Annotated in this window: 174 protein-coding genes, 6 tRNA genes, 1 other RNA gene and 1 riboswitch; of the genes, 89 read left to right on the top strand and 92 right to left on the bottom strand. The window is 73.0% G+C overall.

All coding sequences use genetic code 11. The annotated features are described in order from the left end of the window. The first annotated feature begins 191 nt into the window (after nt 1-191). Both MUE36_05240 and MUE36_05235 read left to right on the top strand, forming a co-directional pair. Nucleotides 192-1886 (top strand): DEDD exonuclease domain-containing protein, encoded by a 1695-nt coding sequence (locus MUE36_05240; GenBank protein ID MCU0310330.1) that lies wholly within the window; start codon nt 192-194, stop codon nt 1884-1886. A gap of 7 nt (nt 1887-1893) precedes the next feature. Next, nucleotides 1894-2559, top strand: a complete 666-nt coding sequence (locus MUE36_05235; GenBank protein MCU0310329.1) for a hypothetical protein — start codon at nt 1894-1896, stop codon at nt 2557-2559. Nucleotides 2560-2603: 44 nt separating this feature from the next. Here the strand turns inward: MUE36_05235 and trpD are convergent, their stop codons facing one another. The 5 genes from trpD to MUE36_05210 all read right to left on the bottom strand — a co-directional run bounded on the left by trpD (nt 2604) and on the right by MUE36_05210 (nt 5775). Continuing rightward, entirely contained in the window at nt 2604-3659 is a 1056-nt protein-coding gene (trpD, locus tag MUE36_05230; GenBank protein ID MCU0310328.1) for an anthranilate phosphoribosyltransferase, read from the bottom strand. A gap of 20 nt (nt 3660-3679) precedes the next feature. After that, a complete protein-coding gene (locus MUE36_05225) occupies nt 3680-3916 on the bottom strand; it encodes a WhiB family transcriptional regulator (protein MCU0310327.1) in 237 nt (78 codons plus the stop codon). A gap of 217 nt (nt 3917-4133) precedes the next feature. Continuing rightward, entirely contained in the window at nt 4134-4724 is a 591-nt protein-coding gene (locus MUE36_05220) for a DUF3501 family protein (GenBank protein ID MCU0310326.1), read from the bottom strand. A 111-nt stretch (nt 4725-4835) separates the two neighbouring features. Further along, entirely contained in the window at nt 4836-5267 is a 432-nt protein-coding gene (locus tag MUE36_05215; protein MCU0310325.1) for a rubrerythrin family protein, read from the bottom strand. Further along, complete coding sequence (locus tag MUE36_05210; protein MCU0310324.1) at nt 5260-5775, bottom strand: transcriptional repressor; 516 nt, start codon at nt 5773-5775, stop codon at nt 5260-5262. Before MUE36_05210 ends, MUE36_05215 begins: the two co-directional genes overlap by 8 nt. A 183-nt stretch (nt 5776-5958) precedes the next feature. Here MUE36_05210 and MUE36_05205 point away from each other — a divergent pair, with 183 nt between their 5' ends. The 7 genes from MUE36_05205 (at nt 5959) to rnpB (ending at nt 13244) form a co-directional block, all read left to right on the top strand. Further along, nucleotides 5959-7650: a glycerol-3-phosphate dehydrogenase/oxidase gene (locus MUE36_05205; protein ID MCU0310323.1), complete on the top strand. Its 1692-nt coding sequence runs from the start codon at nt 5959-5961 to the stop codon at nt 7648-7650. Between the two features lies 1 nt (nt 7651). Beyond that, nucleotides 7652-9250, top strand: coding sequence for an FAD-binding oxidoreductase (locus MUE36_05200; GenBank protein MCU0310322.1), 1599 nt, complete (start codon nt 7652-7654; stop codon nt 9248-9250). Then, nucleotides 9247-9627 (top strand): hypothetical protein, encoded by a 381-nt coding sequence (locus MUE36_05195; GenBank protein MCU0310321.1) that lies wholly within the window; start codon nt 9247-9249, stop codon nt 9625-9627. The genes MUE36_05200 and MUE36_05195 overlap by 4 nt, the downstream gene beginning before the upstream one ends. Next, the gene (locus MUE36_05190; protein MCU0310320.1) at nt 9624-11066 is read left to right on the top strand and encodes an FGGY-family carbohydrate kinase; all 1443 of its coding nucleotides are present in this window, start codon (nt 9624-9626) and stop codon (nt 11064-11066) included. The genes MUE36_05195 and MUE36_05190 overlap by 4 nt, the downstream gene beginning before the upstream one ends. 202 nt (nt 11067-11268) lie before the next feature. Continuing rightward, complete coding sequence (locus MUE36_05185) at nt 11269-12003, top strand: ferritin-like domain-containing protein (protein MCU0310319.1); 735 nt, start codon at nt 11269-11271, stop codon at nt 12001-12003. Nucleotides 12004-12028: 25 nt separating this feature from the next. Beyond that, nucleotides 12029-12829, top strand: a complete 801-nt coding sequence (locus tag MUE36_05180; GenBank protein MCU0310318.1) for a ferritin-like domain-containing protein — start codon at nt 12029-12031, stop codon at nt 12827-12829. A 35-nt stretch (nt 12830-12864) separates the two neighbouring features. Beyond that, an RNA gene (gene rnpB, locus MUE36_05175) (RNase P RNA component class A) lies at nt 12865-13244 on the top strand. 38 nt (nt 13245-13282) lie between these two features. Here rnpB and MUE36_05170 read toward each other — a convergent pair. From MUE36_05170 to MUE36_05160, 3 genes are all read right to left on the bottom strand, one after another. Next, nucleotides 13283-13939 (bottom strand): hypothetical protein, encoded by a 657-nt coding sequence (locus MUE36_05170; protein ID MCU0310317.1) that lies wholly within the window; start codon nt 13937-13939, stop codon nt 13283-13285. A gap of 203 nt (nt 13940-14142) precedes the next feature. After that, nucleotides 14143-14886, bottom strand: a complete 744-nt coding sequence (locus MUE36_05165) for a hypothetical protein (GenBank protein MCU0310316.1) — start codon at nt 14884-14886, stop codon at nt 14143-14145. Nucleotides 14887-14924: 38 nt separating this feature from the next. Next, nucleotides 14925-15677: an SDR family oxidoreductase gene (locus tag MUE36_05160; protein MCU0310315.1), complete on the bottom strand. Its 753-nt coding sequence runs from the start codon at nt 15675-15677 to the stop codon at nt 14925-14927. A gap of 196 nt (nt 15678-15873) precedes the next feature. On the opposite strand from MUE36_05160, the gene MUE36_05155 reads away from it, so the two are divergent. The 6 genes from MUE36_05155 (at nt 15874) to MUE36_05130 (ending at nt 22921) form a co-directional block, all read left to right on the top strand. Next, a complete protein-coding gene (locus tag MUE36_05155) occupies nt 15874-17211 on the top strand; it encodes an amidohydrolase family protein (protein ID MCU0310314.1) in 1338 nt (445 codons plus the stop codon). A gap of 64 nt (nt 17212-17275) precedes the next feature. Next, a complete protein-coding gene (locus MUE36_05150; protein ID MCU0310313.1) occupies nt 17276-18097 on the top strand; it encodes an SDR family oxidoreductase in 822 nt (273 codons plus the stop codon). Then, on the top strand, nt 18094-18867 hold the full coding sequence (locus MUE36_05145; GenBank protein ID MCU0310312.1) for a ThuA domain-containing protein: 774 nt from the start codon (nt 18094-18096) through the stop codon (nt 18865-18867). Before MUE36_05150 ends, MUE36_05145 begins: the two co-directional genes overlap by 4 nt. Then, nucleotides 18864-20069 carry a cytochrome P450 gene (locus MUE36_05140; GenBank protein MCU0310311.1) on the top strand — a complete coding sequence of 402 codons (1206 nt, stop codon included), beginning with the start codon at nt 18864-18866 and terminating at the stop codon, nt 20067-20069. The genes MUE36_05145 and MUE36_05140 overlap by 4 nt, the downstream gene beginning before the upstream one ends. A gap of 4 nt (nt 20070-20073) precedes the next feature. After that, entirely contained in the window at nt 20074-21069 is a 996-nt protein-coding gene (locus MUE36_05135) for an amidohydrolase (GenBank protein ID MCU0310310.1), read from the top strand. A gap of 130 nt (nt 21070-21199) precedes the next feature. After that, a complete protein-coding gene (locus MUE36_05130; GenBank protein MCU0310309.1) occupies nt 21200-22921 on the top strand; it encodes a carotenoid oxygenase family protein in 1722 nt (573 codons plus the stop codon). Between the two features lie 61 nt (nt 22922-22982). Here MUE36_05130 and MUE36_05125 read toward each other — a convergent pair whose 3' ends face one another. After that, nucleotides 22983-24413 (bottom strand): carotenoid oxygenase family protein, encoded by a 1431-nt coding sequence (locus tag MUE36_05125; protein ID MCU0310308.1) that lies wholly within the window; start codon nt 24411-24413, stop codon nt 22983-22985. Between the two features lie 131 nt (nt 24414-24544). On the opposite strand from MUE36_05125, the gene MUE36_05120 reads away from it, so the two are divergent. Beyond that, nucleotides 24545-25291, top strand: coding sequence for an SDR family oxidoreductase (locus MUE36_05120; GenBank protein ID MCU0310307.1), 747 nt, complete (start codon nt 24545-24547; stop codon nt 25289-25291). A gap of 60 nt (nt 25292-25351) precedes the next feature. Here the strand turns inward: MUE36_05120 and MUE36_05115 are convergent, their stop codons facing one another. The 5 genes from MUE36_05115 to MUE36_05095 form a co-directional block, all read right to left on the bottom strand. After that, entirely contained in the window at nt 25352-26062 is a 711-nt protein-coding gene (locus MUE36_05115) for an ATP-binding cassette domain-containing protein (GenBank protein ID MCU0310306.1), read from the bottom strand. 29 nt (nt 26063-26091) lie between these two features. Further along, nucleotides 26092-26853 (bottom strand): ABC transporter ATP-binding protein, encoded by a 762-nt coding sequence (locus MUE36_05110; protein MCU0310305.1) that lies wholly within the window; start codon nt 26851-26853, stop codon nt 26092-26094. Then, the gene (locus tag MUE36_05105) at nt 26850-28805 is read right to left on the bottom strand and encodes an ABC transporter permease (protein MCU0310304.1); all 1956 of its coding nucleotides are present in this window, start codon (nt 28803-28805) and stop codon (nt 26850-26852) included. The genes MUE36_05110 and MUE36_05105 overlap by 4 nt, the downstream gene beginning before the upstream one ends. Before the next feature lie 101 nt (nt 28806-28906). Further along, nucleotides 28907-30205 (bottom strand): ABC transporter substrate-binding protein, encoded by a 1299-nt coding sequence (locus MUE36_05100; GenBank protein MCU0310303.1) that lies wholly within the window; start codon nt 30203-30205, stop codon nt 28907-28909. 188 nt (nt 30206-30393) lie between these two features. Further along, the gene (locus tag MUE36_05095; GenBank protein MCU0310302.1) at nt 30394-30990 is read right to left on the bottom strand and encodes a TetR/AcrR family transcriptional regulator; all 597 of its coding nucleotides are present in this window, start codon (nt 30988-30990) and stop codon (nt 30394-30396) included. 189 nt (nt 30991-31179) lie between these two features. Here MUE36_05095 and MUE36_05090 point away from each other — a divergent pair, with 189 nt between their 5' ends. After that, nucleotides 31180-32751, top strand: a complete 1572-nt coding sequence (locus MUE36_05090; protein ID MCU0310301.1) for an AMP-binding protein — start codon at nt 31180-31182, stop codon at nt 32749-32751. An 18-nt stretch (nt 32752-32769) separates the two neighbouring features. Here MUE36_05090 and MUE36_05085 read toward each other — a convergent pair whose 3' ends face one another. The 9 genes from MUE36_05085 to MUE36_05045 all read right to left on the bottom strand — a co-directional run bounded on the left by MUE36_05085 (nt 32770) and on the right by MUE36_05045 (nt 41087). Further along, a complete protein-coding gene (locus MUE36_05085; protein ID MCU0310300.1) occupies nt 32770-33609 on the bottom strand; it encodes a hypothetical protein in 840 nt (279 codons plus the stop codon). Beyond that, entirely contained in the window at nt 33606-34892 is a 1287-nt protein-coding gene (locus MUE36_05080; GenBank protein MCU0310299.1) for a Rieske 2Fe-2S domain-containing protein, read from the bottom strand. Before MUE36_05080 ends, MUE36_05085 begins: the two co-directional genes overlap by 4 nt. Nucleotides 34893-34992: 100 nt before the next feature. Then, nucleotides 34993-35469: a hypothetical protein gene (locus MUE36_05075; protein MCU0310298.1), complete on the bottom strand. Its 477-nt coding sequence runs from the start codon at nt 35467-35469 to the stop codon at nt 34993-34995. 98 nt (nt 35470-35567) lie between these two features. Continuing rightward, a complete protein-coding gene (locus MUE36_05070) occupies nt 35568-35759 on the bottom strand; it encodes a ferredoxin (GenBank protein ID MCU0310297.1) in 192 nt (63 codons plus the stop codon). Beyond that, a complete protein-coding gene (locus MUE36_05065; GenBank protein ID MCU0310296.1) occupies nt 35759-36982 on the bottom strand; it encodes a cytochrome P450 in 1224 nt (407 codons plus the stop codon). Before MUE36_05065 ends, MUE36_05070 begins: the two co-directional genes overlap by 1 nt. A gap of 81 nt (nt 36983-37063) precedes the next feature. Next, a complete protein-coding gene (locus MUE36_05060; GenBank protein MCU0310295.1) occupies nt 37064-37651 on the bottom strand; it encodes a histidine phosphatase family protein in 588 nt (195 codons plus the stop codon). A gap of 10 nt (nt 37652-37661) precedes the next feature. After that, nucleotides 37662-38159 (bottom strand): hypothetical protein, encoded by a 498-nt coding sequence (locus MUE36_05055; protein ID MCU0310294.1) that lies wholly within the window; start codon nt 38157-38159, stop codon nt 37662-37664. After that, nucleotides 38156-38869 (bottom strand): C4-type zinc ribbon domain-containing protein, encoded by a 714-nt coding sequence (locus tag MUE36_05050; GenBank protein MCU0310293.1) that lies wholly within the window; start codon nt 38867-38869, stop codon nt 38156-38158. Before MUE36_05050 ends, MUE36_05055 begins: the two co-directional genes overlap by 4 nt. A 19-nt stretch (nt 38870-38888) precedes the next feature. Continuing rightward, entirely contained in the window at nt 38889-41087 is a 2199-nt protein-coding gene (locus tag MUE36_05045) for a transglycosylase domain-containing protein (protein MCU0310292.1), read from the bottom strand. 58 nt (nt 41088-41145) lie between these two features. On the opposite strand from MUE36_05045, the gene MUE36_05040 reads away from it, so the two are divergent. Both MUE36_05040 and MUE36_05035 read left to right on the top strand, forming a co-directional pair. Further along, the gene (locus MUE36_05040) at nt 41146-42168 is read left to right on the top strand and encodes a Gfo/Idh/MocA family oxidoreductase (GenBank protein ID MCU0310291.1); all 1023 of its coding nucleotides are present in this window, start codon (nt 41146-41148) and stop codon (nt 42166-42168) included. A 37-nt stretch (nt 42169-42205) separates the two neighbouring features. Continuing rightward, nucleotides 42206-42279, top strand: a tRNA-Val gene (locus tag MUE36_05035). 30 nt (nt 42280-42309) lie between these two features. Here MUE36_05035 and MUE36_05030 read toward each other — a convergent pair. From MUE36_05030 to MUE36_05020, 3 genes are read right to left on the bottom strand one after another with little or no spacing between them, the layout of a single operon-like run. Next, nucleotides 42310-42969, bottom strand: a complete 660-nt coding sequence (locus MUE36_05030) for a hypothetical protein (protein ID MCU0310290.1) — start codon at nt 42967-42969, stop codon at nt 42310-42312. Nucleotide 42970: 1 nt separating this feature from the next. After that, nucleotides 42971-43519, bottom strand: a complete 549-nt coding sequence (locus MUE36_05025; protein MCU0310289.1) for an NUDIX domain-containing protein — start codon at nt 43517-43519, stop codon at nt 42971-42973. Between the two features lie 5 nt (nt 43520-43524). Next, entirely contained in the window at nt 43525-44271 is a 747-nt protein-coding gene (locus MUE36_05020; GenBank protein ID MCU0310288.1) for an inositol monophosphatase, read from the bottom strand. 96 nt (nt 44272-44367) lie between these two features. On the opposite strand from MUE36_05020, the gene MUE36_05015 reads away from it, so the two are divergent. From MUE36_05015 to MUE36_05000, 4 genes are all read left to right on the top strand, one after another. Continuing rightward, nucleotides 44368-44931 carry a hypothetical protein gene (locus tag MUE36_05015; protein ID MCU0310287.1) on the top strand — a complete coding sequence of 188 codons (564 nt, stop codon included), beginning with the start codon at nt 44368-44370 and terminating at the stop codon, nt 44929-44931. Between the two features lie 22 nt (nt 44932-44953). Next, entirely contained in the window at nt 44954-45451 is a 498-nt protein-coding gene (locus MUE36_05010; protein MCU0310286.1) for a hypothetical protein, read from the top strand. 96 nt (nt 45452-45547) lie between these two features. Next, nucleotides 45548-47680: an acyltransferase gene (locus tag MUE36_05005; protein MCU0310285.1), complete on the top strand. Its 2133-nt coding sequence runs from the start codon at nt 45548-45550 to the stop codon at nt 47678-47680. After that, nucleotides 47677-47955 (top strand): hypothetical protein, encoded by a 279-nt coding sequence (locus MUE36_05000; GenBank protein MCU0310284.1) that lies wholly within the window; start codon nt 47677-47679, stop codon nt 47953-47955. Before MUE36_05005 ends, MUE36_05000 begins: the two co-directional genes overlap by 4 nt. 40 nt (nt 47956-47995) lie before the next feature. Here MUE36_05000 and MUE36_04995 read toward each other — a convergent pair whose 3' ends face one another. Next, entirely contained in the window at nt 47996-48655 is a 660-nt protein-coding gene (locus tag MUE36_04995; GenBank protein ID MCU0310283.1) for a hypothetical protein, read from the bottom strand. 123 nt (nt 48656-48778) lie between these two features. Here MUE36_04995 and MUE36_04990 point away from each other — a divergent pair, with 123 nt between their 5' ends. The 3 genes from MUE36_04990 to MUE36_04980 all read left to right on the top strand — a co-directional run bounded on the left by MUE36_04990 (nt 48779) and on the right by MUE36_04980 (nt 53488). Continuing rightward, nucleotides 48779-50164 carry an MFS transporter gene (locus MUE36_04990; GenBank protein MCU0310282.1) on the top strand — a complete coding sequence of 462 codons (1386 nt, stop codon included), beginning with the start codon at nt 48779-48781 and terminating at the stop codon, nt 50162-50164. Nucleotides 50165-50373: 209 nt separating this feature from the next. After that, a complete protein-coding gene (locus MUE36_04985; GenBank protein ID MCU0310281.1) occupies nt 50374-51771 on the top strand; it encodes a DUF222 domain-containing protein in 1398 nt (465 codons plus the stop codon). A gap of 310 nt (nt 51772-52081) precedes the next feature. After that, on the top strand, nt 52082-53488 hold the full coding sequence (locus MUE36_04980) for a S8 family serine peptidase (protein ID MCU0310280.1): 1407 nt from the start codon (nt 52082-52084) through the stop codon (nt 53486-53488). Between the two features lie 122 nt (nt 53489-53610). Here MUE36_04980 and MUE36_04975 read toward each other — a convergent pair. The 7 genes from MUE36_04975 to MUE36_04945 all read right to left on the bottom strand — a co-directional run bounded on the left by MUE36_04975 (nt 53611) and on the right by MUE36_04945 (nt 62408). Next, a tRNA-Ile gene (locus MUE36_04975) sits at nt 53611-53686 on the bottom strand. A gap of 167 nt (nt 53687-53853) precedes the next feature. Continuing rightward, nucleotides 53854-53926 (bottom strand) — tRNA-Asn (locus MUE36_04970). 772 nt (nt 53927-54698) lie between these two features. After that, a complete protein-coding gene (locus MUE36_04965; GenBank protein ID MCU0310279.1) occupies nt 54699-55037 on the bottom strand; it encodes a hypothetical protein in 339 nt (112 codons plus the stop codon). A 40-nt stretch (nt 55038-55077) separates the two neighbouring features. Further along, on the bottom strand, nt 55078-56310 hold the full coding sequence (gene rpoD / locus MUE36_04960) for an RNA polymerase sigma factor RpoD (GenBank protein MCU0310278.1): 1233 nt from the start codon (nt 56308-56310) through the stop codon (nt 55078-55080). 113 nt (nt 56311-56423) lie between these two features. Further along, on the bottom strand, nt 56424-58226 hold the full coding sequence (dnaG, locus tag MUE36_04955) for a DNA primase (GenBank protein ID MCU0310277.1): 1803 nt from the start codon (nt 58224-58226) through the stop codon (nt 56424-56426). A gap of 116 nt (nt 58227-58342) precedes the next feature. Beyond that, nucleotides 58343-60994, bottom strand: coding sequence for a pyruvate, phosphate dikinase (gene ppdK / locus MUE36_04950; protein MCU0310276.1), 2652 nt, complete (start codon nt 60992-60994; stop codon nt 58343-58345). 121 nt (nt 60995-61115) lie between these two features. Beyond that, nucleotides 61116-62408: a glycine--tRNA ligase gene (locus MUE36_04945; GenBank protein MCU0310275.1), complete on the bottom strand. Its 1293-nt coding sequence runs from the start codon at nt 62406-62408 to the stop codon at nt 61116-61118. 155 nt (nt 62409-62563) lie between these two features. Between MUE36_04945 and MUE36_04940 the strand changes: the two genes are divergently transcribed. The 3 genes from MUE36_04940 to MUE36_04930 are packed head-to-tail and all read left to right on the top strand — an operon-like array spanning nt 62564 to nt 64729. Beyond that, the gene (locus tag MUE36_04940; GenBank protein MCU0310274.1) at nt 62564-63328 is read left to right on the top strand and encodes an RDD family protein; all 765 of its coding nucleotides are present in this window, start codon (nt 62564-62566) and stop codon (nt 63326-63328) included. Continuing rightward, nucleotides 63325-64101 (top strand): RDD family protein, encoded by a 777-nt coding sequence (locus MUE36_04935; protein ID MCU0310273.1) that lies wholly within the window; start codon nt 63325-63327, stop codon nt 64099-64101. Before MUE36_04940 ends, MUE36_04935 begins: the two co-directional genes overlap by 4 nt. A gap of 28 nt (nt 64102-64129) precedes the next feature. After that, on the top strand, nt 64130-64729 hold the full coding sequence (locus MUE36_04930) for an RDD family protein (protein ID MCU0310272.1): 600 nt from the start codon (nt 64130-64132) through the stop codon (nt 64727-64729). Nucleotides 64730-64807: 78 nt separating this feature from the next. Here the strand turns inward: MUE36_04930 and recO are convergent, their stop codons facing one another. Then, nucleotides 64808-65533: a DNA repair protein RecO gene (gene recO, locus MUE36_04925; GenBank protein ID MCU0310271.1), complete on the bottom strand. Its 726-nt coding sequence runs from the start codon at nt 65531-65533 to the stop codon at nt 64808-64810. Nucleotides 65534-65546: 13 nt separating this feature from the next. Continuing rightward, a complete protein-coding gene (uppS, locus tag MUE36_04920) occupies nt 65547-66266 on the bottom strand; it encodes a polyprenyl diphosphate synthase (protein ID MCU0310270.1) in 720 nt (239 codons plus the stop codon). A gap of 71 nt (nt 66267-66337) precedes the next feature. Between uppS and MUE36_04915 the strand changes: the two genes are divergently transcribed. Continuing rightward, complete coding sequence (locus tag MUE36_04915; protein ID MCU0310269.1) at nt 66338-68230, top strand: ATP-dependent DNA helicase; 1893 nt, start codon at nt 66338-66340, stop codon at nt 68228-68230. 25 nt (nt 68231-68255) lie between these two features. Here the strand turns inward: MUE36_04915 and era are convergent, their stop codons facing one another. From era to MUE36_04895, 4 genes are read right to left on the bottom strand one after another with little or no spacing between them, the layout of a single operon-like run. Further along, on the bottom strand, nt 68256-69095 hold the full coding sequence (gene era / locus MUE36_04910; GenBank protein MCU0310268.1) for a GTPase Era: 840 nt from the start codon (nt 69093-69095) through the stop codon (nt 68256-68258). Beyond that, a complete protein-coding gene (locus tag MUE36_04905; GenBank protein ID MCU0310267.1) occupies nt 69092-70423 on the bottom strand; it encodes a hemolysin family protein in 1332 nt (443 codons plus the stop codon). The genes era and MUE36_04905 overlap by 4 nt, the downstream gene beginning before the upstream one ends. Further along, nucleotides 70420-70983 (bottom strand): rRNA maturation RNase YbeY, encoded by a 564-nt coding sequence (gene ybeY / locus MUE36_04900; GenBank protein MCU0310266.1) that lies wholly within the window; start codon nt 70981-70983, stop codon nt 70420-70422. The genes MUE36_04905 and ybeY overlap by 4 nt, the downstream gene beginning before the upstream one ends. Nucleotides 70984-71036: 53 nt before the next feature. Continuing rightward, the gene (locus tag MUE36_04895; protein MCU0310265.1) at nt 71037-72017 is read right to left on the bottom strand and encodes a PhoH family protein; all 981 of its coding nucleotides are present in this window, start codon (nt 72015-72017) and stop codon (nt 71037-71039) included. A 102-nt stretch (nt 72018-72119) separates the two neighbouring features. Between MUE36_04895 and MUE36_04890 the strand changes: the two genes are divergently transcribed. Next, a complete protein-coding gene (locus MUE36_04890; GenBank protein MCU0310264.1) occupies nt 72120-72674 on the top strand; it encodes a hypothetical protein in 555 nt (184 codons plus the stop codon). A 33-nt stretch (nt 72675-72707) separates the two neighbouring features. On the opposite strand, the gene MUE36_04885 is transcribed toward MUE36_04890, so the two are convergent. Further along, complete coding sequence (locus MUE36_04885; GenBank protein ID MCU0310263.1) at nt 72708-72932, bottom strand: helix-turn-helix domain-containing protein; 225 nt, start codon at nt 72930-72932, stop codon at nt 72708-72710. A 146-nt stretch (nt 72933-73078) separates the two neighbouring features. On the opposite strand from MUE36_04885, the gene ppc reads away from it, so the two are divergent. The 10 genes from ppc to MUE36_04835 all read left to right on the top strand — a co-directional run bounded on the left by ppc (nt 73079) and on the right by MUE36_04835 (nt 82874). Continuing rightward, nucleotides 73079-75859, top strand: a complete 2781-nt coding sequence (gene ppc / locus MUE36_04880; GenBank protein ID MCU0310262.1) for a phosphoenolpyruvate carboxylase — start codon at nt 73079-73081, stop codon at nt 75857-75859. A gap of 288 nt (nt 75860-76147) precedes the next feature. Next, nucleotides 76148-76801, top strand: coding sequence for an SAF domain-containing protein (locus MUE36_04875; protein MCU0310261.1), 654 nt, complete (start codon nt 76148-76150; stop codon nt 76799-76801). Further along, nucleotides 76798-78084 (top strand): hypothetical protein, encoded by a 1287-nt coding sequence (locus tag MUE36_04870; GenBank protein ID MCU0310260.1) that lies wholly within the window; start codon nt 76798-76800, stop codon nt 78082-78084. Before MUE36_04875 ends, MUE36_04870 begins: the two co-directional genes overlap by 4 nt. Then, the gene (gene tadA, locus MUE36_04865; protein ID MCU0310259.1) at nt 78081-79415 is read left to right on the top strand and encodes a Flp pilus assembly complex ATPase component TadA; all 1335 of its coding nucleotides are present in this window, start codon (nt 78081-78083) and stop codon (nt 79413-79415) included. The genes MUE36_04870 and tadA overlap by 4 nt, the downstream gene beginning before the upstream one ends. Further along, entirely contained in the window at nt 79412-80302 is an 891-nt protein-coding gene (locus MUE36_04860) for a type II secretion system F family protein (GenBank protein MCU0310258.1), read from the top strand. Before tadA ends, MUE36_04860 begins: the two co-directional genes overlap by 4 nt. Further along, a complete protein-coding gene (locus MUE36_04855) occupies nt 80299-81213 on the top strand; it encodes a type II secretion system F family protein (GenBank protein MCU0310257.1) in 915 nt (304 codons plus the stop codon). The genes MUE36_04860 and MUE36_04855 overlap by 4 nt, the downstream gene beginning before the upstream one ends. 44 nt (nt 81214-81257) lie before the next feature. Beyond that, nucleotides 81258-81530, top strand: a complete 273-nt coding sequence (locus MUE36_04850) for a hypothetical protein (protein MCU0310256.1) — start codon at nt 81258-81260, stop codon at nt 81528-81530. Continuing rightward, entirely contained in the window at nt 81527-81949 is a 423-nt protein-coding gene (locus MUE36_04845; protein MCU0310255.1) for a hypothetical protein, read from the top strand. The genes MUE36_04850 and MUE36_04845 overlap by 4 nt, the downstream gene beginning before the upstream one ends. A 59-nt stretch (nt 81950-82008) precedes the next feature. After that, nucleotides 82009-82422, top strand: coding sequence for a hypothetical protein (locus MUE36_04840; GenBank protein ID MCU0310254.1), 414 nt, complete (start codon nt 82009-82011; stop codon nt 82420-82422). Beyond that, nucleotides 82416-82874, top strand: a complete 459-nt coding sequence (locus tag MUE36_04835) for a hypothetical protein (protein MCU0310253.1) — start codon at nt 82416-82418, stop codon at nt 82872-82874. The genes MUE36_04840 and MUE36_04835 overlap by 7 nt, the downstream gene beginning before the upstream one ends. A gap of 19 nt (nt 82875-82893) precedes the next feature. Here MUE36_04835 and MUE36_04830 read toward each other — a convergent pair whose 3' ends face one another. Then, nucleotides 82894-83037 (bottom strand): GPGG-motif small membrane protein, encoded by a 144-nt coding sequence (locus tag MUE36_04830; GenBank protein MCU0310252.1) that lies wholly within the window; start codon nt 83035-83037, stop codon nt 82894-82896. A 142-nt stretch (nt 83038-83179) separates the two neighbouring features. On the opposite strand from MUE36_04830, the gene MUE36_04825 reads away from it, so the two are divergent. After that, nucleotides 83180-84514 carry an MFS transporter gene (locus MUE36_04825; GenBank protein MCU0310251.1) on the top strand — a complete coding sequence of 445 codons (1335 nt, stop codon included), beginning with the start codon at nt 83180-83182 and terminating at the stop codon, nt 84512-84514. On the opposite strand, the gene murF is transcribed toward MUE36_04825, so the two are convergent. After that, nucleotides 84507-85811, bottom strand: a complete 1305-nt coding sequence (gene murF / locus MUE36_04820; protein ID MCU0310250.1) for a UDP-N-acetylmuramoyl-tripeptide--D-alanyl-D-alanine ligase — start codon at nt 85809-85811, stop codon at nt 84507-84509. The genes MUE36_04825 and murF overlap by 8 nt on opposite strands. Nucleotides 85812-85875: 64 nt before the next feature. Here murF and MUE36_04815 point away from each other — a divergent pair, with 64 nt between their 5' ends. Beyond that, nucleotides 85876-87009: a D-alanine--D-alanine ligase gene (locus MUE36_04815; GenBank protein ID MCU0310249.1), complete on the top strand. Its 1134-nt coding sequence runs from the start codon at nt 85876-85878 to the stop codon at nt 87007-87009. Next, nucleotides 87006-87860 carry an SMP-30/gluconolactonase/LRE family protein gene (locus MUE36_04810; protein MCU0310248.1) on the top strand — a complete coding sequence of 285 codons (855 nt, stop codon included), beginning with the start codon at nt 87006-87008 and terminating at the stop codon, nt 87858-87860. The genes MUE36_04815 and MUE36_04810 overlap by 4 nt, the downstream gene beginning before the upstream one ends. 38 nt (nt 87861-87898) lie before the next feature. On the opposite strand, the gene MUE36_04805 is transcribed toward MUE36_04810, so the two are convergent. Then, nucleotides 87899-88531 (bottom strand): TetR/AcrR family transcriptional regulator, encoded by a 633-nt coding sequence (locus tag MUE36_04805; protein MCU0310247.1) that lies wholly within the window; start codon nt 88529-88531, stop codon nt 87899-87901. Nucleotides 88532-88578: 47 nt separating this feature from the next. Between MUE36_04805 and MUE36_04800 the strand changes: the two genes are divergently transcribed. Genes MUE36_04800 through MUE36_04785 form a run of 4 tightly spaced genes read left to right on the top strand, consistent with a single transcriptional unit; the run spans nt 88579 to nt 94790 of the window. Then, the gene (locus MUE36_04800; GenBank protein MCU0310246.1) at nt 88579-90936 is read left to right on the top strand and encodes an HAD-IB family hydrolase; all 2358 of its coding nucleotides are present in this window, start codon (nt 88579-88581) and stop codon (nt 90934-90936) included. Next, nucleotides 90933-92150 (top strand): zinc-binding dehydrogenase, encoded by a 1218-nt coding sequence (locus tag MUE36_04795; GenBank protein ID MCU0310245.1) that lies wholly within the window; start codon nt 90933-90935, stop codon nt 92148-92150. Before MUE36_04800 ends, MUE36_04795 begins: the two co-directional genes overlap by 4 nt. After that, on the top strand, nt 92143-93738 hold the full coding sequence (locus MUE36_04790) for a nickel-dependent lactate racemase (protein ID MCU0310244.1): 1596 nt from the start codon (nt 92143-92145) through the stop codon (nt 93736-93738). Before MUE36_04795 ends, MUE36_04790 begins: the two co-directional genes overlap by 8 nt. Before the next feature lie 8 nt (nt 93739-93746). Then, entirely contained in the window at nt 93747-94790 is a 1044-nt protein-coding gene (locus tag MUE36_04785) for a 1-acyl-sn-glycerol-3-phosphate acyltransferase (protein MCU0310243.1), read from the top strand. A 51-nt stretch (nt 94791-94841) separates the two neighbouring features. Here the strand turns inward: MUE36_04785 and MUE36_04780 are convergent, their stop codons facing one another. Continuing rightward, complete coding sequence (locus MUE36_04780; protein MCU0310242.1) at nt 94842-95435, bottom strand: YdeI/OmpD-associated family protein; 594 nt, start codon at nt 95433-95435, stop codon at nt 94842-94844. A 139-nt stretch (nt 95436-95574) separates the two neighbouring features. Between MUE36_04780 and MUE36_04775 the strand changes: the two genes are divergently transcribed. The 5 genes from MUE36_04775 (at nt 95575) to MUE36_04755 (ending at nt 105397) form a co-directional block, all read left to right on the top strand. After that, nucleotides 95575-97230 (top strand): Ig-like domain-containing protein, encoded by a 1656-nt coding sequence (locus MUE36_04775; GenBank protein MCU0310241.1) that lies wholly within the window; start codon nt 95575-95577, stop codon nt 97228-97230. Between the two features lie 142 nt (nt 97231-97372). Further along, entirely contained in the window at nt 97373-101899 is a 4527-nt protein-coding gene (locus MUE36_04770; GenBank protein ID MCU0310240.1) for a glutamate synthase-related protein, read from the top strand. Between the two features lie 19 nt (nt 101900-101918). Then, nucleotides 101919-102446 carry a DoxX family membrane protein gene (locus MUE36_04765; protein ID MCU0310239.1) on the top strand — a complete coding sequence of 176 codons (528 nt, stop codon included), beginning with the start codon at nt 101919-101921 and terminating at the stop codon, nt 102444-102446. Nucleotides 102447-102458: 12 nt separating this feature from the next. Then, on the top strand, nt 102459-103043 hold the full coding sequence (locus MUE36_04760; GenBank protein MCU0310238.1) for a DUF4190 domain-containing protein: 585 nt from the start codon (nt 102459-102461) through the stop codon (nt 103041-103043). A gap of 77 nt (nt 103044-103120) precedes the next feature. After that, the gene (locus MUE36_04755) at nt 103121-105397 is read left to right on the top strand and encodes an aconitate hydratase (protein ID MCU0310237.1); all 2277 of its coding nucleotides are present in this window, start codon (nt 103121-103123) and stop codon (nt 105395-105397) included. Nucleotides 105398-105477: 80 nt separating this feature from the next. Here the strand turns inward: MUE36_04755 and MUE36_04750 are convergent, their stop codons facing one another. Genes MUE36_04750 through MUE36_04740 form a run of 3 tightly spaced genes read right to left on the bottom strand, consistent with a single transcriptional unit; the run spans nt 105478 to nt 108706 of the window. Further along, nucleotides 105478-106881 (bottom strand): HAD-IB family hydrolase, encoded by a 1404-nt coding sequence (locus tag MUE36_04750; protein ID MCU0310236.1) that lies wholly within the window; start codon nt 106879-106881, stop codon nt 105478-105480. 34 nt (nt 106882-106915) lie between these two features. Next, complete coding sequence (locus MUE36_04745; GenBank protein MCU0310235.1) at nt 106916-107785, bottom strand: 3-keto-5-aminohexanoate cleavage protein; 870 nt, start codon at nt 107783-107785, stop codon at nt 106916-106918. A gap of 39 nt (nt 107786-107824) precedes the next feature. Then, nucleotides 107825-108706 carry an SMP-30/gluconolactonase/LRE family protein gene (locus tag MUE36_04740; GenBank protein ID MCU0310234.1) on the bottom strand — a complete coding sequence of 294 codons (882 nt, stop codon included), beginning with the start codon at nt 108704-108706 and terminating at the stop codon, nt 107825-107827. Between the two features lie 265 nt (nt 108707-108971). Here MUE36_04740 and MUE36_04735 point away from each other — a divergent pair, with 265 nt between their 5' ends. From MUE36_04735 to MUE36_04710, 6 genes are all read left to right on the top strand, one after another. Beyond that, on the top strand, nt 108972-109982 hold the full coding sequence (locus MUE36_04735; GenBank protein ID MCU0310233.1) for a LysR family transcriptional regulator: 1011 nt from the start codon (nt 108972-108974) through the stop codon (nt 109980-109982). Next, the gene (locus MUE36_04730; protein MCU0310232.1) at nt 109979-111391 is read left to right on the top strand and encodes a methylmalonyl-CoA carboxyltransferase; all 1413 of its coding nucleotides are present in this window, start codon (nt 109979-109981) and stop codon (nt 111389-111391) included. The genes MUE36_04735 and MUE36_04730 overlap by 4 nt, the downstream gene beginning before the upstream one ends. A 137-nt stretch (nt 111392-111528) precedes the next feature. Further along, a complete protein-coding gene (locus MUE36_04725) occupies nt 111529-112797 on the top strand; it encodes a citrate synthase (GenBank protein MCU0310231.1) in 1269 nt (422 codons plus the stop codon). A 34-nt stretch (nt 112798-112831) separates the two neighbouring features. Next, complete coding sequence (locus MUE36_04720; GenBank protein ID MCU0310230.1) at nt 112832-113704, top strand: PhzF family phenazine biosynthesis protein; 873 nt, start codon at nt 112832-112834, stop codon at nt 113702-113704. A 68-nt stretch (nt 113705-113772) separates the two neighbouring features. Then, the gene (locus MUE36_04715) at nt 113773-114882 is read left to right on the top strand and encodes a sodium-dependent bicarbonate transport family permease (protein MCU0310229.1); all 1110 of its coding nucleotides are present in this window, start codon (nt 113773-113775) and stop codon (nt 114880-114882) included. A gap of 32 nt (nt 114883-114914) precedes the next feature. After that, nucleotides 114915-116051, top strand: coding sequence for an acyl-CoA dehydrogenase family protein (locus tag MUE36_04710; GenBank protein MCU0310228.1), 1137 nt, complete (start codon nt 114915-114917; stop codon nt 116049-116051). A 37-nt stretch (nt 116052-116088) separates the two neighbouring features. On the opposite strand, the gene MUE36_04705 is transcribed toward MUE36_04710, so the two are convergent. Next, complete coding sequence (locus MUE36_04705) at nt 116089-118812, bottom strand: GNAT family N-acetyltransferase (GenBank protein MCU0310227.1); 2724 nt, start codon at nt 118810-118812, stop codon at nt 116089-116091. A gap of 68 nt (nt 118813-118880) precedes the next feature. On the opposite strand from MUE36_04705, the gene MUE36_04700 reads away from it, so the two are divergent. Then, nucleotides 118881-121178, top strand: coding sequence for a molybdopterin oxidoreductase family protein (locus tag MUE36_04700; GenBank protein MCU0310226.1), 2298 nt, complete (start codon nt 118881-118883; stop codon nt 121176-121178). Nucleotides 121179-121188: 10 nt separating this feature from the next. On the opposite strand, the gene MUE36_04695 is transcribed toward MUE36_04700, so the two are convergent. Then, nucleotides 121189-121767 carry a hypothetical protein gene (locus tag MUE36_04695; GenBank protein ID MCU0310225.1) on the bottom strand — a complete coding sequence of 193 codons (579 nt, stop codon included), beginning with the start codon at nt 121765-121767 and terminating at the stop codon, nt 121189-121191. A 109-nt stretch (nt 121768-121876) separates the two neighbouring features. Between MUE36_04695 and MUE36_04690 the strand changes: the two genes are divergently transcribed. Together MUE36_04690 and MUE36_04685 are read left to right on the top strand one after the other, a co-directional pair. After that, nucleotides 121877-122266, top strand: coding sequence for a DUF302 domain-containing protein (locus MUE36_04690; GenBank protein MCU0310224.1), 390 nt, complete (start codon nt 121877-121879; stop codon nt 122264-122266). Continuing rightward, entirely contained in the window at nt 122263-122820 is a 558-nt protein-coding gene (locus MUE36_04685; GenBank protein ID MCU0310223.1) for a hypothetical protein, read from the top strand. Before MUE36_04690 ends, MUE36_04685 begins: the two co-directional genes overlap by 4 nt. Here MUE36_04685 and MUE36_04680 read toward each other — a convergent pair. Continuing rightward, nucleotides 122805-123929 (bottom strand): hypothetical protein, encoded by a 1125-nt coding sequence (locus MUE36_04680; GenBank protein ID MCU0310222.1) that lies wholly within the window; start codon nt 123927-123929, stop codon nt 122805-122807. The genes MUE36_04685 and MUE36_04680 overlap by 16 nt on opposite strands. A 199-nt stretch (nt 123930-124128) precedes the next feature. Between MUE36_04680 and MUE36_04675 the strand changes: the two genes are divergently transcribed. Next, the gene (locus MUE36_04675) at nt 124129-124338 is read left to right on the top strand and encodes a DUF1918 domain-containing protein (protein MCU0310221.1); all 210 of its coding nucleotides are present in this window, start codon (nt 124129-124131) and stop codon (nt 124336-124338) included. A gap of 24 nt (nt 124339-124362) precedes the next feature. Beyond that, a complete protein-coding gene (locus MUE36_04670) occupies nt 124363-126774 on the top strand; it encodes a sodium-translocating pyrophosphatase (protein MCU0310220.1) in 2412 nt (803 codons plus the stop codon). Between the two features lie 43 nt (nt 126775-126817). On the opposite strand, the gene MUE36_04665 is transcribed toward MUE36_04670, so the two are convergent. Next, nucleotides 126818-126891: transfer RNA gene (locus MUE36_04665), tRNA-Val, on the bottom strand. A 130-nt stretch (nt 126892-127021) separates the two neighbouring features. Here MUE36_04665 and MUE36_04660 point away from each other — a divergent pair. After that, the gene (locus tag MUE36_04660; protein MCU0310219.1) at nt 127022-127390 is read left to right on the top strand and encodes a hypothetical protein; all 369 of its coding nucleotides are present in this window, start codon (nt 127022-127024) and stop codon (nt 127388-127390) included. A gap of 24 nt (nt 127391-127414) precedes the next feature. On the opposite strand, the gene MUE36_04655 is transcribed toward MUE36_04660, so the two are convergent. The 10 genes from MUE36_04655 to MUE36_04610 all read right to left on the bottom strand — a co-directional run bounded on the left by MUE36_04655 (nt 127415) and on the right by MUE36_04610 (nt 135746). Further along, the gene (locus tag MUE36_04655) at nt 127415-127963 is read right to left on the bottom strand and encodes a hypothetical protein (GenBank protein MCU0310218.1); all 549 of its coding nucleotides are present in this window, start codon (nt 127961-127963) and stop codon (nt 127415-127417) included. Nucleotides 127964-128102: 139 nt separating this feature from the next. Then, nucleotides 128103-128177, bottom strand: a tRNA-Cys gene (locus MUE36_04650). Between the two features lie 47 nt (nt 128178-128224). Further along, entirely contained in the window at nt 128225-129133 is a 909-nt protein-coding gene (locus MUE36_04645) for a 5'/3'-nucleotidase SurE (protein ID MCU0310217.1), read from the bottom strand. A 63-nt stretch (nt 129134-129196) separates the two neighbouring features. Continuing rightward, nucleotides 129197-129907, bottom strand: a complete 711-nt coding sequence (locus MUE36_04640) for a hypothetical protein (protein ID MCU0310216.1) — start codon at nt 129905-129907, stop codon at nt 129197-129199. 135 nt (nt 129908-130042) lie between these two features. Then, on the bottom strand, nt 130043-130978 hold the full coding sequence (locus MUE36_04635; GenBank protein ID MCU0310215.1) for a zinc-binding dehydrogenase: 936 nt from the start codon (nt 130976-130978) through the stop codon (nt 130043-130045). Between the two features lie 71 nt (nt 130979-131049). After that, on the bottom strand, nt 131050-131901 hold the full coding sequence (locus MUE36_04630) for a sulfite exporter TauE/SafE family protein (protein ID MCU0310214.1): 852 nt from the start codon (nt 131899-131901) through the stop codon (nt 131050-131052). A 1-nt stretch (nt 131902) separates the two neighbouring features. After that, nucleotides 131903-132217 (bottom strand): rhodanese-like domain-containing protein, encoded by a 315-nt coding sequence (locus tag MUE36_04625; GenBank protein MCU0310213.1) that lies wholly within the window; start codon nt 132215-132217, stop codon nt 131903-131905. After that, a complete protein-coding gene (locus tag MUE36_04620; protein MCU0310212.1) occupies nt 132214-133614 on the bottom strand; it encodes a rhodanese-like domain-containing protein in 1401 nt (466 codons plus the stop codon). Before MUE36_04620 ends, MUE36_04625 begins: the two co-directional genes overlap by 4 nt. Before the next feature lie 79 nt (nt 133615-133693). After that, complete coding sequence (locus MUE36_04615; GenBank protein ID MCU0310211.1) at nt 133694-134644, bottom strand: hypothetical protein; 951 nt, start codon at nt 134642-134644, stop codon at nt 133694-133696. Next, entirely contained in the window at nt 134619-135746 is a 1128-nt protein-coding gene (locus MUE36_04610; GenBank protein ID MCU0310210.1) for a lysylphosphatidylglycerol synthase domain-containing protein, read from the bottom strand. Before MUE36_04610 ends, MUE36_04615 begins: the two co-directional genes overlap by 26 nt. Nucleotides 135747-135989: 243 nt before the next feature. On the opposite strand from MUE36_04610, the gene MUE36_04605 reads away from it, so the two are divergent. The 3 genes from MUE36_04605 (at nt 135990) to MUE36_04595 (ending at nt 140108) form a co-directional block, all read left to right on the top strand. Then, a complete protein-coding gene (locus MUE36_04605) occupies nt 135990-137501 on the top strand; it encodes an acyl-CoA synthetase (protein MCU0310209.1) in 1512 nt (503 codons plus the stop codon). Between the two features lie 114 nt (nt 137502-137615). Beyond that, nucleotides 137616-138608, top strand: a complete 993-nt coding sequence (locus tag MUE36_04600; GenBank protein ID MCU0310208.1) for a TIGR00341 family protein — start codon at nt 137616-137618, stop codon at nt 138606-138608. Nucleotides 138609-138770: 162 nt separating this feature from the next. Continuing rightward, the gene (locus MUE36_04595) at nt 138771-140108 is read left to right on the top strand and encodes a glycosyltransferase family 39 protein (GenBank protein MCU0310207.1); all 1338 of its coding nucleotides are present in this window, start codon (nt 138771-138773) and stop codon (nt 140106-140108) included. Between the two features lie 94 nt (nt 140109-140202). On the opposite strand, the gene MUE36_04590 is transcribed toward MUE36_04595, so the two are convergent. From MUE36_04590 to MUE36_04530, 13 genes are all read right to left on the bottom strand, one after another. After that, a tRNA-Gly gene (locus MUE36_04590) sits at nt 140203-140278 on the bottom strand. A 47-nt stretch (nt 140279-140325) separates the two neighbouring features. Continuing rightward, nucleotides 140326-142116 carry a DUF4202 domain-containing protein gene (locus MUE36_04585; protein MCU0310206.1) on the bottom strand — a complete coding sequence of 597 codons (1791 nt, stop codon included), beginning with the start codon at nt 142114-142116 and terminating at the stop codon, nt 140326-140328. After that, nucleotides 142097-142348: a hypothetical protein gene (locus tag MUE36_04580; GenBank protein ID MCU0310205.1), complete on the bottom strand. Its 252-nt coding sequence runs from the start codon at nt 142346-142348 to the stop codon at nt 142097-142099. Before MUE36_04580 ends, MUE36_04585 begins: the two co-directional genes overlap by 20 nt. Nucleotides 142349-142401: 53 nt before the next feature. Then, complete coding sequence (locus tag MUE36_04575; GenBank protein ID MCU0310204.1) at nt 142402-143421, bottom strand: hypothetical protein; 1020 nt, start codon at nt 143419-143421, stop codon at nt 142402-142404. 128 nt (nt 143422-143549) lie between these two features. Then, the gene (locus tag MUE36_04570; GenBank protein MCU0310203.1) at nt 143550-144323 is read right to left on the bottom strand and encodes a hypothetical protein; all 774 of its coding nucleotides are present in this window, start codon (nt 144321-144323) and stop codon (nt 143550-143552) included. 21 nt (nt 144324-144344) lie between these two features. Beyond that, the gene (locus MUE36_04565; GenBank protein MCU0310202.1) at nt 144345-145532 is read right to left on the bottom strand and encodes an aminotransferase class I/II-fold pyridoxal phosphate-dependent enzyme; all 1188 of its coding nucleotides are present in this window, start codon (nt 145530-145532) and stop codon (nt 144345-144347) included. A 1-nt stretch (nt 145533) separates the two neighbouring features. Beyond that, nucleotides 145534-146730 (bottom strand): homoserine O-acetyltransferase, encoded by a 1197-nt coding sequence (locus MUE36_04560; GenBank protein MCU0310201.1) that lies wholly within the window; start codon nt 146728-146730, stop codon nt 145534-145536. A 6-nt stretch (nt 146731-146736) separates the two neighbouring features. Next, a riboswitch (SAM-I-IV-variant riboswitch) is annotated at nt 146737-146877 on the bottom strand. 53 nt (nt 146878-146930) lie between these two features. Next, nucleotides 146931-147605 (bottom strand): ABC transporter ATP-binding protein, encoded by a 675-nt coding sequence (locus MUE36_04555; protein MCU0310200.1) that lies wholly within the window; start codon nt 147603-147605, stop codon nt 146931-146933. Between the two features lie 15 nt (nt 147606-147620). Then, nucleotides 147621-148724 carry an ABC transporter permease gene (locus MUE36_04550; protein ID MCU0310199.1) on the bottom strand — a complete coding sequence of 368 codons (1104 nt, stop codon included), beginning with the start codon at nt 148722-148724 and terminating at the stop codon, nt 147621-147623. After that, a complete protein-coding gene (locus MUE36_04545) occupies nt 148721-149848 on the bottom strand; it encodes an ABC transporter permease (GenBank protein MCU0310198.1) in 1128 nt (375 codons plus the stop codon). The genes MUE36_04550 and MUE36_04545 overlap by 4 nt, the downstream gene beginning before the upstream one ends. Nucleotides 149849-149859: 11 nt before the next feature. Next, a complete protein-coding gene (locus MUE36_04540; protein MCU0310197.1) occupies nt 149860-151692 on the bottom strand; it encodes an N-6 DNA methylase in 1833 nt (610 codons plus the stop codon). An 80-nt stretch (nt 151693-151772) separates the two neighbouring features. After that, on the bottom strand, nt 151773-152942 hold the full coding sequence (locus tag MUE36_04535; protein ID MCU0310196.1) for a DEAD/DEAH box helicase: 1170 nt from the start codon (nt 152940-152942) through the stop codon (nt 151773-151775). A gap of 181 nt (nt 152943-153123) precedes the next feature. Next, complete coding sequence (locus MUE36_04530) at nt 153124-153681, bottom strand: glutathione peroxidase (GenBank protein MCU0310195.1); 558 nt, start codon at nt 153679-153681, stop codon at nt 153124-153126. A 130-nt stretch (nt 153682-153811) separates the two neighbouring features. On the opposite strand from MUE36_04530, the gene MUE36_04525 reads away from it, so the two are divergent. After that, nucleotides 153812-154846 (top strand): aminoglycoside phosphotransferase family protein, encoded by a 1035-nt coding sequence (locus MUE36_04525; GenBank protein MCU0310194.1) that lies wholly within the window; start codon nt 153812-153814, stop codon nt 154844-154846. Here MUE36_04525 and lgt read toward each other — a convergent pair. Together lgt and MUE36_04515 are read right to left on the bottom strand one after the other, a co-directional pair. Then, nucleotides 154809-155774 carry a prolipoprotein diacylglyceryl transferase gene (gene lgt, locus MUE36_04520; protein ID MCU0310193.1) on the bottom strand — a complete coding sequence of 322 codons (966 nt, stop codon included), beginning with the start codon at nt 155772-155774 and terminating at the stop codon, nt 154809-154811. The two genes, MUE36_04525 and lgt, sit on opposite strands and share 38 nt — an antisense overlap. 8 nt (nt 155775-155782) lie before the next feature. Next, nucleotides 155783-157585, bottom strand: a complete 1803-nt coding sequence (locus MUE36_04515) for an acyl-CoA dehydrogenase (GenBank protein MCU0310192.1) — start codon at nt 157583-157585, stop codon at nt 155783-155785. Between the two features lie 70 nt (nt 157586-157655). On the opposite strand from MUE36_04515, the gene MUE36_04510 reads away from it, so the two are divergent. Then, entirely contained in the window at nt 157656-158315 is a 660-nt protein-coding gene (locus tag MUE36_04510; protein ID MCU0310191.1) for an enoyl-CoA hydratase/isomerase family protein, read from the top strand. Nucleotides 158316-158375: 60 nt separating this feature from the next. Here the strand turns inward: MUE36_04510 and MUE36_04505 are convergent, their stop codons facing one another. Then, entirely contained in the window at nt 158376-159722 is a 1347-nt protein-coding gene (locus MUE36_04505; protein ID MCU0310190.1) for a sensor domain-containing diguanylate cyclase, read from the bottom strand. A gap of 324 nt (nt 159723-160046) precedes the next feature. Here MUE36_04505 and MUE36_04500 point away from each other — a divergent pair, with 324 nt between their 5' ends. Then, nucleotides 160047-160505, top strand: coding sequence for a nuclear transport factor 2 family protein (locus MUE36_04500; protein ID MCU0310189.1), 459 nt, complete (start codon nt 160047-160049; stop codon nt 160503-160505). Beyond that, nucleotides 160502-161278: an SDR family oxidoreductase gene (locus MUE36_04495; protein MCU0310188.1), complete on the top strand. Its 777-nt coding sequence runs from the start codon at nt 160502-160504 to the stop codon at nt 161276-161278. Before MUE36_04500 ends, MUE36_04495 begins: the two co-directional genes overlap by 4 nt. A gap of 12 nt (nt 161279-161290) precedes the next feature. Here MUE36_04495 and MUE36_04490 read toward each other — a convergent pair whose 3' ends face one another. Beyond that, nucleotides 161291-161506, bottom strand: a complete 216-nt coding sequence (locus MUE36_04490; GenBank protein ID MCU0310187.1) for a hypothetical protein — start codon at nt 161504-161506, stop codon at nt 161291-161293. 81 nt (nt 161507-161587) lie between these two features. Between MUE36_04490 and MUE36_04485 the strand changes: the two genes are divergently transcribed. Continuing rightward, nucleotides 161588-163405 carry a long-chain fatty acid--CoA ligase gene (locus MUE36_04485; GenBank protein MCU0310186.1) on the top strand — a complete coding sequence of 606 codons (1818 nt, stop codon included), beginning with the start codon at nt 161588-161590 and terminating at the stop codon, nt 163403-163405. A 3-nt stretch (nt 163406-163408) separates the two neighbouring features. On the opposite strand, the gene MUE36_04480 is transcribed toward MUE36_04485, so the two are convergent. Next, nucleotides 163409-164818, bottom strand: a complete 1410-nt coding sequence (locus MUE36_04480) for a WS/DGAT domain-containing protein (GenBank protein MCU0310185.1) — start codon at nt 164816-164818, stop codon at nt 163409-163411. Between the two features lie 66 nt (nt 164819-164884). Between MUE36_04480 and MUE36_04475 the strand changes: the two genes are divergently transcribed. Together MUE36_04475 and MUE36_04470 are read left to right on the top strand one after the other, a co-directional pair. Continuing rightward, on the top strand, nt 164885-165766 hold the full coding sequence (locus MUE36_04475) for an MBL fold metallo-hydrolase (protein MCU0310184.1): 882 nt from the start codon (nt 164885-164887) through the stop codon (nt 165764-165766). 72 nt (nt 165767-165838) lie between these two features. Further along, a complete protein-coding gene (locus MUE36_04470; GenBank protein ID MCU0310183.1) occupies nt 165839-166609 on the top strand; it encodes an NUDIX hydrolase in 771 nt (256 codons plus the stop codon). On the opposite strand, the gene MUE36_04465 is transcribed toward MUE36_04470, so the two are convergent. After that, nucleotides 166593-166976, bottom strand: coding sequence for a hypothetical protein (locus tag MUE36_04465; GenBank protein ID MCU0310182.1), 384 nt, complete (start codon nt 166974-166976; stop codon nt 166593-166595). The genes MUE36_04470 and MUE36_04465 overlap by 17 nt on opposite strands. Nucleotides 166977-167092: 116 nt before the next feature. Here MUE36_04465 and MUE36_04460 point away from each other — a divergent pair, with 116 nt between their 5' ends. Both MUE36_04460 and MUE36_04455 read left to right on the top strand, forming a co-directional pair. After that, nucleotides 167093-167932 carry an enoyl-CoA hydratase/isomerase family protein gene (locus MUE36_04460; protein MCU0310181.1) on the top strand — a complete coding sequence of 280 codons (840 nt, stop codon included), beginning with the start codon at nt 167093-167095 and terminating at the stop codon, nt 167930-167932. Nucleotides 167933-167979: 47 nt separating this feature from the next. Continuing rightward, entirely contained in the window at nt 167980-168453 is a 474-nt protein-coding gene (locus tag MUE36_04455) for a nuclear transport factor 2 family protein (GenBank protein ID MCU0310180.1), read from the top strand. Nucleotides 168454-168495: 42 nt separating this feature from the next. Here MUE36_04455 and MUE36_04450 read toward each other — a convergent pair whose 3' ends face one another. The 3 genes from MUE36_04450 to MUE36_04440 are packed head-to-tail and all read right to left on the bottom strand — an operon-like array spanning nt 168496 to nt 171625. Continuing rightward, on the bottom strand, nt 168496-169158 hold the full coding sequence (locus MUE36_04450) for a TetR/AcrR family transcriptional regulator (protein MCU0310179.1): 663 nt from the start codon (nt 169156-169158) through the stop codon (nt 168496-168498). Nucleotides 169159-169176: 18 nt separating this feature from the next. Then, entirely contained in the window at nt 169177-170082 is a 906-nt protein-coding gene (locus MUE36_04445) for an SDR family oxidoreductase (protein ID MCU0310178.1), read from the bottom strand. A 28-nt stretch (nt 170083-170110) separates the two neighbouring features. Further along, entirely contained in the window at nt 170111-171625 is a 1515-nt protein-coding gene (locus MUE36_04440; protein ID MCU0310177.1) for an AMP-binding protein, read from the bottom strand. A gap of 110 nt (nt 171626-171735) precedes the next feature. Between MUE36_04440 and MUE36_04435 the strand changes: the two genes are divergently transcribed. From MUE36_04435 to MUE36_04425, 3 genes are read left to right on the top strand one after another with little or no spacing between them, the layout of a single operon-like run. Beyond that, nucleotides 171736-172188: an OB-fold domain-containing protein gene (locus MUE36_04435; GenBank protein MCU0310176.1), complete on the top strand. Its 453-nt coding sequence runs from the start codon at nt 171736-171738 to the stop codon at nt 172186-172188. Continuing rightward, nucleotides 172185-173387 (top strand): lipid-transfer protein, encoded by a 1203-nt coding sequence (locus MUE36_04430; GenBank protein ID MCU0310175.1) that lies wholly within the window; start codon nt 172185-172187, stop codon nt 173385-173387. Before MUE36_04435 ends, MUE36_04430 begins: the two co-directional genes overlap by 4 nt. Nucleotides 173388-173404: 17 nt before the next feature. Further along, nucleotides 173405-174553, top strand: coding sequence for an acetyl-CoA C-acetyltransferase (locus MUE36_04425; GenBank protein ID MCU0310174.1), 1149 nt, complete (start codon nt 173405-173407; stop codon nt 174551-174553). Between the two features lie 220 nt (nt 174554-174773). On the opposite strand, the gene MUE36_04420 is transcribed toward MUE36_04425, so the two are convergent. Next, on the bottom strand, nt 174774-176201 hold the full coding sequence (locus MUE36_04420) for a sulfatase-like hydrolase/transferase (protein MCU0310173.1): 1428 nt from the start codon (nt 176199-176201) through the stop codon (nt 174774-174776). A 69-nt stretch (nt 176202-176270) separates the two neighbouring features. Between MUE36_04420 and MUE36_04415 the strand changes: the two genes are divergently transcribed. Next, nucleotides 176271-177059 carry a phytanoyl-CoA dioxygenase family protein gene (locus MUE36_04415; GenBank protein MCU0310172.1) on the top strand — a complete coding sequence of 263 codons (789 nt, stop codon included), beginning with the start codon at nt 176271-176273 and terminating at the stop codon, nt 177057-177059. Next, nucleotides 177056-177637 carry an HD domain-containing protein gene (locus MUE36_04410; protein ID MCU0310171.1) on the top strand — a complete coding sequence of 194 codons (582 nt, stop codon included), beginning with the start codon at nt 177056-177058 and terminating at the stop codon, nt 177635-177637. Before MUE36_04415 ends, MUE36_04410 begins: the two co-directional genes overlap by 4 nt. Nucleotides 177638-177644: 7 nt before the next feature. On the opposite strand, the gene MUE36_04405 is transcribed toward MUE36_04410, so the two are convergent. Next, nucleotides 177645-178844: an acetyl-CoA acetyltransferase gene (locus MUE36_04405; GenBank protein MCU0310170.1), complete on the bottom strand. Its 1200-nt coding sequence runs from the start codon at nt 178842-178844 to the stop codon at nt 177645-177647. Then, nucleotides 178837-180225 carry an OB-fold domain-containing protein gene (locus tag MUE36_04400; GenBank protein ID MCU0310169.1) on the bottom strand — a complete coding sequence of 463 codons (1389 nt, stop codon included), beginning with the start codon at nt 180223-180225 and terminating at the stop codon, nt 178837-178839. The genes MUE36_04405 and MUE36_04400 overlap by 8 nt, the downstream gene beginning before the upstream one ends. 108 nt (nt 180226-180333) lie before the next feature. Between MUE36_04400 and MUE36_04395 the strand changes: the two genes are divergently transcribed. From MUE36_04395 to MUE36_04385, 3 genes are read left to right on the top strand one after another with little or no spacing between them, the layout of a single operon-like run. Next, complete coding sequence (locus MUE36_04395; GenBank protein ID MCU0310168.1) at nt 180334-181380, top strand: TIGR03857 family LLM class F420-dependent oxidoreductase; 1047 nt, start codon at nt 180334-180336, stop codon at nt 181378-181380. Further along, nucleotides 181377-183461 (top strand): molybdopterin-dependent oxidoreductase, encoded by a 2085-nt coding sequence (locus tag MUE36_04390; protein MCU0310167.1) that lies wholly within the window; start codon nt 181377-181379, stop codon nt 183459-183461. The genes MUE36_04395 and MUE36_04390 overlap by 4 nt, the downstream gene beginning before the upstream one ends. A 35-nt stretch (nt 183462-183496) precedes the next feature. Continuing rightward, complete coding sequence (locus MUE36_04385) at nt 183497-184744, top strand: CoA transferase (GenBank protein MCU0310166.1); 1248 nt, start codon at nt 183497-183499, stop codon at nt 184742-184744. 39 nt (nt 184745-184783) lie between these two features. Here the strand turns inward: MUE36_04385 and MUE36_04380 are convergent, their stop codons facing one another. Both MUE36_04380 and MUE36_04375 read right to left on the bottom strand, forming a co-directional pair. Further along, nucleotides 184784-186214 (bottom strand): hypothetical protein, encoded by a 1431-nt coding sequence (locus MUE36_04380; protein ID MCU0310165.1) that lies wholly within the window; start codon nt 186212-186214, stop codon nt 184784-184786. A 157-nt stretch (nt 186215-186371) separates the two neighbouring features. Further along, a complete protein-coding gene (locus MUE36_04375; protein ID MCU0310164.1) occupies nt 186372-187799 on the bottom strand; it encodes a hypothetical protein in 1428 nt (475 codons plus the stop codon). 193 nt (nt 187800-187992) lie between these two features. Between MUE36_04375 and MUE36_04370 the strand changes: the two genes are divergently transcribed. From MUE36_04370 to MUE36_04360, 3 genes are read left to right on the top strand one after another with little or no spacing between them, the layout of a single operon-like run. After that, on the top strand, nt 187993-190239 hold the full coding sequence (locus MUE36_04370) for an ATP-binding protein (GenBank protein ID MCU0310163.1): 2247 nt from the start codon (nt 187993-187995) through the stop codon (nt 190237-190239). Nucleotides 190240-190243: 4 nt separating this feature from the next. After that, nucleotides 190244-193087: a branched-chain amino acid ABC transporter permease/ATP-binding protein gene (locus MUE36_04365; GenBank protein MCU0310162.1), complete on the top strand. Its 2844-nt coding sequence runs from the start codon at nt 190244-190246 to the stop codon at nt 193085-193087. Next, nucleotides 193084-193488 (top strand): nuclear transport factor 2 family protein, encoded by a 405-nt coding sequence (locus MUE36_04360; protein ID MCU0310161.1) that lies wholly within the window; start codon nt 193084-193086, stop codon nt 193486-193488. Before MUE36_04365 ends, MUE36_04360 begins: the two co-directional genes overlap by 4 nt. On the opposite strand, the gene MUE36_04355 is transcribed toward MUE36_04360, so the two are convergent. The 3 genes from MUE36_04355 to MUE36_04345 form a co-directional block, all read right to left on the bottom strand. Next, nucleotides 193467-194315, bottom strand: a complete 849-nt coding sequence (locus MUE36_04355; protein ID MCU0310160.1) for a hypothetical protein — start codon at nt 194313-194315, stop codon at nt 193467-193469. The two genes, MUE36_04360 and MUE36_04355, sit on opposite strands and share 22 nt — an antisense overlap. Further along, entirely contained in the window at nt 194312-196012 is a 1701-nt protein-coding gene (locus MUE36_04350) for an FAD-dependent oxidoreductase (protein ID MCU0310159.1), read from the bottom strand. Before MUE36_04350 ends, MUE36_04355 begins: the two co-directional genes overlap by 4 nt. Nucleotides 196013-196116: 104 nt before the next feature. Then, nucleotides 196117-197274, bottom strand: a complete 1158-nt coding sequence (locus MUE36_04345) for a hypothetical protein (GenBank protein ID MCU0310158.1) — start codon at nt 197272-197274, stop codon at nt 196117-196119. Between the two features lie 104 nt (nt 197275-197378). Between MUE36_04345 and MUE36_04340 the strand changes: the two genes are divergently transcribed. Next, nucleotides 197379-197891, top strand: coding sequence for a hypothetical protein (locus tag MUE36_04340; GenBank protein ID MCU0310157.1), 513 nt, complete (start codon nt 197379-197381; stop codon nt 197889-197891). Nucleotides 197892-198190 lie beyond the last annotated feature (299 nt).

Raw genomic sequence — 198190 nt, 5'->3', positions numbered from 1 at the left:
GGGAAGCGCCAGCGACGCCGACCACACCCGCGGCGCGCAGCGCCGCCCAGCGACGCGGACCCCCCACCGACCCGACCCAGGTGGGCGGCGGGAAGCGCCGGCGACGCCGACCACACCCGCGGCGCGCAGCGCCGCCAGCGACACAGTACGAACACTTGTGCGAGGAACAGGTGTTCGGGCAGACTGCGGTCATGGCGCCGCGTGGTGGGCAGATGTCGCTCGACGACCTGGGCACGCCGCTGCGCGACGTCACGTTCTGCGTCGTCGACCTCGAGACCACGGGCGGGTCGGCGGCGACGTGCAGCATCACCGAGGTCGGCGCCGTGAAGCTGCGCGGCGGCGAGTGCCTCGGCACGTTCCAGACGCTCGTGAACCCGGGGTGCGCGATCCCGCCCCAGATCACGGTGCTCACCGGCATCACCCAGTCCATGGTCCTCCCCGCGCCGCGCATCGAGACCGTGCTACCGGCGCTCCTCGAGTTCATCGGCGATGCCGTCGTGGTCGGCCACAACGTGCGCTTCGACCTCGGGTTCCTCCAGGCGGCCCTCGAGCGCAGCGGGCGGCCGCGGCTCGGCAACCGCAGCGTCGACACCGTGGCGCTGGCCCGACGTCTCGTCCGCGAGGAGGTGCCCAACTGCAAGCTGGGCACGCTGGCCAGCCGCTTCCGGCTCCCCCACCAGCCCGCCCACCGCGCCCTCGACGACGCCCTCGCCACCGGGGACCTCCTGCACCTCCTCCTCGAACGGGCCGGCAGCCTCGGCGTCACCGGGCTCGACGACCTGTTGAGCCTCCCCACCATGGCCGGCCATGCCCAGGCCGCGAAGCTCCGCCTCACCGAGCACCTCCCCCGCGCCCCCGGGGTGTACCTGTTCCGCGACGCACGCGGCGACGTGCTCTACGTGGGCAAGGCCACGGACCTGCGGGCCCGGGTGCGGTCGTACTTCTCCGCCGACGACCGCCGGAAGGTGGGCGCGCTCCTTCGCGAGACGGTGCGCATCGACCACGTCGAGCACCCGCACACCCTCGCCGCAGCCGTGCACGAGATCCGCCTCATCCACCGGTTCACCCCCCGCTACAACCGCCAGGCCCGCGACTGGGGCCGCTACGTCTACGTGAAGCTCACCCTCGACGAGGCCTTCCCGCGCCTGTCGGTGGTCAAGGAGGCCCGTGACGACGGTGGCCTGTACCTGGGTCCGCTCGTCTCGCGCCGGGCCGCCAACCTCGTCGTCGACGCGATCCACACGGCGACGCCCTTGCGCCGTTGCACGGCCCGGGTGGGCCGCAGCCCCAGTCGCACCGCCCGCTGTGCCGCCGCCCAGCTCGGCGTCACGGTGTGCCCCTGCGCCGGCGACGTCGCGCCCGCCGAGTACCAGCCGGTGGTCGATCGGGTGGTGCGGGGCCTGCGCCACGAGCCCGACCTCCTGCTCGTCCCCCTCCGGGAGCGTCTCGCGGCGCTCGCCGCCGCCGAACGCTTCGAGGAGGCCGCCGACGTCCGCGACCGGGCCGGGGCGCTGGCCGCCGCCCTGCGCCGCCAACGACGGTTGGACGGCTTGCGCCGCTCCGGCACGGTGCGCATCCTGATCCCGGGCCGCGGCGGCGCCGAGCTCGACGAGGGACGTCTCCGCCGGGTGTGGGGCCCCGGGGAGGACCCCGACGGCGACGGCGACGGCCGCCTCTTCCCCCCGGGGGCGACGCTCCCTCCGTTGCGCCGCGACCACGCCGACGAGTTGGCGTGCATCGCCGCATGGTTGGACCAGTCCGCCTCCCGGGTGGTGCTCGACCGTTGCGACGGCGAGATGGCCTCGCCGCTCCCGGCGTTGCCCTCGTTCACCCCGGCCAAGGCACCCACCGCGCCACGTCATCGCACCGGTGCACCGGTAGCCTGAGGCCACCATGCGCAGCGTGCTCGTCTTCCTCCTCGCCTTCCTGGCCACGTGGATCGTGCTCGTCAGCCTCGCCGTGCTGGCGCTGCGGTGGCGGCTCCAGCGGCGCAACCGGGTGAGCCCCGCCGTCAAGAGCCCGGCCCCGCTGCACTGGCTGTACTCGCCGAGCCAGACCGCCCGCCTCCACCGGCGCCTCCAGGGGGCGGTGGCCGACATCCACCTCGCCCCGGCGCACCGCCGGCGTTCGCGACCGACGACGGAGTCCTCGGTCGACGAGCTGCGCCGCGAGCTCGAGTACCAGGCGGTCGAGCTCGACTACCACCTCGTGATCGCCGCCCGCCACCCTCGCAGCCAGCGGCGTCCGCTGGTGGCCTCCCTCGACAGCCAGGTCGCCCAGGTGGAGCTGCTCTCGGCCCGCCTCTCGCGCCTCAGCCGCCCTGCCGGTGTGGCCCCCTCGGGCTGGGACGCCGCGCAGCAGCCTCCCGAGGTGCTGGCCCGGTTGTCGCAGCAGCTCGACCTGCTCGATGCCGCGTCGAACGAGCTCGCGGAGATCGAGCGGGCCGCGGGCCTCGTCGACGTCGACGCGCTGCTCGGGCGCGTGTCCGACGACGGTCCGGTCGAGATCGGCCGACCGGGGCCGCCCGCCGCCCCGAGAGCGGTCCCGCCCCCGGCCTGATCACCCCTCGGCCGGCCCGACCCGGCCGACTTCGCCGGCGCGGGTCAGGCCCGCGACGCGTCGACGAGGCGGGCCAGGACCGCTGCGGCCGCCCCGGAGTCGATCGACGCCGCAGCCAGCGCCAGGCCCTCGCCCAGAGCGTCGACGATGCCCGCCACCACCAGCGCCGCGGCGGCGTTCAGCACCACGATGTCGCGGTACGGGCCGTGCTCGCCGGCGAGCACGCGGCGCGCGATCGCGGCGTTGGCGGCGGGGTCGCCGCCGGCCACCTCCCCCGGGTCGACCTGGGTGAGGCCCAGGTCGCCGGGCTGCAGCTCGTAGGTGTCGACTCGGCCGTCGCGGAGCTCGTGCACCGTCGTCGGCCCGGTGGTGACGAGCTCGTCGGTCCCGTCGTGGGCGGACACGACCATGGCCCGCGGGGCCTCCCGCTCGCGCAGGACGCCCACCACGAGCGGGGCCAACGCGGGGTCGCTCACCCCGAGCACCTGTCGGGTCACACCGGCGGGATGCGACAGTGGCCCGAGCAGGTTGAACACCGTGGGGACGCCCAGCTCGGTGCGGACCGCGGCGGCGTGGCGCATCGCCGGGTGGAAGGCCCGGGCGAAGCAAAAGCCCATGCCGGCGTCACGGACGCAGCGGGCCACACCGTCGCCGTCGAGGTCGACGACGACCCCGAGGGCTTCGAGCAGGTCGACCGACCCCGAGGTGGACGACGCCTTGCGGTTGCCGTGCTTGACGACCCGGGCGCCGGCGCCGGTGGCCACCAGGCTCGCCATGGTGGACACGTTGAGGGCGTGGACCCGCCGGGTCGGCGCCCCGCCGGTGCCGACGATGTCGACCGCTTCGGGTCCGGGAGGGAGCTCGATGGGCGCGGCGGCGGCCAGCATCGCCTCGACCATGGCCGTCACCTCGTCGACGGCCTCGCCCTTGGCGCGCAGCCCGATCAGGAAGCCGCCGAGCTGCGCGTCGGTGGCCTCGCCGGCCAGGATCGAGCCGACGGCGGCCGAGGCGAGGGCGCGCGGGAGATCGGTGCGGGCGGCGAGCAGGCCGAGCACCTCCGGCCATCCGCCCAGCTCCTCGAGCGACGCTGCGGCGGCCACGGGAGCAGTAGCCCGACGGGTCAGGCCGTGCGGCGGCGTTGGCGGATGATCCGTCGCCGCTCGCGCTCGGTCGCTCCACCCCAGATGCCGTCCTTCTCCCGGACCGTCAGCGCGAACTCCAGGCACGCCTCCCGCACGGCGCACTGCGCGCACACCGCTTTGGCTTCGGTGGCGTCGAGGTCGTCCTCGGAGGGCGGATAGAAGATCTCGGGGTCGAGACCCTGGCAGGCGGCTTTGGAGCGCCACGGGTGGTTCATCGGGAGAGCCCAGCTCCTCCGCTGAAGCGGTGGTCGGCAACAGGACGGTCGAGTATCACGCGCGCCGCCCGCACAAGTCCAAACGAGATCCGCAGGTGTCACGGACCGTTCGGCGGGTGCGGGCGGCGGCGTCGATGATGACGAGTTCGTCAGTGATGTTCAGGCCCGTCGGCCGGTGTCGGCGGCCACTGGCGTCGGCCGTCGTCGGCGGGCGGTGTCAGCCGCGGAGGTCGGCGAGGAGCTCGGCGCGGGTGGCGTCGCCGAGCTCGAGCTCGAAGGCGTAGGCGGGGTGCGTGACGGCGAGCACGACGGGTCCGGTGGCGAACGCCTCGACCTGGTCGGGGGTGAGCGACCACCCGACGTAGTGCACCGACGCCGTGATCTCGTCGCGGGTGAGCTGGGCGTCGTGGTCGGGGTCGGGCAGGCAGCCCACGGCCTCGGCGTCGGGACCGACGCGCAGCTCGACGGCGCGCTCGATGCCGACCAACTTCGGCAGCCACTCGCGGAGCTCGGCGTCGGAGGTGAGCTCGATGAACATGGTGGCGGAGAGGTGACCGGGATCGGGGATGAGGGGGTTGTAGGCCCGCAGCTCGGCCTCGATGCCCTGGTCGGAGATGATCTTCTCGACCCGGGCCATCTCCTGGATCTGGAAACGGATCGTGTCGCGGTTCTCGAAGACGAAGGTCACGATCGGGCCGACGTGGACGCGCCGGCGGGACTTGAGGTCGATCACGTGCGCCCGGAACTCGCTCCGCTCACGCTCGTAGGCCCGCATGTCGGTGATGTCGTCGATGGTCAGCTTGGCCATGGTGATGTCTCCTCTGGGGGGGTCCGTGGTGGGGCACGACCGGTGGACCCTGGGCTGGTCCCGCCGCCGAGGGCGGGACCAGCCGTGGTCGTCAGTCCGGCGGTACGACGGTCAGGAGAGCTTCGAGAGGCCCTCGGTGAAGCGCCCGGCGTGGCTCTTCTCGGCCCGGGCGAGGGTCTCGAGCCACTCGCTGATCTCCGTGAAGCCCTCCTCGCGGGCGGTCTTGGCGAAGCCCGGGTACATCTCGGTGTACTCGTAGGTCTCGCCGGCGATGGCCGACTTGAGGTTGTCCTCGGTGGGACCGACGGGCTCGTCGGTCACGGGGTCGCCGGCCTGGGCGAGGAAGTCGAAGTGACCGAAGGCGTGACCGGTCTCGCCCTCGGCGACGGAGCGGAACAGGGCGGCGAACAGGGCGGCGACGTCGGGGTAGCCCTCGACGTCGGCCTTCTGGGCGAAGTACAGGTAGCGGCGGTTGGCCTGGCTCTCGCCGGCGAACGCCTCCTTGAGGTTTTCCTGGGTCTGGGAGCCCTTGAACTCAGCCATTGGTGGTGTCTCCTGGTGATGAGGTGGAGCCGGCCGGCACGCGCCGATCGACGACGGTCCCCGGGTCGGACCCGGGTTCTTGCTCGCCCCCGGCGGCTCGGCACGATGCGCACCGACCCCGGAAGACGATCTCGGTGCCCGAGACCTCGAAGCCGTGCTCCAGGTCGTCGGGCAGGCGAACTGCGGTGAAGGTGTCGGGCACGTCCTGGACCCGGCCGCACGCGGTGCACACCAGGTGGTGGTGGGCGTCGACGTTGGGGTCGAAGCGCGTGGAGCCGGTACCGAGCTCCAGCTCGCCGATCTCGCCCAGCGCGGCCAGCTCGTGGAGCGTTGCGTAGACCGTGCGCAGCGACACCGTGGGCATCTCCCGGAGGACCCGGGTGTACACCGCCTCGGCGGTGGGGTGCTCGTGGTTGTCGTGGACGGCGCGGAAGATGCTCTGGCGCTGCGGGGTGACCTTGAGGCCCTGGGCCCGGAACAGGTCGGTGAGCTCGTCCGGTGACTTCACGATGCTGAGCCTACCGGTAGTCTGCAATCGTTGTTACCTAGCCAGGAGAGGAATCTCGGCTCCACCGGCGTCCGGCCGACCCGTGGGCGGCGTGGATCGCCCATACCCGCCTCGGCGCCCCGCGGCGATCGACCGGCCGGCCACGAGGTCCCGGGCCGGTGGCGTTGTTCGTATGCTCGTCGCGTGCTCCCTGGCGGCTTCGACCGGTCCGACTCCCTCCGGCGCCTCGCCGCCACCCACTTCGACGTGGTGGTGGTCGGTGGCGGGATCACCGGGGTCGGCTGCGCCCTCGACGCTGCGTCGCGAGGCCTTCGCACCGCCCTCGTCGAGCGCGACGACTTCGCGTCGGGCACCTCGTCGAAGTCCTCCAAGCTGGTCCACGGCGGGCTGCGCTACCTCCAACAGGGCGACGTGCGCCTGGTCTACGAGGCCCTCCTCGAGCGCCAGCGACTGCGCCACAACGCGCCCCACCTGGTCTCGACCCTCCCGTTCCTGATCCCGATCTTCGGCAGGGACGGCGTGGTCGACAAGAAGCTGGCCCGGGCGATGGGCAGCGCGATGTGGATGTACGACCTCACCGGCGGCGCCCGGATCGGCAAGCTGCACCGGCGGGTGTCGGTCGACGAGGCGATGGCCCACTTCCCGACCCTGCGCCGCGAGCGTCTCCTCCCCTCGTACCTCTACTACGACGCCCGGGCCGACGATGCCCGCCTCTGCCTCACCGTGGCGCGGACCGCGGCGATCGACTTCGGGGCGGTGATCGCCAACGGCGCGACGGTGACGGGCTTGCGCAAGGACGCCCGGGGCGTCACCACCGGCATCGAGGTCACCGCCGACGGGCGCCGGCTCGAGGTGACCACCGACGCGGTCGTGAACGCCACCGGCGTCTGGGCCGACGACCTGCGCGCCCTCGACCGACCCGGCAGCTCACCGACCATCCGCCCCGCCAAGGGCATCCACATCACCGTCCCGTGGCACAAGCTCCGCAACGACATCGCCGCGGTGATCCCCGTTCCCGGCGACCGCCGATCGGTGTTCGTGGTGCCCTGGGGCGACTTCACGTTCGTGGGCACGACCGACACCGACTACGACGGGCCCGTCGACGACCCCCAGTGCACGGCCGACGACGTCGCGTACCTGCTCGCCGCGGTCAACGCCTCGACGACGGCCGACCTCACCGTCGACGACGTGGTGGGCACGTGGGCCGGGCTGCGCCCCCTCGTCGCCGCCGCCTCCTCGGGCCGGACCGCCGACCTCTCCCGTCGCCACAAGGTCCAGCGCAGCGAGAGCGGCGTGGTCACGATCACCGGCGGCAAGCTCACCACCTACCGCGAGATGGCGTCCGACACCATCGACGAGGTGCTCGAGCACGTCCTCGGCGCGAAGGCGCTCGAGCGGGTCCAGCGCCACAGTCGCACCCGCCGGCTCCGGCTACGCGGGGCCGAGGGCCACGCCGCGCTGGTCGCCGACCCCGAGGCGGCGTCGCCCCTCGGGGCCGACGTGGTCCGCCACCTCGCCGATCGCTACGGCGGCGAGGCCCGCGTCGTGCTGGCCATGGCCGAGCGCGACCCCGACCTCGCCGGACCCCTCGTGCCCGGGCTGCCCTACCTCCGCGCCGAGGCCGTGTACGCAGCGCGCTACGAGATGGCCCGCACGGTCGACGACGTGCTGAGCCGGCGCACCCGGGCCCGCCTGCTCGCCCGCGACGACTCCGCGGCGGCCGCCCCGGCCGTGGCCGACCTGCTGGGCGCCGAGCTCGGCTGGGACGAGGCCCGGCGTGCCGAGCAGGCGGCCGCCTACGTGGCCTCCGTCGACGACGAGCGCCGGACGCCCCACCTGCCCGAGGTGGCCCTCGACGCCGCACTCGGCGCCTGACATGACCGCGGCCCACGGATCGGACCGGGTCCCGGGCCCGGCGCTCCTCGCCCCCTCCCCGCTCGAACCCGTCGGCCCCGGTCGGCCCACCGCGCCGATCGCGCTGGAGGGCGCCGCCGCTGCGTCCGGTCGGGTCGGGGGCACACCGGCGGCGGTGCCCGACGAGGTCCTCGAGCGCCTCCGTGGTGCCTGCTCCTCGGTGAGCGTGGACCACGCCGAGCGGGCCGAGGCCAGCCGGGACTGGTGGCCGCTGGCGATGACCTGGGCCCTCGACGGGGAGGTGGGGGGGCTCGCCGCCGTCGTCGTGCGCCCCTCCACGGACGACGAGGTGGCCGCGGTGGTGCGCATCTGCCACGACGCAGGCGTGCCGATCACCCCCGCCGGGGGCCGCAGCGGCGTGGTGGGGGGTTCGGTGCCCGTGTTCGGCGGGGTGCTGCTCGACCTGTGCGGGCTGGCCGGGATCCGCGACGTCGACGAACGCTCCCTCGTCGTGGACGTGGCCGCCGGGACGTTCGGGGACCACCTGGAGGACGAGCTGCGCCGCACCCACGGCCTCACCGTCGGCCACTGGCCGCAGTCGATCGCCCTGTCCACGGTCGGTGGGTGGCTCGCCTGTCGCGGCGCCGGCCAGCTGTCCAACCGCTACGGCAAGGCCGAGGACATGGTCGTCGGGCTCGACGTGGTGCTCGCCGACGGTCGCCGCGTCGTCACGGGCGGCAACGCCCGGCAGGCCGTCGGGCCGGATCTCACGCAGCTCTTCGTCGGCTCCGAGGGCACCCTCGGGGTGATCACCGGGGCCCGTCTCCGACTGCACCCTGCGCCCGCCGCGGAGGCGAGGGCCGCCCACGGCTTCGCCACCTTCGCCGAGGGGCTCGACGCCTGCCGTCGCATCCTGCGCCGCGGCGCCCCGCCCGCCGCGCTGCGCCTCTACGACGCCGCCGAGGCCGACCGGTCGTGGTCGACCGGCGACCGGTCGGTGCTGCTGGTCCTCGACGAGGGCGACCCGGTGCTCGTGGCCGCGGCGATGACCGTGGTCGCCGAGGAGTGCGCCGACAGCGAGCCGCTCGACGACGAGCTCGTGGCCCGCTGGTACGCCCATCGCAACCACGTGACCGCTCTCGAGGCCCTGATCTCGCGTGGCTACGTGGTCGACACGATGGAGGTCACGGGCCGTTGGTCGTCGCTCGACGCGATCTACGACGCGACGTGCACGGCGATCGCCGCCGTCCCCGGCGTCGTGGCCGCGTCGGCACACCTCTCCCACAGCTACACCGACGGCGCCTGCCTCTACTTCACGTTCGCCGGCCGGCCGTCGGCGGAGCCGACCACCGCGGAGAAAGAGGAGTTCTACCGGGCGTGCTGGGACGCCGGCACCTCGGCCGTCCTCGCACGGGGTGGCGCCCTCAGCCACCACCACGGGATCGGGCTGAACCGAGCCCGGTTCATGGCGTCCGCCCTCGGCCCCGACGCCCTGGCCGCGCTCGACGCCGTGAAGCAGGCCCTCGACCCCCGCGGGATCCTCAACCCCGGCAAGCTGGGACTGCACAGCCCCTTCGGTGAACCGGGCTGGCCCGACCGACGAGCATCGGAGGTCCCGTGAGCGCCCTCGACTCCCGCGTCCTGCTCTCCGGCATCGTGGCCGGGCTGTTCTTCGCCCTCCCCGCGGCGGTCGTCCGCCAGGCCGCCGGCGCCGATTCGTGGCTGTCACCGGTGATGCTCGGCGTCGTGTTGTTCAGCGGCGCGCTCGCCGGCTTCGGCGCGGCACGCCCGCTCCCACCCCGAGCCCTCGTGCACGGCGCCCTCGCCGGTGCGATCACCTTTCTCGGCGCCCAGCTCGTCTACACCGTGTGGACGAGGACCCTCCCCAACCCCATCATCCTCGTCTTCTGGATCCTGTCCTTCGCGTCCCTCGGGACGATCGGCGCCTGGGTCGCCGTCTGGCGGGCGTCCACGAACGCCGGGAAGGAAGGCGCATGAGCATCCTCGTGATCGACGTCGGCACCTCGGGGGTACGGGGGGCGGTCGTGCGACCCGACGGGTCGGTGGCCGTCGAGCACCGTCGAGAGGTGCTCCCCGTCAGCCCCGCCCCGGGCCTCGTGGAGTTCGACGCGGCGCTGATGGCCGAGGCGGCCCTCGCCGTCGCCCGGCGGGCCCTCGCCGATGCCGGTCCCGTCCTCGGGGTCGGCATCGCCGATCAGCGCGCCTCGGTGGTCGTGTGGGAGCGCGCCACGGGGCGTCCCGTGGGGCCGGGCCTCGGATGGCAGGACCTGCGCACCGTCGGCGAGTGCCTCGTCCTGCAGGGCCAGGGGCTGCGCCTCGCCCCCAACCAGTCGGCCACGAAGGTCGCCCACCTGTTGGACACCTACGACCCCGGCCGGAACCGGGACCTGTGCGCCGGCACGGTCGACTCGTGGATCGTCTGGAACCTCACCGGCGGGGCCCGCCACGTGACCGACCCCAGCAACGCCGCCGTCACCGGGCTGCTGACCACGGACGCCACCGCCTGGGACCTCTCGACGCTCGCCACGCTGCGCATCCCCGAGGCATGCCTGCCCGAGCTCGTCGACTCGTCGGGTCGATGCGGCGAGGCGACCGCCCTCCCGGGCGCGCCGCCGATCTGCGGCCTGGCCGGGGACCAACAGGCATCGCTCGTCGGCCAGGGATGCGTGCACCCGGGCCCCGCGAAGATCACCTTCGGCACCGGCGGGATGCTCGACATGGTGACGGGCCCGGACCGTCCCGTGGCTGCGGCCCGCTCCGAGGGGGGCACCTTCCCGATCGTCACGTGGCGCAGGGGCCGGGACACCACCTGGGGCCTGGAGGCGATCATGCTCTCCGCCGGCACCAACGTGGAGTGGCTGCGCGACGACATGGGTCTGCTCGAGACGGTCGCCCAGTCGCACGACGTCGCCGCCACGTGCCCGGACACCGAAGGTGTCGTCTACGTCCCCGCCCTGCTCGGCCTGGGCACCCCACGATGGGACTACGGCGCCCGGGGCACGCTGCTCGGCCTGACGCGGGGCAGCGGGCGCGGCCACGTGGTCCGCGCCGTCCTCGAAGGGGTCGCCCACCGGGGGGCCGACCTCCTCGCGGCGGCAGAGACCGACGTCGGGCGCCAGGTCGCGTCGTTGCGCATCGACGGGGGCATGAGCGACAACCCCACCTTCGTCCAGGCGTTGGCCGACGCCACCGGACGCTCCGTCGAGGTCTCCCCGGTGACCGAGGCGACGACGCTCGGCGCCGCCTTCCTGGCCGGACTCGAGCTCGGCACGTGGGGAGGGTGGGACGACGTCGCCGCGACGTGGACCCCCAGGATCGTCGTCGACCCGGTGCGCCCCCTCGACCGGGAACGCTGGCAGCGTGCCGTCGAGCGGGCCGCCGAGTGGTTCCCCGAGCTGTCGGGCCTCGATTTCTGAGCCACCGCCGGAAGGGGACCGCGGCGACGCCGGTCACGGGGGCGATCGCGACATCGGATACGGTCCACCGGACCGAGCCCGCGCCGACCCGATGTGATCGGCGCCCCCGCCGTCGACAAAGGTGGGGGGCGCAGGTGAGCGCCCGGTGCCCGGGCCCGACCCGCACCACCACCAGATCCACCCGCACCGAAGAGGACGCACCATGTCGATGAGGATCCGCCGCCTGGTGGACGAGGTTGACGAGCAGCACCGCGAGGGGATGCGCACCATCCAGGACGACCTGGCCGCGCTGCACCTCGACGACCGCGACCCGGGCCTGGTGGACTCCCGGCGCCGGTTCGTCCGCAACCTCGGGCTCGGCGCGATGGCCTTCGGCGCCGTGACGGTCAGCGGGGTCGCCCTCGCCCAGGGCGTCGCCGCCCAGGCCGACGGCGGCTCGGCCCCCGAGCTGGCCCCCGCCGACCTCGACCTCGTGCTCTTCGCCGAGAGCCTCGAGCTCGCCGCCGCCGCCGCCTACCAGGTCGCCGTCGACGACGCCCGCCTCGACACCACCGCCGCCGAGACGGCCCGGATGTTCGGCCGCCACCACGCCGAGCACGCCGAGGCGCTGCGGGGGCTCATCCCCGAGGACCTGCAGCGCTTCACCCCCAACCAGGCGGTGGTGGACGCGGTCGTGCCCCAGCTCAACGCGGCGACCGACCAGAACCAGGTCCTGACGGTCCTGTACGGGGTCGAGGAGGGGGCTGCGGCCACCTACCTGCGGGCCCTGGGCGTGCTCGACTGGGTCGTCGCCGGCCCGGCCGCCACCATCCTGCCCATCGAGTCCCAGCATGCCGTCGTGCTCGGTCAGCTCGCCGACCTGCCCCAGGCCGACTGGATGCCCGCGTTCGGCACCGAGCAGGCCGCGTTCGACCCGGCGCAGTTCCCCGTCGGCTGACGACGGCGGACCCGAGAGGAACCAGATGACCATCGACCTCCCCAACGACGAGATCCGCCGCCAGCTGCGAGCCGCCGATCGCGAGCAGCAGGCCGCGCTGCCGACCTGGCGCCGGGCCGTGCGCCGTGCGTTCGACCCCGCCTCCGGCACGCCCGCCGACGAGCGGGACCGCCTCCTCGGCCTCCCGACGCGTCGCACCTTCCTCACCGGTGGTGCCGTCGTCGCCGCGGGGGGGCTGCTGGTGGCATGCGGGGGTGGCAGCGACGAACAGGTCGCCATCACCGGCTCGATCCCGGCGGCACCCGACTCCTCCACCACCACCGCCCCTGGTTCGCCGGCCGGCGACGTCGTCGTGTTGTCGACCGCCCAGTCCCTCGAGCTGCTCGCCGTCGACGTCTACCAGGCCGCCCTCGACTCCGGGCTGCTCGAGACCGCCGCCATCATCGAGACCGCCGAGCTCTTCCAGAGCCAGCACGTCGAGCACGGCGAGGCCATCGGATCGGCGCTGGTCGATCTCGGGGAGCCCGAGGTCACCGAACCCAACCAGTATCTCCTGACCGAGACCGTCACTCCGGCGCTCGACGAGCTGAGCGACGAGATGTCGGTCGTCGCCCTGGCCCTGGCGGTCGAGAACATCGCCGCCTCGACCTACGTCAAGAACACGCCCGCGCTCACGGTGCCGGCGCTGCGCCAGGCCGCCATGTCGATCGGCGGGGTCGAGGCACGGCACATGGCGGTCCTGCGAGGCGTGCTCGGCACCGTGCCCGTCCCCGGCGCGTTCTTCCGCACCGGTGCGTCCGTCCCGGAAAAGGCGCTCATCACCTGACCTGGTGACCGAGGTGGCACACTGGCACTCGATGGTGAGTCGGCCGGGTGACCGCGGCCCGGCGCCGCATCCCGTGCGGTGACCGGGTCGAGGAAAGTCGGGACTCCGCAGGGCAGGGTGCTGGCTGGCGCCAGTCGGGGCGACCCGAAGGAAAGTGCCACAGAGAACAGACCGCCGATGGCCGGCCGGGCGACCGGGCGGCACAGGCAAGGGTGAAACGGTGCGGTAAGAGCGCACCAGCGCCCGGGGCGACCCGGGCGGCTCGGTAAACCCCACCCGGAGCAAGGCCGAATGTCGGGTACGGGCGGCCCGTCCGCCCCCTCGGGGGCAACCCGCTGGTAGGCCGCACAGATGGATGGTCACCCAGGCGCCGGGAGGCGCTGGACAGAATCCCGCTTACAGGCCGACTCACCATCACACCTACGTCGGTCACGGTGCGCCGGGCCACCCCACTCACTCGTCCTGGTGGTCTTGGCTGACGGCGGGTTCCGGACGGCGGAGCAACCTCCGGCCCGTCAGCCCGGAGGCAGCTCCCGCCGCCATCAGGCCGAGCCCAACCGCGGCGACCTCGATGCGAGCACCCTCGACGTAGGCGTCGGGACACGGCACGGGACGCCAATCGGGGCCTGACCCGTTGACGAGGCTCTCCCCCCGACATTCGACGGTGGTGCACCTGTCGCAGGTCCGTCGAGACGGTGCCGAGGGAGCCGATGCCAACAGGAGAGCACCGCCGAGCAGAGCGACGCCCGAGAGCACCAGCAGGACCGTGGCGGTGCTGCGGGATCGTCGGTTGTGCACGTTGGAGTAGATGGCGGCCGACAGCGCCACCACCAGTGGCAACACCACCAACGTCAGTGCGATGGCGCTCTCGTTCCGGTCGCTGAACGGGCGGAAGGCATCATCACTTCGCCGTCCGATCGGGATCAGGTAGGACGGCCCGATCCATCCGTAGAGGACCAGACCGACGACCATCACGAAGACCCCGAACCCGATGACCCATGGTGAGAGCCCCCTGGGCTGCGGCTCGCTCGACGGCGGCATGATCACCACGGAATGGCGGTCGCTCGGCGGTGGCGGCAACGACGAGTAGTCGGATTCGGGATGGGCCACGGCGACACCTCCTCGGGCGTCCACCGACACCATCCCACCATCCTTGACAGCCGGATAAGGGTCGATCGTCACCTGGTGACTGAGGGCAGGCCCGCGCCCCCACTGGATCCCGAGTGCTCGGCGTCGAGATTCGACCTGGACCTTCGTCCCTCACAGCCCGAAGCCACGAACCGCTGATCTGAACCGCCCGGTCCGGACCGGCGTCAGAGCCCCAGCGCCCGGGCCACTGCAGCCCCCGTGACGGCGTTGTTGAGGTAGGGCTCGGGGTCATGGGCCCGATGCCCGTTGTCGATGAGGTGGTCGGTGACCCGGGGGCCGAACTTGTCGGCGAGGTCGGGCACCGCAGCCTGATCGCCCCGCGCCGCGATGTTCACCCAGTTGGTGGTGGATCCGGGCCAGGGGCCGAACCCGTCGCTCCCCTCCGGCTCCAGCCTCGAGAAGACCATCGACGAACCGAGGGGCGATCCGAGGGTGATGAGCGTGTCGATCTCGATCTGCGGGTTCGCGGCGAGGGCCTGGTGGGTGATGACCGTGCCGAGCGAGTGGGCGATCACCAGTCGGGTGTCGTCGTCGAGGGCGTCGAGGAAGCGTCGGCGCACCTGCGCGCGGATCGTGTCGTCACCGCTCATGATCGCGATCATGTCCACGGTGCGGTCGTAGGCGGCCTTGCCGGCCGCCTGGCTGAGGAACCCGAGCGCCTTCTCCCCGCCGATCGCGTCGAGCATCTCGACCGCACCGGCCCGCGACCGTTCCCACTGGTCGGCCTCGAGGCTCGAGAGGTCGAGTCGGAAGAGGTCCCCGTAGAAGCAGACGCCGACGTCGTCGGCCCCGATCGTCACGCCGTGGTGCCACAGCCCGTCCTGCAGCGCAGGGAGCCAGCGCGACTTCAGCTCGTGGGGTCCCCACAGCTCGTTGAAGGCCCCGTGGACCAGGATCACGCGTGCCATCGCCGGAGCGTACGCGGCGAGGGAGCCGACGACGCCGGTCAGGCCAACGTGGCGCCGTCGACCCTCAAGCACTCACCGTTGACGTGGGCGGCGTCGTCGGAGGCCAGGAAGGCGATGGCGCTGGCCACCGTCTCCGGCCCGCGCACCTGGTCGAGCGGCGAGATGCGGGCGAAGAGGTCGAAGTCGAGTCCCTCGGACGGGAAGTCGATCTCCCTGATCGGGGTCTCCACGCCGCCGGGGGCGACGGCGTTGACCCGCAGGCCCCGCTTCCCGTACTCGACGGCGAGGGTGTAGGTCATGGCCAGCACGCCTCCCTTGCTGGCCGCGTAGGCCAGCATCCACGGGTGGCCGGCGAGGCTCGACGTGGAGGCCGTCATCACGATGTTGCCGCCGGTGGCGAGGAGGTGGGGCAGGCACTCCCGGGTGACGAGGAAGGTGCCGGTGAGGTTGACGGCGAGGAGCTGGTCCCACTGGGCCAGGCTGACCTCGTGGCTGTGGGTGGCGGTGCGCAGGATCCCCGCCACGTTGCACAGCGAATCGAGCCGCCCGAGCTCGTCGACGACGTCGGCCACCGTGGCCACCACGGCGGCCTCGTCGCTGATGTCACAGACCCACGACCGCGCCGACGCCCCCGCGGCGCGCGCCGCCGACGCCACCTCCTGCACGGCCTCGGCCTGGACGTCGACACAGGCCAGGGTCGCTCCTTCGGCGGCGAGGCGCTCGACGGTGGCGCGGCCGATGCCCGACGCCGCTCCGGTGACCAGGACGACCTTGTCCTCGAATCGCTGCATGTCCTCGCTCCGTTTCCTGCCCGCTCCCGTCGCGGTCGGCACCATGGTGGCCCACCGGCCACCGGCGCCGGGCACCCGGAGCGACGGCGGGCCCTCCCGGGTCGCGACCGCGTGGGTTAACGTTGTTCACCCGAAGGTGCCCCCGGCGCCCGGAGCCTCGGAGCGCCGGACGCCGGAAGTTCGTGACGAGGGAGGCATGGCCATGAGCGCAGGCACACAGGTCCTCCTCGTCGGGGGGGCCGTGATCGACGGCACGGGAGCGGCGCCCCGGACGGGCACCGACGTGCTGATCGAGGTCGACCGGATCGTCGCCGTCGGCGACGACGCGGCGACACGGGCCGAGCCCGAGGTCCGCAGGATCGACGTCGCCGGCTGCACGGTGATGCCCGGGCTGATCGACGCCCACTGCCACATCACCTTCGGCGAACCGGCGAACAACGACGAGCTCTTCTTCCACCGCCCCCAGTCGACGGCGATGCTCGTGGCGGCGTTCAACGTGCCCAAGCTCCTCCGGGCCGGGGTCACCGGATTCCTCGACGCCGACTGCATCCACGACCTCGGACCGGCCCTGCGCGACGGCATCGAGGCCGGCCTGGTCGAGGGCCCACGCATGGCCTCCGGACTCAACGCCCTGCTCACCGCGGCCGGCGGCACCGCCGGGCGCCTCATCCCGGATTCCGGGCGGGTCGGCTACGCCCACGTGATGACCGACCGGGCGGAGATGGTCCGCACCACCCGCCAGCAGGTCAAGCACGGCGCCGACTGGATCAAGATCCACGTCACCGGCTCGCTGCCCAACACCCGGGGCGAGATCACGGTGTGGTCGCTCGACGAGCTCAAGGCGGTCACCGACACCGCCCATGCGCTCGACACCCCCACCATCGCCCACTGCCGCAACGCGGACTCGACGCGACTCGCCGCCGAGGCCGGCGTCGACCTCATCCTCCACGCGTCCCATCTCGACGACGCGGCCGTGGCGGCGATCGTCGAGAGCGGTGCGGCGGTGGCCCCCACGTTCACGTTCCTCGCCAACCTCGCCGACCACGGCGACAAGGTGGGTGCGGCGACGGCCCAGGTCGACCTGTTCCGCGGCGAGATCGACGCGACCGCAGGCATGTTGCGAACGGCCCACGACGCCGGCGTGCCCATCCTGTGCGGGTCGGAGAGCGGATTCGCCCTCACCCCCTACGGGCACTGGCATGCCCGCGAGATGGAGATCCTGGTCGAGGCCATGGGCCTCGACCCCCTCCAGGCCATCTCCTGCGCCACCCGCAACGGCGCCATCGCCCTGCGCCTCCCGATCGGCTCCATCGGGGTGATCGCCGCCGATGCCAAGGCCGACGTCCTCGTGGTCGACGGGAATCCCTCCACCGACATCGGTGTCCTCGGCGACCGCCGCCGAATCCGGCACGTCTTCTCCCGTGGCCGAGCGGTGGACCTCGCTCGCCCGTGGCCCGAGCGCGACCAGCTCCCCGGCGAGAAGGTCGGGGTGTGGGCCGCGCAGCCCCTCACCTGGGAGATGGTGAACCCGTGACGACGGAGGCGGACCCGGGGCGTGACCACGGAGCTCTGGCCGGCTCTGACGACGGCCCCGGCCGATGAGCCCGTCCAGCCTCGTCGTCACCGGCGCCGGCCACGGCCTCGGCGCCGCCATCGCCGGGGCCGCCGTCCGGGCGGGATGGACCGTCGGGGTGCTCGACCGTGATGGCGCCGCGGCGGCCCGAACCGCGGACGGGCTCGGCGACCGCGCCGTCGCGCTGGTCGCCGACACGACGATCGAGACCGACCTGGACGCCGCCCTCGATCGCTTCGCCGACGAGACCGGCCGCCCGGCGCCCGACGGCGTGGTGTGCAACGCGGGCGTCGTCCGCTTCGGACCGCTGCTCACCCACTCCGCCGACGACTTCCGGGCCGTCGTCGACGTCAACCTGTCCGGCACCTTCCTGACGGCGCGGGCCGTGGCCCGTCGTATCATCGACACCGGCCGACCGGGGGCGATCGTCACCGTCACCTCCATGAACGGCGTCGCCCCCGGCCCCAACGCCGGCGCCTACGGGGCCACGAAGGCGGCGATCGCCCTGCTCACCGGGCAGATGGCGCTGGAGTGGGGGCCGTTGGGCATCCGGGTCAACGCCGTCGCCCCGGGGCTGATCGACACCGGCATGTCCGAGCCGATCTACGCCGATCCCGACATCCGCCGCCGCCGATCCGAACGGGTGCCGACGGGCCGGCTCGGCACCGGTGACGACGTGGCGGCCGTCGTGCTGTTCCTGCTCTCCCCCGCCGCCGGCTACGTGAACGGCACCGAGATCCTGGTCGACGGCGGGGTCACCAGGTCGGTGATCGCCACCCTTCCCCGCCCCGAGGCGGTCGACTCGGTGGGGCCGCGCCTCGGCGACCGGACTGCGCCCCCGACGTGACCCGCAACCTGCTCCTCTCGGGTGGACCCGGTCACGACTTCGGTGCTCTCGCCGGGTCGGTCACCGCCCTCCTGCACGAGGAGGGCATCGAGACCACGGTCGTGACCGACCCCACCGAGATGTTGTGCGAGCTGTCGGGCCCCGAGCGCGCCGGCGGTGACCCCTACGACCTGCTGACCGTCCACGCGCTCCACTGGGGCATGGCCGCCGAGCGCTACGCCCACCTCCGCGACGCCGAGCCCTACACCCTCCCCCCCGCCGGCGCGTCCACCATCGGGCGCTTCGTCGCGGGCGGCGGCGGCCTCCTCGCCCTCCACGCCGCCGTCATCTGCTTCGACGCCGAGCCCACGTGGCACTCGCTGTGCGGGGCGTCCTGGAACTGGGCCACCTCGTCGCACGAACCCGTCGGCGACGTCACGGTCACGGTCACCGACGCCGGGCGTGGGCACGACGTCACCGCGGGGCTCGAACCCTTCTCCGTCCTCGACGAGGTCTACGAGCGCCTCGACTCGGATCCGGGGCTCGTCCCCCTCCTGGTGAGCGAGACCGCGGGCCGACCCCGTCCCGTCCTGTGGGCCCGTGAGTTCGGCGAGGGGCGCACGGTCACCGACGTCCTGGGGCACGAGCCCGCCTCCGTCGAGCACCCGAGCCACCGCTCGATCCTCCGCCGGGCCGCGGTCTGGGCCGCCAGGAAGAGTCCCGGTGCGTCCGGGCCCGGCACGACCGGCCACCCGGGCGAGTGGCGACCAACCCAGGAGCGACGACCATGACCGCATCGAACGAGGTGACGATCACCGCCTACGACGAGGCCCGCGACGCCTTCCGTCAGAAGCAGCTCCGACAGGCGCTCTACGACGCCGGCGAGGTCGTCATGGCGGACGTGCTCGTCAACCTCCACGGCGACGAGCACCGGTCGCGGCGGCGCCTCGAGAACCGGCTGTTCCGTCGCGAGACCCACGCCCGGTACGAGCGCGAACTCTTCCCGCCGATCGTGGAGGAGACGCTCGCTCCGCACGTGGCCGGAGGCCGGGCCGAGCTGGTCAGCCTGAGCCATCAGATGATGATGAACCTGGCCGCGTCCACCGCGGGGGTCGACCGACCCGCCCGCACCGCTGACGAGACGTTCCGCCTCTACTCCTACATGATGCTGTTCATCGAGGGCGCGACCCTCGCTCACCACACCGGGGACCGGGACGCGAAGCGACAGGAGGTGGAGCGAGCCCTGCGCGAGTTCGACGCCGAGTTCCTGCAGCCGTCGATCGCCCGTCGTCGCGCCGAGCTCGCCCGCCTGGCGGCGGGGCAGATCGACGAGGAGGACCTCCCCAGGGACGTGCTCACCGTCCTGCTGCGCAACCGGGAGGACCTCGATCTTGCCGACGATGTGGTGCTGCGCGAGACGTGCTTCTACCTGCTCGCCGGCGCCCACACGTCGGCCACGGCGTTCGTGCGGACGCTCCACAGCATCTTCGAGATGACGACGACCTCGCCCGCCGACGCCGAACGGGCGCGGCAGGACATGGACTTCCTCCAGCGCTGCGTCCACGAGACGGTGAGGCTGCAGCCGTCGAGCCCCGTCGCCATGCGATGGGCGCTGGAGGAGGTCTCGCTGAAGGGCGGCGCCGTCGTCAACCCGGGCGACAAGGTCGTCATCGACCTCATGGCGGCCAACCGGGACCCCGACGCGTTCGGCGAGCACGCCGACCGCTTCGACCCCCACCGTCGCCTCCCCGCCGGCGTGGCGCCCTGGGGCCTCAGCTTCGGCCTCGGCATGCACGCCTGCATCGGCCAGGAGCTCGCCGCCGGAACCGATTCCCTGGGGGCTCCGCCCGGCGAGGACCACCTCTACGGCCTGGTCCCGGTGGCCGTCCGCGCCGTACTGGCCGCCGGTGGGCGACCCGACCCCGATGCCCCGGCCGAACTCGACCCCGAGTCGGCCCGGGGATACTGGCGTCGGTACCCGGTGGTGTTCTGAGCCGATGATCGACCTGCACGCCCACGTCGTGCTCGACTCCGTGCTCGGCGCCGCGGGAGATCTGGGCCCCGAGCTGGACGACGGCGACGAGACCGCCGGCCGGCCTCCGTGCTTCCGGGTCGGCAGCTACACCCTCGTCGGGGTGCGCTACCGCGGCAGCCCGTTCATGGACCTCGACCGCCGGCTCGAGGCCATGGACGCCGCCGACATCGACGTTCAGGTGCTGTCCCCGAACCCGCTCACCTACTTCTCCCACGTCGAGGCCGAGTGGGCCGACCGCTTCTGTCGACGGCACAACGACGAGCTCGCGGCGCTGGTGGCCCGGGCCCCTGAGCGCATCCGGGGCTTCGCCCAGCTCCCGATGCAGGATCCCCCGCGAGCCCGGGCCGAGCTCGAGCGTGCTGTGGGCGAGTTGGGGCTGGTGGCGCCGTACCTGGGAACCGATCTCGGGCGTCCACTCGACGATCCGGCCTTCGACGAGATCTGGGCGACCTGTGTCGGGCTCGATGTCCCCGTGTTCTTCCACCCGGCGCCCGACGGCATCGACCGTCCTCGACGGGACGAGCGGCTGGAGCGCTTCGACGGCGACCTGTGGCTGGGCTTCCTCTACGAGGAGACCCTCGCGGTGTCGGCGCTCGTCCTCGGCGGGGTCCTCGACCGACACCCCGGTCTCGACGTCTGCATCAGCCACGGCGGCGGGGCGACCTCCTGGCTGGCCGAGCGCATGGCCCACGCCGCCCGCACCCGCCCGTGGGCCCGGGGCGCGCTCCGAGAGCCCGGCGCGGTGGCGCAGCGACTGGGCCGGATCTGGTGGGACGCCCACGTGGGCGGGCCCTGGGCGCTCGCCGCCCTCCTCGGCGCCTTCGGACCCGACCGGCTCGTGGCCGGCACCAACCTCGCCGGATGGGACCAGTCGTCCGACCCGTCGTGGGGCGACGCCGCCCTGGCGGCGACGATGGACGCCAACGCCCGCCGGCTCCTGCGGCTCGACCGGCGTTGAGGACGCGCCGGCGACGGATGGCCTGACAGCGGCCCCTTGCGCGGATACCCTGCTGAACACCGTTCACCCGCCATCGCCGCGGTCGTCGCCGCATCCGTCGCCCTCTGGCGCCGGGACCAGGGAGAGAACCATGCCGACACCCCGATGCCTCACGACCGCCCCCCACGCCGACTTCGAGCTCGAGGTCGTCGACGGCGTGTGGCCCGACGACATCAGCGGGGAGATGGTGTTCTCGAGCCCGCAGCACTGCACCGACATGGACTACGGGATCTTCGACTGGGGAGCGATCTGCCGCCTCGCCCTCGAACCCGGCACCCGGGGCGCCGCGCCGGGGCGCTTCGCGTGGCAGACAAGGTCCATCCAGTCCCCCGGGAAGCGCCTCTGGGACCGGCTTCCCGCACAGTTCGCCACGAGCGGCACGGGCTACCAGTCGGTGCTCGGCGCCGCGAACGCGTCGAACACCGCGCCCCTCCCCTGGGGCGGTCGCCTCTTCACCACCTGGGACGCGGGGCGACCCGTCGAGCTGCACCCGGGGACGCTCGAGTTCGTGGCCGAGGTCGGCCACCGTGACAGCTGGGGCGGGAGCTCGCTCGACACGCCGGGGATCCTGCCGTTCCTCCTCTCCTCGGCACACCCCGTCGCCGATCCCGACCGTGACTGCCTCTGGAGCGTCAAGCTCGACTTCGTGATGGAGCCGACGTTCGGGATGCGCCCGGCGGTCGTCCGCTACGACCGCGCCGACGGCACACAGGTGCGCTACTGGCCCCTCGACGGGATCGTGTTCGGCGGCTCCACGCACACCGTGAGCCAGACCCGCGACTGGATCATCCTGGCCGACTCGGGCAACTTCAAGCCCGACCCGGCGGAGATGGTCGGCGGCGAGCGGGAGCTGACCATCGACGACGAGGTGCCCGTGTGGCTGATCCGCAAGGATCAGCTCGAGGGCCTGCCGAGCGGCACGCCCGTCACCCCCGTCACGCTCGCCATGTCCCCGCCCACCGGCCACTTCTACGCTCGCTGGGAGGACACCGACGGCATCTCGGTCGTCTGGGAGGGCATGGACCTCATGGACCTCGCCCTCTACCTGAAGCCCGGCGACCTCGACGTGAACGGCAACCCCGTCGACCCGGCCGCGGTCGGCCTCTACAACATGGCGATGGCCCCCGAGAGCATCGTCGAGGTCCTCTTCGACCCGACGACCGGCACGGCCGTCGAGCGCGGCGTCTACCGCGACGACTGGACGTTCAACCTGCAGCTCTCGGCCATGGACTGGTCCGTCGAGGGGATGACCAGGCCGACGCTCCATCACGTGACCTACCAGGGGTGTCGCCCGGGGAACATCTCACAGCGGGCGGCAGAGCTCTACGCCGGACGCATCGACCTCGACCAGCTCCGACACGAGACCCCCGGCGCCCTCGCCACGTTCGAGCGGGGGTCGATGGACCTGAAGGCGAGGTGGGAGTACCCCGACCTCGGGGACCACATCACGTCGCCGACCTTCGCCCCCCGCGACTGCGGGAAGGACGCCGCCCGCAGTGCCTACGCCGGCGGGGACCCGGGCGGCCACGACGGCTACGTGGTGCAGCCGGTGCTGTCCGACTCGGGCTTCCGGGTGGAGCTCTTCGACGCCGCCGCCGTCGGTCGGGGTCCTGTCGCCGTCCTGGCGGGGACGAACCGGGAGTGTGTGCCGTTGGTGTTGCACTCCGCCTGGATGCCGGCCCACGACGACCTGGTCGACGCCGAGCGCCTGCGGTTCTCCGACGAGCTCACCGACGAGCTGATGGCCGCCGTCCCCGAGGAGCTGCACGGCGCCATCCGCGAGGTCGCTCGCGAGTGCGACGACCTGTTCTGACGACGCCGACGCCCGGGCATCGTCAGAGGTCGCGACGTCGTCGGTACAGGGGTCCGTCGGGTCAGTCGGCGGCGAACCAGTTGGCGTGGAAGCCGAACGGCATGCGCCGGGGCAGGTGGACCCGGGCGATGGGACCGGCCGCCACGTCGGCGGCGTCGAGCACGCAGACGTCGGTGCGGTCGGTGGCCGAGTCGTGGACGGCGTTGATCAGCCACCCCTCGTCCTCGGCGCGGCCCCGGGGGTCGGGGGCGAAGACGCTCTCCCCCACGTGACCGGTGGGTCCGGCGGTCCATACCTGGCGGCCACCGGTCGCGTCGTCGTAGCGCACGATGCTGTCGAAGTCGCCGAGCCGTCGGCCCGGGGCGACCACCGCGGACATGTAGTGGTAGCGGGAGCGCACGCCGTTCAGGTCGTCGTTGAAACGGGCGAAGTCGCCGCCGAGATCGTCGGTCTGCTCCCACCCGGCCGTGCCCGAGGCCAGGTCGACCCAGAAGCGGGCCGGGTAGGGCGGGACGTTCCGGTCCGGGGACTCGCCCGCCCCGGAGACGTCGAGCCCGAAGTCGGGGCGCTCGAACCGGGTGCCGGAGAACTCGATCCGGTCCCCCTCGGCCCAACCGTTCCAGAAGTGCTGCACGTGCCCGGGATCGATCTCGAACCAGCGCACGTCGTCGGCGGCGCCCAGGCGCGGCATCACCCCGATGCGGGTGCCGTTCTCGGGTCGCCACGACGCCATCGAGCCCTCGTCGAGCTTGTCGACGTCGAGGACGATGGGTGAGTCGAGGAAGACCGCGTGCTGCTCGGTGATGACGAAGTCGTGCATCATCACCGGTGACGGGATCTCGAGCTTGGCGCGGTGCACGAGCGCGCCGCGGGCGTCGACCACGTAGTAGCGGATCACGGGCTCGAACACCGAGTAGGCGAAGAAGAACATCTCCCCGGTGCGCGGGTCGATGCGGGGGTGTGCCGTCATGGCGCCCCTGAGCCTGCCGTCGAAGTCGTACTCGCCGACGGTCTCGAGGTCCAGCGTGATCTCCGTGGGCAGACCCCCCTCCCAGAGGGCCAGGTAGTGGCCGGCGTGACGGATGACGTGGGTGTTGGCCGGGTTCTTGACCGGGCCGGCGTCGCCCACCAGCGACTCGTCGGGGAAGCTCATCACGTCGGCGAGCCCGGGGTAGACGGCACGGCCCAGGTCGACCTCGGCCTGCAGCCCCCGCGAACGGACCCAGCGGTTCCGGTAGGACACGCCGCCGTCCTCGAACCGCACACCATGCAGCATGCCGTCGCCGTCGAACATGTGGTACCGCCCGATCGGCGGGAACAGCGGGTTCGGCCCGTTGCGGACGAACGACCCCCGCAGGCCGTCGGGGAGCCGACCGGTGACCTCGAGGCCGGTGAGGTCGACCTCGGTGTCGACGGGGAACATGTTGCCCTCGAGGTCGGGTTGTCGGTCGGGATCGGTGACGTGTCCGATGAAGCCGGCGGCGTTGCCCACGATGCACTCCTTGTATGGAGGTGGGTCACACCGGACCCGCTCCTCCTGCGGAGGTTAACAGCGTTCAGCGACCTCCGTGCCAGAACCTCCGCCACCCCGGCGTCCACCGGGATCTGAGGTAGACCTCACCCATGGATCTCGGACTCCGGAACAGGCGGGCTGCGGTGTCGGCGTCGAGCGCCGGGCTCGGTCTCGCGACCGCCAGGGCGCTCGTCGACGAAGGGGCACGGGTGGCGATCTGCGGCCGGGACCCTGCCCGGCTGGCGGCGGCGGCGTCGGAGCTGGGAGCCGAGACCGTGGCCATCGAGGCCGATCTGGCCAGTGCCGAGGGCGCCGCCGCCTTCGTCACCGAGGCCGAGGCACGACTCGGGGGCATCGACATCCTGGTGGCCAACGCGGGCGGCCCACCGAGCGGGTCCGCCACCGCGACCACCCTGGAGGAGTACCGATCGGCACTGGAGCTGAACCTGCTCTCCACCATCGCCATGTGCCTCGGTGCCGTGCCGGGGATGCGGGAACAGGGCTGGGGCCGCGTCGTCGCCATCACGTCCGTCGGCGTGCGCCAGCCCATCCCCTTCCTGGCGGCATCCGTCACCGCCCGCACCGGCGTCACCGGCTTCCTCAAGACCCTGGCCGCCGAGGTGGCCTCCGACGGCGTGACGGTGAACTCCATCCAGCCCGGCAGCCACCTGACCGACCGACTCCGCAGCCTGCACCAGGACCAGGTCGACGCCCTGGCGGCGGAGATCCCCGCCGGGTTCCTCGGCGACGCGGCCGACTTCGGCGCCGCGGCGGCCTTCCTCTGCAGCCGGCAGGCACGCTTCATCACCGGCACCTCCCTCCTGGTGGACGGCGGCGCCTCGCGGGGGCTGCTCTGAGCCCGGGCCCGAGGGCGACCGACGTCGCCGCCACCTCCGACGACCGCGGTCCCCGTCGCGTCAGCCGGGGTGGATATCGCCCAGGTAGCCCGCCTCGACCAGGTCCGGCCGAGCCCGAACCTCGCCGGCCGTCCCCTCGAAGGTCACCCGGCCCTGGCTGAGCAGCGAGGCACGGTCGGCGACCTCGAGCACCAGCGGCACGTGCTGTTCGACGACCAGGATCCCCGTGCGGGTGTCCGTCGCGATCGACCGCAGCACCGGGAGCAGCTGCTCCACGATGATCGGGGCCAGCCCCAGGCTGAGCTCGTCCACCAACAGCAGACGGGGGGCCGGGTGGACGGCCCGGGCCAACGCCAACATCTGCTGCTCCCCGCCCGACAGGAGCCCGGCCTTGCGGCCCATGACCCCCTCCAGCTGCGGGAACCAGCCGAGGATCTGGTCGAGGGGCACGCCCTCACCCCGTGCCGGTCGGCCCAGGCGGAGGTTCTCCGCGACCGTGAGGTCGAAGAACAGGCCCCGGTCCTCGGGCACGTGGGCGACGCCCGTGCGCGCCCTGCGCCAGACCTCGGCGACGGGAGTGCGCCGCCGTGGACCGCCGGACCGCCCGAGCACGGTGAGCGTGCCTCCCGTGAGTGGCACGAGCCCCGAGATGGTCAGCAGGGTGGTGGTCTTCCCGGCCCCGTTCGCGCCGAGCAACGCGACGACCTCCCCGGCGTGCACGACCAGGTCGACGCCGTGCACCACCTCGACACCGTCGTAGCCGGCGGACACGGCGTCCAACCGGAGCAGCTCCTCGGCACTCACCCCGGCCCCCCGTCGCCGGCCTGACGGCCGAGGTAGGCGGCGATGACCCGGGGGTCACGGCGGACCACGGCGGGGGGACCGCTGACCACCACCTTGCCGTAGTCGAGGACGTGGACGGCGTCGCACACGTTCAGGATGAGCGACATGTCGTGGTCCACCACCAACACGGTGGTGCCCAGCTCGGAGAGCCGGCGCAGGGTCGCCGCGAGCTCGGTGGTCTCAGCGGGGTCGAGCCCGGCAGCGGGCTCGTCGAGCAGGACGAGCTTGGGCGAGGCGACGAGGGCGCGGCCCAGGGCGACCATGTGACGCTGGCCGTTGGACAGCTCGACCGGGAGGCGGTCGGCGAGAGGCACCAGACCCAGGAGGTCCAGGACCATGTGGGTCTCCCGGTTGTCGTGCACCTTGGGCCACAGGGCGTCGGTCAGGGTGTCCCAGAGCGACGGGGTGTGGGCGGCGACCAGGAGGTTGTCCAGGACGGTGAGGTCGTCGAACAGCTCGAGGGACTGGAAGGTCCGCACCAGACCCGCCTTGGAGCGGGCGTGGGCGGAGGCCCGGGTGATGTCGCGGCCGTCGAAGGTGATCGTCCCCCACGACGGCGACGTGAAGCCGGTCAGCGCGTCGATGAAGGTGGTCTTCCCGGCCCCGTTCGGTCCGATGAGGCCGACGACCTGCCCCTCGTCGAGGGCGAGGTCGACATCGGCGAGAGCGACGAGCCCCCCGTGCCTGACGGTGAGGCCCTCGACGTCGAGCAGCGTCATGGATCCACCGTCGCCGGTTGGGTCGCCTCGGCCTGCGGGTCCGGCCGGTCCGCCGCGGGTGGCACAGCCCGCGTCGACCGGGAGAGGCCCGCCCGCGCCAGCCCGGTGAGCCCGGCCGGGGCCCAGATGGCCGCCGCGATCAGGGCCAGCCCGCTGATCGCGAAGACATAGGTGTTGGCCTCGGACCCGGAGATGTCGTCGACGGCGACCACGACCACCCCGGCCTGGGCGAGGAGGCCGGCCACCAGCGCTCCGCCCACGCTCGACACGCCGGCCAGGTAGGTGAGCGCCACCGCGACCAGCGAGCCGATCACCACGAACGAGCTCGGCGACAGCGTGGTCACCGAGAAGGCGGTGAGCACACCGCTGAGCCCGGCGAGGAACGACGAGACGGCGAAGGCGCCCAGCTTCGCCCGCGTGACGTCGATCCCGGCGGCGGCGGCAGCCCGCTCGTTGGCCCGGACCGCCAACCACCGCAGACCGGTGCGGTTCCGGCGGAGGTTGGCGACCGCCAGGCCGGCCAGGGTGAGCACGCCGAGGCAGACGAAACCGAAGGCAGGACGGAAGTTGTCGCCGCCGATGGCCGAGACGCCCACGTCGATGCCGAACAGGTAGGGCCGGGGGGCCGACGAACCGGCCTGGCCGTTGGAGAGGTTGGGGCTGGCCAGCACGAGACCTTCGATGGCCACCGCGAGCGCGAGGGTGGCGACGGCCAGGCTCATGCCCCGCACCCTGGTCGCCGGCCAACCCACGAGGACGCCGATGACGGTGGCCAGGAGCGCGGCCACCACCAGGGCGACCGGGAAGGGGACGCTGTTCTCGGTGAGTCGGATCGACGTGAACCCGGCCACGCCGGCGAAGGCGAGCTGGGCGAGGGAGATCTGCCCGCTGAACCCGGTCAGCACCACCACGGACAGGGCGAGCAGGGCGAACACCATCGAAACGATGAGGCCCTGGCGGTAGCCGGCCCCGAGGGTCACGAGCGCGACCGAGACCAGTCCGACCAGCGTGACCGCCCAGACCGCGATGTGGCGAGGGTGCGGGGAGGGGGGCAGGCGTCGGCCGGCGACCGCGGCCCGATCCGGCAGCGCGTCCCCTCGCCAGACGAGCACCCCGATGATCACCGCCGCCGGGATGATCTGCTGCAGGCCGGTCGTGGGGAGCCAGTCGGGGATGATCGAGGTGTCCGGACGCACCGCCCAGCCCAACACCAGGGACTGCGCCATGCCGATCGCCAGGCCCGCCGCGGTGGCGATCCCGAACGAGTGCAGGCCGCCGAGCAGGGCCGCCGCCAGCGCCGGGATGACGAGCAGCGAGGTGGTGGGGCTGAGGCCGGCGATGGGTTCGATGAGGATGATGGCGGCGCCGGCGAGCACCGACGCCAGTGCCCAGCTGATGCTCGCCAACCGGTCCGGCGCGATGCCGAGCAGGAGGGCTCCCTTCTCGTTGCCCTCCGCGGCCCGCGTGGCCAGCCCGAAACGGCTGAACCGGAACACCGCGGCCAACGCCACGGCGACGGCGCCGACCAACGCGACGAGGATCAGACGGTTCTCGGTGACGGTGGCGCCGAGCAGTTCGACCGGCCCGTCGGGCAGCACGGGGCGACGCACGACGACCGAGGCACCGCTGATCGGGAACCGCAGTCGCACGATCTCCTGGAGGTAGAGCAGCAGACCCAGCGAGGCGACGACCCGGGCCAACGCCGGCGCTCGACGCAACGGCCGGAAGACGAGCAGGTAGACCACCAGCCCGAGGGCCGTTCCGATGACCAGCGCGAAGGCGAGAGCGGTGACCAGCGTGGGCCGGGTGAGCAGGTGGACGCGTGCAGGCAGCCCGAGGACCGGGAGGACCCAGTCACCCGTCTCGCGGAACTCGAAGTAGGCGTAGGCGACGTACATGCCCATGGCGGCGTGGGCGAAGTTGACCACCCCCGACGAACGCTGCGTGAGGATCAGCCCGAGCGCCAGGGAGGAGATGACCGCGCCTCCGCCGAGGCCGGCGAGCAGGTAACCGAGGTACTGGCTGATGGGAACGCTCCGGAGCTCTGGGGAGGTCAGCCGCGGTAGATCCGACCGACGTCGATCCAGTCGGTCACCTGGCTCAGCTGCCGATCCTGCATCCGGGCGAGGATCTGCTGGGGGGAGCAGAGCGCCGGCAGGCCGTCGAACTGCTCACCGTCGCAGGTGTAGGGGTGGCCGCCGAAGTTCGGGGCGCCGTCGGTCGCCTGGAGTGCGGCGGTGATGGCACCGGGGGTGATGTCACCCCCGAGCTGGCTCAGGATGGCGTAGAGGTTCATGAGCGACCGGAACGACACGGTCCCGGCGCCGACGGGATCGAGGCCGTCGCCGTAGGCGGTGACGACGCCCTCGTAGAGCTCGCCGTCGGGCATCGCCGAGTCGCCGGACAGGGGGCCGTCCACGTTGAAGTACACGCCGTCGGTGTTGTCGACGCTGACCTGGTCGACGATCGCCGGCGCCGCGCAGGCCCCGACGTAGAAGGTGGCGGCGGTGATCCCCAGCGAGGCCACACCGTCGAACCCGGCCTTGCACCCGCTGTCGGCCGCGAAGACGATCATCGCGTCGGGCGAGCTCGACGCGGCTGCGGTGAGCGCGGGGTTGAGGTCGGTGGCCAGGACCGGGTACGGCACCATCTGAACCTCGGCCCCGGCGTCGCCGAGGACCTTTCGGGCCGCCTCGGCGCTGTCGGTGATGGACCCGAAGTCCTGGTAGACGATCGACACCTTCTTCGCACCCAGCTCCTCGGCTGCGTACCAGCCGAAGGCGACCCCTGCGGACTGGCTCCCCCCGCTCCACTGGAACGAGTTGGGGGAGGTGAAGGACTGGGCGCTGATGGGGATGCCCCCGACGAACGGGATGCCGTTCTGGGCGAGCGTCTCGATGCCGTTGCCGAACACGTCGATGCCGCCGAGCACGGCAGGAACCTCCTCCTCGACGAAGGTCTGGGCACACGAGGTGGACCCCTCGGCCGAGAACTCCGTGTTGCAGACGTCGAGCACGAGCGGCCGGCCGTCGACCCCGCCCATCTGCTCGTTGATGAACTCGATGCCCGCCTGCACGGCGAGGCTCAGCTCGGGATAGGAACCGGCCGGCGTGTTCTCCTGGTTGATCATCCCGAGGCGGATCGGCTCGCCGGTGGCCTTCGTGGGCTCACCGGGCACGTAGGGGGCGAGCACGGACCGGCGAGCGCAGTCGAGGAGCGCGTCGCTGGAGCAGGCGACGGGCTCGGTGTCGGTCGGTGCGGCCTGGGGATCGCTCTCGCTGCACCCTGCGGCGACCACGAGCAGCACGGCGACGGCGACCAGGGACGTCCGGATCCGTGCGGTGCGCCTCATCGTGTGCCTCTCCCCCTCGTGCGGATGGTGTCGCCGCTCGGTCGCCGGCCGGAGGCCTCGGACCACGACGGCCGAACACTGTTTAGCCCAGTCGGACCCGGGGCGCACCACCACCTCGGCCCGACGGTCCCACCCCGGGCCCGAGCGGCGCGCCCCCGGGTTCCGGCGCGACGCGGGCCCGCCCCCGCTCAGGCCCGATAGCCGGCGATCAGGCGGTCGGTGACCTCGTCGATCATGGCGTCCTCGACCTCCGGCGGCAGCGCCAGGCCGAGCTGCAGGACGGTGGCGACCCCGTGCGCGCCGCACCAGAGCGTGAGGGCCACCACCTGGGGGTCCTCGGCGGCGATGGCGCCCGCGGCGATGGCGTCCTCGATGGCACCGGTCGCGGTGGCGAACGCCATGGTCGTCGCCGGGGCCTCCGCCGTGGCGGGGAGGCCCGAGGCGGGGAGCGCCGGCGGCGCCAACAGCATCACCCGGAACAGCTCGGGGTTGTCCCGCGCGTAGGTGACGTAGGCCCGACTGTGGGCCCTGATGCGTTCGATCGGATCGGGGTCGTCGACCTCGTCGAAGCGCGCCGCCAGCCGGTCGATCTCGATCTCGGCGAGGGCGCCCAGCAGGTCCTGCTTGGAGCGCACGTAGCCGTAGAGCGCAGGGGCGGTCACGCCGAGCTGACGGGCCAGGCGCCGCAGGGAGAGCGCCTCGAGGCCGCCGGTCACGATCATGTCCCGAGCGGCGTCGATGATGGCGGCGCGCTGGAGCGGTGGTCGGTCGACGGGTGCGGTCACGCCGGAACTGTACCGGTCGGGTCGCTCGGGGTCGGCCGGCGCGGCACGGGGTGAACAGAGTTCACCGAGGCGTGGGGCTTGCTACCGTTCCGCCATGACCACGGCCTCGCCCCGCGTCCGGCCGTCCCTGGGAGCGGACCGCGGGCAGCGGCGGCGACCGCACGGCCCCCGCACGACGGGTCCTGCACGATGACCGCCATCCTCAATCCGATCGTGGCCGAGCGCCACGACGAACCCGCGGTCGTCGACGCCCGGGGCACTACCACCTGGGCGGAGCTCGACGAGCGGGTCACCCGACTCGTCCACGCCCTGCGTGACCGTGGTCTGGTCCGGGGCGACGCGGTCCTGACCATGCTCGGCAACCAGGCCGAGTTCATCGAGGTCACGTTGGCCTGCGCCCACGGCGGCTGGCTGCTGGTCCCCGTCAACTGGCACTGGGTGGTACGCGAGGTCGCCTACGTGCTGGCGGACGCTGAGGTCCGCGCCGTCGTGGTGGACCCCCGTTGGGCGGACGTGGTGGGTGAGGCCCTCTCCGGCCCCGACACCCCGGCTCCGGTGACGACGATGCTGACGGGGGACACGGAACCACCGGAGGGCTTCGCCTCCTACGAGGACGTGCTCGCCGCCAGTCGCAGCGACGAGATCGAGGATCCGCAGCGGGGTGGGCCGATGTTCTACACGTCGGGCACGACCGGCCGGCCGAAGGGGGTCCGCTCCACCCTCTCCACGATCGGCGGGCCCGCCGAGATGCTCACGCTGATCGCCCACTCGATGGCCCCGCTGATCGGCGTCACCCCCGGGGGTCGCGACGTCATGTGCGTCTGCGGCCCGCTGTACCACTCGGCGCAGTGGGTCTTCGGGCTCGCCTCGCTGTGCTGCGGCGCGACCCTCGTTCTGCAGCACCGCTTCGACGCCGAGGAGCTCCTCGGGCTCATCGACCGCCACGGGATCACCAACCTTCACCTCGTGCCGACCCAGATGATGCGCATGCTGGACCTGCCCGAACCGGTCCGCCTGGCCTTCGACGGATCGTCGCTGCAGCGGGTGGTCCATGGCGCCGCCCCCTGCCCGCCGTCGGTCAAGCAGCGGATGATCGACTGGGTCGGCCCGATCGTGTCGGAGTACTACGGCGGCACCGAGGGCGGGTTCCTGGCGATGATCGACGCCTCGGAGTGGGCCACCCGCCCCGGCAGCGTCGGCCGGCCGGTCGAGATCATCGAGATCCTGATCCTCGACGGGTCCGGCGAACCCCTCGGGCCGAACGAGCCCGGCGAGATCTGGTTCCGCAACCTCATGGGATCGGAGTTCGAGTACCACAAGGCGCCGGAGAAGACGGCGGCGGCGCACCGCAGCGGTGGACTGGGGACCCTCGGCGACATCGGGTTCCTCGACGACGAGGGGTACCTCTACCTGAGCGACCGCAAGATCGACATGATCGTCTCGGGCGGGGTCAACATCTATCCGGCCGAGATCGAGGGCGTGCTCGTCGAGCACCCGGCGGTGGCCGACGCCGCCGTGTTCGGCGTCCCGGACGACGAGATGGGCGAGTCGGTGCACGCCGCCCTCGCGCTGGGTCCAGGGCAGGCGTGGTCCGACACGCTCCGCGACGAGGTCACCGGGTTCAGCCGAGCACGCCTCGCGGGCTACAAGGTGCCGCGGAGCTTCGAGGTCCACGTCGCGCTCCCCCGCAGCGCAGCCGGCAAGCTCACCAAGCGCGAGCTCCGCGATCCGTGGTGGGCCGACCGCGGCCGTTCCATCTGAGGGTGCCGGCGGCGCCGGTCACCAGTCGATGACCGGGTTGGGCGGGAAGAGACCGGGGCGCTCCGCGGCGAGGCGGGCGCAGTCCCAGCCGGCGTCGACCCGTTGCCAGATCACCGGGTTCCGCGTCGGGTCGTCGATCTGCTCCCACTGCGCGCTGGCCAGGAAGAGCGGGTTGCTCGCCCCCAGGATCAGCTGTTCGGAGCGGTCGGTGATGGAGCCGACCAGCCGGTCGGGGCTCTGCTGGATCAGGTCGTAGGCGAAGATCTCGCGACGGGCGAGGTACACCTCACCCTGGAGGTCCTCGGACACCTTGATCGAGGACGTCACCCCGGGGTTGCCGTCGCCGTCGGCGTCGATGACGCGGGGATCGGCGGGGTCGGTCGGCAGCGCCTCGACCGCCGGGTCCGCGAGGACGATGCCGATGGCCGTCGGGGTCGCCGGCCGCGTGACCCGTAGCCGACCCTCGACCTCGGTCACCTCGACCGGTGTGGCGATGGGCTTGATCGCCCCCGTCGCCGCGTCGGAGATCGAGACCTCGACGGCCTGGTCCATGACCGTGTCGGCATGGCAGAAGGTCATCTGGTTCCACAGCTGGCCGTCGCGCAGCTCCAGGTCGGAGAAGCCGGTGCTGATGATCAGCGTCTTCATCGCGTCGTCCTGGTACGCGACCGCGTCGAAGTGGGCGTAGCGGCCCACGAGGTCCTCGGCCCCGGGGGGCAGTGCTGAGGCGACCGTCGTCGCGGGGTCGGCGGCCGGCGAACCGGCGTCGTCGCTGCTGGAGCAGCCCGCAACCAGGACGGCCAGCGCGGCGACGCCCGCCGCGACCGACCGTCCTCGCACCCGCCCTCGGGCGCTCACCGTGGCTCCACGAACCCGTCGAGGGCGTCGGAGACGGCGGTGCCCGGCGGGAGGTCGTCAGGGCCGATGGCCAGGTCGACCGCCCGTTCGAAGTGGTGGATCAAACGCTCGTGCCAGCCCAGCTGGAAGGGGCGGGCCCCCGGGGAGGAGACCGACGCCTGGATCGGCGCCATGTTGGCCTTGTCCTGGGCCATCACCGTCTCGAAGAGCTCCATGCGATCGAGGTGCTCCTGGGGAACGTCGTCACCCGCCCAGGCCGGTGCGTACCACCGCAGCTCCAGCTCGGTGGTGGTGTCGCCGGTCGGCCACATGCACAGGAAGGTGAACGCACCCGTGTCCATCGGGACCACGAGGTTCGGGAAGATCCCGAACGAGGTCGAGGTCTGTCGCCACAGCAGCGGGACCGCAGGGTTGTCGTGCTCCTCCGACACCATGGGCATGTCGCGGAACATCTCGTGCTTCTCGACGTTCAGGCGGCTGTGGCCGTTCGGCAGCATCGAGACGGTCACCGACTGGTCGTTGTAGAGGAGCGCGGCGTTGTCGGGATGCACGGTCCGCACGTGGTACACCTCGAGGAAGGCGTCGACCATGAGCTTCCAGTTGCAGTCGAGGTGGTGCAGCTGGGTGCCGACGGCCCGCATGGCTCGGCCGTCGATCTCGGACATCTGGTCGGCGATCGGGCCGAGGAACTCGAGGAGCGCGACGGCGTCGAGGTCCTCGTTGACGAAGACCCAGCCGTCCCAGGTCTCGCAACGCACCGACACCAGCCCCAGCGAGGCGGTGTCGAGCCCGGGGAAGCTCCGGGCGTCGGGCACGGCCTTCAGCGTGCCGTCGGTGCCGTACGACCACGAGTGGTACTGGCAGGTCAAGCGCCGCGCCGTACCGCACTCGTCGCGCGTCACCGGGGCGCCGCGGTGGCGACAGGAGTTGTAGAAGGCCCGGAGGACCCCGTCGTCACCACGGACCACGACGATCGGGGCCCCGGACCGCGTCGTCAACCGGTAGGCACCGGCCTCGGGCCATTCCGACTCGTGGCCGGCGAAGAGCCAGCTGCGCCCGAAGACCCGCTCTCGCTCGAGCTCGTGGAACGCGGGGTCGGTGTAGCGCCCGGTCGGGATGGGTGGGATCGCGATGGCGTCGGGGGGCGGCGCCGTCCTGACCTTCTCCCCTTCGATCCGATCCCTGATCGTCGCTTCGAGCGTCGTGTCCATGGCTCTCCTTGCCCCCTCGCGCCCGGTGGCGCCGAGTGTCGCCAGGGTGCCGACCACCTCGGGCGGCCCCATGTCGTGAACACCGTAAACCAACGCGACGGCGCGCGGGTCCCGCCTCCGCCGGGCCTCGATCTCCGGGGCGGTAGTCGACGAACCCGACCGGACCCCGGGCTCAGCAGCCCAGCTGCTCGGCCACGCCGTCGAGCTGCTCGGCGTACCCGGCGACCGCCGCGCTGATCGCCGCCTGGCGCTCCTCGGCGGTGCCCTCGGCGTTCTCGACCGCGGTGTCGAGGGTCTGCTGGGCGCTGTCGAGCTGCTCGCCGATCCCGGCGGGCAGCTGATCGCCGAGCGCGCCGACGGCGGTGGACACGACACTGGCCCCGGTCTGGATCTGGGAGAGCTGGTCGGGCGGGATCTGCGCCCCTTCCAGCCCGGTGAGCTGCTCCTGGACGGCGGCGATGGCCGCGCAGGCCGGGGCGCTGGCCACCTGGTTGACGGCGTCGTCGACGGCGTTGCTCACCGTGTCGCCGCATCCCGCCAGGAGCGTCGCGGCGGCGACGGCGGCCATGGCGAGCAGTCCCCGTCCCCTGCGGCGTCCCCGGGGGGCGAGGGTGCGGTCGGGTGCGACGGGCGTTGCGGTGGAGGTCATGGGCGTCAGCTCATCACGCCCGAGCACCCCGCCGGTGTCACCCTCGCCGAGATCGGCGCGGAGAGCACGGCGCGGGACCCCCGCCGGCCGGCCGACGCTCAGCCCTCGATCGTGATGGCGTACTCGGGGCAGTTGTCGGCGGCGAGCCGGGCGACCCGCTCGTGCTCGGCGGGGACGTCGGCCCGCACGACGACCGCATAGCCCTCGTCGTCGGAGTCGAAGAGGTCCGGGGCGAGTGCGTAGCACCGGCCGTGCCCCTGGCACTTCTCACGGTCGAACACGATCCGCATCACACCGCCTCCGTCGTCGGGGCGACCCTGACCGGCAGTCGGCGAGGCCCTCTCACCTGCCCGGTCGACCACGAGACCTCGTCGGGATCGTCGAGCTCGAAGTCCGGGACGCGGGCCAACCACTCCTCGAGGGCCACCGTGAGCTCGAGTCGGGCGAGGTTGGAGCCGGCGCAGCGGTGGATGCCGACGCCGAAGGCCACGTGGCGGTTGCGCTCCCGGTCGATGACGAAACGGTCGGCGTCCTCGAAGGCCTCGGGATCGCGGTTCGCCGAGGGGAAGGACAGCAGCACCCAGTCACGTTCGGGGATGTGGGCGCCGCCGACCTCGACGTCGGTGGCCGCGATCCGAGCCATCGTGACCGGCGAGTAGAACCGGAGGAACTCCTCGACCGCTGTCGGGAGGAGGTCCGGTTCGGCCAGCAGGCGCCGACGGTCGTCAGGGTTCGTGGCGAGGTGGAAGAGGCTGGCCCCGATCGCCGACCAGGTGGTGTCGATGCCGGCGATCAGGAGGAGGGCGATGGTTCCCGTGACGTGGTCGTCGGTGAGGGGCTCGCCGTCCATCTCGGCATCGAGCAGGTAGCCGACGAGGTCGTCTCGCGGGTTCGCCCGATGGTCGTCGACGACCCGGTGGAGGTAGTAGTCGAGCGTGTCCTCGTAGGTGAGGCCCTCGAGACCGTCCCCCGGGGTCTCCATGATCCGGTGGATGAAGCCCCGGAACTTGTCGCCGTCGGAACGGGGGACGCCCAGCATCTCGGCGATGACCCGGACGGGGATGTGCTGCGCGTAGTCGACGGCGGCGTCGACGACGTCGCCCGGGCGGGCGTCCATCTCGTCGAGGAGCTCACGGCAGGCGGCGCGGGTGGCGTCCTCCCAGCGGGCGATGACCTTCGGGGCGAACGCAGGGAGGAGGAGGCGCCGGGCGCCGGCGTGGAACGGGGGGTCGGAGGTGATCGGGGGGGCGTAGCCGCGGGGGGCGATGCCCTCGGGCTTGAACGGGCTCACGATCACCCCCTCCGAGCTGAAGTGCTCGGTGTCGTGGGCGATGGCCACGACGTCGGCGTGGCGGGTGGGCAGCCAGGCCCCACCGAAGCGTTCGGTGTGCGCCACCGGGCACCGCTCGCGCAGTTCGTCCCAGATCTCGGGTGCCGCGGCGGCGTAGTCGGCGTGGGTGTGGTCGAAGTCGGTGGCCCAATCGGCGATCGGGTCCTTCTCGGCGGTCGTCATCGGAGATCCCCCTTCCCGGGGCATCCTGCCCCACTGCGGCCCCGGAGTCCCATTCTCGCTGATCGGGGCGTCACCGACCGCTCAGCCGGTCCCGAGGTGGGCCACCTCGTTGAACGTGTGCAGCACCCCGCCCCGCTCGGTGAGCTGGATGCGACTGATCGACGCCGGGGCGACCCACAGCCGCCAGGACGTCTCGTCACCGGCGCCGAGGGCCCAGGCCACGGCCGCCTTGATGGGCGAGACGTGGGTGACCACCACGGTCGTCCCGTCACCCGGTCGGGCCTCGGCCGCCAGACGGTCGAGGGCGACGCCCACCCGCTCGCCCAGGGCGCGCAGCGTCTCCCCGCCGGGCGGGGCGAAGTCGGGGTCGGCGCGCCACTGCGCCCAGGTGGCCGCCGGTACGTCGGCGAGGGGACGGCCGTCGAGCTCGCCGTAGTCGAGCTCGATCCACGCCTCGTCGACCTCGACGGGCAGCCCGAATTCCTCGGCAGTCTGACGGGTCCGCCGCAACGGGCTCGAGATGACCCGGTCGACCGGGCCGACCGCGGCCGCGAGCAGGCGCGCCTGCCCGATCCCGGTCTCGTCGAGGGGGGCGTCGATCCGGCCCAGCAGCTTCCCGGTCGCGTTGTGGTCGGTGCGCCCGTGCCGGACCACGACGATCATCGGCATGCCTCGCCCCTCAACACGTCGGCGGTCGTTCGACGACCCGTTCGAGGCGCCCGGTGGTCAGGAAGCGTCGGCGCACCTCGGGGTCGGCGAGGTCGAACGTGCGCCACACCCACACCAGGCAGGCCAGCCCGATCAGCTCGAGGATCACGATCACACCCGCTGGCCGCCCGAGCTCCGGGAGCCCGCCGTCGCCGAACGACCATCCGAACAGCGGCCACCAGAACACCTCGGCCCGCGCCCAGATCCCGTCGAGGACGAGGTGCATGAGCAGGCCGATCGGCAACCCGATCCAGCGGCGCCGCACGAGGCGGCGCTTCTGGGTGGTGAGCATCACGAGGGTGAGGAGGGCCACCGGGGCCAACAGGGTGTGCAGCAGCCGTGGTCCGCCGAGCACCACCTCGCCAACCGGGAGGACCGAGCCGAGCATCACGAGCCGGTAGTCGAGGGCGGGGCTGCGGAACACCCACCACACGAAGACGAAGCTGACCCCGGCGAACCAGAGGATCATCGCACGAGGATGCGGCCGCACTCCGGGCAGAACGCGACGGCATCGGGCGGCTCCTGACGAAGCCGCTCGACCTCGAGCGCGGCCAGGCCGAGGTGGCAGCCCTGGCAGGTCGATCCCTGGAGGCGGGCAATGGCGACACCTTCGTGCTGCGGACGGAGCCCCTCGTAGGCGGCCACGAGGGCCGGGTCGAGCCCGTCGACGAGCGCCGCCCGTTCGGCGTCGAGCTCGGCGATCCGCTCCTCGAGCTCGCGTTCGGCGTCGGCGAGCGCCGCGGCGGCCTCGTCGTGGTCGGCGGCGAGCCCGGCGTCCTCCCGATCGATCTCGGCGAGGCGGGCGTCGAGCGGCTCGGCCTCCTCCATCAGCTCGAGCACCTCGTCCTCGAGCTGGGTCCTGCGCCGGTTGAGGGACTCGAGATCGGCCTGGAGGGCCTGGGCCTCCTTCGGTGAGGTGATGGCGCCGCCGTAGAGCTGGGTGTCGACGTGGGCGATCTTGTCGCCGAGCCCGGCGATCTCGTCCTCGAGACGGCTCTGGCGGCTGCCCAGCTCGGCCCGTTCGGCGCGGACGGGCGCCGTCGTCGTGGCCAGTTCATCACGGGACCGGGCGGCCGCGTCACGACGGGCCCGTTCGGGGAGGGTCCGGTGGCGGTGGTGGAGCTGGTCGAGGGCGGTGTCGTGGCGTTGCAGGTCGAGCAGGCGCTCGAGGGCGGTCATGGCGACAGCATCGCTCATCTCAGCCGGGCGGCGGTGCGGGCGCGGGCACCGGGGCCGGCGCGGGGGCCGGCGCCGGAACCGGGGCGTCCCCGTCGACGGCGGACGGCGCCGTGGTGGTGGGCGACGTGGGCCGGGTGCCCGAAGAGCTCGACCGTCCGGTGTTCCCCTTCATCGGTCCGCTGATGACGCCGACACCGCTGCGGTCGTAGCCCCCGTTGAGCGTGCCGAAGGGGTCGTTGGCGCCCGAGAGGGGACGGCCGCTGCGGGTGGGGGGCGCACAGTCGGGGAAGGGCCGTGAGGGACGGTCCTCGTGGTACAGCTCGTTGAAGCGCTGCCAGATGGCGGCCGGATAGGTGGAGCCCCAGGCCTGGCGGCCGGGCAGCTGGGAGAGCGAGGTGCCACCACCGATGACGCGGCCGGAGGGGTCGGTGCGCACGGTGCCGCCCTCTTTCGGGTTGCCCATCCAGACGGCGGTGGTGAGGTAGGGGGTGAACCCGACGAACCAGACGTCGGTGGGGCCCGTGGTGGTGCCCGTCTTCCCGCCCGAGACCTGGTCGGGCAGGGCGGCGTTGCGGCCGGTGCCGCCCTCCACGTTGCCGGCGAGGATGTCGGTGGCCAGGCAGGCGGTCTGCTCGCTGATGACCCGCACCCCCTCGGGGCGGTGCGAGAAGAGCACCTCGCCGTTGCGGTTCTCGACCCGCTCGACGAAGTAGGCGGGGTTCTCGATGCCGCCGTTGGGGATGGCCCCGTATGCGGTGGCCATCTCCAGGGGGGTGGTGTCGGCGACGCCGAGGGGCAGCGAGGGCTTCTTCTCCGACCCGTCGGGCAGGTCGACACCCATGGAGCGGGCCCGGGCCACCACCCGTTCGGGTCCGACCACCTGGTTCAGCCGCACGAAGGCGGCGTTGGAGGACGCAGAGAGGACCGACTGGAGCGTGCCACCCGCGCCGGTGACGGTGTAGGGCTGGAGCGTGCCGGGGTCGGTCATGGTGATGGTGCCGCTCACCGTGTCGAACGGCAGGGCACCCTGCTCCAGCGCCTCGAGGAGGACGAAGGTCTTGAACGTCGACCCGGTCTGACGCCCGGGGTCGGTGGTGGCGATGTCGAACTTGTCGGTGGCGAAGTCGGCCCCGCCGACCAGCGCCCGCACCGCGCCGGTGGACTGGTCGACCGCCACGAACGCCGAGGTCACACCGACGTCGTTGGCGGGGGTCTCCTCGGCGTGGGCCACCTCGGCGGCGAACTGCGCCGCTGGGTCGAGCGTGGTGTGGATGGCGAGGCCACCGCCGAACACCGCCTTGTAGCGCTCGGCGTAGGTGGCACCGAGGCGCTCGTCGGCGAGCAGTTGGAGCTTGACGTACTCGACGAAGTAGCCGTCGGACGCGGTGAGCGCCACCTCGCCGCACCACTCCGGACGGTCGGGCGTCTCGATCCCGCACCGGGCGGTGGGGACCGGGAAGTAGGAGATGTAGTCGGCGTCGTCCCGGCTCAACAGGCCGAGCGAGACGAGGCGGTCGACGGCGATGGCCCTCTGGGCGGTGGCTTCCTCGGGGTACAGCGTGGGGTCGTAGGCGACCGGGTTCGAGATGAGGGCGGCCAGCATCGCCCCTTCGGCCCAGCTGAGCTCCTGGACGTTGCGACCCCAGTAGGTCTCGGCGGCGGCCTGGACGCCGTAGGCGCCGGACCCGAAGTACACGGTGTTGAGGTAGGTCTCGAGGATCTCGTCCTTGGTCATCTCCTGCTCGAGGCGCAGGGCGAGGACGGCTTCGCGGGTCTTGCGCTCGAGGCTCCGCTCGTTGGTCAACAGGGCGTTCTTGACCAGCTGCTGGGTGATGGTCGAGCCGCCCTGCTCGACACCGCCGGCGGAGACGTTCTCGACGAGGGCGCGGGCCAGGGCCCGGGCGTTGACGCCCCGGTGCTGGTAGAACTCGGCGTCCTCGATCGCGAGGATGGACTGCACGACGGGCTGGGGGACGTCGGCGAGGGCGATCGGCTCGCGGTTCTCGTCGCCGTGGAGGGTGGCGAGGAGGGTGCCGTCGGAGGCGAACACCTGGGAGCGGACGGCGTAGTCGCCGAAGGCGTCGAGGTCGAGCTCCTGGGGGTCACCCGATCCGGCGGAGGCGATGGCCGCGAGCTGAGGGCCCGCCAGGACCACCGCTCCGGCCAGGAGGCCGCCGGTCGCCACGATCGTGACGACGAACATCAGGACCTTTCGCACCTCTCCGAGGCTACCGGGCAGACCCCCCGGTCCAGGTGTCGCGCGTAGGGTGGCCGACGTGAGCGCCGATCGGCCGTCCCTGGCGCTGTGCGGCGCGGGGATGATCAGCGTCGTCCACGGGATGGCGGCGCCGCTGGCGTCCGTGCGGGTGGTGGCCGTCGCCTCGCGCTCTGCGGCGCGTGCCGCGGAACGGGCGGGGCAGCTGCGCAGCCGGGCGGTCACCTACGACGAGCTCCCCGCCGGTGCCGACGCCGTGGTGGTGGCCACTCCCCCGGCCTGCCACGCCGGCGACACCGTGCGTGCGCTCGAGGCCGGCGCGGCCGTGCTGGTCGAGAAGCCCCTGGCCACGACGCTGGCCGGCGCCGACGCCATCGTGGAGGCCGCCGACCGCACCGGGGGCGCCGTCGTGTACGCCGAGAACCTCGCCTTCTCACCGGTGGTGGCGAGGGCCGCGGCCCTCGCCCGCGGGCTCGGGCCGTTGCGCCACCTCGGTGTGCGCGCCCTCCAGCCCGCACCGGAGTGGGGCGGGTTCCTCGACCCGTCGTGGGGCGGCGGCGTGCTGTTCGACCTCGGGGTCCACCCGCTGGCCGTCGCCCTGCTCGTCGCCGGCGACGACGCGCTGGTGGCGGTGAGCGCCACGCTGGAACGCGGCGACCGGATGGTCGACGAGCACGCCGTGGTCCGGCTCCGGTTCGAGTCGTCGCTGGTGGCGGTCGTGGAGTGCAGCTGGCGCCACCCCACCAGCGAGTGGGACCTGCAGGCGGCCGGCGACACCGGCGTCGTGCGCGCCGAGCTGATGCCCGACGTGGTGCTGGAGCGCGACGGCGAGCCGGTGACGCTCGATCCGACCACACCGGGAGCCGATCCCCGCCTCGAGCAGCTCGGCTACGTCGACCAGCTCCGGGCACTGGGGCGGGCGGCGGGGGGCTCGCCGTCGTGGTGCGACGCCCGCTTCGGCCGGGGGGTGCTCGACGTGGTCATGGCGGCCTACACCTCCGCGGGGCGCGGGGGTGCGGAGGTCGAGGTGCCCTTCGCCGGGCCGCGGGACCTCACGCCGCTGCAGTGCTGGCGGGCGTCGTGACCGGATCCGCGGCCGAGGTGCGAGACTGGCCGACCGCGGTCCGGTAGCTCAGTTGGTCAGAGCAGTGCCCTTACAAGGCAAAGGTCGCCCGTTCGAGTCGGGCTCGGACCACCGCCGACCCGCCGACGCTCGCGGCGGGGCTCAGCGCGGCGTCAGGCGGGCGCGCAGTTCGACGTAGACCTCGTCGCCGGCGATCACGGCCAACGGTTCGGCCAGCGAGTCGACCACCGGTTCCTCGCCGCGGTACGCCTGCGTGCCCTCGGTGCAGACCCACGCCATCGACTCGCCGTCGTCACCCCAGTCGGCCCGGGTCCACCGTCGGACGGTGGCCTGCTCGCGACCTCCGTCGAGCGGCTCCCAGTCGACGCGGAGCGGGAGCTGCCAGCACACCGACGGCTTCCAGTCGACGGGCGATTCGCCGTCGGCGAGCGCCGCGAGGTGCAGGGCACAACCGGCTCCGCCCTCGAACCCCGGCCGGTTGAGGAAGATGCACGCCCCGTCGACGACCCGGGTGGCCGAGCGGGACCCGTCGGCGAAGACGCCGCCGGTGCGCGCCGCGTCGTGGAACTGGAACAGCTCCGACGGGACCATCGCCGCCATCGCGCTGACGAGTCGGGCCTCGTCCTCGTCACCGAGCTCCGCCCCGATCGAGCAGCACCCCTGGCCGAGGTGCTCGGCGGGCTCGTCGAGGATGCCGAGGCACCCCCGGCCCCAGATGCAGGTCCAGTCGGAGGTGAGGAACGCCCGGTCGAAGCGCCAGCGGGTGACGCCGTCGTCGATCACCTCGTAGCCGTCGTCCACGTCAGTCCCGCTCCTCGTGGGGCGATCCGCCGAAGGTGGGCCGGGGCCTACCTCGCAACGAGTCGCCGGCCACCCGGGCCAGGGCGATCATGGCCTCGGCGGCCTCCTCCTGGAGCTCGGGGAGGGCGTCCCGGCCGAACCAGCGGGCCTCCTGGATCTCGAACGACGCCGCTCGCACCCCGTCGGCCCGGCCCTCGTCGGTGGGCCGGGCCCGGAACACGACGTCGACGCGACGCCAACGGGGGGCGACCACCACGCTGGGCTCGCCGACCAGGTCGACCTCGAGGCCGACCTCTTCGAGGATCTCCCGACGGGCGCCGTCGGCGGGCCGTTCCCCGCGCTTCAGGAAACCGCCCGGCAACCCCCAGCGGGGCCGGTACGCGTGGCGGACGAGGAGGACCCGACCGTCGGCGCGCTCGACGACGCACAACCCGCCCACGGAGTAGGAGGGGACGACGAGGCGGACGAGCCACTGGCGCACACCGTGAGGGAGGTGCGCGAACGCCCCGAGCGCCCGGCGACGCCACGAACGTGCGGGGACGGGCGGCATCGGACTCAGCCCGCCGAGCGGCGAGCGTGGAGGAGCTCGTCCAGCAGTTCGGGGGTGGCGGCGGCGACGGGCGTGCGGCGGGCGTCGTGGTCGAGGGCCACCAGGTCGCGATCGTCGCCGTCGACGACGACCGCACCGGCCTCCCGGCAGACCAGCAGCCCGCCGAGGTAGTCCCACGACCCGTGGGCGTTCACGCTGCAGTCCACGTAGGCGTCGACGGCGCCGCTGGCCACCGCGCACAGGTCGAGGGCACAGGCGCCGAGGGCCCGGTACTGGTTCCACCCGAGCCAGCGCGACGGGAAGCCCGACAGGAGCACGACCGACCGACGCAGGTCGGTCGTGGTGCTGGGACCGATGGGCTCGCCGTCGCGAGTGGCCCCCGACCCCCGGCACGCGTCGAAGCGCTCCCCGGTCGCCAGGTTCATGACGAGCGCCGCACGGGGCCCGTCGCGGTCGACGGCGCAGAGGCTGGTGGCGTACCAGGGGATGCCGCGGCTGGCGTTGGTCGAGCCGTCGAGCGGGTCGACGACGACGGTGATCGGGGCCTCGGGACGGTGACGACCGGACTCCTCGGACAACACGCCGAGCCCGGCCCGCTCGAGCACCTCGAGAGCTGCGGCGTCGGCGGCGAGGTCCGACCGGTACTGCCCGGCGCGCGTCCCGGCCGGGCCCCAGTCGTCGAGGTCGCCCAGCACGCCGCGGATGGCCGTCGCCGCCTCGTCGAGCACCTCGTGCAGCGACTGGTCGTCCACGGACCGACGGTAGCCGTCGGACAGAGGGTCGTGGCAGGCTGACGTCGTGTGCTCGCCGTCGAGCCACGACGCCGTCCATCCCAGGAGCTCCCCCGCTTGGCCATCATCGACGTCCCCGGCTTCGTCGCCGACCTGAAGGACCACGCGGTGGACCACGCGTTCCACGTGCACGACGAGCGGCACTTCGTCGAGACGTACTCGCTACGCCAGGCGTGGGAGGTCGACCTGCACCCCGAGGAGGCGTGCGGCGGACCGCTCGACCTGCACCTGTCGCTCGAGGTCGACCCCCGGGTGATGCTGAGCTTCGAGGACCAGATGCTGGAGGTCCCCGAGACCGAGGACCCCGTCACCGGGTTCAGCTTCCCGCTCGTGTTCACCTGGGTCCTCCCGCCGCTGCCCAACGGACCCGATCTGTTGGTCCTGGCCACCGAGCTCGCCGGCCTCGGCGGGCCGGACCTCCCCCTCGAGGTCTCGGCCATCGACTCCTTCGCCAGCGTGACCGACGCCGCCGAGCGCAGCCTCACGATCGTGGCCCGGCTGGAGGTCGGGCTCGATCGGATCTACCTCGGCCAGGAGCAGCTCTGCGACACCCTCGATCGCTGCCACGACGTGAGCTCGTACCTGCTCGATCGGGCGCCGGCGTGGCTCGGCGAGGTGTGAGCCCGCCCCGGAGCGACCGGCCGTGAGCCCGGAGCCGCAAGTGGTGCGCTTCGAGCGGGGTGCGCCCGACGAGCTGCTCGGGGTGATGGACGACCTGGCCCGTGACCGCAGCGGGTGGGTGAACCTCCAGGCGGTGGGCACCGATCCCGACGACGCCCCCGAGATGCCGCCGGGCCGGTCGGGGATGTTCGCCTGGCTCTCGTCGCGGCGGATCACCGTGCCCGTGTCGACCTGGGTGCCCGGGCCGCCGACCCGCCACGGTCACGAGGCCGACTCGCTCGGGATCCAGCACGACGCGGGGCGCTTCGCGGCCAACCGGCTCGTCGACGCCGGGCTGACGATCCCGTCCTCGTGGCGACGCCTGGCCGACCACCCCCGGCGGGGCCTCGTGTTCGAGCTCCCGGACGGCACCGCGCCCCGCGAAGTGCTGGCCTTCCTCCTGCGGGCCAGCGACGTGCTGGCCCCCGGACCGCTCCCCCCGACCTGGGTCGCGGTCGTCCACCGACGCGGCGCGGCATGAGCTACCGGTCCGGTGCCCGCCGTGACCGGCCCGGCGGAGCACCGGCCGACGGGGGCTGCGCCGGTACCTCGCCGTAGGCGCCGGTACTCTCCTGCGGTGTCCACCACGAGCCTCAGCGAGCTCGGTGCAGCGTCGTCGGCCCCGCGCTCGAGCCCCCCGCTCGCACCGACCGGACCGGGAGCCCACGGCGGCTTCGCCTTCCAGCCCGGTCTCGAGGGGATGCGTGGAGCCGCCGTCCTGGCCGTCCTGGTCTTCCACGGTGGGTTCTCGTGGGCCTCCGGGGGCTTCCTCGGGGTGTCGACCTTCTTCACCCTCTCCGGCTTCCTGATCTCGACGCTGCTGCTGCACGAGCGTCACCGCACCGGATCCGTCGCGCTGAAGCGCTTCTGGGCACGTCGCTTCCGTCGGCTCATGCCGGCGGCACTCGTCTGCCTCGTGGGCGTGCTGGTGTTCGCGGCCACCGTCGCCACGCCCGCGCAGATGGTGGACCTCCGGGGCGACATGATCGCCTCGCTCCTCTACGTGGCCAACTGGCGCTTCATCGCCGACGGTGCGTCGTACGCCGAGCTGTTCGCGGCGCCGTCGCCCGTGCTGCACTTCTGGTCGCTGGCCATCGAGGAGCAGTTCTACCTCGTGTTCCCGCTGGTGGTGGCCGGATGCCTGGCCCTCGCCAAGGGCTCACGTCGGCTCCTCGCAGGCCTGCTCGCGATCGGCACGGTGGCCTCGGTCGCCCTCACCGCGTCCTTGGCCGAGTCCAGCATCGATGCCGCTTACTACAACACCTTCTCGCGGGCGGCGGAGCTCCTCCTCGGAGCGCTGCTGGCCATCGTGGTGGCCCTCCCCGTCACGCGTCGCGCCCTCGACCACGGGCGGGCGACGATCGCCGTGACCGTTGCCGGGGCCATCGCCTCGATCGCTGTCGTCTGGTTGTGGCACACCGCCGCGCAGACCGACGCCTGGCTGTATCGAGGTGGCCTCGCCGGCTACGCCCTCTTGTCGACGCTACTCATCGTGGCGGCGGTGGAGGCCGGCCCACTTCGGCGGATGTTCTCCACCACCGGGCTGCGGTGGCTGGGTCGGATCTCCTACGGGGCCTACCTGTACCACTGGCCCATCTTCTTGTGGCTCACCCCGGCCCGCACGGGGCTCTCGGAGGTGCCGCTGTTCGGGCTGCGCATGGGCGTGACCCTCGGGGCTGCGGTGCTCTCCTATCGCCTGATCGAGGAGCCCATCCGGGCGGGCCGCCTGGTTCGGGGGTGGCATCCGTTCGTCGTGGCGCCCGTCGCCGTGGCCCTCGTCCTGCTGGGGATCATCCGCGTCGCGACGCCGACACCGTTGGACGACCGGATCTCCTTCGCCGCCGAGGAGCAGCCGGAGATCCCGGAGTTCGTCGCGGCCGAAGCGAGTGCGCCCACCGTTCCCGCCACCGTGCCGGCCACGACACCTCCCGCGCCCCTGCCCGACGGGACGAGCCCCGCACCGCCGTTGCCCGACCCTCCGATACAACGCCCCGGCGAGAAGCTGCGGGTGCTCCTCGTCGGCGATTCGGTCATGGCCTCGCTCGGTCTGGGGATCCAGGGCTGGTCGCAGAGCACGGGCAACACCCTCGTCTGGAACAACGCCGAGCTGGGTTGCGGCACCGGTCGCGGGGGCTCGTGGAGGTTCGTCGAGCGCGAGACCGAGATCTCCGAGGGCTGCAACCAGATGCGCGACACCTGGGCCGCGCACCTCGCCGCGAAGCGACCGCACGTCGTGGTGCTCATGGCCGGGACCTGGGACGTCGTCGACCGCAAGCTCCCTGGCGACGACCAGTGGCGGACCCTCGGCGACCCGGTCTACGACCGGTTCATGCGCCAGGAGATCACCTACGCCATCGACGTCCTCCAGGGCCAGGGCTCCACCGTGGTCCTGCTCACCCATCCGGCCATCCGCAGCGGCATCACCGAGCAGCTCCCGGGCCCGTTCCCCGAGTCCGACCCCGCCCGCATGGCACGCCTGAACGAGCTCTTCGTCGAGGTGGCCGCCACCCGCCCGCGTTCACGGGTCGTCGACCTCGCCGGGCACATGGCGGCACGACCTCAGGGTGAGCTCGACCTCACCGAGCGACCCGACGGGATCCACTGGACGAGGACGTCCGGCCGACCGCTCGGGGACTGGCTCGGGCCGCTGCTCGAGAGCATCGCCCGCGACGAGCCGACCGAGCCGGGCGCGGTGATCATGTCGTCGTGACCATGCCGAACGACGCCCTCTACGCCGTCGCCGCCGACCCGGCCCGCGACGCGACTGCGTTCGTGGACGTCACGGAGGTGAACAACCGCATCTACAAGTCGGTCGACGGCTGTGACACCGGCGAGGGCTACCACCCCGCCGGCGGGCTCGGGGAGGTGCACATCGACGTGACGGCCGGCCTGCTCGTCGCCGCGCGGAACACGGTGCCGGTGGCGCCGCCGACCACGGCGCCTCCGGCCGCCGCGGTCGTCGTGACGCCCGGGTTCACCGGCTGAGCGGCCGCGGGGCGCCCGTCCTGACCGACGGGGTTCGCCGTCAGCAGGTGCCGAAGACAGTGTCGGGGATGCCGGTCTCCGCCAGGACGGCCGGAGAGTTGGGATCAGCACCGTCCTGCAACGGGATCGCCAGGGAGTAGGAGCCCCCTCCGAGATCGAGCGCTGTCGTCTCGGAGCGGGCGAGCGGATTCGTCCAGCTCACATCGGAGGGGAACGACCCATCGGGGCACTCCCCGGTCACGAAGAAGACGCTGCTCTGCCCGCTGCCCTCGCCGCGGTCGAAGGTGAAGGTCGGCTCGACAACGCGCTGCCGCGGGCAGTTGGTGGTGCCGAACGTCCGGACCACCTCGAGGGGCTGCTCCAACGCCGATTCGGCGGCGGCGAGGTCGGTCACGCCGGTGGCGTCGTAGGCGATGATCTCCTCCAATGCTGCGGTGACCTCGTCAGGAGCGACGTCGAGCATCGCGCCGGCGCGATCCTGGAAGAATCCGATGACCCCTCCGACGTCGTTGGCGATGATGAGGCCGGTCGGGGCCTGGGCGAACGAGTTGTACGCGTCACAGAACTCCGGTGAGGCCGAGCCGGGCGGCTGCGAGGTCGGGGTGGTGTCTCCGGGGGTTGGGGTGGCCGTCCCGGAGTCCGAGCCACAGGACGCCAGCATCACGAGTACCACGAGGGTCGGGAGAAGTGTTCGCCGCATGGGAGGAAAATCCGTTTCTCGGCTATCGGAGTCAAGGGGGATCTGGAACTGTTCATCGAGGATTCAGCCCTTCGTCACCGAGCACCGATCCTGTCGATGCCGTCACCGGCCACACTCCCCGGCGTGGCGACCGTCGACGAGCTGCTCGACGAGGCGCCGCTGACCCGGCTCCACATCCGGGTGTGGCTGGTGGCGGCTCTCGGCGTGATGCTCGACGGCTTCGACTTCTTCGTGGTCGGCGTGTGCCTCCCGCTGATCGCCAGGGACCTCGACACCACCACCCTGCAACAGGGACTGATCGCCTCGGCTGCGGTGGCCGGCTCGGTGGTGGGGGCGCTGGTGGCGGGCCCGCTCTCGGACCGGCTCGGCCGCCGACTCCTGTTCACCGTCGACCTGATCATGTTCGTCGTGTTCGCCCTGGCGTCGGCGTTCGCCTGGGACGCCTGGTCCCTCATCGCCTTCCGGTTCCTGCTCGGGGTCGCCATCGGGGCGGACTACCCGCTCAGCTCCAGCTACGCGGCCGAGATCGCCCCGAGGCGGCACCGCAACCGCATGCTCGTCGGGGTGATCAGCTTCCAGGCCGTCGGCTCGCTGATCGGCGTCGCCCTCGGACTCGTGGTGGTCAACGCCACCGAGTCGGTGTCGGCCTGGCGGTGGATCTTCGGGGCCGGGGCGGTGCTCGCCGGCGCGATCGTCGTGGCCCGGATCGGTGTCCCCGAGAGCCCTCGTTGGCTGTTCGACCAGGGCTCGCGCCCGGAGGCGCTGCGCGTCGTGTCCCGCTTCCTCGGTCGCACCGTCACGTCCGCCGGCGTCGCCAACGCCGCCGACGCCGCCCCCCGACCCGAGCGGGAGCCGGCCGGGTGGCGCACCCTCTTCACCGAGACGTTCCGCCGCCGGACCGCGCTGACGAGCGTCCCCTGGTTCCTCATGGACATCGTCGTGTACGGCATCGGGGTGTTCACGCCGACGATCCTGGCGGCGATCATCGTGACCGACACCGACTCGTTCATCGGCCACGAGATCAGCTCGCTGCGGGGGACGGCGTTCGCCGACCTGTTCCTCGTGGCCGGGTTCGTCGGGGCGCTCGTGTTGATCAACCGGGTGGGCTTCATCCGGCTCCAGGTCACCGGCTTCCTCGCCATGACCGTCGGGCTCGGCATGCTCGCATTGGCTGCGGGCTTGCCGGGCGGGGCCGACGACTACTTCCTGCTGGCCTTCGCGGGCTTCGCCATCTCGAACTTCTTCCAGAACCTGGGGCCGAACTCGACGACGTTCCTGATGCCGGCCGTGGTCTTCCCGACGCGCATCCGCGCCACGGGCGCCGGGTTCGGCGCGGCGGCCGGCAAGGCGGGCGCGGTGGTGGTGACGCTGCTGTTCCCGGTCCTGCAGGGATGGATCGGTCTGTCGGCCACGGTGGGCCTCATGGCCGCCGGCTCGCTGGCGGCGGCGATCGTGACCCTCACCCTGCGCTCGAGCGCCTCGACCGCGGCGCTCAGCCGGGCGGGGTGAAGGCCGGGTCGAAGTTCACCACGATCCGATCCACCGCCGTGCCGTGCTCTCGGACCCGCGACCCGCGGTCCCCCGAGCTCCCCAGTCGTCCCTCCGAGAAGGAGGTTGCGAACATCAGTACGACGTACTAGAGTTCGATCACTTCCCCTCTCGGCGCCGCCCACTGCCGGTGCCCGCCTGTTGATCGTCGGAGATCGAGGAGCACGGCCATGGCCGTCGGGGAAGCCACCACCACGCCGAGCAGCCCGTCCGCAGGTGCCGTGTCGATGCCGTCGGGCGCCGCTCGTTCGGCGGCGCTGGTCGAGTCGCTGCTGGGCGCAGCGGGAGCCCATTTCGGGGTCGATGATCTCGAGTGGGAGCGCTTGGACGGCGACGGGCTACGGGCGGAGGCGGAAGGTCTCCAACGGGGGATCTCGGCGTTGGAGCACCAGCAACGCCGGGTGCTCGGCGTGATCGACGAACGGCGCGCGTTCACCGTCGACGGATCCCGTGACGCCGCCGACTGGTCGGCGAACAACCTCGGGATCAGTCGCAAGGCCGCGAACGACCGCCTGCGCCTGGGTCGCGACCTGGCGGAGCTCCCGAAGCTGGCCGACGCCGCGGCGAGCGGGTCGTTGACCGCCGATCAGGCCCGCCCCGCCGCCGAGCTCGCTCGGGTGGCCGGCACCGACACCGGGTGGGCCGCCCAAGCTCCCCACCTCCCCGTCGGGGTGCTGTCACGTCACGCCGCCAAGACGCGCCGCCCGGGTGCCGCCGATCACCGTGCCGCGCAGGCGGCACGGCACTTCCACACCTGGATCGACGGGCTGGAGATGCGCTTCCGGGGGTCGGTCCCCACCGACGAAGGCGCCCGCCTCCTCACCGCCATCGAACGAGCCATGCCCCCACGTGCCCCCCACACCGATGCGAACGTGACCCCCGATCAGCGGCGCGCCGACGGGCTGATGGCCCTCGCCGGCGCCACCCTCGCCGGCGACGCCGATCCCGACCGGGCCACCGTCGTCGCCGTCGTCGAGCTCGCCGCCATCTGCGACGACGACCCCGGTGCCACCGCCGAACTCGAGACGGGCCAGCCCCTCGCCACCGAGACCGCCCGCCGGCTGCTGTGCGACAGCCGGATCGAAGTGGTGGTCCAGGACCGCTCCGGCGTCGCCGTCGGCGTGGGGACCACCAGCCGAACCGTGAGCCCCGGCCTACGCCGCGCGCTCGTGCACCGCGACGGACGCTGCCGGTTCGGGAACTGCACCGCCACGCGGTTCCTCCACGCCCACCACATCGCCCACTGGCCGTCGCCCACCACCATGGGCAATCTCACCATGTTGTGCTGGCACCACCACCACCTCGTCCACGAGGGCGGTTGGGCGCTGTCCGGTGATCCCAACGGCGCCCTCCTCGCCACCCACCCCACCGGGGCCAGCGCCGTCGAGAGCCACCCCCGGAACGGACGTCCCCCCGACGGGCCCCCGGACGCCCCGACGGCCGGCCGCCCCGACACTGAGCGCCGACGGGCCCGGGCCGGTCGGTCGCCGGCCGACCCGGGCCAACCGCCACACCGACGATCCACACCCGACCCCGCCCTCGCTCTGTTCACGCCGGACACGAGCTGAGTCATCCCACGAACCAACCACCGCGCACAGGCTGGCGCGACGAAGAACGAACCGAGCGCCATTGGGGGCGCCGATGGCGCGGGCGTCGGTCCCCAGTGCCACAGGAAGGACCATCGGGCGGGCTGCCCTCGCCGGGCTGCGCCAGCCGACGTTCACCCGCCACGAGAGTTACTGTCGGCGACCGCTCGCTTTCGGCACCAGGGGGAAACGCATGTCGTCCAGCTCGGAACGGGGCCTTCACGCAGGGCAGCACCGGGGCGGCGGCGCCGAACCGTCAGGGATCGCCAGCCGCAGGACGCGCCGATGGGCTGTGCTCCTCGCCGCAGCCGTGATCGCCGCGACCCTCCCCGTGATCGCACCGCCGGTCTCCCCCAGTGCGGGCGCCGCGGCCCCCGCCGCCGTCGAGTGCACGACGCCACCCCCGTCCTTCGTAGCCGACTCCCTCACCCCCCAGGCACTGCGCGAGCGCTACGGCATCCAACCGCTGCTCGACGCCGGCTACGACGGTCGCGGCCAGACGGCGGTCCTCATCGAGTTCGATCAGTCCGTGGACATCGAGGCACTGGACCAGTGGAAGGCCTGCCTCGGCGTCGACGGTCCACCGATCACCCAGACGGGCGTGCTCGGCGCCTCGGTCCCACTGCCGCCCTCGCCCTGCGGCGGAACCGGCGAACCGGGGTGCTTCGGTGAGGCGCAGGGCGACGCCTACGCCATGATCGCCGGCGCCCCCGGGCTCGATCAGCTCTACGTCCTGGTGAGCGACCAGAACGAGCAGGAGGTGCTCGCCGACATCCTCGACCGTGTTCGGTCGGGGGTCTACACCGGCGGCCGGCGGCCCGATGTGGTGTCGCTCAGCTTCGGGGACTGCCAGCCGCAGTGGACCACCGCGGAGATCGAGGACACCGAGACGGCCCTCCAGGCGCTCGCCGAGGCGGGGACGTGGTTCTTCCACGCCGCAGGGGACGCAGGACCCTCGGGCTGCTCCAACCACCCGGTCTGTGACACGGCGCTGGCGGGGCCGGACATGCGGTACCCGGCAGCATCACGATGGACGACCGCCGTGGGCGGCACGGAGATCGAGGACGCGAACCCCCTCGGTGAGGGTTCGGTGTGGAACGAGAGCCCGGGCGATGTCACCACCAGCGGAGGCGAGAACTGCGCCTCTGGTGGAGGGGGTCTCTCGACGTTCCCGACCCCCGCCTCTCAGGGCAACCTGCCCGGTGGGGCGACCCTTCCGACACGGGGCCTCCCCGACGTCTCGGCCCTCGCGGGGTACCCGGGCTACCTCAACCTGGCCTCCAGCGGCTCCTGCGTCAACGAGACCCCGGCCGACTGCTGGTTCGGCAACGGTGGCACGAGCCTCGCCTCGCCGCTCTACGCCGGCGCGTTCGCGTCGATCCGCTCCCGTCTGCTGGCCGAGGGCCTGACGCCGCCGACGGTGCTCAACGACGCGATCTACGCCATCGCCGCCGACCCGACCGACTACGCCGCCGCGTTCGTCGACATCACGAAGGGCAACAACCGCATCTACGAGTCCGTCGACTGCTGCGACGCCACCATCGGCTACGACCTGGCGAGCGGGCTCGGTGAGCTCCGCATCGACGTGGTGGCCGAGCTGCTCGCCACCGTGGCCCGGAACACCGTGCCGACCACACCGACGACCCCGACGACGACGCCTGCGGCCGCAGTTCCGGCGACCCCCGCCTTCACGGGCTGAGACGTCAGCGCCCGACGGCACGCCTCCTCCCACCCCCGCCCCGGCGATCGGCCCACAGCGAGAGTGAGTGCGGACGAGCCGAGGCCCGATCGACATCGCGTCCGATGTCGGGACGAACAGCATGGTGGGGCGGGTGGGGATCGAACCCACGACCGAGCGATTATGAGTCGCCTGCTCTGACCATTGAGCTACCGCCCCGTGCCGCCCCACACTACGGAGCCCCTGCATCGGGGACGGCCAACACCTCGTGTCCGACCCCACTTCCCTTCCGCCCCACCTCGCCACCCCACCTCGCCGCTCGGGAGGGACCGCCCGGACCCGGGACGCGACGACGCCCCGGCCTCAGGGGCTCGGGGCGTGCGGGGCTCCGGGGGTGGGGCTCGAACCCACGACAATCGCATTAACAGTGCGGCGCTCTGCCAGCTGAGCTACCCCGGAAGGACAGCAGGAATCTAGCAGCGCCGCGGTGAGGCCCATCACGGCCCGATGCGTCCGACTGCAGCTGTAGCGGACGGTGAGACACCCCATCGGATGCTTGACCGACCGGAAGCGACCGGCCGGTATTGACCGGTACGGAGCCCCCGAACCCACTCACGGGGATTGCCAACAGGTCCGACCAGAACCGAGTGGCCGCGACGAGGTCGAGATCCTCGTGGAGATGGAGACGGGCGCGGAGGCGGTACTCGTCGATCTCGAAGAACCGCCGCAGCCACTGGCAGAAGAAGAGGACCATGCGCGGATCGCTGTTGACGAACGCCACCATCCCGTCGCGCCGTGAGCCCTCCCCGGCGTACAGCGCCGCTCCTGCAACCAGGAACTCGCGCTCGCTGAGCAGGCCGATCCGACGACGGCCCTCCTCGCGGAGCTGTTCGATCTCCGCGGCCTTGCGGCGCTGGAGCACATTGGGGCCGCGCCGGCGGGCCGTGCTCCGGGGACGAGGCGTGAAGTCGACGTCGCGAACCCACACCGAGACCGAGGACTTCGCCACCCCCAACTCCGCGCCGATCTCGGCCAGGGTCCACGACTCGGCGCGCAGCTCCCTCGCCCGCTCCCGCTCCACCGTCTTCCCTCGATAACCCATCGCACCAGTCTGGTGACACGGTGCGACAGCGCCCTCGGTCGCTGGCGGTGCCGACGGATCAGATCGCGGGCAGCCGGCGAGACCCGGCCTCGAGACCGGCCCTGACCCGCCGGTCCCCTCCCGGTCGACTCAGGCGCCCGGCTCGCGTCCCACGAGGTCGGCTTCCATCTCCTCGAGAGTGGGCCGGTAATCGGGGTTGAACTCGAGCCCCGGCTCCCAGGTGGCCTCAGGTTCGGAGCCCAACACGGCGTCGACCGCGTCGCCGGCGACCGACGACACCGTCGCCTTGGCCCGCTCCCGCACGTCGCCGATGCGGGCCTCCACCTGGCCGGCGGCGCGCTGGTAGGCCGCCGTGGCCCGGGCCCGGTCGAGGGTGCGCTCGATCTGGAGGTAGCGCTCCCGCCCTGCCCTGGCCCCCAGGTAGTAGCCCACGGCCGCACCGACGACGAATCCGGTCTTGAATCGCATGGGTGGTGTCTACCCGCTCGGCGGCCCGGTCAGGACCCGGTCACTCCCCGTCGAGGTAGTCGCGCAGCTTCTGGCTGTGCTGGGGGTGGCGCAGCTTGGCGAGCGTCTTGGACTCGATCTGGCGGATCCGCTCTCGGGTGACGCCGAACTCCCGGCCCACCTCCTCGAGGGTGCGGGCCTGGCCGTCGTCGAGCCCGAAGCGCATGCGCACCACGGCCTTCTCCCGGTCGTTGAGGTCGTCGAGGGCCTCCTCGACGGCCTCGTTGAGCATCATCCGGGCGGCCATCTCCGCTGGGGCCTCGGCGGTCTGGTCTTCGATGAAGTCGGCCAGGTTGGAGTCATCCTCCTCCCCGACGGGCGAGTCGAGCGACAACGGGTCCTGGGAGATGCGCATGATCTCGCGCACCCGCGCCGGGGTCATGTCGACCCGCTCGGCCAGCTCCTCCACCGTCGGCTCGCGCTCGAGGGTCTGCATCATCTGGCGCTGCACCCGGTGCACCTTGTTGATGGACTCGACCATGTGCACCGGGATGCGGATGGTGCGGGCCTGGTCGGCGATGGCGCGGGTGATGGCCTGGCGGATCCACCACGTCGCGTAGGTGGAGAACTTGAAGCCCTTGGTCCAGTCGAACTTCTCGACGGCCCGCATCAGACCGAGGTTGCCCTCCTGGATGAGGTCGAGCATGAGCATCCCGCGACCCACGTAGCGCTTGGCGATGGACACCACTAGGCGCAGGTTGGCCTGGGTGAGCTCGGCCTTGGCGTCCTCGCCCTTGCGCACGAGGCGGGTGAGCCGGAGCCGCTCGGCGGTGGAGAGCTCGTCGGCCTCGCCGCGGGCCGCCAGCTCGGCGAGGCGCTCGGCGGCCTCGCTCCCCCGCTCGATGATCTGGGCGAGCTCCACCTCCTCGGCGCCGGTGAGCAGTGAGACCCGCCCGATCTCCTTCAGGTACATCCGGACCGGGTCGGCCGAACCGCCCTCGCCGGCCTGGGAGCCGAGGCGCAGGGCGTCACGCGACGCCGCCCCCTTGTAGCGCGCCCGGTGCCGGCGCTCGACGAGGTCGTCACCGTCGACGAGCGGGTCGTGGAGGATGACCGCCACGGGGTGATCGGCACCGGCGTCGATGCTGGCCCCGAGGAGAGCCTCGTCGGTCAACGCCCCGGCGTCGGGCTCGCTGGCGTCGACGGCGACGCCCCGCTCGGCCAGCGCGACCTTGGCGCACTCGAGCGCCTCCTCGGTGGCGTCCCCGGCGGCCAGGACGGCGAGGTCGCCCATGATCTCGTCGACGGTGACGAAGCGCTCGGCGCGCGTCTCGGCCCGCTCGACCAGCGTCGTCAGCACCGCATCGGGGATCTGGGTCGGAGACGAGGGCGTCGTGCCGCTCTCGATCATCGTTCCTCCTCCGAGCGCCCGGTCAGCCACCCTACCAACAGCCCCCGGGCCTCCTCCGTGGTCGAAGGGTCACGGAGCTCGAGCGTCCGGAGCTTCACCCATGCCACGTCACCGGCTACGGCGAGGGGGTCCTCGGCCACCCGGGCCTCGGCCTCCAGGGCGGCCAGGGCCCGCCCGGCCGCCTCGTCGACGAGGCGGGTGAGCACGTCGTCCAGGTCGGCGTCGGTCTCCTCGACGGCCAGGCGTTGGAGGAGCTCGGACGCGGCCGGGTCGTCGTCGAGCGAGGCGACCGCCTCGGCCAGCACGGGGGTGCGGACCGCGGCCCGGTAGGCGGCGCTCACCACCGGGTCGCCGAAGAGGGCCTCGTCGAGGTGCGGCCCCACCTCGTCGCGGCGGGAGATCAACAGCCGCAACGCCTCGGTCTCGGCGGTGTCGCGAACCGGTCGGGGGGGTCGCCGGGGCCGGTCCTCGGCGACCGCGCTCCCCCGCGGCGCCGCGGCCCGCCGGTCGGCCCCGGGGACCGGCGGAGGCGGGAAAGTGCGACCTCGGAGCTGACCGGGGTCGACGCGGCACCGGGCGGCGACCTCGAGGAGGTACTGGTCGCGCACCATCTCGCTCGGGTGCTCGGACACGACCGACATGGCCCCCTCGGCCGCCCGGACCCGCTGCTCGGGCGTCTCGAAGCGCGCCGCGGCGAGAGCGCGGTCGAGTCGGAACTTCAGGAACGGCCGGGCGTCGGCCACCGACGCCACCAGCGCGGCCGGGTCGGTGAGGGCGAGGTCGGCCGGGTCGACCCCCCCGGGCATGACCGCCACGGCCACGTCGAGGTCGTAGGCCCGCTCCCACGCGTACACGCGGGCAGCGGCGTTCTGTCCGGCGGCGTCGGCGTCGAAGGCCAGCACCACCCGACGGGCGAAGCTGCGCAGGAGCTTGAAGTGATCCTCGGTGAGCGCGGTGCCGCAGGTCGCCACCGCCCGGGGGACGCCGGCCTTCGCGAACCCGATGACGTCGGTGTACCCCTCGCACACGATCGCCTCGTCGGCCCGCACGATGTCGGCCTTCGCCCAGTTGAGCCCGTAGAGCAGCTTCGACTTGCCGTAGATGGAGCTGTCGACCGAGTTCTTGTACTTGGCGCCCTCGGCGCCGGGCATGATGCGCCCGCCGAAGCCGACCGGGTGACCGCTCACGTCGAAGATCGGGAACAGGATCCGGCCTCGGAAGGCGTCGGTCGGGCGGCCCCTGCTGTTGAGGAACCCGAGTCCGGCGTCGACGAACACGTCGGCGGGGAGGCGCAGCGCGACGGCCAGCTCGTCCCAGCCCTCCGGGGCCCAGCCGATCTTGTACGCCCGCACCTCGTCGCCGGTCAGCCCCCGCGATCGCAGGTACCCGCGGGCGGCGGCGGCGTCGGGGGCCGACAGCAGCCGATCGTGGTACCAGTCCACCGCCTCGGCGACGGCGTCGAGCAGCCGCGCCCGCCGCTTGCGCCCCTCGTTCTGCCCTTCGTCGGTGTAGCGCAGCGTCACCCCGGACTTGGCGGCCAGCTTCTCGACGGCGGCCACGAAGTCGAGGTGCTCGATCTCGCGGACGAAGGTGATGACGTCGCCCTTCGCCCCGCACCCGAAGCAGTAGTAGAGCTTGTCCTCGGCGTTCACGGAGAACGACCCGCTCTTCTCGCTGTGGAACGGGCACAGCCCCTGCCACCGACGACCGACCCGCTTCAACGCGACGTGCTCGCTGATCACCGCGACGATGTCGGTGGCAGCCCGCACGCTGGCGATGTCGTCGTCCTCGATCCCCACGGTGCCCTCCGCGGCGGGGTGCGCCGCCTCCGGTCGGACGGTAGCAGCGCGCCTCACCGAACCGGCCGGCCGCTCGACTCATCACCTCGGCGGCCGCGGTGCCCGCGCGGGACGCCTCAGCGGTCGTCGAAGTCGCCGACGCCGGCCGACGCCGACAGCACGGCGTGCGCCGCCGCCAGGCGGGCCACGGGCACGCGGAACGGCGAGCACGACACGTAGTCGATGCCGAGACGGTGGAAGAACTCCACGGACTCGGGGTCGCCGCCGTGCTCGCCGCACACCCCCATCTTCAGGTGGGGCTTCGTCGAACGACCCCGCTCGACGGCCATGGCGACGAGCTCGCCGACGCCCGGCTGGTCGATCGACTTGAACGGGTCGACCGACAGCAGGCCCTGCTCGAGGTAGCTCTCGAGGATCGGGGCGACGTCGTCGCGGCTGAAGCCGAGCGTCATCTGCGTGAGGTCGTTGGTACCGAAGGAGAAGAAGTCGGCGGCCTTGGCGATGTCGGCGGCGCGGATGGCGGCCCGCGGCGTCTCGATCATCGATCCGACGCTCACGTCGAGGCGGGCGTCGTGCTCGGCCAGCACGGTGGCCACCTCCTCCTCCACCCAGCGGCGGGTGAGGTCGAGCTCGGCCATGTTGATGACCAGCGGGATCATGATCTCGAGCACCGGTCGCCCGCCGAGCGACTGGCGCCGCAGGGCGGCCTCGACGAGCGCCCGCACCTGCATGCGGTAGAGGCCGACCTTCACGATGCCGAGCCGGACGCCGCGGAGGCCGAGCATGGGGTTCTGCTCCTGCCAGTGCCGCGCCGCGGCGAGCAGGGCCTTGCCCTCGGCGGGGAGCTTGCCCTGCGCGTCCTGCACGATCAGCTCCTCCACCGACGGGAGGAACTCGTGGAGCGGCGGGTCGAGGAGGCGCACGGTGACCGGCAGGCCGTCCATCGCCTCGAGCACCTCCTCGAAGTCGGCGCGCTGCACGGCGAGCAGCTCCAGGAGGGCGGCCTTCTCCTCCTCGGGCTCGTCGGCGAGGATCATGCGCCGCACGACCGGGAGCCGGTCCTCCTGGAGGAACATGTGCTCGGTGCGGCACAGCCCGATGCCCTCGGCGCCGAGCTCGCGGGCCCGGGCCGCGTCGGGTCCGGTGTCGGCGTTGGCCCGCACCCCGAGGACCCCGGCGCGGATCTCGTCGGCCCACCCGAGGATGATGCCGAACTCGCTCGGCACGTTGCCCTCCTTGAGGGCGAGCTCACCGACGAAGACGGTGCCGCGGGCGCCGTCGAGGGAGATCCAGTCCCCCTCGCGGACCACCGTGCCGTCGGCGGTCGTCAACGAGTCGGGGCCGATGGTGAGGCTCTCGGCCCCGACCACCGCCGGCTTGCCCCAGCCCCGGGCGACGACGGCCGCATGGCTGACGAGTCCACCGCGGGAGGTGAGGACCCCCTGGGCGACGGCGATCCCGTGGACGTCCTCGGGGGAGGTCTCCGGACGCACGAGCACCACCCGCTCGCCGTCGCGGGCCGCCGCCTCGGCACGGTCGGCGTCGAAGTAGGCGTGGCCGACCGCCGCCCCGGGCGACGCCGGCAGGCCGGTGGCCAGGAGCGGGGCCTTCACGTCGCCGAGCTGGGGGTGCAGCACCTGGTCGAGGTGGTCGGGCCGCACCCGCTGCACGGCCTCGGCCCGCGAGATGTGGATGGTGGGGTCCTCGGTGAGCGCCACGGCGATGCGCAACGCCGCCGCCCCGGTGCGCTTGCCGACCCGGGTCTGGAGCATCCAGAGCCGGCCGCTCTCGACGGTGAACTCGCAGTCGAGCATGTCGCGGTAGTGCCGCTCGAGACGCTCGAGCATGAAGGTCAGCTCGGTGTGGGCGGCCGGGAAGATCTCGGCCATGTCCTGGAGGGGCAGGGTGGCCCGGATGCCGGCGACGACGTCCTCGCCCTGGGCGTTCACCAGGAAGTCGCCGTAGGCGCCCGCCGCGCCGGTCGACGGATCGCGGGTGAACGCCACCCCCGTCCCCGACTGGTCGTCGCGGTTGCCGAACACCATCGACTGGATGTTCACCGCCGTGCCGAGGTCGTCGGCGATGTGCTCGCGGCGGCGGTAGGCCTTGGCCCGGGGTGACTGCCACGACCGGAACACCGCCTCGACGGCCTGGCGCAGCTGCTCACGGGGGTCCTGGGGGAAGGGGGCACCGTGGTGCTCGACGATGGCGCGCTGGTAGCCGGCGACGAGCTCGGCGAGCGCCTCGGCGGTGAGCTCGGCGTCCGTGCGCACCCCCGCGTCGACCTTGGCCTGCTCGAGCGGGTCGTCGAAGTGCTCGCCGGGGACGTCGAGCACGATCCGGCCGTACATGGCGAGCAGCCGGCGGTAGGAGTCGAGGGCGAAGCGCTCGTCGGTCCGCGCCGCCAGGCCCTTGACCGACTCGTCGTTGAGGCCCAGGTTCAAGATGGTGTCCATCATCCCGGGCATGGAGAAGGCCGCTCCCGAGCGGACGCTCACCAACAGCGGGTCGTCGGGATCGCCGAGGCGGCGGCCCATGAAGCGCTCGAGGCTGGCGACGTGGCCGTCGATCTCGGCGTCGAGTCCGCCCGGCCACCCGGTGGCCATGTAGGCCCGACAGGCGTCGGTGGTGATCGTGAACCCGGGCGGCACGGGCAATGCGAGCACGGAGGTCATCTCGGCGAGGTTGGCGCCCTTGCCGCCGAGCAGCGCCTTGAGGTCCCTCGGCGCCCGGCTGTGCCGATGTGCGAATCCGTAGACCCAGGTCATGACCACGTCCCTCCCGAGGGCGTCGGCGCCCTGCCGGCAACGCTAGCGATCGACCCGGAGGTGTCCAGATCCGTTGGTCCCGACCTGGTTGGCCCGACCGCGGGGCGGAGGGCGCGGTCGATCAGACCAGCTTCGGCGCGAGGTGGGCGACGAGACCGTCGATGGGCACCCGCTCCTGGGTCATCGTGTCGCGCTCGCGAACGGTCACGGCCCGGTCGTCGAGGCTCTCGAAGTCGACGGTGACGCAGTAGGGGGTGCCCAGCTCGTCCTGGCGGCGGTAGCGGCGGCCGATGGCCTGGGTCTCGTCGTAGTCGCACATGAACGACGGCTGGAGCAGCGCCAGCACCTCGCGGGCGACCGGCGTGAGCGTGTCCTTCTTCGACAGCGGCAGCACCGCCACCTTGTACGGGGCGAGCCGGGGATGGAGGCGCAGCACGGTGCGGACCTCGCCGCGCACCTCCTCCTCGTCGTAGGCCGAGAGGAGGAAGGCCATCATGGTGCGGGTCGCACCGGCGGCCGGCTCGATGACGTGGGGCGTGTAGCGGGTGTTCGTCGCCTGGTCGAAGAAGTCGAGCTTGTCGCCGGAGTGGGCGGCGTGCTGGGTGAGGTCGTAGTCGCCCCGGTTGGCGATGCCCTCGAGCTCCCCCCATCCCCAGGGGAAGAGGAACTCGACGTCGGACGTGCCCGAGGAGTAGTGGCTCAGCTCGTCGGCGTCGTGGGGGCGCATCCGCAGCTTGTCCGCCGGGATCCCGAGGTCGAGGTACCACTGGTAGCGCTGGGCGCACCAGTACTCGTACCAGCGGTCGGCCTCGTCGGGCGGGACGAAGAACTCGAGCTCCATCTGCTCGAACTCCCGGGTCCGGAACACGAAGTTCCCGGGGGTGATCTCGTTGCGGAACGACTTGCCGATCTGGGCGATGCCGAACGGCGGGCGCTTGCGGCTGGCCTGCAGGACGTTGGCGAAGTTGATGAACATCCCTTGGGCGGTCTCGGGACGCAGGTAGGCCACCGCCCCCTCGGACTCGATCGGGCCGGCGTGGGTCTTGAACATCAGGTTGAACTGCCGGGCCTCGGTGAAGCTGCCCTCGGCGCCGCAGTTCGGGCAGCGGTCCGGGTCGTCGAGCTGGTCCTCGCGGAAGCGTTCGTGGCACTCCTTGCAGTCGACGAGGGGGTCGGTGAAGTTCGACAGGTGCCCGGAGGCCTCCCAGACCGCCGGTGGCGAGAGGATCGACGCGTCGAGGCCCACGACGTCGTCGCGCAGCTGCACCATCGACCGCCACCAGGCGTCCTTGACGTTGCGCAGCAACAGGACGCCGATCGGGCCGTAGTCGTAGGTCGAGCGGAAGCCGCCGTAGATCTCCGCCGACGGGAAGACGAAGCCGCGGCGCTTGGAGAGGTTGACGATCTTCTCCATGAGCGTCGGGTCGTTGGGCACGTCGAGCGGCGTCGGTGCGGCGTCGGCGGCGTTCTCGTCGGGTTCGGACATGGCGGCTGAGCCTAGTGGTGGCCCCGTGCCGCCCCCGACGGGTTCGCAGCGCCCACGACCGCCGCTCGGCCAGGATGTCGCCCATGGACGCCTACCCGCCGGGGGCCCCGGCGGACCCCACCGACGTGGCGTGGCGCCGGGTCGGCGCGGCCGCCGTCGACGTGGGCATCGGCGCGGTGATCGCGCTGGTGCTCTTCGTGGCGCTCTCGGAGGACACGTTCGGGTTCGACGCCCGGTCGGGCTCGGTCGTGGTCGAGCAGGAGCTCCGCGGCGCGGGCCTGGTGCTCTTCTACGGGGCGGTGGCCGCCTACGACCTCGGGGTGTTCGTCCTCCAGCGCGGCCTGACGGGACGGACGCTGGGGACGATGGCGCTCGGCCTGGCGACCGTCGGCGCCGACGGGCAGCCCCTCGGCGCCCCGAGAGCGCTGCTGCGCAGTGCCGCGGGGATCGTCGACTACCTGCCCTGCTGCGTCCCGGCGGTCGGGGTGGCGACGATGTTCACCACCACGGGGCACCGACGGGTGGGCGACATGGCGGCGTCGAGCTTCGTGGTCGACGCCCGCTGGGCCGGTTCGCCGGTCCCGGGCGACGGGCCCCCGCCGGCGCGGCCGTGGACGCCTCCGTGGACGCCCCCGACCGCGGCCCCCTCCGCCGCCGCGCCGGTTGCGCCGCCCACCGCGCCGCCCACCGCGCCGGTCCCGCAGTGGGACGCCGGCCGTCAGGCCTACGTGGCGTGGGATCCGCAGCGACGCCAGTGGCTCCAGTTCGACCAGCGGGCGCAGCGGTGGACCGAATACGATCCCGTCATGGGCGGGTGGCGACCTGTCGGCGGGGGGCCCACACCGTGACCGCGGCACCCGTGGGGGCCGCGACGACCGGCGCACCGCTCTCACCGATCGCGCCGGGGAACGAGCCCGACCCGACCGACGTGCTCGGTCGGCGCTACGCGGCCTTCGTGCTCGACGGCCTGCTGACGGCCCTGCTCACCGCCGTCGCGATCCTCGCCGTCGGCGGGCTGACCCGACGTGACGGTGTGCTCGCTCCCGGGCAGCTGGGCGGGGCGATCGACCTGGGGTGGAACGACCGCACCTACTCGGTCGAGGGGGCGGGCGAGGTCGTGCTGTACCTCGTCCCCCTCGCCTACGTCCTCGTGTGCGCGGTGCTGGCCCAGGGCCTGACGGGGGCGACGCCCGGCAAGGCCGCCTTCGGCATCCGGGTGGTCGACTCCCGCGGAGGGGGCCCGGGCATCGGTCGAGCGCTGGTGCGGACCCTGTTGCTCCCGGTCGACATGATCGGCTGCGGGCTCCCGCTCGTCGGGCCGATCACCTCGTCGGCGAGTCGCGGCCACCGTCGGGTGGGCGACATGGTGGGGCAGACCTTCGTGGTCGACCGGGCCGCGACGGGCCGACCGATCGTCGTCACCCCTTCGCCCGCCGCGGTGGGGGCCGCCGCGGTCCCGCCCGCCGGGGTGGCTGCGCCCTCGGCCGTGGAGCCCCACCCACAGGCCCCGCCGCCGCAACCCCGGTGGGACGCCGCACGCGGTGCCTGGGTCCTCTGGGACCCGAACCGGTCGCGGTGGCTGGTGCACGACCCGGCCGTCGGGCTGTGGCGCGAGCTGTGACCGCCCCCGGCCGGCGTCGCCTGCGAACATGGGCGACGGAGGTCCCCACGTGATCGAGCCCGTCCCCGGCAACCAGTACCCCGACCTGCTGTGGCGCCGTGTCGGCGCCGGCATCATCGACGCGGGCATCGTCGTCGTCGTCGCCGTCGTCGCCGCCCTGGTGTTCGGGGCGATCGACTTCCTGCCGTCGATCATCGCCCTCCTCTACTCCCTCGGCGCGCTCGTCTGGTGGCAAGGCCGCACCGGGGCGTCGCCCGGCAAGTCGCTCGTGGGACTGCGGGTGGTCGACGCCACCGGCCAGCCGTGCGGGACCGGCAAGGCCGCCACCCGCTGGGTGCTCTGGATCGTCGACGGGTTCCCCTACTGCGTCCCCCTCGTGGCCTTCTTCATGGTCTTCACCAACGCCGACCAGCGCCGCGTCGGCGACCGGGTGGCCGGCACCTGGGTGATCGACCGCCACCAGGTGGGCCGGCGGCCGCTGGCCGGCGCTGCCGCCGGAGAGCTGCTCGCCGGGCCCGATCCCGCGTGGGACGACCTGCGTCAGGCCTACGTGCGCACCGACCCGTCGACGGGCCGGCGCGAGGTCTTCGACGAGACCACCACCGCCTGGTCGCCGATCGACGAGTGACCCGTGCCGGCCGGTCGGAGCCGGCCGCGGGTGCCGGATGTTCGGTGCCGGCCTGTTCCGGTCGACGCCTCCGGTCGCTCAGTGCCGATCGAGCACCGAGACGGAGCGGAGTCGCCGTTCGAGGTGGTGCTCGACCGCCCGGGTCGCCAGGTGGTCGACCTCGTGCGTGGCCGGGGAGTCCGGTCCGGCCAGCGCCTCGTTGAGGCGGCCGCCGAGGATCTGCTGCAACAGCGTCACCGCGTCGGCCGAGACGGCGTCGCCGCGCCGACAGGCCCGGCACAGCGTCCCCCCGCTGTCGAGGTCGAAGGCCACCAGCGGACCCTCGGCGCCGCACGACACGCAGACCTCGACCTCGGGGCGGTAGCCCTCGAGGGCCAGCACCTTCCAGAAGAACGCCGGCACGACGAGCGCCGAGTCCGAGCCGGCGAGGGTGCGCAGCGCACCGAGCAGCATCTGGAACAGCCGGGGGTTCACTTCGCCCTCCTGGGCCAGCTGGTCGGCCGTCTCGAGCATCGCCGACGCCCGGGTGATGCGCTCGAGGTCGTCGCGGATCACCCGGAAGTGGTCGAGGCTGTCGGCCTGGGTGACGATGTCGAGCTCACGGCCCTCGTAGAGCTGCACGGCCACGTGGCTGGTGGGCTCGAGGCGGGCCCCGAACTTCGAACGGGTCTTGCGCACGCCCTTGGCGACCGCCCGGACCTTGCCCCGGCCCCGGGTGAGCAGCACGACGATCCGGTCGGCCTCACCGAGCTTGTAGGTGCGCAACACGATGGCCTCGTCGCGGTGCAGCGTGCCCTTGCTCATTCGTTGCCCTTGTTCATTCGTTGAGCCCGCCGAAGCGCCGATCGCGCGCCTGGAACTCGCGCACCGCGGCGAAGAGGTGCTCGCGGCGGAAGTCGGGCCACAGCACGTCGGTGAAGACCAGCTCGCTGTAGGCGGCCTCCCAGAGGAGGAAGTTCGAGAGCCGGTACTCGCCGGAGGTGCGGATGACGAGATCGGGCTCGGGCATCTCGGGGTCGTAGAGCCGACGGGCGATCGCCCGCTCGTCGACCTTGCCGGCCGGGACCCCCTCGTCGATCAGGGCCCGCACCGCGTCGACGATCTCGGCGCGGCCGCCGTAGTTGAAGGCGATGGAGAGGGTGAGCGTGCGATTGCGTTTCGTCAGCTCGAGCGACTCGTCCATGCGCCGCAGGAGCCGCTTCGGCACCCGCCAGTCACGACGACCGAGGAAGCGGATGCGCACGCCCCGCTCGTGGAGCTCGTCGCGGCGGCGCAGCAGCAGGGACTCGTTGAAGTTCATGAGGAACCTCACCTCGTCGCGGGGCCGGCGCCAGTTCTCCGTCGAGAAGGCGTACACGGTGAGCCACCCCACACCGAGCTCCAGCGCCCCCTCCACGGCGTCGAGGAGGGCCTCCTCCCCCGCCGCGTGGCCGTCGGTGCGCTTCAGGCCGCGGCGCTGCGCCCAGCGGCCGTTGCCGTCCATCACCGCGGCCACGTGCACCGGGACGCGGTCGGGATCGACGCCGGGAACGGTCACGGGCCGACGTTACCGCCGGGCCCGCGGAAGCCCCGGCACCGCGGTCGGCCGGCACTACGCTCCATCGCCTCATGGCCGACGCCGACCGCCTCGCCGGCGACACCCGCGACGCGTTGGCCGCCATCACCGCCGCCCTCCCGGCGGGCGAACCCCGACCCGGCCAGGTCCGAATGGCCGAGGCCGTCGCCCGGGCCATCGCCGAAGGAGAGCACCTCGTCGTCCAGGCGGGCACGGGCACCGGCAAGACGTTCGCCTACCTGGTCCCGGCCGTCCTCGCCGGCCAGCGGGTGGTGGTGACCACCGCCACCAAGGCGCTGCAGGACCAGTTGGCCGACAAGGACCTGCCGTTCCTCGCCGAGCACCTCGACGAGCCGGTCAGTTGGGCGGTGGTGAAAGGTCGATCCAACTACGTGTGCCTCCAGCGGGTCCACGAGGTTGAGGGGGGCGAGCAGCTGGCCCTCGACGTCGGTCCTCGTCCCCCCAGCGAGGAGGTGGCGGCGTTGGTGGCGTGGGCGGGTCGCACCGGGACCGGCGACCGGGCCGAGCTCGAGCGCGAGCCGTCACCTCGGGCGTGGGCGGCGGTGAGCGTGGGCCCCCGGGAGTGCCCCGGGGCCGCCAACTGCCCCAAGGGTGACCCCTGTTTCGCCGAACGGGCGCGGCGGGCCGCGGCCGACTCCGACGTGGTGGTGGTCAACACCCACCTCTACGGGCTCCACCTGGCGACGGGAGGGGCGGTGCTCCCCGAGCACGACGTCGTGGTCGTCGACGAGGCCCACCAGCTCGAGGACACGGTGGCCGCCACCTCCGGGCTCGAGCTGACCGGGGGGAGGTTCGTCGCCTTCGCCCGCACCGTCGGAGCGATCATCGACGACCGGGAGATGGTGGACTCGATCGAGGAGCTCGGCGACCGCTGGAAGGCCGCCCTCGCCGACGAGGTGGGCCGGCGACTCCGCCACCACCTCGACGGCGACGCCGCGGTGGTGCGCGACCTGGCCAGGAACCGCCTCGACGTCGTGATGGCCGCCCTGCGGGGGGTGGCCGACGACGGGCCCGGGGACGTGGGCGCCCGCAAGCAGCGGGCGATGAAGGCGGCGACGACGCTGATCGACGACCTCGACGCCGTCGCCGAGGTCCGCGCCGGCGACGTGGCGTGGGTGGAGGGACCCCCGGACAACCCCGTGCTGCGCGTGGCGCCGGTCGACGTGTCCGAGCTGCTCCAGGCCACGGCGTGGTCGACCACGACCGCGGTGCTCACCAGCGCCACGCTGCCCGTCACGCTGCCCGATCGCCTCGGGCTCCCACCGGGCGGCTACACCAGCATCGACGTCGGCAGCCCGTTCGACTACGCGCGCCAGGCGCTGCTCTACTGCGCCGCCGCGCTGCCCGACCCGCGGTCACCGGCGTTCGACGAGGCGGTACACGAGGAGCTGGCCGCGCTCATCGAGGCGGCGGGAGGACGCACGATGGCGCTGTTCACCAGCCACCGGGCGCTGCGCGGCGCCTTCGAGGCACTCCGCCCTCGCCTCGACGTCCCCGTCCTCGCCCAGGACGACCTCACGAAGGCGGCCCTCGTGGCCCGCTTCACCGCCGATCCCGAGAGCTGCCTGTTCGCCACCATGGGGTTCTGGCAGGGAGTCGACGTACCGGGCGCCACGCTCAGCCTCGTCACCATCGACCGCCTCCCGTTCCCCCGGCCCGACGACCCGCTGCTGCAGGCCCGACGGGAACGGGCCCGCGCCGAGGCCTTCCGCACCGTCGACCTGCCGAGGGCGGCCACGCTGCTCGCCCAGGGCGCCGGTCGCCTCATCCGCACCGCCACCGACCGGGGGGTCGTCGCCGTCTTCGATCCCCGTCTCGCGACCAACGCCACCTACCGGTGGGACATCGTGCACGCCCTCCCACCGATGCGCCGCACCCGCGACCGGGCCGAGGCCGAGAGGTTCCTGCGGGAGATGCGGGCCTGACCGGCGGAGGCGCCGCTGTCGCCGATCAGAAGCCCAGGCGGTCGAGGGCGCGGGCCTGGCGCTGCCAGTCCTTGTCGACCTTCACGAACAGCTCGAGGTAGGCGCCGGGCTGGAGCTGCTCTCGGACCGCGGTGCCGACCTGCTTGAGCACGGCGCCCTTGCGGCCGATCACGATGCCCTTCTGGGAGTCGCGCTCGACGAGGATCTCGACCCGGATGCGCGGCCACTCCCACTCGACCACGCGGGTGGCGATGGAGTGGGGCAGCTCGTCGTGGGTGACGGCGAGCAGCTGCTCGCGGACCAGCTCGGCCACGTGGAACGCCTCGGGCACGTCGGTCACGGTGCCGGGCGGGTACCACTCGGGGCCTTCGGGGAGGCGGGCCACGATCTCGTCGACGAGGGCGGGCACGCCCGCGCCGGTGAGCGCCGAGACCGGGAAGTAGGCGGAGCGGTCGAGCTGCTCGGCGGCGCGAGCGAGCTGGCTCATCACCTCGTCGGCCGAGGCGACATCGGTCTTGTTGACGACCACGATGGCGTCGGCCGGCACCCGCCCCGCCACGAAGCGATCACCGGGGCCGATCGGGGCGGTGGCGTCGACGACGAGGCACACCACGTCGACCCCGCCGGCGGCCTCCGTGGCGGTGGCGTTGAGACGCTCACCGAGGAGCGTGCGGGGCTTGTGGATGCCGGGCGTGTCGACGAACACCACCTGGGCGCCGGGCCGTTCGAGCACCCCGCGGATCTGGGACCGGGTGGTCTGGGGCTTGTCGGAGGTGATGGCCACCTTCGTGCCGAGGACGGCGTTCAGGAGCGTGGACTTGCCGACGTTGGGGCGCCCGACGAAGGTCGCGAAGCCGCTTTTCACGCCGAGGTCCGGCGACCGGCGGGATCGTCGACCCCGGGCTCGCCCGTGTGGCGGTGCCCGGGGGCGGGGTCGACGCGGATCGTGGCGATGCGACGTCCCTTCACCCGCTCGACGTGGAGGAGGCGTCCGTCGGCCTCCACGACCTCGCCCTCGGCGGGCACGTGGCCGGCGAGGTGGAACACGAGTCCGCCGAGCGTGTCCCAGTCGCCCTCGGGGAGCTCGAGGCCGAGCAGGTCGTTGACCTCGTCGATGCCCATCTGAGCCTGGACCAGCACCGCACCCCCGGGGAGCGGTTCGACCATCGGCTCCTCGCGGTCGGTCTCGTCGACGATCTCCCCCACGAGCTCCTCGATGAGGTCCTCCATGGTGACGAGCCCGGCGGTCCCGCCGTACTCGTCGACCACGATCGCCATGTGGAAGGTCCGGGCCTGCATCTCGGGGAGCAACGCGGCGACCCGCTTCGTCTCGGGGACGAACTCGGCGGGCCGCACGAACGCGAGGACCGGCTCGTCGGCCCGGCCGTCGCGCTCGGCACGCATGAGGTCCTTGGCGGTGACGACGCCGACGACGTCGTCGATGCCCTCGCCGAGCACGGGGATGCGGCTGCGGCCGTTCAGCAGGACGACCTCCATCACGTCGGCCACCCGGAAGTCGGTGTCGACGGTGACCATGTCGGGCCGGGGCACCATGACCTCCCGGACGATGGTGTCGCCGAACTCGATGATCTGGCTGATGAGCTGTCGCTCCTCGCGCTCGATCACCTCCTCCTCGACGGCGACGTCGACCATCGCCAACAGCTCCTCCTCCGAGACGAACGGGCCCTCCTTGAGGCCCTTGCCGGGGAGGATCACGTTGGTGAGCCCGATGAGCCCGCGCGACAGGAGGCGCAAGGGGCCGAACCGGGCGAGGGCGGAGACGGGCGGGGCGGCGATGAGGGCGGCCCGCTCGGGATGCTCGATGGCCCAGGTCTTGGGGGCGGCCTCGGCCAGCACGAACACGACCACCACGTTCAGGAACGTCGCCACGGCCACGCCCCACGCCCCGAAGAGCTGGGCCGAGACGATGCCGGTGAGGGTGGCCTGCACGAGCTGGGCGACGAGCACGACGAGCAGCACCACGTTGAGGAAGCGCTCGGGGTGGGCGACGAGCTCCAGGAGCCGCTTGGCGCCGCGGCGCTCGTCCTCGAGGAGCGCCACCGCCTTGGTCCGGGTCATGCGGGTGAGGGCCGTCTCGGCGAGGGCGAGGAACACCGAGACGAGCAACAGCACGACGATGGCGGTGATCATCACCGCCTGGGAGGTGGTGAGGGCGAGCACGGTGGTGGTCACGCCCGCGCCCCGGTCTCGCCGGCGGACGCCCCGGCGTCGGTGCGCACCCAGGGATCGGCGGCGAGGGGACCGTGGTGGGCGGCGAGGAGCCGCCGCTCGCGGTCCTGCATGACGGCGCGTTCGGCGTCGTCGGCGTGGTCCATGCCGAGCAGGTGCAGGATCCCGTGGACGACGAGGAGGGCCAGCTCGTCGTCGTAGCTGCCGGCGTGGGCGGGGGCGTTGGCGGCCGCGACGGCAGGGCAGATGACGACGTCGCCGAGCAGGAGCGGCACCGCGTCGGGGTCGTCGTCGTGGCGATCGGGCCCCGACCCGCCGCCGTCGGGCCAGCGCCCGGGCGGGTTGGCCTCACCGTCGATGGGGAACGACAGGACGTCGGTGGGGCCGGCGTGGCCCATGAACCGGTCGTTGAGCTCGGCGATGGTGTCGCCGGTGACGAACAGCAGCGACAGCTCGCACTCCCCCTCGACGCCTTCGTCGTCGAGCACGAGGGCGGCCAGGCGCTGCCAGCGCGCCGCGTCGACGGGGTGGGCGTCCTGTTCGTCGGCGACGAAGACCGTCACCTCTCCTCCTCCGGGTCCGCGGCGGCGCCGCCGCCGACTCGGGGGGCGGTCGGTCATCGAGGCCCACCGGAGGTGGACGACGGGGACTCGGCGGCGGCGTGGGCCTCGTAGGCGTTCACGATGTCCTGCACGATGCGGTGCCGCACGACGTCGGCGGCGCCGAGGCGGACCCACTCGAGGCCGTCGATGCCCGCCAGGACGGGTTCGAGGCCGAGGAGGCCGCTGCGCCCGCCGGGCACGTCGACCTGCGTGGTGTCGCCGGTGACGACGCACTTGGAGCCGAAGCCGATGCGGGTGAGGAACATCTTCATCTGCTCGGGGCTGGTGTTCTGGGCCTCGTCGAGGATGATGAAGCTGTTGTTGAGCGTGCGGCCCCGCATGAAGGCCAGGGGCGCCACCTCGACGGTGCCCCGGTCGAGGAGGCGTTGGGCGCCCTCGGCCTCGACCATGTCGTAGAGGGCGTCGTAGAGGGGTCGCAGGTAGGGGTCGACCTTGGCCATGAGGTCGCCGGGCAGGAACCCGAGGCGCTCGCCGGCCTCGACCGCGGGCCGGGTGAGGATGATCCGGTCGACCTGCTTGGCCTGGAGCGCCTGCACGGCCATGGCCACGGCGAGCCAGCTCTTGCCGGTACCGGCGGGGCCGACGCCGAACGTCACGATGTTGTTGCGGATGGCGTCGACGTAGCGCTTCTGACCGCTGGTCTTGGGGCGCACCACCCGCCCCTTGGCGCCGCGGACCACGTCGGCGGTGAGCACCTCGGAGGGCCGCTCGTCGGCCTTGACCATGTCGATGCTGCGGCGCACGCCGGCCTCCTCGAGGACGTGGCCCTGCTGGAGGAGCACGACGAGCTCGTCGAAGAGCCGGCCGACCTGCTCGGCGTCGACACCGTCGACGGAGATCTCGTTGCCCCGCACGTGCACCACCGCGCCGGGATAGGCCGCTTCGACGAGACGGAGCAGCTCGTCCCGTTCGCCGAGGAGGCCGACCATCAGGTGATTGCCGGGGACGTTGATCTTGACCTGGGTGTCGGCCATCGCCTCCACATCGTAGGGCGGACCGCCGCCGGTTCGGGCGCCGGTTCGCACCATGGGCGGCCGGTGCCAGGATGACGCCTGCGCCGATCCACGGAGGACCCGATGACCGACCCCGACGACGTTGCTCCGCCCGACGACGCCAACCTCGACCGGTGGCTGGCCGAGGTCCGGGTGGACGACGCCGCCCGGAGCCGGGCGGAGGTGGCCGAGCAGCGGTCCCGAGCCGCCGAGGAGGCCACGCTCCCGGGCGTGTTGACGGACCTCGCCGGCCGGGGTGAGCCGGTGGGGCTGATGATGCGCTCCGGGGTGCAGCACCGGGGATGGGTGCGCCTGGTGGGGCCCGATGCGGCGGTGCTGCGCCTGGAGACCCGCCAGTGGCTGGCGGTGCGCCTCGCGGCGATCTCCGCGCTGCGCACGGTCTCGTCGTCGCCGGTCCCCGGGGAGGCCGACCCGTCGACGTCGAGCCGCTTCGAGCGACTCGTGCTCGCCGCCGCGCAACCCGGCGACTGGGTGGTCGTCACCTCGGGGAGCACCACCTTCGGGGGTTCGCTGGTCTCGGCCTCCGCCGGCGTCGCCGTCGTGCGCCTCGACAACTCCGACATCGCCTACGTGAACCTGGGGGCGACGGACGAGGTCACCACCCGGCCCTCGCCCTAGGCGACCTCCGTGCTCCCCTCGCCCTAGGCGACCTCAGTGCTCGGCCACCTCCGGGTGGAGGTGCTCGAGGGTGCCGGGCTCGATGCGGCGCGACTCGACGAAGGCCTCGACCTCGGCGGCTTTCAGGCGGATGACCCGACCGAACCGATAGCCGGGCAACGAGCCGTCGTCGATGAACTTGTACAGCGTTCTGGTGGTGATGCCGAGGTAGTCGGCGGCCTCGCCGCTCGACATCCAGGTGACCGGGGGGAGCGCCATCGGCACAGCATAGGTCCCGCACGTCCGCACCTGGATGCCTTTCGGTGCCTCCCGATCCTCCTCGGGACACCTCGCGGGCCTGCGGGAGCGATGGGCGCCGCCGTCGCCGCGGGCCACGACGTCGGGGGCCTCGGTAGCGTTCGGACATGGAAGCCCCGCCCGTCGCGCCAGGGATGCGGCGCGACGAGGCGGCGGGTCGGTCGCCTTCCCCCGCAGACCACGCGGACCTCGATGACGACGTCTCGTTCCTGGCCGATGCACTGGCCGAGACGATCGTCCGCCACGAGGGCCGGGCGGTGGTGGACCTCGTGGAGGCGGTGCGCGACCTTGCCGACCGCGGTGACGACGCCGGCGACGAGCTGGCCGCCCTCATCGCCTCGATGGACTCCGATGCGGCCATCGTCCTGGCCCGCGCCCTCACCACCGACTTCCACCTCTCGACGATCGCCGAGCAGGTCCACCGGGCCGACGAGCTGGCTGCCCGTGCCCGGACCTACCGGGGGTCGCTGCGCCACACGGTGGCCGACCTCCTCTCCGACGGCGTCCCCCGCGGCGAGGTGGAGGCGCTGCTGGCACGGCTCGAGGTGCGACCGGTGTTCACGGCGCACCCCACCGAGGCGAAGCGCCGGTCGGTGCTGGCCAAGCGCCACCAGGTGGCCGAACTCATGGAGCGGAGGGGGGATCCCCGCCTCGACGTGTACGAGGCCCGACGCCTCGACCGGCGGGTGGCGGAGGTGGTCGATCTGTTGTGGCAGACCGAGGAGCTCCACCACACCAAGCCCACGCCCCGGGACGAGGCGGCCAACAACCTGTTCTTCCTCACGTCGCTGGCCCGTGACGTGCTGCCGGTGCTCGCCGACGACCTGGCCGCCCTGAGCGACGAGCAGGGCCTCGCACTTCCCGACCGGTTGGCCCCCCTCCGCTTCGGCACGTGGGTCGGCGGCGACCGGGACGGCAACCCGTTCGTCACCCCCGAGGTGACCCTGGACCTCCTCGCCCAGCAGGTCGAGCAGGCGACCGCGGTGCAGCTCGACGTGATCGACCGGCTGGTGGACGACCTCAGCGTGTCGAGCCGGATCACGGGCACGCCGCCCGTGCTGGCGGCGTTCATCGAGCGGGGTCGCGACGCGATGCCGGACGTCGACCGGACGTTCGGCGAGCTCGATGCCCACGAGCCCTATCGCCTCGCCGGGTCCTACATCCGCCAGCGCCTCCGCAACACCCGGAGCCGGGCGTCCACCGGTGCCGGGCACCGGCCGGGTCTCGACTACGCGTCGGGCGACGACCTCCTCGACGACCTGGGCGTGCTGCTCGCCGCCGCTCGGGAGGCCGGCGATGCGTCGGTCGAGGCGGTCGTGCTCCGCGCCCTCCGGGTGGCCGGCGCGATCGGGCTGAGCATGGCGACGATGGACCTGCGCGAACACGCCCGGCTCCTCCACGACGCGCTCGCCGTGCTGTTCGACGCCTCCGGGGAGCTCGACCGGCCCTACGACCGGCTCCCCCGCGACGAGCGGACCTCGCTGCTGGTCGCCGAGATCGACCGGCGTCGCCCGCTGTCGCCGCGCGCGGCGGTCTTCCCCGAGACGGTGCAGACCGTGCTCGGGGTCTTCGACGCGGCCCGCGTCGCGCTCGACCGCTACGGCCCCGAGATCGTCGAGAGCTTCATCGTGTCGATGACGAAGGGGGTGGACGACCTGCTCGCGGTGGTCGTCCTCGCCCGCGAGGCGGGGCTCGTCGACCCCCACTGCGACCTGGCGCGCATCGGGGTCGTCCCTCTCCTCGAGACCGTCGACGAGCTCCGCGAGGCCGGCCCCCTGCTCGACGCTCTCCTCTCCGTCCCGACCTACCGCCGCCTCGTGGCCGCCCGGGGCGACGTGCAGGAGGTGATGGTCGGCTACTCGGACTCGAACCGGCTGGGGGGCATCACCACCTCGCTCTGGGAGATCCATCGGGCCCAGCGCTCGCTGCGTGACGTCGCGGCGGCCCACGGCGTGCACCTGCGGCTGTTCCACGGCCGCGGCGGCACCGTGGGCCGGGGTGGTGGTCCGACCGGCGCCGCCATCCTCGCCCAGCCGTTCGGCACCCTCGACGGCGCCATCAAGATCACCGAGCAGGGCGAGGTCATCTCCGACAAGTACGGGATACCGGCGTTGGCCCGCCGGAACCTCGAGCTGGCCCTGTCGGCGACGGTGCGGGCGTCGCTCGGCCACCGCACGTCGCGCCATCCGCTGGATCTCGTCGACCACTGGTACGACGTGATGACGCTGGTGTCCGATTCCGCGCACGTCGCCTACCGGGAGCTGATCGAGCTGCCCGAGATGGTCGAGTACTTCCTCTCGTCCACGCCGATGGAGGTGATGGGCCGGCTCAACATCGGATCGCGGCCGGTGCGCCGGGCGACCGAACGCGACGCGGGACTCGGCGATCTGCGGGCGATCCCCTGGGTGTTCGGCTGGACCCAGTCCCGCCAGGTGGTGCCCGGGTGGTACGGGGTGGGCACCGGCCTCGCCGCCGCCCGTCGGGCGGGGCACGACGCCGAGCTGAAGCGGATGCTCGCCGAGTGGCACTTCTTCCCCACGTTCGTGTCCAACGTCGAGATGGCCCTCGCCAAGACCGACCTGGGCATCGCCCGCCGGTACGTCGAGCGGTTGACGCCACCGCACGCCCACCACGTGTTCGAGCGCATCCGGGAGGAGCACGACCGGACCCTCGAGCACGTGCTGTGGTTGCTGGACGCGGACGACCTCCTCACGCGGCACCCGTTGCTGCGCAGGACCCTCGACGTGCGCAACCGCAACCTGCGGGCCCTCAACGCCCTTCAGGTCGAGCTGCTCGACCGAGCCCGGCGGTCTCCCGACGCCGGCCTCGACCGGGCGCTCATGCTCTGCACCAACGGCTTGGCGAGCGGGCTGCGCAACACGGGCTGAGCGTCCGAGCACGGGCCGTTCGGCTCATTTCCCGCGTAACGGGCAGGGGGGCCCTTGTGCGGGAGGTCACACCTCTCTACGGTGCGTCCCGATCGGCGACGAGGAATGGCGGCGTCGCCCCGAGCGGGATCAACAGGAGACACGATGGGCAAGCTCCCCCTCCGGGGAGCCGGACCTCGCACGCCCTCATCGGCGGCGAGCCCGGCGACCCCGACCGACGACCCGTCCGAGGCGGTCGGCCGACGACGGCCGGTCCGAGCCGGCCGCGGCCTCCCCCGTGGACGGGCGGTGGTCGGCGGCCTCCTGGTCACCGGTGCGATGGTCGCCGTGTTCGCGGCGACCACCGGTGCCGGCTCGGCGCCGAGCCGGGAGGCCGTCGTCGCGCGGTCGGCGATCCCGGCCGGCCACCGGCTCGCCCCGAGCGACCTGACCACCCGACCGGTGGAGCTGCCGGCGGGGACGGCTGCCGCGGTGTTCGCATCCGCCGACGAGCTCGTCGGCGCGGTGACGATCGCACCCCTCGAGACCGACGAGCTCGTCCAGCGCAGCGCGGTCGTGACGGACGGTCGAACCCGTGCGCCGGCTCACGAGTTCTCGTTTCCGGTGGAGCGGGAGCGGGCGCTCGACGGCAAGCTGCAGCGCGGCGAGTCGGTGGCGATCCTGGCGACCTTCGGCAGCGGGCCCGACGCGTACACGTCGGTCCTGGCCCCCGACGCGACCGTGATCGACGTCGAGAGCGGCGGCGCCGGGACGATCGGGAGCGGCGCGACGCTGGTGCTGACCGTGGCGCTCGGGTCGGGCGACGTCGTGCTCGACGTGGCCCACGCCGCCCAGGTCGCCGACCTGACGATCGTGCGGGCGACGACCGCCGGCGACGCGCCGATCCGCGACCGCGCCGGCCCGCCGGCGGCCGACGCCACCGGGGGCGGGGTGGGGTCGTGAGCGCCGAGCACTACGTCCTCCTCGGCATCGCCCGCCCCCGCGCGCCGTGGTTCACCGAGGTCGGCCGGTGGGCCACGTCGGCATCGCTGCCGGCCGACTTCGTCCGCTGCGTCTCGCTCGACGAGGTGCGGGCCCGGCTGCTCGGTGGACGGGCCTGGTCGGCGCTGCTCGTCGACGACCTCACCCCCGGGCTCGACCGGGATGTCATCGACGCCGCCCGGGCCGTGGGATGCGCCACGGTCGTGGTGGCCGACGGGCCCGAGCACCGCGACTGGGTGGACCTCGGCGCCGCCGCGGTGCTCGACGCCCCCGTCCACCGGGACTCCCTGCTGTCGGTGCTCCGCAGCTGCGCGGCACCCCTCGAGCGACCGGCGGGCAGCGGAGCCGACCTGGCCGACGACGCCGCGCCGGGCGCCTGGGAGGGCCGCCTGATGACGGTGGTGGGCGCCGGTGGGTCGGGCACGTCCACCGTGGCCGCCGCACTTGCGCAGGGCCTCGCCGCCGAACCGGGCCACGGCGGGCGGGTCGTGCTGTTCGACGCCGCGCTCCACGCCGACCAGGCGGCGCTGCACGACACCGGCGACGTCATCCCGGGCCTCCAGGAGCTCGTCGAGGCCCATCGGGCCGGGCAACTCGATACCAGCGCCACCCGAGCGCTCACCTGGCACTGCCCGGACCGGGGCTACGACCTCGTGCTCGGGCTTCGCCGCCACCGCGACTGGACCGTGCTGCGGCCGCGCGCCGTCGAAGCGGCCACGACCTCGCTGCGCCGGGCCTACGCCGTGGTGGTCGCCGACGCGGACGCCGACGTCGAGGGCGAGCGGCTCACCGGCTCGCTCGACGTCGAGGACCGCAACCTCCTCGCCCGCCACCTCACCCGGTCGGCCGACGTCGTCCTCGTCACGGGGCGGCCGTCCGTGACCGGCGTCAACCGGCTGGTGCGGACGCTCGGCGAGCTGGTCGACCACGGCGTGGAGCGCGACCGGCTCCTACCCGTGGTCAATGGAGCACCGCGGACGGCCCGCGGCCGAGCCGAGGTCACCCGAGCGGTGGCGGAGCTCGTCGGACCCGACGGCCCGTCGCTCAGCCCGCTCTTCCTCCCCCACCGCAGGGAGATCGACGCGCTGCACCGCGACGGGGCCCCACCTCCCAAGGCGCTCGTCGAACCGGTGGCGGGGGCCGCGTCAGCGGTCCTCGCCAGGACGGGAGCCCGCTCGGAGCGTCGTCTCGAGGAGCGCGTCGCGCCGCGCCGCCGGAGCCGTTCGATCGGCGGTGCGGCGTGAGCGCCGAGCGCGCTGACGCCCAGGTGGAGGCGCCGCTGGCGATCATCGAGCGAGCCGTGCAGGAGCGGGCCAAGGTCGTCGAGCTCGACATGGGTTCCGACAGCGGGCGCGACGGGTTGCGACGTCTCATCGACGCCGAGCTGGCCGGCTGGGCCGAGGACGTGCGGAGAGGGCGACGGGCCCACGCGCTGGCCGACCCGGACCTCGTGGCCGACCGGGCGTGGCGCAACCTCGTCGGGCACGGACCGCTGACCGAGCTCCTCGCCGACCCCGACGTCTGGGAGATCGAGGTCAACTCACCGGACTCGATCTTCGTGAAGCGCCACTCGGGGCCGTCGGGCTACCACCACGAGACATTCCACGACGACGACCACGTCGCGCGCACGCTGACCAAGCTCCTCGACGAGTCCTCCGCCAGCCACCGCAAGCTCGACCCCACCGAGGGCCTGCAGGACGCGCAGCTCGACGACGGCTCGCGGTTGCACATCGTCCACGGCGACCTCAGCCGGGGCGGACACGTGATGGTGAACATCCGCCGGTTCACGGGTGTGCCCTTCACCCGCCTCGACGAGCTCGTCGAGCGCGACACCCTGAGCGGCCCGGTCGCCGCGGTGCTCGCCGCCGCCGTGCGCGCCGGCGCCTCGGTGCTCTTCGCCGGCGCGCCGGGCTCGGGGAAGACGACGCTGCTGTCGTGCTGCGCCGGTGAGCTCGACCCGGCGCTGCGGGTGGTGATCGCCGAAGAGGTCTTCGAGATCGATGCCCCGTTGCCGAACGTGGCCCAGATGCAGACCCGACCCGGCCGACCGGACCGGCCGGAGGTGGACCTGCGCCGACTGGTCGCCGGGTTCCTGCGAATGGCCCCGGACGTCGCCATCGTCGGCGAGGTCCGCGACCGTGAGGCCCTTCCCCTGCTGCTGACGCTCTCGTCGGGGGTCAAGGGCTTCGCGACCATCCACTCCGGCAACGCCCGCCAGGCCCTGTCGCGCCTGCGGTTCCTCGCACAGCTCTCCGAGGCCGCCCGCAACCTTCCGCATGGGGCGCTCACGGCGCTCGTCAGCGACGCCGTCGACCTCGTGGTCTTCAGCGAGCGAGGTCCGAGAGGTCCACGGGTCCGCGAGGTCCTCGCGGTCGAGGACCTGGTGGGCGGCGCCGACGCGCTCGCCTTCACCACCACCGACCTCTTCGCCCGGCCGGGGTACGACCGTCCGCTGGCGTGGTCCGGCAACGTGCCCGCACGGCTCTCCGCCGCCCTCGCCGCCACCGGACGCGACCTCAGCTCGATGCTGCGCGGAGAGCCCCATGACGGCCTCGGCGACGGCGACGTCCGATGATCCCCACGCTCGTCGCCCTCGCCGCCGGGTACGGCACGTTCCTCGTCTACACGGCGGTCGCGCTCGGCTGGAGCGGGCTCGGACCCGGGCCGCGAGCGGTGCGCACCGCACGGGGGACGTCGCGGGCACGCGCCCATGACTGGCTCGCCCAGGCCGGCCTCGGCGAGGTCGCGACAGGAGAGTTCGCGGCCGTGATCGGGGCGGTGTTCGTGCTCGGCGTCGCGCTGGCGATGGCGCTGTTCGGAGCCCCGGGTCCCGCGTTGGTGGGCGGGGCCCTCGCCGCCGCCTTCCCGGTTGCCGGGTACCGCCGGCGGCGGGCGACCGCCCGGGCGGTCGCCCGCGACGGCTGGCCCAGGATGATCGAGGAGCTCCGGATCCTCACGGGTTCGGTCGGCCGATCGATCCCCCAGGCGCTGTTCGAGGTCGGCGAGGCAGGACCGGAGGAGCTGCGACCGGCGTTCGCGGCCGCCCATCGGGAGTGGCGCCTGACGACCGACTTCGAACGGACGCTCGCCGTCCTCCGGGATCGTCTGGCCGACCCGACGTGCGACGCCACGTGCGAGACGCTGCTCATCGCCCACGAGCTCGGCGGCACCGACGTCGACCGACGCCTTGCCGACCTCGCCGAAGATCGACGCCAGGACGTCCGCTACCGCAAGGACGCGCGGGCCCGGCAGGCCGGCGTGCGCTTCGCCCGACGCTTCGTGCTGCTCGTCCCGCTCGGCATGGCCGCCGCAGGGCTCTCGGTCGGCAACGGGCGTACTGCGTACCAGACGCCGCTCGGGCAGGTGGCCGTCCTCGTCGCCCTCGGGATGGTGGCTGCGTGCTGGATGTGGGCGGGGCGCATCCTGCGTCTCCCCGAGGAGGAGCGGGTGTTCCCCCGATGATGCGACTGCTCGTCCCGGCGGCGCTGGCCGTGTGGCTGGGCACCACGCTGGTGCTCGGCGAGGTGCGGTGGGTGCGCAGGATCCCTCTGCGCGACCGGCTGCGCCCCTACGCCCCCGGGGGTGACGCCCGGAGCCGAACCGCCCCCGGCAGCGCCGGCTGGAGCGCCACCGTCGTCGCCGTCCTCGGACCGCTCGCCCGCCAGCACGGGGCCGATCTGGCCAGGGTCGCGGGGGTGTCCGAGGACCTGAGTCGGCGACTCCGTCGGGTCCACTCGCCACTCGACCCGACCTCGTTCCGGCTCCGTCAGCTGGGCTGGGTGATGGGCGCACTGGCCGTCGCGGTGCTGACGACGGCAGTCGTGCGTCCGGCCGTCCCGATCGTCGCCCTGAGCGTGGTCGGCGCACCGGTGCTGGCCTTCCTCCTCGTCGAGCAGCAGCTCTCCAACGCGTCGACGGCGTGGCAACGCAAGATCTTCCTCGAGCTCCCGGTCGTGAGCGAGCAGCTCGGGATGCTCCTGTGCGCCGGCTACTCCCTGGGCTCGGCGCTCACCCGGCTGGCCGACCGTGGGCAGGGGGCCGTGGCCGCCGACCTCCGTGTCGTGGTGAGCCGCATCCAACAGGGTCTCGACGAGGTGACGGCCCTCCGCGAGTGGGCCGCGCTCGCCCAGGTCCCGGCGGTGGACCGCCTCGTGGGCGTGCTCGCCCTGAACCGGGAGGCCGGTGACCTCGGACGACTCATCGCCGAAGAGGCCCGCACCGTCAGAGGCGACGTGCACCGCGAGCTGGTCGAGACGATCGAGCGACGCGGCCAACAGGTCTGGATCCCGGTCACCGTCGCCACCCTCGTGCCCGGCGTGCTCTTCCTCGCCGTGCCCTTCGTCGAGGCGATGCGCCTCTTCACCAGCGGATGACCGTCCTCCGATCGAGCGAACCACCAACGAAAGGCAGATGAACCATGGACACACCGACCATCGACCCCACCGTCGGATCGTGGGGGGCGGGGGTGAGCTGGGCGCAGGCCACGCTCGTCGCCCGCCTCCGCCGCCCCTCCCCGCGGGCAGCGCGTCGGCGCTGTGGCGGCGACTGGGGCGAGGGAGTGATCTCCGCGGCCATCGCGGTGTTGATCATGGCGTTCCTCGGCGCCGCGATGTGGGTGGGCTTCCAGCAGATGTGGAAGTCGACCGAGGCCACCACGAACGACAAGATCGAGCAGATCGGGTCGGAGTGAACGGCCGACGCCGGGCCGCGACCGGCGAGGGCGGCACGGGGCTGATCGGCTCGGTGGCGGGGCTGCTGGTGTTCCTGGCCATGATGCTCTTCGCCGTCCAGACCCTCGTCGGCCTCTACACCCGGTCGGTGGTCACCGACGCCGCGCACGAGGGCGCCAGGAGGGTGGCGGGGGCACGCGTCGAGCAGGGCGACCCGGCGGCGCAGCAGGACGCCCGGATCGCCGCCGAGGGTGAGGTGCGCCGGCTCCTCGGCCGCTTCGGGGACGAGGTGACGATGGACTGGTCGGGTTCGACCGCCGACACCGTGGCGCTGCGGGTCCGGGCGACCCCACCCGGTTTCCTGTGGAACACCCTGCGCGGCCCCGGGGCGGCGCTCGTCGACCGGACCGTCACGGTGCGGATCGAGCAGGCGCAGTGACGCCGGCCCGGAGGGCGATCGGTGGGAGGGGACTCGGCGATCGAGGCCAGGTCGGGGGCATGGAGGTGCTCGCCTTCGGACTGCTCGTCTTCGTCATCGGGACGTTGTTGGTGGCCAACGCCTGGGGTGTCGTCGACGCCAAGCTGGCGGCGACGAGTGCCTCTCGCGAAGCCGTCCGCAGCTATGTGGAGGCATCGGGTCCAGCCATCGCGACAGAGCTCGCCGCCGCTGCGACGAGATCGGCGATCGCCGGCCACGGCCGCGATCCCGACCGTGCCGAGATGGAGATCACCCACGCCGACGACCGTCCCTACAGCCGCTGCACCCGGGCCACGGTCACGGTCAGCTACCCGGTGCCGGCGTTGGCGCTCCCGTTCGTCGGCGGGTTCGGCGAGGCCTTCGAGGTCACCGCCCGCGCGAGTGAGATCGTCGACCCCTACCGATCGGGGCTCCCCGGGGAGGCGAGATGCTGAGGCCCGGCGTGCGCCGCCCCCACCACCGGGGGCCGCGTGACGTCGGCAGCGTGTTGATGCTGATGCCGGCGGCCGTGCTCATCGTGCTCGTCCTCGGAGCCATCACCGTCGACCTCACCGTGGCCCGCCTTGGCCAACGCGAGCTCATCGCCGCCGCAGCCGACGCCGCCAACGATGCCGCTGGTCACGGCCTCGACGAGGTGGCGCTGCGGTCCGGGCGGGGCTACGTCGTCGATCCCGACCGGGTCGACGACGCCGTGCTCGCCTCGCTCGATGCCAAGGGCCTGCTCGACGACCTCGACGAACCGCCCACGGTCACGGTGGGAGCCGACGGCACGGTCGAGGTGCGTCTCGTCCGACGGGTCGGCTACGTGTTCGCCAAGGCGCTCCCGGGGGTCGCCGACGGCGTCGTCGTGCGCGGCGGCGCCGCCGCCCGACTCGTCGTCGACTGACGGGCGTCGACGGCACCGGTCAGACGAAGACCGAGACACCCCCCGGGCCGACGAGGAAGCCGACGACGATGAGGGCCAGGCCGGCCAGCCATTGCTTGCGCACGAGCGCCACGATCCCGGCGATGACGAGAACGACGGCGATGAGCCAGAGGACGAAGGCCATGGTGATCTCCTGTGGTGAGGTGGTCCGACGGTTCGTTCCCCGACCGGCGCGCGACCATTCGGCTCAGAGGCCCGGACCCGCCCCAATTCCGAAACAGCATCGTTTCGCAACGAGGGGGAGCGGCCCGTAGCCTGACCTCGCCATGCTCGACGCCTCCGGCCCGCCCGGCCCGCCCGCCGACGACGACGACCGGCTCCCCGCCTTCGTCGTCGAGGACGCCGAAGAGGCGCTCGAGGAGGGCGACCGGCCGATCGCCGGACCGCTGCGCTCGGCCCTGGCCAACCCCCGGTTCCGCATCGTCTTCACCGGTTCGGTGCTCTCCAACGTCGGCACCTGGATGCAGAACGTGGTGCTCGCCGCCTTCGCGTACGAGCTCACCGGCAGCGCCGGGTTCGTCGGGCTGATCGGCTTCGCCACCCTCGGTCCCCTCCTCATGTTCTCCCTGGTGGGCGGCGCGCTCGCCGACACCTTCGACCGGCGCAAGGTGATCGTCGTGATGGCCGTCGAGCAGATGGTCTTCTCCGTCGTGCTGGCCGTCATCGCCGCCCAGAGCGCACCGTCGGAGGTGGCGCTGCTCCTGGCCGCCTTCGCCATCGGGACCGGCAACGCCCTGCAGGCCCCCACGTTCGCGTCGCTGCTCCCCAACCTGGTGCCCCGCCGCGACATCAGCGGGGCCGTGTCGCTCAACTCGGCGAACATGAACCTGTCGCGCATCGTCGGCCCGGCGCTCGGCGGCGCCCTCTACGCCACCGTCGGCGCCTCGTGGGTGTTCGTGGCCAACGCCGCCACCTACGTGTTCATCGTGCTCGCCGTGAGCCGGATCACCGTGCCCCCGGTCGCCCGTTCCGCCGACGACCCCGTCGGCGTGGCCCGCCTCCTCGGCGGGTTCCGGGTCGTGCGCCGCGACCCCGTCATCCGCCGGGCCGTCGGCACCATCGCCCTCTTCTCGTTCTTCTCGTTGACGTTCCTCACCCAGATGCCGGTGCTCGCCGCCGACAACTTCGACATCAACCCGAAGAGCACCGCCTACGGCATCCTCTACGCGGTCTTCGGGGTCGGCGCCCTCGCGGGCGCCCTGTCCATCGGCACCGTCTTCGCGGACCGCAGCCTCGAACGGGTGCTGCGGGTGTCGCTGGCCGGCTTCGCGGTGCTGCTCGCCGCTTACGGCCTGGTGCGCGGACCGGCCCTCGCCTACCCCATCGGCGTGCTGCTCGGCTTCTGCTACTTCGCGGCCATCACCTCGCTGTCGACGGTGCTCCAACAGCGCCTCGACGACCGGGTGCGGGGGCGGGTGCTGGCCGTGTGGATGATGGCCTTCGGGGGCACCGTGCCCGTCGGGGGCCTGGTGGGCGGCTGGCTGGTCGAGCAGACCGACGTCACCGTGATGGTGCTCATCGGCGCGGCGATGGCGACGTTCCTCGTCTGGTACGCCGACCTGCGGCCTCCCCCCGGCGACCCCGGCCCGGTCGTCAGCTGAGCAGCGCCTCGGCCAGGCGTTCGAGCCCCGCCACCCGGCTGCCCTTCACCAGCACCGCGTCCCCCGGCCCGAGCGGTCCGAGCGCCTCGAGCGCGGCGTCGATCGTGTCGACCGGGGCGATCCCGTAGTCGTCGGTGGCGAAGGCCACGAGCCTCACGCCCGCCGCGGTGGCCAGCCCGGCGATGCGCCGGTGCTCGGCCGGACCGTCGTCCCCCAGCTCGGCCATCGGGCCGAGCACGGCGTGGAACCGCTCGGCCGGCAGGGCGACCAGCGCCGAGAGGGCGGCGGCCGTGGACGCCGGGCCGGCGTTGTAGGCGTCGTTCAGCACCCGGGCCCCGCCCGGCGCGGTGCGCAGGTCCATCCGCCAGGGGGACAGCTCGCCACGCCCCAGGCCGGCGGCCACGTCGGCGACGTCGATGCCGCACACCAGCCCCACCGCCGCGGCGGCGAGGGCGTTGCCGACCTGGTGGCGGCCGCGCACCGCGAGGTGGACGTCGGCGCCGCCCCAGTCCGTCGCCAACCGGAAGCGGGCCCGCAGGTCCTCGTCGAGTTCGACGTCGGTGGCCCGGACCTCGCTGTCGTCGGCGCCGTAGCGCACCACCCGCGCCGACGTCACCGCGGCCATCGCCGCCACCCGGTCGTAGGCGGCGTTGAGCACCGCCACCCCGTCGGCGGGCAGCGACTCGGGGAGCTCGCGCTTGCACCGGGCGATGCCGTCGAGGTCGCCCATCAGCTCGGCGTGCACCAGCTCCACGGCCGTCACCACGGCGATGGTCGGCCGCGCCACCGCGCACAGCGAGGCGATGTGGCCCCGCCCACGGGCCCCCATCTCGATCACCGCGACCTCGGTGTCGTCGGGGACGTTCACCAGGGTGAGGGGCACGCCGAGCTCGTTGTTGAAGCTCTTCGCGCTGACACCGGTGCGCAGGTGAGGCTCGAGCACACCGCGGCAGAGGTCCTTCGTCGACGTCTTGCCCACCGACCCGGTGATGCCCACCACCCGCTCCGGGAGCCGCTCCCGGGCGTGGGCCCCGAGCCGGGTGAGCGCCGCCTCGGGCCGGTCGACGACGATGGTCGTGACGCCGTCGACGGGGCCTCGGGCGCTGAGCGTGGCTGCCGCCCCGGCCGCCGCGGCCGCGGCGACGAAGTCGTGGCCGTCGCGCACCCCGGCGACAGGCACGAAGAGCTGGCCCGGCTCGAGCGTGCGGGAATCGATCGACGCCCCCACCACCACCACGTCGGCTCCGTGGAGGGTGCCGCCGACGGTGTCGGCGACCTCGGCGGCGGTGAACCTCACCTCCTCACCGTACCGAGCGACGAGGACCGGAGAGGACCGCACCGCGGCGGTAGCGTCGGGACCCATGACCCCCCCGCCCCCACCGTCGACCGGCGCGCGGACACGGGTCGTGGTGCTGTTCGGGGGGCAGTCCGCAGAGCACGACGTGTCCCGGGTGACGGCCCGCCACGTGATCGCCGCGCTCGACCGGGAGCGCTTCGAGGTCGTGCCGATCGGCATCACCCGCGACGGAGCGTGGGTCCGGCCCGAGCCGGCCCCCGCCGCCCTCCTCAGCGGTGACGCGGCGCTGGCCGTCGACGCCCTCCCCGACGCCCTCGCCGTCGACGGCCCCGAGGTCGACCCCCTGCCGATGCTCGCCGGCGACGACGGCGACGCGGCGGTGGTCGTGCTGCCACTGCTGCACGGCCCGATGGGCGAGGACGGCACCGTGCAGGGCCTGCTGGAGCTGGCCGGGGTCCCCTACGTGGGTTCCGGGGTGCTCGGATCGGCGCTGGCCATGGACAAGATCGCCGCCAAGCACATGGCGAGCGCCCTCGGCATCCCCCAGGCCCGCTGGCGCGGGTTGCACCGCTCCGAGGTCGTCGACCCGGGGGCCGCGGACCGGATCCGGCCGGGACTGGCCGAGGAGCTCGCCGCCGAGCTCGGCCTCCCGGCGTTCGTGAAGCCCGCCAACATGGGCTCGTCGATCGGGATCTCCCGGGTCACCGACGTCGACGGACTCGAGGCAGGGCTCCGGGCGGCGCTCCTCCACGACGAGTGGCTCGTCGTCGAGGAAGGGGTGGCCGGCAGGGAGATCGAGGTGGCCGTGCTCGGCCACACCGAGTCCCCGCGGGCGTCGGTCCCCGGCGAGATCGTGCCGGGCGCCGAGTTCTACGACTACGACGACAAGTACGCGACCGGCGCCGCCGAGCTGCGGGTCCCGGCCCCGCTCTCGACCGCCGACGCCGACGGGGTGCGCGACCTGGCCTGTCGTGTGTTCACCGGGATGCGGGGCTCGGGCATGGCCCGCGTCGACTTCTTCCTCGAGGATCCGGGGCGGGGGTTCCTCCTCAACGAGATGAACACCATCCCCGGGTTCACCCCGATCTCGATGTTCCCGAAGCTCTGGACGGCATCGGGGCTCCCCTACCCGGCGCTGCTCGACGAGCTCCTCGGACTGGCCCTCGAACGCCACCGACGCAGGGCACTGCCCCGATGACCTGGGCACCCGGCGAGCCCTCGGTCGTGCTCGACGGCCTCGCCTACCCCGAGAGCCCCCGGTGGCACGACGGCCGCCTGTGGTTCTCCGACGTGCACGACGGCCGCGTCTGGGCGATGACCGAGGACGGCCAGGCCGAGCCGGTCGTCCGGATGACCGAGCAACCGGGTGGCCTCGGGTGGCTCCCCGACGGGCGTCTGCTCGTCGTCTCGATGCTCGACCACGCCCTGTTGCGCCTCGACGACGACGGGCTCACCGAGGTCTGCGACCTCGAGCGGTTCTCGCTGCACCCCTGGAACGACATGGTGGTGACCGGCGAGGGGCGGGCCTACATCGGCAACTACGGCTACGACGCCGAGCGGGGCGACGAGCCGGCCGGCGCCCGCATGGTGTGCGTGGAGCCCGACGGCGAGGCCTGGGTGGTGGCCGAGCAACTGCTGTTCCCCAACGGCGCCGTCGTCGTCCCCCACGAGCTCACCCCGCTGCTGTTGGTGGCCGAGACCTTCGGCCAGCGGATCTCCGCCTACCACCTCGAACCGGACGGCTCGCTCAGCAACCCCCGGGTGTGGGCCGACCTGCGACCCAACGTGCCCGACGGCATCTGCCTCGACGCCGAGGGGGCGCTCTGGATCGCCGACCCGGTCTACAACGGGGTGATGCGCGTGCACGTCGACGAGGGCATCGTCGCCTGGATCCCCACCGGCGACCGCTCCGTGTACTCGTGCGCGCTGGGGGGATCCGACGGACGGACGTTGTTCCTGTGCACCGGCCGATCGACCAACCCGGCCAAGACGACGGCCATGCGCGCCGGGTGCATCGAGGCGGTGCGGGTCGAGGTGCCGATGGCCTGAGTCCCGCCGGTCGGCGCCGGATCGCGGAGCGGCTCGGATCAGGGGACGAGCGCCGAGCGCAGGAACGCGAGGAGCTCCTGGCGGCGCCGCACGGTGGTGCGCAGCGTGGGCTCGATGCCCACCGCCCGCAACACCTCGACCTCGGTGGCCACGCCGATGACCGTCGAGTAGGCCGAGACCAACAACAACCCGGGGTCGCTGCGGCGGACGTGGCCGGCGTCCATCTCCGCCTCGAGGAACGCCCGGGCCCGGCGCACCAGCCCGTCGAGGTTCTCGGCGACGCGGGTCGCCGACGGCGGACCGAGCCGGCTCACCTCGCGGAGCAGCCCGAGCAGCTCGGGCCGGCGCAGGGCGAGGCGGAACACCGCGCGCACGACCGCCTCGACGCGATCCCAGCCGGGTCCGGCGGCGGCCAGCGTGGCGTCGAACGTCACGATCAGGTCGGCGGTGGCCCGGTCGATGACCGCGTCGAGCAGCGCCGCCTTCGACGGGTAGTGGTAGAGGATCGTCTGCTTGGTGACGCCGAGCTCGGCGGCGACCTGGTCGAGGGAGGTGGCCTCGAAGCCGCGACCCCCGAAGGACTGGAGCGCCGCGGTGAGGATCCGGTCCTCGGTCTCGCGGGTGCGTGCCGCCCGGGGGCCCCGTCCCGTCGCCTTCGTCGCCGTCGCCACCCCACGATGGTAGACCGCAACACTTACCAAGTGGTAGACAACACCCCGTGATCCGCGAGTCGCTGGCCGGGAAGCGCCTGTTCATCACCGGCACGACCGGCTTCCTCGGCACCAACCTCCTCGAACGGCTCCTGCGCGCCGTGCCGGACTGCGAGCTCGTCCTCCTCGTCCGACCCGGCAAGCGGTCGAGCGTCGAGCAGCGCGTCGCCCGGGAGATCCTGAAGAACGACGCCTTCGACCGCCTGCGCGCCGAGCTCGGCAAGGACGGCTTCGCGGAGATGACCGCACGACGCATCACCGCCGTGGCCGGCGACGTGAGCCGCGACGGCCTCGGCCTCGACGACGAGGGCCGGGCCGTGCTGGCCTCCTGCGACACCGTCATCCACTCCGCCGCCACGGTGAGCTTCGACTCCCCCCTCGACGGCGCCGTGGAGGTCAACCTCCTCGGTCCCACCCGCATCGCCGCCACCCTGCACGACCTCGGGGTCGCCCCCCACCTCGTGGCCGTGTCCACCTGCTACGTGGCCGGCAACCGGCGGGGGTCCGCCCCCGAACAGCTCGTCGACGAGAGCCCGTTCTTCGTCGACGTCGACTGGCGCAGCGAGGTCGAGGGCGCCCGCCGGGCCCGCCGCGACGCCGAGGCCCACAGCCGGACGCCGGAGATGCTGGCCGACTTCGCCCGCCAGGCCCGCACCTCGCTCGGTGCCGCCGGCACCCCGGCGCTGTCCGAGCGGACCGAGCAGAACCGGGCCCGGTGGGTCGACGACCGGATGGTGGAGGCGGGCCGGGCCCGGGCCGCATCCCTCGGGTGGCCCGACGCCTACGCCTACACCAAGGCGCTCGGCGAACGGGCCCTGGTCGAGACCCGCGGCGACGTCCCCGTCAGCATCGTCCGCCCGTCGATCATCGAGACGGCGCTCGCCGAGCCCCGACCGGGCTGGATCCGGGGCTTCCGCATGGCCGACCCGGTGATCATCAGCTACGCCCGGGGCCTGCTGAAGGAGTTCCCGGGGGTGCCCGAGGGCATCGTCGACGTCATCCCGGTCGATCTCGTGTCGGCCGCCATCATCGCCGTGGCCGCCAAGGGACCCGAGCCCGACGTCGAGGTCGTGCAGGTCGCCTCCGGCTCGCAGAACCCCCTGCGGTACCGGCGCCTGGTCGACCTCGTCAGCGAATGGTTCCTCGAGCACCCGCTCTACGACGCCAAGGGCCAGCCCATCGTCGTACCCAAGTGGTCGTTTCCCGGGCGGGGGCGGGTGCAGGGCCAGCTCACCCGGGCCCGCACGACCCTCGAACGCGCCGAGCGCGTCCTCGGTGCGCTCCCCCTGCGCGGCAAGCAGGCGGAGTGGACGGCGTCGCTCGAAGCCAAGCGCGACGAGGCGGAGCAGGCGCTCGGCTACGTCGAGCTCTACGGCGCCTACGCCGAGTGCGAGGCGTTGTACGGCCTCGACCACCTGCTGGCGCTCTGGGACGCCCAGAGCGAGGAGGACCAGCGGGACTTCTGCTTCGACCCACGCGTCATCGACTGGACCGACTTCACCGAGAACGTCTTCCTGCCGTCGGTCGTCCAGCAGGCCCGCGTCCGCACCACCCCGGGCGGGCGCACCGGCCCGAGCCGCGAGACCCGCCTGCGCGCCCAGGTCCTCGCCCCCGAGCGCCAGCTCGCCGCCTTCGACCTCGAGAACACCCTCATCGCGTCCAACGTGGTGGCGAGCTACGCGTTCCTCGCCACCCGGCGGATGCCCAGCCGCGACCGCGTGCGGTTCGCGGCGTCGTTGCTGGCCGAGGGCCCGTCGCTGCTGAGCCTCGACCGCACGGACCGCAGCGACTTCCTGCGGTTCTTCTACCGCCGCTACGACGGCGCCCCCGTGCAGCAGATCGACGAGGACTCCGCCGAGATGTTCAGTCGGCTCATCATCGCGAAGTCGTTCCCGGCCGCCATCCGACGGGTCCGCGAGCACCGGGCCGCCGGGCATCGCACCCTCCTCATCACCGGCGCCCTCGACTTCGTGGTCAAGCCGCTCGGCCCGCTGTTCGACGACATCGTCGCCGCCGAGATGGGCGTGACGGACGGCGCCTACGACGGCGAGCTCACCGAGGTGCCCCCCACCGGGGAGAGCCGGGCGCAGGTCCTCATGGACTACGCCGCCGCCCACGACCTCGACCTCGACGAGACCGTCGCCTACGCCGACTCCACCAGCGACCTCCCGATGCTCGAAGCCGTCGGGTTCCCGGTGGCGGTGAACCCCGAGACACGCCTCGCCGCGCTGGCCCGCAAGCGGGGCTGGCTGGTCGAGCACTTCGCAAAGGCCCCCGGCGCCCCCCGCCGGGTCATCCCGATCGGGCCCCGCCGCACCCGCCGGGGCGGCCTGGCCAACCCCCTCGTCCCGGGAGGCACCGCGTGAAGGCGCTGCGCTTCGAGCGCAACCTCCCCCGGTTCGCCGCCGCCACCGTGGCGGGGCGCATCGCCGGCGGCGCCGGCGCGAAGGTCGGCCCGCTGCGACTGCGCTCGATCGACCCGCCCGACCTCCCCGGCGCCGGGTGGACCGAGATCAAGCCCCGCCTGGCCGGCATCTGCGGCTCGGACCTGTCGACGATCGACGGGCTCAGCTCCCGGTATTTCGAGCCGATCGTGTCGTTCCCGTTCGTCCCCGGCCACGAGGTCGTGGCCGACCTCGACGCACCCTGCGACGGCGTCCCCGCCGGGCGGGTCGTCCTCGAGCCGGTCCTCGGCTGCGTGACCCGCGGGATCGACCCGGTCTGCGACGCGTGCGCCCGCGGCGACCTCGGCAACTGCGAACGCATCGCCTTCGGGGCGATCGAGCCCGGACTCCAGTCGGGGTTCTGCTGCGACACCGGCGGTGGGTGGTCGACCCGGATGGTGGCCCACGCCAGCCAGCTCCACCCCGTTCCCGCCGGCTGGTCCGACGAGGCGGCCGTCATGGTCGAGCCGACGGCCTGCGCCGTCCACGGCGCGCTCGCCGCGCGGGTCGAGACCGGCGACCTCGTCGTCGTCCTCGGCGCAGGCGCCCTGGGGCTGCTCACGATCGCCGCCGTCCGCCGATACGCGCCGGCGTGCACCGTCGTGGCCGTCGCCAAGCACCCCGTCCAACGTGACCTGGCCCGCGAGCTCGGCGCCGACACCGTCGTGGCCCCCGGCGAGGTCGCCCGGGCGGTGCGGCGCGCCACCGGGACCATGGCGCTCGGCGACGGTGACATCGTGCGGCTCACCGGCGGCGCCGACGTGGTGATCGACTGCGTCGGCAACGACGCCAGCCTCGCCCAGAGCCTGGCGGTGGTGCGCCCGCGGGGCCGCATCACCATGGTGGGGATGCCCGGGCGCACCCAGATCGACCTCACCGGGCTCTGGCAACGCGAGATCACCCTCGCCGGGGCCTACGCCTACGGCACCGAGACGCTCCCCGACGGCGGGCGCCGCCGGACCTTCGACCTCGCCTTCGAGCTCGTCGGCGCCGCCGACCTCGGCCGGCTGGTGAGCGCCACCTACCCCCTCACCCGCTTCGAGGACGCCATCGCCCACGCCGCCGACGCCGGCGCTCGCGGCGCCGTCCGCATCGCCTTCGACCTCCGCAACGAAAAGGATCGCCACCGTGCCTAGACCCGGCTTCGTGCTCGACGTCGATCGGTCGACGCCACCGATCCTGTTCCACCACGGGGAGGGCTTCCGCCTCGAGAAGCTGCCCGCCGGGCGGAGCCGGGTGATCTACCCGGCCGAACCCCTCGAGCCCATCGAGCACCCCGACGCCGCCATCCGTCACGCCCTCGAGAGCCCGCTCGGCGACAGCGAACCGCTCTCGGCGCTGCTCCGTCCCGGCATGACGCTCACGATCGCCTTCGACGACATCTCGCTGCCGCTCCCTCCCATGAAGCGGCCCGACATCCGCCAGCGGGTCATCGAGGCCGTCCTCGACCAGGCGGCCGCCAACGGCGTCGACGACGTGGTGCTCGTCGCCGCCCTGGCCCTGCACCGCCGGATGACCGAGGCCGAGCTGCGCCACGCGGTGGGCGACCGGGTCTACGACGCCTTCGCCCCGCACGGCCTGCTCGTCAACCACGACGCCGAGGACCCCGACAACCTCGAGTACCTGGGCACCACCGACCAGGGCGAGGAGGTCGAGATCAACAAGCGGGCCGCCACGAGCGACCTCATCGTCTACGTGAACATCAACCTCGTCTCGATGGACGGCGGCTGGAAGTCGACGGCCACCGGGCTGGCCAGCTACCGCAGCCTGCGCCACCACCACAACGTCGCGACCATGCAGCACTCCCGGTCGTTCATGGACCAGCACCGCTCCGAGCTGCACTCGTCGAACTGGCGGATGGGCAAGGTGCTCAGGGACTCGGGCGTCAAGGTGTTCCAGATCGAGACGACCATGAACAACAACGTCTTCGGCACCGACGGCCCGCTGGCCGTGCTCCAGAAGCGCGAGTGGGAGTGGAACGCCAAGGACCGCATCTCCTTCGCCGCCATGAAGGCCGGGCTCGACCGCCTCCCCCAACGCACCCGGCGGTCGGCCTTCCAGTCGTGGCAGGCACCGCACGCCATGACCTCGGTGCAGGCCGGTGAGGTGGAGGCCGTGCACAAGGTCACGACCGAGAACGTCTACGCCCAGCACCTCGTCGGCGTCGAGGGCCAGACCGACATCCTCACGATGGGCCTGCCCTACATCAGCCCCTACAACGTCAACTCGATCCTCAACCCGATCCTGGTCGCCTGCCTCGGGCTGGGCTACTTCTTCAACCTCTACCGCGGCCGGCCGCCGGTGCGCGAGGGCGGCGTGGTGATCATGAGCCACCCCACACCGTGGGAGTTCCACCCCGTCCACCACCCCAGCTACATCGACTTCTTCGAGCAGGTGCTCTCGGAGACCACCGACCCGCTCCGGATCGAGGCCGAGTTCGAGAAGGGCTTCGCGGAGGACGAGTGGTACCGCCACCTCTACCGGACCAGCTACGCCTACCACGGCGTCCACCCCTTCTACATGTGGTACTGGTGCGCCCACGCGCTCCAGCACGTCGGCCAGGTCATCGTGGTCGGCGGCGACGTGCGGGCCGTGCGCCGTCTCGGCTTCAAGGCGGCCTCGACCCTGCAGGACGCCCTCGAGATGGCGTCCGACACGGTGGGCCCCGACGCCACGATCACCCACCTCCACAACCCGCCGATCCTCATGGCCGACGTGAGCTGAGGCATGACATGAGCGACGACCACCGATCGGCGAGCGGCCTCGGCGACTGGGCGGGACGGCGCATGCCCGTCACCGCCCGGCAGGCCACGGAGCTGGTGAAGCGGCTCCCGGTCAACCGCTCGACGGCGTCGAGCGCAGCCCGCGTCGGCGGCCGGAACCTGCGGCGAGTGCTGCCGGCCGCGCTGCGGGCCCCCACCGCTCCCGCCGGCGTCGAGCTGCCCCCGCCCGAGAACCGGGTCGGGGCCGACTACGACACCGAGTGGGCCCGCTCCTACCCCGCCCGGGCCGCCCGGGTGCTGCTGGTGGAGGGCGTCATCCGCCCGGCCATCGACCTCTTCGCCACCCCGACCGTGAAGGGGCTCGACCGCCTGGCCGACCTGGGTGAGCAACCGGTCGTGTTCGCCGCCAACCACCACAGCCACTTCGACACCCCGCTGATGCTGTCGGTCATCCCCGAGCCGTGGCGCCACCACCTCTTCATCGGCGCCGCCGCCGACTACTTCTTCGCCAACCAGGTGACGTCCACGCTCTCGGCGCTGGCCATCGGAGCCATCCCGATCGAGCGGACGAAGGTCACCCGCAACTCCGCCGACCAGGCCGCCGCCCTGATCGACGACGGCTGGAGCATGCTCATCTTCCCGGAGGGCGGACGGTCCCCCGACGGCTGGGGGCAGGCCTTCCGCGGCGGCGCCGCCTACCTGTCGATCCGCTGCGAGGTCCCGGTCGTGCCGGTCCACGTGGAGGGCACCGGCCGCATCCTGCGCAAGGGCAAGCGCGTGCCCCGCCCCTCGCCGACCACCGTCACCTTCGGCGACCCGCTGGTGCCCGGGGACGGCGAGGATTCGCGCCGCATGGCCACCCGGATCGAACAGGCCGTCGCGCAGCTGGCCGACGAGGCGGGAAGCGACTGGTGGCAGGCCCGCCGGCGGGCGGCGAGCGGCGCCACCCCCTCGCTCCAGGGGCCGACCACGGGCGCCTGGCGGCGCACGTGGGCTCTCGGCGACCGGCGCCCCGGCCGCCGACGCGCCGGGCGCACCTGGCCCGAGGTCTGACGAGGCGGGGCCGTTCGGCACGACGTTCGGATGGTCGGGAAGCCCCGATCGTCAGGCCTTTCGGGGCCACTGGTTGGCGCGCTCCCGGCGGGCGGCCAACTCGGCGGTCTCGGCCACGCGCTTCGCCCGGGTCTCGGGCTTCTTGGCCTGCACGATCCACTCGAGGATGCCCCGCTTGGCCGATCGCGGGAAGGCCTCCCACTCGTCGGCCGAGCCCGGATGCTCGACGAAAGCGGCGGCGAGATCCGACGGCACGACCAGGTCCTCGACGTCGTCGAGCTTCGACCACGACCCGTCAGCCCGGGCCGCCGCCACCACCGCTGCGCCGGCGGGGGCCATCCGGCCCTCGGCCTCCAGTCGCGCCACCCGCTCCTTGTTCGGCCGCGACCATGCCGATCCCGGCTTGCGGGACGCGTACCAGAGCATCGACCGGTCGTCGTCGAGCGTGCGGGGCACGCTGTCGACCCACCCGAAGGCCAGCGCCTCGCTGACAGCCTCGTCATAGGCCACCGCCGGTCGACCCGTGTGCTTCTTCCACGACACGAACCACGCGCCGACGCACGAGTCGTGGTTGGCGGCGAGCCATTCGCGCCACTCGGCGCGTGTCTCCGGATGGACCCGCAACGCGTCGTCGAGCTTGCCCACGCCGGGGAGGGTAGCGACGGGCGACCGGCACGAGGGTGCCGGGGACGACCCGGCGCCGCCTGCGAGACTCCCCGGCACCTGTCGCTCGCTGCTCGCTGCTCGCCGCGCCACCGCCACCCGCCACCGCCACGGAGGACCGATGTCCCGTCGCCCCGCCCCCCGCTCCATCGCCGCGGTCGCCGCGATCGCCGCGATCGCCGTCGCGCTGATCGTCGTCGGCCTCCACGGGCCGAGCCTCCCGGGCGCGCTGGCCGACGACGCCCCCGCGCCGGGCGCACCGGCCGCCGGGGATCCGTGGATCATCTCCCTCGGCGACTCCTACATCTCCGGCGAGGCCGGGCGGTGGGCCGGCAACACCTCGAGCCTCCCCGAGAGCGCCAACGACGCCCTGGGACCGACGGCCTACTTCGACAACCCGACCGACACGGGCGAGCTGATCCCCTTCTGCCACCGGTCGAAGTCGGCCGAGGTGCACATCAACCCCACCAACACCGTCAACCTCGCCTGCAGCGGGGCCGAGACCGTCACCTACACCGACAGCGACGGCCACTTCAAGCCCGGGATCGACTTCTACGACGACGGCGCCGGCAAGCAGGGCCAGGCGCGCCTGCTGCAGGAGGTGGCCTCCGGGAAGGACGTCGGGCTGGTCGTGCTCTCCATCGGCGGGAACGACTTCGACGTCTCGGGCATCGCCACGGCCTGCGTCGAGGACTTCCTGGAGTCGATCTTCTCGAACTCGTACTGCCACACCGACCCTGCGCAGCAGGCCAAGGTCGCCCCGGCGGCGGCGGCCCGGGTCGAGGATGCGATCGTCGGGGCGATCGCCAACATCCGCACGGCCATGGCCAACGCCGGCCACGGCGCGTCGGACTACACGCTGGTCGTGCAGGACTACCCGCAGCCGCTGCCCAACGGCAGCAACTTCCGCTACCCGGAGACCGACGCCCGTCAGACCACCGGGGGCTGCGGCTTCTGGAACGTCGACGCCAACTGGATGGTCAACGACGTCCTCGGCGTGGTCAACGCGACGGTCCGGGCCGCGGTCGCCCGGGCCGAGGCCGACGGCGCCATCGTCTCGTTGGAGGTGAGCCCGCTGCTCGAGCAGCGCCGGCTCTGCGAGAACGGCGTGAACCAGCTCGAGGCGGGCGGCGTGACGAGCTGGACCGCCACCGGCGCCGAGAACCTCACCGAGTGGGTCAACGAGATCTACATCGACACCGTCGACACCTCGCACTTCCAGCAGGAGTCGCTCCACCCCGACTACTGGGCGCAGCTCGCGTTGCGCAACTGCCTCCGCCAGGTCTGGAACGACGGCTCGCCGAGGGGCGGGACCTGTGTCCGTGGCGTGGGGTTGAACGCCCGCGACGAACCGAACGTCTCGCTCGAGCAATCGGCCCGCCCGACGACCCCGACGACCGGCGCCGAGCGCTACGAGGTGGTCGGCGCCACGACCGTCGAGGCCCCCGGGGTCCTCGGCAACGACCGGGGCGAGGGCCTCCTCGTCCCGGGAGCGGCGGCCATGGCCGACGGGGCCACGATGTCGGCCGAGGGTGCCGACCTGCGCATCGCGTTGCCCCCCGACGGCGTCACCGCCCGCCTCGTGGCCGGTCCCGCCCACGGCACGCTGGAGCTGCGATCCGACGGCAGCTTCACCTACGTGGCGAACCCCGGCTACGCCGGACCGGACAGCTTCACCTACGTCGCCGCCGACTACTACGGGACGAGCGCCCCCACCACCGTCGAGCTCGTCGTCACGGTCGACCCGATCCGGACCCAACCCCGCTTCACCGGATGAATCCGACGGCATGGCGATCGCCGCGATGGGTAGGGTGACCATCTCCCGACAGGGGTCGTAGGGGCAACGAAGCCTCGCCACCAACGGCGATGGAGCTCCCCGGTCAGGGCTCGACCGATCCACGACGCACTGGAGGCCCGCCATGCGCGAGCTCGATGCCTGCGGCATCGGCTTCGTCGCCGACGCCGAGGGACGCCCCTCCCGCTCGATCGTCGCCGCCGCCCTGGACGGACTGGCGAACGTCAAGCACCGGGGGGCGGTCGCCGCCGACGCCCGGACCTCCGACGGCACCGGGTTGCTCACCACGATCCCGCCCGCCGTCTTCGGCGCAGGAACCGGCGTGGCCGTCCTCTTCGTCCGCGGACCCGATCCGGCCGCGACGGTGGCCGGCCTCCTGGCCGAGGAGGGCCTCGAGCAGGTGGAGTGGCGCACCCCGCCGACCGACGACGCCGCCCTCGGCGATCTGGCCCTGCGCACCCGGCCGACCATCGTGCAGGTGGTCTTCCGTCCGACGGACGCCACCACGGTGACCCTCGCCGAGCTGGCGCCCGCCGAGGAGGGCGACCCCCACTTCACCGCCACCGACGAGGAGCTCGAGCGCCGCGCCTTCCGGCTGCGCCGTCGGATCGACGCCGCCACCGAGGGCACCTACGTCGCGTCGTGCTCGTTCCGGACCGTCGTCCACAAGGGCCTGGTCGCCGCCGACGCGCTCGCCGACTTCTACCTCGACCTCGCCGACGAGCGCTTCACCTCGCCCCTCGCCATCTTCCACCAGCGGTTCAGCACCAACACCCTGCCCACGTGGGAACGGGCCCAGCCGTTCCGGATGCTGTGCCACAACGGCGAGATCAACACCATCGACGGGAACCACAACCGGATGCGCTCCCGGCGCCGCCTCGGCACCGTGGCCGCCGGGCTCGGGCCCGAGGAGCTCTTCCGCCCGGTGCTCGACCCGAGCGGCAGCGACTCCGCCCAGCTCGACGAGGCCGCCGAGCTCCTCGTCCGCGGCGGACGCAGCGTGAGCCACGCGCTCGCCATGCTCGTGCCCGAGGCGTGGGAGGAGACCCGCGACCTCGACCCGGAGGTCCGGGGCTTCTACGAGTACCACTCCGCGCTGATGGAGCCGTGGGACGGCCCGGCGGGGGTGATCTTCACCGACGGTCGGCGGGTGGGCGCCACGCTCGACCGCAACGGCCTGCGCCCGCTGCGCTACGCGGTGTGCGAGGACGGCTTGGTGGTCTGCGCCTCGGAGATGGGGGCCGTCGACACGACCGGGCACGGCAGCGTCGACCGCGGCCGGCTCGGACCGGGCCACATGCTCGTCGTGAGCCCGCGGTTCGGCATCGTGCGCAACCACGCCGTCAAGGAGCACCTGGCCACCGCCCAGGCGCCCTACGCCGCCTGGGCCGGCGACGGGTTCCACGGCCTCGACGCCGGGGCCCCCGTGGCCGAGCCCCCGTCCGACCTGCTCGTCCGCCAGGCCGCGCACGGCTACACCAAGGAGGAGCTGGCCATGGTCCTCAAACCCATGGCCGCCGACGCCTACGAGCCGACCTTCGCCATGGGCGACGACTCGCCGCTGCCGCCGATGGCCGGCCGCGCCCGGCCCGTCGCCCACTACCTGCGACAACGCTTCGCCCAGGTCACCAACCCACCGATCGACCCGCTGCGCGAGCGGTTGGTCATGAGCCTGCGCACCCTGATCGGTCCCCGGGCCCCGCTGCTGAGCGAGGACAGCGAGGTCGCCCGCCTCCTCGTCCACGAGTCGTTCTTCGTCTACCCGTCGGCCGTCGAGACCCTCCTGCGCCGCGACGTCAACCCGTTCGTCACCGTCAGGCTCGACACCACGTTCGACACGGCGGGAGGTCCCGACGGCCTCCGGGCCGCCGTCGATCGCCTGGCCGACGAGGCCGACCGGGCCGTCGTCGACGGGGCGGCGGTGGTCGTCCTCGACGACGTCGGCATCGGCCCCGGCCGGGCCCCCGTCCCGTCGCTGCTCGCCCTCGGCGCCGTCCACCAGCGCCTGACGAGCACCCGGCGCCGCTCGGACGCCAGCCTCGTCGTCGTGGCCGACGACGCCCGCGACACGCACTCGGTCGCCGCGCTCGTGGGCTACGGCGCCGACCTCGTGTGCCCCCGCCTCGCGCTGCAGACCGTGGCCGCCGAGGCCGACGACGCCGACGACGGCGACCTCGTGAGCTCCGAGGCCCAGGAGCGGTTCCGGGCCGCCGTCGAGGCCGGCGTCCTCAAGATCCTCTCCAAGATGGGGATCTCGACCGTCGACTCCTACCGGGCCGCCCAGGTCTTCGAGGTCGTCGGGCTCGCCCCGGAGGTCGTCGACACCTGCTTCACCGGGACCGCCAACCCGGTGGGCGGGATCGGCTGGCGCGAGCTCGGCGAAGACGTCCTGCACCGGCACACCGAGGCCTGCACGCCAGACGAACCGGTCCTCGACTCGCCCGGCTACTTCCGGGTCCGCAAGGGCGGCGAGTACCACGCCCACTCCAAGGAGGTCACCGAGGCCCTGAACGTCCTCACCCTGTCGACCGAGACCCCACCGCTGTCCGAGCGCGACCCGCAGGCGGTCGACCAAGCCGCCGCCCACCTCCTCCAACGGGCCATCGCCGGCGAGAGCTACGAGCGCTACGGCGACTTCGTGCGCCTCGTCACCGAACGTCCGCCCACCGAGCTCAACGACCTGCTCGAGTGGACGGCCCTCGGCCCACCGGTCCCCCTCGACGAGGTGGAACCGGCCTCGGCGATCGTCCGGAGGTTCTCCACGGGGGCGATGTCGCACGGGTCGCTGTCGAAGGAGGCCCACGAGACCCTCGCCCAGGCCATGAACCTCATCGGCGGGAAGTCGAACTGCGGGGAGGGCGGGGAGGACCCGGCCCGGTTCCACACGCGGGGCGCGGGGCGCGACGACACGAACTCCCGGATCAAGCAGGTGGCCTCCGGGCGCTTCGGGGTGACCCCGGCGTACCTGGCGCACGCCGACGAGCTGCAGATCAAGATGGCCCAGGGCTCCAAGCCCGGCGAGGGCGGCCAGCTCCCGGGCCACAAGGTGTCCGCCGAGATCGCCCGCCTCCGCCACACCCAGCCCGGGGTCGGGCTCATCTCCCCGCCCCCCCACCACGACATCTACTCGATCGAGGACCTGGCCCAGCTCATCTACGACCTGAAGCAGGTGAACGCCGCCCAGGTGTCGGTGAAGCTGGTCTCGACCGACAACGTCGGCACGATCGCCGCAGGTGTGGTCAAGGCGCTCGCCGACGTGGTGCACATCTCCGGCGGGAACGGTGGCACCGGCGCCAGCCCGCTGTCGGCCATCAAGCACGCAGGGATGCCCTGGGAGACCGGGCTCGCCGACGCCCAACGGGCCCTGGTCGACAACGGGCTGAGGGGCCGCGTCCGCCTGCGCGTGGACGGCGGGTTCAAGACCGGTCGCCACGTCGTGCTCGCCGCGCTGCTCGGCGCCGACGAGTACAGCTTCGGCACCGCGGCGATGATCGCCGAGGGCTGCATCATGCTGCGGGCCTGCCACCGCGACACCTGCAAGCCCGGCGTGGCCACCCAACGACCCCACCTACGGGCCAACTTCACCGGGACCCCGGAGGGCGTCGCCGCCTACTTCCTGTTCGTGGCGGAGGAGGTCCGCCACCACCTCGCGGCGATCGGTGCCCGGACCCTCGACGAGGCCATCGGCCGGGTCGACCTGCTGCGCAGGCGACCGACCGGCGACCCCCGGGCCGACCGGATCGACGTGTCGTTCCTCACCCGGGCCCCCGACCACCACGACGAGCCCCGTCACTTCGTCGAGCGCGTCGCCCTCCAGGACCCGCGCGCCGACCTCGGGGACCGTCTTCTCGCCGACGCCTTCCGGGCGGTGTGGGACGGCGACGACGTGACCCTCTCCTATCGCATCACCAACCGTGACCGGTCGGTCGGCGCCGCGCTGTCGGGCGCGCTGGCGCTCGAGTTCGGGGCCCTCCCGCCCCGGGGGACGGCCCGGGTGCACCTGCGCGGCTCGGCGGGGCAGAGCCTGGGGGCGTTCCTCGCCGCCGGCGTCGAGCTGACCCTGGTCGGAGAGGCCAACGACTACGTGGGCAAGGGCATGGGCGGGGGTCGGATCGTCATCCGGGCACCCGAGGACGACGCCACCCTGCTCGACCGCCGCCACGCCGGCTCCTCGACGGTCCTCGCCGGCAACACGTGCCTGTACGGGGCGACCGGCGGCGAGCTGTTCGTCGCCGGCGCGGCCGGTGAGCGCTTCGCGGTGCGCAACTCCGGCGCCCTGGCCGTCGTCGAGGCGGTGGGCGACCACTGCGCCGAGTACATGACCGGCGGGACCGTGGTGGTCCTCGGACGCATGGGCTACAACCTGGGAGCCGGGATGACCGGGGGCCAGGTCCTCGCGTGGGACCCGGTGCCCGAGCGGGTGCTGAGCCGAGTCAACCCGGGGCTGGTCGAGGTCGTGCGGCCCGATCACGACGCCTTCGAGGAGCTCCGCCACGTCATCGAGCGCCACCTCGACCTGACCGGCTCGAGCCGCGCCGAGGAGCTGCTCGCCAGGTGGGACGACGAGGTCGAGCACCTCTGGCACATCCTCCCCCGGAACCGGGCCGAGGCCCTCGCCGACTCCGCGGCACGGCGGGTGGCCACCGCCTGATCGACGCGAGACTGCGCCGATGACGATCGCCGGCATCGCGTACACCGCTGCCGTGGTGGTCGCGACGGTGTTCGCACTCGCCGGGGTCGCCAAGCTGCGCGACCCGGAGGGCACCGCCACGGCCTTCGACGCGATGGGCCTGCCCCGGCCGAGGACGATGGCGCTGTTCGTTCCGCTGGCCGAGCTGGCGGTGGTGGCCCTGTTGCTCATCGTCCCCTCGGCGGGTGGCGTCGGGGCGCTGGTGACCCTGGCCTTCTTCACGGTGTTCCTGGCCGGACGTCTCCGGGCGGGCATGCACACGCCGTGCGCCTGCTTCGGCTCGTCGCGGCGCGACCCCTTGTCGTGGGTGGCGGTGGCCCGCAACGTCGGCCTCGCGGTGCTGGCCGCGGCGGCCCTGGGCACCGATCGCCCGATCCGCCCGACCCCGCCCGACCTGGTGGTGGTCCTGGCGCCGGTCGCCCTGTCGGTGGGGGCGCTGCACCTGGCCCGACGCCGAGGTGCCCCGCCGGCTGCACCGGCCTCCGGGCCCGGAGCGCCGACCCGGTAGCCTCACCGGCGCATGAGCGACGACCCTCGCACCGGAGCCGATGTCCCCCGGGACCCGTGGGGGAACCCCCTGCCCCCCGAGGACCGGCCTCCCGCGAACCCCGGTCCCTCCGACTACCCCCCACCCTTCCCCGGCGACCCCGCCGGCGCCCCGGGCGCCGCCCCTCCCGGCTACAACCCGGCGTGGCCCCCGAGCGCGGCCGCACCGCCGGGGGCCCCGATCCCACCGGGCGTGCCCTCCCAGGGATGGGGCCAACCCACACCGTGGGCTGCGCCGAAGAACGACGGGATGGCGGTCGGGGCCCTGGTCACCGGCATCTTCGCCGCCCTGTGCGGCATCGCCGGGATCCTCGGCATCGTCCTCGGACCGACCGCTGTCACCCTCGGCATCCTCGCCCGGCGCCGCGTGGCCCGCTCGAACGGGACGGTCAAGGGCGAGGGCCTCGCCACGGCGGCGATCGTGCTCGGCGTGATCGGTACCCTCGTCTCGCTGGTGTACGTCATCATCCTCATCAACAACCCGGACCTCATCACCGACATCCTCGACCAGCTCGACACCACCACGACCACCGTGCCGACCGACGGCACCGCCACCTGAGCCGGCCCGGCCGGCGCCCGTTCGCACCAACCGACGAGACAGCGCCCGTCTCCGACGGGCGCGGAAGGCACCGAGACATGGCCGTCGCCGCCAACACCCCGATCGAGCTCATCGAGGACGTCTACGCCTCGCTCCCCGAGCGCCTGGCCGTCGGCCGTCGCCGCCTCGGCCGCTCGCTCACCTTCGCCGAGAAGGTCCTGATCAACCACCTCCGCGACCCCGAGACGGGCGGCCTCGACCGGGGACGCAGCTACACCGACCTCGACCCCGACCGCGTGGCCATGCAGGACGCAACCGCCCAGATGGCCCTCCTGCAGTTCATGACCGCCGGGCTCCCCCGGGTCGCCGTCCCCTCGACGGTGCACTGCGACCACCTCATCCAGGCCAAGGTCGAGGGCCGCCAGGACCTCCGCGTCGCCATCGACGTCAACGCCGAGGTGTACGACTTCCTCGAGTCGGTGTCGGCCCGCTACGGGATCGGCTTCTGGAAGCCGGGCTCGGGGATCATCCACCAGGTCGTCCTCGAGCAGTACGCCTTCCCCGGCGGGATGATGATCGGCACGGACAGCCACACCCCCAACGCCGGCGGGCTGGGCATGGTCGCCATCGGGGTCGGCGGCGCCGACGCCGTCGACGTGATGACCGGCTACCCGTTCAACGTGCGCTGGCCGAAGCTCATCGGCGTGCACCTCACCGGCGAGCTCAGCGGCTGGTCGGCACCCAAGGACGTCATCTTGAAAGTCGCCGAGATCCTCACCGTCAAGGGCGGGACCGGCGCCATCGTCGAGTACTTCGGCCCCGGTGCCGAATCCATCTCGTGCACCGGCAAGGCCACGATCTGCAACATGGGGGCCGAGATCGGCGCCACCACCTCGCTGTTCCCCTACGACGCCGCCATGGCCCGCTACCTGAAGAGCACCGGGCGCGAGGCGATCGCCGACGCCGCCGACTCGGTGGCCCACGACCTGCGGGCCGACGACGACGTGCTCGCCGACCCCCGCGCCTACTTCGACGAGGTCATAGAGATCGACCTGTCCGAGCTGCGCCCCCTCATCAACGGCCCCCACACGCCCGACCGGGCCCGACCGCTGAGCGAGCTCGGCGCCGAGGCCCGCGCCGAGGGCTGGCCGATGGAGATCTCGGCAGCGCTCGTGGGCTCGTGCACCAACTCCTCCTACGAGGACATCAGCCGCGCCGCCAGCATCGCCCGCTTCGCCGTCGACCGGGGCCTCGAGATCAAGACCCCGCTCCTCGTCACCCCGGGGTCCGAGCAGGTCCGGGCCACCATCGAGCGCGACGGGCTCCTCGCCGACCTCCAACAGCTCGGGGCGACCGTGCTGGCCAACGCCTGCGGGCCGTGCATCGGCCAGTGGTCGCGCAGCGACGTACAGGAGGGCGACACCAACGTGATCGTCAACTCCTACAACCGCAACTTCCCCAAGCGCAACGACGGCCTCGCCTCCACGTTGTCGTTCGTCACCTCGCCCGAGACCGTCATCGCCCTGGCCCTCGCCGGCCGCGTCGACTTCGACCCGGTCACCGACACGCTCACCAGCCGGACCGGCGAGCAGGTCCGCCTCGAGGTCCCCGTGGGCGAGGAGCTCCCGGCCAAGGGCTTCACCCCCGGCGAGAGCGGGTTCATCTCCCCGCCCGAGGACGGGTCCTCGGTCGAGGTGCGGGTCTCGCCGGACTCCGACCGCCTCCAGCTCCTCTCCCCGTTCGCGGCCTGGGACGGCGAGGACTTCGTCGGCCTCCCCATCCTCATGAAGGCCAAGGGCAAGTGCACCACCGACCACATCTCGGCGGCGGGCCCGTGGCTCAAGTACCGGGGCCACCTCGAGAACATCTCCGGCAACCTCTTCATCGGCGCCGTCAACGCGTTCACCGACGAGGTGGGCGCCGGCAAGGACCAGCTCGACGGCCGGACCAAGAGCTTCCCGGACATCGCCGCCCACTACCACGAGGCGGGCCAGCCGTGGATCGCCATCGGTGACGAGAACTACGGCGAGGGGTCGTCTCGCGAGCACGCCGCGATGGAGCCGCGCTTCCGGGGCGCCCGGGTCGTGTTGACCCGCAGCTTCGCCAGGATCCACGAGACGAACCTGAAGAAGCAGGGCGTGCTGCCGCTGACCTTCGCCGACCCGGCCACCTACGACCTCATCGACGAGGACGATCGGATCAACGTGCTCGGCCTCGCCGACCTGGCCCCCGACACCCCGGTGCGCTGCCAGATCGTCAAGCCCGACGGCACCACGATCGACTTCGAGGGCCTCCAGACCATGAACGACGAACAGATCGGCTGGTTCAGGGCCGGCGGCGCGCTCAACATCATCCGGCAGCGCCAGGGCGTCTGAGCGCGGACCCCGGCGGACCCCGGCGGGGCCGGTCGGCCAGGTCACGTCAGGCCGGTCGCGTCAGGTCGGGCCGCGTCGGATCAGTCCGGGGGCAGCGCCCGGAGGACCTCGTCCTCCGTGGGCTCGTGGGCCTCGCGGGCCTCGGGCGGGAGGAGGTCGACGATGGCGGCCATGATCGCCTCGGTGTCGGCCCCGGGGTCGGCGAGGCCCAACCCGACCGGCGGTCCGAGCCGGACCTGCACCGCCGGCGGGTCGAACACGTTGAGGACGTTCGGGACCCGCGCATGCCGGGGCCACACCTTCTCGGTGCCCCAGAGACCCATGGGGATCACCGGCACGGCCACCCCCTCCTCGGCCATCTCGGCGGCCAGGCGGGCGGCCCCCCACCTGCCCTTCAGCACGGGATCGAAGAAGTCGCGACCCCGGGGGATGGTGCCCTGGGGGAGGATGGCCACGATCTCCCCGGCCCGCAGGCAGGCGGCCGCCTCGAGCAGGGGCTCGTCGGAGCCGGTGCCGCGCTCCACCCGGATGCCGCCCATGGCCCGGGCGATGTCGCCCACCACCGGGGCGTCGAACACCTCTTTCTTGCCGAGGAAGCGGATCGGACGACCACGCCGGGCGGCGGCGTAGCCGACGGCGATCGGGTCGAAGAAGCTGCGGTGGTTCGAGCACAACAGCGCCGGCCCCTCGGCGGGGAGGTGCTCGACACCCTCGACGTCGATGCGCACGTAGGGCATCAGCTCCCGGCGCAGGAAGGGGAACGCAGCCGTCTGGGGTTCGATGCCGAACACCTTCGGGACGCCGGGCGGGGCGTCGAGGAACTGCACCGGCCATCGGCGCAGCACCGCCACCGCGGCCAGGCGGGGGTCGGGGTTGACCACGACGGGCCGACCGACCGCCTCGAGCAGCGGCAGGTCGTAGTAGCTGTCCGAGTAGGCCCAGCTCTCGGCGAGATCGACCTGGTTGGCCGCCGCCCAGGCCCGTACGACGGCGAGCTTGCCCTTGCCCCACACGAACTCACCGTCGAAGGTCCCGTCGTAGCGGCCGTCGGTGCCGACCCGGTAGCGGGTGGCCAGCACCCCGTCGAGGCCGAGGCGCTCGGCGAGGGGCTCCACGATGTCGAACGGGGTGGTGGTGGCGAGCAGGACCGGACGGTCGGCGGCCTGGTGCTGGGCGATCACGACCCGGGCCCAGGGTTGCACCGCCTCGGCCAGCTCCTCGGCGGCATGACGTCCGGCCTCGCGGGTGACCTCCCGGTCCCAGCCCCGCGCCGCCCGGACCGCCTGGCGGGTGAGCATCATCGACGGGCGGATCTCCCCGATCAGGTCGAACAGGCCGAAGAGCAGGCCCTCGCCGGGGATCGACCGCTCGGGCATGAGCCCGGAGCGCCGCAGCGCCGCCGAGATGACTGGGCCGCTGGCGCCGCGCAGCAGGGTGCGATCGAGATCGAAGAAGACCGCCCCGCCGCGATCCGTCACGTCCATGGCGGCACCGTACCCCCGGGCCGGACGACGCGGGTCAGCGCAGGAGGCCGAGGACGACGGCGGCGTCGTCGGGGGTGGCCACGGCCACTCCGAGCCCGGCGCACACCGCCACGGCCTCCTCGACGAGCTCGACGTTCGTCGGGGTCCGGTCGCCGGCATGGAACTCGAGTCCGAGGTGGATGTGACCACCCCGCTCGACGGCGTACTCGGCGAGGCCCGACGCCACGACGTCGCCCCCCACCACCGACACCGCCCACGGGATCGGGCAGTCGCCCAGCATGTCGAGGTACAGGTCGAGCGCCGCCCGGGTCGGCGGCAGGCCGAAGGGCGCGCCCATGAGGCCCCGGTCGGTCGACAGGTAGAACTTGAACATCGACCCCGCCGGGAGGCGACCGGCCCTCCACCAGGCCAGCGCCGCCCGCAGGAAGCCGGGCTCGAAGAGGGCCAGGCTCGGGCCGAGGCGGTGGGCACGGTTCAGCTCGAGTTGGGCCGCCACGTCCTCGAAGCTGTTGGCGTAGACGAACCCGCCGACGGGCACCCCGTCGACCGTCGCCCCGAGGTTGACCGATCCGGGATCGCAGAGGCCGACGCGGAGCACGCCGTCGCGGGCGAGCAGGTCCACGTGGGAGTAGTCGATGCGCCCGTCCCGGAAGGCCACGGTGGGGTACCAGAGCGCGTCGGGGCGCTCGGCGAGCACCGGCCGCCACGCCGCCAGGTAGCTGTCGGCGATGACGCGGGGCTCGCCGACGGGGTCGGCGTGGCTGTGCACGATCGCCGCACCGGCGGCGAAGCAGGCCAACGCGTCGACGGTGACCTCTTCAGGGGTGCGGGGGACGTGGGGGTTGACCTCCTTCGTCGTCCCGCCGTTGACGGCGACCTCGATGATGACCGGTGCACGATCCATCGTCCCACGCTAACGGGGAGCGCCGTCGGGGACCCGCGGTCAGGGGCGGCCCGCGCCCGCCACCTCCACGTCGACGACCACCACCCGGCCGGTCGGCGCCGCGCCGGGAGGGGGGCGGCCGTGGGTCTCGGCGACGCACACGAAGAGGCTGCGGCGATCGGGCCCGCCGAGCACGCACGCATAGGGCCGGGCGTGGGGGGAGGCGAGGACGTCGGTGACCTCGCCGCCGGGCAGCACCCGGAGCACCCGGGAACCGATCGGGTCGGCGACCCACACCGCGCCGCGCTCGTCGCCGCAGATCCCGTCGGGGGCCGAGAACCGCACCTCCGGATCGTCGGGCACGAGCTCTGCGAACACCGTCGGGGCGTCGAGGCTGCCGTCGGACCGACGAGCGAAGCGCAGGAGCCGGAAGCCGCCGCTCTCGGCGGCGACGAGGGTGGCCTGCCCGGGGGGGAGGACCATCCCGTTCGGCGAGCGGAGCCCGTCGCAGGCGACACGCACGCCACCGTCGGGAGCGACCGCGAAGATCTGCCCGGGCACCGAGTGGTCGGGGTGCTCGGCGAAGAGACGAGCCCCCATGTCGCCCACGTAGGCCGTGCCGTCGTCGGCGACGATCATGTCGTTCAGGGAACCCCGGGCGACCGAGGACAGGTCGGCGTGGACGCGGGTGCCCCCGCCGGACCCGACCCGCAGGAGGCGCTGGGTCTCCATCGCCACGACGAGGAGCGAGCCGTCGGGCAGCCATCCGAGTCCGGACGGCGCGTCGTCGGGGCGGCACACGACCTCGACGACGCCGTCGGCGCCGACGCGGTGCACCGCACCGCCGTGCATGTCGCTGAACCACAGCGCCCCGTCGTGCCAGCGGGGCCCCTCGGCGAAGACGAGGCCCTCGGCGACGGTGAGGGCGGCGCGCAGGTCCACGGGCCAACGGTAGACCGCAGGTCCCGAGGAGCCCGGGGTGACGGGGGCGGGCGGCGCCGGAGGTCGGAGAAAACTGACGAGACCGGCCCGGGGGGAGGGCCGGTCTCGTGGAGAGGGCGGCCCGAGGGGGGATCGGTACCTGCGCCTCAGTCGAGCGCATCTCGGAGGGGGGTCCGGACATCGCTCGGCGTTGCTGGACTCATTGTGAACGCGTGCACGAGATTCGTCCAACAGTTGATGGTGATACCTGCCATCATGGAAAGCGATGGATCTCCGCCAGCTCAACGCGGTGCTCGCCGTCGCCGAGCACGGCAGCTTCTCGGCGGCCGCCCGCTCCCTGCACACCGTCCAGTCCAACGTCTCCACCCACGTGGCCCGCCTCGAACGCGAGCTGGGGGCGGTGCTCATCGACCGCTCGACGGGCCAGGTCACCGACGAGGGAGCCGCCGTGGTCGCCCGGGCCCGCCGGATCAACGCCGAGCTCGACGCCTTGACCGCCGACGTGGCCTCCGCCCACGACCTCGTCTCCGGGCCCGGCCGGCTGGGGATGATCGGCACCACCGCCCGCTGGCTCGTGCCCCGCCTCGTCGAGACCATGGCGGCGACCTACCCCCAGGTCCAGGTGGTCGTCCACGACGCCACCACCTCCTCGCTCCTGCTGGCGCTCGGTTCCGGCGCCATCGACCTGGCCGTCCTCACGCTCCCGGTCAACGATCCCGACCTGCACTCCGAGCCGCTCTTCGACGAGGACCGCCTGCTCGTCGTCCCGCTCGGCCACCCGCTGGCCGACCGTGAGCAGGTGGCGCTGGCCGACCTCGACGGCGTCCCGCTGCTCCTCGAACCACGGGGCATGCCGTTCCGCGAGAACCTCGAGGCCCTCACCCGGGCCGCCGGGTGTCGCCTGACCGCCCAGGCCGAGGTCGACGGGACCCGCCTGATGGCCTCCCTCGCCTTCCAGGGGTTCGGGGCCGCCATCCTGCCGGCGAGCGCCAACCCGTCGTGGCTCGGGGGGAGCTGGCACCAGATCCCCGTCGTCGACCTCCCCGGGCGATCCGTCGGCCTGGCGACCCGGCGTCGCGGCCTGCTCAGCTCCCCCGCCCGGGCGCTGCGCGACACCCTGCACGCCCTCGTCGCCGACCCCGGCGACGACCAGCCCGGCATCCACCCGACCACCCGGGGCCCTTCGACGCCCCGGGGCCGCGCCCGGGCGACCTCCGGCCAGGCGGGCGACACCGAGGTAACCCGGCGCACCGACGACGGGTCGCACCGCCGATGACCATCACCCCGCCGCCGGCGCCGCCCGCCCCCTGGTCGACGGGGTCGCGCACCATCCCTCCCCTGTCCCTCCGGGCGCGGGTCCCCGGGGTCGCCCGGGCCGCGGCCGTCGGCGTCGACACCGTCCACGGTGAGCGGGCCGCCATCACCGTGGTCGTCGACGGCACCGAACGGGCCGGCGCGCTCACCGAGGCGGCGGGGTTGGTGATCGAGACGGCCGCCCGGACCGCCCTCGCCGAACGCCTCCCCCTCGTCGTCGAGCTCGCCTCGAGCGGCGCCGACGTCGACGAGGGCATCGCCGCGCTGCACGGCTGGGGCCGGGCCGCCGCGGCGCTCGTGGCGTGCAGCGGCTCCGTGCCCACCATCGCCCTCGTGAACGGACCGGCCGTCTCGGGCCCCGCGCTGCTGCTCGGCCTCGTCGACCACGTCGTCATGACCGACGACTCGTACGCGTTCGTGAGCGGACCCCACATGGTGCGCCAGTTCACGGGGGTGCCGGTGGCCGCGGCGGCGCTCGGCGGGGCGGGCGCGCACGCCCGCGCCACCGGCGTGGCCTCCCTCGTCGTCGCCGACACCGACGCCGGTCGGGCCGCGGTGGCATCGATCCTCGACTTCCTCCCCGCCCACAACGACGAGCTGCCGCCCACGATCAGCACCGACGACCCCGACGACCGTCCGGTCCCCGAAGCCGGAGCCGTCATCCCCGAGTCCGCCACCGGCTCCTACGACGTGCGCACCGTAGTCCGCGCCCTCGCCGACGACCGGGAGATCCTCGAGCTCCGTGCCGGGTGGGCTCCGAACCTCGTCACCGCCCTGGCCTCGATCGGCGGCCGCCCCGTGGGGGTCGTCGCCAACCAGCCCTGCGCCCTGGCCGGCACCCTCGACATCCCCGCTTCCCAGAAGGGAGCCCGGTTCGTCGCCTTCTGCGACGCGTTCAACATCCCGCTCGTGACCCTCGTCGACACACCCGGCTTCTACCCCGGCAAGGACCTCGAGTGGCGCGGGATGATCCGCCACGGCGCACAGATGGCCTTCGCCTACGCCCGGGCGACGGTGCCCCGCGTGAACGTCACCCTCCGCAAGAGCTACGGCGGGGCCTACATCGTCATGGACTCCAAGCGCATGGGGAACGACCTCGCCCTGGCGTGGCCGGCGGCCGAGATCGCGGTGATGGGCGCGAAGGGGGCCGTCGAGATCCTCCACCGCCGGGCCACACCCGAGGAGCGCCTCGAGATGGAGATCGCCTACGAGGAGCGCCTCCTCAACCCCTACATCGCCGCCGAGCGGGGCTTCGTCGACGCCGTCATCGACCCCGCGGACACGCGCCGCGAGCTCACCGCCGCCCTCGCGGTGCTCGAGGACAAGCGCGAACGGCTCCGTCCGAGAGCCCACGACAACACGCCTCTGTGAACAGCGCGCGGCGCTGAAGGTCCGACCGCAACGAGGCCGCGGGAGGGCCTGTAGGCTCCGCCGGGACAGGGTCGAGGCGAGTTCTCCGACGCCTCCCTGCCCAGTTCGTGTCCCCACCCAGAACTCGTGGAGCAGATGTGACCGAGAGCGTGACCATCACCGACAACCGCACCGGTGAGACGATCGAGATCCCGATCACCAACGGCGGCGTCGACGCCGCCCAATGGGCCAAGTTGGTGCCGGGCCTGTGGTTCTACGACCCCTCCTTCTCGACCACCGCCGCCGCCGAGAGCTCCATCACCGAACTCGACGGCGAAGCCGGCATCCTGCGCTACCGGGGCTACCCCATCGAGCAGCTCGCCGAGAAGTCGAGCTACCTCGAGGTCGCCTACCTGCTGCTGCACGGCGAGCTCCCCACCGAGGAGCAGTTCGCCGTCTGGCAGCACGACATCACGTACCACACGTTCATCCACGAGAACGTGCGCAAGCGCTTCATGGAGGGCTTCCACCACGACGCCCACCCCATGGGGATCATGGTGTCCACGCTGGCCGCGCTGAGCACCTTCTACCCGAACGCCAAGGACATCGGCGATCCCGAGAACCGCTACAAGCAGATCATCCGGTTGATCGCCAAGATGCCGACGATCGCCGCCGGCGCCCACCGTCACAGCGTGGGCATGCCCTTCGTCTACCCGGACAACAACCTGGACTTCTGCTCCAACTTCCTGTCGATGATGTGGAAGGTCGCCGAGCCGCACTACGAGCCCGATCCGGTGCTCTCCCACGCGCTCGACGTGCTGTTCATCCTCCACGCCGACCACGAGCAGAACTGCTCCACCACGGCGATGCGCGTGGTGGGGTCCTCCCACGCCGATCCCTACAGCGCCACCGCGGCCGCCGCTGCGGCTCTCTACGGTCCCCGCCACGGCGGTGCCAACGAGGCCGTGATCCGCATGCTCACCGAGATCGGGTCGATCGAGAACGTGGAGCCCTTCATCGCCGACGTCAAGGCCGGCAAGGGGCGCCTCCAGGGCTTCGGTCACCGGGTGTACAAGAACTACGACCCCCGGGCCAAGATCATCAAGGAGGTGGCCTACGAGGTCTTCGAGGTCACCGGCAAGAGCCCGCTGCTCGACATCGCCCTCAAGCTCGAGGAGACAGCCCTGAGCGACGACTACTTCGTGAGCCGCAAGCTCTACCCGAACGTCGACTTCTACTCCGGGCTCATCTACCAGGCGATGAGCTTCCCGATGGAGATGTTCACCGTGCTCTTCGCCATCCCTCGCGTGTCGGGGTGGCTGGCCCACTGGCAGGAGATGCTCGACCAGAACAGTCGCATCGCCCGGCCCCGCCAGCTCTACGCAGGGCCGGTCGTGCGCGACTACGTCGACCTCGGCGACCGCTGAACCCCGGCCACCCCACCCCCACCGCCGCGAACGCATGAGCCTCCCGGTCGTCCTCGTCGACGCCTTCACCGAACGTCCCTTCGGGGGGAACCCTGCCGCGGTGTGCGTGCTCGACGAGCCCCTCGCCGAGGAGTGGATGCAGGCCATCGCCGCCGAGCTGAACCAGACCGAGACCGCCTTCCTCCACCGCATCACCGACGGCGACGACGACCCCACCTGGGCGATGCGCTGGTTCACCCCGACCACCGAGGTCGAGCTGGGCGGGCACGCCTCCCTCGCCGCCGCCCACCACCTCGTGACCGATCTCGGGGTCGACGCGCCCCGGCTGCGCTTCGTCACCCTCTCGGGGGTGCTGGTGGCCCAGGTCGGCCACGACGGCTGGATCGAGATCGGCTTCCCCGCCGACCCGCCCGTCGAGACCGAGCCGCCGCCGGGCCTGCTCGCCGCGCTGGGTCACCCCGAGGTGGTGACCGTCGCCCGGGGTCGCGAGGACTGGCTCGTCGAGACCGACTCCGCCGACACCGTGCGGGCCCTGCGACCGGACCACCGGGCGCTGGCCGCGCTGAAGGACGACGACGTGCCCCACGGCGTCATCGTGACCGCCGTCGGCGAAGGCCTGTACGACATGGTCTCTCGCTACTTCGCTCCCGCCATCGGCGTCGACGAGGGCGCCGTCACGGGCTCGTCGCACACCACGCTCGGCCCGTTCTGGGCGGAGCGGTTCGCCAAGTCCGACCTCCTCGCCCGCCAGCTCTCGACCCGCGGCGGCGCGGTGCGGGTCACCGTCGTGGAGGACCGGGTGCTGCTGGCCGGGCAGGCCGTCACCGTCGTTCGCGGCGAGGTCGGCGGCGACGTGCTCGCCGAGCGGATCGCGGTCCGCCTCGTGACCGACGCCGCGGCCCGCTGATCGTCCCGTTTTCCCCGCGCCGGTCGGTGGCCGGTAGCGTCGCCGCGCGCTGAACGAGAGGACCGTGCGTGGACGCCAGCGTCATCAAGAACCTCACCGATCCGGCGGTCCTCTTCTTCTTCCTCGGCGTCTTCGTGGGCCTGATCCGGTCGAACCTCGAGATCCCGGCGCCCGTGGCGAAGTTCCTCTCGCTCTACCTGCTCATGGCGCTCGGCTTCAAGGGCGGCCAGGCCCTCGGTGACGCCGGCCTCTCGGGCGACGTGTTCAAGGTCGTGGGGGCCGCCCTCGTGCTGGCCACCGTGATCCCCGCTCTCGCCTTCCTCGCCCTGCGGCGACGGGTGAACGCGTTCGATGCCGCGGCGATCGCCGCCACGTACGGCTCGGTGAGCGCGGTCACGTTCGTCACGGCCTCGCAGTTCGTGGCCGCCCGGGGCGACGCCGCCGGCGGGTACCTCACGGTGGCCCTCGTGCTCATGGAGTCACCGGCGATCATCATGGCCGTCCTGCTCGCCACGTGGGTGCGGGGTCGCGAGGCCACGGGCACCGAGTCCGTCGGCCCCGAGCCGGCCGGATCGGTGGTGAGAGACCTCGCCGTGAAAGACGCCCGGACGATCGTCCCCGAGGCCGACCACGCCTCGGGCCACCGCGGCCCCGACGAGGGCCCCGACCCCCACGCGGGGGCGCCCCTGTCCATCAAGGAGGTGCTGCGCGAGGCGTTCACCGACGGCGCCCACCTCCTCCTGATCGGCTCGATGGTGATCGGGGTGGTCAGCGGCACCGCCGGCGGCGAGGCCATGGACCCGTTCGTGAACGGGATCTTCAAGGGGCTCCTGGCCTTCTTCCTCCTCGAGATGGGTCTGCTCGTCGCCCGCCAGCTCCGGGAGGTGCGCGACGTGGGGCCGTTCCTCATCGCCTTCGGCATCGCCATGCCCCTCGTCGGCGCAGGGCTGGCGTTCCTCATCGGCGGGGCGCTGCGCCTCGACGTCGGCGACCTCACCCTCCTCGCCGTCCTCGCGGCGAGCGGGAGCTACATCGTGGTGCCGGCGGTGATCCGCTACGCCATCCCCGAGGCCCGGCCGAGCCGCTACTTCACGTTGGCGCTCGGCGTGACGTTCCCGTTCAACATCGTGCTCGGCATCCCGCTCTACTACGCCGTCGCCGGGGTCCTCGGCACCTGAGCCACGGCGAGGCTGTGCCAGCATCGAAGCCCATGGACTTCGCCTGGCCCGACGAACTGCTCGCCCTGCGCGCCGAGGCCGAGGGCGTGGCTCGCGAGTGGGCGGGACGGACCGATCGGGGCTCGACGCCCGACCCGATGGGGACCGACTTCGCCGTCCCCGAGGACTCCTGGCTCATCGGGGCCTCGCGGGCCTTCTCCCTCGAACTGGCCCGCCGCGAGTGGATCGGGATGACCTGGCCGGTCGAGGACGGCGGTCACGGCCGCACCGCGCTCGAACGGTTCGTGGTCTACGAGGCGCTCATCGCCGGGGGCGCCCCCATCGCCACGTCCTGGTTCGCCGACCGCCAGATCGGGCCGACGCTCCTCCAGTACGGCAGCCCCGACCAACGCCGACGTTTCCTGCCCGAGATCCTCCAGGGCCGGTCGGCGTGGAGCATCGGCATGAGCGAGCCCGACGCCGGTTCCGACGTCGCCTCGATCACGACCCGCGCCGTGCGCCACGGCGACGAGTGGATCGTGGACGGCGCCAAGGTCTGGAACAGCGGGGCCGCCCACGCCGACTGGTGCTACCTCATCGCCCGCACCGACCCGACGGCTCCGCCCCACCGAGGCCTCTCGGAGTTCCTGGTCGACCTGCACGGCCCGGGCGTCGAGATCCGCCCGATCGTCGACGCCACCGGCAACGCCCACTTCTGCGAGTTGCGCTTCGACGGCGTCCGGGTGCCCGCCGAGAACCTCGTGGGCGTCGAGAACGACAGCTTCCGCCAGGTCATGCGCCAGATGGAGCACGAGCGCGGCGGCATCGACCGCCTGGTCAGCAACCGAGCGCTCTACGACGCCGTCCTCCCCCGCGCCGACACCGACGACCCGAGGGTGCGCCAACGGGTCGCCCACCTCGAGTCGATGTACCGGATCGGGCGGCTGCTGGTGCTGCGCGAGGCTCTCGGCCAGGCCCCGGCAGGGTTCTCGGCGGCCACCAAGACGATCTGCACGGAGTTCGAACAGGAGGTGGCGGGCTTCTGCGCCGCCGTCGTCGGGCCCGAGGCGCTCCTGTGGAACCGGGTCTCGCGCAACGCCTGCTACGCACCCGCCTACACGATCATGGGCGGCACCACCGAGATCCTGCGCAACATCGTCGGCGACCGCATCCTCGCCCTGCCGCGGTGACGGCGACGGCCGCGCCGCGGCGGCGATCCGGACTTCGTCAACTCAGCCGCCGGATGCCGACGTCGGGGTCGAGACGGTAGGGCGCCACCCGGATCCAGGCGTCGGTGACCACCGCACCCTGGTCACCCACGATCACCGGGTTGAGCATCACGTCGGCCAGCTCGGGCACCTGCTCGAGCACCACGGCGAACGCCACCAACAGCTCCTCGAGCGCCACGTGGGTGCGCCCGTCCTCACCCTCGCCGTCGAGCAACGCTCGCACCGGCGACGAGGCCACCACCTCGGCGGCGTCGGTGTCGGAGAGCGGCAGCACCCGCACGGGGAGATCGGCGGTGGCGAACGCCATCGACCCACCGAGCCCGACGCTGACCACCCCACCGAACGCCGCGTGCTGGTGGCCGACGACGAGCACGTCGGCGCCGGGCGACGCCATCCGCTGCACCACGGCGGGGTGCATGGCGTCACCGAGCGACGCCGCCATCCGCTCGTACGCGGCGCGCAGCGAGCCGGTGTCGCGTAGGTCGAGGGCCACCCCGCCCTCCTCGCCGCGGTGGTAGTGACCGACCCCGGTGGCCTTGAGCACCAACGGGAAGCCCATCGTGTCGGCGGCCGCGACCGCCTCGTCGACCGAGCCCACGATCACGGTCGGGCAGACGGCGATGCCGGCCGCGGCCAGCAGCATCGAGGCCTCGGCGCGACCCAGCCATCGACCGTCGGGATGGTCGACGAGCACCTCGGCGACCATCGAGCGCACGGCGTCGACGTCGAGGCCGAGGTCCTCGGCGCCGGGCACCGTCCCCTCCGGACGGGCCCGCCACTCGCCGTACTCGGCGATCCTGCCCAGCACGCCCGCCGCCTCGCTCGGGAAGCGGAACAGCGGGAGGCGGAACCCGTCGACCACCTCGATGCCCGGCTCGTTGCCCAGGAAGGTGGCCACGACGGGCTTGTCGGCCCCGGCGTTCGCCGCCGCCCGGGCCACCGCCGAGGCCACCGCGCCGTGGTCGGGGCGCACGGGCGGGGCGTAGACCACGATCACCGCATCGATGTCCGGGTCGCCCAGCGACGCCGCGACCGCGGCCTCGTAGGCATCCGGGCCCGCCTCCCAGGTCAGGTCGAGGGGGTTGGTGAGGGACGCCCCGGTCGGAACGGCGCGGCGCAGCTCCTGCGTCGCGGCCGGATCCAACGCCGGTGTGGAGAGCCCCGCGCCGAGGCAGGCGTCGGCGGCCAGCACCGCGGCACCCCGGGCGTTGCTCACGACCGCCACCCGGCGACCCGTGGCGACGGGTTGGGCCTCGAGGACCCGGGCGACGTCGAAGAGCTCCGAGGCGGTGCCCACGCGGATCACGCCGCTCTGGGCGAGCAGGGCGGCCACGGTGGCGTCCGTCGGCCAGGCCGCCGACAGCCCCTCGGGTCCCGACGAGAAGCGGGTGGGTCCGCGCAGCCCGCTCTTCACCGCCACGATCGGGGTCCGGCGGGCGAGGGACCGGGCGATGCGGGTGAACTTGCGGGGGTTGCCGAACGACTCGAGGAACAGGGCGACGACCCGTGTGTCGTCGTCGGCGGCCCAGTACTGGAGCAGGTCGTTGCCCGACACGTCGAGCTTGGCGCCGACGTCGACGAACTGGGAGATCCCCACGCCGAGGCGGTGCGCGTGGTCGAGCGCGGCGATCCCGAGCGTGCCCGACTGGGTGAGGAAGCCCACCCCGCCCGGGCGGACGGGCACCGGCGCGAAGGTGCCGTGCAGCGACAGCCCACCGGCGGTGTTGATGATCCCCATCGACTCGGGCCCCAGGACGCGCATGCCCACCGACCTGGCCCGTTCGACGATCCGCCGCTCGGTCCCCTCGGGGAGCTGGTCGAACCCGGCGCTGACCACCAGGAGCCCGCCCACCCGTTTGGTGCCGCACTCGTCGACGACGTCGAGGACGTTCGCGGCCGGCACCGCCACGATGGCGAGGTCGACCTCGTCGGGCACGGCCAGCACCGACGTGTAGGCCCGCACGCTGGCGACGTGCTCCCCGGCGGGGTTGACCGGGTAGACGGTGCCGTCGTACCCACCGGCGACGAGGGCCCGGAAGGTCTCGTGCCCGATGCCGCCACGCTCGCGTCCGGCGCCGATCACGGCGATCGACCGGGGGGCGAGCAGCCGGGCCACCGATGCCGCCTCGGCCCGCTGCTCACGGCGCGCCATCAGGTCGCGTGCATGATCGGTGGGTTCGAGGCCGAGGTGCACCTCGACGACGCCCTCCTCGAACGCGCTGGACACCTGGAACCCGACCTGGTGGAAGACCCCCAGCATCTTCCGGTTCGTGGGCAGGACCTGCGCGGTCAACCCGGCGAAGCCGTTCTCGCGGGCCGCCACGAGCAGGTACTCGAGCAGCGCGGTGGCCAGGCCGCGGCCGTGGTGCTCGTCGTCGACGATGAAGGCCACCTCGGCCTCGTTGCGGTCGTGCCAGGCGTCGTAGCTGGCGATCCCGACGATCTCGCCGGCGAGGACGGCCACCAGGCCCAGGCGCGAGACGTAGTCGACCCTGACCAGCCGCTCGAGCTCACGGGGCCCGAGACGGGGCATCGGGCTGAAGTAGCGGAAGTAGATGCTCTCCCGGGACTGGCGGGCGTGGAAGGCCGCCACCCGCTCGGCGTCGTCGGGGCGGATCGGGCGGATGTGGACCGTGCCGCCGTCGGACAGCACGGCGTCGAACTCCCATCGGGCCGGGTAGTTGGCCGGGAGCCCGGGGGCGGGATCGAGGGGCTCCGCCATGGTCGAGAGGTTAGGCCGGGTCGTCGGTACGGAGACGGCCCTACCCTGGGCCCGGGAAGGGGGCCACGATGACCGACGACGCCGACGCGCCGACCAGCACCGCGACCGATCCGGGCACCACGCTCCACCACCGCACCTGCCCGCTGTGCGAGGCCACCTGCGGGCTCGAGGTGGCGGTCCGCGGTGAGCAGGTGGTGCGCATCCGCGGCGACCGCGACAACACGTTCTCCCGGGGCTTCATCTGCCCGAAGGGCTCGGCGTTGCACCGGCTGCACACCGACCCGGACCGCCTCCGACGCCCACTGGTGCGCCACGGCGACGATGCCGCCACCGCCACGTGGGAGGAGGTGTCGTGGGACGAGGCCTTCGCAGTCGTCGCGGCCGGGCTCCGAGGGGTGATCGACACCCACGGACGCGACGCCGTGGCGATCTACCTCGGGAACCCGAGCATCCACTCGCTCGGCCCCACGATCTTCAACGGACCCCTGATCCGGGCACTCGGCACCGCGAACATCTACTCCGCGTCGACGGTCGACCAGATGCCCAAGCACGTCTCGTGCGGCTACCTGTTCGGCGACCCGCTCCTCATCCCCGTGCCCGACCTCGACCGCACCGCGCACCTCCTGATGCTCGGCGCCAACCCCTACGAGAGCAACGGCAGCCTGTGCACCGCCCCGGACTTCCCGGCCCGGATGGAGGCCATCCGCGCCCGCGGCGGGAGGGTGGTGGTCGTCGACCCCCGGCGGACCCGGACCGCCGAGCACGCCGACGAGTGGGTGCCGATCGTGCCGGGCACCGACGCGCTCCTGCTCGTCGCCATGCTCAACGCGCTCTTCGCCGACTCGCTCGTCGAGGTCGGCGACCTCGACGGCCACCTCAGCGGCATCGACGAGGTCCGGCGGGCCGTCGAACCCTTCACCCCCGAGCGGGTGGCCCCGGTCACCGGGATCCCCGCCGAGCGCATCTCCGCCATGGTCCACGCCGTGGCCACGGCCCCGTCGGCGGCCGTCTACGGGCGCATCGGCACCCACACCGTCGAGTTCGGCACGGTGGCGGCCTGGGCCGTGGACGTGCTCAACGCCCTGACCGGCAACCTCGACCGGCCCGGGGGGGCGATGTTCCCGCTGCCCGCCCACGCCGGCGGGGGTGGCAAGGGCTCCGGTCGGGGGTTCACCACCGGCCGCCACCACAGCCGGGTGAAGGGCCACCCCGAGGTCCGGCGCGAGTTCCCGGTCGCCACCCTGGCCGACGAGATCGAGACACCGGGAGAGGGCCAGGTCCGGGCCCTGGTCACGGTCGCCGGCAACCCCGCCCTCTCGGCGCCCGGCTCCGAGCGCCTCGCCAGGGCGCTGGCCGGGCTCGACTTCATGGTCAGCGTCGACCCGTACCGCAACGAGACCACCCGCCACGCCCACGTCATCCTGCCGCCGCCGTCGGCCCTCGAACGCAGCGAGTACCACCTCGCCTTCTACTCCCTGGCGGTGCGCAACCACGCCTCGTGGGCGCCCCCGCTGTTCCCGACCGACGCCCCCCAGGAGCACGAGATCCTGGGACGCCTGGCCCTGATCGCCACCGGACCCGAGGCGGGCGACGACCCCGCCGTCCTCGATGCCCTCCTCCTCGACGGGGCCCTCCGGGCGGCGATCGACCGACCGGGCTCCCCCGTCGGCGGGCGCGAGGTCGACGAGCTGCGGGCCCTGGTCACCGCCGATCCCAGCCGGACGACCGTCGATCACCTCGTCGACGTGATGATCCGCACGGGCCACGCCGGCGACTGGTTCGGCGCGGTGCCGGACGGGCTGTCGCTCGACGTGCTGGCCGCCAACCCCCACGGCGTCGACCTCGGTCCGCTCACCCCTCGCCTGCCCGCGGCGCTGCGCACGGTGTCGGGGACCGTGGAGCTGGCCCCGTCGGCGGTGCTCGCCGACCTCGAACGCCTGGAGGCCTCGCTGCACGCCGTCCCCGCGAGGAACGGGGACGATCTGGTCCTGGTCGGGCGGCGCCACCTGCGGTCGAACAACTCCTGGATGCACAACGTCGACGTGCTGGCCAAAGGAAGGTTCCGCTGCACCCTGCAGGTCCACCCCGACGACGCCGAGCGCCGGGGGCTCGTCGACGGCGCGGATGCCGTCGTGACCTCCCGCGTGGGGACCGTGACGGCCACGGTGGAGGTGACCGACGCCATCCGCCCGGGCGTGGTCAGCCTGCCGCACGGGTGGGGCCACGACCTCCCCGGTGCCCCGTTCACCGTGGCCGGAGCGCGCCCGGGCGTGAACGCCAACATCCTGACCGACCCCGAGGTGCTCGACCCGCTCTCCGGCAACGCCGTCCTCAACGGGGTGCCGGTCACCGTCGGACCGGCCTGACCCCGGTCGGTCAGGACGGGGGCGGCGTCGACGGCGGCTGGGCCTCGGCCGGCACCGACTCGACGGGTGCCGCGGGCACCTCGTCAGGCTCTCGCACGCCGTTGAGGTCGACCCCGCACCACCGTGCGGTGTACTCGTTCACGCGGTCGGACTCGGACTGCAGCGGCCGCACCTGCTCATCGAGCCGGCCCGACAGCTCTGCGATTGCCGCAGGATCGGTGAGTTCGACCTCGAGCGCCGCCCGGATCACCGGGTCGAGCGAGAGGCGCAGGGCTTCGAGGTCGTCCTCGATCACCGACGGGACCCCGGCCTCCTGGAGGCGCCCGAAGCCGTCGGAGATCCGCTGGAGGCCAGGCGCGCCCTGGGCGAGGGTGGTGGTGATGTCCCCGTCGCCCTGCATCTCGGCGACTGCGTTGCAGTAGTCGGCGCCCCGTTCGGGCGGCCGAGCCAAGGGGTCGCCCTCCCTGTCGACCCACCAGGCGGCGACCAGCGCGCCCACCGTGCCCACCACGATGACGACGACCCACACCCGTCCCCGGTCCCACCAGGGGGCGGTGCCCCTCTCCGTCCGTCCGCCCCGCTGCGTCATGTCCGCGCCAAGGCTAGGGCGATCGGGCGGGATCGCTCCGCCCGGTGCATGCATACCCCCAGGGGTAGACGGACCCAGGGGGTAGGCTGGGGACGACCCAGGAGGTTCGATGGACGCCATCACCGCAACCGTGCCGCTGCCCCTCGATCGAACGGAAGCCGCCGTCCGGGAAGCGCTCGGCGCCCAGGGCTTCGGCGTGCTGACCGAGATCGACGTCGCCGCCACGCTCAAGGCCAAGCTCGACCTCGACCGTCCGGCCCTGAAGATCCTCGGCGCCTGCAACCCGACGTTGGCGGCCCGGGCTCTCGAGATCGACCCCTCGGTCGCCCTGTTGCTGCCCTGCAACGTCACGCTGGCCGCCGTCGACGGCGGCACGCGGGTGGAGGCGGTGGACCCCACCCAACTCATGGACGACCCGGGCTTCGCCGAGCTCGCCGCCGAGGCGCACGGCCGGCTCCGAGCCGCCGTCGACACCGTGGTGGCCGAGGCCGGCCCGTGATCGAGGAGGCACCGACACCGACCGTCACCACGACCGTCCGTCCGGATCCGGGTGCCATCCGTGCCTTGCTGGGCATGGGCTCGTGCTACTGGGCGGCCGCCCTGCTCACCGCCGCGGTCGCCTACCTGGCGATCGCCGTGCCCACCGCCCTGGTCGTGACCCCCGCGTTCGGACGCTCCATCGCCCCCCGCGCAGTCGACCATGTCATCGCCGTGGCCTCCGCGCTGCTGATCGGCATGATCTGGGCCGCCCGCCGTGCGCCCGCCACCGACACCGGGACCACCGCCGAGGCCATCGAGGCCGGCGACCAGGTGGCACGACGCCGATCGCTGTTCGCCGGGCTCCTCGCCGGCCTCGCCGTCGGCTGCCCGGTGTGCAACAAGGTGGTCCTCGTCGCTCTCGGGACGAGCGGGGCGCTCAGCTGGTGGGGACCGGTGCAGCCGCTCCTCGGACTCGCCGCGATCGTGATGCTCGGCTTCGTGCTGCGCTCCCAGCTCCGCCGGGTGGGGGCCGTGAGCTGCTCCCTCCCGCAGGTGGGTCAGCCCGGCGCGTAGCCGTCGAGGATGCCGGCCAGCCCGGTCGGGTGGTGGTCGCCGAAGGCCAGCTGCTCGAGCACGCCGATGCCCTCCCGGTCGCCCATCCGCACCTTGCACAGCGTCTGGATGTGGATGCTGGCGGGGTCCTGCGGATCGAAGTCCTCGAGAGCGACCGACTCGCCGCCCACCGCGAGGGCGCCGTGGAGCGATCCGTGGGACCACGTCGGGTGCATGTAACCGATGCCGCGCATCCGGAAGGTGAAGAGACGCTCGAACTCGATGGTCCGGCGGGTCCCGTCGGTGTCGGTGAACGTCAACGACGCCGACGCCATCTCCCGGGTGCCGGGCCGCCAGTCGATCTCGTAGGCGACGTCGCTGACCTCGACCGGCTGGGGCACGTCACCCCACGTGGGGGCGTCGGGTGAGCCGAGCACCGGCACCTTCAGCGCCGACTCCATCCAGCGCGACCCGTCGGCCCGCTCGAACATGGCCAGGTGGGTGCAGACGTCGTCGAAGTGCAACGGGGCCCACAGCCAGAAGATCTGCGGCACGGCGGCGTCGAAGTTCGTCTCGGTCTGCACACCGACGCCCCGGACCCCCCACGAGCGGTCACGGACGCCGAACGTCGACTCGGCGGCGACGTCCACCGTCGTCCCGTCGACCGTGACGGTGCCCTCCCAGGTCCCCCACTGGGTGAGGCGGGTGTAGTCCATGATGAGCACGCTGTTGCGCACGATGCGCTGCTTGGGCTCCTCGACCGCCGCCGTGCGGGCCCGGAAGACCAGGTCGCAGCTCGGGCCGTGATCGTTCGGCTCGACGCGCAGCCGGATCGTGCGCAGTGGCTCGATGACCTCGAGGGTGATCGGCCCGACGTTCGTGGCCCGGTCGAAGGACATGAGGCCCGAGGCGAACACCGAGTGCTGCACGCCGTCGAGCACGATGCTGAACGCCGCGTCGACGACCCCGCGGTTCGGGTAGTGCCCCATCGCCCCGCCGAGGAAGAAGCGCCCGTCCTCGTCGAAGCCGTCGAAGAAGTACCGGTCGTAGTGGTTGGGATCGGCGCTCACCGTCTGGGCGATGGGTTCACCGGTCTGGTGGATCGGGAAGTCGTCGAACGGCGTCAGCATCGGGTCCCCTGGCTCGTGGCGGCGCGCCCGGCGTCACCGGCGCGGTCCAAGTCTGCCTCACCGACCTCGGGCGCCGCCCCCGCCGCCCCGGTCCCGGCGCCCTCCGGTCTGAGGACTCTGGTCCCTGGCGAACGGGACGGCCGGGACGGATGCTGAGGTCGGCCACACAGGCTGCACGTCCGAACGAGAGGAGCACGCGATGAAGGCCGAGGTCGGGGACAAGCTGATCATCCGGGGCCATGCCGTGGGGACCCACGAGCGGTCGGCCACCATCGTCGAGGTCCGTGGTCCCGACGGCGGGCCTCCATACCTCGTCCGTTGGGACGACGACGAGCACGACGAGCCCCAGGAGCACCTGTTCTTCCCGGGTTCCGACGCCGACGTCGAACACCACCCGGCCGCCGGCTGAGCGCCGCTCCAGGGCCGGGGCACGGTGGTGCACGTCATCCTCGCCGCGGAAGGCGGCTACCAGGCCTTCACCCTCGAGGCCCGGGACTGGTTCTGGCTGACCTTCGCGGTGGCCACCTCGGTCATCGCGCTGGCTGTCGGCCTCGTGCTCATGAGGGGCGTGCTGGTCGCCGAGCAGGGCACGGCCACGATGCGGGAGGTCGCCGCGGCCATCCAGGAGGGCGCCGCGGCCTACCTGCGCCGACAGTTCCGCACGATCGCGGTGATCCTCGTCCCCGTCGCGGCCATCGTCTTCGTGACGTCCACGGAGATCACCGAGCCGGCCGCCGCCGGGGGCGACGTGGTGCTCACGTTCGCCCAGTCGGGGCTCATGCGGACGCTGGCCTTCGTCGCCGGGTGCGTGCTGTCGGGGCTCACCGGGTTCATCGGGATGAGCCTCGCCGTCCGGGGGAACGTGCGCACCGCCGCCGCCGCCCGGTCGGGGTCCATGCCGGCCGCCCTCCGGGTGGCCTTTCGCACCGGGGCCATCACCGGCATGTTCACCGTGGGTCTGGGCCTGCTCGGGGCCACCACCATCATCATGGTCTTCCAGAACACGAGCTCGGCCATCCTCGTGGGCTTCGGTTTCGGCGGGTCGCTGCTGGCGCTCTTCCTCCGGGTCGGCGGCGGCATCTTCACCAAGGCCGCCGACGTGGGCGCCGACCTCGTGGGCAAGATCGAGGTGGGCATCCCCGAGGACGACGCCCGCAACCCGGCGACCATCGCCGACAACGTCGGCGACAACGTCGGCGACTGCGCGGGCATGGCCTCGGACCTGTTCGAGAGCTACGAGGTGACCCTCGTCGCGTCCATCATCCTCGGCGTCAGCGCCTTCCAGTCCATCTACCCGGACGACCCCGCGAAGTGGGCGATCGGGCTGGTCTTCCCCGTCGCCGCCCGGGCCGTCGGCGTGCTGGCGTCCATCGCCGGGGTGTACACGGTCCGCGCCACCGACCGCGACACCTCGGCGATGGCGCCCATCAACCGCGGGTTCCGCACCGCCAGCGTCCTCACGGTGGTCGGGATCGGCGCCGTCGTGGTCGCCTACGTCGGCAACGAGCCGGGGACGCTGAGCGCACCGGGGTGGCGGATGCTCGGCGCAGTGGTCATCGGGCTGGTCCTCGCCCAGGTGGTGAGCCACATCGCCGAGTACTTCACCTCGACGATGCACACCCCCGTCCGCGAGATCGCCGAGGCGGCCCGGACCGGACCGGCGACGACGGTCCTGGCCGGCACCAGCTCCGGTCTCGAGTCCTCCGTCTGGGCGATCGTGGCGATCGCCGCGGCCATCGGCACCGCGGCGATCCTCGGGGGCGGCGACGTCCGGTTCGGCTTCTACCTGGTCGCCCTCACCGGCATGGGCATGCTCGCCACCACCGGCATGGTGGTGTCCGAGGACTCCTTCGGCCCGGTCGCCGACAACGCGGCCGGGATCGCCGAGATGTCAGGGGAGCTCGACGGCAAGGCCGAACAGGTGATGGTCGGCCTCGACGCCGTCGGCAACACCACGAAGGCGGTGACCAAGGGGTTCGCCATCGGTTCGGCGGTCATCGCCGCCGTCGCCCTGTTCGCGTCGTTCGTCGAGACCGTCGCCGTCGAACGCTTCGGGGAGGCCGCCCTCGACCAGCTCGAGGCGTCGGGCCAGACGGTCTTCGACGCCCTCCCGATCAACGTCGCCCGACCGGGCGCGTTCGTCGGCCTGCTCATCGGCGGCTCGGTCGCCTTCCTCTTCTCGGCACTGGCCATCCGGGCGGTGGGCCGCACGGCCGCCGTGGTGATCGAAGAGGTCCGGCGGCAGTTCCGCGAGAAGCCCGGGATCATGGACTTCACCGAACGGCCCGACTACGGGCCGGTCATCGACCTCTGCACGACGGCGTCGCTGCGCGAGCTCGCCACCCCTGCGCTGCTCGCCGTGCTGACGCCCGTGATCATCGGGTTCGGCATCGACTCCGTCGCACTGGGGGCGTTCCTCGCCGCGGTGATCCTCACCGGGCAGCTCATGGCGAACTACCTCTCCAACGCCGGGGGGGCGTGGGACAACGCGAAGAAGTACATCGAGGCGGGCCACGAGGGCGGCAAGGGCTCCGACGCCCACAAGGCCGCCGTGATCGGCGACACGGTGGGCGACCCCTTCAAGGACACCGCCGGACCGGCGCTCAACCCGCTGATCAAGGTGATGAACCTCGTCTCCCTGCTGCTCCTCCCGGCCATCATCAGCCTCGAGGACAGCAACTGGCGCTTCGCCGTGGCCGGCCTCGCCCTCGTCGTCCTGATCGGCGCGATCGTGTTCGCCAAGCGGGGCGCCGGGCCCGTGTCCCGCGGTGCGCCCGCAGGAGGAACGACCGGAGCGCCGACCGGCGACACGGGTGAACCGGTCCCGCCGCCCGCATCCCTTTGACGTCCCGCCGGTCGCCGAGGGGACCCCTGGGAGTTTCGCGGAGTGGACCCGACTGGACTCGAACCAGCGACCTCTTCCGTGTCGAGGAAGCGCTCTAGCCAACTGAGCTACGGGTCCGCGTGCCGATCGAGACCGGCCAGCGCTGGCACCCTAGCAGCGGCGGTGGACGGAGCCGCGACCCCGGCCGGACCCCCGACGACGGCCCCGAGCGGCCGCCCGGACGCGATCGCCCGATAGAACGGGCGGCATGGACCACCGCCAGCTCGCCCGCTCCCTGGCCGCCCTGCGCACCGTGATCGGCGTCGCCCTCCTCGTCGCCCCGGGCACCACCGGCGGGCTGTGGCTCGGGAGCCGACCGCTCGACCGCCGGGCCCGGCTGCTGGTCCGCGGCCTCGGGGCGCGCGACCTCGCCCTCGGGATCGGCACGCTACGGGCCCTCGACGAGGGGGCGCCGGTGCGCCCCTGGGTGACCATGTCGATGGTCGGCGACGTCGCCGACGTGGTCGCCGCCACCGGAGCGGCGCGAACGCTCGGCGCGGCCCGGACCGCCCTCACGGTCGCCGCCGCCGGAGGGGGCGCGGCGCTCGGTGCGGTGGCCGCCAGCGGTATCGACTGAGACCGGGTACGCCCCCGGGCCGGGCTAGGGGCTGGCCGTCGTGGTGGTCGGCGGCACCGTCGTCGTCGTGGTCGGGGCGGCGGTCGTGGTGGTCTGGGGTGGTGCCGTAGTGGTGGTCTGGGGCGGCCGGGTGGTCGTCGGCGGTCGGGTGGTCGACGTCGTGCTCGTCGACGTGGTGCTCGTCGAGGTGGTCGTCGTGGTGCCCGGCGAGTCGTCGGAGCCGATGGCGATGCCGGCGGCGACGGCGATGGCGGCCACCACCACGAACCCGAGGATGGCGACGACGATCCACAACGCCTTGTTGCTGCCCCCGGAGGGCGGCGGTGCGCCGGCGGCACCGTCAGGCGGGCCCGCAGGGGGCGGGGCGCCCGGGGGAGTCGCCCCCGGCGGGACGGGGGGCATGGCCTGGGTCGGCGGGACGGCGTCGACCGGTTCGGTGGGCGGGACGGCGTCGACCGGTTCGGTGGGCGGGACGGCGTCGACGGGGACGGTGGCGTCGGGGTCACCGGCGGGCCCGGTCGGGGCGACGCCCGGGTCCTGGTCACCGGGGCCGGACGGCGGCATGGTCGACATGTGCATCCCTCTCCGCACGGGGCGGGGCCCGTGCTCGTTCCGGCACGAGGGTAGGACGTCGGTCGCGCCGGGGAACGGACCCCGGGGGGGCGACCGACGCCGTGAGGGCCTGACCCGGTCGACCCGGATCAGGCCCTCCTGGAGGCGGCGGCCGGAATCGAACCGGCGTACAGGGCTTTGCAGGCCCTTGCCTCAGCCACTCGGCCACGCCGCCCGGCCGGACCACGATAGCGCCCTCCACACGGGCCCCCGGGGGGCCGGTCAGTCGAACCGGCGAGGGTGCAGGTGCTCGGCGATCTCGGGGTCCGGGAAGAGGTGGGCCGGGGAGAGCTCATCGCCCGGCACGGGGTGAGCGGCGACGGACAGCCCGCCCGTCGGTCCCTCCACCCCGCCGTCAGGGGCGTCGGCGGGGTCGGCCGGCCCGATCGGCGGCACCGCCCAGGCCTCGGCCACGCCGCCGAGCGCGGTGAGCGTGGCGATCCCCTCCCGGATCATGGCGGTGTCGGTGTCGGCGCGCAGCTCCTGGTCGACAGCCACGAGCTCGAACTGCAGCGCTCCCTCCTCGGCCCCCGACATCGAGCTGCGCACGGTGCCGAAGGACGCGAGACGGGCCCACCGCAACGGCGGCGTGATGCCGTCGGGCAGCGCCGGCACGTTGAGGTTCAGGGCGCTGCGGGGCGGCGCCTCGAGGAGCCGGCGGGTCACCTCGGCGGCGAGGCGGGCGGCGGTGGCCCACTCGTAGTCGTCGTCCTCGTGCTCGGCGAGGCTGACGGCGAGACCCCGGTAGCCGAAGTTCTGGGCGGTGAGGGCGGCGCCGACGGTGCCCGAGTGCAGAATCGCCCGACCGGTGTTCGCCCCCGCGTTGATGCCGGAGACCACCGCGTCGTAGGGCTCGTCACCGAAGCCGCCGAGCACCGCGGCGAGCACGCACATCGCCGGAGGCCCGGGCAGTGCCCAGGCCTCGACCCCGGGAGCCCCCGGGAGCTCGGCACGCTGCACCGGGAGGTCCTCACGGAGGTTGACCCTCCCGAGCGACGCCGAGGTGCCACTGGCGTCATAGTCGGGAGCGACGACCACCACGTCGTGGCCGTCATCGGACAGCGAGCGGGCCAGGGCGTGCATGCCCGGGCCGTGGATGCCGTCGTCGTTGGTCACCAGCAGGCGGGCCATGCGGCGACCCTACCGGGCGAGGTGACCCCCCGACGACGGCACCCGTCGGCGCTTCGGCCGGCGTCAGGCGGGCCGGACCGAGGCCGATCCGGACGTGGCGAAGCCCGACGGCGCAGTGGTCGCGGGAGCGTCCTCGTCGGCCTCGCCGTCGCCGTGCATGCCGCCCCGGCCGCCGTGTCCGCCCCGGCCGTCCGGGCCGTCCGGGCCGTCCGGGCCGAGGGGCAGGGTGCCGTCGACCAGTTCGGTCACCTTGGCGGTGAGCTCGGCGGTGCGGGCGTCGGCCTCCTCCTGGGTGAGGTCGCCCTCGGCGACCTCCTCGGCGAGGTGGGCCTCGGCGTCGGCCACCATGGCCTCGATGACGACCTGCACGTCCACGCCCCGGGCGGCGGCGAGGTCGGCGATCGACTGGCCGTCGCGGAGCGCGGTCACGAGCTCCTCCTGGCTGACGCCCAGGGCGGTGGCGGCGGCATCGAGACCGAGGCGGGGACCGCCCCGGCCCATGCCGTCGTGGCCATGGCCCCCACCCCTCGGACCGGCGGCCTCGAGCGCGGCGACGACGGCGTCGGCCTGGTCCTGGGTCAGGGTGCCGTCGGCCACCAGCGGGGCGAGGACGTCGGCGAGGTGCGAGGTGCGCGCCCCGTCCTGATCGGCCGGGGTCGTGGTGGTGGTGTCCTCGGACTGGGCCGACGAGATGGCCGGCAGGGCGACGGCCAGGCCGGCTCCTCCGGCGACCAGGGCGGCGGACAGGCCGAGCACGGCGATCTTGGTACGCACGGTGTCTCCTCGTGTCGAACGCGGGGAGGCGGTCTCCCTCGGCATCGACCACGCTGGCCGGGCCGGTAAGGGCCGGGGAGGGCGAAGGTGAGGATCCGGTGAGAATCCCGGGCGCCGGCGACCGGGGCGAAACCGTCAGGTCAGGACGATCTTGCCCAACTTGCCGCCCGCGGCGAAGCGCTCGTAGGCGGCTTCGGCGTCGGCCATCGGGAACGTGGCCGCCACCGGCACCGACAACCGCCCGGCGGCGACGAGGGGCAGCACGTGGGCCTCGACCCGCCGGGCGGCGTCGGCCTTGTCCTCGAGCGAGCGGGCCCGCAGGGTGGAACCGTGGATCCGGCCCCGGCGCTGCATCAGCTCGGCGAGGTTCACCTCCGCCCGGGCGCCTGCGCCGATGCCGATGACGGCGATCCGCCCACCGGTGTTCAGGGCTCGGAGGTCGTCGGGGAGGTTGGGGGCGCCCACGAGCTCGAGCACCACGTCGAAGGGCCCATGGTCGACGACGTCCTCGGGGGCGATCGCCGTCGCTCCGTAGGCTGCGACCGCGTCGCGCAGCTCCGGGTTCCGCACCGTGGCGATCACCTGCGCGCCCGCCGCGACGGCGAGCTGCACCCCGGCCAGGCCCACTCCTCCTGCGGCGCCGTGGACGCAGACCCGCTCGCCCATGCCCAGCCCGCACTGCGTGAACAGGGCGTCGTGGGCGGTGGTGAACACCTCGGCGAACCCACCGGCAGCGGGCCAGTCCAGGGCATCGGGCACCCGGAGCAGGTGACGTTCGTGCACCGTCACCAGCTCGGCCTGACCACCGCCGGCGACAACCGCCATGACGCGGTCGCCCGGCTGGAAGGACCCGACCCCGGGGCCGACGGCCTGGACCTCCCCGGCCGCCTCGAGGCCGGGGACGTCGGCCGGGGTTCCCGGCGGGGGTGGGTAGAGCCCGGCCACCTGGAGCCGGTCGGCGCCGTTGAGCCCGGCACCTCGCACCCGCACCAGCACCTCGCCGGCACCGGGAACGGGGTCGGGGTGCTCACGCCACTCGAGGCGCCCGTCGACGATCGTGACTGCGTGCATCCGTCGATGCTGGCACAGCGCGCTCGCTCCCCGGCCGGCGGACCGCGGCGGGGGGGCCTCCGCCGCCCGTGTCAGCCGAGGAGGCCGACCAGGGCCTTGGCCGCCGTGTAGACCGCCACGGCGACGAGCAACGCCGCGAACCACCGCAGCGACTTCTTCGGGTCGAGGCGCCCGGCCAGGCGACCGCCGACGAGGACGCCGGCGACGGCGCTGATGGTGAACGGGATCGTGACCGCCCAGTCGATCGTGGTGGTCGCCAGGCGCGAGGCCAGGGCGACGGCGCTGTTGATGGCGATGACGAGCAACGACGTACCGATGGCCACCGGCATGCTGAGCCCCAACAGGAGGGTGAGGGCGGGCACGATCACGAACCCGCCGCCCACACCGAAGAGCCCGGTGAGGAATCCGACACCGGTGCCGGCGGCGACGATGGCGAAGGCCCGCTCCACCTGGACGCGTCGCTCGACCACCACCGCCGTGCCCGCCGACGGCGCGGCACCGCTCCCCGACGGACCGGCGCCGATGGCCAGGGCGGCCTCCTCGCCGACCTTCGTGCAGGTGGGACACCCCGTCACCATCCGCCAGGCGGCGACGAGGATGAGCACCGAGAAGCCGAGCAGCAGGGCGTCGGGGTCCATGCGCTTGTTGAGCGCCGATCCGAGCAGGGATCCGGGCACGCCGGCGAGCCCGAAGGCCACACCGAGGCCCACCCGGACCCGCCCTCCCCGCCAGTGCGGGGCGATGCCCACCAGGCTGGCCACGCCGACCAGCACGAGGCTGGTGGCGGTGGCCTCCTGGGGGTTCTGGCCGGCGGCGAAGACCAGGGCGGGGACGGCCAGGATGGACCCACCACCGCCGAGGGTGCCGAGGGAGAGCCCGATCAGGAACCCGAGCGGGGAGACGGCGATGGCCCGCCAGTTCACCTCAGTGGACCACGGGGAGGCCGGCGTCGTTCCAGGCGATCATGCCCCCGGTCACGTTGAAGGCCTCGACGCCGGCGTGGACCAGGGCCTCGGTCACCCGGCCGGAACGGTTGCCACTGCGACAGATGCAGTAGACGGGACGACCGGCGGGCACGTCCTCGAGCGAGATGCGGCTCATGGGGACGTGCACGGCGTCGGGGGCGTGACCGGCGGCCCACTCGTCGTCCTCGCGGACGTCGAGCAGCACCGACGAGGGATCACGACCGCTGGCCTCGGCCACCGTCACGCTGGGGATCGGCTCGGCGGCGGCGCTCATCGGGCCAGCGCTCCCTGGTCGATGCCGAAGCCACCGGCGGCCCATGCGTCGAACCCGCCCTGGAGGTCGGCGACCCGCTCGAACCCGAGCGAGCGCAGCAGCGAGGCGCCGATCGAGGAGCGGTAGCCGCCGGCGCAGTAGACGACCACCGGGGCGGCGGTGTCGAGCTCGCCGTGCCGGTCGAGGAGCTGGGCCAACGGGATGTGGACGGCTCCGGGCACGAGACCCACCTCGAGCTCGCCGGGGCCACGTATGTCGACGATCTGCAGGTCGGGGTCGTCGACGCGCCAGGCGTCGAGGTCGACGGCGCTCACCCGGTGGGCCCGCTCGGCGAACTCCGGGTGGTCGGCGAGGACCCGCTCGACGTCGACGACGGCCCCACGCACCCGGTCGAACCCGATGCGGGCCAGGCGCACGCGGGCCTCGGTGTCCCGGCCGTCGTCGGTGAGCACCACGATGGGCTGACCGGGGCGCACGACGTCGCCGGCGTACTCGGCGAAGCGCCCGTCGAGACCGACGTTGACCGACCCGGCGACGTGACCGGAGGCGAACGCCTCGGGCGTGCGCCCGTCGATGAGCACCGCGTCCTCCCGGCGGCACCGCTCGAGGTCCGCGAGGTCGAGGCGAGGCGGGGCCTCGCGGTCGTCGAAGAGGTCGCGCTGGCGGCGGTTCGAGTCGGCGGTGAACGCGAAGTAGAGCGGCGCCACGGACTGGCCCTCGGTGACCGCGGCGACGAACTCGTCCTCGGTCATGGGGCGCAGGGCGTAGTTCGTGAGGCGCTGCTCGCCGATCGTCGAGGAGACGGCCTCCGACATCGACTTCCCGCACGCCGACCCTGCGCCGTGCGCGGGGAAGACGCGAGTCTCGTCGGGGAGGGTCAGCAGCTGGTCGTGCAACGACCGGTAGAGGCGACGGGCGAGGTCGTCGGCCGTCCAGCCGACCGAGGTCAACAGATCGGGTCGGCCGACGTCGCCGACGAACAGCGTGTCGCCGGTGAGCACGGCCCACGGGTCCTCGTCCCCGGCCCGTTCGTACACCACGATCGAGATCGACTCGGGGGTGTGGCCGGGGGTGTGGCGCGCCTCGAGCACGACGTCGCCGAGCTCGATGCGCTCGCGATCGGAGAGGCGTCGGATCGGGAAGTCGGCGCGGGCCTCGCTCCCGTAGGCGATGGCCGCCCCGGTGGCCTCGGCCAGCTCGAGGTGCCCCGAGAGGAAGTCGGCGTGGAAGTGCGTCTCGAGGATCAGCTCGATCGTCAGGCCGTGGGCCTCGGCGTCGGCCAGGTAGCCGGAGACGTCCCGCTGGGGGTCGACCACGACCGCCCGGCCGGTGCGCTCGTCACCGATCATGTAGCTGAACAACGACAGGCACGGGAGCTCGTATTGACGGAAGTACACCGGTCACCTCGCTTCGCCCCGGTACCCCCGGGGGTATCTATATCGTACGTCGGGAACCGCCATCCGGCAACCAGGGCGTTCAGCGCGCCGGCGGCGCGAAGCGGATGTCGAGCGACCGCAGATGGGTGTGCAGCCCCGCGTCCTGGATCGGCACGATGATCGCCGGCGACCCGGACTCGTTGTGGTGGGCGTGCCACAACCCCGGGGGGGTGACGAACGCCCCGTGCGGCTCCCAGTCGACCCGGACGGGGTCGACGATCTCGCCGTGCTCGTCGATCGTGCGACCCACCAGCGAGTAGCACCCCGGGCGGCACTCCGCGACGAGGTCGAGCGCCACGGACTGGTGGCGGTGCGGGCGCTGCACCGCCCCCGCCGGCAGGAGGCCGTACATCGCCCAGAGGACCGGGGTGACGGTCTGGGTGAGATGGTTGGGTGCCGTGTTCAGCAGCACGGCGAGGCGGTTGCGGTCCGCGGCGCGAGGGGCGGCGACCACCCGGTCGAGCTCGGCGCGCACGTCGGCGGCGGGGAACCGGGTGGTGGCGAAGCGGGGCTGCGAGGGCACCGCCCCGAGATGGCGCAGCAGCGGCTCGTCGGTCACCCGGTAGATCAGCGCGTCGGCGGTGGCCCGGTGGTCCACCGGACCGACGGCGGGGAACACGACGAAGTCGCCCGCCGCCCACGGGACCGTGCCGGCGGCGGACGTCGAGGTGCCCTCGCCGACGAGCACGTGGTGCAGCGTGGAGGTGGCCACCGGATCGGTCACGACCTCGTCGCCCGCGGCGACGCGCACGAAGGAGGCCAGCAGCGCCGGGGAGGTGGCGGGCCCGTCGACGATGCCCAACGCCTCGGCGTTGTCGAACGGGATCACGCCGGTGCGAAGGTCCGAGTGGGCGACGGCCGGGAACCGGGCCAGGGGGACCGCCGGGATGTGGCCGGATCCGACCGGGTTGGCGGCCCGGGAGTACTCGAAGTACCGGGCGTCGCCGGTCCAGTCCTCGACGGCCTCACCCACCGCCAACTGCGGTTCCATGGTGGCCAGTCTGGCCCACCGGCACCGCCGGGAGGAGGGTGAGCGTCGCGCCGGGGGTGGCCACGGCCGGCACCAGGGCCCGGCCGGCGGGGTGACGGCTGCGGTCGAACCGGTACCGGCGGTGCCACCGGCGCCAGCCCAGGTAGGCGGCCGACCCCGTGGCGATGGGGAGGGCGTAGGTCAGCCCGCGGTAGACGAGGATCCCGCCGAGCGCCGAGGCGGGATCGGCCCCGGCGGCCACGAGGCCCGCGCCGAGGGCCCCCTCGACGACCCCCACCCCACCCGGCGTCGGCGAGAACCCGGCGGCCAGGCGGGCCAGCAGGTAGACGCGCACGATGTCGAACGTCGACGGGGCGTCGGGCCCGCCCACGGCCTGCACCCCGAGGACGACGATCGCCGCACCCCCGGTGGTCACCACCGCGGCGGCCCCGAGGAGGCGCACCATGCGGGCCGAGACGATCCACGCCGCGCCGGTGCGCAGCCCGGCTGCGAAGGGGGCCACCTCCACGGTCCGCAGGGCGGGGATGCGCCGTCCACCCCGATCGACGACGCCCTGGGCCATGCGCACGGCGCGACGACTCAGCCGGGTGTCACGGGAGAGCACGAGCCACACGGCGGCGCTGGCGCCCACGGCGAGCGCCGCCGAGCCGAGCACGGCGACGTCGAACCCGCTGCCCGCCCCGACGGCGACGCTCGCGCCGAGCACCGCGACGACGAGCAGCCAGCGGGCCACCGACATGGCCTCACCGACGGCGAGCAGGCACACGGCCATCTCGTCGGGCCCGTGCCGGAACGACCGGCCGATGCGGTAGCGGAGCATCCCGCTCAACACCCCCCCACCGGGCACCGAGTTGCCGACGGCCGACCCGACCTGGTCGAGCACCACCCCTCTGGTCAGCGTGGAGCCGGCGAGCGACCACCGGTAGAGCAGGCCTCGGGCGACCACGACGACTGCCCAGCACGCGAGGATCGCCACGACCGTGTGCGGCGGCAACGACGCGAGTGCGGTGACGGCATCGGCCAGCGTGCCCCGCAGCCGGAACGCCGCGGCGAGCATCGCCGCCACCACCGCGGCGGACAGCACACGAGTGGCCCACAACACCCTGGCCCGACCTCCCGGCATGACCGCCGTCACAGCGATCGGCCGACCGGAGGGGAGAGCAGTGCCCTCTGGCGGTGCAGAGGGAACCACGAGGCCCACGTGTGGCGAAGGTACCCAGCTCGTGCGGGGGCCGAGACACCGGGAGGCGAGATTTCGCCGACGGATCGCCGTGCGTTCGCCCGTGGTTCGCGGAGCCGTCGCTCCCCGGCCACACGGAGGCCGGAGGGCCGGTAGAAACGGGGAGTGACCCCGCACCTCTCGCTACCCGAGCGCGTCGGGAGCCACGGACGGCGCGTCGCCATCGTCGACCCCGACGGCCCCGTGACCTACGCGGACCTCGACCGGGGCGCGCGGGCGCTGGCCGTCACGCTGCGCGACGCCGGCCCGGACCTCGACGGGCGGCGGGTCGCGTTGCTGTGCCGCCCCGGACGGGACTTCGTCACCGCCCTGCTCGCCGGCTGGTGGGCCGGGGGCATGGTGGTGCCCCTCCATCCGGCGCACCCCGACACCGAGCTGGGATGGATCCTCGACGACGCCGACGCCTCGATCGTCGTGTGCTCGGCCGAGCTCACCGACCGGGCCCGCGGGTTGGCCGGGGAGGGGCGGCGCCTGGTCACGGTGACCGAGCACGCCGCCGACGCCGCTGCCGCCGGCACGCTCGCCGCCCCCCGCCCGGAGCACCCCGCGCTGATGGTCCACACCAGCGGCACGACGGGCCGACCGAAGGGGGCCGTGCACACCCACGGATCGATCGCCGCCCAGATCGAGGGCATGGTCGAGGCGTGGGGGTGGGAGCCCGACGACCGGATCGTGCTGGTCCTCCCGCTGCACCACGTGCACGGCCTGGTGAACGTCACGCTCTGCCCCCTCTGGGTGGGGGCCACCTGCGAGGCCCCGGGGGCGTTCGACGCCGTCGACACCTGGGACCGGCTGGCGTCGGGCGAGGTGAGCGTGTTCATGGCCGTCCCGACGATCTACCGCCGCCTCGTCGCGGCCTGGGACGTGGCCGCTCCTGGGGTACGGGCCCGTTGGTCGGCCGGCGCCGCAGGTCTGCGGTTGATGGTCTCGGGTTCGGCGGCGCTGCCCGTCTCGCTCCTGGAGCGCTGGCGGGAGATCGCCGGCCACGTGCTGCTCGAGCGTTACGGCATGACCGAGGTCGGCATGGCGCTCGGCAACACCCTCGACCGGCGGGTGGCGGGGCACGTGGGCGTGCCCTTCCCCGGGGTCGAGGTGCGGGTGGTGGGAGAGGACGGCCTCGACGTCGACGACGGATCCCCCGGGGAGCTGCTGCTCCGCGGTCCCCAGCTCTTCGCCGGCTACTGGAACCGCCCGGAGGCCACCACGGAGGCCTTCACCGACGGGTGGTTCCGCACCGGTGACGTCGCGGTGCTCACGCCCGAGGGGTACCGGCTCCTCGGCCGAGCCTCGGTCGACATCCTGAAGACCGGCGGCGAGAAGGTCTCGGCCCTCGAGATCGAGGAGGTGTACCGCACCCACCCCGCCGTCGCCGACTGTGCCGTGGTCGGCCTCGACGACGACGAGTGGGGCCAGCGCGTCGCCATCGCGATCGTGCCCGCGCCGGGGGCCGCACGGGGGGCCGCACGGGGGGCCGCACCGGATCCCGAGGAGCTGCGGAGATGGGGCAAGGAGCGTCTTGCCGCCGCCAAGGTCCCCACCCGCTGGCTCGTCCTCGACGACCTTCCCCGCAATGCCATGGGGAAGGTCACGAAGGCCGACGTCGCCGCCCTCTTCTGACGCGGCGCGACCCGGTCACGGCGCGACCCGGTCACGGCGAGCCCATGCGCGGCGCGGAACAGGGGGTTGCCTACTGTTTCCCCACCCCGTCGCCGCCCTACGCCAAGGAATGCCATGCCACTCGTCTCGGACAAGGACATCGTCCGCATGCGCGAGCAGCTGTTCTTCGAGGGCGAGGCGACGGGCCGGAAGCTGAGCCGCTTCTGGCTGCTCCTGACCCTCTCGGCGGTGATCGCCGCCGCCGGGGTGGTCGGCGACTCCACGGCCACCGTCATCGGGGCGATGATCGTCGCGCCGCTCATGACCCCCATCCTCGGGATCCTCCTCGCCGTGGTCCTCGCCGACCGCGACAACCTCCTTCGATCCCTCGGCCTGGTGGCCGCCGGAGCCGCAGCCGTGGTCGCCATCGCCTACATCGTGGGGATGATCATCCAGGAGCCGATCCTGGCTGCCACGAACAGCCAGGTCAGCGCTCGGGTCACGCCGAGGCTCATCGATCTGCTGGCCGCGCTCGCCACCGGTGCAGTGGGTTCGGTGGCCCTGGCGCGCGAAGACATCTCCGACACCCTCCCCGGTGTGGCCATCGCCATCTCGCTGGTCCCCCCCCTCGCCGTCGTCGGCCTCACGCTCGAGTCGAACGCACCCGATCAGGCGTTCGGGGCGCTGCTGTTGTTCGTCACGAACGTGAGCGCCATCCTCGCCTCCGGGCTGGTGGTGATGGGCGTCTACCGGGTGAGCCAGCGCGAGACCGTCACGGCGACCGGCGCGAAGAAGCGGCTGCACCGCGGCCGGGCCACTGCCCTGATCGCCCTCGCACTCCTGGTCATCGCCGTGCCCCTCACCTACACGTCGGTCCGCGTCGCGGACGTCCGGACGACGGAGGCCACCGTCACGAGGGTCGCGACACGGTGGGCGGCGGCGGCGGACTGGGAGGTCGAGCAGGTCATCAGCCGTCACGACGGTGTCGAGGTGCGCGTCGCCGGGGCCCCACCGGAACCGAGGGCCGAGGACCTGCGCCGGGAGCTCGACGGCGCCGGCCTCGCCGGCGAGACCATTCGGGTGCAACTGGTCCCGGCGACGAACATCGACCTCTCGCCCTCGGGCTGATCGCGACGGGGCCGTTCCGAGGCACGGACCAACGTCGCCGGAGCAGTCCCGGCGCGGCGCGCGGTGGAGCGGACGACGGAGTCGACCTCGCGACCTGACCTCGGCGACGTGAGGTCGGCACCGCCGGCACGGTGCGATCGACCCCGCACACCAGAATGGGGCATGGGCCACATGCGGTCGACCGGTGCACGGGTCTCCGCGGCGGTACGGGAGCTGGGGTTCGGGCGGTGCCTGGCCCTCGTCGTCGTGGTCGGCCTCGGCGCACGCGTCGCCTACGACCTCGTCATCGGGGTGGATCTCGTCGACGGGTTCGACGCGGTCTGGTACCAGCTGCAGGCCGGAACGATCTCGACGGGGTTGGGCTACATCGACCCCGTCGCCTTCTACGAGAGGTTCGAGGGGGTGCCGACGGCCCAGTTCCCACCGCTGTGGCCCGCGCTGCTGGCCGCGGCGAGGCTGCTCGGACTCGACGACCGAACCGACTACCAGCTCGTCGGCGCCCTGTTGGGAGCGACGACCGTGCTGCTCACCGGGCTCCTCGGTCGGCGTGTCGCCGGGCGCGCCGTCGGGCTGGTGGCGGCGCTGATCGTGGCCCTCGGCCCGATGCTGATCGCGGCGGACGGCTCGGTCATGTCGGAGTCCCTCTACGTCGCGCTGGTCACCGGGGTGATGCTCGCCTCCTATCGGGCGTTGGAGCGATCCACACCGGTGCGGTTCGCGGCCGTCGGCGTGCTCCTCGGCGCGGCGGCGTTGACGCGGGCCGACGCGCTCTTCCTGGTCCCGTTCCTCGCCGTCGCCCTCGCGTGGCGCATCCCGGGCCGATCCGTCGGTCGACGCCTCGCTCTGGGTGGCGCGTTGGTGGCGTCGATGCTGGTGGTGCTCGCTCCCTGGACGGCCTACAGCAGCTCCCGGATGGGGGGCTTCGTCGCCGTGTCGAGCAACTCGGGCTCGATGCTCGAGGGCGCGAACTGCGCCTCGACGTACGGCGGCTCGCTGCTGGGGGCATGGGACGCCGAGTGCCCGCGCCCGAGGGACCTGGCCGTGCCCGAGCTCGAGTGGGCGGCCGAGGCCCGGGGGATCGGTCTCGACTACGCCCGCCGCGAGCCGTCGCGACTTCCGGCGGTGGCTGCCGCACGGGTCCTGCGGCTCTGGGGTCTCTGGTCGCCCGTCGAGCAGGCCCGCCTGGAGTCGGTCGAGACCCGCGACGAGCATTGGCAGCTCGTCGGCTGGGGCTACCACATCGTGGTGCTCGCGCTCGCCGTCCCCGGCACCGTGCTGCTCGTCCGCCGTCGCGCCGAGTTGACGCCGCTCCTCGCCCTCGTGGCGGCCGTCGTGGTGACCGCCATCGCCTCCTACGGCAGCCAGCGGTTCGCGCTGGCCCTCCACCCGGTGCTCGCGGTGTGCGCGGCGGTGGCGGTGCTGGCGGCGGGGCGGGCACTCTGCGGCGGTCGATCGTCCCCGGGCACCTCGGCCCCGGCGTCGACTGGCGCCGCGAACTGAGCCTCGGGCACGGGACTCAGTTCGGCGCCGCCCGGAGGCCGGGCCCAGGTCGCGAATCAGGCGCCTCCGGAGAGGCGCCTGACCAGGGATTTCATGGAGCGGACGACGAGATTCGAACTCGCGACCCTCACCTTGGCAAGGTGATGCTCTACCAGCTGAGCTACGTCCGCGTGGGCCTCGCACCATAGCAAGCGGTCCGCCGGACCGGCCAGACGGCTCAGGGCGGAGGGCCACCCGCCGACGCCACCAGCTCCCGCAACCGGCGGGCGAGGTCGCGGGCCAACGGGCGATCGACGATCCCCGAGACGACGAGGCCCCGGCCGTCGGACCCGAAGAGCAGCGTGGCCCGCCGGTCGTCCTGCCAGCCCTGCACCACGACGTCCGGCCCGATCGGGACGCTGCGCACGTCGGGCGCCCACCGACGCTCGTTGGCGATCAGGACCCGCCTCGTCGTCAACATGACCACCGCCGGATGGTGCTGGTACTCCCCCGCGACCACCGACTCGACGACCTCGCCCTCGCTCAGCATGGTCGAGAGGATGCCGAGCGGCACCGCCCCGGCCCGACGGGCACCGGCCGACATCCGCGCCGCGGCGACCTCCACCCCGTAGGGATCGACGACCAGCGCGCCGAGGTCCTCCTCGGGCGGGACCACGTAGTCGACGTCGTCCGCCGTCGCCGGGCGCTCCTCGAAGACGGGGGCGGGCGGCGGAGGGGGCTCGAGGAACGGCGGCGGAGGGGCCGGCTCGGCCGGCTCGGGCGCGGTGCCGCGTCCGAACCAGCGACGACCCTTGGTCGGCGGCGCCGGCGCGGGGTCACCGACGACGGTGTCGGCGGTGTCGGCGGGGTCCTCGTCGAGGCGCGGCAACGCGACCGGTGCCGCCGCCATCGTCGAGACGTTCGAGGCCACCGGTCGGCGGGGCGCGTCGAGCGGCAGCGGGGGCGGCGGGGCGTTCACCGGCGGCGGGTGGGGACGCTCCCCCCACATCATCGCCCGGCGCACCGTCGACGCGCGGGGCACGCCGGTGTCGGGCTCCGGCTCCACCTCCAGCGCCGGCTCGACCTCCACAACCGGCTCGACCCCCGGCGCCGGCTCGGGCGGCACGAGGGACAACGACGGCGGCGAGGCGGGCCCGCCGACCGTTGCCGGCCCACCCACCGGGCCGGGCCCGGTCCGCTCCTCGGGGTCGGGCTCCTCGAGCTGCTCGATCGGCAGCGCCAGGAGCGCGTCGAGACCGTCGTCCTCGATCGCTGCGCTGGTGTCGGCCTCGCCACCCCCGGCGACCGCGATCGGCGGTCGCTCGGGTTCGGGGGTCGGGGGCGCCGACTCCTCGGCATCGACCGGTTCGTCGGCGTCCGCCCCCGCCCCGAGGGGGAGGAGACGCTCGACGGCGACCAGGACGAGCGCGGCGGCGTGGTCGTCGAGCGGCAGGCCGAGGGCCTCGGCCCGACCCCGGGCCCCCATCTTGGCGAGCGTGCGCTCGAGGACCCCGATCATCTTGACGTCGCCGAGCTGCTCGGCCACGGGATGGAACTGGGTGGTGAGGAAGACGAGGCAGAGGGCGTCCTCGTGGGTCTGCACCGCCGGCGCCCGACCGCCGACGTCCGGGAGGTCGCCGCGCCCGAGGCCCTCCTTGGTCACCAGCGCCCGCACGCCGTCGATCGTCGCCTCGTCGTAGCCCAGCCCGCCGAGCAGCTGCCCCACGGCCTCGGCCTGGCGTCGCTTCGCCTCGAGGCGCCACCGGAGATAGCCCTGACGGCCATCGGGCTGGGACGAACGGGGATAGGTCCAGCGTCGGAAGTGATGGGCGCGGGCGGCGAGGAGCTGCACCTCGTCGGCGTCGGGATCGAGCCGCCGCACCCACTCCGTCATGGCCTCGGCGTGGACGAGCTCCTTCGGCCGCGGCGTCCCGTCGACGACCAGGACGTTCGGGTCCTCCGCGTTCGCCTCGTCGATCGCCGCGATCGCCGCTGCGAAGCGCTCGGGATCAGGAATCGCCGACGGCATCGGTCTCACGCGCCCCGGGCGGCCGGAGGTCGACCCGGAGCGTGAGCACACCGTCCTCGAGGTGGGCTTCGGCGTCACCGACGATCGCGAAGTCCTGGTAGTCGCGTTGGGCCTGCTCGATGAACTTCGCCCGCTCCTCCCCCGCGACCGGAGGGAGAGGCCGGTTCTTCACCGCCACGGCACGATCGCGGAACCGGCGGACCATCTCGTCGGGGTCGAAGGCGCTGGCCATGGGCCCAGCGTACCGCCACCCCCGAGGGGCGACAGGCCCGGCCCCGCCGGTGATCAGCGCCCGACGGCGTCGGGGGGATCGGGGGGCGCGCCGCCAAGATCCGCACCCGGGGACTCCCCCGCCGCGGGAGCGTCGGGGTCGAAGGCTGCGAGGAGCTCGGTGAGGGGATCCCGGACGGTCGGGGCGGCACCCTCGACTGCGAGGTCCTCGGCGGTGACGATCGGTGGCCCCTCGGCGGAGACCGCCGGGGATCCTGCGTCGCCCCGGACCTCGGGCGACGGACCGACCCCGCTCGCCGAGACCGGCCCCACGATCCGGAAGCCCGGCCCGCCCGCCCCGGACGCCGGGACGGCGGCGTCGGCCGTGCCGGTGTCGGCCGCGCCGGTGTCGGCCGCGCCGGTGTCGGCTGTTGCATCGGTCGACCGGGCCCGCTCGGCGGCGGCCAACGCTGCGCTCAGGACCGCGGCGTCGGCGGCGCTGCGCGGCGGTGCTGCGGGGTCCCCCGCTCCGACCACGGTCGGTTCACCGACCACCGCGGGCGTGGACGCAGTCACCGGAGGAGGGCCACCGAGGTCGCCGACGGCGTCGAGGGCGGTGTTGTAGGGAGCCGGTCGGGTCCGGCGCCAGTAGAGGACGGTGAGCACCGAGATGGCTCCCGCCACACCGAGCAGACCGCCGACCACGAGGGCCAGCTGGCGGCCGCTCGACGGGCCGCCGGCACCGTCGTCGCCGTCGGGGACCGTGGTGCCGTCGCCGGGGATCACCACCGCCGGCGCGGCGGTGGTCGTGGTGGTGCTCGGCCGGGTGGTGGTCGTGGCCGGGGCCTCGGTCGTGGTCGACGCCGGCGGACGCGTCGTCGTCGGTCGAGGGGGGCTCGTGGTGGTCGGACGGGGGCGGGAGGTGGGCGCAGCCGTGGGCGGCGGGGTGGTGGGCGGCGGGGCCGTCGGCGGCGGGGTCGTGGGCGGCGGGGCCGTCGTGGTGGTCTCGGTCGTGGGCGGATCGGTGGGAGGCGGCCCGGCGGTCGCCACGCCACCGACGCCGAGCACGACCAGCGCCACCGCGGACGCCACCACCGCCCGCAGTCGACGCGACGGGCGGGCGAGGGGACCCGAGACGCTCCCGGTCCGTGAGCTGGGCTCCTGCACGTGTCCCTTCCGGTCGGGTCGGTCGCCCCTCGGCGACCGGCGGATCCTAACGCCCGTCACCGCTGGTGCTCCGGACACGAGTACGTCGTGCGACCACCGATGGTGCGTCGCTCGAGCTCGGCCCCGTCCCGGGGGCACCGCCCTCCCCGACGTCGTTCCTCCTGGAGGTCACCGGTGTGCGAGCCACCCCGTGCCCCGAGCTCGTCGAGGACCCGACGGACGCTGTTCGAGAGCCGTCGGATCTCGGCGTCGGAGAGGGAGCCGGCGGGGCGCATCGGATCGAGGCCCGCCCGCCACAGGATCTCGTCGGTCAGGAGGTTGCCGAGGCCGGCCACGGCCCGCTGGTCCATGAGGCGGGCCTTGAGCGGGAGGTGACGATCGCCGAGGCGACGGCGCAGACGGGCCGGCGTCAGGTTGGAGGCGTCGATCCCGAGGCGGGCCTCGTCGGGGTCGAGCTCGACCCCACCGAGCCGCCGGGGGTCACGGAGGCGCATCGACCGTTCGCCGGCGAAGTGCACCACGAACCGGTCCCAGGCCGGATCCCGACGGGAACCGCCGTACTCAAGGCGCTCGACGCCGTCGACGCCGTCCACGTCGAGCACACCGGTCATCCCGAAGCGCAGCCCGAGCGTGGGACCGCCGTCGACGTCGAGCAACAGGAGCTTGCCGATCCGCCGATCGGCCCGGAACCGCCGCCCGACCAGCGCCTCCCCCACCTCGGCGTCGGTCAACCCGCCCTTCAGGAACCAGGCGTCGGGCGCCTCGACGCCCACGATGGGCAGGCCGACGACGCCTGCCGCGAGGCGGCGGTAGGCCTCCACCTCCAGCATCTCCGGCACGACGTCGGCCGCTCAGGCCTCGGCGGCACGCTCGGCGACGGCGAGGGCCCGGGCGAAGTCGACGACCAGGTCGTCCGGGTGCTCCAGCCCCACCGAGAGTCGCACCGTGCCGGGCCCGATGCCGTTGGCGGCCAGCTCCTCGGGCGTCAGGTTGACATGGGTCGTGGACGCGGGATGGGTGACGAGGGTCTCCGGGCCGCCGAGGGACGTGGCCAGCTGGGCGATCTCGAGCGACTCCACGAACGCCGTACCGGCCGCCATCCCCCCGTGGAGGTCGAAGGTGACGAGACCCCCGAAGTGGTCGAGCTGACGCCGGGCGAGCTCGTGTTGGGGGTGGGACGGCGACCCCGGCCAGCGCACCTCGGCCACCGCGGGATGGCCCTCGAGGAACGCCGACAGCTCGGCCGCGCCGGCGCTCTGCTGGCGCAGGCGCACCCCCAGCGTCCGCAGTCCCCGCAGACCGTTCATGGCGTCGAACGGCGACGCGTTGGCGCCCTGGAGCACGGCGAAGGAGTAGAGCCAGTCGACGAGCTCGGCGCTGCCGGCCACCACCCCGAGGGTGGCGTCGTTGTGTCCGGCGATGGCCTTGGTGGCCGAGTGGACGACGAGGTCGACGCCGTGGCTCAGCGGCTGCTGGCCGAGGGGTGTCGCGAAGGTGGAGTCGACCACCGTGATCGGGCCGGCCAGCGCACCGAGATCGTCGAGGTCGACCAGGTCGAGTCGTGGGTTCGCCGGCGTCTCGGCGACGACCAGCGTGGTCACTCCCGGCCGGACCGCGGCCGCGAACGCACCCGGCTCGGTGGCGTCGACGAAGGTGACGTCGATCCCGAAGCGCGGGCACACGGTCTGGAGGAGCAGCTGGGTGCCCGCGTAGAGCTGGCGCTGGGCGACGATGTGGTCGCCCGACGAGCACAGCCCGAGGATCACCGCGCTGATCGCCCCCATCCCCGACGCGAACGCCCTGGCCGTCTCGGCCCCCTCGAGCTGGGCGATGGCGTCCTCGAACCCGGCCACGGTCGGGTTGCCGTACCGGCTGTAGAAGCGGGCCGACCCGACGGCGGTCGCCATGCGTCGCCCCTCCTCGACGGTGGGGGTGACGAAGGTGCTGGTGGCCCACAGGATCGGGGCCAGGGCGGTGTCGTTGTCGCCCCGCCCCGCCCGGATGGCCCGGGTCTCTCGGTGCAGTTCGGGCTCGGTCATGTCAGCTCTTCTCGAGGTCGGCGAGGAACGGGGCGAGTGCGTCGCCGACCTGCTGGGTCTCGAGCAGGAAGGCATCGTGGCCGTCGGGGCTGTCGACCACGACGTGGTCGACGCGCCGGCCGAGGGAGCGGGCGAGGTCCCGCAGCATCTCCTGCTGGTAGGGCGGGTAGAGCGCGTCGGAGCTGATCGCCACGGTCAGGAGCGCGCCCCGGAAGCGGCTCATGGCGCCCTCGAGCCCCCCGCGTCCCCGGCCGATGTCGTGCAGGTCCATGGCCCGGTTGATGACCAGATAGGAGTTGGCGTCGAAGCGGCGGACGAGCTTGGCGCCGTGGTAGTCGAGGTAGCCCTCGACGTCGAAGCGCTGCCACGGGGTGAACCGGTCCTCGAGCGGATCGAGCTGCTTGCGACCGAAGCGCGCCGCGTACACCCCTTCGGTCCGATAGCTGAGCTGGGCCAGCTCGCGGGCGAGGGCCAGGCCCTGGTGGGGACCGTCGCCGGGCTCGGCGTCGTAGTAGTCACCGTTACGCCACCGGGGGTCGAGCGCGATCGTGCTGCGCTGGATGCTCGACAGCGCGATCTGCTGTGCGCTGGCGGCGGCGGTCGTGGCGATGGCCGCCACCGCCCGCACCCGACGGGGGAACATGACACCCCATTCGAGGGCCTGCATCCCTCCCATGGACCCGCCGACGACGCACAGCCACCGCTCGATGCCGAGCGCGTCGGCGACTGCGGCCTGGGTGCGGACCATGTCGCGTATCGACACCACCGGGAAGGCCGAGCCGTACGGTCGGCCCGTGGCGGGGTCGATCGACGACGGCCCGGTGGAGCCCTGGCAACCGCCGAGGACGTTCACGCAGACCACGAAGTAGCGGTCGGTGTCGAGCGCCCGGCCCGGGCCGATGAGCGGGCCCCACCAGCCGTCGGTCGGGTGACCGGGTCCGCTGCGGCCAGCGGCGTGGCTGTCGCCGGTGAGGGCGTGGCAGACCAGGACGGCGTTGTCGCCGTCCGGGGACGGTTCGCCCCAGGTCTCGTAGGCCACCGTCGGGCCGCGCAGGCGCCCACCGCCCTCGAGGACGAACGCCCGGTCGTCGGCGAGGGTCACGAAACGGCGGTCGCCGACCGGATCGCCCGGTCGCCACGCACCCGTCACGGGCAGCGGGTCGGCGCTCAACGGCACCCGACGGCTCGGTTCGTTCATGGCACTCCCCGGACACTTCGTTGCTCGGCGAACCGAGCCACATCCCGACCCGTGGGACCGGCGGACCGGCCCACGACGTCGGTTGGCACCTTGGGTGTCCGTCCCAGGTTGCCGGACCCGACCAGCGGGCCTCTCCTGATGTCGTGCGCAGAGGATAGCGCCGGGGGGGCGCCGATCGGGAACCCGCCGGACGTCGGTGGTCAGGCGGCGAGGCGCCCGTCGGTGATCGCCACGCTGCGATCGGCGTAGTGGGTCATGCGCTGGTCGTGGGTGACGATCACCGCAGCGGTGCTGCGGCTCTTGGCCTCCGAGACGATCAGCTCCATGACCTGCTCACCGAGCTTGGTGTCGAGCGCCGAGGTGGGCTCGTCGATGAGGACCAGCTCGGGCTCGTTCATGAGGGCCCGGCCGATGGCCACGCGCTGGCGCTCGCCGCCGGAGAGCTGGCCGGGGACGTTGTCCATCCGCTGGCTGAGGCCCAGCTCGTCGAGCAGGCGCTCGGCGCGCTGTCTGGCCACCTTGTGGTTGCGGGAGTTGCCGAAGTCGTTCACGACCATGAGGTTCTCGCGGGCGGTGAGGAACGGCACGAGGTTGACCGCCTGGAACACGAAGCCGACGGCGTCACGGCGGAACGCGGTGAGCTGCTTCGCCGAGTAGGTGGAGATGTCGTTGCCGCCCACCACCACGTGGCCCTCGGTCGGGGTGAGCAGCCCGCCGGAGATCGACAGGAGGGTGGTCTTGCCCGATCCCGACGGGCCCACGAGCGCCACGATCTCGTCGTCTCCGACCGACAGCGTGGCGTGGTCGAGCGCCACGATCTCGGCGTCGCCGGAACGGTAGGTCTTGCGGACGTCGGTGAGTTCCAGCGCGGGCACGCAGCGCTCCTTGGGCTAGCCGATGGCCGACGCAGGGTCGACCCGGACGACGCGGCGCAGCGAGATGGCGGCACCGAGGACGGACATGACGACGAGACCCACGCCGATCTGGACGATCCGGGCGGGTTCGACGGCGAGGGGGATGCCGGTGGGCAGGACGGCAGCCACCCCGAGGATGATCAGCGCGCCGAGGAGGAACGACGCCGCCGCGACGACCACCGCCTGGGCGACCACGCCGGCGAAGATCTGCCGGGTCGACGCCCCGATCGCCTTCAGCACGGCGTAGAGGCCCGTTCGCTCCAGGGTGAGCAGTGCGAAGAAGAGCGCGACGACCAGGCCGGCCACGAAGAGGGTCACGTAGATGATGGAGGAGAAGGTGGAGTTCTGCTCGCGGATGCCGGGCAGCGACAGCACCGCCTCCTCGCGAGTGAGCGTGGTGGTCTCCCCGCCGGTGGCGGCGTCGATGTCGGCCGCCACCTGGGCAACGTTCGCACCGGGAGCGGTGCTCACCACGAGCGCCTGGAACGTGCCGGCCGGCAGCGTGGCGTCGGGCCGGGAGTCGGCGAGGATGGTGCGCCACGTGTCGGGACGCACCCAGAACCCGCTCTGCTGGAGGAAGTCGGTGTCCTCCACCCACCCCACCACGGTGATGGGCGTGCGGGCCGTGCCCACCTCGACGGCGTCGCCGAGGGCCACCCCGGCGTCCTGCAGGCTGCGATCGGCGAGAGCCTCGTCGGCGGCGAGGTCGACGGTGTCGGGCATCGATCGAACCGGTTGCTCGAAGCCGACGACGGCGAGGTTGGCGATGTCGTCCTCGCCGGGCACACGTCCCCCGACCAGGGCGATGCCGAGGCCGGCGGCCTGCTCGACGCCCGGCACCGCCTCGACCCGGGCCCGGACGTCGGGGTCGATGCGCGACCGGATGAGCGACTCGCGGGCGTCGGCGGAGAACACCACGAGCTCCGCGGGTTGGGCCCGCAGCACCCCGGTGGAGCTGAGGTAGAGCCCGTCGAGCAGCCCCCCGAGGAAGAGGAGCAGGACGGTGAGCAGGACGAGGGCGGAACCGGCCACGCCGAAGCGCAGCGGCTTGCGGAGGAGCTCGACGAGTCCGAGCTTCACGCCAGCCCCCCGAGGCTCGGTCGGCTGACCACCGACGCAGGGTCGATCCGCCGCACCCGTAGCAGCGTGATGGTGGACCCGAGCAGCGCCAGCACGATCACACCCAGCGCGCTGGCGGCGAGCGTGGTCGGGGAGATGGCGATCGGCAGGCCCGCCGACGCACCCTGTACGGCGAGCACGGTCAGCACGACGCCCACGACGAGGCCGCCGACCACGACGAAGGCGATCTGCACGAGGAGCGACCGCACCAGGTAGCCGGTGGACGCCCCGACGGCGCGGAGCAGCGTCAGCGAAGCGAGCTTCTGGACGGTGAGGATGAGGAAGAAGAAGCCGATCACGACGGCGACGACCACGAAGGCGAGGCCGAGGATGAGCTGGAAGGACTGGTTCACCTCGGCCACGCCGGGAGCCTCGGCGACGGCCTGCGTGCGGGTGAGGGCGTCGACGCCCTCCACCTGGGCGCCGATCCGGGCGGCGAGCTCGTCGGGGGTGACCCCGTCGGCCGGTGTGATGGCGATGAGCGACGGCAGCACCGCCGGGGCGTCGGGGTTGGCGGCCTTGCGCAGCGCCGTGTAGCCGTCGAAGGTGACCCAGATCGTCGGTGCGACCGAGAACCGGCTCTCCTCGGTGAGGCCCACGATGGTCAGGCGGACGTCGCCGTTGACGCTCGTGACGGTGTCGCCGAGCCCGAAGCCGGCGTCGGCGTCCTCACCGCTGGCCGCGGCCTCGGTGGCGGTCTCGGGCAGCCGTCCCTCGACCAGCCTCGTGGGGTCGCCGGGCCCTCCGGGGGTGAAGCCGAACACCGACGCGTCGGTGAGCTCGCCGCCCGCCTCGAGGGTGAGCGTGGCCTCGCCGAGGGGCGCGGACGCCCCGACGCCGTCGACGGCCTCGACCTGTTGCTGCACCGGCGGCGGGATCACGCTGCCGGCCACGTTCTTGCGGGCCTCGGCGTTGTAGACGAGCACGGTGGCCGACTGGTTCTCGATGGCCCCCGTGAAGCTCTTCAGCAGCGAGCCGAGCAGGGCCTGCTGGAACATGATGAGGAACACGAGGAGCCCGACGGCCCCGGCGAGGAGACCGAACCGGAGCTTCGCCCGTCTGATCTCTCGGCCGGCCAGGAACACGAACGGGAAAACTACCGTCCGCCGTCGGCAGTGCCACCTCGACCCACGAGGCGGGAGCCCCACCAGTCGATCAGTTGCGCGGCGTCGCGTCCGGTGACCCCGTAGGCGGCCGTCAGCGCCCCCGCGGCCTCGACCAACGCCGCCCGACGGGCCGGCGGCGAGGGCTCGGCGCGGCGCAGGAGGTTGGTGCCCTCGCGCCACGCCCCGTGGTCGACGGGCAGCGGGACGGTGAGCACCTGGCGGGCGCTCACCTTCACCGCGCCGGGTGACCGGGCCGCGCCGCCGACCTCGTGGAGCACCCACGCGGTGACCGGGGGCGCCATCAACGCGGCGGCCACCGACCATCGGTGGTGCGCGTCGTCGCGACCGATCCGCAGGGTGATGCTCACGAGCGGGACGGACGGCCAGTAGCGCCCGTCGTCGTCGACGACCGCCTCCACCACACGGGTCTGGGTGGCCACCACCACCTTCGGTGCGCACCGGGCGGCGACGGCGGCGGCGAGGCGGCGCTCGGGCGACGCCGCCGCCGCGGCCACGTCGAGGACGGGCGCCGCGAAGCGACGACCGCCCAGACGGGCGGGACGACGGCCCCAGCCGGTGGCTCCCGGGTCGACGAGCCCGGCGGTGAGCACCCGTGAACGGCCGGGCGACGGCGGGCCGATGAGGTCCGGGGCCGGGTCCTCGGCGACCAGGGCCGCCACTGCGTAGAACTCGTCGCGGAACCCGGCGGTGGCGCGACACCAGTCGCCCACCGTCACCGCGGGGTCCAGATCGACCTCGGGTACGCCGGCGACGGCGGCCCAGAGCGGCGACCAGGTGGATCGACCGGCGAGGCGGTGTCGGGGCACGGCCAGGGAACGGCGACCGTCGCCCACGACGGCGACCGCGCCGGAGGCGTCGGGGCCGTCGTGGGCCCCTGGCGGCCGGTCCGTCGTGGTCACGATCGGGGCGCACACCGCCACCGCGGCGTCGAAGAGGCGCCCGGACGGGACCCACAGGTCGCGGAGTCGCCCGACCCCGACCCGGTCGCGCACCACCCCGGCGTCGCGGGTGGCCAGCAGGGAGAGGGGCTGCAGGAGGGCGACGACCCCGGGGGTGGCGACCTCGTCGAGGGCTCGGGCCAGGAACAGCGCGGCGGTGTCGGCGTAGCCGGCCGGGCGGCCCAGGCGGCGGCCCGCGTCGACGACCTCGTCACCGCGACGTGCGGTGCGCCGCGTCAGCTGGCCCCCGAAGGGCGGGTTGCCGACGACGACATCGGGCCGCCGGCCGAGACGAGCCCACGGGTCGTCGCCCAGGGCATCGCCGGTGCACACGTCGGGCAGGCCGACCTCGGCGCCCCCGGGGCGAACGGTCGCCACCCACGCGCCGACCGCGGCCACCGCGACCAGCGCGGCGAGGGGGTCCACCTCGATGCCGTGGAGGCGCGGCACGACCGCCTCGACGGGATGGCCCCGACCCACCAGGGCGCGCGCCGCGGCCAACAAGAACGCGCCGCCCCCGCAGGACGGGTCGCACACCTCCGGCAGGACCGCGGCGTCCGACTCGAACCACCGGGCGAGGGCCAGCGCCACGATCTCGTCGGCGGCCCGACCCGGGGTGTAGTGCACGCCCCGCGCACGACGCTCCCCGTCGGCCACGAGCACCTGGTGCACGGCGCCCAGCCGGTCGGGGAGGTCGGCGACCCCCCCGTCACGCCCGGCGGCGCGCCGCGCCACCACCGGACCGGCCTCCCCCTCGGCCAACGCCTCCTGGAGGCGACGCCGGTCGGCGCCCGCCGACCCGCTCCCCAGCGGCCCCAGGCGGGTCGGGTGGACGCCGAGCTCGTCGGCGGCCTCGGCGACCACCGCCCGCAGCGTGGCCTCGGGGTCGAGACCGGCCGCCCGTGCAGCCGCCGCAACGGCCGACGGCGGAGCCGCGCGCAGCTTCAGCCGCCCACCGGGTCGGTCGACGGGTCCCAGGCCACCAGGTCGGCGAGGCGGGGGTCGTTCGAGAAGACCTCGACGATGGGCTGCTCGAGCTTCAGCCGCTTCTGGAGCCGCTTGATCTCGAGCTCCTCGTTCCACAGCACGAGGGTGACGACCACGCCGGACTCACCGGCGCGGGCGGTGCGCCCCGAGCGGTGCAGGTACGCCTTCGCGTCCTCGGGCGGGTCGAAGTGGATGACCACGTCGACGTCGTCGACGTGGATGCCCCGGGCGGCGACGTCGGTGGCCACCAGCACGTGGAGCTTGTCGGCCGAGAAGTCGGCGAGGGCCTTCTCGCGATGGCTCTGGCGGAGGTCGCCGTGGATGGAGGCCGCCTCGACCCCCTCGCGCCGCAGGTCCGAGGCGACCCGGTCGGCGGCCCGCTTGGTGCGCACGAAGACGATGGTGCGGTGCGAGTTGCGCACGATGGCCGCCGCGACCTTGACGCGGTCCATCTCGTGGACGTGCAGGAACCGGTGGTGCATCTCCTCGACGGTGACCTGCGACGAGGCGACCTCGTGCATGGCCGGATCGGTCTGGTAGCGCTTGATCAGGGTGTCCACCACGCCGTCGAGGGTGGCCGAGAAGAGCAGGGTCTGGTGCTGGCCGGGGATGTGGCGCAGGATCCACTCCACCTGGGGCAGGAACCCCATGTCGGCCATCCGGTCGGCCTCGTCGAGGACGACCTGGGCCACATCGTCGAGGAAGACCTCCTTGCGGTCGATCAGGTCGATCATCCGACCGGGCGTGGCGACGACCACCTCGACGCCCTTGTTCAGCTTCTTGATCTGGTTCTCCATGCTGGCCCCGCCGTAGACGGCGCCCACCGTGACGTCGCGGGTGGCGCCGATGGCGACGAGCTCGTCGCACACCTGGACGGCCAGCTCACGGGTGGGGACCAGGATGAGGGCCCGCGGGCGGCGGGGCTCGGCGGCTTTCACCCGTTCGAGGACGGGGAGCCCGAAGGCCAGGGTCTTCCCGGAGCCGGTCTTCGCCTTGCCGCACACGTCGCGCCCGGCGAGGGCGTCGGGGATGGTGAGCTCCTGGATCGGGAACGGGGATGCGATGCCGCGCTCGGCGAGCGCGGCGGCATAGTCGGGCGAGACGCCCAGGTCGGAGAACGTGGTCATGATCGTGCGGGCCTCGGAGGGTCTGGGTGCCGACGCACTGCCCACCGACGGCGGGTGTCGACACGGGGGGAGCGACGCTGTCGGCGCCGCCGGGCGGCCGGTCGGCCACCACGAGTCCCGCTCAGGCTACCGGGCCGGGGCGGCAGCACCGTTCATGCCGGCGCCGCGCCCCGTCGACGGCTCAGGCCAGGACGCCCTCGATGGCGGCCACGACCTCGGGGGCCTCCGGCTCGACGGCCGGGCGGAAGCGGGTGATGGAGGCGCCCCCGGGGGCCACGAGGAACTTCTCGAAGTTCCACTGGATGTCCCCGGCCTCACCGGCCGCGTCGGGCACGGCGGTGAGCTCGGCGTAGAGCGGGTGGCGGTCATCGCCGTTGACGTCGACCTTCTCGGTCAGCGGGAAGGTGACGCCGTAGGTGGTCGAGCAGAAGGTCTGGATCTCCTCGGCGGTGCCGGGCTCCTGGCCCAGGAACTGGTTGCACGGGACGCCGAGCACGGTGAACCCGCGGTCGCCGTAGGTCTTCTGGAGGCGCTCGAGGCCCTCGTATTGAGGCGTGAGGCCGCACTTCGAGGCCACGTTGACGACGAGCACGGCCTTGTCCGAGAGTGCCGACAGGTCGGCAGGGGTGCCGTCGAGGTTGTTGATGGCCTGGTCGTAGAGCGACACGAGGTGCCTCCTTGCGCGGGGACCGGCACGGTGCCGGCTCCGACCCGTCAACGTCCGGGCCGGGGTGCCCATTCCCCGGACACGGCGCGAATTCGGGGTCCGACCGGTCAAGACCGGCATGGTGGCTGCCGACATGGGACGGGACCATGTGCCCGACGACCGCCGCCACCACCGCTCTGCGGGGATCCGTCGCGGGGGGACGATGAGCGACTTCGCGGAGGCCCGGGCCCGCAAGGCGCTCGCCGACGCCGGTCTCGACTACGCAATCCCCCTCACGAGGGCCAGCAGCGTCACCAACGAGGTCTGGCTCACCGACGACTACGCCATCCGCGTGAACCGCAAGCCCAACCAGCGGCTCCGTCGCGAAGCGTTCCTCGGCCCGCTGCTGCCACCGGCCGTCCACTACCCGGAGGTGGTCGGCTACGGGGGCCAGCTCGGCGCCGACTGGCTCATCGTGCGCCGCCGGCCCGGCGAGGTGCTGGCCCGCTGCTGGCCGTCGATGTCGACCGGCGAACGTCGCAGCGCCACCCGACAGCTGGCCACGATCCTGCGCAACCTCCACGCCGTCGAGCGCCCTGTCGACCTGCCGGCGATCGACGCCGCTCCGCAGCTGCTCGCCGACCACGAGTTCGGGGTCACCCGGCCCCTCCTCGACGCCCTCGAGGGCCTCCGCGGCGTCCCGTTCGTCGAGACCGACCTCGTCGAGGAGGCGCTGACGATCGTGCGGGACACGGCCGCGTGCCTCGAGCCCTTCGACACCGGCCACCTCGTGCACGGCGACGTGACCTTCGAGAACGTCCTCTGGGACGGGACCGCCATCTCCGCGCTGCTCGACTTCGAGTGGGCCCGGGGCGGTCCCGCCGACCTCGACCTCGACGTGCTCCTGCGATTCTGTGCCTACCCCTTCCTGCACGTGGCCGAGGACTACGAGGCCGAGACACTCTCGTCGGACTACGCCCCGGTCCCCTACTGGCTGGCCGAGGACTACCCCGAGCTCTTCGCCCACCCCCGCCAGCTCGATCGGATGCGGCTGTTCTGCATCGCCTTCGACGTGCGCCAGATCGTGGCGTTCCCACCCCAGGCGGCCGCGAAGAGCCTCTCGCCGCACCACGCCGTGAACCGCCTCGAGCGAGCCGTGCGGGGAACGAGCCACCTCGACCGGCTGGCCGACGGGCTCGACCCCGAGCTCCCGTGGGACTTCAGCCCGGCGGTCTGGGCTCCCCTGGCTCCTCGCTGAGCCCGTCCTCGGCGTCCGACTCACCGGCGGCGCCGACGGGGACCTCGGCCTCGTCGTCCGCCGGGCCGGCGCCGTCGGACGGCGGCTCCCACCGGTGCCCGTCGCGGTACGGTCCCACCTCGTCGTCGGCGCGCAGCTTCAGACCACGGACGAGCACCACCACCAGGGCCCCGACGATCCCGATGATCGACAGCCAGATGTTGATGCGCAGACCGAGGACGGTGCTGGCGGTGTCGACCCGCAGCGCCTCGATCCAGAGGCGGCCGAGGAAGTAGCCGCCGACGTAGAGCGGCAGCAGCGTGCCCGGGCGCAGCGAGCGCCGTCGGTCGACGAGCACGAGCACGGCGAACAGGCCGAGGTTCCAGAGCATCTCGTAGGCGAACGTCGGATGGAACGTCGCCACCCCCGGGTACCCGGCGGCCGCGGCCTTCGCCGGGGAGATCTCGACCGCCCACGGCAGATCGGTGGGGCGCCCGAACAGCTCCTGGTTCCACCAGTTGCCGAGGCGCCCGATGGCCTGCGCGAGCGGGATGCCCGGGATGATGGCGTCGAGTCCGACGGAGATGCGCATGCCCCGCCGGTGGGCGACCCACACCCCGACGGCCACTCCGAGCGCCACCCCACCGGGGATCCCGAGGCCGCCCTCCCAGATCTTCACCGCGTCGCCCCAGCGGCCCTCGTAGCTGCGCCAGTCGGTGGCCAGGTGATAGAGACGCGCCCCGATGAGGCCGGCGGGCACGGCCCACAGGGCGATCGCATAGACGTCGTCGGGGTTGCCACCGCGGTCGCGCCAGCGGAGGCGCGCCACCTCGACGGCGGCGAGCACGCCGAGGGCGATCATCAGCCCGTACATGTGCAGCGGGCCCACGGTGCCGCTGCTCGGGCTGGGGATCGACCCCGTGAGGACGGAGGTGAGGACGCCGGACACGGGACGGATCAGCCGGCCAGGGCCTCGGGACCCACCGCGTAGAGGTCGGCGTGCCCGGCGGTGACGGCCGGGGCCAGCCCGGTGACCGCCGGCAGGAGGTTCTCGGCGTAGAACCGTGCGACCGTGATGCGGGCCCGGAGGTGCTCGTCGTCACCGCCCGTGCCGAGCGCCCCGGCGGCGGCCAGGGCCGCCTCGGCGAGGTAGCGACCGCCGACGAGGAGCCCGAACATGCGCAGGAACGGCGTGGCGCCGGCCAGGGCGTCGCGGACGTCGGCCACGCCGTGCTCCATGAGCCAGGCAACGGTCTCGGACACGACGGTCCGGGCCTCCTCGAGCCGGGCGGCCACCGGGGCGAGCTCCTCGCCGGCCTCGGCAAGACGGTCCTCGACGGCCTCGACGGCGGCGAGGAAGTCGGCCATGACCCCTCCGCCCCGCATGGGCAGCTTGCGCCCGACGAGGTCCATGGCCTGGATGCCGTTCGTGCCCTCGTAGATCGTCGTGATCCGGGCGTCGCGGTAGTGCTGCGGGACGCCCGACTCCTCGATGTAGCCCATGCCGCCGTACACCTGGATAGCGAGCGAGGTGACCTCGATGCCCATGTCCGTGCCGAAGCCCTTCGAGACCGGGATCAACAGCTCGACGAGCTCGGCGTTGCGCCGACGCACCTCCTCGTCGGTGTGGTGGGCGGCGAGGTCGATGGCCTCGGCGTTCGTGTAGACGATGGCCCGCATGGCGTCGATGAGCGACTTCATGGTGAGCAGCATGCGGCGCACGTCGGGGAGGTCGACGATGAGCGACGTCTCCCCCGGAGGCGCGCCGGGGGCCCGCCCCTGGCGGCGCTCCTGGGCGTACTGCAGCGCGTCCTGGTAGGCCCGCTCGGCGAGGGCGAGGCCTTCGAGGCCCACGGAGAGCCGGGCATTGTTCATCATCGTGAACATGTAGCGCATGCCCTGGTTCTCCTCACCGATGAGGTACCCCACCGCACCGTCGCCCTCCCCGTAGCTCATGACGCAGGTGGGGCTGGCCTTGATGCCCATCTTGTGCTCGATGGAGACGCAGGTGACGTCGTTGCGCTCCCCGAGGGTGCCGTCGTCGCCCACCAGGTACTTGGGGACGATGAAGCACGAGATGCCCTTCGTGCCGGGCGGGGCGTCGGGGGTGCGGGCCAGGACGAGGTGCACGATGTTGTCGGCCATGTCGTGCTCGCCGAAGGAGATGTAGATCTTGGTGCCGCTGATGCGCCAGCTCCCGTCGCCCGCCGGCACGGCCTTCGTGCGCACCGCCCCGACGTCGGAGCCGGCCTGGGGCTCGGTGAGGTTCATCGTCCCGGTCCACTCACCGGTGACCATCTTCGTGAGGTAGGTCTCCTTCTGGGCCTCGCTGCCGTGGTGCATCAACAGGTCGATCGCGCCCTGGGTGAGCAGCGGAGCCATCGAGAAGGCCATGTTCGCCGAGGAGATGAACTCCTGGAGGACGATGCCGATGAGCCACGGGAACCCGCCCCCTCCGTAGACCTCGGGGAACGGCACCCCGCCCCAGCCGCCGGCCACGTAGCGGTGGTAGGCGTCGACGAAGCCCGCCGGTGTGGTGACGGTGGCGCTGGCGGGGTCGTGGCGGCTGGTCTCCACGTCGCCCGACCGGTTCAACGGGGCGATGACCTCCGCGGTGAAGCGGCCGTTCTCCTCGATGACGCCCTTGATCGTGTCGGGGTCGAGGTGCTCGAACGCCGGGAGGGCGCACAGGCCGGCCACGTCGGTGAGGTGGTCGAGCACGAAGTCGATGTCGCGGAGAGGGGGTCGGTAGTCAGCCACGGGGCGAGGCTAACCCGCTGACGGGGTCGTCACCCGGGCGGCCCGACCGGCCCTCTGGCACCATCGCGCCATGATCGACCTGACCTGGGACGGCGAGATCGCCGTGGTGACCATGGACGACGGCGAGAACCGGTGGAGCGGCCCCGGCATCTCCGCGCTGCACGCCGCACTCGACGAGGCCGAGGCCCGGGAGGGCCCGTGCGGGCTGGTGGTCACGGGCACGGGCAAGTTCTTCAGCAACGGCTTCGACCTCGACTGGCTGATGGCCAACCCCGACGCCGCCCGACCGTTCCTCGACGAGATGTTCCGGGCCTATGCCCGCATCCTGCGCTTCGACGCCCCGACCGTCGCCGCCGTCAACGGCCACGCCTTCGGGGCCGGGGCCATGCTGTGCACGGTCTGCGACCACGCGGTGATGCGGGTCGACCGGGGCTACTGGTGCATGCCGGAGGTCGACCTCGGCCTCCCCGTCGACGACCGGATCCTGTCGCTCCTGCTCAGCCGGCTCCCGCGCCGGACCCTCACCGAGGCCCTCGTCACAGCCCGCCGGTACGGGGGTCCCGACGCGGTGGCGGCCGGCTTCGCCGACCGGGCCGTCCCGGCCGACGAGGTGCTGACGACGGCGATCGAGCTGGCTCGCAGTCTGTCCGGCAAGCACCGTGCGACGGTCGGCATCCACAAGCGCCTGATCCACCGTGACGCCCTGGCTGTCCTCGACCCCGGACACTGACGACCGGACGCCGATCACCGGAGGCCGGACCAGCAGACCCGGCCGGAGGCGACCGGCCGGTCAGAGGTCGTCGCCGGTGATCACCACGTACCGCCCCCGACCGGAGGCCTTGGCCTGGTACATCGCCGAGTCGGCGAGGGCCACGAGCGTGTCGACCTGGTGGCACCGCTCGGAGGCCACGACCAGGCCGATCGACACCCCGACCTGGGCCGTCACCCGCCCGACGACGATCGGCTCGGCCACGCGGGCGACGAGGCGGTCGGCGACGCCGGTGAGCAGCCCGATGTCGTCCACGCCCTCGATCAGGAGCGCGAACTCGTCGCCCCCCACCCGGGCGGCGGTGTCGGTGTCACGGACGATGGAGTGGATGCGGTCGGCGACCTGGACGAGGACGGCATCGCCGACCTGGTGGCCGTACTCGTCGTTCACCGGCTTGAAGCCGTCGAGATCGCAGAAGAGCAGGGCGACCGGGCTGGCGTAGCGCGTGAAGCGGTTGAGGGCCAGCTCCAGGCGGTCGTAGAGCAGGAGGCGGTTGGGGAGCCCGGTGAGGTAGTCGTGGGTGGCGAGCTGGCGGAGGCGCTGCTCGGCGTGCTTGAGCTCGGTGATGTCGCGAGCGAACACCGACACCGTGCCGAGCGCTCCGGCCGCGTCGGCCTCGGGCTGGACCCCGTGGGCCACGAACCGCGCCGAGACCGGCACCGGCTGGAGCTCACGGTTGCGGAACGACAGCTCGCCCTGCCAGACCCCCACGGCCAGCAAGGCAGGCTCGATCTGGTCCTGGAAGACGGCCAACCCGTCCGGTTCGAGGAGGTCGACGAGGGCCGTCGGGACCCGGGCGTGCGCGCCGATGCCGAACGCGTCGCGGGCGGCGCGGTTGCCGTAGGAGACCTGGCCGTTGGCCTCGATGACGAGCAGGAAGTCGGCGCCGTCCTCGAGGACCTGGGCCAGCCCGAGCGGGAGCATCGGGCCGGTCTGGGCGGCGGTGAAGTCGAAGACCTGGCCGAGCAGGCCGGCGGGGCGTCCGTCGGCGCCGTAGAACACGGTGAGGTCCATCCGCAACGGCCACGGCACGACACGGCGGTGGTCCTCGAACCCGGCGCCCCTGAGACGGCAGTGGGTGGCGTTGAGCTCCCCTGCGAGGAGCTCGGCCACGGCCACGGCGGCTGCGGAGCGGTCCTCGGCCAGGACGAGGTCGAGGAGGTCGGTGCGCCGGAGGCGGTCGAGGGGCGCGCCGAGGAGGTCGCACAGCACCGGGTTGGCGTGCTCGAGGCGGGCGTCGCCGTCCCACAGGGCGACCCCGACGGGGAGCAGGTCGAACGCCGCGGGGTCCCACGGCCGGGCGGGCGCGGTGACGAGGGGGGCGGAGCCACCCCCGGCGTGTCCGAACCGACCCTGCTCGTGCTCCATCTGGGACCTCCGGGACCCGGCACCGCCGGACCGGGCGCGTCGACGACCACGCCGGACGGCCTCCGCCGACCCTACGCGACGACCACGCTCCGTGACCATACGTTCACCCGGATTCGGTCCGTTCGGCCCACTCGCCGCTCCCGGCCCCGACGCGGCCTCACGGCAGCCAGCGACACCGCGAGGGCGCCAGCGACACGGCGAGGGGAAGCGCCAGCGACCGAGCCGCACCGCGTCCCGACGAGCCCCGCGAGGAGGGCGCCAGCGACACGGCGAGGGGAAGCGCCAGCGACACGGCGAGGAGGGCGCCAGAGGTACTCTCCGGCGATGAGCGACGACCGCAGCGAGATCGAGACCCTGCTGCACCGCTACGCCGAGGCCATCGACGCCGGCGACTTCGGCGCCGTGGGCGAGCTGTTCGCCCACGGCCGGATCTGCGGACCCGACGGGACGACGATCGCCCACGGGGCCGACGGGGTGGCGGCGCTCTACACGGCCACCACCCGGCGCTACCCCGACGACGGCACGCCCAAGACCCGTCACATGGTCACCAACGTCGTCGTCGAGGTCGACGGGGACACGGCCGACGTGCGGTCGCGCTTCACCGTCTACCAGGCGACCGACGCGCTCCCCCTCCAGCCCATCATCGCCGGCGACTACGCCGACCGGTTCGCCCGCGTCGACGGCACGTGGCGCTTCGCCGAACGGGTGATGAAGCCCGCCCTCTACGGCGACCTCTCCCAGCACCTCCTGATCGAAGCCCACCGGGCGGGGGACCAGGGATGACCGCCGGGCTCTTCGACGTCGCCGGCAAGCGGGCGCTCGTCACCGGCGGCAGCCGCGGCATCGGGCTCATGATCGCCCGGGGCTTCGTGGAGGCCGGGGTCCGGGTCACCGTGTCGTCGCGCAAGGCCGAGGTGTGCGACGCGGTCGCCGCCGAGCTCTCGACGATCGGGGAGTGCCGGTCGATGCCCGCCGACCTCTCGACGGAGAGCGAGTGCCGTCGCCTCGCCGCGCAGGTGATCGAGGCCGAGGGCGGCTCACTCGACATCCTGGTCAACAACGCCGGCGCCACCTGGGGCGCGCCGATGGACGACTTCGACGACGCCGCCTGGGACCGGGTGCTCGACCTGAACGTGAAGGGCGTCTTCCACCTCACCCGGTTCCTGCGCGACGCCCTCGCCGCGGCCGCCACGCCCGAGGACCCGTCCCGGGTCATCAACATCGGGTCCGTCGACGGCCTGCACGTCCCGCTGCTCGAGACCTACTCGTACTCGTCGTCGAAGGCCGCCGTGCACCACCTCACCCGGGTCCTCGCCGCCCGGCTGGCCCCCGAGCTGATCACCGTCAACGCCATCGCCCCCGGGCCCTTCGAGTCCAAGATGATGGCGGCCACCCTCCAGGCCTTCGGCGAGGAGATCCGCCGCTCGGTCCCGCTCGGACGCATCGGCGAGCCGTCCGACGTCGCAGGGACGGCGATCTTCCTGTCGTCGCACGCGGGTCGCTACCTGACCGGCGCGGTGATCCCGGTCGACGGCGGCCTCAGCACCACCGTCTGATCCCGTCCCCGGTCAGGTGAACAGCGCGAGTCCCACCACGCCGAGGACCAGCACCGCCACGACGGCGAGGCCCACGAACCACATCACCCCGCCACGGCGGGTTCGCCCGAAGTCGACCACGTCGTGGCGGCTGTGCTCGAGGCGGTAGTGGTCGTCGGCCGGTGTGCCCACCTTCGGCAGAGGGGCACGCGGCTTGCGGGGCTTGGCGGTCTTCTTGTGGTTCGCCACGGTCGGTGACGGTAGCCCGGGGTGCCGACGAGGGACGAACGGCCCTACGCGGCCGGCGGCGCGATGGGTAGGTTCGGAAGCGTGGCCGATCATCCGCGGGGCACCACGATCGTCGACGTCTTCTGGAGCAATGCGGCCCGCTACGGCCCCCGCCCGGCGTTGCGGACCCGGGGTACCGAGGGCTGGTCGGTGCTCACCTGGGAGGACTACGCCCGCTCCGTGCGGCGGATGGCCGCCGGCCTGGTGGGCCTGGGGCTCGACGCCGGCGACCGGGTCGGGATCCTCTCGGGGAACCGCGCCGAGTGGCACCAGAGCGACATGGCCGTGTTGAGCGCCGGCGCGGTGACCGTCCCCGTGTACCCGACGAACTCCTCGAGCCAGGTGGCCTACGTGCTGTCGCACTCCGGGTGCCGGGCGGTCGTCGTCGAGGACATCGACCAGCTGGCCAAGGTGCTGCTGCGGCGCGACGAGCTGCCCGACCTGGAGCGGATCATCGTCATCGACCGGCCGGCCGGACTCGACCACGAGCTGGTCGGAGACCTCGACGAGCTGGCCGACGAGGGTGACGACGAGCTGCGCCGCCACCCGACGGTGGTCGAGGAGCGCACCGCCGCGCTGCGACTCGACGACCTGGCCACCCTCGTCTACACGTCGGGGACGACAGGGCGCCCGAAGGGGGCGATGCTCACCCACGGCAACGTCGCCGCCAACATCGAGCACGTCACCGCGGTGGTGCCGATCGGACCGGACGACCGGTTCCTGTCCTTCCTGCCGCTCTCCCACATCGCCGAGCGGACGGTGAGCCACTTCGGGCAGGTGCTGTCGGGCGGGGAGACCTGGTTCGCGCAGAGCCTGGCGTCCGTGCCGGAGGACCTGCTCGACGCCCGGCCGACGATCTTCTTCGCCGTGCCCCGCGTCTGGGAGAAGTTCCGCGAGGGCATCCGCGAGAAGGTGGAGACCTCGCCGCGGCCGCAACGAGTGCTCGCCGAGGCCTACCTCGACCTCGCCGCGCGTCGCGGCGGCGTGACCGGCTCCGGCGACGCCCTCGACACGTGGGGCACCGTCCGCTTCGCGGCGCTCGACGCCGTGGTCGGCCGTTCGGTCCGGGCCGGGCTCGGGCTCGACAAGGCCCGCTTCCTCGTCTCCGGCGCAGCGCCCGTGCACCCCGACCTGCTGCGCTGGTTCGACGGCATGGGGCTCACGGTGGCCGAGGTCTACGGCCAGACCGAGGACTGCGGGGTGACGACCCTCAACCCCCCCGGGGCGGTCCGCGTCGGCACCGTCGGACCGGCGGTGCCCGGGGTGGAGGTGCGCGTCGCCGACGACGACGAGATCCTGGTCCGCGGCGCGAACGTGAGCCCGGGCTACTACGCCGAGCCGGCGGCCACCGCCGAGCTGCTCGACGCCGACGGGTGGATGCACACCGGCGACCTCGGCGCGCTCGACGACGACGGCTACCTCACCATCACCGGCCGCAAGAAGGACCTCATCATCAACTCCTCCGGCAAGAACATCTCGCCCCAGGAGATCGAGACCCGGCTCCGGTTCGAGCCGCTCGTCTCCCAAGCGGTGGTCGTCGGCGACGGCCGCCCGTACCTCACCGCGCTGTTGACCCTCGACCCGGAGATGGTCCGGGAGTGGGCCGCCCACCACGGGCGCCAGGGGGTCACAGTCGACCCCGAGGCCATGGCCACCGATCCGGCCGTGCTCGCCGAGATCGCCGAGAGCGTCGAGCGGGTCAACGCCGAGCACGCCCGTGTCGAGGGCATCAAGCGGTGGCACGTCCTGCCACGCGACCTCACCATCGACAGCGGCGAGCTGACCCCGACGCTGAAGGTGAAGCGCCAGGTGGTGGCGTCGCGCTGGGCCGACGAGATCGAGGCGATGTACGCCGGCTGACCGTCAGGCGAGGGCCAGCACGGCGGCGAACTCGTCCTCGAGGCAGCGGGTGAGCAGCTCGGGATCGGGGACGGCTGCCGAGTCGGTGCACACGCCGATGCACGCGTCGTCGAGGCACGACATGAGCGCCACGGAGAGCGCCGAGCCACCGGTCGGCGCGAAGGGGTACCAGCTCAGCACCTCCGCGCCCGCCAACCAGCAGCGTTGGGGGATGCCGGGAACGTTGGTGCAGACGAGGTCGATGTTGCGCAGCATCGAACCGAAGACCGCGGTCGTGACGGTGCGGGGCAGGGCGCCCAGCGCGCCGGCGAGGGCGTCGGTGTAGTCGTTGGCCGGCTCGGCCCGCCCCGCCCGGGCGCGGTCGCCGAGGACGCGCATCCGTTCCGCCGGATCGTCGATGTCGGCCGGCACGGCGAAGCGGGCAGGGCTGAAGCGGTTGCCGGCGATCGGATCGGCGCCGTTGCGCACGCTCACCGGCATCGTGACGCGGAGGCGATCGACGGCCACGGCATGGTGAGCGTGGTACGCGGCCAACCCGCCGATCACCGCCGACAGGTAGGCGTCGTTCGCCGTCCCCCCCACCGAACGTCCCGCAGCACGCAGGTCGGTGAAGGGCACGCGGAGCACGTGGAGGCGACGGGTCAGGCTCCGGCCGCGCATCAGGGGCGAGGACGGGGCGCTGACCGGGCGCAGCAGCCGACCGATGGAGGGGGCCAGCTCGCCGAGACGGGGCACGGTGGTGCGGGCGAACTCGGGGAGGGCCCTGAGCAGGTCGGCGGCCGCCGCGGCGCGCTCGCCGGTGGCGTAGAGGGCCAGCTCGAGCGGTGACGACGCCGACTGCGGCACCGGCGCGACGGGCAGCTCGCCCTCGACGACGTCGGCCCGGTCGTCGAGGATCAACAGGGCCAGCTCGACACCGCCGATCCCGTCGGTGAGGGAGTGGTGGATCTTCTGGATCAGCGCCGCCCGACCGTCGGCGAGGCCTTCGACCAGGGTGAACTCCCAGAGCGGTCGGCACCGGTCGAACCCGGCCATCGCCGCCGGCTGGGCCATGTCGAGCACGGCCCGCAGGTCGCCCGGTGCCGGGCAGCGGACCCTGCGCAGATGGAAGGCGAGGTCGAAGTGCTCGTCGACGACCCAACGCGGCGGACCGATCCCGAGCGGTGCGTCGACGATCCGCTCCCGCAGGCGGGGGATGAGCCGGCTGACCCGGTCCATCCGGGCGACCAGGCGGTCCCAGTCGGGGGCGGTCTCGAGCTCGCTCACCGCCACGATCGTCGAGCGCAGCACGGGATCCTGCTCGATGTCCCACAGCACGGCGTCGGACGGGTCGAGTGGGTCGTGGGTGCGGGGCGCCGACGCCCGACCCCCGACCCCGATCGGGCGGCCTGCGTCGTTGTCGTCGTCGTCCATCACGAAGCTCTCCCCCGGGCAGGGTGCCCGGACCGAGACGGTACTCCCCGACCGTAGGCTTCGGACATGTCCGACCTGCTCGGCCCGATGCCCCCGACGCCCGACGTCGGGCCGGTGGCCCCCGACGCGGGCCGGCTCGAGCCCCTCTCCCCGGGGGTCTTCGTGTGGCGGGGGACCGACGGATCGGGCGGCCCGGGACCGAACGCCGGGGTGATCGTCGAGGACGACGGGATCACCCTCGTCGACACCGTCGCCGCGCCCTCGGCCGCCCGAGCCCTCAACGAGCAGCTCAAGGGGTTCCGGGTCCCGGTCCGGCGGGTGGTGTACACGTCGAGCCACGTCGACGCGGTGGGCGGCTCGTCGGTGTTCTGGATGGCGGCCCGCTACGGACGCGCGCAGACCAGTGCCCTCCTCGACCAGCCCGTCCCGATCGATGCCTACCGGCGACTCGTCCCGGCCTACGCCGACGAGTTCGACGAGACCTTCGCCACCCGTCCGGTGTCGCACACCATCACCGGCGCGGCTTGGCTCACCGAGAAGGTGTGCGTCGTGCCGACCACGGGCCCGCAATCCGAGAGCCTCGTCGTGCTCGTCCCGTCGGCGGGGGTGCTCTTCGCCGGTTCTGTCGCCGTGTTCGAGACGACGCCCAACGCCTACGACGGCGACCCGGAGGCGTGGGCCGACGCGCTGGGCGAGCTCGGCGAGCAGGCACCGGTCGTCGTACCCGGGGTGGGTCCGGTGGGTGACGCCGGCTCGATGCTCGTGCTGCAGGCCTACCTCTACGCGGTCGTCGACGCCGAAGGCGACCCCCGTCGCATCCCCGACGGGCCGTGGGACGACTGGTCGGGGCGCGACCTCGACGCGGTGAACTGCGAACGCGCGCTGCGCCTGGCCGCCGGCGACGACTCGGTCCCCGAGGCGATGCTGCGCCGGCTCGGCCTCGTCTGAACCGACCGTCCCGCCCCGGCCGACCGGCGAGTCGGGGGAGGCGGCCGTGGGCGGGACCTAGGGTGGCCCGCCATGGGGGAGGACGAACGGGAACCGCGACGGGTCACGGGGACCGAGCCGGCCTTCGAGGCGCCCGCGGTGGTGGCACCGACTGTCCCTGCGGCCACCACCGTCCTGTTGCGTGACGCCGACGAACGGGTCGAGGTGTTGATGGTCCGGCGCAACTCCCGGCTCGAGTTCGCCGGAGGCATGTGGGTCTTCCCCGGCGGCCGCATCGACCCGATCGACTACCCGGACGGGAGAGCGGTCCCCGAGGACCCCGACGCCGTGCTGGTCGCCGCCCGACGCGCCGCGGTCCGCGAGGCGTCAGAGGAGACGGGCCTCGACGTCGACGAAGCCTCCCTCGTGTGGTTCTCGCACTGGACGCCACCACCGGTGACCCCGAAGCGGTTCGCGACGTGGTTCTTCGCCGCGCCGGCGCCCCGAGACCTCTCCCGGCTCGCCGCCGACGGCGGCGAGATCCACGACGTGGGGTGGTTCGAGCCCGCCGAGGCCATGCGACGCCGCAACGCCGGCGAGATCGAGCTCGCCCCGCCGACCTGGATCACGTTGGAGCAGTTGCAGGGTCACCGTGACGTCGACGCCACGCTCCGCCACCTCACGGCCGCGCCCCCCGAGCACTTCACCACCCGTTTCGCCCGCGTCGAGGACGGGGCGGTGGCGATGTACCACGGCGACGCCGGCTACGCCGACGAGGACCCGACGCGGGACGGGCCCCGGCACCGCCTCTGGATGGTGGCCGACGGCTGGCGCTACGAGCGCTCGGTCACCGACCGAGGATGACCCGGGCCTGCATCACGACGGCCAGGGCGATGGGAGCCAGGAGCAGGACCACCATGACCCAGGCCACGGTCCGCTTCCACCCGGTGGCCGATGCCGCCGCCCGCCCGAAGGCCCCGAAACGCTCGATCTCCCCCTCGACCGTCCACTGGTTGTGGCGGAAGCCCGGGAACCCCGGTTCCGGATGGGCGATGACGGCGTGCACGGTCGGGCGGCTGGCCAGGTAGTCGTCGTCGAAGCGCAGCTCGTCGAAGCGGGGGTCGTCGAACATCACGTCGTCGGCGGACTCGTCGCCATAGCGTCCGTCGATCCCCGGTTCGAGCGGATCGCCGTTGGCGTCGCGCTGCTCCGGGCGCCGGTCGTCGTCCACCCCGCCACGCTACCCAGCCCGCGGCACGCCGGCCGGGGCGGCGGGGGCTCCTCCCGGGCCCGGGTGCTAGGAAGGGGAGCCCTGCTGCGCCGAACCGCCTCGCGAGGACCACACCGATGAGCGACACCCCCTCCGCCCCCGACGACGACCTGCTCTGGGAGGTGGGCGACGACGGGGTGGCCTGGCTCACGCTGAACCGCCCCGACGCCGCGAACGCCATCACCCCCGACCAGCGCAACCGCACGATCGAGCTCCTCGACGCCGCCAGCAGCGACCTCAACGTGCGCGTGGTCGTCCTGACCGCCGCCGGCGAGCGCCACTTCTGCACCGGTGCCGACCTCCGGGTCTCGACGATCCCCGTCAACCCGGGCCCCGACGACGCCCCTGACAAGGCCCTCGGCGACGTGGGCCGCAACATCAAGCGAGGGGCCCAGCGGCTGATCTCGTCGATCCTCGACTGCGAGAAGCCGGTCATCTGCGCCGTGAACGGCACCGCCGCGGGGATCGGCGCCCACATCGCCTTCGCGAGCGACCTCGTGATCGCCGCCGACAACGCCAAGTTCATCGAGGTCTTCGTCCGCCGGGGCATCACGCCCGACGGCGGAGGGGCCTACCTGTTGCCCAGGATCGTCGGGATGCAGAAGGCCAAGGAGCTCATCTTCTTCGGTGACGACGTGCGCGCCGCCGACGCCGAGCGCATCGGCCTGGTCAACAAGGTGGTGCCCCAGGCCGAGCTGCGCGCCGCCGCCGAGGAGTGGGCGACCAAGCTGGCCTCGTCGCCCACCAAGGCGGTCAGCCTCTCGAAGTGGCTGTTGAACCGCAGCCTCGACTCGGGTCGCGGCCAGGCCTTCGAGGACGAGGCCTGGGCGCAGGAGATGGCGTCGTACACCCAGGACTTCCAGGAGGGCGTGGCCGCCTTCAAGGAACGGCGCGAGGTGCGCTACCGGGGTTGGTAGCGACGCCGCCGCCCGCCGACCACCCGAACCACGCGGAGGAGACCGTCATGGCCGGATCCACGAACGACAGCCACGACGACCGGCTCGACGCCCTCGACCGCCTGGCCGCCGTCGAGGCCATCGGACGGCTCAAGGCCCGCTACTTCCGCAGCATGGACACCAAGGACTGGGTCGGGTTCGCCGACGTCTTCGCCCCCGACGCCGTCATGGACATGCGCGACGAGGCCGGCGAGGAGATCCAGGGCAACGAGGCGATCGCCGCGTTCGTCTCGGGTTCGATCGACGGCGTCGTCACCGTGCACCACGGCCACATGCCCGAGATCACCCTCGAGTCACCCACCGAGGCGACCGGCATCTGGGCCATGGAGGACCGCCTCGAGTGGCCGCCCGGCTCGCCGATCGTGTCGATGCAGGGGTTCGGCCACTACCACGAGCGCTACGTGAAGCTCGGTGGGCAGTGGCGGATCGCCCACCTCCGCCTCAGCCGGCTGCGTCGCGACATCGTGCTGCCCGAGGACTGACCGGCGCGACAGGGGTGTGCCCCGCCGCCCGGCCGAGGCGGATCAGGGACCGGTGAGCGCGGTGTGCAGGATGCGTCCCATCGTGGTCACCATCGCCTCGCGGCTGGTGCCGCGACGCTCGAAGGTCTGGCGGAAGCTGGTGAGGCGGTCGAGGGCGGCGAGCATCGCGCCGGCGGTCGCGAAGGGCTCGAGGTCGAGCGGCAGCCGACCGGCGGCCTGCGCCTCGGTCACCTTGGCCACCATGGCCGCCAGCAACGGCTCGTTGTACGACCGCCGCACGGCGCGGAACCGGGGGTCGCCCTCGTCGGCCCGCAGGTGCATGATCCGCAGCACCGCCTGGCGCTCGCCCCAGAAGTCCATGTACGCGCTGACCAACGTGCGCGCCTGGTCGAGCCCGTCGGGCCCCGTCCAATCCGTCGCGAAGCGCTCGGAGAAGGCCTCGACCCCCGCCACCGCCTCCGTGGCGAGGGCCAGGATGGCGTCCTCGACGTCGGCGAAGTACTGGTAGAAGGTCCCCGGCGACGCGCCCACCTCTCGGGCCACGTCGATGACCTTCAGGTCGAGCGCACCGTGGGTGCGCAGGAGCGCCGCCGTGGCGTCGAGGATGCGCCGCCGCGTCTGGATGGCTCGCCGGCCGATGACCCGACCGTCGGTGGCGACGACGCCGTCGACCGTCGACTGCCCGTCGTCGATCCCGCCTGTCACGGCCTCGCCTCCCGTCGGCTACTGGGTGCCGTAGACGGGAGCGGGCGGGGGGGCGGCGGCGAGGAGCTGGTCGACGACCGGGCCGAGCTCGGCGGGGTCCCACCGGTCCCCCTTGTCGACCGGGGTGCCGTGCTGCCACCCGTCGGCGACGCTCAGCTCGCCACCGGCGCACTCGAACATGCGGCCCGTGACGTGGCCGCTCTGCTCGCTGCCCAGCCACACGACGATCGGGCTGATGTTGGCGGGGTCCATGGCGTCGAAGCCCGACTCGGGCCGGGCCATCATCTCGGCGAAGGCGTCCTCGGTCATCCGGCTGCGCGCCGACGGGGCGATGGAGTTGGCGGTCACGCCGATCCGGCCCAGCTCGGCGGCGATGTTGATGGTGAAGGTGGCGATGCCGGCCTTGGCGGCGGAGTAGTTGGCCTGAGCGATGCTCCCCATGAGCCCGGCCCCGGAGGAGGTGGTGATGACCCGGGCCGCCCGCTGGCGCTCGGCCTTCGACTCGGCCCGCCAGTACTCGACGGCCCGCTTCACGGGACAGAAGGTGCCCCTGAGGTGCACCCGCATCACCGCGTCCCAGTCGTCGACGGTCATGTTGACGAACATGCGGTCGCGCACGATGCCGGCGTTGGTGACGACCACGTCGAGGCCGCCGAAGACCTCGATCGCGGAGTTCACCAGGTTGCCGGCGCCGTCCCAGTCGCTGATGTCGTCACCGTTGACGATCGCCGCACCGCCCATCGCCTCGATCTCGGCGACGACCTCCTGGGCGGGGCTCATGTCGACGCCCTCGCCCTGCAGCGAGGCCCCGAGGTCGTTCACCACGACCATGGCGCCCTCGGCCGCGAAGGCGAGGGCGTGGGCCCGGCCGAGGCCACGTCCCGCTCCGGTGATCGCCACGACCCGTCCGTCACAGATACCCATCAGTCCACGTCCTCCTCGTCGGTGTCGGTCATCGTTCCCAGGCCCGCTCGGCCTCGGCGGCCGCGGGGGCCAGCGCCCGCTTGTCGATCTTGCTCATCGGGGTGAGCGGCAGGTCGTCGACCACCACCAGGCAGTCGGGCGCCTTGTAGTCGGCGAGACGCTCCTTGCACCACGCCCGCAGCTCGGCGAGGTCGGGGGTGGCGCCCGGGGCGGCGACGACGAACGCCACGCCGATCTCCCCCAGCACGGGGGCCTCCGTACCCACCACCGCCACCCGATCCACGCAAGGGTGCTGGCCGAGGTGGTTCTCCACCTCGACGGGGTACACGTTGTAGCCCCCGCGGATGTACATCTCGGTGCTGCGCCCGGCGAGGCGGAGGTTGCCGTCGACGTCGACCCGCCCCAGGTCACCGGTGAGCAGCCAACCGTTGCGGTCGACGGCGGCGGCGGTGAGCTCCGGCTCGCGCCAGTAGCGGCGGAACATCGCCCGGCTGCGCAGGCACACGGTGCCGACCTCCCCGGTCGCCACGACCTCGCCGCGGCCCTCCTCGGCGCGGATCTCCATCTCCACGCCCTCACCGGGGGTGCCCACGGTCTCGGCCACCACGTCGTCGGGGTCGTCGACGGCGGTACCCGTCGACACGCACGCCTCGGTGGAGGTGTAGCGCACCACCACGGGGCAGCCGAACGTGGTGCGCATGGCGCGCACCAGCTCGGGCGGCACCCGGGCGGCCCCGGTGCTGACGATGCGCAGGCTCGACGTGTCGGTGGTGGCCAGGTCGGGGTGGGCGAGCATCATCTGCCACTGGGCCGGCACGCCCTGGCCCACCGTGACCCGCTCCCGCTCGATGAGGGCCAGGGCCTCGGCCGCCGACCACGGGGTGGGGATGACGACCGTGGTGATGACGTGGGCCAGCTCGTCCCACACCCGGGTCATGTAGCCCACGTGGGCGAAGGGCAGCGGCGAGAGCCGGCGGTCGCCCATGCGCGACAGCGGGCCGGCGGCCCGGGCCATCGCCGCGAGGCAGGCGTGGTCGAACACCGCGCCCTTCGGCCGGCCGGTGGTTCCGCTGGTCCACACGATCGCCACGGGGTCGGTGCCGACACGGGCGGGGCGGCCGGTGAACGCCGGGTCGCGGGTCGCCTCGGCCAGCTCGGCGAGGCCGAGGGTGGGCCGGCCGTCCACGGGGACGTCGCTCACGACGATGCGGGGGTCGCTGCGCTCGAGGACGTGCGCGGTCTCCGACGGCCCGAGGCGGGGGTTCATGCCGCTGGCCACTGCGCCGAGACGCAGGACGGCCTGGTAGGCGATGGCGTAGTCGATCGAGGACGGAAGGGAGATCCCCACCACGTCGTCGGGCCCGACCCCCGCCGCGGCGAGACGGGTGGCGACGCCGTCGGCGGCGCGGGCCCATCCGGCGAACGTGAGGCGGCGGTCGCCGTCGACGAACGCCTCGGCGTCCCCGGCCACGTCGACGACGGCGTCGAAGAGGTCGGGCACGGTCTCGAAGGCGCCGGTCACGGGCTCCGCGGGCACAGCCATGGCGGCGACACTAGTCCTCTGACGGTTCGTCAGAAACGGCTCGGCGACCGGCGTGCCGACCGGGTGGGGCCGTTTCGCCGTGGTTTCTGACGTCCCGTTAGATTGACCCCGTGACGACCCGAGAACGAGTACCCGCCGTCGAAGGGTGGTTCACCACCACCGAGCCCTACACCCTGATCGGCGGCCGGTGCCCCTCGTGCGGCACCTGCGTCTTCCCACCCCGCTCCGGTGCCTGCCCGAACCCCGGTTGCGAAGCCACCGAGCTCGAGTCCGCCGAACTGTCACGGCACGGCCGGATCTGGTCCTACACCGAGAACCACTACGCCCCCCCGCCGCCGTTCGTCGCCCCCGACCCGTTCGAGCCCTACGCCCTCGCCGCCGTCGAGCTCGAGGAGGAGGGCCTGGTCATCCTCGGCCAGGTCGCCAGGGGCGTGATGGCCGCCGACCTCGAGATCGGCATGCCCGTCGAGGTCGACCTCCAGGTGCTGTTCACCGACGAGGACGGCACCGAGAAGTGGGTGTGGACGTGGGCGCCCACCGTCGACGCGGAGGCGGCCGGATGAGCACCGAGCGCGACCTGGTGATCCTCGGTGCCGGCATGCACCCGTGGGGCAAGTGGGGCCGCAACTTCGTGGAGTACGGGCTCGTCGCGGCGAGGGCGGCCCTCGCCGACGCCGGCGTGGCGTGGCGCGACATCGAGTTCGTGGCCGGCGCCGACACCATCCGCAACGGCTACCCGGGCTTCGTGGCGGCCTCCACCTTCAGTCAGGCGCTCGGGTGGACCGGCGCGCAGATCTCGTCGTCGTACGCGGCCTGCGCCTCGGGGGCCCAGGCGATCCAGTCGGCCCGCGCCCAGCTGCTGGCCGGGTTCGCCGACGTCGCCCTGGTGATCGGCGCCGACACCACCCCGAAGGGCTTCTTCGCGCCGGTGGGCGGCGAACGCAAGGAGGACCCCGACTGGCAGCGGTTCCACCTCCTCGGCGCCACGAACCCGTCGTTCTTCGCGCTCAACGCCCGGCGGCGCATCGACGTCTTCGGCGACACCCCCGAGGACTTCGCCCTCGTGAAGGTGAAGAACTCCCGGGCCGGGGTGGCCAACCCCTACGCCCGGTTCCGCAAGGAGTTCGGCCTCGAGGACTTCGCCTCTTCGCCCATCGTGAGCGACCCGCTGCGCCTGCTCGACATCTGCGCCACCTCCGACGGCGCCGCCGCGCTCGTGGTGTGCACCCCCGAGTACGCCCGGCGCAAGCTCGGCACCCTCGACGGGACCGTGCGCATCAAGGCGGTGGCCAACACCACGCCGACCTACCCGCAGGTGCGCCTGGAGCTGCCCGACATCGCCACCGACTCGAGCGCCGTGGTGGCGCCCCCCGAGCTCGGGTTCAAGGACAGCATCGCCCACAACGCCTACGAGCAGGCGGGGCTCGGCCCCGAGGACATCCACTGCGCCGAGGTCTACGACCTGTCCACCGCCCTCGAGCTCGACTGGTACGAGAACCTCGGGTTCTGTGCCGAGGGCGAGGGCGCCACGCTGGTCCGCGACGGGGTGACCGCCCTCGGCGGCCGCCTCCCGGTCAACCCCTCCGGCGGCCTCGCCAGCTTCGGCGAGGCCATCCCCGCCCAGGCCATCGCCCAGGTCTGCGAGCTCACCTGGCAGCTCCAGGGACGCGCCGACGGCCACCAGGTCGAGGGCGCCACCGTCGGGCTCGCCATCAACCAGGGGCTGTTCGGGCACGGCTCCTGCACCATCGTCGCCCGGTAGCGAAAGGTTCCACCACCATGGCCGAGGCCTACATCGTCGATGCCGTCCGGACCCCCGTGGGGCGTCGCGGCGGCGGACTGTCCACCCTGCACCCCGCCGACCTCGGCGCCGCCAGCATCAGGGCGCTCGTCGACCGCACCAACATCGACCCGGGCGCGGTCGACGACGTCGTGTTCGGCAACGTCGACTCGATCGGGCCGCAGGCCGGCGACATCGCCCGCACCGCGTGGCTGGTGGCCGGCATGCCCGAGCACGTGCCCGGCACCACCGTCGACCGCCAGTGCGGGTCGAGCCAGCAGGCCGTGCACTTCGCCGCCCAGGGCGTGATGAGCGGCACGCAGGACCTCGTCGTCGCCGGCGGCGTGCAGAACATGTCGATGATCCCCATCTCGGCGGCCATGACCGCCGGTGAGGCCTACGGCCACGACACCCCGTTCTCGGGGTCACCTGGCTGGCAGGCCCGCTACGGCGATCAGGAGGTCAGCCAGTTCCGCGCCGCCGAGATGATCGCCGAGAAGTGGGACTGCAGCCGCGACGAGATGGAGGCCTTCGCCGTCGAGTCGCACGAGCGGGCCATCCGGGCCCGCGCCGAGGGACGTTTCGAGACCCAGATCGTCCCCGTGGGCGACGTGACCGCCGACGAGGGCCCCCGCGAGCCGAACTGGGAGAAGATCCGCTCGCTGCCCACCCTCACCGAAGGCGGACGGCTCACCGCCGCCTGCGCCAGCCAGATCTCCGACGCCTCGGCGTCGATCCTCATCGCGAGCGAGCAGGCCCTGAAGGACCACCACCTCACGCCGCGGGCCCGCATCCACCACCTGTCGGTGCGCGCCGACGACCCGGTGTGGATGCTCACCGCGCCGATCCCCGCCACCCGCCACGCCCTCGACAAGACCGGCCTGACCCTCGACGACATCGACCTCGTCGAGATCAACGAAGCCTTCGCCTCGGTGGTGCTGGCGTGGGCCAAGGAGACCGGGGCCGACCTCGCCAAGGTCAACGTCAACGGCGGTGCCATCGCCCTCGGCCACCCGCTCGGCGCGACCGGCGCCCGACTCATGACCACCCTGCTCTGCGAGCTCGAGCGCACCGGCGGCCGCTACGGCCTGCAGACCATGTGCGAGGGCGGCGGTCAGGCCAACGTCACCATCATCGAACGGCTCTGATGTCTGGCGCCCTCCTCGACTGACGCCTCGTCGGGACGCTGGTGTGGCTCGGTCGCTGGCGCTGTGCTGCTGGCGGCGCAGAGCGCCGCGATGCGGGCGGGGCCGCTGGCGCTTTCCCCCGCCCGCCTGCTCCCACTCGCTCAGCAGGTGCACCCCCTGGGCGGAGCGCCGCCGGTGTGGCTCGGCCGCTGGGCTGGGCCCAGCGCGGCGCAAAGCCCGGTCAGGACATCGGGGGGCCGAGCAGGGTGTCGGTGAGGGTGCGGTCGGCGTGCTCGGCTCGCCAGGCCAGCAGGGCCCGGGCGTCGGCCCAGGCCGCTTCGGGGTCGGTGACGGGCGTACGCCACGTCGGGTCGACACCCAGGTCGTAGGTGAGCGCGTCGCCGCCGGCGAACTGCGCGTACGCCCGGTCCTCGCCCCGCAGCACGGTCACCTGCCGCCGCTCGGCCCGCCGATCCGACGGCCAACCCGACCTCTGCCCGGACATCAGCCCGAAGACCCGCCAGTCGAACTCCCAGTGCGCGGCCTGGCGCCACCGCGGCGGCTCCCCGCCGTCGAGGAACGCCGCCAGCGACGCGCCGTCGCACTGGCGGGGGACGTCGATCCCGAGCACGTCGCAGATGGTGGGCAGCACGTCCACGTTCTCGGTGAAGCGGTCCACCACCGTGCCATGGGCCGCCGGGCGGCTCGGATCGCGCACGATCCCGAGCACGTGGTAGCTCGACTCGAACCACCCGAACTTGTCCACCAGCCCGTGGTCGCCGAGCTGGTCGCCGTGGTCGCTGGTGACGACGACCACGGTGTCGTCCCACTGGCCCCGCGCGCGCAACGCCGCTCCCAGCCGCTCGATCTGGTGGTCGACGTCGCCGATCATCCCGTAGTACTGCGCCCGCATCCGACGGACCGCGCTCTCGTCGGTCGGAGCCGCCGCGAATGGGAGGTCGAGCAGCATCCGGTGCAGGCGGTGCAGGTCCTCGGCGGGGGCGACGGGAATCGGGAGGTCGACGTCGTCGGGCGCGTACGCCGTCGACCACTCCCCCGCCGCGGCGTACGGCGGGTGGGGGCGCAGGTAGCTGAGGTGGGCGAACCAGGGACCGTCGCGCTCGGCGTGCCACGCCAGGAAACGGTCGGTGAGGAAGGCACTGATGCCGAGCTCCGCCGGCCGGCGGGGCTCGGTGGCCAGCGCGCCCGCGGCGTCGCCCGGCACGTCACCGCCCCGGCCGGCCACCCACTCCCGCCAGGCGGCCTGCGAACCCGTCAGGTCGAGACCCACGGCGAAGCCGGGCAGCACCCCCTCGTAGGTGGACAGGCGAGGATCGGCCGCGTCGTCGACCGTGCGCGGGTCGACGGCCTGGTCGGTGTAGCCGAACAGCGTCGGGTCGCGTCCGGCCCGCCGGGCCACCCGGGCGACGTTGTCGAAGCGGTCGTCGAGCGGGGTGCCGTTGGCCACCACCCGGTTGTTCATCTGGTAGGTGCCCGTGTAGAGCGCCGCCCGCCCCGGGGCGCACGGCGCCGCCTGGCTGTAGTGCCGGGCGAGGCGGACACCCCCGGCGGCCAACGCGTCGAGACCGGGGGTGCGCAGGACCGGGTGCCCGGCGGCCGAGAGGCAGTCGCCGCGGAACTGGTCGAGCGTGATGAGCAGCACGTTCACGGTGGCCAGCAGGGTAGGCCCGGCCCCGGTCCCGGCGGGATCCGATCCCCCGCCGCGTAACGTCGGGGCATGGACGCGCTCGGCCCCACTCCGGCCTCCCTCGGACCCGAGGCCCTCGACCACTTCGCGACCACCGGGTGGTTGCTCACCGAGCCGCTCGACGGCGCGTCGGTCGACGCGCTGGCCGGCTGGGTCGACGAGGTGTCGGCATGGCCCGACGGCGCGGGCCGCTGGCTGCACTACCGCGAGGCCACCGACGACGGTCCCCGGCTGTGCCGCAGCGAGAACTTCGTCCCCTTCCACACCGACCTCCGTGAGCTGCTCACCTCGGGACCCCTCCTCGCGATCGCCTCGGCCCTCCTCGGCGAGCCGGCGGTGCTCTACAAGGAGAAGATCAACCACAAGGCGCCGGGAGGCGCCGGCTACTCGCCCCACCAGGACGCCCCCGCCTACCGCTTCGTCGAGGTGCACGTCTCGTGCATGGTGGCCGTCGACGACGCCACCCTCGACAACGGCTGCCTCGAGGTGGTGGCCGGCGCCCACCACGAGCTGTTGCCCACCGACGACACCGGGTGCATCCGGGCCGATGTCGTCGAGACGCTCGACTGGCAGCCCGTCGAGGTGCACGCCGGCAAGGTGCTGTGGTTCCACTCGCGCACCCCGCACCGCTCCGGGCCCAACCGCTCGACGTCGTGGCGACGGGCGCTGTACCCGACCTACAACGCCGCCCGCGAGGGCGACCTGCGCGCCGCGTACTACCGGCGCAAGCTCGAGGAGTTCGCGGCCGCCGCGGCGTCGGGCGACGACCGGGTGCCGGTGTCGCTGATCGGCGACTTCCAGGGCCGCGTGCTGCGATGAAGCCGGCGGCGCACGCCGCCTCGGTGGCCGAGGTGCTCGACCTGCTCACCACCTTCGGCGCCGACCGGTACGACGAGGAGGTCAGCCAGCTCGACCACGCCCTCCAGTGCGCCGCCCTGGCCCGGCGGGCCGGTGCGTCCGACGACCTGGTGGCCGCGGCGCTCCTCCACGACGTGGGCCACCTCCTGGCCCTCGCCGAGGACCGTCCGTTCCGCGCCGGCGTCGACGACCACCACGAGACCGCGGGTGCGGCGTGGCTCACCCCCCTGTTCCCGTCGTCGGTCACCGGCCCGATCGCGGCTCACGTGCGCGCCAAGCGCCACCTGGCGGCCACCGACCCCGACTACCTCGCCGCTCTGTCCCCGGCGTCGACGCGCAGCCTGGAGGTACAGGGCGGACCGCTCTCGGCCGCGGAGGCGGCGGCCTTCGCCGCCGGCGCGGTGGCCGCGGACGCCGTTGCCCTGCGTCGCTGGGACGACCTCGGCAAGGTCGACGGGCTGGAGGTGGCGCCCCTCGCCGCCCACGTCGATCTGCTCACCCGGCTGGCCGACCGCCGGACCGGGGGTGGCGGGGGCTGAGCGGTGCTCAGCCCACCTCTGCGCCGAGCAGCGACACGAAGCTGACCATCTCGCCGGGGTAGCCGCCGAGGTTGTGGGTGAGGGCCAGCTTGCGGCCCGCGGCCAGGCTCGAGACGGTGCGCTCCTCGGGCGCCTCTCCCCGGAGCTGCAACCACGCCTCGAACATCATCCGCAGCCCCGACGCCCCGACCGGGTGGCCGAAGCTCTTCAAGCCCCCGTCGGGGTTGACGGGCAGCTCGCCGTCGAGGTCGAACACGCCGTCGAGCACGTCACGCCAGGCCGTGCCCCGCTCGGAGAACTGCAGGTCCTCCATCAGCACCAGCTCGGTGGGCGTGAAGCAGTCGTGCACCTCGGCGAGCGCGATCTCGGCCCGGGCGTCCTTCACCCCGGCCTGCGCGTAGGCGTCCTCGGCGCAGGCGGCGATCTCCGGGAAGGTCGTGTAGTCGTAGGACGGGTTGATGAGCCCGGATCCGTTGCCGGCCACGAACGACAGGGCCTTCACGAAGACCGGGGTGTCGGTGTAGCGGTGGGCGTCCTCGGCCCGACACACGATGGCGGCCGCCGCCCCGTCGGCCACACCGGCGCAGTCGAACACCCCGAGGGTGCCTGCCATCTTGGGTGCCCGCTCGACCTGCTCGACGCTGATCTCCTTGCGGAACTGGGCGCGTTCGTTGCGGGCCCCGTTGAAGTGGTTCTTGCGAGCGATGTGGGTCAGCACGGCCCGCATCGTCTCGTCGTCGACGCCGTACTTGTTGCCGTAGGCGGGCACGATCATCGAGAACATGGCCGCCGCGGTGAGGGTACGCCCCGTCCCGTCGCTCGGGATCGGGAAGGCGTTGAGGCCCTGGTAGCCGGTGTCCTTCACCTTCTCGGCGCCCACCACCATCACGAGGTCGTAGGCGCCCGACGCGACCGCGTAGGCCGCTTGGCGGAGGGCCTCGGAACCCGTGGCGCAGTAGTTCTCGACCCGGGTGACGGGCTTGTTCTGGAGCTGGAGCGGCCGGGCCAGGGTGATGCCGCTCATCCCGCTCTGGGCGGTTCCGAACCAGTAGGCGTCGACGTCGTCCTTGGTGACGCCGGCCGACGCGTAGGCGTCGGCGGCGGCGTCGATCATCAGGTCGTCGAGGCCCTTGCCCCAGTTCTCGATGAAGTTGGTGCACCCCATCCCGACGATGGCGACGCGGTCGCGGATGCCATGACTAGCCACGGACCAACCGTCCCTTCCAGAAGTAGTTGTGGATGCCGTCGGCCGTGAAGAGGCGACGGAAGGTCATCTCGACCCGCTTGCCGATCTCCACCTCCTCGACGTCGGTGTCGGTGAGCTCGATGGGCAGGCGACCGCCGCCGTCGAAGTCGACGACGGCGAAGACGATGGGCGGACTGGGCGAGTAGGCGATGCGGTCGACGGTGAACGTGGCGATGGTGCCCTGCACGTCAGCCATCGGCACGGGCTCCATCTCGTCGGTGCGTTCCCCGTCCATCGACACCCGCGACGGCGGGAGGAACACCGTGCCCGACTCACGGTCACGCGAGCCCACGAACCCGAACTTCCACTCGGCCGAGCGGGCCGCGGCGGTGCCCGACGGCCGGGCCGGCTCGGGACGGCGGGGAGGCTCGACGGCCACCATCCCGCGCCACGACAGGAAGCGGCCGTAGCCGACGGGGGCGCCGGTGGCGATCTGGTCGGCGACCGTGCGAGCGGGCGTGAAGGACGCGATCGCCGGGGTGGTCCTGAAGACCAGCACCTCGGCGCCGTCGCCCACCGTGACGAGGGCGAGGACCGCGCCGGCGTCGGACTGCTCGAGCAACGAGGCCAGCAGCAGGCCCGGCTGGGCCGCCCCGGTGGCGCCGACGGTGTCGGTGAGGTCGCCGACGACGGACGCCGCACCCAGCCGACCGGCGACGGCCTTGCCGATGCGGGCGGTGGGGGCGGCGACGGCGACGGTCACCTCGTCGGCCGCCACCCCTGCGGCGGCCAGGGCCTCGGCCCACGCGTCGCGGGCCAGGCCCACGTAGGTGAGCTCGGAGAACTTGTCGTCCCAGACCTTGGACCGGACGTCGCCGGGCGCCCGCCACCGGTCGACGAACTCGACGGTGGCGGAGGCGCCGCCGAGATACTCGGCCACCACGCCGTCACCGTCGCCGATGAGCACGGCGGCGGCGGCGTCACCACCGGCGGCCTCGTCGGCCGAGCCGGCGAGGCCGGTGCGGAGGTCGCCCGTGGCGACCAGGGTGGTGCCGGTGCCCTGGAGGGCGAGGCGCAGCCCGCCGACCGCCGAGCGCACCGAGGCGCCGAGGTCGAGGGCGGTGGCGGACGGGTCGAGGCGCAGTGCAGCGTGCACGGCGGTGGCGTTGGTCTTGTCGGCGTAGGCCGGCGCCGCGGTGGCGAACAGGAGGGTGTCGGGTCGGGCGGCGACGGCCCTCAGCGCCAGCCGGGAGGCCTCGACGGCCATGGTGGTGGTGTCCTCGTCGAACGACGCGACGGTGCGTGTGCCCTTGCCACCGCCCTGCCCGATGAACGGTGCGATCTGGGTCCGGTCGAGTCGCCGATAGGGGAGGTACGCCCCCCACGAGAGGATGCCGCGCATGGCGGCGACCCTATCTGATGGTCCGTCAGAAACCAGCGGGCGCCGTCCCGCCCACCAGCACGACCCGGTGGGGCGCTGTGCCATGATCGACCTCCGAGGGGGGCGAACATGACCGACACGCCACGCGTGCTCGACGAGTTGGGGTTCTACGTGCTGGCCGGCCAGCCGTCGTCGTCACGGGACCTCGTGACCGAGGTCGTGGAGGGCGAGCGCCTCGGGCTCGGCACCGCCTTCGTCTCCGAGCGCTACAACAAGAAGGAAGCGGCCACCCTGTGCGGGGCCGCCGGGGCGGTGAGCGAGCGGATCCGGATCTCGACGGCGGCGACGAACCACAACACCCGCCACCCCATGGTCACCGCCGGCTTCGCCCGGACGATGCAGAGCCTGACCGGTGGCCGGTTCACCCTCGGCCTCGGACGGGGCATCGCGATGATGCAGGACGCGTTCGGGATCGGTCGCATCACCACCGCCCAGATGGAGGACTTCGCCGGCCTCATGCGCCGGCTGTTCCGCGGCGAGGTGATCATCGGCCACGACGGACCGGCAGGCAGCTACCCGGTGCTGCACCTCGACGCCGAGCTCGACGAGCACCTGCCGATGGGGATGGTGGCCTTCGGCCCGGAGACCCTGAAGCTCGCCGGTCGGTGCTTCGACGAGGTCGTCCTGCACACGTTCTTCACGGACGAGACCACGGCGCGATGCGTGCGCACGGTGAAGGAGGCCGCCGAGCAGGCCGGCCGCGACCCAGCCGACGTGCAGGTGTGGTCGTGCTTCGCCACCGTCACCGACCTCGTCCCCGAGGATCAACGGCTCATGAAGCTGGTCGGGCGCCTCGGCACCTACCTCCAGGGCTACGGAGCACTGCTCGTGCGCACGAACGGCTGGGACCCCGCCGTGCTCGAGCGGTTCCTCGCCGACCCCGTGGTGTCGAGCGTGCGGGGACTCGACGTCGTGGGCACCACCGAGCAGCTCGAGCACGTCGCCACCCTCATCCCCGACGAATGGCTCGCCCCGTCGGCGACGGGCTCGCCGACCGACTGCGTCGCCGCGGTCCGCAACCAGTTCGACCTCGGGTGCGACGGCGTCATCATGCACGGCGCCACCCCCGCCGAACTGGCCCCGGTGGCGGCCGCGTACCGCGAGGCCGTCGGGTGAGCTCCCGCCACCGCACCTACTGCCGGCTCTGCGAGGTGGGGTGTGGCCTCGTCGCCGAGGTCGAGGCCGGTCGTGTCACCCGCCTGCGGCCCGACCGCGACCACCCGGTCACCTCCGGCTTCGCGTGCAACAAGGGACTCCTCGCCGCCGAGATCCACGACGACCCCGCACGGGTCGACCGCCCGCAGCGCCGCGCCGCCGACGGGACCGTCACCGAGGTCGACTGGGACGGGGCTCTCGACGACATCGCCGCCCGCCTGGGCGCGATCGTCGAGGAGCACGGACCGTCGGCGGTGGCGCTGTACCTGGGCAACCCCACGGCGTTCAACGCCACCGCCGGGCCGGCCGCCGGGCTGTTCCTGCTCCAGCTCGGCTCCGACCGCCTCTTCACCGCCGCCTCCCAGGACTGCGCCAACAAGTTCGCCGTCGCCGAGCTGCTGTGGGGGTCGGCCCAGGTCCACCTGATCCCCGACCTCGACCGGACCGACCACCTGCTCCTGCTCGGCACCAACCCCCGGGTCAGCAAGGGCTCGTTCCTCTCCGTGCCCGACCCGGTCGGCCGTCTCGCCGCCATCGAGGCCCGGGGCGGGGTCGTGCGCTTCGTCGACCCTCGCCACGGCGAGCCGAACGTCGGCGAGACGATCCAGATCCGCCCCGACACCGACGTCTACCTGCTCGCCGCGATGCTCTGCGAGATCGACCGGACGGTCGGCTTCGACCCCGACGGCGCGGCCCGGGTCACCGACCTCGACGAGCTGCGGTCCTTCGTCAGCGGGTTCGCACCCGAGAGGGTGGCCGACGTCGTCGGCGTGGACGCCTCGGTCATCGCCACGATGGCCCACGACTTCGCCGCGGCTCCCACCGCGTCGGCCCACCTCTCCACCGGCGTGAACATGGGCCGCCACGGCGCGCTCGCCTACTGGCTCCTGCAGATGCTCGTCCTGCTCACGGGCAACCTCGACCGACCCGGCGGCAACGTCGGTGTGGCGAGAGCCACCGATCCGCCGCCGCGCTCGGTCGAGGCGGGCCCGGAGGGCTACACCGACACGCCGTGGGGGGCCTACCGCCCGACCTCGGGCGGACAGCCCGGCGCACTGCTCGTCGAGATGCTCCGCGACCCCGAGCAACCGATCCGGGCGCTCGTCAGCGTGGCCGGCAACCCCGCGCTCAGCATCGGCGGCGGTGACGAGCTGACCGAGGCCCTCGCCGGGCTCGACCTGCTCGTGACGCTCGACTACTACCGCAACGCCACCGGCGAGGTGGCCGACTACGTGCTGCCCATGTCCGACTGGTTCGAGCGCGAGGACATGAACACCTTCGTGCAGGGCACCCAGCCCGAGCCGTACGTGCAGTGGACGGGCCCGCTGGTCGCGCCACGCGGGGAACGGCGGGCCGAGCGCGACGTCTTCGCCGCCCTCGGCGCGCGCCTCGGCCACCCTCCGATCTTCGGACCCGAGGCCGACGTGCTGGCGATGCTGCACGACGGGGCCCTCGCCGCCCATGGCCTGTCGATGGCCGAGCTGCGCGCCGCGGACGCGGGCATCGCCGTGCTCGGCCCGCTCGGGACGGGTGGGTTCCTCGACCGGATGACGCCCACCGGCACCCTCGACGGCGCCCCCGCCATGCTGGCCCCCGCCCGCGAGCGGGCCGTCACCATGTTCGACGAGCTCCTCGCCGAGCCGGCCGACCAGCTCAAGCTGATCACCCGGCGCACGTCGCGCACGATCAACTCCGCCATGCAGAACGTCGAGCGGCTGAAGAAGGGCATCGGCGCCGACAACCCCCTGTTCCTGAGCCCGGTCGACGCCGAGCGCCTCGCCGTCACCGACGGGGTCCGGGTCCGGGTGTCGAACGCCTTCGGTTCCGTGGAGGCGCTCGCCAAGGTCGACGACACCCTCCGCCCGGGGGTCGTGGCCATGACCCACGGGTTCGGCAACGCCGCCACGAGCGGCATGCCGGTCGCCCAGCGGTTCCCGGGGGTGAACGTCAACGCGCTCTCCCCCACCGGCCCCGGGTCCTTCGACCCGACGAGCACGATGTCGCAGCTCACCGGCATCCCCGTCGAGGTCGAGGCGGTCTGACCACCGGGCCGGCGGTCGCCGGTAGGGTCGCCGCCATGCAACTCGGAGAGATCGGCAACGCTGACGCCCTGCCCTTCGGTCGCCCCCTCGACGGGGTTCGCGTCCTGGCTCTCGAGCAGATGCAGGCCCTCCCCTACGCCACCCAGCTGCTGGCCCGCCTCGGCGCCGACGTCGTCAAGGTCGAGAGCACGAAGGGCGGTGACCTCGGCCGTGGGTCCCAGCCGTCGGTCACCGACCCCGACGGACGCACGGTGGGGGCCACCTTCCTGCGCAACAACCTGGGCAAGCGGTCGATCTGCGTCGACCTCAAGGCCCCGGAGGGCCGCCAGCTCGTCCTCGACCTGGCCCCGAGGTTCGACGTGGTCGCGGAGAACTTCAAGGGCGGGGCGCTCCGGCGGATGGGCCTCGGCTACGACGACGTCGCCGTCGTGCACCCGGCGGTCGTCTACGTGTCCGTGTCCGGGTTCGGCAACACCGTCGAGACGCCCTATGACGGCTGGCCGGCCTACGCGGCCGTCGCCGAGGCCATGAGCGGGATCTACGACTACAAGCGCGAGCCGGGGCGGCCGCCGGTGGTGTCGCCGGTCGGGGCGCTCGGCGACATCGGCACGGCGCTGTTCGCGACGATCGGCCTGCTCGCCGCCCTGCGCCACCGCGACCGCACCGGCGAGGGCCAGTACCTCGACGTGGCCATGTTCGACGCCATGGTGGCCATGACCGATCTCGTCACGAACTTCTGGTCGATGGGCCTGCGGCCCGAGCCGGGCCAGGGCCTCGCCATGATCCTCGACGGGTTCCAGGCCTCGAACGGCTGGTTCATCGTGCAGGTCGGGCGCGAGCACGAGTTCGAGCGGCTCGCCAACCTGGTGGGCCGGCCCGACTGGCTGACCGACGAGCGGCTGGCCACCCGGGCCGGGTGGCGCGCGCACATGGACGACGTGCTGCGCCCCGGCATCGACGCCTGGGCGGCCGACAAGACCAACATCGAGGCCTGTCGGGCGCTGGCCGACGCGGGGGTGGCCGCCGGGCCGTGCCTCACCGCCCCCCAGGTGATCGACGACCCCCACGTCGCGGCGCGGAACATGCTCGTGGAGATCCCCCGCCCCGACGGGGGCGATCCCGTGCTCACACCCGGCAACCCCGTGAAGCTGTCGAAGATGGCCGACGGGCCCGAGGAGCGGATGCCGTGGCTCGGCGAGCACACCGACGCCGTGCTGGGCGACGAGCTCGGCCTCGACGCCGCCCGTCTGGCCGACCTGCGCGACCGCGGCGTCATCGCCTGACCGGAACCGGCGTTCCCGGCGCCCCGCCGGCGCCCCTGCTCAGGGCTCGATCGGGAACCACTGGTCGGACGTCGGCACCCAGCAGTTCACCGGGGCGGGGCAGCCGTTGTAGGTGCCCTGGGCGTTCTTCGGGGTGTCGAGCGACGCCGGGGTCAGCTCCAGGGGGTGCACCCAGTCCGCCAGGAACGTCTTGCCCGGGCCGTACGTCCCCTGACCGTCGGAGGCGTTGGCCACGGGCATCTCGCCGAGCGCCAGCGCGGCGTCGTGGGCGGACTGCCGGGTGGGGTTGATCCCGGCGCCTCGCAGGGACTGCTCCATCACGTTGGTCATGGTGCAGTCCATCCAGGCGTAGTCCGAACTGAGCTGGGTGCCGTCGGGGAGGGTGATGACCTGCCCGGACGGGACCCCGGGCGACGACGGGGTCGGGAACTCCGAGGCGAACACCTCGTCGAAGTGGGCACGGCACTCGGCCTCGAACTGGTTGTCCGCCCGCAGCCCGCCCTCCGCGGTGTTGGAGTTGTCCCACGCCGCGATGCACGTCGTGCCCATGGCCGCCGGAGGGGTGCGGCTCGCTCCGAACGGGGTGCAGTTCGACGGCGAGATGTCGATCACGGTGACCGTGAAGTCGGTGCCGGCGGCATCGTAGAAGCCCGACTGGTTCGTGAAGTTCAAGAGCATGAGCACGTGCCCCACACCGGCCGCCCGGAACGTGCCCACCGCCGCGGCCGACTCCTGGTTGATGGCGCCGACGTCGCCCTGGAGGGTGTTCAGCTCCACGAGCTCCACGTTGTAGCCGGCCCCCTCGAGGATCTCGCGGGTCGCGGCGGCACCGGCAGCGTCGGCCGGACCGTTCCCGGCCAGCACGCCGACGGTGTCGCCGTCGGGGATGGTGCCCGACTCCACGACGGCGCTTGTGCCGGCCGCCGCACCGATCTCGACCGGCGGTGCCACGGTGAGCAACAGGCCGGTGTCATGGGAGGCCTGCGCCGCGAAGTCCCCGAAGTAGGTGAGCATCCCGGCGTCGAGGAGGCAGTCGACCGTGCGGTTGTTCAGCCCGATCGGCACGATCACCGCGAAGAGCTCGTTGTCGACGGTGGCCTCGGCGCAGAAGCGGTCCTGGGTGTCGGGCTTCGTGGGGTCCCACGTGAGCACCACCGGTTCGATCATCCGGTCGTTGATGCCCCCGGCAGCGTTCCACTCGTCGATGTAGGAGGTGACGCGCATCGACATGTTGCGAGTCGTCAAGGCGGCGGGGAGCGAGATGCCACCGGCGCGCAAGCCGTCGAGATCGCTCACCCCGACACCGATCCTGATCGTGTCGGCGGTGACCCCGACGTCGGACGCGGTCCGCGCCTCGCTCGCCGTCTCCGTCGCCGTCGTCCCGCCACCGCCGTCGTCGCTGCTGCACGCCGCCATGACGAGCACCGTCGCGGCGAGCACGGCGAAGCCGCTACCTCGTCGTCCACCCATGTCGATCTCCCCCCCGAGAGCCGGACGCCCGAGCTTCGGCGTCGTCCTCAACCCTAACGACGAGCGGGCAGGGATGCCCGGTGACCGGCCGGTGACGCGCAGGAGCCCCGGCGCACGGCCGGGGCTCCCGTCGGTTCGGGTCCTGCGGTGGCTCGCCCTAGCGGGGGATGGTGAACCACTGGTCGGACGTCGGCACCCAGCAGTTGACAGGGGCGGGGCAGCCCCCGAACGTGCCTCCCGCGGTCTTCGGCGTGTCCACCGTGGCGGCGGTCAGCACGACCGAGTGCACGAAGTTCGAGGCGAAGGTCTTGCCCTCCTCGAGCGTGCCCTGGCCGTCGGAGGCCAGCGCGATCGGCACGTCACCGAGCGCCAGCGCGGCGTCGTAGGCCGACTCACGGGTGAGGTCGGCACCGGCGCCCTCCAGCGAGCCCTTCATGATGTTGGCCAGCGTGCAGGCGAACCCGTCGTAGTCGGAGCTCAGCTGCGTCCCGTCGGGCAGGTCGATGACCTGACCGGAGGGGACACCCGGCGACGAGGCGGTCGGGAACTCTGCGGCGAAGACCTCGTCGAAGTGCGCCCGGCACTCCTGCTCGAACTCGGTTTCCTCGCGGACCGCGCCGTCGGCGGTGTTCTGGTTGTCCCACACGGTGATGCAGGTGGCGCCGAGAGCGCCCGCGGCGGCACGGCTGGCGCCGAAGGGCGTGCAGTTGGCCGACGCAGTGTCGAGCACCGTGATCTCGAAGTCGGTGCCGGCGGCGTCATAGAAGCCACCCTGGTTGGTGAAGGGCAGCACGATCATCACATTGGTGACCCCGGCGGCCTTGAACGTCCCGACGGCGGCGCCGGTCTCCTGGTTGATGGCCCCGACGTCGCCCTGGAGGGTGTTCACCTCGACGGCTTCGACGGTGTAGCCGGCGTCCTCGAAGATCTGCTTGGCGGCTGCCGACGCGGCGATCTGGTCGGGGCCGTTGCCGGCCAGGATGCCGACGACGTCGCCCTCGGTGACGATGCCGGACTCCACGGCGGCGTTCGCCCCCGCGCTGGCGGCGGTCTCGACGGGCGGCGGGATGGTGATCAGCAGGCCGGTGTCGTGGGAGGCCTGGGCGGCGAACTCGCCGAAGTAGGTGAGCATCCCGGCGTCGAGCAGGCAGTCGACGGTCTTGTTGTTCAGGCCGCTCGACACGGTGACCGCGAAGAGCTCGTTGTCGACGGTGGCCTCCGCGCAGAACTGGTCCTGGGTGGCCGGCTTGGTGGGGTCCCACGTGAGCACGACCGGCTCGATCATCCGGCCGTTGATGCCGTTCGCGGCGTTCCAGTCGTCGAAGTACGACGTCACGCGCTTCGACAGGTTGGCGGTGGTGAGCGCGGCGGGGAGGGAGATGCCACTGGCCCGCAAGCCGTCGAGGTCGGCGACGCCGACGCCGATCTTGATGGTCTCGGCCGTCACCCCGATGTCGGAGGCGGTGAGCTCCTGGGCCTCGGTCGTGTCCGAGCTCGAACCCTCGTCGTCGCTGCTACAGGCTGCGGCGATCAGTCCGAGCGCCATCACCAGGGCGACGAGCGCCCTCCACCGGTACCGACTCATGTGTCCCCCTGAAGGTGACGGGCCCGCGCCGGGCGGCGCGAGGTGTGACCCGAGTCACCTACTGTAGTTCGCGGGCGGGTGGCACCGGTCACAGGCCTGGATCACGTCAATCCGGCTGCGGGTTATCGTCGCCGACCATCACCGCGAGAGGCCCGGACCACGGGCCGTGAGTTCGAACCGAACTGGGGGACGAGTGGAGGACGCGACGACCGACGCCGACGCCGGCACCGACGACGCCGGCAGCGGCGACAGCGGGGAGGGCGTCGACCTCTCGGCGCTGACGTCGGTCATCTTCGACGAGGAGGAGGCGCGGCGGGCCGCCGAGCACGACATCGACGTCCTCCCGGACGAACAGCTCCCCGGGGTCGGGACCGAGGCGATGTCGCTGCGCGAGGGCGTGGGCCGATCGGGCATGAGCCTGGTCGTGTTGCTCCTGCTCCTGAACCTCGTCGAGGAGTTCGACCGGGTCGCCCTCCAGGTCCTCGGGCCGGACATCCAGGACTCGCTCAACGTCTCCGACACCGTCCTGATCGGCCTCCAGAGCCTGGGCGGCGTGGCCCTCGTGCTGTCGACGCTGTGGTTCGCGTGGCTGGCCGACCGCTACAGCCGCACCAGGGTCCTGGCCGCCGCCACCGGCCTCTGGGGCGTGTTCGCGGTGGTCACCGGCGCCGTGGCCAACTCCTTCCAGATGGGCATCGCCCGGGTGGGGGCCGGCCTCGGCGGCGCGGCCCGGATCCCCATCTCCCCCTCGCTGGTGGCCGACAAGTACCCGATCGGCGTCCGCACCCGGGTGTTCGCCGCCGAGGCGTGGGGCCGACCGGCGGGACAGGTCATCGGCCCGTTCCTCGCCGGCCTCGTCGTGCTGCTGGCCGGCAACGCCGCCGACGACTGGCGGTGGGCGTTCTGGGTGCTGGCCGTCCCGGCCGGCCTCCTCGTGCTCCTGTTGCTCCGCGAGAAGGAACCCGAACGGGGACGCAACGAGCGCGAAGCGGTGTTCGGCAGCGACACCACCCAGGTCGTCGCCGACGGGCCGGTCCGGCTCTCGGCCGCCTTCCAGCGCCTCAAGAAGGTCCGCACGTTCTACTTCCTCGTCACCGGGATCGGCGTGCTCGGCTTCGCGCTCATCGCCGTCCCGAGCGCCTTCAACCTCCTCCTCGAGGACTCCTACGGCTACGACGCCTTCACCCGCGGCTGGATCGGCTCGATCACCTGGGCCGGTGCGCTCTTGGCCATCCCCCTCGCCGGTCGCTACGGCGACCGCCTGTTCCGCCGCAACCCCCGCTCGGCCCTCACCGCCATGGGCATCGCCATCCTCTGCTACGGCGCGGCCGTCACCATCGGGCTGCGATTCGAGCAGCCGGCGATCCTGATCGCCTTCTTCACGATCGCCAACGCCTGCCAGGGCGCGGCCTTCACCCAGGTCGGCCCGACGGTGTCGGCGATCATCCCGTACCAGATGCGCGCCCAGGCCTTCGCCATGATCGGGGTGTACATCTTCCTGATGGGCGGCTTCTTCGGCGGGCTGATCGCCGGTGCGCTCTCCGACGCCTTCGGCGAGCGCACCGCCCTCACCGTCGTGGTGCCGCCCGCGGCGCTCGTCGGCGGCCTGCTGGTGATCTACGGGTCGCGGTACATGAAGCGTGACATCTCGCTGATGGTCGACGAGCTGCGCGAGATGCAGGTCGAGCAGCAGCGCATGGCCGCCGACCCCGAGAACATCCCCGTCCTCCAGGTCCGCAACGTCGACGCCAGCTACGGCAACCTGCAGGTGCTGTTCGACGTGAGCTTCGAGGTCAAGCGGGGCGAGACCCTCGCCCTGCTCGGCACCAACGGCGCCGGCAAGTCCACCCTCCTGCGCGCCGTCAGCGGCCTGTTGATGCCCGATCGGGGCGTGGTGCGCATGAACGGGCGCACCATCACCCTCGTCGATCCTCAGTACCGGGTCGGGCTGGGCATGTTGCAGATCCCGGGCGGTGAGGCCCTCTTCTCGTCGATGACGGTCAAGGAGAACCTCGACGTCTGGAGCTGGCAGATCCCCGACCACGCCGACCGACCGGGCGCAGTCGCCCGGGTCTTCGAGACCTTCCCGCAGCTCGAGAGCCGCATGGCCGACCGCGCCGGTTCGCTGTCGGGCGGTCAGCAACAGATGCTCGCCCTCGGCAAGGCCCTGATGCTCGAGCCCGAGCTGCTCCTCATCGACGAGCTCTCCCTGGGCCTCGCCCCGGTCGTCGTCCAGGAGCTGCTCGGCGTCGTCGAGCGCCTGAAGCAGCAAGGGGTGACCATGGTGATCGTCGAGCAGTCGGTGAACGTGGCCCTCTCGGTCGCCGACCGGGCCGTGTTCATGGAACGGGGCCGGGTGCGCTTCGAAGGCCCCGCCCAGGAGCTGCTCGAGCGGGGCGATCTGCTCCGAGCGGTGTTCCTCTCCGGGGAAGGGGCCTGAGCCGATGTTCGCCCTCACCATCAGCGCCGACATCCTCTTCGACGGGCTCCTCCAGGGCCTCGTCTACGCCCTGGTCGCCTTCGGCCTCGTGCTCATCTACCGGGCCACAGGGGTCATCAACTTCGCGCAGGGCCAGATCGGCGCCTTCGGCGGCTACGCGATGGCCCTGCTCTACGTCCGCTACGACGTGCCCTACGGACTGTCGGTGCCCCTGGCGCTGGCCTCGGGCGTGGCGCTCGGAGTGGCCGCCGAGCTCATCCTGCGACGGTTGTTCACCCAGCCCCGGCTGCTGCTGTTCGTGGCGACGCTGGGCATCACCCAGCTCATCCAGCTCCTCCAGCTCCGCCTGCCCATCCCCGAGGAGCAGGCCACGTCGGTCGGCTACCCGGTGCTGCTGAGCGGATCGTGGGAGGTCCTCGGGATCACGATCACCGGGCCGCAGCTCACGGTGGCCGTCGCCGTCCCGGTGCTCATGCTCTTCCTCGGCTGGCTGCTCACCAACAGCCACTTCGGCAAGCAGGTCCGGGCCACCGCCGACAACGCGCCGTCAGCGGCGCTGGCCGGGATCAGCGTGCGGGCCGTGTCGACCAAGGTGTGGGCCCTCGCCGGCCTGCTCGCCGCGTTCAGCGCGCTGCTCATCGCCCCGCTCCAGGGCGGCAACATCGGCGTCGTCCAGACGGCCCTCGGCCCCAAGCTGCTCCTCCTGGCGCTCACCGCGGCGATGTTCGGACGGATGCGGTCCTTCGGGCTCACGGTGGTCGGCGGCATCGTCGTCGGCGTCCTCGACGCCCTGTTCGTCACCTGGGCCCAGGCCGGCGACGTGCCCACGGGCACCAACGTGTTCGCGGTGTTCGTGCTGCTCCTCGTGCTGATGCTGCTGGCCGGGCGCAGCGCCGGGATGGGCAGCGACGACTGGTCGCTCACCCCGAAGCTGAAGGCGGCCAGCGAGGAGCTGAGGGCCCACCCGCTCTACAAGGCCTCGACGGTCGTCGGGGTGGGCGTCCTCGTCGTCGGAGCGCTGCTGCTGCCCACCTTCCTCGACAAGCCGACCGACTTCCTGCGCTTCTCGGCGATCCCCATCTACCTCATCGTGGCCCTGTCGGCGACGGTGCTCACCGGGTGGGGGGGCCAGCTGTCCCTCGGGCAGTTCGGGTTCGCGGCGATCGGCGGGTATGCCACCGTCTACTTCTCCCAGGACCTGCCCTACCTGGCCTCCCTGGCCCTCGGCGCCCTCGTCGGCGTGCTCGTGGCGCTCGTCATCGGGATCCCCGCCCTGCGCATCAAGGGGCTCTTCCTCGCGGTGGTCACCCTCGGCTTCGCGCTGGCGGTGCGCAACTTCGTGATCCTCAACGACACGCTCGCGCCCGAGGGAGGGGGCGGTGCCCAGCTGGAGGTGAACCGTCGGTCCGGGCTGCAGCTGCTCTTCTGGGAGGTGAAGGGCAACGACTTCGAGGGGATCTACTACTTCTCGCTCCTGGTGGCGATCGTCGCGCTCGTGCTGGTCTGGCGGATCCGCAAGACCGGCGTCGGGCGCTCGATCATCGCGGTGCGCGACAACGAGGCCACCGCCTCCGCCTACACGGTGGCGGCCACCAAGACCAAGATCCTCGCCTTCGCCGTGTCGGGCGGGCTGGCCGCCCTCGCCGGCGGCCTGCTCCCGCTCGCCGCCTCCAACGGGCAGTTCACGCTGAACCCGCTCACCTTCGACGTCGAGGAGTCGCTGCGGATCATCTCCATCGCCGTGGTCGGCGGCATCTCGTCGATCACCGGCGCGGTGCTCGGCACCCTGCTCATCGTCGCCGTGCCGATCATCTTCGACGGCACCGACCAGGTGCGCCTGCTCACGAGCAGCATCGGCATGCTGATCGTGCTGCTCTACTTCCCCGGTGGCCTGATCTCGATCGTCCACTCCGGGCGCGACCTGTTGCTCGGCTACATCACCAAGCGCACGGGCTGGACACCGCCGGCCAAGGCCCAGAAGGCCGGCATCAGCCACCTCGCCGCGGTGGCCACCCGCCACGACGAGACCGACGTCGACCCGCTCGTCGTCGACGAGGTGTCGGTCCAGTTCGGTGTCCGCCGGGCGGTCGACCGGGTGTCGTTGAACGTCCGGCCGGGCGAGATCGTCGGGCTCATCGGCACCAACGGCGCAGGCAAGTCGACCCTGATGAACGCCGTCTCGGGGTTCGTGCCGTCGACCGGCTCGATCCGGATCGCCGGCAAGGAGGTCGGCGACCTGGCGTCGTACCGCCGGGCCCGGCTCGGCATCGGGCGGGCCTTCCAGAACGCCCGCCTGTTCGCATCGCTGACCGTGCGCGAGACCCTCATGGTGGCGCTCGAGGCGCGCCAGCACAGCCTGATCGTCCCGTCGATGCTGTACCTGCCCCCGTCACCACGGGCGGAGCGACGCAAGCGCACCGAGGCCGACGAGATCATCAACCACCTCGGGCTCGGTCGCTACGCCGACTCGCTCATGGCCGACCTCTCGACGGGCACCCGCCGCATCGTCGAGCTCGGCGCGCTGTTGGCCCTCGACTGCCGGCTCATGCTCCTCGACGAGCCCACCGCCGGCGTGGCCCAGCGTGAGACCGAGGCCTTCGGGCCGCTCATCCGCAGCATCCGGGCCGAGCTCGGCGCCTCGATCCTCATCATCGAGCACGACATGCCCATGGTGATGTCCATCTCCGACCGCATCTACTGCCTGGAGGTCGGTCAGGTGATCGCCGAGGGCTCCCCGGTCGAGGTGCGCGAGAACCCGCTCGTCGTCGCCTCCTACCTGGGCACCGACCAGCGGGCCATCGACCGGTCCGACCAGGCCGAGCCGGCGCCGACGAGGTTGGGGCAGTGACCGCCGCCTCGCACCCGGCCCGCACCGCCGTCGAGCAGCACGCGGCCCGCTGGAACGCCCGGGACCGCTCGGCGTGGCTCGAGCTGTTCGCCGACGAGATCGTCTTCGAGGACCCGGTCGGCAAGGCCCCGAAGCTCGGGCGGGCCGCCGCCGAGGGCTCGTGGGACAACTCGTTCACGGAGGGCCGCGTGTGGACGCTGCACCCCGAGCGCATCGTGACCGGGGGCGACGAGGCCGTGGTGCTCATGCGCAACGAGGGGGAGGTGCACGGGGAGCACGCGGTGGTGAACAGCATCGAGATCTGGAAGGTCCGTGACGACGGCAAGGTCGTCTCGGTGCGGGCCTTCTTCGAACAGCCCACCGAGGTCGAGCTGAACCCCTACTTCGTCCCCGACAGCTGAGGACGGGGCTCGGCCGGGGTCCCGAGGCTCAGGATCCGCCCCCACAGACCGGTGACGACCATGCTCGCCACCACGACGAGGTAGATCCACGTCTGGGGTTCACCCCAGCGGATGTCGTCGTCGAAGCGCACCAGCGCACCGAGGTGCAGCACACCGAGCATGACGAAGGTGACCGCCGCGGCCCGGAGGCGCCACGCATCGCGCTCGGCGACGACCATGGCGGCCGCCACCCCGAGCGCGAACGCCCACGCACCGATGGCTCGGGCGGTGAGCGGGGTGAGCTCCCAGGGCCAGAGGGACTGCATCCGGGTCGGGTCCAGGAGAAGGGCGGCACCGACCACGCCCAGCACCAGCGCCTGCGCCGCCAGCACGATGCGAAGCACCGGCGGCAACGGTCGACGGACCTCCGGGTCCCCTCCCGGCATCCGCAGCTGGAGGACCAGCACGACCGACATGGTGAGCGGCACCGCCACGTAGACGGCGAGCCAGAACCATGCCGCGAACCGGGGCAGGCCGGTGCGATCGAAGTGGAAGTTGCCGACGTGGGCGAGCGTCGCTCCCAGGGTGCACAACGTGAAGACCAGGACGGTCACCAGGGCGACCCGGGCGTTGGCCCAGACGCGCTCGCGCACGGTCAGCGCCATCAGGACGAACCCCGAGGCGTAGCCGGCACCGAGGAAGGCGGCCGACACCGGCGGCCGTACCGTCCAGGCGAAGATCTCGTCGGTGTCGGTGGCGCTGACGTAGAGGATCACGGTGGACAGGGCGGTGAGGACCAGGAAGGGTGGGAAGACCAGCCGCCACCCCGGGTGCACCGTGCGGATCACGTCGTGCCCGCCCTCGCCCGGCGGAGCTCGTCGAGGTACCCGTGCAGGAACTGCACGGCGATGGCCCCCTCGCCCACCGCCGACGCCACCCGCTTCACCGAGCCGCGTCGCACGTCGCCGGCCGCGAAGACTCCGGACAGACTGGTCTCGAGTGGGAGGGGAGCCCGGTCCCGGTTGTCCCAGGCAGGCAGGTCCTGGCCCGTGCAGACGAAACCCCACTCGTCGCGAGCCAGGGCAGGCGCCAGCCACTCGGTGCCCGGGTACGAGCCGATGAGCACGAACAGGGCATCGGTACCCACCCGAGCCTCCTGTCCGGTCGCCCGGTCCCGCACGACGAGGTGGTCCAGCCGACCGGGGCCACCGCCGCCGACCACCTCGGCGCCGTAGCGGACCTCGACGTTGGGGGCGGCGTCGATCTCGCGGATCAGGTAGTCCGACATGCTGGTGGCGAGGCTCTCGCTCCGCACGAGGACGGTGACGTCGTCGGCGTACCGGCCCAGGTGGACCGCCGCCTGGCCGGCCGAGTTCCCGCCCCCGACCACGATGCAGGAGCGACCCGCCATGGCGGGCGCCTCCGACACGGCGGCGCCGTAGTACACCCTCCGCCCGATCAGGTCCTCCAGGGACTCCACGCCCAGTCGCCGATAGGTGACCCCGGTGGCCAGGATGACGCTGCGGCTGCGCGCCTGTCCGCCGTCGGAGAGGTCCACGATACGGTCATGGCCGTCGGCGGACAGCCCGGTGGCGTAGCGCATGAAGTGGAACCGGGCGCCGAGCGACCAGGCCTGATGGAACGTGCTGAAGCTCAGCTTGTGGCCGCTCACCCCCCGTTCGAAGCCCGGGTAGTTGCGGATGAGCGAGCTGGTCCCCGCCTGGCCGCCCACCGCCTGGGCCTCGATGACGAGAGTCGACAGGCCCTCCGACGCCGCGTACACGGCCGCTGCCAACCCGGCGGGGCCCGCCCCGATCACCGTGACGTCGAAGCGCTCGTCGGACGACAGCGGCTCCATGATCCCGAAGGCGTCGGCGATCTCGAGGTCCGAGGGGTCCTCCAGGACCGTGCTCTCCGGGGTGAAGCGCAACACGACGACGGGGAGCTGCGGGTCGTCGAGGCCGAGATCTCGGAGGCGGGCCCGGCCCTCGTCGGATGCAGCGTCGCGGAAGGCGACGGGGATGTGGTTGCGGCTGAAGGTGTCTCGGAGCTCGAAACCGCGGGCCGACGCCGACTCGCCGATGATCTGCACCGCTTCGTAGCCCCCGCCGTTGGCGGCGTTCCAGTCCTCGAGCGCCTCGGTCACGCCACGGTGGAACTCCTCGTCCCGCTCGTTCTCGGGCCGGATCATGTAGAAGTCGGCGTCGCCCCGACCCACGGCAGCGAAGAGCTCCCGTGCCAGGTCGAACTCTCCCCAGGTGACCACCACCGCCCGTCTGGCTGCGGGGTGCAGGGAACGGCTGGCGGCGAGGAACGCCAAACCACCGGGTTCAGCCGACGCGTGCCCGGCGAGGACCAGCGCCACCGCCTCCCCCTGGTCGCGCATGCGCCCGAGACGCCCGAGTGCCTCATCGGGATCGTCGAGCACCAGGATCCGGTAGTCGGCGCCGTACCGCTTGGCCACTTCGTCGCCCAGCACCGCACGGGTGCGCGCATCGCTGCTCAGCACGACGATGGCCGGCAAGGCATCGTGTTCCACGGTCATGGGCCCCTCCCCCTGCTCGTGTCCCTACGAGCGTAACGAGGAGGCCCCCCGATCGACCAGAAGCTTCGTCATCGCGTCCGTCGCGGGTGGTCGGGCCCGCCGGTTCAGATGAACGAGGAGTCGGCGTCGAGGCCGAGGTCGGGGAAGGCGCCGGTGACGATGGGCTGCATGTTGCCGTAGCCCACGCCCCCGCCGACCGGGTCGGTGACGCGGACCACCGTGTCGCGGATCTGGTGGAGCCGTCTGGCGTTCTCGGGTGTCGTGCAGTCGTCGATGCGCTCGCCTTCCACGTGGAGCTCGCCCCTCCACTCGCCGTGGTGGTGGCCGTTGAAGCCGAAGTAGAGGCCGGCACCGAGGTGGAACCCGGTGTCCGAGACGACCTCGACGCCGAGGGCCCGGGTGGAGCTGTCGGCGAGGGTGGCGTGCAGGGTGCCACCCCGGAGGCGGCGGTTCATGGGGTCGTAGGTGAGCTCGGGTTCGAGGTCCACGATGCGCTCGGTGCGCCCGTCGGGGTGCTCGACCATGGCCATCGTGGTCTTCTGCTCGAACCCCGGGAAGGCCATCTTCGACACGTTCAGGAACAGCCCATAGACGCTCCCGTCGGCGCGCTCCATCAGGATGGGGCTCCAGACGAACTGGAAGGTCCCGCCGTCGAGGCCACGTGACGGCTCGAGGTCGTTCGCCGGTTCACCGACGTCGTAGCGCACCCCCCACGAGTGGTCACGGGTCGAAACCCAGTTCTCGGGGGTGATCTCCGTGCGCACGCCGTCGATCTCCACCCATCCCGAGGCCGTACCGATCTGGTGGTAGCGCACCAGGTCCGCCGACACCCGGAACCCCTGGCGGTTGTGGGTGCGGTCCTCGAGCGTGGCCGGCAGCGAGGCGGTGAAGAGCCAGTCGAAGGCGACGGGCTGAGTGTCGTTGGGCTCCAGCAGGAAACGGATCTGGCGCAAGGGATCGACGATCTCGTAGTGCAGCGGGCCGGCGCCGATCGTGACCAGGTCGTCGGACAGCCGGCGGCTGGCCCGCACCGTGATCTGCTCGACACCTCGGGAGACGCCCCCGTAGCCGTCGGTGACGTTGCGGTTGGTGTACTTGCCCATCCCGAAGCCGAGCTGGAGGCTGCCGTCGCGAGCGGCGGCCATGGCGCACACCTTCTCGGTCCAGGCGGGGTCGCTTGTCCCGACCACCGCGAAGGTGTCGGCGATCTGGTGGCTGAACCACTCGTCGGCGGCGGTGAGTGCTCCGATCGGGTTGGTCACGACGGTCCCCCTGGTCTCGGCTGGCCGACCGGCGCCGGCGACCGTGGAGTCAACCACACCGCGGCGGGTGGGGCGCCCGGGGGCGGGCACGCTACGGTGCCGCCGTGAGCGACCCCAGCACCCCCGTAGCGGGGCACGAGGAGCGGGCCGACGACCCGAGGCCCGGACCGTCCGCCGGCCCCGCGGCACGACCCGCAGACCGTCCGGAACCCACCGTGACGGTGGACGAGGCGATCGCCACTGCGCTGGCCGAGTCGCCCGCCCACCGGCGCAGCCGCCTCGGCCTGGCCGCGCTGATGATCGGCGCCGGGGTCCTGCACTTCGTCGTGCCGAAGGCGTTCGACCAGATCATCCCCCGACCCCTCGGGCGCCCTCGGTTCTGGACCATCGCCAGCGGCATCGTGGAGATCGCCTGCGGGGCGCTGCTGGCCAGCCGGTCGACCGAGCGGGTGGGCGGAGTGGCGGCTGCGGCGACGATCGTCGCCGTCTACCCCGCCAACATCAAGGCCGCCCTCGACGCCGGCCCACCCACGAACCCGGTGGCGGCGTTCACCTGGCTGCGGCTGCCGATGCAGCTCCCGTTGTTCCGGTGGGCCGTCCGCCACGCCCAGGCCTGAGCCCGGGGTTCGGAAGCGGCCACGAGCGGTCACCTCGGCCGGCCCCTGGTCGCAACCGAATCGACCAGTCGACAGGTCAACGGGAGCGGACCGGGGTCGACGCCGCGATCGGCCCCTCGTTCAGGTCCGAGGCCAGCACACATCCCGACGGCAGGTTCGGGCACGGGCCCGCCCCACCCGAACGCCCACCACCCTGGCTCGACTGATGCTCCTATTGATTGAGGTTGCGCAAGTCGTTGTAGATCTCTCGGGCGATGTAGCGCTTGAGGCAGCGGATGATCTCCTTCTTGGAGAGTCCT

The organism is Acidimicrobiales bacterium (assembly GCA_025455885.1).
In the GTDB taxonomy this organism is placed as follows: domain Bacteria; phylum Actinomycetota; class Acidimicrobiia; order Acidimicrobiales; family Acidimicrobilacustridaceae; genus Rhabdothermincola_A.
The sequence above is the reverse complement of the archived record's forward strand: the minus strand, read 5'-3'. Positions and strand labels throughout refer to the sequence as shown.

What these genes read in the sequence shown, in the direction of transcription:
- MUE36_05240 (MCU0310330.1), top strand. Translation starts at nt 192, where the DNA reads ATGGCGCCGCGTGGTGGGCAGATGTCGCTCGACGACCTGGGCACGCCG.
- MUE36_05235 (MCU0310329.1), top strand. Translation starts at nt 1,894, where the DNA reads ATGCGCAGCGTGCTCGTCTTCCTCCTCGCCTTCCTGGCCACGTGGATC.
- MUE36_05225 (MCU0310327.1), bottom strand. Translation starts at nt 3,916, where the DNA reads ATGAACCACCCGTGGCGCTCCAAAGCCGCCTGCCAGGGTCTCGACCCC.
- MUE36_05220 (MCU0310326.1), bottom strand. Translation starts at nt 4,724, where the DNA reads ATGGCCAAGCTGACCATCGACGACATCACCGACATGCGGGCCTACGAG.
- MUE36_05215 (MCU0310325.1), bottom strand. Translation starts at nt 5,267, where the DNA reads ATGGCTGAGTTCAAGGGCTCCCAGACCCAGGAAAACCTCAAGGAGGCG.
- MUE36_05200 (MCU0310322.1), top strand. Translation starts at nt 7,652, where the DNA reads ATGACCGCGGCCCACGGATCGGACCGGGTCCCGGGCCCGGCGCTCCTC.
- MUE36_05190 (MCU0310320.1), top strand. Translation starts at nt 9,624, where the DNA reads ATGAGCATCCTCGTGATCGACGTCGGCACCTCGGGGGTACGGGGGGCG.
- MUE36_05185 (MCU0310319.1), top strand. Translation starts at nt 11,269, where the DNA reads ATGTCGATGAGGATCCGCCGCCTGGTGGACGAGGTTGACGAGCAGCAC.
- MUE36_05180 (MCU0310318.1), top strand. Translation starts at nt 12,029, where the DNA reads ATGACCATCGACCTCCCCAACGACGAGATCCGCCGCCAGCTGCGAGCC.
- MUE36_05165 (MCU0310316.1), bottom strand. Translation starts at nt 14,886, where the DNA reads ATGGCACGCGTGATCCTGGTCCACGGGGCCTTCAACGAGCTGTGGGGA.
- MUE36_05160 (MCU0310315.1), bottom strand. Translation starts at nt 15,677, where the DNA reads ATGCAGCGATTCGAGGACAAGGTCGTCCTGGTCACCGGAGCGGCGTCG.
- MUE36_05155 (MCU0310314.1), top strand. Translation starts at nt 15,874, where the DNA reads ATGGCCATGAGCGCAGGCACACAGGTCCTCCTCGTCGGGGGGGCCGTG.
- MUE36_05150 (MCU0310313.1), top strand. Translation starts at nt 17,276, where the DNA reads ATGAGCCCGTCCAGCCTCGTCGTCACCGGCGCCGGCCACGGCCTCGGC.
- MUE36_05140 (MCU0310311.1), top strand. Translation starts at nt 18,864, where the DNA reads ATGACCGCATCGAACGAGGTGACGATCACCGCCTACGACGAGGCCCGC.
- MUE36_05135 (MCU0310310.1), top strand. Translation starts at nt 20,074, where the DNA reads ATGATCGACCTGCACGCCCACGTCGTGCTCGACTCCGTGCTCGGCGCC.
- MUE36_05130 (MCU0310309.1), top strand. Translation starts at nt 21,200, where the DNA reads ATGCCGACACCCCGATGCCTCACGACCGCCCCCCACGCCGACTTCGAG.
- MUE36_05120 (MCU0310307.1), top strand. Translation starts at nt 24,545, where the DNA reads ATGGATCTCGGACTCCGGAACAGGCGGGCTGCGGTGTCGGCGTCGAGC.
- MUE36_05110 (MCU0310305.1), bottom strand. Translation starts at nt 26,853, where the DNA reads ATGACGCTGCTCGACGTCGAGGGCCTCACCGTCAGGCACGGGGGGCTC.
- MUE36_05100 (MCU0310303.1), bottom strand. Translation starts at nt 30,205, where the DNA reads ATGAGGCGCACCGCACGGATCCGGACGTCCCTGGTCGCCGTCGCCGTG.
- MUE36_05090 (MCU0310301.1), top strand. Translation starts at nt 31,180, where the DNA reads ATGACCGCCATCCTCAATCCGATCGTGGCCGAGCGCCACGACGAACCC.
- MUE36_05080 (MCU0310299.1), bottom strand. Translation starts at nt 34,892, where the DNA reads ATGGGGCCGCCCGAGGTGGTCGGCACCCTGGCGACACTCGGCGCCACC.
- MUE36_05075 (MCU0310298.1), bottom strand. Translation starts at nt 35,469, where the DNA reads ATGACCTCCACCGCAACGCCCGTCGCACCCGACCGCACCCTCGCCCCC.
- MUE36_05070 (MCU0310297.1), bottom strand. Translation starts at nt 35,759, where the DNA reads ATGCGGATCGTGTTCGACCGTGAGAAGTGCCAGGGGCACGGCCGGTGC.
- MUE36_05065 (MCU0310296.1), bottom strand. Translation starts at nt 36,982, where the DNA reads ATGACGACCGCCGAGAAGGACCCGATCGCCGATTGGGCCACCGACTTC.
- MUE36_05060 (MCU0310295.1), bottom strand. Translation starts at nt 37,651, where the DNA reads ATGCCGATGATCGTCGTGGTCCGGCACGGGCGCACCGACCACAACGCG.
- MUE36_05055 (MCU0310294.1), bottom strand. Translation starts at nt 38,159, where the DNA reads ATGATCCTCTGGTTCGCCGGGGTCAGCTTCGTCTTCGTGTGGTGGGTG.
- MUE36_05050 (MCU0310293.1), bottom strand. Translation starts at nt 38,869, where the DNA reads ATGACCGCCCTCGAGCGCCTGCTCGACCTGCAACGCCACGACACCGCC.
- MUE36_05025 (MCU0310289.1), bottom strand. Translation starts at nt 43,519, where the DNA reads ATGCCGCCCGTCCCCGCACGTTCGTGGCGTCGCCGGGCGCTCGGGGCG.
- MUE36_04995 (MCU0310283.1), bottom strand. Translation starts at nt 48,655, where the DNA reads ATGCGGCGAACACTTCTCCCGACCCTCGTGGTACTCGTGATGCTGGCG.
- MUE36_04985 (MCU0310281.1), top strand. Translation starts at nt 50,374, where the DNA reads ATGGCCGTCGGGGAAGCCACCACCACGCCGAGCAGCCCGTCCGCAGGT.
- MUE36_04965 (MCU0310279.1), bottom strand. Translation starts at nt 55,037, where the DNA reads ATGCGATTCAAGACCGGATTCGTCGTCGGTGCGGCCGTGGGCTACTAC.
- rpoD (MCU0310278.1), bottom strand. Translation starts at nt 56,310, where the DNA reads ATGGGCGACCTCGCCGTCCTGGCCGCCGGGGACGCCACCGAGGAGGCG.
- ppdK (MCU0310276.1), bottom strand. Translation starts at nt 60,994, where the DNA reads ATGACCTGGGTCTACGGATTCGCACATCGGCACAGCCGGGCGCCGAGG.
- MUE36_04945 (MCU0310275.1), bottom strand. Translation starts at nt 62,408, where the DNA reads ATGGAGAAGATCGTCAACCTCTCCAAGCGCCGCGGCTTCGTCTTCCCG.
- MUE36_04940 (MCU0310274.1), top strand. Translation starts at nt 62,564, where the DNA reads ATGGACGCCTACCCGCCGGGGGCCCCGGCGGACCCCACCGACGTGGCG.
- MUE36_04930 (MCU0310272.1), top strand. Translation starts at nt 64,130, where the DNA reads ATGGGCGACGGAGGTCCCCACGTGATCGAGCCCGTCCCCGGCAACCAG.
- recO (MCU0310271.1), bottom strand. Translation starts at nt 65,533, where the DNA reads ATGAGCAAGGGCACGCTGCACCGCGACGAGGCCATCGTGTTGCGCACC.
- MUE36_04915 (MCU0310269.1), top strand. Translation starts at nt 66,338, where the DNA reads ATGGCCGACGCCGACCGCCTCGCCGGCGACACCCGCGACGCGTTGGCC.
- MUE36_04895 (MCU0310265.1), bottom strand. Translation starts at nt 72,017, where the DNA reads ATGGCCGACACCCAGGTCAAGATCAACGTCCCCGGCAATCACCTGATG.
- MUE36_04890 (MCU0310264.1), top strand. Translation starts at nt 72,120, where the DNA reads ATGACCGACCCCGACGACGTTGCTCCGCCCGACGACGCCAACCTCGAC.
- MUE36_04885 (MCU0310263.1), bottom strand. Translation starts at nt 72,932, where the DNA reads ATGGCGCTCCCCCCGGTCACCTGGATGTCGAGCGGCGAGGCCGCCGAC.
- ppc (MCU0310262.1), top strand. Translation starts at nt 73,079, where the DNA reads ATGGAAGCCCCGCCCGTCGCGCCAGGGATGCGGCGCGACGAGGCGGCG.
- MUE36_04860 (MCU0310258.1), top strand. Translation starts at nt 79,412, where the DNA reads ATGATCCCCACGCTCGTCGCCCTCGCCGCCGGGTACGGCACGTTCCTC.
- MUE36_04855 (MCU0310257.1), top strand. Translation starts at nt 80,299, where the DNA reads ATGATGCGACTGCTCGTCCCGGCGGCGCTGGCCGTGTGGCTGGGCACC.
- MUE36_04850 (MCU0310256.1), top strand. Translation starts at nt 81,258, where the DNA reads ATGGACACACCGACCATCGACCCCACCGTCGGATCGTGGGGGGCGGGG.
- MUE36_04840 (MCU0310254.1), top strand. Translation starts at nt 82,009, where the DNA reads ATGGAGGTGCTCGCCTTCGGACTGCTCGTCTTCGTCATCGGGACGTTG.
- MUE36_04835 (MCU0310253.1), top strand. Translation starts at nt 82,416, where the DNA reads ATGCTGAGGCCCGGCGTGCGCCGCCCCCACCACCGGGGGCCGCGTGAC.
- MUE36_04830 (MCU0310252.1), bottom strand. Translation starts at nt 83,037, where the DNA reads ATGGCCTTCGTCCTCTGGCTCATCGCCGTCGTTCTCGTCATCGCCGGG.
- MUE36_04825 (MCU0310251.1), top strand. Translation starts at nt 83,180, where the DNA reads ATGCTCGACGCCTCCGGCCCGCCCGGCCCGCCCGCCGACGACGACGAC.
- MUE36_04815 (MCU0310249.1), top strand. Translation starts at nt 85,876, where the DNA reads ATGACCCCCCCGCCCCCACCGTCGACCGGCGCGCGGACACGGGTCGTG.
- MUE36_04810 (MCU0310248.1), top strand. Translation starts at nt 87,006, where the DNA reads ATGACCTGGGCACCCGGCGAGCCCTCGGTCGTGCTCGACGGCCTCGCC.
- MUE36_04785 (MCU0310243.1), top strand. Translation starts at nt 93,747, where the DNA reads ATGAGCGACGACCACCGATCGGCGAGCGGCCTCGGCGACTGGGCGGGA.
- MUE36_04775 (MCU0310241.1), top strand. Translation starts at nt 95,575, where the DNA reads ATGTCCCGTCGCCCCGCCCCCCGCTCCATCGCCGCGGTCGCCGCGATC.
- MUE36_04770 (MCU0310240.1), top strand. Translation starts at nt 97,373, where the DNA reads ATGCGCGAGCTCGATGCCTGCGGCATCGGCTTCGTCGCCGACGCCGAG.
- MUE36_04765 (MCU0310239.1), top strand. Translation starts at nt 101,919, where the DNA reads ATGACGATCGCCGGCATCGCGTACACCGCTGCCGTGGTGGTCGCGACG.
- MUE36_04760 (MCU0310238.1), top strand. Translation starts at nt 102,459, where the DNA reads ATGAGCGACGACCCTCGCACCGGAGCCGATGTCCCCCGGGACCCGTGG.
- MUE36_04755 (MCU0310237.1), top strand. Translation starts at nt 103,121, where the DNA reads ATGGCCGTCGCCGCCAACACCCCGATCGAGCTCATCGAGGACGTCTAC.
- MUE36_04750 (MCU0310236.1), bottom strand. Translation starts at nt 106,881, where the DNA reads ATGGACGTGACGGATCGCGGCGGGGCGGTCTTCTTCGATCTCGATCGC.
- MUE36_04745 (MCU0310235.1), bottom strand. Translation starts at nt 107,785, where the DNA reads ATGGATCGTGCACCGGTCATCATCGAGGTCGCCGTCAACGGCGGGACG.
- MUE36_04735 (MCU0310233.1), top strand. Translation starts at nt 108,972, where the DNA reads ATGGATCTCCGCCAGCTCAACGCGGTGCTCGCCGTCGCCGAGCACGGC.
- MUE36_04730 (MCU0310232.1), top strand. Translation starts at nt 109,979, where the DNA reads ATGACCATCACCCCGCCGCCGGCGCCGCCCGCCCCCTGGTCGACGGGG.
- MUE36_04720 (MCU0310230.1), top strand. Translation starts at nt 112,832, where the DNA reads ATGAGCCTCCCGGTCGTCCTCGTCGACGCCTTCACCGAACGTCCCTTC.
- MUE36_04710 (MCU0310228.1), top strand. Translation starts at nt 114,915, where the DNA reads ATGGACTTCGCCTGGCCCGACGAACTGCTCGCCCTGCGCGCCGAGGCC.
- MUE36_04705 (MCU0310227.1), bottom strand. Translation starts at nt 118,812, where the DNA reads ATGGCGGAGCCCCTCGATCCCGCCCCCGGGCTCCCGGCCAACTACCCG.
- MUE36_04700 (MCU0310226.1), top strand. Translation starts at nt 118,881, where the DNA reads ATGACCGACGACGCCGACGCGCCGACCAGCACCGCGACCGATCCGGGC.
- MUE36_04695 (MCU0310225.1), bottom strand. Translation starts at nt 121,767, where the DNA reads ATGACGCAGCGGGGCGGACGGACGGAGAGGGGCACCGCCCCCTGGTGG.
- MUE36_04690 (MCU0310224.1), top strand. Translation starts at nt 121,877, where the DNA reads ATGGACGCCATCACCGCAACCGTGCCGCTGCCCCTCGATCGAACGGAA.
- MUE36_04680 (MCU0310222.1), bottom strand. Translation starts at nt 123,929, where the DNA reads ATGCTGACGCCGTTCGACGACTTCCCGATCCACCAGACCGGTGAACCC.
- MUE36_04675 (MCU0310221.1), top strand. Translation starts at nt 124,129, where the DNA reads ATGAAGGCCGAGGTCGGGGACAAGCTGATCATCCGGGGCCATGCCGTG.
- MUE36_04660 (MCU0310219.1), top strand. Translation starts at nt 127,022, where the DNA reads ATGGACCACCGCCAGCTCGCCCGCTCCCTGGCCGCCCTGCGCACCGTG.
- MUE36_04655 (MCU0310218.1), bottom strand. Translation starts at nt 127,963, where the DNA reads ATGTCGACCATGCCGCCGTCCGGCCCCGGTGACCAGGACCCGGGCGTC.
- MUE36_04645 (MCU0310217.1), bottom strand. Translation starts at nt 129,133, where the DNA reads ATGGCCCGCCTGCTGGTGACCAACGACGACGGCATCCACGGCCCGGGC.
- MUE36_04635 (MCU0310215.1), bottom strand. Translation starts at nt 130,978, where the DNA reads ATGCACGCAGTCACGATCGTCGACGGGCGCCTCGAGTGGCGTGAGCAC.
- MUE36_04625 (MCU0310213.1), bottom strand. Translation starts at nt 132,217, where the DNA reads ATGAGCGCCGCCGCCGAGCCGATCCCCAGCGTGACGGTGGCCGAGGCC.
- MUE36_04615 (MCU0310211.1), bottom strand. Translation starts at nt 134,644, where the DNA reads ATGGAACCGCAGTTGGCGGTGGGTGAGGCCGTCGAGGACTGGACCGGC.
- MUE36_04600 (MCU0310208.1), top strand. Translation starts at nt 137,616, where the DNA reads ATGCCACTCGTCTCGGACAAGGACATCGTCCGCATGCGCGAGCAGCTG.
- MUE36_04595 (MCU0310207.1), top strand. Translation starts at nt 138,771, where the DNA reads ATGGGCCACATGCGGTCGACCGGTGCACGGGTCTCCGCGGCGGTACGG.
- MUE36_04585 (MCU0310206.1), bottom strand. Translation starts at nt 142,116, where the DNA reads ATGCCGTCGGCGATTCCTGATCCCGAGCGCTTCGCAGCGGCGATCGCG.
- MUE36_04580 (MCU0310205.1), bottom strand. Translation starts at nt 142,348, where the DNA reads ATGGCCAGCGCCTTCGACCCCGACGAGATGGTCCGCCGGTTCCGCGAT.
- MUE36_04570 (MCU0310203.1), bottom strand. Translation starts at nt 144,323, where the DNA reads ATGCTGGAGGTGGAGGCCTACCGCCGCCTCGCGGCAGGCGTCGTCGGC.
- MUE36_04565 (MCU0310202.1), bottom strand. Translation starts at nt 145,532, where the DNA reads ATGACCGAGCCCGAACTGCACCGAGAGACCCGGGCCATCCGGGCGGGG.
- MUE36_04560 (MCU0310201.1), bottom strand. Translation starts at nt 146,730, where the DNA reads ATGAACGAACCGAGCCGTCGGGTGCCGTTGAGCGCCGACCCGCTGCCC.
- MUE36_04535 (MCU0310196.1), bottom strand. Translation starts at nt 152,942, where the DNA reads ATGACCACGTTCTCCGACCTGGGCGTCTCGCCCGACTATGCCGCCGCG.
- MUE36_04530 (MCU0310195.1), bottom strand. Translation starts at nt 153,681, where the DNA reads ATGGGCACCCCGGCCCGGACGTTGACGGGTCGGAGCCGGCACCGTGCC.
- MUE36_04525 (MCU0310194.1), top strand. Translation starts at nt 153,812, where the DNA reads ATGAGCGACTTCGCGGAGGCCCGGGCCCGCAAGGCGCTCGCCGACGCC.
- MUE36_04510 (MCU0310191.1), top strand. Translation starts at nt 157,656, where the DNA reads ATGATCGACCTGACCTGGGACGGCGAGATCGCCGTGGTGACCATGGAC.
- MUE36_04505 (MCU0310190.1), bottom strand. Translation starts at nt 159,722, where the DNA reads ATGGAGCACGAGCAGGGTCGGTTCGGACACGCCGGGGGTGGCTCCGCC.
- MUE36_04500 (MCU0310189.1), top strand. Translation starts at nt 160,047, where the DNA reads ATGAGCGACGACCGCAGCGAGATCGAGACCCTGCTGCACCGCTACGCC.
- MUE36_04495 (MCU0310188.1), top strand. Translation starts at nt 160,502, where the DNA reads ATGACCGCCGGGCTCTTCGACGTCGCCGGCAAGCGGGCGCTCGTCACC.
- MUE36_04480 (MCU0310185.1), bottom strand. Translation starts at nt 164,818, where the DNA reads ATGGACGACGACGACAACGACGCAGGCCGCCCGATCGGGGTCGGGGGT.
- MUE36_04475 (MCU0310184.1), top strand. Translation starts at nt 164,885, where the DNA reads ATGTCCGACCTGCTCGGCCCGATGCCCCCGACGCCCGACGTCGGGCCG.
- MUE36_04470 (MCU0310183.1), top strand. Translation starts at nt 165,839, where the DNA reads ATGGGGGAGGACGAACGGGAACCGCGACGGGTCACGGGGACCGAGCCG.
- MUE36_04460 (MCU0310181.1), top strand. Translation starts at nt 167,093, where the DNA reads ATGAGCGACACCCCCTCCGCCCCCGACGACGACCTGCTCTGGGAGGTG.
- MUE36_04455 (MCU0310180.1), top strand. Translation starts at nt 167,980, where the DNA reads ATGGCCGGATCCACGAACGACAGCCACGACGACCGGCTCGACGCCCTC.
- MUE36_04445 (MCU0310178.1), bottom strand. Translation starts at nt 170,082, where the DNA reads ATGGGTATCTGTGACGGACGGGTCGTGGCGATCACCGGAGCGGGACGT.
- MUE36_04440 (MCU0310177.1), bottom strand. Translation starts at nt 171,625, where the DNA reads ATGGCTGTGCCCGCGGAGCCCGTGACCGGCGCCTTCGAGACCGTGCCC.
- MUE36_04430 (MCU0310175.1), top strand. Translation starts at nt 172,185, where the DNA reads ATGAGCACCGAGCGCGACCTGGTGATCCTCGGTGCCGGCATGCACCCG.
- MUE36_04425 (MCU0310174.1), top strand. Translation starts at nt 173,405, where the DNA reads ATGGCCGAGGCCTACATCGTCGATGCCGTCCGGACCCCCGTGGGGCGT.
- MUE36_04415 (MCU0310172.1), top strand. Translation starts at nt 176,271, where the DNA reads ATGGACGCGCTCGGCCCCACTCCGGCCTCCCTCGGACCCGAGGCCCTC.
- MUE36_04410 (MCU0310171.1), top strand. Translation starts at nt 177,056, where the DNA reads ATGAAGCCGGCGGCGCACGCCGCCTCGGTGGCCGAGGTGCTCGACCTG.
- MUE36_04400 (MCU0310169.1), bottom strand. Translation starts at nt 180,225, where the DNA reads ATGCGCGGCATCCTCTCGTGGGGGGCGTACCTCCCCTATCGGCGACTC.
- MUE36_04395 (MCU0310168.1), top strand. Translation starts at nt 180,334, where the DNA reads ATGACCGACACGCCACGCGTGCTCGACGAGTTGGGGTTCTACGTGCTG.
- MUE36_04385 (MCU0310166.1), top strand. Translation starts at nt 183,497, where the DNA reads ATGCAACTCGGAGAGATCGGCAACGCTGACGCCCTGCCCTTCGGTCGC.
- MUE36_04380 (MCU0310165.1), bottom strand. Translation starts at nt 186,214, where the DNA reads ATGGGTGGACGACGAGGTAGCGGCTTCGCCGTGCTCGCCGCGACGGTG.
- MUE36_04375 (MCU0310164.1), bottom strand. Translation starts at nt 187,799, where the DNA reads ATGAGTCGGTACCGGTGGAGGGCGCTCGTCGCCCTGGTGATGGCGCTC.
- MUE36_04365 (MCU0310162.1), top strand. Translation starts at nt 190,244, where the DNA reads ATGTTCGCCCTCACCATCAGCGCCGACATCCTCTTCGACGGGCTCCTC.
- MUE36_04350 (MCU0310159.1), bottom strand. Translation starts at nt 196,012, where the DNA reads ATGACCGTGGAACACGATGCCTTGCCGGCCATCGTCGTGCTGAGCAGC.